Genomic DNA, 230,686 nt, shown 5'->3' with positions numbered 1-230,686 from the left:
TCTTAACTGCGTTCGATGAAAGTGAAGATATCTATCGTGCTTATAAGGCGGGGGTAGATGGTTATTTAATGAAAGATACGAGTCCGGAGACAATTCTTGCTACGATTCATGAAGTCATGATGGGAACGGCAAAATTTCAACCCAAGGAGAACCGTGTTAATTTGACGGGGGAGAATAGGCTATGAATATCGTGCTGCGCTTCAGTAGACAACCGATTCATCAACTATGTATGTTTATCATTGGCAGTATGGCTGGGCTATGTACGTTGAGTGGTTTATGTTATTGGCTAATAAGCAGAAATAGCGAGTCCTATGTATATACGATGACATCTGCGACAGTTACGCTGTTTGGTTGGGCGATGTATGGACTGCAACACATGATGCCAGCGCACAGCAGGTATTCGAAAATGGTTGCACCTGCCCTAATATTTCTGGTGATCGTAGTGGTTACCTTATACAATCCATTAACCTTGCAGCAAATGTGGGTTGCGCTTATCTTTTTTCCAGTCATGCTCAGTTTGTTAGTTGAATATAAGATTTACCTGTATGGCGCGGTATTATTCGGGAGGTATCGTTCAAGCAGCCATGTATCAATACAAAGCCAATGCAGATGCCGTATCTTTTCAAAAACAGAAGCAGCAAGTGATTAATATCCTCGAATCGTTTATTTCGGTTGGAGAGAGAAAGACACAAACTTCCCGCAAAGAAATCGGTGAAATGAGTGCCTTGCTCAAAGCACTTGTTCATGCGTATGGCGGCCTGAAGGTGCAGGAGTGGGAGATTGATTTGCTAGCGCTTATGCACTTTGTGAGTCGGGTTAAATTGCCGGATTATATGTTTGAAAAAGAAGGTAAGTTATCTGAGTTCGAGTATGAAGTTGTACAGGAACACTGCTATATGGCAAGGGAATTATGCGAAGGCATTCCAGAGTTTCAAGAAGTAGAAAAGGCTTTTCTGTATCACCATGAAAAAATAGATGGCACAGGCTATCCGTATCGTCTAGAGGGTGCTCAAATTCCAATTCTCTCGCAGATGCTTGGTATAGTTGAAGTGTACCTGGCACTGACGACACCGCGTTCCTACAGGCAGGAGACCACAAGTAAAGAATCATTCGCTGAGATAAAAAAGTTAACCCATATGTCCTTTCGAGCGGATGTCGTTGAAGCGTTCGGCAAAGTGATAGATTGAGCAGTGTACACATAATCTCCTGCCGTGGTGTGGCATATTAGTAACAGTCCCAGTTGACTGTAACTCATCACAACTCACCACATCAGGCAAGGAGTGAATGACAACCACGTGAACATCATGCGAATTCTCATGCTTTCCCTGGCTCTATTCGCGGGGCAAATGACAATGGTTTCTGCTGCTGATGGCGCCTATCATTTTGGTTTCAAAAAGAGCGTCAATGGTCAACCGCCATCGATTGATCAAGAAGGCTTTAAGGGTCTGTTGAAGCAGCATGGGGCTGTTTTTACAGGCGATCAATCACAAAAGGAATTGTACTTAACCTTCGATAATGGGTATGAACAAGGCTACACAGGTCGGATTCTAGATGTGCTCAAAGAGAAGCAGGTACCTGCTATATTTTTCGTGACAGGCCACTATATCCGGACGGAGCCAGAGCTATTGAAGCGCATGGCAGCTGAGGGGCATCTGATCGGCAACCATTCGTGGAGCCATCCTGATATGAGTCAAATTCCGGCGGAACGCATTCAGAAAGAGCTTAATCAAGTGAAAGACGAGGTCGCCGCGGTTACGGGGCAAAAGGAAATGCACTATCTGCGCGCGCCGCGGGGCATATTCAATGACCGTTCGCTGTCTGTCAGCCAAGGACTTCACTACACGAATGTATTCTGGTCCGTTGCGTATCGCGACTGGGAGCCTAAGCAACAGAAGGGCTGGGAATATGCCTACAAAAATATAATGGCCCAGCTGCATCCAGGTGCTGTGATTCTGCTGCATTCCGTTTCCAGTGACAATACGGAAGCGCTTGGGAAAATTATTGACGCCGCTCGGGCGCAGGGCTACCAGTTCAAAAGCCTGGACGAGATGAAGCAGCGCACGCCGTAATGCGAGAAACCTCCTTAGCTGAGAAAGCTAAGGAGGTTTCTTTGGTTGTAGAGAGGGAGTGCGAGGCAGTTTCACTTCAGCCTCGAACGTCTGGCGAGACTTCCTGCTCGTGTGACCAGACGTTTCGCTTACCCCACCAGATAGCCATCTTATCCGAGCAGATGTTCCGCCTACCGATTAGCTGGATTTTCTACAGCTATTCTAATGAATTTAGCTCGAATTTCTCAAATAACTGGATTTCATGTAGCTAAATGGCGCCATATTTCCGAATATGCCGAGATAGGCTGAAAATAACTGGATGTTTTCCATCTAAATCGCATTATGAGTGGAGAAGGCGCAATTTAACTACCTATTTTACAGGTATTTCAGTCCCCCAAACTCACATACGTCGTATTAGAGATACAATTAAGTTGTTTTCAACAAGCTAGACAGATTGTTTTCGATCTTCGCCTCGGTTTTCTTCTGTTCTAACCAGGTTTGAGACAGCGTTGAAATCTTTTGATCAACTAGACTTTTCTTAATTGATTCTGTTTTGTCTGCAAGGGTAGGTGTAGAAGCCGCTTTACGATCAGTTACCTTAATTACATCGTAACCTGTCGCTGTTTGTACGGCTGAGCTCACGCCACCCGTTTCCAAAGCAAATGCTGCGGCTTCAAAGACCGGATCGCCCTGTCCTGCTGAAATATACCCAAGATCTCCGCCTTTATCCTTCGTTGCTGCATCGGTGGAGCTTTCCTTCGCAATAGCCGCGAAATCTCCGCCGCCTTTCAACTTCGCAATAATCGCATCTGCCTCAGCTGCAGTGGCTACAGAAATATGAGAAGCCTTCACTTGTGCAGGTACTTTAAGTGACTCTAAGTTTTCATCATAATACTTCTTGATCTCATCATCCGTAATGGTAACTTGAGGCTCCAAAATCTTCTTCAGCATGACTTGCGATTGCATATTCTTCTTCAAATCATCAATTGTCATTCCATAGTTAGTAAGCGCTTGGTTAAACTCATCTTCAGTGCCATAGCTGTCTTTAATTGTTTGAATTTCAGCTGTGATATCCGCATCGGTGATTTGGACCCCGGCTTTTTTGCTTTCTTGGCTAATCAGCTCTTCAGTAATCATCGAGTCCAAGGTTTGCGCACCGCCACTTGCAACTAACGCGTCATACAGCTTGGATGAACTGATTTCAACTCCGTTGACTTTGGCAACAGCTTTTGCAGCTGCAGTATCACTTTTAGAAACAGGTGGGAATACGGATACATAAGCGATCAGACTGACCAAAAGTATCGATGATGTCCATACCCATTTGCGATTATTTGTTGAATTCATTTATATTCTTCCTCTCGTGATGTGGCTGTTGTGTTGTGCTGTAACCCATTATGCCTGTCCAAGCTGAAGAGAGTATGAGTGTAAGCTGAACGTCAGCTTAATACAGATTTAGACTGCAAAATTACTTTGTGTACAATTTAATTGTTGACAAATGTAGCTGTGATTGATATGATTTGCTCATAAGATTTGTTTCAAATTAAATTGTATAAAATATAAAAAGTGAAACGATAGTCCATAAGGAGGAATTCCTATGCATCATAAAGCGATCATTATTGGAACTGGACCTGCGGGACTAACCGCAGCCATCTATCTAGCAAGAGCGAATATGGCGCCCCTCGTGATAGAGGGTATACAACCAGGCGGTCAGTTGACTACAACAACAGAAGTGGATAACTTTCCAGGTTTTCCAGATGGGATTACGGGACCTGAGTTAATGGACAATATGCGGAAGCAAGCGCTACGCTTCGGTGCTGCGATTCAGTCTGGACGCGTAACAGAAGTGGATTTCTCGAAACGACCATTTACCTTATTCCTCGAGGACGGGGGACAATTGACCGCAGATTCCGTGATTATTTCAACGGGGGCAACGGCTAAGAAGTTAGGGATTTCTGGTGAGGCTGACAATATCGGCAAAGGGGTAAGTACTTGTGCAACCTGCGACGGATTCTTCTTCCGGAACAAAAAGATCATCGTAATCGGCGGCGGCGACACCGCAATGGAAGAAGCACAGTTCCTGACGAGATTCGCGTCTGAAGTGCGTGTCGTACATCGTAGAGACGATCTCAAAGCATCGAAAATCATGCAGGATCACGCACGCGGCAATAGCAAAGTAGCTTGGAGCTTGAATCGCACCCCACTTGAAGTAGTTGCGGGACCGATGGGCGTGACTGGCCTGAAAGTTCACAACAACGCGACTGGGGAAGAAGAATTGCTAGAAGCGGATGGTATTTTCTTAGCGATCGGGCATACCCCGAACACGGGTTTCTTAGGCGGACAGCTGCCAACGGATGAGCTTGGTTACTTGCAAGTGATTCCAGGCACATCACAAACGTCGATCCCAGGTGTATTCGCTTGTGGTGATGTACAGGACCGTATTTATCGCCAAGCCATAACTTCAGCGGGCAGTGGATGTATGGCCGCGCTCGATGCCGAACGCTTCATTTCTGAACAACATGCTTCACAAGATCAAGAACTAGTACTTCAAGGAGGAATGAACAATGTCCGTTAAACCAATTTCCGATGCAACCTTTCAAAATGAAACAGGGACAGGTACCGTCCTCGTCGATTTCTGGGCTCCATGGTGTGGCCCTTGTAAAATGATCGCTCCGATCCTAGATGAGCTAGCTGCCGAGCTAGGCGAGAGCGCCAAAATTGTGAAAATTAATGTGGATGATAATCCAGAGTCCGCCGTGAAATACAACGTGATGAGTATTCCGACTTTGCTTGTTTTTAAAGATGGGCAATTGGTCGATCAGATGGTTGGGGTACAGAGCAAAGAGAAATTGAAAGCTGTTATTGCAGCCGTTTAAGCATATAAAACTAACTCATTATAGGAGGCATTTCATATGACACAAGCACATGTACAAGAACGCACAGGGGTAGCTACTGTAGGAGGAAATCCAATTACTTTGTTAGGTCCGGAAATTAAAGTTGGGGATAAAGCACCGGATTTTAAAGTGAATAAGGATCTGATGACGGAAGTGAGCTTAGCGGATTATGCTGGCAAAATAAAGCTTATCTCGGTTGTTCCATCTGTCGATACGGGGACATGCGACGCCCAAACGCGCCGCTTCAACGTGGAAGCCGATAAACTTGGTGATGATGTCGTTATCTTGACGATTTCGGTGGATCTGCCGTTCGCTCAAAGCCGGTTCTGTGGCGCGGCGGGTATTGATAAAGTCATTACCCTTTCTGACTACAAAAATCGCTCATTCGGCCAAGCATATGGCGTGCTTATCAAAGAAATTCAGCTGGATCAACGCGCGATTTTCATTGTAGATGCGGATGATACTGTTCGCTACGTGGAGTATTTGACTGAAATGAAGAACCATCCTGATTATGAGGCGGCTCTAAGTGCGTTGAAAGAATTAGTGTAAAAGGTAGAAAAAAGAGCAGCGATCCCTTGTGGGGTTGCTGCTCTTTTGGTTTTTGCCGTCGTGAGAAGGCTGAAACGGGCGGATAGCTACCGCCGCGACAGCGCGATCTCGCGGCTGCCCTTGACCATGCCCGCGCCGCAGAGCGGGCACGCCTTCGCCGCGAGTCGTGCCTCCTGCGGCGAAGAGATCCGCGACCAAGCTTTGCAGCCGGTCGCGCTGCACAACCACGCCGCGACCCGCTCGGTCGCGGTCGCAGCCCTAGCCCCAGCCACTTGCGGAGCCGTGGCTGGTCGCCCGGCCGCTGCTGCGCTAGCGGCCGCACCGCCACCAGCCGGCTTGCTGCGGCTGGTCACAACGGCTGTGTCCGCGCCAGGGAACGCGGACACCAAGAACCGGGAAGGCTCCGCCTTCTTCCCGCGATAATACGCTGGCGAGCTGATCAACAGCTCGCCTTTGGCCCGTGTCACGGCGACATAGGCCAGTCGCCGTTCTTCCTCGAGCGCGGCGGTTCCCTTGTCGCGCCCCGCCACGCCTACCATTTTGACATCGTCCAAATGGCTGGCATCGAGTGCCGAGCTATGCGGCATATTGCCTTCAATCGCACAGAGCAAGTACACAATCGGGAATTCTAGGCCCTTTGATTTGTGAATCGTCATCAGCGAGATTTTGTCCGCAAATTGCTCTTTGGGCAGGCGGCTCATTTCGGTGCGTTTTTCCGCCACTTCATGGATAAAATAAAGAAATTGCTCCACCGTATCAAAACGCTTGGCAGAGGACTCTAGCTCGTCCAATGTTTCCTTTAGCATCTCCCGATGCTGGGTAAGCTTGCTGCGCTTGTTGGTCTCTAGGAACGCATCGTAGAAATCCTTACGAATCGCCTGAATAGCTGCGAGCGGCGTCATTTCAACGAGTGTTTTGATAAGACGAATGCGAGCCTTCAGCTTATCTTTCTGAAAATCCTTCAACTGGGGAAGCCCAAGCAGGTGGATTAAAGGCCACTTTTTCGCCTGAATCGCTTCCTGATCTTGAATAATACGCATGCCTTGGTCTCGTCCAATATATAATGAGGGGAGGACGCCTTCAATGGCTTCAAAATTCCGCCGCTCATGTGCAATCCGCAAATGGTCAATAATTGGCTTCACCATCCACTGCTCGTAGAACGAATCATTGGTGCCATAATCCACAAAAGGGAGGTTATGCAGGATGAGTTGCTCAATAATGGCCCGACTGTTGCTTGCTGTCCGATACAAAATCGCGAAATCCCCATACTGGCTTCCACCCTCGGCCACTTTAAGCCGAATATCACTAATTAACCAATCCGCCTCGTCATCACTATTTGCCGGTTTCACATAATGCGGCTTTTGGGTACTCTCTTTTGTAGCCAATAGCGTTTTCGATTTCCGCTGCACATTATGCTTGATGATGGCATTACCCAGACCAACAATACTTGACGTTGACCGATAGTTGATATCTAGCGTAACGGTAGTAGCTGCGGGATACTGCTCATGAAATTGTAAAATAAATTCATTTCTCGCCCCATTAAACGAATAAATCGTTTGGTCATCATCACCCACAACCATTAAATTCTGATGAGTTGCTGCAATCATTTTGATAATTTCATACTGCACCGTATTCGTATCTTGGAATTCATCGACGCTGATATACGTGAATTTCCGCTGCATGGAGCGCAAAATGTCAGCATTGTGGAGGAGTAGTTGGTACGCTTTGATCAAAATATCATCGAAATCGATCTTCTGTTGCTCCATTTTCCATTGTTCATACTGCAAGAAAATCTTTTTGACTTCCTGCTCCTCTTCCGTGCCTTCCGGGAGATCTTCGACCTCGATAAGCTGCATTTTATAGGAGGAAAGCAGTGAAATGAGCACCTCAGGCTGATACGTGTCCTGCAAGCCCATACTAAGCATGATTCGCTTGAACACAATTTGCTGAAAACGGCCATCACTCAGAATTTCCTGTTGCAGCCCGTTCATTCGCAGTAATCGCAGGCAAAAGGCATGGAACGTTCGCACCTGCATCACGTTAGCCATACTCGCATGTAGACCTGGCATCGTGGTGAGGCGTTCCCGCATTTCCTCAGCGGCTTTTTTGGAAAATGTAATTAACAGCAGGTTTGCAGGCTGTACCTGATGGACTCGGAGTAAATAAGCAACGCGGCACACAAGCACCGTTGTTTTCCCTGAACCAGCGCCAGCCAGCGTGAGCAGAGGACCTTTATAATGGCGAACTGCCTTGATTTGAGCTTCATTGAGGAGGATACCGTGTTCTTCTAGATCACGGAAAAAATAGCTGTCTTTATCGGTATCAGGTACGAGCTCCGTGCTATTCGTAAGAAGTGCCATTTTCGCATGGGGCACGGGTCGATCTGTCGTTGGTTTAAAGCCTAACGGCGTTGTATACATCGGAAGAGAATTCATGTGACCACCTGTTTCATAACAATGTTCTTGCAAGACTGAACTACCTATTTTATCACAATTACAGCCGTATGAAAGGAAAAATAGCCGTATGGTTAAATCTTACGCTAAATTGCTGTGGAAACAGTTTAACGAACATGATGCCACAGGTCTTGCTGCGGAATGCGCGTACTACTTTCTGCTCTCTATATTTCCACTGCTGCTGTTTATGATAAGTTTGCTGGGGTATTTACCGTTTTCCTCCGACGATGTAATTGGCTTGCTCAGAGAGTACATTCCGGGTGCGGTGGCAGGATGGTTGGAGGAAACGCTCAGTAATCTACTCAATGTCAAAAGAGGGGGGACCCTCTCCTTCGGATTAATTTTGGCCCTTGTCAGTGCTAGCGCGGCGATGAATGCGATCGTGCGTTCCGTGAATAAAGCGTACGGACTGCCGGCACGCAAAAGCTTCATTCATTCTCGCTTCCTGGCCGTAATGCTCACTTTAGGCATGCTCGTCGTGATCGTATCGGCGCTGCTGCTCAGCGTATTTGGCCATCGGATTGGGGATTGGACGGCAGAGCATGTGCATATTGCTGCTGGACATATTGAACTGTGGAACCACCTGCGATGGATTATAAATTTTGTCATCATATTCATTGTTTTCATCGGTATTTACTACATAGCGCCTAATACCTGCTTAACGTGTAAAAGCGTACTGCCCGGCTCCTTATTTGCAGCCATCGGTTGGCAAGGTACGTCGTTGGGGTTCTCCTTCTATGTTAATAGCTTCACGAACTATAGCGCGACTTATGGCAGTATCGGCGGGGTAATCGTGTTGATGACCTGGTTTTACATTTCTGCGCTTATCATCATTATCGGTGGCGAAATTAATGCTTTACGTCATGTGAAAAATATTAATATGGCGAATGCTGCGACGCTGGATACGACGAAAAAGAACCGACTCTGAGATCTTCAGAAATCGGTTCTTTTTATGTAAGGGATAGTCTGGCGAGATGGTGATCTCACCAGCTCAAGACGCCGCCTTCCAACCGCTTAACGCCGCGAATTTTGCCAAGCTGCTCTGCTAGGCGGAACAGCGCCAAATCTTTCACTTTCGCTTCAATCATGACGTCAATGCGAGGAAGATCGATCTCTTTGCAGCTTTTCAGAAAAGCAGTCAACATCTCTGGCTCGATATAATCAGCATGAGAGCGGAATTCCTTCTCGCTTTTGGGCGAGGAGACATGAATCTTCATCGGCAGATCGCCCCAAGTTTTTGCGATTTGGGGAAGCAGCTCGATGGGGGAAAGGGCCGAGGGATTGCACCAGTCGTGGTGCAAGTCCAGCATGCACGGGCGCTGCAGCTTCTGGCTGACGGCGAGTGTCTCTTCCAAGGTGTACGTTTTGTCATCATTCTCGAACGTCAGCCGCCTCATGGCATGCTCGGGCACCTTCGGTGCGTTGTCAAAGAGCTTCTGCGTCGCGGCCCCTTTATCGCCATACACACCGCCGACGTGAATGTTAATAATGCCGGCCTCGTCCATTCCCATGCCATCTAGAATGGCTGCATGATAATTCAGGTCATCGATGGCCGCATCGACCACTTTATCGCTTCCGTTCAGCAGGGTGAACTGGTTCGGGTGCATGCTGAGCCGGATATCGTGCTCCTTTGCGAAGTCACCGAGCTTGCGAAGCTCATCCGCGTATTCCGCGGCAACATCAATCCGCACATCCGGATGTGTAGCCAGTGGGATCAGCGCAGATGACAACCGAAACAACCGAATGCCGTGAGCGGCATTGTAGTAAAGGATGCGCTGTGTGGCTTGGAGATTTTTGCGCCCAACGTCAATAGCCCGCTGCATGGCCTCCTCGCGTGGCCGCTCCGAAAAAAGCTTGTATGTAAACGTCGAGCTAGGTGTATTATTAAAAATTGCCATTGCGGTTGATACGAATCCAAGTCGAATAATCACTCGCGTGCGTCCTCCGTTACTCGTTAGTTAATGGTTACTCTAGTGTACCCCGTTTTCTAGCTTGGTTTCTAACAAATTTTCAGCTTGTTGCAGGCGGACTGCCAACAGGACTTCAACAAGACTCCAACAGGACGCAAAAAACCTCCCACTCCACAGGACAAGGGTGGAATGGAGGTTTAATGGTCTGCACTACGCAGACAGGTAATTATGAAACTATTCAACTAGTCTGAACAGACGAAACTCCCACATGAGAGGTCGATAATGGCAGTCTCAGCAACGCCTCAGCACCAAACTCACTCCGAGCGGTCGAAAGTAGCCTTCTCAGCAATCCAACTAGTCAGTACAGACGAAACTCCCACATGAGCGGTCGATAATTGCAGTCTCAGCAACGCCTCAGCACCAAACATGCTCCGAGCGGTCGAAAGTAGCCTTCTCAGCAACCAAACTAGTCTGAACAGACGAAACTCCCACATGAGAGGTCGATTATTGTAGTCTCAGCAGCGCATCAGCCACCAAACTCACTCTGAGCGGTCGAAAGTAGCCTGCTTAGAAATCTAACTAGTCAGAACAGACGAACCTCCCACGTGAGCGGTCGATTAAACCCGCTCAACCTTCAACAGGTTGGTCGTACCGGACTTCCCAACTGGAATACCAGCGGAGACGACAGTGAGGTCGCCTTTTTTCACGTAACCAAGCGTCTCTGCTTGGTTAATCGCAGAGCGAATCATCGCGTCTGTCGATTCGCAGAACTCGCCAAGAACAGGGATAACACCCTGCACCATGCTCAATTGGCTGATCGCGTGCTGGCTGTTTGTTACCGCGATAATCGGTGCTTCTGGGCGATATTTCGCAATCATGCGCGCTGTAAAGCCTGTCTCTGTCGGCGTCAAAATCGCCGCTGCATGCAGCTTGTTCGCAGAAGATACGACAGCTTGGCACAATACTTCAGTGATCTCGTTGTTGGATTGCAGTTGTGCATCTACCAAGGAGCTGCGCACCATTGTTTGCTCGACGCGCTCAGCGATCGTCGCCATCATCGTCACAGACTCGATCGGATATTTCCCAGCTGCCGTCTCGCCGGAAAGCATGACAACGTCACTGCCATCAAGCACGGCATTGGCTACGTCACTCACTTCAGCGCGAGTCGGACGCGGGTTGCGCTGCATGGAATCCAGCATTTGCGTAGCTGTGATAACAGGCTTACCTGCTAAGTTACATGCGCGGATCATATCTTTTTGTGCAATTGGAACTTCTTCTGTCGGAATTTCAACACCAAGATCACCACGGGCAACCATGATGCCGTCGGAAGCTTCCAAGATGGAAGCGAAGTTGGTCATACCTTCTTCGTTCTCGATTTTAGAGATAATCGGTGTCAAACCAGCACCGTGCTGCTCAAGAAGAGCGCGAACCTCACGAACATCGTTTCCGTTACGAACGAAGGACATCGCGACGATGGAAATATTCTCTTCAACGCCGAATTTGATATGCATGACATCGCGCTCCGTCACACCTGGCAAGGATGTGCGTACGCCCGGCAAGTTAACACCCTTGCGCTGTTTCAGCTGAGCAGGGTTCAATACGCTGCAAGTCACTTCTGTGCCGTCGATCATTTCAACACGCAGCTCGATGGAGCCATCGTCGATCAATACTAGGTTGCCCGGCTTCACATCCTGTGGCAAGCCTGGGTAGTTCACGGATACGCGGCTAGAGTCGCCGATAATTTGTTCGGTCGTCAAGACGATGCGATCGCCCGTTTGCAAATCATAGGAAGCATCTTTCAATTGACCGATGCGGATTTCAGGGCCTTTGATATCCATCAGAATCGGGATAATTACACCCATTTCTTGCGCAGCTTGACGCACACGTTGGATACGACCGCGGTGCTCATCCAAATCGCCGTGGGCCATATTTAATCTAGCAACGCTCATGCCAGAGCGGATTAATTCTTTCAGGGTAGGAACGGAATCGCAGGCAGGACCCATGGTACAAATAATTTTCGTTTTACGCATCGTGAAGGACTTCCTTTCGAATGTAAGAGATTAGTTGGCTTCATTATATGCCTTATTGATGCGAGTTTCTATGAACTATAGTATGATATATGCAATATAGTACGATAGAGAGGTGCCGAGGGATCTATGCAGCTATCAGGCTTTGACTATCATAAAAGCAGCTCATGGAACGAGGAACAGCCCAAGATCCACCAAGATTGGACGCTTATTTTTGTGATCTATGGCCGCTGTGTGTATTGGATTAACGAGAAAAAACAAGTACTAGACAAAGGGCACTGGCTGCTCATTCCGGGAGATACACCCTATTATGGGCGAAGTATGCCTACAAAAATTCATGAGAAATTTGTGCTGCACATGGATGTACAAATAGCCAAGCACATCTTTCCTCTGCTTCAACAAGAGACGCACACTTGCCGACAGACGGGTAAATTCGATATTATCGCAGATCGGCTGCGGTTGATTCATCGTGGATGGCAAGACAAACAGCCCTATTACATGGCGCTGTGTGAAGCGCATCTGCAAGAGCTGTTTGTGTATCTCCAACGAGAGTGTGATCAGGCTGCCACAACCTCAGCAACGTCACTTCTCGTGGAGCAAATGAAGGGGTACATCCAGAATCATTACCGCGAACATGTGACCAAAGACGAGTTAGGCCTCTGCATCAGTCGGTCACCGAATTATGCAGCCTCCCTTTTTCGCCAAGTTACGGGTCAGACGATTAGTGAATTCGTGCACGTCACAAGGATCAAAACCGCCATCTACATGTTGCGCCATTCCGCCCTGACCGTAACCGAAATAGCCGAATTTATCGGCTATAACGATCCGTCTTATTTTTACCGTGTATTCCGAAGAATGACAGGTTTGGTGCCGACCGAGTTAGTCTCAGATCGTGAAACGATTCGAAAATAATTACATCGTTCCGCCGCCAAGTCGAATATTTGCTGGAATTTGTTCAGGACCTTTGTTGATGTTTTCGTAAATAAATGTACTAACGCTAGCTTCATCAAATTTGGTAAGTGACATCGTTTTTGTCCAAGCCGTAACAACAACCTCTTGATCAGCAGGCACATCCACATTAGGAACTGCGAGAACCCCAGCCCCAGCCGTCTTAAAATGGGTCAGATACTCAAGTCGATCAAGCAGTTCCTTCGGTGCGTCGGGATGGTAATGGATGATAATATCCCCATGCTCCAGGTTGTGGACAAGCATCTCGTAACCAGGGCGCTCCTTATAGAAGCCGAACTTCAAATCGTGGGGACTATGTGTGCCTGAAGTAGGGATTTTCATCTCGTACATCAAGGTCCCATCTTTGTGATCGCGTCCGTAGTCCTTATCTGTCGTGACCTGAATGTTGGCATGTAGATTTAGCTTGTCTAGACTATATTTGCCGGCGGAGCTCTGAATGAGTGAAGTACCTATACTGCCGATAGCAACAATGAGCAGGGCATGTGAAATCAGTTGCCAGGTCTTGTGCTTCTTTTTCAAAGCTTGCTTTTCGGCCTTCTTCAACCGAGAGGTGTTGTCTTTGTTAATGCGTGCTGCGAGCACATAGCCAATGATAGCGGCAATGAGTAAAGCTAGTCCGATATAGAGCAATATGGTCATCGTTTCAATCCCCTTCTGCATCGTGGAATGATCCATCCTGGATAAGTTCCTGTATTGAAAAATAATGAAGACACTACAAATTGTAGTTTTTATTTGGGGTAGAAGTCAACTTCTAATCTTATCCTGATTTTGGCATCTAAAATAGAGGGTATACAAGCATCCTTGTTGAATAGTGTAGGAAAATGTCTGATTTTGTGGAAGTTATCAAGGGGGAGTAACGATGTCAGAGCAATTGCTCGAATTAAACAGAAGAAATAGCTTAATGGTTAAGCTTTTATGGGCGTGTCTTGCACTTGGGGTCGCGGCTGCTTATACATCCGTATCCATGATGATCACCCTCTCATCGGTCGGCGTGCCGATTGCGATTGTATGTACAATTCTAACTTGGAAAAAGGTTGCTATTCCCTATACAAAGTATATTATTGCGGTCGGGCTTAGTGCGATTTCCTATTTTTTTATGTCGAATAGTGCGTCGTTATTTGGTCTTTTTATTTTGTACCTTAGCTTAGCTCTTATTTCTTTATATATGGACTACAAGCCGCTAGTGCTGAATGGTGTAATCGGGCTCATTAATATGAATGTTTACATAACGACGCTTACTCCGCATGTGGACCCGATTGGGGTCAATGCTTTCTATCTGCTTACAATCATGACGCTCATCGGTCAAAGTCAGATTGGGACCAGAATGCTAACGAACGTCGCGAGAAGCGCGAAAGAATCGGAGCTTTCTAAGATCAAGACGGATGAAGTGCTGGCAGGTGTGCGTACGACGACAGAAGTGTTGGGTACATCTAGTGGAACCCTACAAGAGAACGCTGCTGTAACTGGCAGAATTACCGAGGAAGTGGTTGCTGCTTTTCAGGAGATTACGATCGGTATTGAGTCACAGGCATCTAGTATCAACGATATTACAACTGCCATTCAGAATGTGAATGAAACGGTTGAACAGACGACCGCGGCATCGAATACGATGAGCAGCAGATCGCGAGATACGGCGAGAATGACGAATGAAGGCAAGACGCAGATGCAGGATTTGTCACTCAAAATCAATGATATTACCCTTATCGTGACAGAAACCGCCGATATCATGAATGAAGTGAACGAAGAGAATGTGAAAATTGAGAACATCGTTTCCACTATCGCGGACATCGCCAACCAGACGAATCTTTTGTCGCTGAATGCTTCGATCGAAGCGGCTCGCGCAGGCGAACATGGGAAAGGTTTCTCCGTAGTTGCGAACGAAATTCGAAAGTTGGCTCAGAACGCCCACATAGCATCGACCGATATTTCGGAAATTCTTGGCTCCATTCAGACGAAAGTTGTGACAGCGGTTGAGAAGGTAGCCGTTGGGATGAAAGCCGTAGAGTCAGGGAAAAATTCGACAGATAACGTGAACCAATTGTTCGAGGTTATCAACACAAATACAGCGGAAGTCATGGAGCAAGCTGCGCATTTGCAGCGCATGAATCAACAGTTGCAGGTATCTTCGCAACACGTCGCGGAAGAAATGACATCTGTTGCAGCGATTACGGAAGAGTCGGCAGCATCCGTTCAGGAAGTGTTGGCGAGCGCCGAAGTGCAGCAGCATCGCGTACAGGATATCGTAGACAGCATCCGTCAATTGAACGAGTTAACGCAGGATCTGAAGCATTTAATCGAGAAATAAGCCTTGCGTGGACAACTCTTGGAAAAAAAAGGATTGCCAAAAGGCAGTTAATCCGCTACAGTTAAGCCAAATGAATAGCAACACGGGTGCTTGATGAAGTCAGGCTGAGATAGTGGCCCTATGCCACTGACCGTTAATCTGATCTGGATAATGCCAGCGTAGAGACCTTATGTGCTTTTTTTGCACGAATGTTCAAGCCTGCCGTTAATCCGGTGGGCTTTTTTTGTCCTTTCGGGGGCGATGAAGACATACATCCAAGGTTGGCGTGTTCGCCTATCTCATTGACAAATAGGAATTGAGAAAAGGAGTCGAGTAGAAGATGGTGCAAAAGGAAGCAAGTAAACAAGGGTTGAAGCTGACCGATATTTTGATCACGATTGTGATCTCGGCAGTGTTCGGTGTGATTTATCGGATTTGGGGACCATTTTACGATCTGATGAAACCGCTGGGCTTGCACGCAGAGCAGTTAAGTTATGGCATGTGGTTCATGGCCGCGACGTTTGCTTTCCTCGTTATTCGCAAACCAGGGGTTGCGCTGCTGGCAGAAGTGGCTGCTGCCACGATTGAGGCCCTGTATGGCGGTCATTGGGGAGTTGGGACGCTCGTATTCGGTGTGCTTCAAGGGCTTGGAGCAGAGCTGGTATTTGCTGCATTCCGCTATCGCCGCACGACTGTAGGGGTAACGATTCTGGCATCCTTCGCATCAGCAATCATGTCTATCTTTGTGGATACTTACTATGGCTATATAGAGCAGCTAACCTTCTGGAATTACATATTGTTCATTAGTTTGCGACTATTGGGCAGCGCGCTGATTGCAGGCGTGTTCGCGTACTATTTGACGAGCGCATTGTCTCGCACGGGTGTACTGAATCTAATTCGTCCCGTTTCCAAAAAAGATTACGACGTACTGGGGTAAACAGATGAGTGAAGGAATGAGCGTTACGAATCTACGGTTAAAATATCCCGGCGATGACGCCCCCCTGATTTTTCAGGGGGTTTCCTTTTCCATCAAGCCTGGTGAAAAGGTACTGCTCCTTGGACCTAGCGGCTGCGGCAAATCGACGTTGCTTCAGGTGCTAAGCGGCATTGTCCCGGACATGATTGAGCTTCCGCTCAAAGTGGATGAGATTAACAGGCCAGGCCGATGGGGTTATGTGTTTCAGGATCCTGATACGCAGTTTTGCATGCCCTATGTCGACGAAGAGATAGCGTTTGTGCTGGAAAATCAGGAAGTGCCGCGGGAGGAGATGCCTGCGCGCATTCGCCATTATTTAAACCATGTTGGGTTACATTTGCCGGATGCACACACGCTGATCAGTATGCTTTCACAAGGAATGAAGCAGCGATTGGCCATTGCCAGTGTGCTAGCGTTAGAGCCAGAGGTGCTCTTTCTCGACGAGCCTACGGCTTTGCTGGATGATGAGGGTACGAAGCAAGTCTGGGATACGATTCGGACGATAAGCGAGAACAAAACCCTCCTCATCGTAGAGCACAAAATTAGCGGCATGCTGGATCTGCTCGATCGGTTGATCATCCTGACACCGGAAGGACAGGTATTGGCAGATGGACCTCCACTTACGATGTTTGAAGCTTATAAAGAACAAATAAGAGAATATGGCATCTGGTACCCTGAGGTGTGGGAAGATTACGCCAAGGAGAATTTGCAGGGAGATCGGGGCGCAGGGACATCAAGTGAAGCAGCAGTAATCGTAAATTCCATTGAGCCTGTTATGGTTTTTCAGGATTTCGTTGGACTTCGCGGCGGGCAGATCAAGACCTCTGTGGATAACTTTAGCGTATATCCAGGCGAATGGATCACCGTTATCGGTGCCAACGGTGCAGGTAAGAGCTCGCTCCTCCTCGCGATCATGCGGCTTATCCCAACCCGCGGAAGCTGTGTCATCGCAGGCGTAAAGGGCAACAAAGTCGAGCAGCTCGCGGAGCAAGTCGGCTTTGTGTTTCAAAACCCGGAGTTCCAGTTCGTTACGAACTCCGTGCAAGAAGAGCTGACCTATGGCTTGCCAGAGGGTCAGTCAAAGGGCCAGTGGGCAGCTGCTGAGCGGCTGCTCCGCGAATACGACCTGCTCGCGCTGCGCGAGCGGCACCCGTTCCAGCTCTCGCTGGGCCAGAAGCGCAGGCTCAGTGTGGCATCCGCGATGGTTCGCGGGCCACGCATCCTGCTGCTGGATGAGCCCACCTTCGGGCTCGATGCGCGCGGCACGCTGCGCATGCTCGAGGGGCTGGAGCGGCTGCGCGCCAGCGGAACCGTGATCGTGATGGTCACTCACGATCACGAGATCGTCCAGCGCCGGGCCACGCGCGTCTGGCAGGTTGATGCGGGGCGCGTGACGGAGGTCGCGTCATCGCCCGCTGCAACTGACGTGCGCGCTGTCACGGGAGGTGAACCGCTGCTATGCAAATAACGTTCAGCTTTCGCGAGACGTGGCTGCATCGTGTGAATCCGGGCGTGAAGCTCATCTTAGCGATTCTGCTCTTCATCGTGGTAATCTTCACCCATAACATCAACATGATGCTGTTTCTGACAATCGGTGCGATGCTTCCGCTAGCGTTGCTCTCCGGGCATCCGGCTAAGCGCTTGCTGCTATATACGTCGCCGTTCTTGCTCTTATTCGTCTCATCCTCACTCGGGATGATGATGTTCGGTACAGGGGAGACGTTGTGGTATCACCTTGGCATTATACGGATCACGGAGGAGAGCTTCTACCGCGGCATTCATCTTGGTTTACGCGGTTTGCAGGTAGCCTCAGTCGGCTTACTGTTCAGCTTGACCACACGGCCTGTCGCGTTGTTCTACGCGATGATGCAGCAGTGGAAGGTCGCGCCGAAGTACGCGTACAGCTTCTTGGCAGCGCTGCGCATGCTGCCAGTCATCCTTGAGGAGTTGCAGACGCTTCGCTATGCGCTCAAGGTTAGGGGCAAACGCAAGCGGCAGAATCCGCTCACTGCGTGGTACACCACGATGCGGATGATTGCGATTCCGCTGCTGGCTCAAAGCATTCGCCGTGCCCATCGGACGGCGGTGGCGATGGAAGCGAAGCGTTTTTCGATGAGTCGCCAACGGACTTATTATTATGTATCTTCCTACTCCAAGGTAGATATCTATTACATCCTCTACTGGATTGTGCTCATCGCAGCGGCTTACTGGCTAGCCGTGAATTGGCCGATTTTGAATAGTGTGGATGTGCGATAGGCTACCTTTGCACAGAAAAAAGAGCAATCCATTACCCAAAGGGCGACGGATTGCTCTTTTGTGTTTGCTTAGTTTTTCACTAGTGTAATGTAGCTTGTAGCTTTTACGCCCGATGCGGATACGGCTGTAAGTTCAAATGAAGTCACATTACCCGTTACATGTACGGTACCATTGGATTCAAGCGTTACGGAGCCAACAGCGGAACCTGCTTCGCCTTGCACATCATTCGTAATAAATAAAGTGCCTAGAGCAAAGTTGTAATCTCGAACATCAGTGCCTTCGTATTTGTTGCCATAGCTATCAATAGCCGTAAGATCCATGGCTTCGTAAGCATTGAAGTCAGCCTTGTACACACTACCAACAACTGACATAGTTTCAGTAATGGAAGTTTCCCCAGCTGTTAATGTCTTCACAGTCACAGGATCGCTTTGGACCGTTACGCTGACATGCAATTGTTTGGCTTCCCCGTTACCGATTTGCACCATCACACTGACGTCAACTGTTCCTGGTTTATTCCCTATCACATACGCATGATGATCGGAACTAAGACCCACTTTGGCAATGCTGGAATTGGAGGAGAAAACGGACTGTACAACACCAGGAATGGCAATTTCTTCACCAGAAGCGGATGTTACTTTTATTTTAATTTCTTTCGCAAATTTACTTTTAGTTGGATCTTCCGCATCCGCTTGTGAGACACCTGTAGCTGAGCTAGTAAGACCACTATCAATGACGCTAGCTAAATGGTAATCACCTACAATGGAAACATTGCTTGGTGTGGTTGGTGTTACAACAGGTGGCTTTTGAGCGTTGAAAGCTTCTTGAGCTCCAAACGAACTAAGCACGAGATCCTCACGTGTTGCGGCTTGGTCGCCAGTTTTGCTGGTTGGATGAATACCAAGTGAAGTAGCTTGTTTAACGGCATCGGTGTACCAAGGCGAACTTGTCATAGAAACCGTTTTTCCTAATCCTTTAAGTAGCACGGTATCCAACTGGGCTGCAGTAACGGACTCGCCAGGCAGGAAAGTTGTATCTGTCACGCCGTCAATAAGACCGGCTTTTTTAGCAGCTTCAATATAAGGGATTGCCCAACCATTAGCTACGTCATCTGCATGAACATCGGTGAAGCTGGACACCTTAATCGTAAGATCAACCGGGATGTTGTAAATTTTCGTAGCTACTTTAGCGAATTGCGCACGAGTCATATTTTGCGAGATTCCGAAAGTTGTATCCGAGACGCCCTCAAAAATACCATCAGCGATCATACGATCAATTTTAGTTTTTAAAGCTGCGTTGCTTCCAGCCAAATCAGTGAAATCAGCGCTTGTTTTAACAGCAGCGGAGGCAGGATGAACCAGGGATAGAGAAGCGAATAATGTTAATGCCATGGCAGTCGTCGAAATAAGCTTAAGTTTATGATTTGGTTTCATATAGGAAAGGCCTCCTTGGCATGTTGCGAATTTTGTGTTTCTAGCAATCTAGTGTTTCACGTGCTGGTCTTGTTGCTATAACTATAGCTTGCCTGATCATCCACGTCATTGTCAAATTTCTGGCAGTCTCACCAGGAGAGTGCTAAATGAATGTGGAAAAAGAGCAATCCATTTACCCAAAAGGGGACGGATTGCTCTTTTTGACTATTCGCCCCATTTGAGCATGAGTGTCAGTTGGCAGCAGGGATTGCCTGTAATGCGCGGACCTACAATGAAATGAACAGCACTTGGCGAGTAAGTTGTTTCAATAGCGGATTCATAACCGAAAGTGTGTATGATGCGATCGACTTCTTTTTTATTCCCACTCTGAGCGTTGGTCATCAATTGTTTTGCAATGGCGGGGTCCGTGAGCTTTTTGACGAGAAGGGAGGTATCCTTCAATAGATGCTCAGAGGTAGCGGCCGAGGTGGAGAGGGTTTTGGTATTCACAGGTGGAAAATCGCGATCCCACGCCCAGTAAGGTGCATAGTGGTATGGATGGGTCGGATACAGATGATACTGAACTGGGGGATAAGGATACAAGGTTGGGTCGTTGTACATGGAGACCGGCCCCTTTCTGTAAAATGATGAGCACTAGCAATATATGTAAGATGTGGGCGAGTGTGCATGGTTAAGCTAGGATGGAGCGGTATTAAGGAGAAGTTGTTTCATAAAAAAAAGTATGAGCTTGTTCTTATTCTATAGAAAAATCCCAAAACAGCTGATATACTACTCATACAGGAGATGATCAGATGAATTCGAAAGTATCGTTCCAAACACTCCGCCGCCCCAAGCTTGTCGATGATGTTGTGACACAGCTGCAGAAGAAAATTTCTGATGGCGAGCTTAAAATAGGTGATAAAATTCCAACAGAGCCGGAATTAATGGAACAGTTCGGCGTCGGACGCTCTACCATTCGTGAGGCTGTACGGGTGCTTGTGCACGCGGGTCTGCTGGAGAAGAAGCAGGGATTTGGGACTTTTCTAACGGGGCATTCCGATGCTGCGATGCAAGAGCCGCTAGTCCATCGACTGCGTCGGGCCGAAATATTGGAAGTCTACGAAGTCAGGAAAATGCTCGAGCTAGAAATATCCAGACTCGCAGCGGAACGTCGAGATGAAGCGGATCTGGAGCAGATGAGAGAAGCGCTTCATCAACGTTTGAAGGCGCTCGAGAGTGGAAATATGGACGCGTATCTAACGGCGGATTTGGCGTTTCATCAAGCTATTGCAGTCGCGAGCAAGAACAGCATTGTTGTCGATCTGTATCGCTCATTTTCAGCGGTACTGTTGGAAGCTTTAACGAATTTAGTTAAGGATGAGCAGGTTCATGATCACCATCATCTCTTTCACGTGAATTTGTATCAAGCCATCCTCGATAAGGATGTCGCCGCTGCGGAGCATTGGACGCTTCAAAACCTGGAGGGTACCGTTCAGCAAGTCAAGAAGTTCCTTCAACAGGATTAGCTGCTGCGACAGCAGGGGGAATAAAAGTAGCAATAGCCAGCATCGAAGTCGAAAAGAGCAAAGTGGCTGACACTGCCGAGCTCTTCCTTTTCTATAAATTGAAACATCAGATGATATGATGATAAGGAGTGATTTTATTTTATGCAATCAACAGCAACAACAGCTGCAACGAGCCCAGCACAAGATCAGGCACGTACGGTGTACGCCATCTTATTTTCAATCAGCTTAGTGCACTTATTGAATGATTCCATTCAGTCGGTTATTCCCGCTATTTTTCCGATTCTACATGACTCCTTGCAGTTGAGCTTTACGCAGATCGGCTGGATCGCTTTCACACTTAATGTGACGGCGTCCTTGTTCCAGCCGCTAATTGGGTTGTATACCGATGCGAAGCCGAAGCCCTATTTGCTGCCCATCGGGGTTGTATTTTCGCTGATAGGTATCATCGTCTTGGCTTATGCGGGAACGTTCTCTCATGTAATCATGGCCGTTATTCTCGTCGGACTAGGGTCATCAGTGCTGCACCCAGAGTCGTCTCGGGTAGCCTACTTAGCTGCAGGTCCTCGGAGAGGGCTGGCGCAATCCATTTTCCAAACAGGCGGGAACATTGGTCAAGCGTTGGCCCCTGTGTTTACTGCACTTATTTTCGTACCGTTAGGTCAGTTCGGGATCATTTGGTTTACTTTTGCCGCGGCAGCGGGGATTGTGATTCAAGTGTTTGTTGCAAAATGGTATCAAGGCGCGATTATCGTACGCTCTGTGGCGCGAAAGTCGGCTGTTGTGAAGAAGTCGCTGCCTAAAAAAACAGTCGCCTATGCGTTGTTTATTCTAATCATGCTGCTCTTCTCCAAATTCGTTTATGTGGCGAGTATGACGGGGTTCTACGCGTTTTATTTAATGGACCATTTCGGCGTCACAACAGGGAAAGCACAGCTTGTTATTTTCATTCTGTTAGCGGCCGGGGCAGTAGGTACCTTTATGGGTGGTCCTTTAGCAGACCGATTTGGTAGACGAAATATGATTTGGTTCTCCATCTTGGGGACAGCGCCATTCTCCTTGCTGCTTCCATTTGTGAGCCTCTTCTGGTCAGCCGTGCTTTGTGCATGTATCGGGTTCATCCTGTTGTCTGGCTTCTCTGTGATCGTGGTCTACGCGCAGGAATTGTTGCCAGGCAAGGTTGGCACGGTGTCGGGTCTATTCTTTGGTCTGGCGTTCGGCTTAGGCGGCATTGGTTCAGCGGTGCTGGGGACTCTGGCGGATGCGACTAGCATTGGCTTTGTGATTCAGCTATGTGCGTATTTGCCGTTGCTAGGACTGCTTGCAGCCTTTCTGCCTACGGATAAAAAATTGAACATGATCAATTAATCGCATGTGTACGAACGTGGGGAATGTTTCTACGACGGAGAGGTACACATCGAACTTCATTTAGCTGGAAAAAGTACAGCTATTTCAGCTGATTTTGGCCTGTTCAATAGATTAACTGGAAAAGCTACAGCTATTTCAGCCCTTTTTCCCGACTTAGCTAGAAATGATTGAATTCAGCTGTAGAATATCCAGTTATTTCTGAAAAGTTAGCTATTTCGGTTAAATTAGCTGTATGAAATCCAGTTATTGCTTGATACGTCAGTAATGATGGGGGCGGAGTTCCGGGATTGCTGTTTGGAGCTCGAAGTGGAGTGTCAGCAGATCTTAGTAATACTGGATAATGCAAGAGATTCAGGCTTTCCTATCTGGAAAGCTTGGGTCTTATTTGTTTTGCGGCGGCATCGGGAGAATAGAAATTGAAATTAACGTGGGGAAGCTGTAAATTAAGGGGTATCTAGAATGTGCAAAGTGCACCAACGCCAACAACATTTAAGGAGTGGGAAACATGGATGTGAAAGTAGCGATTCGCGAGCGACGCAGCATTGGGAAGCTAAAACAAGACCCAATCGAGCAAGCGCTGATTGAAGAAATATTGGAAGCAGCAGTCTGGGCACCTAACCACGCGCATACAGAGCCTTGGCGGTTCTGGGTGATGTCAGGCGAAGGCAGGAAGCTGTTGGGGCGCGGATACGCCGAAGTCGCCATTGCGGAAGCGAAGGCAGGCGCAGATGCGGCACTGTCGGAGGAAGAAGAAGATCAGCTGCGCAGCAGCAATGAGAAAAAAGCGTTCCGAGCTCCGCTCATTATTGCTGTAGCTGTCTCACCGTCGGAGAAGCCGGTCGTACCCGTGATTGAGGAGTATGCGGCTGTGCACTGCGCTGTACAAAATATGATGCTAGCCGGACATGCCCTTGGCTTAGGCTCCATCTGGCGTACCGGAGATCCGACGTATCATCCGAAAATGCAAGAGAACTTCGGTCTCTCAGGCAAAGAAGAGATGGTCGGCTTTATCTATGTGGGTTATCCTGAAGTCATTCCAACCAAGGCAGCGCGTGTTCCTTTTGCCCTAAAAACGCAATGGGTGACCGAGTAACTACCGTGCTATTTCCGAACGAGCACCTTTCTCAATGGGGAGTGTAACCGTGAATACAGAGCCTTCCCCTAGACGACTGCTCACTTCGATGGTCCCTTCATGGGCCAAAACCAATTGTTTGGCGATGGCAAGCCCTAGCCCCATGCCTCCGCTATTGCGAGCGCGCGCCTCATCCATTCGGTAGAAGCGTTCGAATAGGAAGGGCAAATGCTCAGCATCGATGCCCATGCCCGTATCTCGGACGGATAAACGAAGGAACTGACCACGAACGCCTTCTATTAGAACCTTTACCTGGCCACCAGCAGGCGTATACCGAATGGCATTAGTCAACAGATTATAGAACACCTGTGTCATCCGATGCGAATCGACGAAAAGAATCGCACTATCGGCGGAACTGGTTAGGGATATCACAATATTTTTACTCTGCGCATCTGCGGAAAAATGTTCCACGATGCGCTGAAAAAGTGCATGCATATCAACAGGCTTCCGTTCTAGCGGAAGCTTTTTGGCTTCTGCGAGCGAGAGCTGATGCAGCTCATCCACGAGCCGCGTCAGGCGAATGAGTTCGTCCTGCAGGGGTAGCAGCACCTCTGGCAGGATGGGCCGAGCCTCCTGCTGAAGCAACTCTAGCTTGCCGCTGATGATCGTCAGTGGTGTGCGGAGCTCGTGCGCCACGTCAGCGGACATGTTACGGCGCAGTTCCTCCGCGTGATGAAGCTGAACAGACATGGCATTGACGGCCTCAGCCACCATGCCATATTCATCGCGACTCGTCACAGGTGCTTGAACGCCGTATTCCCCTTTGCCCAGTCGGTCGAGCACAGGAAGGATCGCTCGAAGTGGGGCAGTTAGCCGCCGAGCAAGCCAATAGATTAGAAGTAGAGAAAATAGTACAAAGGCAATTGTACCGACAATGAGAAAAAATCGAGTCGAGCTAAGAACGCCGATGCGCAGCTTCGACATCATTTCGGCACCCTTGTCGTGGTAAATCAGCGTGCCAATCTTCTGTTCCCCTAACATGAGATTACTGCGGATGCCGAATGTCCGAACCATTTTGGAGGGAGCATCCCCACTCGTTAACAAGACACGGGAATCTGGTGACAACAGGATCACACTGGCCCCTTTTTTGCCTACAATATCCAGAACATGGGCTGCCCAATCAGCTTCAATACCTCTCCAAGCGTCTCCATTTGTTTGATAATACTGCGCAAGAGATTGTGAGATTTCATTCATTTCATCCTGGCGAGAGGCTTCCACCATCACCTGCAGCACGTCCCGCATCAAGAACTGTGTGACCACCGCAAAGATGACGCCCATCCCCACAATAAAGGCAATCATCGTGATAAACAGCTTACGCCGCACACTCATAGCTGATCCCCGAATCGATACCCAAACCCATATACCGTCTGAACGAATGCCGGAGTGGAGGGGGTGTCCTCGATTTTCTTCCTTAAGTGACTAATGTGTGCATCCACGGTGCGCTCGTCGTTCAGAAAATCATCCTCCAATGCGCTTTGCAGCAATTGTAGTCGACTGTACACGATCCCTGGTCTCGCAGCCAGTGTAAGCAACAGCTTAAATTCTGTTGGCGTGAGCGAGATTTCTTGGCCGCGTTTACGCACCAGGCATTTCGCTTCATGAATCGTTAATTCTCCTCGTTGTAACTCCTCTGTGACACCCTCCTCATGGACGGCCAGCCTTCGCAGAACCGAACGAATGCGAGCTGCAAGTTCGCGCAAGGAAAAAGGCTTAGTCAAATAATCGTCGGCGCCTACCTCTAGTCCCACAATTTTGTCCGTTTCCTCCGTCCTCGCAGTCACCATAATCACTCCAATGTGACTCGATCCGCTTCGCAACCGTCGGCAGACCTCAATCCCACTCATTTCTGGCAGCATCCAATCGAGTACAACGAGTGCTGGTTTATGTTCGTGAGCAAGCGCTAAAGCTTGCGTTCCTGTTGTTGCCGTCACAATGTGAAAGCCTTCCTGACGCAAATAGGGCTCCATAAATTCAAGCACCTGACGCTCATCGTCCACGAGTAAAAGTGTGTGTGTCATGCCAATAATCCTCATTTCAGTAATAAATTAAGCTTAGTATACCTTTACTCTACCTGCTTGTGGGGAGATTCATCCAAATCGCAACGCATCTTCACAAGTTCGCAACATGATCCAGGTATAATGCGACTTAGCAAACCAATGTGGAGGGATTTTGGATGAAAAAGTTAGGTCCAGCAGGAATGAAATGGTTAAAAATACTGCATATATCGCTGGTGATGTTATTTTTTGGCGGCATCATGAGTTCCGTAGCTATGAGTATGGGTATTGAGCTTGCCACCTATGAAGACACACTTGCTACGTACAAAAGAATCGTAATCATCAGTGACAGTATTATCCGTACAGGTGCGGTGGGTACCTTGCTTGTAGGTGTTTTGTATGGCCTGATGACGAGTTGGGGGTTTTTCAAGCATCGGTGGGTTACGGTGAAATGGATTTTATTTGTCGGACAGACCATCATTGGCATATTCGTTGTGGATAAGTTAATGCTGGCCAACATGACCCTCTTAGAGACAGAGCAAGCATTGGCACTGACCAATCCTGCGTTTCTGCACAATCAGACGATGCGTCAGTATGCCGTCTACGTACAAGTTGTTGTGACAGTGTTTATCCTTTGTATTTCGGTGTTTAGGCCGTGGAAAAAGAAAAAACAGACGGTTGCGAGTTAGTCCATAACTCGAGGGTGAGAAGAAGAATTAGTGGCAGAGTTAAAGCCGCTAGTTCTTCTTTTTTGTTTTATGTAAAAAGGAAATCGTCGAACCGGTTTCATGATTTCTTGCATTTTACATGCTGAAAATACAAGAAAAACCTTAATGTTACTGGCATTTCCTTATTTCAAAGAATCTATTTTATTTACAATTCATTTATTCCGCCATGAAACTGTGTTGATAAAACCGGTTTACTATTAAGAAGAAGTGAGGCGAGCCCATATGGCAAACATAGATGATGTTGCGAAAGTAGCTAGGGTGTCCAAAAGCACTGTTTCAAACGTGTTTAGCAAGAAGAGACCCATTAGCAAGGAGGTGTCAAAGCGCGTTCTGGATGCTGCTCTGGATCTGAACTACAGACCGAATTACTGGGCTCGAAGTCTAGCGAACAAACGGACGAATATTATTGGACTTAATATGCCGGGTGAGCAGGTGAAATTCAGTCAGTTTCATCTTGGCCTTTTTAATGGCGTGTTAAGAGAGTGCTATAGCCAAGGCTATCGCTTGCTCGTGAATTCACTATCAATCGAATTTTCCAAGCAAGTTGAATATGTAGCGACAGATCCTGTGGATGGTGATATTCTTCTCGATCCCGCTGAGAATGATGAACGAATCTCAGAACGAATCATGCGCAAACTGCCGCTTGTTGTTATTGGAAGACCGCATCAAGAGTTCGAATCTAGTGTGTCCTATGTCGATAACGACAACATTGGTATGGGGCAACTAGTTACGGAACATCTGCTGCAGCTAGGCCATACGCACATCGCATTTCTGAATACACAGAAGGAACGAACGGTGGCGCAAGATCGCGAGTTGGGTTTCATTAGAGCGTATCAAAAAGCGGATGTGCCTATTGAACCTAAGCTTATTGTATACAAAGATAAAAAACTAACATCGACGGCATATGGCTATCAGATGACCAAACGATTACTGGCTTCTTACCCACAGATTACGGCCATTATTACGGATACAGATAAAGTAGCTTTGGGCGTTTACCAAGCTGCCGAAGAGCAAAACCTGCGAATACCAGAGGACTTATCTGTGTTCGCGTTTAGCGACGACTCGATTTATGGTACTGAGTTTAAGCCCCCGCTGACTGGTGTCAGGCTGAACGGAGAAGTGTTAGGGAGTGAAGCAGCCAAGTTGCTGATTGAACAATTGCGGGAACCGAATCCCATTGTGAAACGCATCTTAATTCCAGCGAGCCTCGTGTTTAGAGACTCCTGTGCCAAAGTTAAAACCGATCCTACCAAATAGAGAAGAACCCAATAGGAGGCCATACCCATGTTGAATAAAAAAGCAGGAATGATCGCAGCCGTTGCCCTATCGACTAGCTTACTTGTGACGGCGTGCAGTACGCAAACAGGAACAGAATCACAAGCAAGCTCGCCTAGTGAGACATCCAAGCCAGCCAAGCAAGAAACACTGCGTATACTCAGTGGTGTTGTCGGAGGGAAGACGCCAGAGGAGAACGCGTTATTTGAGAAGGAAGTTGAACGGTTGACAGGGATTAAGGTAACGATTGAGAAACCAGCGGCTGACTACGATAAGAAGCTATACGCAGCTATTGCAGCTGGAGAAAAGTATGACCTCATTTATATGGGGAAGGGCAATATGGACGTCTTAGTTGAACAAGGCGCACTAACGCAGTTAAACGATAAGATTAAAGCCTCGAAAGTGCTGTCTGACCCGAAGGTCATCCCTACGAAAGAATGGGACATGATTACTTACAATGGCGGCAAAATCTACAGTGTATTTAATAAATCGGAAGGCGGTACGCTGCCTACGGTTCGTCAAGATTGGATGGACAAGCTTAAGCTGCAACAGCCGAAAACATTGGATGATTTCTACCAAACCTTGAAGGCGTTTAAAGAGAAGGATCCAGACGGTAATGGCAAGGATGATACGTACGGCTTGTCCACTGCAGGCTTGTATGATATTCAAGGCTTTATGAGTGCTGCAGGGGTGAAGTATAAATATGTGATGGATGCGAATGGCAAACGTTCGATACCTTATGCGACTGATGCAGCCGTTCCGATCTATGAGTGGTTTGCCAAGCTGTATAAGGAAGGTATTCTAGATCCTAACTTTGCAACCAATGATTCAGGCAAAATGAGAGAGCTATTTTTAACGAACCGTGTAGGTATGGTTACGTACTGGGATGCATGGGTAGGTCTCTTTAACAATATGAAGAAAACGGATGATCCTAAATTTGTAGCGAAAGCAATTCCGGGTGCTGTTGGACCTGACGGCAAAGTGATGCTTCGTCGCGGAGACCCGAGCGTATGGGGAATTCCAGTGAATGCCGAACATGTGGATACGGCAATGAAGTTCCTGGAGTTTTGGCAGTCAGACAAAGGAAACATCCTGAGTACATTAGGGATTGAAGGGACAGATTACACAGTCAAAGATGGGAAATATTCGTTAACGCCTGATGGTATTAGCCATGGGATGGACCATGGAGCACCATTCCCGAACAACACCAACTTTAAGAATCCAATCGGGACACTGCCAGGTGCATTAGAAGGACGCCAAATCATTTTTGATAACAACGCGACGATTGAGAATTCCACGAAGGATTGGCCAAATGCTGAGAAAATTGTAACGAACTATGCGTTCCAAGCCATGATGGGTAAAATGCAAGCGGCAGATGCCGTGAAGAAGATGCATGATGAGCTGAAAGCCGTGAACTTAATTGACTAAATAAGTAGAAGCAGAAGCGAGGGCGGGGGCTACTCCCAGCCCTGCTTTACTGTTCAAATTCTAGGGGGAATAACAAGTGACAGCATGGGCTCGCTATCGTGTGTTGTATGTCATGATGCTACCAATTGTGATCTATTTTGCGATTTTCTCATATTTCCCGTTGTTTAAGGGCCTGCAAATATCGATGCAGAAATTCCGAATGATCGGAGATCGCCCCTTCATAGGACTTGAGAATTATCAAACGGTTTGGCATGATCCGATATTCTGGCGCGTACTGGAAAACACGCTCGTGATTGGTGCGGGTATGCTTGTTCTTGGCTTTTTTGCTCCGATTATTACGGCTTTATCTTTAAATGAAGTACTCAAAACGTGGTTTAAAAAGCTAACACAAATGGTCATCTATTTACCGCATTTATTCTCATGGGTTGTTGTAGGCGGGATATGGATCATGATGCTGTCGCCAGACGGCGGATTTGTTAATGAGCTGCTGAAGTTTTTAGGAGCTGCGAAGCCGATTCACTTTTTTGCAGAGGTCGATTATGCGCGTTATTTAATGATACTGACGAATACATGGAAAGAAATGGGCTTTACCTGCATTCTCTACTTGGCTGCAATTGTCTCGATATCTCCTTCTCTATACGAAGCTGCTCGGATGGATGGAGCGGGTCGCTGGCAGCAAATTCGCTATGTAACCTTACCGCAGCTTATTCCGACCATGAAGGTCGTTACACTTTTGAATATGATTGGTATGCTTCGCATGTTTGATCAAATGATGATTCTGAGTAATCCCGTTATTGCTCGGAAGGTGGATGTCTTGATGACCTACACGTACCAAAAGGGGATCCTTGAGTTTAACATGGGTGTCGCATCAGCAGCAGGCTTCCTAGTTGTTCTGGCAACGCTAATTCTGGTGTTTGCGACTAGAAAATTAATCCGGTATGACGAGGAGTGAATTCGTGTGAGAAGTAAATCGTTAACTAGACAAGACATCCCCTTTCAAATAGCCAATGGTCTCTTCTTGTTGTTGCTTGTGGCAACCATGATTTTGCCGATTTGGAATACTTTTATCATTTCGATTTCCTCTAATATCTCATCCATGCATGCGGGGCTTCAGTTGTGGCCATCAGAGCTAAGTATGGAAGGGTACCGAACGGTATGGCAGCGTGTTGAGCTGTGGAGACCTTTTGGCATGAATGTACTCGTCACCGTACTCGGCTCATTCGCACATGTGCTGCTCTGCGCGATGGCGGGCTATGTGCTGCTGCATAAGGGCTTGCCTGGACGGAAGCTGCTGACGAGCTTTATTCTACTGACGATGATGGTGCCGAATGAAGCTGTTATGATTCCTCTTTATGTGGTAAATAAGGAGCTTGGCCTATTAAATACGGTTTCCGCACTCGTTCTGTATGGCTTGATTTCAGGCTTCAGCATCCTATTAATGCGGAATTTTTTTGGTGCCGTATCCTATGAAATGGCTGAGTCGGCCAAGATCGATGGCGCTGGAGAGTTTCGCATTTTCGCTACGATGTATGTGCCGCTAGCTAAACCGGGATTAGCAACAATTACTTTATTTGAATTCGTATCCCGATGGAACCAGCTGACGCCGGGGCTGTTATACATTACGAATCAGAAGCTTTATACCCTGCAAGTAGCGCTGCGCGCACTGGTCATTCAATCGGATGCCACGAGCAGTAATTTATTTATGACACCTAATGTACGGATGGCTGGAGTTATGCTGGCACTTATACCGCTCGTCGTGATCTATCCGTTTGTTCAAAAATATTTCGTTACCGGCCTAATGGTCGGAGCAACGAAGGAGTAGGGGGAATGAAACGCAATGATCATAACTCGTCTGATTTCAAATGAGGAAGCGGATCGTTATGTGGAGGTGCCCTTTCAGGTTACGAGCGGCACGGAACGCATTCACGTTCGGATCGAGGTAGAAGCGAATGGACCGGGGGATTGTGTCATTGATTTAGGAGTTAAAGATTCCGCCCGTGTAAGAGGTTGGAGCGGGGGCGCACGCACCGAATTTTTCGTCGAGGCAGAACAAGCGACTTCTGGTTATATCCCCGGTGAATTAGTGGCAGGAGAGTGGGCTGTATTACTAGGGACGTACCGGATTCCGCTTGCAGGCTGTACGGTGCGTGTTGAGGTGACATGCACAACGATGCAAGGCCGCTGGCTCAAGGGCGATCTCCATATGCACACGGTTCATAGTGATGGAGCATGGACGGTAGCTGAGAATGCGAAGATGATGGCAGAGCTAGGCTGTGATTTTCTTGCGATGACCGACCATAACACCTATAGTCAAAATCTTACTTATCCGAGGGAAACGGGTATCGTGTTGATCCCTGGCATGGAGCTGACGACGAATCATGGACATGCCAATTTTCTGGGAGCGGTTCAACCAGTGCAAGATTTCCGCGCTGTTAGCTCGGAGCAGGTGCAGGAACGGATGCATGAAGCAAGGGATAACGGTGCGCGTATTGTACTCAATCATCCGCACTGCCCCAACTGTGGGTGGGAGTGGGCATGGTCCGTCGATTACGATTGGGTAGAAATCTGGAATGGTCCTTGGCGGGAGGCCAATCAACGAACGCTGACGTGGTGGCACGAGCAGCTTTGCAGCGGCAAACGCTTGATTGCTGTAGGCGGCAGTGATTTCCATCGTCAAGGAGGCTACGTCAAGCATAGCATGCCGACAACTTGGGTGTATGCAGCTAGTCGAACCGCCAAAGGCGTATTGGATGGCATTGATACTGGCCGTGTGTTTCTAAGTTTTTCACCGGAAGGGCCAACGTTAGAACTTCATGCAGGGATATATCACATGGGCGATGTGGTGCCTGCGCAGGCACCAGAGCGTCAGGGCAAGGTTGTGCTTGTAGTTAATGAGCTGGAGGTTGGCGATACGGTGAAGCTGATCTCAGATCGGGGCGTGGAGGTCATCTGTGTTGCTCACCATGAGCTATCACTGGAGTTGTCGGCTGAAATGGAAGGGAGGACCTTCTATCGTGCAGAGGTATGGCGTTATTTCAGTGAGGTTCAAGAGACACTTCTCGCGGCTGTAAGTAATCCGCTGTATATGGATTGATTTTAATATAAACGAAGTGAACAGCGTGAACACAAATAACAAAGGAGCTAAGGGTTAATCCCATAGCTCCTTTGTTATTTGGGGTTAGTTCTTCAGCGCAACCGCAATCCTTGCGGCGGTCTGCGCGTTGTGGTAAACGAGCGCGATGTTCGTCTCCAGGCTGCGCCCTTCCGTCAGCTGCTTAATCCGCGCTAGCAAGAAAGGCGTGACCTTTTTGCCGGTCACGTTTTGCTCTTTGGCCTCATTCAGCGCCTGCTGGATGACGGCCTCGATCTCTACATGGTCCATAGCGGATTCCGCTGGGACCGGGTTAGCGATGACGGCGCCGCCGCTAAGGCCTAGCTCCCACTTCGTGCGGAGCATAGCGGCCACGTCAGCCGCCTCATCGAGGCGGAAGTCTACGCCGTAGCCGCTCTCGCGGGCGTAGAAGGACGGGAACTCGCTCGTTTGGTAACCAACCACGGGCACGCCGTGGGTTTCCAAATACTCGAGCGTACGGCCAATATCGAGGATCGATTTCACGCCGGCGCAGACGACAGCGACGTTCGTTTGGGCAAGCTCCGTCAAGTCAGCGGAGACGTCCATAGAGATTTCACCTTCGCGGTGCACGCCGCCGATCCCGCCGGTAGCGAATACTTGGATGCCAGCCAAGGCAGCACCGATCATCGTCGCGGAAACGGTGGTCGCCCCGATTTTACCGGAGGAGAGGATATAGGCGAAGTCGCGGCGGCTTACTTTTTCAACATGGCCATTCGTTGCGAATGCTTCGAGTTCCTGTTCGTTTAGGCCGATCTTGATTTTGCCATCCATAATACCGATCGTTGCCGGAACAGCGCCGTTATCGCGGATAATTTGCTCTACTTTTTTCGCCATTTCGATATTTTGCGGGTAAGGCATACCGTGAGAAATAATCGTCGTTTCAAGAGCTACGATTGGTTTGTTATGGGCAAGTGCATCTTTCACTTCATCTGTAAGCGTTAAGTATGAGGTATTTAACATGAGTTTAATCTCCTTTAGTCATGGTGTGTATCGTAAGGTGTAAGCGTTCCTCGTTCAGTTCACTGGATGTCGATTCACTGGTTTGCAGTGTAATATGCGCAGCAGCAAGGCCGTATTCACAGGATGTGAGATAAGTATGGTCATGGGTAACACCATAGACAATTCCGGCTAAAAAGGCATCTCCAGCTCCCGTTACTTCAATGACCTGAGTCGGTATGGACGGGAAGAATTGTTCACCTTCTTCACCTACATAGAGCACTCCTTGGCTTCCGAGTGTAATGAAAACATGCTTCACACCGCGCTCGCGAATAACTCCAGCAATTTTGGAATGGTCAGGCTCTACATAAAACATATCAATGACATCTTGGTTCATGGTTAGCGGTGTGTGAGCTAATTGAACAGCTTCCTCTAAATTGGGAAAAATAGCTGTTACCCCTGTTAAATCAGTGGGAAGCTTTTTTGATTTCTCTGAGGAAACAGGATCAATGAAGAGGGGAATGTTCTCCTCCTGACAGCGACGGATCAGCTCTTCCAAGGTTTCGATCGGCAGGTTTGTATCTGCGATCACGAGCTTGGCAGACGCAATATGGGACCACTTATCCCTCAGCATCGCTGGTGAGAATTTATCATAAATGTCCATATTGGCAAAAGCGAGAAACATCTCGCCTGACGTGTCGAGGAGCGCGGTGTAAGATCCCGTGTTCTCGCCGTTGAGCACGATAGCTTGGCTGACGTCGACACCTCGGCGTCTTGTTTCTTCTAGTACCCATTGGCCTGCTTTATCGTCCCCCACTACGGTGAGGAGGGATGTTTGACAGGCTAACCCAGCTAAAGCCTCAGCGATGTTGCGAGCAACGCCGCCACAAGACTCCGTGACCGTGACCGGATTGGAGGTAGCTAGACGGATCGCATGCTTGCTGAGGGCTTTACTATCGAGATTCGCTCCGCCGATGCAGAAAACCGTGTGTTCATCGGAAGTGACATAGGCTCTGCCACGAATCGTTCCCTTTTTGGTCAGTGACGCAATATAACCAGCTACAGCAGATCGAGAAATACCGATGAGACCGGCTATTTCATTCTGCGAAATGAATGGATTTTGACGGATAAGCGCTAGGATTTGCTGTTCACGATCCATGCAAAGCTCCCCTCCTTCGTCGTTCTCCCTTTATTGTAACTCACTCAAAAACAAATGTCTATTCGATGGACAAATGTTCTAATGGCATGCAAACCCTTGGTCAAGAACTAGCAGCAACGGCTAGAGTAGTTCGTAAGTCGATTATTTCGAGTTACGGAAGTGCAGCGCGGCTCTTTGAGCTCCGTAAGTCGATTATTTCGAGTTACGGAAGCGAAGCGCGGCTTTTTGAGCTCTGTAAGTCGATTATTTCGAGTTACGGAAGCGAAGCGCGGCTCTTTGAGCTCCGTAAGTCGATTATTTCGAGTTACGGAAGCGAAGCGCGGCTTTTTGAGCTCTGTAAGTCGATTATTTCGAGTTACGGAAGCGAAGCGCGGCCATTTGAGCTCTGTAAGTCGATTATTTCGTGTTACGGAAGTGCAGCGCGGCCATTTGAGCTCCGTAAGTCGATTATTTCGACTACTTCCCCTAACAAAACGAAAGCCTACCCACCTTCACACTGAAGAAATGTGAAATGGAGTAGACTTTTTAGACACGGTCACGCCAGCATCTCTCTTCATTGTTCTCGAAGCGTTGCTGACGCGGACTTTCTGACCTGAATCGCTTCTTTGCTCCAAGACTACTTTGTATACGAATTGGAGCGGGATCCGAGTCCTAGCAGACCTAGTAACCCTAACAAACCGATGTAGCTGTACCAATGTCTGGTTTTATCTTTGGGTGCAGCTGCGACGGACTGAGCTTTAAGCGTAGAGACGTTCAAAGCTGTTGGCGGTGTAATACCATACGCGGCAGCATGACCGTTCAGGTTGGTTGCAGGGAGTAAACGGGTATCTGCCCCGGGCATACCAAAGGGGTTGGTTTGATACATCGTAGGAGAACCATTCTTCAAGCTCTGCAGGTTTTCGGTCTGTGACATATGTCCACTGTGATCGTGGGCATGCAGCCGATATTGATGTGCCCCAAGCAGAAGAGAGAAGGTAAGGAAAGAAATAGAAACTAATTTGAAAGATCGGGTAACCATTATCCATACCTCCAGATAGTAAGTAGATAGGGGTCATTCGGTGTAGGTAAGCATATATTCCCCTGTAAGCGAGAAGTTATGCATGGGGATCGGAGAGATCGTGGAGGCTATTGCCGCGCAGAACAAAAAGAACCGCCGCCTCCTAACTAACTAGGAAGACAACGGTTCTAGACTAAATTTATTTCGTGATAGTTACTTGAACCGTAGTTCGCATATTACCATAAGTAATGGAAATACGTGCGGTTCCCTTACCAGTTGCTTTGATAACGCCGTCCTTAACGTCTGCGTTCATGATGTTGGATGTCGTCCATAATGCTGGTTTGGTGACATCATCCTCAGATCCATCCGTATAGGTTGCTATTGCTTCTACTTTAGCCGTTTCGCCTTCCTTCAGCGTAAGCTTAACGACATTGGTTTTTAAATATTTCAAAGTGTCAATCTCGACAGGAATGGAGACTGTTTTGCCACCGAAGGATCCAGTAATGGTTGTTTTTCCTGAAGCTGTCGCTGTGAAAAGACCTTTCTCAACAGTACCTAGCTTATAAGAAGAAACTTTCCAAGTTGCGCTTTCCGTGACGTCTTTCGTTGTGCCATCGGATAATGTCGCGGTTAATTTCAGTTGCGTTTCAGCTCCGCTTTTTGTTACAAAGAAGGATTTATTCGCTGTTAAGCCATCAATTACACCGATTTCTACAGGAACAGTGACTGATTTACCACCATACGTTGCTGTGATAGTTGCTTTACCGCGGGCAACAGGTGTAACTAAACCTTTAGAAACCGTAGCAATACTGGTATTGCTTGACTTCCACTCTATACCTTCTGTGACTGGAATGTCTTCATCGTTATCATCTGTTGCTGTAATTTTGATCAATCTCGTTTCATTTAAATCAAAAACCAAGCTAGTTACATTGGCTTTCAATTCACTAGCCATATCTACTTTTACTGGAATTGTAACTGTTTTGTTGTCCAATTGAGCGGTAATCGTAGTTTCACCCGACGCGATAGCTTTAACGACACCTTTGTCAACAGTAGCGGCTTTCACATTACTGCTTGTCCAAATGACATCAGCCGTTACAGGTTTCTTAGTATCATCGGTATAGATCGCTTCTGCAGTAAGGGTTACCGTTTCGGCCTTTTTCATGGTTAATTTCTCTTGGCTGATCGAAAGAGTTTTCAACTCGCCTACAGAAACTTGTACAGTTGCTTTACGCGTACCGTATTCTACCGTTACCGTAGCAGCACCTGTAGCAATCCCTGTAATGATACCGTCACGAACCTCAACAACATCTTTGTTACTTGTTGACCATTTAGCTTTCTCATTGAGATCGTTATCCGTGCGGCCTTTGAAGTTTGCAGTCATTGTGACGGTCGTTGAGTCTCCGATTTGCATATTCACTATTTTCTTGTCTAGTGTGATGGTTGTAGGGACATCAACTTCGACGCGAGTTGTCGTTGTTTTGCCACCATAGGTAGCAGTTACATTAACAACGCCAGCTTTATATGGTTTGATAAGTCCATTGGTTACCGTAGCGATATCTTCGTTATCTACGCTCCATACGGCTTTGGTTTTTACGGTATTGTCTGTTGTGCCATCGGCATAAGTTGCAAATAACTCCAGTTGCTGAGTTTCAGTTGTTTTCAAGGTAACAAGCTCACTGCTCACAACCAAACGACGTGGAACCTCAACGTCAACTTTCGCTGTGACTGTTTTGTCCCCGTACTTCGCAGAGATCGTTGCTTCGCCAATTGCGTTACCAATAAGCTTGCCTTTGGTTACAGAAACGATACTCTCATCGCTGGAAGTCCATTCTGCACGATCTGAAATATCCGTAGGTGTCGTGCTTGTTGGATAGGTTGCGTTAAGCGTTAACGTGCCTGTTCCATTTTTCTTTAACAAAATACTTTGTTTATCTAACTCAAGTTTCAGCGTGCTATCCACGTCAACCGTAATTGTCGTTGATTTGGTACCATAGGTTGCCGTTAAAGTCGCTTTACCTACACTGTAGCCGGTAATTTTCCCTTTAATCGCATCTGCAACTTCGGGTTTATCTGATGTCCATACCGCTTTATCCGCGACGGTATCAACTTTGGTGCCATCTGGGTAAGTTGCCGTTAGTTTAAGATCGGTAGTTCCTTTCAGAAGCAAAGAGACGCTAGGCACTTCTGGATCAAGACGACGTACAACCTCGACATCGACATCCAAAACGATCGATTGATTCATATGAGATACCGTGATGGTCGTGCTTCCCGGATTTTGTCCTTTAACTAATCCATTCGTCACTGTAGCGATGGAGCTAGATGCGACTGTGTAGTCTGCTTTGCTTGTTACATCTGCAAAAGTACCATCGTCATAATATGCTGTTATCACCACTTGGCTCGTTCCATTGAGACGAAGATCAAGAGCTTGTTTATCCGTGGTTAAGGATTTGACTTTCTTGGTAACCGTTACGTTAACGATGACAGTCTCACCAAGATAGGTGGCTGTAATGACGGCTTTACCTTCTTTTTTGGCGGTCACGACACCCGCGTAGACAGTTGCTACTTCGGTTGTGCCAGAGTTCCAATCGGTTTTGACGGTTGCGTTCTCTGTGGCACCACTTGTGAAAACGGCCGTTGCTGTCAGATTAGCTGTATCGCCAACCTGCAGGTTAAGCTCATTTTTGTTCAGAACCAACTTCGAAATGTCAGTCGCGGCGAAAGCCATTCCTGCAAAGATAGCTTGACTTGCCAGGACGAAAACAATAACGAGAGACAACCATTTACTGTGACGAAACTTCATGCTTTAATTCCCTCCATTTTGCTGCAAGTATGAATCGAAAGATGTCGAAATGTATGCTATTTATATCGGTTTTTGGCGGGTCAAAGTGAATGTTTGTCACACAATAGACACACAATTGGAGGGTTGTAAACGGGAAGTAAACGTAATTTGAACATTGGTTGAAAATAGGGGCTTGTCGCGTTTGTTTTGTCAATTTTATACGAATCGAGCTGGCATGCTGTCTGCCCGTCTTGAAACGAAAAAAGAATCCGCTTCACGGACCCTTCTGACAGATATTTCCTCAAAACCATTTATTGATCTCGTCAGCTGCGTTTTACAATTTTAAAGTTATCTTCAAGCAACAACCAGTTCTGCGGGAACTTAAGCCCAAGCTTCCAATAACTAATCCCACGAAGTCCGAGTTCTTGAATCAAACGAAATTTGGCCTGAATGGAGCGAGCATCCTCAAACCAAACCGTGTGTTCCTTACCTGCATCATCCCAATAGTTAAAATGAGGTGCTTGTGCGGTGTAGTCATATAGAATTTGCGCGTTAAATTTGCGGGCCAGATCAATTGCTGCCTGTGGGGAGATCGCTTTTGCATAGTCTCCTCCTTTTACAAATGGCAATGTCCAGTCGTATCCATACAAGTTTTGACCCATCATGATTTTGGATGAGGGCATTTCACTGCGAGCATATTCCAGCACTTTGCGAACTGGTCCAATTGGCGAAACGGCCATAGGAGGTCCACCGCTATAGCCCCATTCATACGTCATGATAATGACGAAATCTACAATTTGGCCATGCGCTTTGTAATCATGTGCTTCGTACCATTGCCCGGCTTGTGTAGCACTCGTCTTAGGAGCGAGCGCAGTGGACACGAGATAGCCTTTCCGATGGAAGCGATCGACTGCTTTTCGTAGAAATTTGTTGTACGCCTCTCGATCCGTAGGGAGAAGATGCTCAATGTCGAAATGGATATCTTTAAACCCGAGCTTTTCCGCGGTTGTTTCGATGTTCTGTAGAAGACGATTTTGAACGGCCTCGTCGGTCAAAATAATGTGACCCAGCTCAGCGCTGAACTGGTCATTCTCGAGGTTCGTGACCACCATCATGAGGGTAACACCGTGCTGCTTAGTGATGTCTCGCAAATGATCAAGCGGCGGCTGAACTAAGGTTCCATCGCGGTTAATGCGGAAACTGAAGGGGGCTAGGTAAGTTAAGTGCGGAGCAGCCTCACGTGCTGCTTGAACGAGAACTGGTGACACATCCGCGCCTCGAGGTTCAATATAAGCGTTCACTTCCGCTTGCGTACGCGGGGTTGGCGGGATATATAAGCGGAAACCGCTGGGCAAGGTTTGATATATCGTAAGTCCATTGACAGATGCAAGTGTGTCTAGATCAATGCCTAGCTTTTGCGCGATTCGGTAAAGGCCTTCGCCTGGTTGGACCCAGTAGTAGGAGCCAACAATCGGAATCACTAATGCCTGTCCGATGACTAATGTTTGACTGGGGGTTAGTTCATTTGCCTCAGCGACTTCCTCAACCGACACGCCGTAGGTTTGGGAAATGCGATATAACGTTTGCCCTTTCTGGACAACGTGAATTTGCATAAGATGTGCCTCCTTTTAAAAAAATGACTGAGCCTCCCTATAAGGCAGTCTCAGAGGTTAAACACGCTAAAAGCGCAACTGAGACGCTCGAAGTAGGAGGCTCAGGAGATGGGAAGTCGGAAATGACTGTATCCGAGCCTACTTTTTTTCCACTTCAGAATGGGCAAGTTGCGGGCTACCGAAAAATGCTTTCTGATTGGTCATACAGCGAACATCTACCGAGGTCCCCATGAATGATCGTCACTTAATGGGGGAGAATGGCGGTTGCGCTTCTCTGGAATGGCCGCGGTAAAGGTTTTCTCATATGTTATTCGGCCAGTAGGAGATAGGTGAATGTCTTGGGGGAAAAAGATAAAGAGCTCGCCTATCTGTACGAGAAGATGTACAGATAGGCGAGCTCTTTCGCTGCGGCTGCAGCAAAAAACTATTTTAGCAAATGAACTAAAGTAGTAAGGGTTTGACCTAGCAATGCGGGATCCTGGTTCGCATGTTGTAGAAATAAGGCGCCTTCGAGTGTAGAGATGAGGAGCCCAGCGACAGCTTTTGTAGGCAGATTAGGAGAGAATTCTCCTGTGCCCACCCCTTCGAGAAGCAGCTCATTAACCAAGTGGATCTGATCTTGAAAAAATAACCCCACCTTCCGTCTGAGTTCTAGCGCCTCCAGAGGCATTTGAGTATACAATGTGAGGAAAGGGCAGCCAGCTAAAGAGCTAGCTTCCGTGCTTGTTATGCTTTGATAGAACAGATTGAAACGTTCCTGAACACATAAGTCCGAACGGGCTGCAATATCCTGCATCAGCTGTGTATACGTTTGGATAAGCTCATCCAATATCGCAGATAAGAGTTCTTCCTTGCTTTTGAAATAATAATAAATATTCGTCTTCGACACCGTGCTGGCGAGCACAATTTCATCCATACTCGTGGCCGAATAGCCTTTGGTGAGGAAGAGATTCGTAGCGGTCTGAAGCACAACGTCTCGATTAGTTATTCGTTTTGTTTTTGTCATGAGCAGTACTATAAAGTGCTAAAAAATAAATGTCAAATGATCCCTAAACACTTTGATCTCTAGAGGAGTTATGTAACGAAGTCTTAGGAGTAGGTACTATTGGAAAATAGTACTATTTAGAACGCCGTGATTCCCATATACTCAGTAACAAGAGCAGGTCATTCATAGCGTTGCGAGGCAACGATAGGGGGATATTAATATGATGAATCAACGGAAACGGAATACAACAGCTTTTACTTTTATGGCGTGGGCGTCTTTTATTGGGGCTTTCGTGGCCATGTTTATTGGAATCTACACACTGGAAGAATCACTTAGCGTGAAGGGATACTTTGCGGTATGTGCGTTGTTTCTCACGATGTCGGCGTTCGTACTCCAGAAGGTTATTCGTGACAATTTGGAGGATGGGTTCGAATCGCGTAAGCGGAATACATCGGCTTTTACATTCCTAGCGTGGAGCTCGTTCGCCTTAGCTTTGCTTGGCATGTTCATCGGCATCATTAATCTCGATCAGATTCTTTCAGTCAAAGGGTACTACGCTGTAACCGCTTTGTTCCTGACCATGTCCTCGTTTGTTCTGCAAAAAACAGTACGTGATAACAACGATGACGAAGCGTTGAACCCTGCACAACACGGGCATTCAGCCTCTCATTTGAATGAATTGAAAGTGGAAGAGTAGTCTATTTGGTGAGCTATTACTTCATATAAATATTGCCAAACCTTCCCATCATCTAGTAATCTATGAAACGGGAGGGGTTTTGGTATGATTAGGAAAATAAGTAAAGTTATCTCTTTGTTACTATTGATAAGCTGTCTGGGGTTTACCGTTCCCGTGTGGGGTGCGGAGCAAAACGTTATGAAGCCCGGTGGTATCACCTATGAGATGAAGGATATTAGCGTGCAGTATGCGGCCGAATTTACCGCTAATCCTGTAGCTAAGGCAGGAAAACCGACGGTTTCCATGTCTGTCTACGATGCGGTTTATAGCAACGCAGCTAAGCCTCTGCAAGTGCTGTACGGTGTAGTTAAACTGACAACTATGCAGGGCTACTCTTTTACAGAGGAGTTCATTAGTGTTACGGATGGCATTCATACTGTCCGTGGTTTATCCAATGGGGGCGGGCCAATTTACAATGCGAACAAGCAAGTAAGAGGGCAGAGTACGGAGTTTGTGACAGGTAAAAAGCTAACCGATAAAAGTGTCGTAAAGGACTATTCTGACGGCTGGAAAACGATTAGACTGGTTCGGAACTGGGATGATTATGCCAACCCGATGGATTTTACCATTAGCTTCAAATGGGATTTGGTCGGTCCAACGGATGCTTTTTTTCAAAAATTAACTGAAACATCGTATGTCATTGATCTCACTACGCTACGCCAAAAGGGCGCGAATCAGGCGGTGCAGCGATGAGGGAAATGATTAAAAAGATTGCTTTAACCGTAGTTGGAGCGATGCTTGTATCCGTGTTGTTCGCTTCGGGAGCATGGGCTGCGGATGCTGGAGTTAAGCACACGGCAGAAGCGGATAGCTTGAACAAGCTGCAGCTATTTCAAGGCACAGATCGCGGCTACGAGCTGGAGCAGACGCTGACGCGGGCGCAGGGCGCCACGATGCTACTGCGTCTGTTTGGCTGGGAGACCGCCGCCGCGAATGCGCAAGGTCTGAACTCGCCGTTCACGGATGTGCCGGCGACGCATTGGGCTGCGAAGGCCGTAGGCTTCGCGTTTAGTAAAGCGTTGGTGCACGGTGTCACCAACGTGTCGTTTGCGCCGGATGCGAGCATCACCGGCGAGCAGTTCTTGGCGCTGACGCTGCGCGCGCTCGGCTACGCAGAGGCGGAGCCGCAGACGGCCAGCGAGCTTGCGGCGGCAAGTGGACTGCTCAGCGCGAGCGAGGCGCAGTCGATTGCGCTTGGCGCGGTGTTTCGCCGCGACGAGATGGTCGCGGTCGCGTATCGCGCCATCCAGACCAAGCTTAAGGGCAGCACGCGTACGCTGCTGCAAAAGCTGGTCGAGGATGACAAGGCTGTGAGTGTGGAGGCCGCTGTCGCTAGCGGGCTCTACAAGAAGTCTGCTTCAGATCCGATGGATCAGATCGAAGATGCTATTCGCGAGGCGCTGAAATAACCAAGAGCAGGAGTTGAAGAGATGCTGTCGCGAAAAGGGAATAGGTACAAGACACTTGTGCTTTTCATGCTCGTGGCATTGCTGTTCAGCGGCTGCAACTCGTTTGGCGCGAAATGCGGCTGTGGTGAACCCATTGAGAGTGAAAAGGTTAACCAACAAGGTACAGGATAAGATGGAACTACAAAATCCCGCTTAGCTAAGGCTGAAGCGGGATTTTTGCATGGGAAAAGTCGAAGGAGTCTGTAAGTCGAATTTTTCGAGTTACGTGAGAGAGGCGAGGGCTTTTGGGATCTGTAACTCGAATTTTTCGAGTTGCGTGAGAGCGGCAGGGGCATTTGGAGTCTGTAACTCGATTTTTTCGAGTTACGTGAGCGAAGCAAGGGGCATTTGGAGTCTGTAACTCGAATTTTTCGAGTTACGTGAGAGAAGCAAGGGAATTTGGTGTCTGTAACTCGATTTTTTCGAGTTACGTGAGAGCGGCAGGGGCTTTTGGAGTCTGTAACTCGAATTTTTCGAGTTACGTGAGAGCGGCAGGGGCTTTTGGAGTCTGTAAGTCGATTTTTTCGAGTTGCGTGGGTGAGGCAGGGGCTTTTGGAGTCTGTAAGACGAATTTTTCGAGTTGCGTGAGGGAAGCAGGGGCTTTTGGAGTCTGTAACACGAATTTTTCGAGTTGCGTGAGCGAAGCAAGGGCTTTTGGAGTCTGTAACACGAATTTTTCGAGTTGCGTGAGCGAAGCAAGGGCATTTGGATTCTGTAAGTCGAATTTTTCGAGTTGCGTGGGTGAGGCGAGGGCGTTTGGGATCTGTAAGTCGAATTTTTCGAGTTACGTGAGCGAAGCAGAGGCTTTTGGAGTCAGCAAAAAATCCCACCCCAGCCAAGGCTGAAGCGGGATTTTTTCTTGTATTAAGCGTTAAGTAAATACTGATTCACAGTTGCTTTGATCAATTCCAAACGGCCGGATTGGTTGACGATCGGTCCGTTGTTTGCAAGCGCGTAAGCTTCAAGTGACTTGAAGTCCGCTTTGCCAGACACGATGTCTGCGCCGATGCCGGACTTGAAGGAACCGTAGCGTGTATCAAGGATGTTGTCGAAGACTTTATCTTCGATCAATTTTGCTGCAACTTGCAAACCGCGAGCGAATGCGTCCATACCAGCGATGTGTGCATATACAACGTCGATAGCTTCAAAAGACGTACGGCGAACTTTCGCGTCGAAGTTCACGCCGCCACGGCCGATGCCGCCTTCGTTCAGAAGGATTTCGTACATTGCCATTGTTGTCGAGTACAAATCTGTTGGGAACTCGTCTGTATCCCAGCCCAGCAGCAAGTCGCCTTGGTTCGCATCGATGGATCCAAGGATGCCGTTAACGCGAGCTACACGAAGCTCGTGCTCGAACGTGTGACCAGCAAGTGTAGCATGGTTAGCTTCAAGGTTTAATTTGAAGTAAGGAAGCAGGTCGTATTTTTGCAAGAATGAAAGTGTTGTCGCTGCATCGAAATCATACTGGTGCTTGGATGGCTCTTTCGGTTTAGGCTCGATCAAGAATTGACCTGTGTAGCCAATTTCTTTGGCATAATCAACAGCCATATGCAGGAAGCGAGCCAGGTTGTCGAGCTCAAGACCAAGATCCGTGTTCAAAAGCGTCTCGTAACCTTCACGGCCGCCCCAGAAAACGTAGTTTTCAGAGCCAAGCTCTTTGGCGTGATCCAAAGCTTTTTTCACTTGTGCTGCTGCATAAGCAAAAACTTCTGCATTGTTGGAAGTAGCTGCCCCATGAACGAAGCGCGGGTTTGTGAACATGTTGGCTGTGTTCCAAAGCAGCTTTTTGCCTGTGGAAGCCATTTTATCTTTGATCAAACCAACGATTTCGTCGAGGTTTGCATTCGTTTCTTGTAGGGTGTTGCCTTCTGGCGCGATATCGCGATCGTGGAAAGCGAAGTAGTCGACACCTAGAATGTTCAGAAGCTCGAAGCAAGCGTCAACGCGAGCTTTGGCCAGCTCTAAACCGTCGTATTTATCCCAAGCACGGACGTTAGTACCAGCTCCGAATGGGTCAGAACCATTAGCAGAGAAAGAGTGCCAGTAAGCGACTGCGAAACGCATATGTTCACGCATGGTTTTGCCTAGAATGACTTGCTCTGGGTTGTAAAATTTAAAGGAAAGTGGGTTCGTAGATGTCGGGCCCTCGTAAGTAACCGGTTGAATGTTGTCAAAGTAGCTCATGAATTCAGCCTCCGTATAAAGGAATGATAATTGCTTATGAAGCCATCATAGCATCATTCTTAAAGTTTGTAAATTCATTAAACAAACTTAGTTAATGCATGAAAAAGTCTTCTATGTTAGAATCATTTCCATAGCGATGACTCGCAGCATTTGGAACGGTATGGAGGATAACCATGAAACAAACAGGCGACTTAAACCTTGTGAAAAAAATTAATAAATCGATCGTATTGCATCACATTCGCACGGATTCACCGATCTCACGTGCTAGAATTGCCGAGATTACAGGGCTGACGAAGGCGACAGTATCCAGTCTCGTGAATGAACTGATTGAGAGCTCCCTCGCCCAGGAGATCGGTGTTGGGGAGTCAAGCGGAGGGCGTAAGCCGATGATGCTGCTTTTTAACGGAACGGCCGGATATGCGATCGGTGTAGATTTGGGTGTACATGATATATTGGCTGTGCTCACCGACTTGACGGGAAAAGTAATTCGTGAGAATCGCATCCTGCATCACAATGAGTCTGTGGAACAGGTCACGCAACTGCTGAAAACGACAATTCGTGAGTTGATTGAAACGGCGCCAGAGAGCGTATATGGCGTTATTGGTATCGGTCTCGGTGTGCCTGGCATCTGCGATGAGGACGGGAATTTATTGTTTGCCCCGAATCTGGGCTGGGAAAATGTGCAGCTGCAGGGACAGCTGGAAGCTGAATTTGGACTGCCTGTTGTCATCGATAATGAGGCGAATGCTGGTGCAGTTGGGGAGAAGCAATTTGGCGCTGGCAAAGACACGGCGAATCTCATTTATGTGTCCATTGGTATGGGGATTGGTGCGGGTATTATTATCAAAAATGAGCTCTATCGCGGGGCGACGGGTTTCGCCGGTGAGATCGGCCACATCTCAATTCAGCATGACGGTCCGAAATGCCGCTGCGGCAGCTTGGGCTGCTGGGAGCTTTACGCATCCGAGCATGCGTTATTGGAGCAAGCGGCGAGAGAGCTTGGGCACGAAGTCGATCTGGAGTCTTTATTAACAAAAGCTGAGAGTGGCGATGCAGGGGTCATTAAGCTTTTTGAACGGCTGGGCTACTATCTTGGGGTTGGTGTAGTGAACATTATTAACGGGTATAACCCGGAATTTATTATTCTTGGCGGACGGTTGGCTGGCGGTGAAAAATGGCTCATGAAGCCACTTTTGGAGCTGCTAGAGAAACGATCTTTGCCGCATCCGCGCAAGCAATTGAGGGTGGAGTTCTCTCAGCTTCGTGATCGGTCGACCGTGCTTGGGGCGGCGTCTTTTGCTGTGGCGAAGTTCTTTGCTTCAACAACCGTATCCGTGGATCGGAACTAAGGAAGCGTCAAATTGACATAACATGGCATGTAAAGTTATTGACTGATTCTCTGTCTTTTTTGTAAAATGGGAAGGGTCTAGTTTAGAACGTGAACGGCCTCATGAATCCCATATAGAAAAGGACGGGAACCAACGATGTTTCTTCGTTCGCTTGTCATTTGCTGTTATCTGATGGGAGCTTATTGGGCATCCTATCACTTTCCATCGATGAAGATGGTATTTTACCCAACGTTGGGCGCATTCAGTTTCTTATTTATGCATCGCGTAGACAATATTAGAGAAATACGGCGGATTATTCTCGGAGCCATTATCGCGGTTACGATGGGCAGTATTTTTTATTCGATTAGCACAGGAGCCATTTCATTCTTCTTAACAGCCCTCGTGACGATCACGTTAATCCAATTCTTCAAATGGAATGCGGCGCCGATCCTGGCGGTTTCATTCATTCCCTATTTCGCTCATCCCGTCTCCATGTGGGCACTGCCGATTGCTGTTCTCGTGTCGTTAACAGGCTTATTGATTTCGATTTGGCTGATTGGCAAAGTCGAGCAACTGAATTGGTACGTGAACCTATCGGCTAAATTAACACAGGCGCGGCAATTGATTCGGACACCTTTTGAACCGTTAAAGAAAGAGCTATAGCATGACGTCATCCGTGTGCAAATGAAAAGCGATCAGCTAAAGTGCTGTCGCTTTTTTGCTCATTAAAGGAGATATACAAAAATGAAACTGCATAAGGGAGAAATTCTATTCCGGCAAGGAGAGTCAGGCTCACTTTTCAAGCTGCATACGGGCCTGTTGAAAATCGTCAGATCACACGAAGACGGGAATACGACACTGGTCAATATTATCGTGCCCGGTGAGACGATTCCGCATCATTCCTTGATTAGCCCGAGTGCCTACTATGCAACGGCGATCGCCCTTGTGACAAGTGAGGTTGAAGTTTTGCCGTCTGAGCCATGGTATGCAGATTTGGAACGCAACCCAGAACACTTTCGCACGATCGCTAGTCAGCTACAGGACAAACTGAGGATGATGCAGCAGCGTATTGATCAATTAACGGCAGTCGCTCCAGCGGCTAAATTGCTGAAAATGGAAAAGTGGTTTCAACATTACCTAGGCACCTTGAAGCTGACAGACGTGCTAACGCAGGAGGAAATCGGTCAATTCATTGGCCTTCGCCGTGAAACTGTGAATAGGCTGCTACGAGAAAAAGGGAGAAAGAGCGATTAGGCTCTTCTCCCTTTTTTTGTTTAGGCAAGCGCACCTGAAGGACCGAAGAATTCGTAATGACGGTCGGCTTCTGGAACCCCCCAAGCGATAAGCGATTGGTTCACGGTTTTCATGAACGGTACGGGACCACAGAAGTAAAAGCTGCCATTCACGCTAGGTACAAGGCTTTGAATCCACGGTAGATCGAGATAACCCTCTTTATGGTATACCTTTTCGCTGGAATCCATAGCTGTAGGTTGTGCATAGCACCAAGCAACCGTTACTTGTGGATGTGCTTCAGCGAGCTGTTCGACCTCTCTGCGAAGGGCGTGATGTTGACCATTTTGAGCAGCATGGATGAAGGTAACCTTACGATTCGGTTGTTTGGTAACAAGTGCATGCAGCATACTTACCATAGGAGTTAGTCCGACACCGCCGCTAAGCAGCGTAACAGGTCGAGAATCCGTTTGATCTAGAGTAAAATCACCTGCTGGCGCAGAAAGCCATACAACATCTCCTTCTTGCGCTTGATTGTGTAAGTAGACGGAAACTTTGCCCGCAGGGATGGCAGGGTTCGTGTCTTCACGTTTCACAGAGATTCGGTAGAACGGCTGACCAGATACATGCGAAAGGCTATATTGGCGAATGTGTGTGTATGTGTCGCCTGGGATTTGAATACGGATACTGACGTATTGTCCAGGTTCAAATGCAGCAAGAGGACCTTGATCCTGCGGCGTTAGGTAAAAAGAGGTGATGACGTCACTTTCTCTTTTTTTGCCGGTGATGACGAAAGGTCTGAAATCGCTCCAGCCCCCAGGCTGCGTAGCCGAGTTGGTGTACATATCCGATTCAATGCCAATGAATGCACTTGCGATGACGCCGTAAGCTTCAGCCCAAGCCGCAAGAATTTCGTCTGTTGCCGCATCGCCCAGAACATCTTTAATCGCTCCTAGCAAATGTTCTCCAACGATGGGATATTGCTCAGGCTTAACCCCAAGACTGCGATGTTTGTGGGCAATTTGTTTTACAGCTGGCAGAATCGCTTCTAATCGATCGATATGCTTCGCCGCTGCATAAACAGCATTAGCTAAAGCCGTCTGCTGTCGGCCTTGCTTTTGATTAGCATGATTGAAAAGATGTAGGAGCTCTGGGTGAGAGGTAAATAATTTTTCATAGAAACGTTTGGTTATTTCTACACCATGAACTTCGAGCACGGGCACAGTGGATTTAATAATTTGGATGGTTTGTTCGCTTAGCATTGGGGATCATCTCATTTCTAGTAGAATGACTTGATGCCTTGAGTATAGCGAAAAAGTGAGGGGAACCCCTGTGATTAGAATCACAAGGAATAGCAACAAAGTGTGTCTATGGGCAGAGAGAAGGATACAAGGTATACTGGAACTAACATCCAAAAGAGGAGGCGGCCTATGCCCGATTGGTCGTATCATACGTTATTTAAACCGCTGCTTTTCCGGCTTAGCGGGCGAAGGGCAAGAGATCTTACGCTGCAAGCGATAGGCGGGCTAAGTCGCATTCCTGGTGGGACTTTTGTGATCCGCACGATGGGTCATATGGAAATGTCCCCGCAGCTCGCGAGCGAGCTGGCAGGCGTGCCGATTGCCTGCCCCGTGGGACTCAGCGGCGGGCTTGACCCGCACGGCACCGCACACAAGGCCCTCGCCCAGTTCGGTCTCGGGTTCATCGAGCTCGGGCCTGTGACGGCCCGAGCTGTCTGTAGTCATGCCTCGATAACTCGCATGACAGAGGAAGAAGCCATCGTCTACTCCGATGGCTATGAGAACGACGGCGCGGACGCGATCGCCGCGCGCCTGCGCAAGGGCACGGGGCATCGACTGCCGCACTTCGTGCGGCTCCGGCCGATGCCGGGAAGTTCGCCGCGCGAAGCGCTTGAAGAGCAGCGGGAGCTGCTCCTCACGCTGGCGCCGTACGCGGCGGGGTTCACCCTCGATGGCCTCGCCGAAGGCTGGCCATCGGCAACGGCTTTGGCGTACCTCGCGGAGGTGCGCCAGCTTGCGGAAGCGGCGGCCCCGGGGAAGCCGCTGCTGTTGTATGTGCCGCAGCAGCTCCCAGAGGGGGAGCTGCATGCGATCTTGGACACCGCGCGCAGCTTCAGCGGTGTCGTCCTCGGCGACGCGCAGCGGGAGCCGGGCACTCGCCGCGAGCGCGTCGGCGGTGGGGCAGCGTTGCTCAGTGCGCAGCTGGGCAAGGTCCGGCTGCTGCGCGAGGCGCTGGGTGAGCGCAGCGCAATTGTGGCGGCCGGCGGCGTGCATCAGCCGGAGGACGCGCTCGCGCTTTTGGCAGCAGGCGCGACTAGCGTGATGCTGCACAGCGGGCTGGTTTACGCGGGGCCAGGGCTGCCCAAGCGCATCAATGAGGCGATCCTGTATGATCGCCTCACAGCTCCTGTGATTTCCGCGGGCGAGGGGCCATCCTTCCCGTCACCACCGCCTTCATCGTCAACTCCAGATTCCTTCTCGCCGTCACCGCAATCCTTCCCACCACTCCCTTCCTTCTTCGCGAATTGGGGCTGGATGAGTCTGCTGGGATTAGCTATGATGATGGGCGGTGTACTCGCTTGGTTTATTGCAGCAACGACGGTGGTTTTGCCTTATGATGAAGACTTCTTAGGCAGATCACGCAGTGAAATTGTCCGTTTCAATAGCCATCTTCTTCATTTCATGTCACATGATCGAATTACCTTAGCGGGTACAATGATCTCTCTTGGCATTTTTTATTATCAGTTAGCTCATCATGGCTTACGTTATGGGCTGCATTGGGCGCGTACGGCAGTCTTATCTTCTTGTATTGTTGGTTTTAGCAGTTTCTTTCTCTATCTCGGCTACGGGTATTTCGATCCGCTGCATGCGGCGGCAGCAGTTGTTCTGCTGCCCATGTTTCTACTTACGTTGCGTGGATTGAAGGATCATCCGGCTCGTAAACCTCCTGGTCTACGGAATGACCGGATTTGGCTAAGAGCCCAGTGGGGGCAATGCTGCTTCGTGATACTTGGCTTTGGCTTAGGAATTGGAGGTCTCACGATATCAATCGTAGGGGTTACCGGCGTATTTGTTCCCAGTGATTTGGCGTATTTGGGTGTAACCACTTCACAGCTGTCTGCTTGGAGTGACTCGATTATTCCTCTTATTGCACATGATCGAGCAGGCTTTGGCGGTGCGCTGTTTTCATTGGCAGTAGCCATAACCGCTTCGGCACTGTGGGGTGTCAATCAAGGCGAGGGTTGGCTGTGGTGGACCTTCCTATGGGGTGGACTACCCGGCTTCGTGGCAGGGCTCGCGGTTCATGGACAAATTGGATATACGGATTTTGTCCATTTGCTGCCTGTTTACTTAGCTGTGCTTCTCTATCTAGCTGGCTTATTCTTAACATATCCGTATCTAGTTGGTACTTCCCCAAAAGTTCGGATGAACCATCAGCAGGAATAGTTGAAAAAGAGGTCACCCCGGCGGGTTCCGGTGGTGCCTCTTTTTTTTGCACTCTGCTTTTTCCGATCAGGAATCAGATCTAGTCCGATATCGCCGAACTAAATCGTCGATCCCGATCAAAAATGAGTCCATAGTCAGATTCTGCCGAACTATTTGCCTGTTTTTCTAAGATGTAGGCAATTTGGGGCGATTTAGTTGGGCTATTTAGAACTAAGTAAGCATCAAACACTTGGAAAGTGAAATTAGTTCGATCTTTTCGGACTATCTGGTGATAGGTCAGATGGTAGGTCTGGTGAGTGCCCCCGCCTGCCTGGACGCCCACTGCCTGAACACGTCCGCATCAATATGCGGCACTTGGACACGATACAAATTAATAGGAATCTCTTTGTCATTGAGATTGGGCTTTGCGTACGGACACAAATTTGGGGATCAAGTGGATGCTCAGCAGGAATTGGTCATGGAACTACCTATTTACATTGAGCCTTAGCCACTTTTGAGTTATGATGGGAGACGATGTTTTTTTTATATTCTACGAGATTATAAATCCAATTGAGATAAGTGAGATGATGGATGATGACGAAACCCAAAGATTTAAACTATAGCATGCCAGCAGAGTGGACAGAGCACGAGCGTACCTTTATTTCATGGCCTGTTCAAGCATCGATGGTTTACCCAGAGGATCATGCAGTTGTGTCCAAAGGGTATGCAGATCTAGCAAAAGCCATTGCTGAATTCGAACCTGTAACCGTGATCGTTAATCCATCTGATGCCGAGCAAGTGAAGGCGATGTTTACGGAGTCTAACGTAGATTTCCTTGAGATCCCTCATAATGACGCTTGGTTCCGCGACAATGGTCCAACTTTCGTGTTGAACGAGCAGCAAGAAATCGCAGCAGTCAACTGGAAGTTCAACGCCTGGGGCGGCAAATACGCGCCTTGGGATCTGGATGATAATGTAGCTCCACAAATCGCGGAGCACCATGGTGTGAAACGTTTTGACGCTCCGATCGTCATGGAGGGCGGTTCCATCCACGTGGATGGGGAAGGTACTCTTTTGACTACCGAAGAATGTTTGCTGAACACGAATCGCAACCCGGATCTAAGCCGCGAGGAGATTGAGGAGCATGTCCGCAATTTCGTGAACGTGGAGAAAATTATCTGGTTGAATAAAGGTCTAGACGGCGACGAGACAGATGGTCACGTGGACAATATTGCTTGCTTCGCAGCTCCAGGCAAAATCATTCTGCAAGTCTGCAACGATCCTTCGGATGCGAACTATGCGATTACACAGGAGAATTTGGAGATTCTCCGCAATGCGACAGATGCCAAAGGCCGCTCCTTCGAGATTATTCAGATCGAGCAACCTCCGCTTACTTTCTTTGAAGAGCAGCGCTTGACGCTTAGCTACTTGAATTTCTATTTTGTGAACGGCGGCATTATTTTGCCGGTGTTTGGCGGGACATCAGAGGAGACGGATCGCAAGGCGATTGAAGTGCTTCAAGCTGCGTTCCCAGACCGCAGAATCCGTACGATTAATGGGATGTCCATTATTAAAGAAGGCGGCAATGTTCACTGCACGACGCAGCAAATGCCAGCTAGCAAGAAAGGGTGATTCCATTGAGAAAAGTGACTGTAGCAGCCACACAAATGAGCTGTTCCGATAATATAGAAGAAAACATCGCCAAAGCGGAGAAATTGGTACGCGAAGCCGCGGCGAAGGGTGCGCAAATTATTTTGATTCAAGAGCTTTTTGAAACGCCGTATTTCTGCCAAAAAGAAAAATCCGACTACTACCGCTATGCGACGGAGCTCGAGACAAACAAAGCGATTAATCACTTCCGTGAGATCGCCAAAGAACTTCAAGTCGTACTTCCGATCTCCTTTTATGAGAAAAAGAACTACGCTCGCTACAACTCGCTTGCCGTTATCGATGCCGATGGTTCTGTGCTCGGCACGTACCGCAAAAGCCACATCCCTGACGGTCCGGGGTATGAGGAAAAGTTCTATTTTAACCCGGGAGATACCGGCTTCAAAGTGTGGAAAACACGCTACGCCAAAATCGGCGTCGGCGTGTGCTGGGATCAGTGGTACCCAGAGGCTGCTCGCGTAATGGCACTGATGGGGGCAGAACTGTTGTTCTACCCAACGGCTATTGGCTCTGAGCCGCAGGATGGTTCCATTGATTCGAAGGATCACTGGCAAATGTGCATGCGCGGTCACGCGGCGTGCAACTTGATGCCGGTTATTGCCTCGAACCGGATTGGTAAGGAAGAAGATGAGGATTCCAGCATCAACTTCTACGGTTCTTCATTCATTGCAGGCCCGCAGGGCAATCTAATTGAAGAAGCTGGGCGTGACGAGGAAACGGTTCTCGTTGCTGAGTTTGACTTGGATCAGCTGGAAGTTCAGCGTATCGAATGGGGTATTTTCCGCGATCGTCGTCCGGATCTCTATAAGAAAATCGCTACTTACGATGGTGAGCAGGTGTTTTAATTGCTCATCCCGTTGTTAAAAGGGCTTTTGCTAGGTTTTTCGATCGCAGCACCGGTGGGCCCTATCGGGATCTTGTGTATGCGCAGGACCTTAACGTTAGGTCGCTTGCATGGCTTTCTATCAGGGCTAGGTGCAGCCACGGCTGATGCGATTTATGGTTTTATCGCCGGTTTTGGATTGACGCTGATCACCAGCTTTTTGTTGGATCAGAAAGTAATCCTACAGCTGGTCGGCGGTCTGTTTCTCATTTATTTGGGCGTACTAACCTTTCGCTCCAAGCCAGCGGTTGAGGCTGCCAAAGCGACAGGGGACACGCTGCTCAAGTCCTATGCATCTACGCTGCTACTCACGATCACGAATCCGATGACGATCATGTCGTTTGTAGGCGCGTTTGCGGGGCTGGGGTTAGGGGATAGCGCTGATGCAGGCTTCACGCCTGCGATCTCTTTGGTAATCGGTGTGTTTGCAGGCTCGGCGCTATGGTGGTTCCTGTTGAGTTTGTTAGTTGGACTGTTGCGGGAGCGGCTCAAAGGAGCGGCGTTCCTGTGGATCAACCGCATCTCAGGTGCGATGTTATCGGTGTTTGGTTTATTTGCAGTGGCAGGGCTACTCTTTCGGGGGTAGCTTTTTTTGCGTTGCCGGAGGCGGTTTGGACGTGGGATAGCGCGTAGGCTAGGCACGCGAACAGGATGAGCCTTAGATGTATTATTGTGATATATTGGTTTTTTATGGGAAAACTTTCAGTTAGCCATAGTTTGTAGTTACTACCCATCCAACTTAACGTAGGAAGAAGGTCTGTCCATTGCCATTGTTGAAGCGTTGTGCCTTCTGGCTTGTGGTGCTTAGCATGATCGTTTGTGTCTGTGACGGTGTAGGGTTCGGTTTGGCGAATCTATGGATAAGACTGACGCCGCCGATAAGCTTGCTTTCAAAGGTGGATGTCTTGGACCAAGTGTTGTTTGACCGCACAAATATGACGAAATGGCCGGGGAGCAGTGCGTTGCTGCCTGTAACCTATTTAACTTATGTGATCTACGTAGTGATGTACGGGATGATTGGCTTGGTGGTGGATGGGTTGGTTCAGAAATGGGGTTCCAATAAATTATTTTATTTGGGGGAAAAAGGAAATTCTTAGATTTTCGCCGAATTGACATACATACAAGTTAGAGGAGGCCACCCCTACATGATTAACGATGTATTTACCGCAGCACGCACAGGAGACGCAAATCGCGTCAAGGAGTTATTAAACACGGATCTTACGCTTGCCAATGCTGAGAACAGTGATGGTCTTACCCTATTGGGATTTGCAGCACATTTTGGTCAGAGTGAAATAGTTAAGCTGCTGTTGGAAAATGGTGCGGATGTGAATGCCGTATCTCAATCTAAAGTAAGTTACATCCCGTCTAATACGGCGCTTCACGCGGCTATTGCTGGCGAGCGGAACATGGAGGTCATACAACTGCTGCTTGCTCACCGAGCAAATCCGACGATTATGGATAGCAATGGACATACAAGTTTACATGTGGCGGCTTTCCATAAGGATAGTACAGCGATCATTTCCCTGTTGCTCGATCATGGTGCGGATGTTCATGCGAAGTCAGTGGACGGCGTCTATGCGATTGATCTGGCTCAAGAACAAGGACATACTGCAGTGATTGGGTTCTTAAGAGAGCATGGAGCAGTAGGATAAAAGAGTACGTTAGCGAACATACAGGATAAATCAAGGACATTCAACTAGCCAGCTAGCGGACTATAGAATGTCCTTTTTGGATTGAAGTCTTTTATTGGCAGCGACCAGTCGGTATAAACTAGCTACAAGCAGGCCCATCAGAGGGATATATAGGATGAGTAAGGGATAGAAGAAGGTATTGTTGATGTTGATCATGATAATTGGGATTTGAGCGGCAGTTACGGCAGTAAATACACCGAGTAGTCGTTTATTCCGATCGATCATGGAGTCAATGTCGGTAAAAATTTCAGGCTTTATCTCTTGATAGGTTTGTCTCCAGATATACCAGCCGGCTCCGCTGTAAATTTTGTCCCACCCCGTGTCCTCAAAAATACTAGTGTAGTTGGGGTCAACTTTCATTTGGTAGTCTACGCAATAGCTCATTTTACGAGGAGCACCTTTCTTAAAGTGAAAGCGCAGACCATTCCAATTGACACGTTGTAAATGCCAACCCTGTGCCTCCATATTCTCCAGCCATGCAGAAATGAGCTCGGATTGTGAACCATCCCACCATTTAAACACTTTCTTGGTCTCATTCATCGAAAGATCCCTCTACTTTCTTCGCATTTTCGTATAACTCCGTGATTCTGGCGATCTCGAGCTTAAGCAGTTCTTTACCAGATGGGGTAATGCGGTACAGCTTGCGACGTTCTTCTTCTGCTACAGCCTGAATTAGACGATCCTTCTCCATCCGTGATAAGCTGCCATAAATCGTTCCAGGACCTAAGTGAATTCGACCGTGCGTCAGCTCCTGAACAAACTGAATAATGCCATAACCATGCCGGGTTTCAGTCAGGGAAAGCAGAATGTAGTAGGCGGTTTCAGACATCGGTAAATACTGACGGTAGAGCTTTTCACTATCCATAAATGCACCTTTTTCTTATATCAGGGTATGTTGTATCATGTCTCGCTATATCGTGTCGTGATATATCATGAGATGAGTATATCACCGCGCGATATAGAGCGCAATAGGCATATGAAAAAATGCTGGATACCAACTTGGGAATTCTTTTATGTTAAGATTCAGGTACACGGTCCAACAACTAAAGTGAAGAGTAGAAGGAGCAAATACACGATGAGAAAAATCGTAGCAGGACTATTCATGTCATTGGATGGAGTTATCGACTCGCCTGAAAACTCGCCGAAGAAGTGGGGCAATGGCGCAATCATGGAGCGTATCGCGGAAGGTGTGGCGAAAGCGGATGCTGTCCTCTTGGGGCCGCAAACGTATCAGTTTCTGGCGCAATTTTGGCAGCACCAAAGCAATGATTCACCAATGGCGAATTTCTTGAATAACTCACCGAAATATGTAGTCTCGGGGAAGCTTGATACGCTGCATTGGCAGCCAGCGATGCTTATACGAGGGGATTTCGTCGAAGAAATGAGGAAGCTCAAACAGCAGCCTGGCCAGAACATTCAGGTTCCGGGCAGTCCGACACTCGTTAAATCATTGTTGCGCGAAGGGCTGCTGGATGAGCTTAACCTCAACATATGCCCTGTGGTGGTTGGATCGGGCACACGTCTTTTCGACGGGATTGAGGAACTAATCAACCTGAAATTGATTGACTCCAAAGGCTACAGTAACGGCGTTGTAGCTGTGAGCTATCAGATTGTTAGAGCTAGCGAATAGAAGAGCGTGTAACTATTTAAGCTTCTGTGCGGATGAAAGACTTAGCAGCTGACGTCGTTCTTTGCTCTTTTAGCATAAACACAATATTCATAAGTCCAAACCCGAAGAAGCAAACCCAGGGAAGACCTTGCCATCCGAGCGCATTACCTAGGTCATACAAATAACCGCCGCCGACGTTTCCGATGATGGCCCCGATAGAGAGAGCGAAGCTGTTAAAGCCAAAGTAGCTGGCAATTTGATCATTTCCGGCATAGTCGGAAACCATGGTATTCATCATAGGTTGTAGAAATACTTGTCCAATCATGAAGGCGATCACTCCTGCGTAAATCCCCCACATGCCTCCCAGCATGCCCATTGTGAACAAACCGCCTGCCAACAGCAACGTACCTAACGACATCACGCCAAAGGGCTGCAGCTTTTGGTTGCCCAATTTGGACAAAGGCACTTGCAGAAGGACCATGACAATAGCGCCGCAGCTGTAAATGAGTCCAATATTCGCATCGCTGGCAAGCTGATGTACTCGAAACGGAACAGCTATATATAATTGGGTGACAAGTGACCACGAGATCATCGTGAAAATCATAAAACGTCGAAAAGGACGATTGCTCAGTACATGTTTCATTTGTGACCAGATACTTGTGTAAGCCTTGCGAGATTGCTCACTCTGGATAGCTGGCAAGAAGAAGAGGCTAAAGAAAAAGGAAAATGCGAAAATAAGGGAAGCAGCCATACTCACATATTTGAAATGAAAGCCCATAAGTAATGCACCTACAACAGGACCTACAACGAATCCCATATTGCTTAACATTTCTCGAATCGAATAAATCGTAATGCGGTTACTCGAAGTAGATAATGCCGCATAATAAGCATAGCTAGCTGGGTTGAATAGCGATCCGCCTAAGCCGGAGAAGAAACAAGCTATAATAAAGCCAGGGATGCTATCGACGAAACCGAACATACCAAAACCAAAGGTACGGATAAACAAACCAATCAGAATGGTACGCTTATACCCGAGTTTGTCAGCCAAAGTCCCGCAAAGAACGGAAAGCCCTTGTTGACTGAAGCTGCGAATCGCTGAAATGATCCCAACCATGCTGACTGTCAGCAGGATGTCGTTTAATAGATAAGAGGCAAGCAATGGGATCATCATGTAAAATCCGACCGCCATGCTGAAGGTATTCATGAACATAACCCAGAAGGGGAGCCGAATGGATGTGAGTTTATTCCAGATGGATGACATAAGTAAAACCTCATTTCTTGCTGCAAGATGTCGATTTCAACACCATACAGGATGAGGGATTATTTGTATAGGGATATTCTTTGGATGGACTTGGGTAAAAGTTAGATATACGGAAACGAAGACTTCTTGTGTGAGATCAGTGTAAAATAAGGGTATATAACAAGGTATACAGTGAATGAAGTGAGTGCAATGAGTGCAGCAAGTCAGGAAATGCAGATGAATGGAGTGATCGCCCAATGAATGTGTCCAAATATGAAAAGTATTTCTCAATTGACGGCTTTTGGTCCAAGTTGAAAAAAGGTGCCAAAAAAGCTGGCAGTAAAGTGATTTATATGGGTTTACTGCTCTTTTATGCATTGGATAGTCCGAAAACGCCGCTGCGCGCGAAAGTTCAGATCTACGGTGCTTTGGGGTATCTCATTTTGCCGCTGGATCTCATGCCAGATTTGCTGCCGATTGTTGGTTATGTCGATGATTTAAGTGCGCTAGGCTTTGCGTTGGCGGCTGTGTCGAAGAGTATTGATGATGAGGTTAGACGCAAAGCGAAAAGTAAGCTGAGGGATTTCCTCGGAGATGATGCCGTCAGCAGCAAGGACATTATTGATATTGATGGTCATGTTGTGGAGGAGCAGGGGAAGGCGAAGGAGTAGGGGGAAGCTACGCCCTCGTTTAACTGGAAAATATACAGCTAATTTTTCTGATAACGGGTGAAAATCACGATTAGATGGAAAATATGTAGTTATTTTCGGAGAATCTTCTGGTTCTGCTGAAGACGAGCCGAATTAACTACATTATTTCCAGCTATTTCACTAAAATCGTGGAACAGTGCAGAATTAACTGTACTTTTTCCAGCTATTCGTCGGATAGGACACCGCAGGTGAAGTGAATAAACAAATAACCGACGAATAGAAAACTCGTCGGTTATTTGCTGTGCAGCTATTTTGCGGCAAAACAGAGTTTAAACCTTTAACAACCAGCCAAACGTGTCTGGCAGTTTGCCACTCTGAATCCCTGTAATTGTCGTGTACAGACGTTCCACAAGCTCGCCGATCTCGCCATGGTTCACGACCATCGGTGTACCGTTCCACAGCAGGCTGCCAATTGGCGATACAACCGCAGCGGTGCCAGTGCCGAAAGCTTCTTCCAGCGTCCCATCCGCATGCGCTTTAACGAGGTCATCGATTGATATTTTCCGCTCAGAGACGGGGATGCCCCATTCTTTGAGCAGGTGGATGATGCTGCCACGCGTGATTCCCTCTAGAATGCTGCCGCTAAGGCTAGGCGTGATGACTTCTCCGCCAATTTTGAAAAAGACGTTCATACTGCCGACTTCTTCCAGATACTTTTTCTCGATGGCATCGAGCCATAGCACTTGTGCGCAGTTATGCTCTTTAGCCAACATTTGTGCCTTTAGGCTGGCAGCGTAATTGCCTGCTACTTTGGCATTGCCTGTCCCGCCTTGCACGGATCGCGCATAATAGCTTTCCACAAGGATGTTAATCGGCTGCAGGCCTTCCTCATAGTAAGCGTCAACTGGCGACATAATGATAATAAAGGAATAAGTCAGAGATGGGCGGACACCTAGCACGCCTTCCGTTGCAATGATGAACGGACGGATGTACAAAGAGGAGCCTTCCTTCTTCGGTACCCATGCGGCATCGAGGTGAACCAGCTCTTGAATAGCACGAACAACGAACTCTTCATCCAATTGCGGGATGCTGAGTCGTTCACTAGAACGATTTAAACGCTTGGCATTTTGATCGGGACGAAATAAAACAACTTCATCACTCTCCGTGCGAAATGCTTTCATCCCTTCAAAAACAGCTTGCCCATAGTGGAAAACCATCGCAGCAGGGTCATGTGAAATCGGACCGTAGGGAATGATGCGCGGATCGTGCCAGCCTTGGCCTTCTTCGTAATTCATAATAAACATATGATCTGTAAAAAGTTTGCCAAATCCTAGATTCTCTTTCAAATTTGGCATTGGCTTACCACTTTGATTTTGTTCGATGCGAATGTTTCCGTACATATGTTGTGCCACCTTTCCTATTGAGGGTTCTCACAATCTTTTACCCTTAACTATAGAAAATTCGCAATCATTGATCAATTGCTATTTATCAATTACTATCATAGTTAATAGCTATGATCGGGGGGCGTCAGGTGGATTATCGGTTATTGGTGTATTTTTTGGCGGTGTGTGAGGAGCTTCATTTCACAAAAGCAGCAGAAAGGCTGGGCATTAGCCAGCCTACCCTTAGTCAACAGATTCGGTTGTTAGAGGATCGGGTGGGGTCACCGCTTTTTCAGCGCATGGGTAAAAAAGTGTATGTGACCGAAGCTGGCGAGATTCTGCGCAAGCATAGTCGCAACATTTTTCACGAGCTAGAGCAAGCCCAGATGGCGATGAATGAGCTTCAAGGGATGCAGCGCGGGCGACTGCGGATCGGCTGTTCGGGCAATCATTTGCTGACGGCGACGATCATGACGTTTCATGCCAATTATCCGAAAATCGAGCTATCGGTGATGGAGCTGGCTACCGAGGAAACCAAGGAGAAGTTGCTGAGCAATGAGTTGGATGTGGGCGTTGTTTTTTTGCCTGAGGAGGATGAGCAGCTGCGCTGTGTGCCTTTGTATCAAGAGAAGCTTCAACTTGTGGTGTCGGCTCAGCATGCATTTGCCCAAGAACAGGTGGGGGAGATTAGGTTGGCGGAGTTGACCGAGATTCCGATTGCGATGCTGCAGCAGAAGTTCTATGTTCGGCAAATGATGGATGATTGCTGCGCGCAGATCGGTCTTGCTTGGAAGCCGATAGTGGAACTATCCACACTCGAATCCCTGCTGCAAATGGCGAAAAACCATGTGTGCGGTGCGATTTTGCCTAAATCGTATGTAGATGGCATGGGGGCTCAGATGCGTGAGCAGAAGCTGTGCGCGATTCCGATTATCGATCCCGTTCCGCAGAAGGAAGTCGGTATTGTGTATCGGAAGGATATGTTTTTGTGTAAAACGATGGATACGTTCGTGAAGCAAGTTATTCAGGAATTTGCGTAGCGTAAGGGCGTAAGGAAGAGTGAGGTAGGGCAATGGAACAAGTGAGTAAGGAACATATATATGTATTTGCCTGTCATGAGGATGAACAGGCGTTGTGTCAATTGGAGCTGCGCACGTTATTGGGCGCAGATGCTGTTATTGGTGCGCGCTACGCCGTCAGCGCGCGTAAGGTAGAGCCGAGCCGCAGCCCGTTTCTGAAGCTGCGGATGGATGTTGCTTTTGAGGCCGGCAGCTTGCCGGAGCTGGCCTCTGCTCTTAAGACGTTGACCGTGCGCGGCGCAACGTTCAAGGTCGTGTTCGCGGAGACGGACACGGCGGTCAGCTATGACCGCCAGCGCAGCGTCGAGCGCGAACTGGGGCTGGGGCTGCGCGGCAAGGCCGAGATGCGCAGGCCGGAGCAGTACTTCGCCGTGACGGAGCTGGGTGGCCGATGGTTGTTCGGCGAATGCAGCTACGGCGAAGCCGTGTGGCTTCAGCATCAGCAGAAGCCACAGAACTACTCCACCGCCCTCGGAACGCGCCTCGCGCGGGCGGTGGTGAACATCGCCGTGCCCGAGGTGGCGGGCACGCGGGTCATTGACCCGTGCTGCGGCATGGGCACGGTGCTGGTGGAGGCGATGTCGATGGGGATCGACATCGTGGGCTACGACATCAACCCGCTGGCCGTGCGCGGCGCGCGGGTGAATCTGGACCACTTCGGCATGCCGGGAGTGGTCCAGATCGCGGATATGCGGATGCTCGTCCCGCATCCGACGGCCCTGCAAGGCAGTCCAGAGCCCATCTACGATGCGCTGATTTTGGACATGCCGTATAATCTGTGCTCCGTGCTGCCAGAGGCAGAGAAGCTGGACATGCTGCAAACCGCCCGCCGGTTAGCGCGGCGCGCGGTCATTGTAACGACAGAACAGATTGATCCACTGCTAGTGGAAGCGGGATTTCACATCGATTCACGCTGTACGGTAAACAAGGGGAATTTCAGCCGACAAATTATCGTCTGCGTCTAGCCTGTTTTAGTACATCATCTTCCCAAGCGGACCGTCTTCAGCAATGATATCCTGGAGCTCATACACCGAAATCGGGAAGTAGAGGAAGCCATACACGTAAGAGGCTAGCTCGTAAAGTTGGAAATAGATGACGAGCGATTTATCGGCAATATAAAAATCTTGATCAGGGCGAATGCCTTTGAATTCTACTAATAAAGGAATCTCACGCCGCTTAATTTCGGCTGCAATCATGGCACTCAATTTAGCAACATAATCGCTGCCAGGTTTAAATAACTGACTTAGTGTGTAGCTTTGCCCGGTTTCAGTGCTGAACGTCAACGTTTGTTGGATGGTCATTCCGTGAGCGCCACCAGAGAAAGCGTAATTGAGCAACGACAAACTCAGCACGCGACGCTCATTCGTTTTGATTTCATAATAAGCGGTCACATCGGTTTCCGGGTTCTGTGGGAATCCCTGATCATGCAGCTGCTTGTTGACGGCATCGACAATGGTTGTATTGATTTTATGCTGTACGAGCGGGGCATTCATATGAATAACAGCAGGGTACAACAGGTTTAAATTGCTTTTTAGCACTTTATAGGTTTGTATACTAACGGGTTGGTGTTCCAACTCCAAGTCCTGGTCCATGTCCCTCGTGTTTCTCATGTTTCATCATCCCAACGTTTTTGCTACACCATATTCAAATACTGGGCGTTTGGTTCAATGCATGAGACCAATTCAAAGATAAAGAGCTTTCCCTACATCGCGATTAGCGTGTGGGAAAGCTCTTTGAGTTTGGTGTGGAACTGAAGCGAATTATTCCTGTGAGGTGTTTTCCTCATCACTAGCATCGGATGTTGCACTTTGCAGCGCAGCAGATAATTCCTCTACCTGTTGCTGGGATTGGCTGTCTTCAGCGTTCGCCTGAGCCGCATTAATTGCATGACTTACTACGTCGTCATTACTGTTGGTTGTTGACATGGTACAATCACCTCCTTCACGCTCGCCAGAAAACTGGAGTCGTAAGCATAAGCTAAGATTCAACCAACTAAGTATTCTTCGAATGGAGGAAAAATATGCAAGCAAAACGTAAATTTTTTCCTGACCTTATTCCAGAATGCCAGTGTTCAGAATCTTGATTTTAACTTTTGGTGTAATACTGATTTTTGGATACTGCTCACGCCACCACGGAATGCCTCCAAACAGCTTCGGATGATAGGCTGATACTTCATGTCCAAGCTGTAAGTAATCGCAATTTGTCCTTTGCAAGGTTGCAATCACTTTAGTTGCCTTTGCCGTAATATCAGCAGAGATTTGCTTTTCCAGCTCTGTGAGGCTGGCTTCCGTATGTCTTTCCATATCAAGTCCTACTTTGATTAATTTAAGATCTAGTTTTAACGAAATTTCAATATCACGAAGACGGCCATCCTTATCGTTAATGTGGAAATCCCGATGGGCATTCTGTACTTGAACGGAGTAACTCTTTCCGTCCAATTTTCCCGTGATCAGTTGATTTTTGCCCGAAGTACCATCTAGCAGCGTAACTAAGTGGGTCTCCTCATCATCCAGATTGATGCCGGTATACGTCCCATCTCGAAACAAGGAACTACCCGCTAGGTGAACCCCATTCTCGTAAGGCTCGAACCGATTGAGTGCGAAGTCGTTTAGGAATCCTGTTCCCCCGAGTATGAATTGGACTAATTTGCTGGAAGGGATCTTTCCCCTCTTCTTATCCTCTTCTAATAAACCTACCAGAAATTCCGATAAGGTCTGATCTTTGATTTTTTTCGTACTCAGCAACTTCGAAAGATCACCGTCATATATCGCCAGATAGCCGTATAATGGATTGGCGATGAATTGGCTGGTAATATTCAAATGGTTCAGCGGCTGATCTTTGGCGAATTTCGTACTTATTAGGAATAACCTGGTTTCCAGTACAGAAAGAATGCCAGGGAATTGTTTGTTTGTTTTACTCACGGCGTCATATATGTTGTCGCCAGTTGACTCCATAAATAAGTTGTTCGGATTGCCTCCGCCTTGATTGGCATTCTGTAGCGAGGAAATGACATAGCTGACCTTAAGTTGCTTGCTGTCTCCCTCATAATCTACACCTACTACATCGACAAAAAGCAGTTTCTTCAGCTGAGATTGATCCCAGCATCCTGTCAGTAGTAAGCATGTGAGCAACGCAGCTATCACTCTTTTCATACCTCGTTCCTCCCTACGCCCCGCAGCCCGGAAATGATGAGAAGAATGACTGGCAGCCCCACAACCAACGAAATAGACACGATATCCTGAAGCGTGGCAATCTGCAAGAGGTCGTCCCGCTTCGTTACGAAGAAGCACCCAAGGAAACATAGCGCGACTACCGTCCATACCCAAACATGTTGCTTACCCAAGCCCTGTCTGCGAAGATGCAGAAATGCTTTCACAGCCATAAAGAAGTATACATAGATCGTTGCCGATACAAGGCATACATAGAAGATGAGGAACAAGATGTCGATGCTCTGCAAGACATTAAGCCGATAGTTTTTTAAAATAAAAATAATAGGTTCCGGAATAACCTCAAGCTGTTTCAAGTTGAATTTCATGGAGCAGATCAGGCAAACGGCAATATAAAACACAGTTGTAACGGTGTTCGCTAGTGTCATCGAAATCAGCAGTTTTTTTTTATTTTGGGCTTGTACATAAGGGTAAGCGTAGAGAAGCAGATCATAACCTACATAAGCGCTAAATGCGGAATAGGCCCCTTTCAGAACTGGATACCAACCGCTTGGCAACATCGGCAGCAAATTTCTCGCATCGAGACCGTAAATTCCGCTAAATACGATAAGCAAAAAGCTGATGTAAGCGAAAACCATAAAGGTCTGCGATACATTAGCAAGCTGTTTCAACGTTGACGTAGCTGCATAGCCGCAGACAAGGAGAAGCATAAGAATGAGAACCCATCTAGGTGTGAGTGGAAACAGCCATCTTTTTAAGATGTCGCAATATAATATTGTTAACAAGAGTCCAGAGAGGGCGTAATAGCATCCAAACAGCAAATTGATACTGGCCCCTAGGGGTTTACCTACAATAAGTGAGATGTAGGCATAGAAGTTACGTTTTGGGTAACGGCTGCCGAGCCACCAAAGCAGCGTGATGCCTACTTGTGCGATGAGTGCAGCTACTAGGACAGCCAGCCATGTATCATGGCCCGCAACTCTAGCTTCTACATGGGGCAGGGACAAGACTTCTGTTCCGAGCTGAACCATAATAACTAGTGAGACCAACTGTCTTCTGGTGATGGTTTCTTCTTGTTTCAACGCTTCCAACTCCTTGAATTCCGTATCCGTATTCGATTGCTCGAAACTGCTTCTAACGGGCGCTTACGTGTGCTCCAAAGCGGTGCCCGAAACAGCGTATCCTTCGTATCCCGAAAGGAAAAGGGCGGCGTATAGTAAGGGAGTCCCAGCGTTGTCATTTGGCACAAATGGATACATATCATCATGAAAAAGAAGGCTAAACCAAACAAGCCGAACATCGAGGAAAGGAGGAGTGCAGGATAGCTTAGCAAGCGAACAGCACTGCTCATTTCGTAAGAAGGCAGGACAAAGGAGGCTAGACCTGTTAAAGCAGCTACGATAACGATGGTATTGGACACCAAATTGGCCTGCACGACCACAGTTCCGATTACAATACCGCCTACAACACCGATGGTTTGGCCGACTGGACTCGCTAGACGAATGGTTGCTTCTCTTAATATCTCAAGCATAAACATCATCGAGAGCGCCTCGAGTACCGGCGGGAATGCTACGAATTTCAGTGAGCTCTGCAGCGTATTAACGAAATTAATCGGCAGCAGTTGTGGATTAAAGGCACTCACTGCCACATAAACGGCAGGCAGACCAATCGTTATGAACAGGCAACAAATGCGCAAAAGCCGAAAAAAAGTGCCTATCAGCCAACTGACTTGGTAATCATCAGGACTTTGGAAGAAAGACCAGAACGTCACTGGCAGGATGATTGCGTCTGGTGACCCGGCTGCGCCAATGACCACTTTCCCCTCCATTAAATAGGCGCGCGCGCGGTCTGGACGTTCCGTAATAAGCAGTTGTGGAAATAGGCTGAATTTCTTCTCCCGAATCATCTCATCGATAAATCCTGGCTCCTCGATATAGTCAATGTCAATGCTGTTAAGCCTTTTGTCTAGTTCCTCTACAATCGCTGTTGTGGCAGTTGACTTGATGTACATGACAGCGACTTTCGTCCGCGATAGTCGTCCTATCGTATAGGTTTTAACAATGAATTCTGTAGAATTAACTAGCTTACGCATGAGATTGATGTTGGTATCTAAATTTTCAATGAAGGCTTCGTTTGCACCGCGTAAAACTCGTTCCTTGGTAGGAATATTGATGGAGCGCTCTTTCTTTAAATCCACCCCAAGCAGGTAAAGCTTACTGTCTCCGGCTTGATAGAGTACGACTTTGCCGTACAAAATAGCCTGAACCGCTTCTTCTAAAAGCTCTGTTTCCGTATAGTCTAAAATCGACACGACCTCACGAATGGCATCCTGAGGACGGAGAAACAGCGGCTTCAGAATAAAATCTTGAACGAGGGAAGAATCGACCAACGTGTCGAAATAAAACAGCCTAAATACGGTTCCGCCAATTAGCAACTCTTTCGATTGAAAGTCACTTTGCTCAGAGAAAAGTTGCTTGAAATAGGGCTCTGCTGCTTCAATCGATGGACTTTGTTCCACACGTTTCCCTCCTTCATTATCACTTCCCCTTACTTTAACCTGTGACTTCCATAAATATGTAAAAGGTATCGGTGAGAATATATGCGATAGATATAGTTTGGACTCGCTTTGTTAAAGGTTTGTTATAGGAATTTCCTATGAAAGGTCTATAATTTATGTATTTCACAAATAGAGATGGGGAGCTCATAATAGAAGAAAATGGAAAGAGGAGTGTGTGACATGGGGAAATCGTTCGAGGCACTTTTACCGGAGCATGAGGCATTTATCGCCAAGCAACATATCTTCTTCGTTGGTTCAGCACCATTATCAGCGGAAGGGCATGTCAATATTTCACCGAAGGGGCACGATGTGCTGCGAATTCTATCGGCCAATCAAGTGGCCTATCTGGATCTAACAGGGAGTGGTAATGAAACCAGCGCACATCTAGCGGAAAATGGCAGGATCACCATTATGTTTATGGCTATCGAGGGACCGCCACAGATTATTAGGCTGTATGGCAAAGGCCATGTGATCCTGTCGGGATCCGACGAGTGGGATCAGTTGGCTCCGAAGTTCGAGTTGCTGCCGGGGGTTAGGCAAATTATGGTCGTCGATATCCATGAGGTGAAGTCCTCCTGCGGATTCAGCGTTCCTTTTTACACTTATGAAGGTGAGCGGAATACGTTGCAAAATTGGGCGGCGAAGCAAGGGGACGAAGGGTTGCACGCCTATTGGCAAAAGAAAAATATGACGAGCATGGACGGACTACCAACGCCGATTGGGCATAAGTTATCCACAGAGAATAGATGAAATGGCTCCATGAAGTAATTTCCAATTGATTCGCCATAGGATGCATAATTACATCCAAGTCAGAGGAAACTACTACCAAAAAGGAAGCCCCGTATATGGAATTGACGCAATGGATCCGCGAGAAGCTCCAAGATCGCTTGGATGTGATCTCGCAAAGGATTGAGCAAGATGACTTCATCTGCACAATTTACTATATGATGGATGCGATTGATTTGGAGATGCTGCAAACGCATGTACTGCGTAAGTTGCTGCAGCCATACCCGGGCCGTAGTGATGAGCGTCTCCAAAGCATATTTCAAAGTAACACATTTTTTTCAGCTGCTTATAACGTTTCACATACGCCAGAAGAAGCGCTAGAGGGCTTGTTTAACGGGTATGTCTTACTATGTATTTCCGGTGAGACGGCGGGCGTCTTGTTTCCATTTCCTCAAAAAGCGAAGCGAGAAGTGAATGTTTCTGAGAATGAGAAGACGATTCGAGGGCCCAAGGAATCCTTTGTAGAAGATGTATGTACGAACTTGTCCCTCATCCGTCAACGCATCAAAAGCGAAAATCTTGTTGTAGAGCAATTCATTATCGGAAGTGAATCACGTACAATCGTTCTTCTGCTCTATATGAAAGGCCGCTGTGACATGGATTTGGTGCAGCAATTTAAAACAAAGCTTGGGGCGATTCGAACAGACCGCGTTCCGGACAGCAGCTTTCTTGAAGAGTTACTGGACGAAAGGCTCATATCGCCATTTCCGAAAATGCTGAATACAGAGAGACCGGATGTGGTGGTTTCTTCGTTATTTGAAGGACGCTTAGCGTTGCTGACAGACGGAACGCCAAGTAATTTGGTCGCCCCCGCGACCTTATTGTCGTTTATGCAGTCGGCTGAGGATTATTACCAGCGTTATTTCTACAGCAGCTGGATCCGTCTGCTCCGGTACATATTTTTTGCTGTCAGTTTGGTTTTGCCATCAGCTTATGTGGCCATTACGACCTTTCATCCAGAAATGCTCCCTTACAATATGTTGATTTCATTAGCTGCAAGCAGAGATATTGTTCCTTTTCCCGCAATCCTGGAGGCCCTCATTATGGAGGTTACGTTCGAGGTCATGCGAGAAGCGGGGCAGCGCATCCCCACAACGATGGGACAGACAATCTCTATTGTCGGGGCTATTGTCATAGGCGAAGCAGCAGTTCAGGCTGGCATCGTGAGTGCACCCATGGTCATTATCGTGGCTCTCACAGGGATTTCTTCCTTTGTTGTGCCACATTTCTCACTTACCTTGACGGTTCGATTCCTACGGTTTGCGCTATTATTCATATCGGCGATATTTGGGCTTCTCGGACTATTGATTGGGGTCTTTTTTATTTATATTCATTTATTGTCCATGGAATCTTATGGCACGCCGTATCTATCTCCGTTCATTCCTTTTAAGTCGGAACAGATGAGGGATGCCGCTGGCCGATTTCCTTGGACGAAATGGATGGGCAAGAAACGACCTTGATCGATCAAGGAGGGGCAGCAATGTTGCCAAAAATAAAGCGTATGGTTGGCATGCTGGTGCTTATCACGGCGATTCCAACAGGATTAACAGGATGCTGGTCCAAACAAGAGCTCAATGACCGAACCTTCGTATCAACGATGCTTGTTGATCTAAATGAGGATGGGCAGACGGAAGTCTCTACGTTATTCATGCTGCCGAACCGCATCTCGACAGGATTGAGTGCGACAAGCCTTAACCAGAAACCGTTCGTGTCAGTTTCAGGCAAAGGTTCGAATGTGGCTGAGGCGTTGCAGCATATCCAAGCCGAGTTGCCTCGAACAGTGACGTGGGGACAAATGCAAGTGATCGTCATTGGCGATCGTTTTGCAAGGGCTGGCTTGACCCCTTTATTGGATCATTTGGTTCGTGCAACGGACTTCAGATTGCCGATCTATGTATTTTACTTCAATGGCATCGCCAGAAATTTAGCGAAGTTGGAATCTGTGTTTGAACGTTTCCCCACGGAGATCTGGCGAGAATCCGCACATACAAAGCGAGTTCCCCCAATCCGAATCCGGGAATTATTATATGCACAATGGAATAACTTGGGCGACTCTTATATTCCCGAGCTAACTTTGCGTGATCTTAAGCTGCTAACAGAAGCCAAGAATGTGAAGTGGTCGGGGGTTGGGGGCGCAGCCATTATGAAGAATGGCGCTGTTACAGGTAGATTTACGAATGAAGAAGCAATGGGCATTTTAATGATGAAGAATCGAATTCCGGAGATGATCATTACGGGGGAACTCCCAGATAACAAGGGTGTTTTCAGCGCTAGACTCATTGATGTAAAGCATAAGACGCGAGCGATTCGCAGCGAAAGCCGGGTCACGATTCAGGTATCTATTCAGGCAAAAGCAGATCTTATTTCCATTGAATCTAATATGAATTTAAAAGCTCCAGCGAATATCGCAATCGTAGAGAAAGCGGTGAGTGATCGTATTAGACAACTGATTCAATCGGCGACTGAGAAGGCGCAAGACAACCAGGCAGATGTTTTTCAGTGGAGCGAATTAGTTAAATATAAATACCCTGGGATGTGGCAGGAATGGGCAGAGAATCCTCGCGAGATGATGTTTACACATACAGATCCTGAATTTCATGTTCATGTGGTCTTGCGAAGCACGGGGATAAGCCGCTCAGCGAAACTTTGAATTCGAAGGGAGATCACATGCCATGTTGTATTTAATTCTGGGTATCGGTTGTATCTTGATCTATCAAATCTCGTTGCTTCGACGTCAAGCTGCAAGCTCGAAAGAAAAGAGGCTTGCGCTGTCGGTTACTGGTGTCGCGTTTGTTTTTGGCACCCTCAGTATTTTCTGGCCGGAGTGGGTAAATCCCAGTCATACCATTCGTTTGCTATTTGAGCCGATTCAAAGCTTCATTGTTCAAAGATAGGCATTGCAAGGAGGCAATAGGGTGAAAAAACAAGGAACAGTGACAGGACTGCAGTTGGGGGCTATGACCTTTGTGTTCGTATTTTCTACCACGGTTGCCTTTCTCATTAGTCCTCTTGCGGGTGCAGCCTCGTTTGACGGTGGATTGTGTATCGTACTAGCCGCGATCTTTGGCACAGCGCTTGCGACGTTCAGCCTCAGGTTCGCACTCCGCCAACCCGCCAACTTTTTTGGTGAGTACGGAGGTACCATCATTAACAAGTACCTACACAAAGGTATTTTGTTTCTGATGTCGTTCTTTTTTTTACATCTGGCCTCTTATATTTTGCGCGAGTTTACTGATTTCTTCATCCCGACTTATTTGCGGGAAACACCACCTGCTGCTGTTGGTGTGCTGGTCATGGCTACCGTTGCGTCTTTAACCCAATCTGGTGTTTCAACTGTATTCAGATTCGCACAGGGGTGCTTTTTGTTTATAGGCGTGTTGTTTGTGTTCAAACCATTATTTTTTCTTACGGCTATGGATTCACCCATGTGGTACGAGTTTACGCGTGTTCATGATTGGAAGGCACTGTGGGCTCAAACGTATGCCATCATCCCGTGGTATGGGGAATTAATTATGTTCTCTTATATCATTCCGGAGCTAAATACTAATCAAAAAACCCGTAAAATCATTTGGATAGGATCCTTGGCGGGCACTTACATACTCCTTGTCGAATTTTTGTTAATGATGTTTTTCTTTGGACCTAAGCTTGCGGCGACGTTAGTATATCCTGCGTTAGAGCTTACAGGATTCCTGCATTTAGGTGATTTTCTACGCAACACGGATGCGCTTATTGTCTCGATCTGGTTCACAGGCTATTTCATTAAGCTAAGTATTATTTTTACGATAGGAACACTGCTCTGCTCGCAAGCGCTGTCGCTAAGTAATTACAAACCAATTACATTCCCGCTGGCGGCCATTGTCGTCTCCCTGTCCCTCATATTAGCTAAAAATCCTGTAGAGTTAGCGGGATATTTTGATAGCAGCTGGGCAACCTTTGCACTATTCATCGAGTGTTTGTTCTTCATCTATCCCATTGTCTTCTGGATAAAAAGAAGAAGTGCCCGTAGTAATCAACCGGCCCCGAAACCGTGAAGCGGTCTATGGCTCCGATTTCTTTCATACATTTTGAATGAAAGAAAGGCGTGCGGAGGAGGGGGGAACTGCGTGACACAAGAAGCGCGAATCTCGTTGCAAGAGGAGCATTTATTCTGGCTCGAAGTGCTGGAAGATCATGCGCACTTTCTGAGGGATTATTTATCTCCCGTGGAAACAAAGTGGTGGAAGGAAGCGGAGAAGTTCATCCCGCAATTTCAAGATGCTCTTCACCAAGCGAAGGGACTGACACCGTTCGAGGGAGCAGATTCACCGACCATGCAAGCCTTCGCGAGACGCGTGTACCCGCTTGCGGATGCTTATTGCAGATTGGAAGGGCATATGCAGCATTTAAGGCTGTGGAATCGCATTAATCTGAATCTGACACCCTCTTATTTTAATGGAACCATTAATGAAAACAGAGAGTACTTGCGGCAACTCTCGTACTGGATGCAAGGCGTTCCAGCGATACCGTTGAAACTAACCCAATTGCTAGATCTCTGGCTGGAGGATCAGCTCGGGCATGCGGTGCTGCTGAATGGGCTGCTGGACCCTGTGGAGATTGCACTTGGCGTAGAGACGGATAAGTTCGCTTCAATATTCTCGTCTTATATGACGAAAAATCGCGCTATGCAAGGTTATTTACGTTTCACACCGCCGGGTTTCCCAGCGGAGATCCGATTCGCCAAGGAAGTACTGGGAACCGTGAAAGCATTCTATGATTTCGTGCAGCGAATCGTAGTGCAATATCGAAATGACGAACTATTATCGAAATCAACGCTTCGTTTTCTAGAACACCATTTTCCGGAATCCTGCTATTTCATGCGAAAGCTCACGGTGTTCATACCGGATGCGCCGCCTCTCGGTCACTGCCCGTTAACTAAGTCATCTATGCTGAACGACTAAGCGAAATATGCTCGTAATGCCGCCGGGGCCTCCCGGCTTTTGCGCGTTGTACTGTCCATTGTCACGCTGGTCACAAGCGCATCTGCGCATAGTTCACCTTGCTGGTTACGAATTTCTTGCTGAAGGACATAGCTGGAATTGCCGATTTTCTCAGGGCGGCAGCTCACTGTTAAATGTTCGCCTTGCTTGCACTCTTTACGGTAATTGATGTTGATATTTACGGTCACGGTCTGCACACCGAGGGCACCAAAAGTTTCGTAAGATAGCTCGCAGGCCTCATACCATTCTTCACGTCCCCACTCGAGGTACTCCAAATATTTGGCATTATTCACATGGCCATTCACATCAATCTCCGTGGAGCGGACGATGATAGCTAATTTCGTTTCCATAGACGATAGTCTCCTTTCATAAATGACCCTGTCTCTAACAGGGGTAGACGCTGTATTCCTCATTATAGCTCTAGCTTCTGCTACTTAACCAGTTGCGACTCATAAGCCTCCCAAATGCGGGGAAACTATATGAGGATTGTTAGATGTTGTTAAAGCGTGGGTATTATTCCTTACGAATCAGATTATGGACAGATAGAGGAGGGTATGTATGACGCAAGAATATCGGATAGAACGCGATACCATGGGGGAAATCAGAGTACCTGTGGATAAGTTGTGGGGGGCACAGACCCAGCGCAGCTTCGAAAATTTCAAAATTGGTACGGAGCGGATGCCGGTAAGATTGATTAGTGCTTTTGCGTTGCTCAAAAAAGCAGCCGCTCACGTTAACCGTGACCTTGGCGGATTGCCGCCAGAAAAGGCAGAAGCCATCTCGCAAGCGGCTGACGAAATCGTACAAGGCCGCTGGAACGAGGAGTTCCCGCTTGTCGTGTGGCAGACGGGTAGCGGCACACAGTCCAACATGAACGTCAACGAGGTTATCGCCCACCGTGGCAACGACCTGATCGGGGAGGGCGCTCCGCGCATCCATCCCAACGATGATGTGAATCGTTCGCAGAGCTCGAACGATACATTCCCGACGGCGATGCATGTTGCTGGCGTCATCGCCGTAGAGCAAGAACTGCTGCCTGCACTAGAACTGCTGCAGACAACGCTGTACACCAAGATGTCGGCCTTCGCTGACATCGTCAAGATTGGCCGCACCCACCTGCAAGACGCGACCCCGCTGACGCTGGGTCAGGAGATCAGCGGCTGGTGGGCCATGTTGGAGCAGACGGCGCGCATGGTGCGCAGCGCCGTAGACACGATGCGCGAGCTCGCGATCGGCGGGACCGCCGTCGGGACGGGGCTGAACGCGCATCCCGAGTTCGGCGCCCGCGTCGCCGAAGCCCTGACTCGCGAGACGGGCACGCGCTTCGTCTCGGCGGAGAACAAGTATCATGCGCTGACCAGCCATGATCAGATCGTTTACGCCCACGGCGCGCTCAAGGCGCTGGCGGCGAATTTAATGAAGATAGCCAACGATGTGCGGTGGCTATCGAGCGGCCCCCGCTGCGGAATCGGCGAAATCACGATTCCGGAGAACGAGCCCGGCAGCTCGATTATGCCGGGCAAGGTCAACCCCACGCAGAGCGAAGCGATGACGATGGTCGTGTGCCAGGTCATGGGCAACGATGCGTCCATCGGCTTCGCCGCTAGCCAAGGCAATTTCGAGCTGAACGTGTTCAAGCCCGTCATCATCCACAACTTCCTGCAGTCTGTACGACTGCTGGCGGATAGCATGCGCTCGTTCAACGACCATTGCCTCGCAGGCATGGAACCGAATCGCGCGGTGATTCAGCGCAATCTGGAGCAATCGCTCATGCTGGTCACGGCACTCAACCCGTATATCGGGTATGAGAAGGCAGCCAGCATTGCGAAGCAAGCGCATAAGGAAGGGCTGACGTTGAAGGAGTCAGCCGTGCGCAGCGGATATTTGACGGCTGAGCAATTTGACAGTTACGTGAAGCCAGCGGATATGGTACATCCGAAAGCTTAAGCAATCGACTTGCTTGCAGGGAGGATTATCTGAGCGAAAGGGATAGTGTCTATATTCCGTGATTCACCACTATCCCTTCAGCTTACATAAGTTCCCAGCTAGGGACAAATTGAAAAACACCTAACTCCTGAAAAGGATGTAGGTGTTTTTCGTCTATCTCTACAAATCTCCGATGTTCCCTCTATCTCCCACTATCTCTATGTTTATCTGAATCTTGCTTACTGGATCGGATCCGGAATCATATCCCGTTCCAATAGCTCACTATTGGTTTTCATATGCTTCATTTCATTCCCGAGCTTCTTCATCTCGCCCATATCTTGAGCCATAGAGCCATTGTTGGCGTCTTCCAGTGATTTACCAGCGGATCCGTTACAGATCTGCTCCAGCTCAATTAATTTATCCAGCGCAGCACGGCGGACTTGAAGGGGAACGAATTGGTTGTCTGCGAAATCGGCCTCATGGAAATGGACGGTCGTACTCCCATGCTCCGAAGTTAACGTGGTTAACGTCAACGGATAGGAAGCTGAGGTCGCGTCATGATAAATATCAAATTTATAGACGGATTTCTCAAGGTATTCGATACGTTCTAACCCGAGGTCAGTTAATTGGTGATGCAGGGCATGTTTATCCATTGTGTACAACTCCTTTTTCAGAAATGCTGCTTATCAAAATGAACTAGTGTTGATTGTTTTGAAACGTTGTTTTCGCAGCTTGTACAGAATCAACGACAAGTTGTTTATTTTCCTTTGCCGTATCTACAAGGTCAGTGGCTTTATCACTCACGGTAGAAACGATATCTTCTGTTTTATCACTCACTTTGGAAACAACTTCTTCGGTCTTATTGCTTAAAGTGGAGGCAATCTGGCTTGATTTGTCCAGCCAAGTCTGATAAGTGTTCCAGAGGTCTTTGCGCAACTTCTCCCCCGCTTTAGGAGCAATTAACAATGAGGTGACCGCACCTACCGCGCCTCCAAGCAACAATCCTACGAAAAATCCGCCTTTATTTGTTTCGACTGCTTCACTCATGAGTCATCTCTCCTTTAAATTAGGTAGTTGTTGATTCGCCTTATACAGGGATATACCCGTCTGAGCTATTTTTGAAACAGGTGGAGGGTGCACATATTTGAAATTCTTTATAGGAATGATTGAATAGTTGGCAGTAGGGTATTAGGATAGTAAGGTAAACTACTTAAATAGGTGTTTTGATTTCTGTTTACCCGAAAGGGGTTATATGGATGAGTATTGTCATTGTGGACGATAACGCAACGAATTTATTAATCATTGAAAAAATTTTGCTGAAGGCGGGTTATACCGATTTGGTGCTGGTTTCATCCGCTAAAGAGCTATATCAAGTGTTAGATATGGATTCAACAAGTGAAGCTGAAGTGCCAGTTGATTTAATTCTCATGGATATGATGATGCCTGAAATTGACGGCGTGGAGGCTTGTCGGACGATTCAGGCGGATGAGCGATTGAAGGATATCCCGATTATTTTCGTGACGGCAATGGGGGATTCCAATAAATTGGCTGAAGCGCTGGATGCCGGGGCCTTGGACTATGTGATGAAGCCAATCAATAAGGTGGAGCTTCTCGCTCGCATTCGTTCCACACTGCGCTTGAAATACGAGAAAGACTGGCATAAAGAGCGAGATAAACGGATTAAATATGAATTGGCCTTAGCCATGCAAGTCCAGCTTAGTGTACTGAGCAACCCCTTGATGGATGATGGGATTGAGATTTCAGCGGTGTACAAGCCATCCTCAGAGCTGGCCGGGGACTTCTATGCGTGGTATCCAATCGCTCCGAATCGGTATGGCATTATTTTACTGGACATGATGGGTCATGGGATTTCGTCCTCATTGGTATGTATGTACATTTACTCTGCCTTGAAGGATACCATTACGAACATTTGCGATCCGGAAGGTGTCATGCAAGAGCTTAATAGGCGAATGAATCAGCTGCATAGATCCGGTAATCTAATCAATTATTACTTTACAGCGATCTATATGGTGCTGGATATGGAAAGCCGTACGATTGAATATGTGAATGCGGGTCATCCGGCGGGCATTGCCATTTTGGATGGCGAAGTGAAGCTGCTGACCGAAGGCAGCTGTGCGATTGGATTTTTTGAAGGCATTGAAATGACAAAAGGGTTAATTTCCTACGAAAAAGAAGCTCGCATCGCCTTATTCACCGATGGTTTGACCGAATGGCTTGATAAGGAGGAGTCGGACGGGGTGACTCAAATTATGGAAGGTTTAAAAACTTTAACCTCTCATGATCCAAATCAACTGGTAGAGCGCATATATCCGCATGATAAAATAGGTTCTCCTCAAGACGATATGTGTCTAGTTATGGTATCTGTTTCTTAATTTTCAACAAAACGCGCAAGTTTTTTCCTCTAATGGGAAGAAACTTGCGCGTTTGTTGTTTCAATCCTCCATTAACAGTGTAATAAGGAGTATTAAATCAGGTATGCGGGGAGGAAAATGGATGACAATGACGTCGGTGGTCGATTCAGAGGACTTGTATTTATGGCATGAGGGCACACAATATCAGTGCTATCATTTTCTTGGTTCTCATCTAGAGGAACGAAGTGGTCAACGTGGCGTTCATTTTGCTGTGTGGGCGCCGAATGCGAAGCAAGTGAACGTATCTGGCAGCTTTAATGGGTGGGACGGCAGTGGGCATCCGATGTCTCGGCAAGAGGGCGTGTGGACGCTATTCATACCGGAACTGACGGAAGGTACCTTATATAAATACGAAGTGATCACTGAGCAGGGCGATTGTTATCTGAAAAGCGATCCGATGGCCTTCCATTCCGAGCTTCGCCCGGGCACGGCCTCTATCGTTACCTCCCTTGAAGGTTATGAATGGCAGGATGGAGAATGGCAGGCGAACAAGTCGAATCAGTTGCAGCAGCAGCCCTTTCTCATCTACGAGGTTCATTTGGGCAGCTGGAAGCGGAAGGAAGACGGCGGATTCTACACGTATGTCGAGCTAGCAGACGAGCTAATTGATTATGTGCGGGACCGAGGCTACACCCATATTGAAATTATGCCGCTCGGGGAGCATCCGTTGGACGCCTCGTGGGGCTATCAGGTAACGGGTTACTTTTCCGTTACAAGCCGCTACGGGTCGCCGAAGGATTTCATGTACTTCGTGGATCGCTGTCATCAGCAAGGCATTGGCGTCATTATGGATTGGGTGCCAGCTCATTTCTGCAAAGACGCACATGGTTTGGCTCGATTTGATGGGACACCGCTGTATGAATACGCTGACATTCAGAAAAGCGAGAACCTCACGTGGGGGACGAGTGTATTCGACTTTGGGAAGCCAGAAGTGTTGAGCTTTCTCATAACGAATGCCTTATTCTGGATGGATGTGTATCATGTGGATGGTTTACGTGTTGATGCGGTTTCTAGTCTATTAACGTTGAATTTCGATGCGCGTAAGGAGGTTCGTATCAAGAATGAGCATGGCGGGGATGAGAACTTGGAGGGCATAGCCTTCCTGCAGAAGCTGAATGCTGTCGTCTTCGCGCGCTATCCGAATGCGCTGATGATTGCGGAGGATTCAAGCTCATTCCCAGGTGTTACGAGTCCTGTAGCTAACGGCGGTCTGGGGTTTAATTACAAATGGGATTTAGGCTATACATGGCGCACACTTGAATATGAGAAGAAAAGTGAAGAAGAGCGCAGCGCGGGGGAGGATCAAATAACACAGTCGCTGCTTAACATTTGGGATGAGCAGTTTATTTTACCCTTTTCACACGACGAAATGGCTAATGAATCTAGATCGTTACTTGGCAAAATGTCAGGAAAGGATGCTTGGCAGCGTTTTGCTAATCTACGGGTACTCTATATGTTCACGATGGGCCATCCAGGTAAAAAACTGACCTTCATGGGCAATGAATTCGGTCAGATGGATGACTGGAACTGGGATGGGTCGTTGGAATGGCAACTGCTGAGCTATGAAGAGCACCAGCAATTTGCTCATTTTGTTACACAAATGAACCATTTCTACAAAGCGAAGCCAGCCTTATGGAAACAGGATTATAAACCGCTTGGCTTTGAATGGGTGGGTACTGACGATAAAAGTGATGGTATCGTAACCTTCTATCGGAAAACTGGTGATGAGGACAACGAGCAGTTAGTCATTGTTTGCAATTTTAAATCGGTGGCGCATGAGGGCTATCGACTTGGTATTTCAATGCCAGGACGGTACCGAGAAATATTTAATAGTGATAACCCCGAATTTGGCGGTTCAGGCGTAGGCAATGCAAGTGAGCTGAACACGGAAGAGTGGTTTTGCCAGAATCGACCGAACAGCATGGTGGTTAATATGCCACCGCTAGCAGCCGTAATTTTCGAATATATTCCCTCGAAAGGATGAGATAACGATGATGAAGCAGGAATGTGTAGCTATGCTATTAGCAGGTGGGGAAGGGACTAGACTGGGTCCATTAACGAAGAATAACGCCAAACCAGCTGTTCATTTTGGAGGGAAATATCGAATTATTGATTTTACGTTGAGCAACTGCCGTCATTCCGGGATTAACACGATTGGTGTTCTGACACAATATAAGCCAGCTGTGTTAAACGCCCATATCAGCAATGGAGAAGCATGGGGTATGGCGAGTGAGCGCACGGGAATTTCGCTGCTGGAAAGGCAGGTTGGGGCGCCTAATGCCTACTCGGGTACGGCGGATGCGATACATCAAAATGCATCTTTCTTGCGAGCGCATGACCCAGAGTATGTCCTGATTATATCGGGTGATCACATCTATAACATGGACTATAGAGAATTACTGGCCCATCACAAGAAATCCGGAGCTGTGGCTACTATTGCAGTTACACCCGTAAAAATGGAAGAGGCGAGCCGCTTCGGCATTATGAGCACAGACGAGAACGCTCGTATTACCGGTTTTAGCGAGAAACCGCGCAATCCAATTAGCAATTTGGCCTCCATGGGCGTGTATCTATTTAACTGGGATGTCCTTCAGACATGCTTAGAAGAGGATGCGAATGACGAAACATCGAACCACGATTTTGGTCAAAATATTATTCCCGGACTGCTGCAAGCAGGTGCTAACTTATCGGCTTTTCCTTATGAGGGTTATTGGAAAGATGTCGGAACGATCGAAAGTTTGTGGGAATCTCATATGGATTTACTGGGATATAACCCCAAATTGCAAATAGATAAGGAGCACTGGCCTTTGTTAACGCCGAAACGGGAGTACACCAAAGGTTATGTGGCTTTAACAGCTAGAGTGAATAATGCCATGATCGGCGACAGTTGCCAGATTGAAGGTAGTGTTAGTCATTCGGTTATTTCTGAAGGCGTTAGGGTTGGCGAGGGCAGCAGGGTGATGAACAGTATTATCATGCCCGGCGTAAGCATCGGTAAAAACGCACTTATCCTCAATGCGATTGTGGGGGAAGGCGCGGTCATCAAAGATGGCGCCATGGTTGGAAAGCCTGGAAGTGATAGCATCTCTGTGATTGCTGAAAAAACGGTTGTTGGACGTCACTATCCAGCGACAATCCCTGTCAAACTGACGAATACGAGGGTGAATTTCGGCTAAAGCAACAACCACTGGAATGCTTACGATGTAAGTTGTGCTAAATATGAAGGAGGAGCTCATCATGAAAAATGTTCTTGGCATGATCAACCTCATGAATGAACAGGATGAATTATCGACACTGACACGCAATCGTTGTGTGGGTGCCGTGCCTTTTGCAGGTCGGTATCGGTTAGTCGATTTTGCGCTTTCCAACATGAGCAATTCGGGCATTCAGAAGGTGTTGCTGCTTGCTAGCCCCAAGGCGAATTCACTATTGGAACACGTTGGCGACGGCCAGCATTGGGGGTTAACCGGATCTGACGGAGGTGTCTCCATCCTTGCGCCTGCCATAACCCAGCTATCCCAGGAAGGTGACTTGTCTCATTTGTACAGTCATCTCGAAGAATTGAAGGCCTTCACAGAAGAGTACGTGTTACTGGCGCCAAGCAGTGTGATTTATCGGATGAATTTCGAGAATATGGTCGATTACCATAGGAGCAGCGGTGCAGACATTACGCTGCTCTATCAGCATGTTGCGGAGATTGACCGTGATGCTCATATCGGCAAAGCTTTCAACTTGGAGATGAACGAGCAAGGTCGTGTGATTAGCGTTTCACAAGTCTATCATGAACTCCCAACGTTGACGCCACATCGTATCGATCTAGAAACGATGGTGCTGTCCAGGGAGCTGTTGGTTCATATCATCGAGCGTAGCGTTGAGCAAGGCTATCAGGGGTACCTGAAGGACATGATCGTTGCACATCTGGCAGACCTGCATGTTCAGGGGTATGCTAATCATGGTTATGTAGCCATCATGGATTCTATTGAAAGTTACTATGCGCACAGTATGAGGCTCTTGCAACCGCAAGGCTGGAAGGAATTTATGATGAATCAGGAGTCTGTGTATACGTGCAAAGAAGATGAATCTGACATCGATTGCTATGAGGCCTCGTTAATTCGTAATTCTTTTCTGGGTCCAGGCTGCCGAATTGAAGGCTATGTGGAGAACAGTATACTGTTCCCCGGTGTGACCGTGAGCCGAGGGGCCAGCGTTAGGAATAGTGTCATCATGCAGGACTGTGCCATCGAATCTAGTGTGTATTTGGATTACGTCATATTGGACAAACAGGTGGTTGTTGAGCAAGGCGCCGTGCTGTGCGGAGAGCTTGCTCATCCCTTGGTCGCTGAAAAAAAGGGCATCGTATGAGAGAGACGATGCCCTCCTAACTGCTGGCCCTCCCTAGTGAGAGCCAGTGTATAGGTGTGTTCAGCAGAAGGTAGCGTATGCAAGAGAACTTGTATAAAAACTGTAGGCTTGTTACTATTTAGGGAATGACTTTAACTAAAGGAGTGTGGCTTATGTCTGCAGAAAAGTTCCAGGTTGAACAAGTAGAACTAGAGAAATCGATCCAGCTTCATATTAGTGGAGAGTTAGATTTGGCAGCAGCTCAAACGTTTCGTCAAGCTCTCGAGGCTGTTGTTCACCGAGAGGATAAGGCGTTAATCCTTAATTTAAGTCAGCTAAGATATATCGATAGTACAGGTATTGGGATCGTTGTTTCCGCTTTGAAAATTAGAGATGAGTTGAAGATGCCATTTGCGGTGCATCATATTCCATCCACTATTCGCAAACTTTTCGATTTAACGGGTATTTCAGGATTCCTTAACGAAGGGATCGAAGGTAGCGCATGAATGTAATTCGCTTACAAATTCCGGCATCGGCAGAATATTTGGATTTGGTAAGACTGAGTCTATACGGCGTTGCATCTAAGCTGGGGTTTTCTTATGAGGATATCGAAGATTTAAAAGTAGCCGTTTCCGAGGCGTGCAATAATGCGATTCTACATGGAGAGCCGCAGATCGGCAACGGTCAAATTGAGATTCGTTATGAGTTGGGTGAAGGATTCTTAAAGGTAAAAGTGAAGGATGACGGTACTGGCTATGAGACGCATGATCCCAATAGGCAGACAGGACCGTTCTCAGGTACTTCGCCAAGTGAGCTGCAAACCGGTGGTCTAGGGATTTACCTTATGCAGGCTTTAATGGATGAAGTCGTGATCGATACGCAAGACGGGACAGAGGTTACCCTTGTTAAATATGTATAAACAAAAACCACGGATTGACGGGTTAACCGCCATTCCGTGGTTTTTTGTTACGTTTATTTACCCAGATACGCTTCGAGCATCCAGTTATGTTTCTCTAACGATGAACGGATACCAATCAGCATGTCAGCGGACGGTTGATCCTTGTTCTCTTCCGCCAGCTCAATGCCTTCGGTGAGTTCTGCACAAACTGCGGTGAAATCGGTATAAATCTGCTTAACCATCTCTTCCGCGGATTCCATGTTCTTCGCTTCTTTAACGGAAGCTAGTTGTAGCTGTTCCTGTAAAGTAGCTGTTGGCTTAGCGCGAAGGGAAAGCATTCGCTCTGCAATGACGTCCAGATGGAGTCCAGCTTCCGTATAAAGCTCCTCAAATTTAATATGTAAGGTAAAGAAATTCTCACCTTTTACATACCAATGAAAATGATGCAGCTTCATATAAAGGACTGAGAAGTTGGCGACTTGCTTATCCAGCAGGTTGGTAATTGGACTGGCTTTCGTAGCTAATTTGACCATTGTAATCCCTCCATAGTTCATTATGTAAAGCAAATGGGTGTATAGCATGAAATACCCTGTCCAGCTCAATTTGAAACACGAGTAGTAGAAAATTTAATTTTAAAAATAAGGGTGTTTCAAATTCGAACGATTAGGGTACTACTTAATAACTAAGACGTCAGGGGGGATTCCAATGTTAGTTCAAATCAGTGCCATTATTGCTGCGGTAGCTTTCGTGTTTCTCGTGTTCTATTTGATTCAAACGTTAAAATCACTCAAACATTCGCTTGATGAAATAACGAGTACGATGGGTCAAATGAAGAATGAAGTATCTGAGATTACGTCGGATGTAAAGGATGTTATTCTCAATACGAATGAGATGGCCATCGACGTGCGAGTGAAACTTGCGAAACTTAACAGCTTATTCAGCTCCGTGAGTGACGTCGGCCAAGTTATGAAAGAATTAACAACCTCTGTAAAGCAATCCGCTTCAGGCTTGATTTCTGCTGTGAAACAAACAGGGATACCAAGCGAAGCTCCTAAGATAGTCTCTAAATGGAAGACGCTGTTACAAGGAGCTGAAATGTCCATTGAGATGTGGCAGCAAATCAGAGCCAAAAAACCAACTTCGCATGCTAGCCGTGTAAAATAGAGAGGGGTCATCACGTGAACGCTATACGCAAATTTTTCGTCTATAAACATTCGAATGGAAATGAGAATACGATATACTTGAGTGGAGAGCTCGATTTATCCGCAGCACCTGAGTTGGCTGTGGTGTTAGATTCCGTTGTCAACAAGTATGATGAGGCATTAACCTTAGATTTGAAGGAATTACGTTATATTGATAGTACGGGTATTGGGATGTTCGTTTCTGTACTTAAGATTAGAGCGGCGATGCATGCACCTCTTCGTATCCACCACGTTCCGGCCAAAATCCAGCGATTGTTTGAGCTAACTGGTATTGCCCGTTATTTAGAAAACAGTGGTCGTTTAGATCAATTCGAGCGCGTAACAGAAAGGAAAGAAGAGATCATATGAGCCCATACATCGGACTGACGATACCCGCCAAAGCAGACTATTTAGACATTGTGAGATTAACGTTATATGGAGTTGCCACTAAAGCAGGCTTCGCCTTTGAAGATATTGAAGATATGAAAGTGGCTGTAGCCGAGGCATGTAACAATGCAATCTTGCATGCTTATGAGGAGGAACAGTCAGGAAATATAGAACTTCAATTTGAATGCAGTAACGGATTCATGAAAATATCGGTCAAAGATGAGGGCCGCAGCTTTCATTATGTGCAAACGAACCATGATGACGCGAGCCTGCATAATAAATCAGTTAGCGAAGCCGATATTGGCGGTTTAGGCCTCTTTCTGATGCAAGCGCTGATGGATGATGTGCAGGTGCTGACACACACAGGTAAGGGAACCGAAATTATACTCACGAAACAGTTGGCAGGGCAGGCGAGTAGAAAAGAGGAACTGGTATGAATGCTAAGGCATCTTCCGCTACCTCCAAGCCCTTATACGAAATGTATTCCAAAATGAAGATCTACAAAGAAACAGCATGTGAAGAGGCGGCTACGGCATTGCTGCTGCACTACGAACCTATCGTTCGTATGGCAGCTGGCAAAATGTCGCGAAGCCGCCCAGATCTCTATGAAGATCTCTTTCAAGTTGGGCAAATGTCGATGCTGCGACTATTTAAGCAGTATGACAGCACGATGGACATTCCCTTCGAAGCGTATGCGATGAAATGTGTGATTGGCCATCTCAAAAACTACCTTCGTGACAAATCTTGGTACATACAGGTTCCCAGACGTATTAAGGAGAAGGGTTCACAAGTTCAACGGGCATTAGATGAATTGACGGTTAAGCTGGAACGTTCACCGAATGTCGATGAAATTGCTGCATACCTGGAGTTGAGCCCAGAGGAAACGATAGAGATTCTGGCTGGGCGCGACTATTATCACTACACTTCGCTCGACACCCCTCTTGCAACGGAGGGTGACAGTGCAACCATTGGAGATATGATTGCAGGGTCAACGAATGATTATGCTGATCTTGAGAGGCAGATGGATCTAGAAGAGGCGATGACCTGTTTGAAGGAAGAAGAGCGCCGTATCATTGCCTTGATCTATCATGAAGGTTATTCTCAACGGCATATCGCAGACCAGCTTGGTATTTCTCAGATGAGTGTTTCGCGGATTCAGAAACGTGCCATGACAAAGTTAAAGACCGTCTTATCACAGCAGTCATGAAGGAGGCTTTATATGCCTTATCGTCATTTTCAGTTGGATTCGGATAAGAAGATTCGACTAGCCCACATAAACCCCGATGAAACGGAAGGCCTACATGACCGAGAAGAGGCGGAGTCCCAGATGGAACGACTTGCCGAGCGCTTGCAAGAACTGCAGGACATCCTCTACGCTCAGAAGCAGCAGTCCGTCCTATTTGTCATCCAAGGGATGGACTGCAGCGGGAAGGACGGGGTTGTGAAACATGCGCTTGGCGGATTACATCCGCAAGGCTTTGAAGTTCATAGCTTCCGCACACCTACGGAAGAAGAGGCTGCTCATGATTTTTTGTGGCGCGCGCATAAGGTCGTTCCTGCCAAAGGGATGATTGGTGCCTTTATTCGTTCCTACTATGAAGATGTTCTCATTACAAGAGTCCATGGTACGGTTACGGATTCAGAGGCAAAGCGCAGATTCAAGCAAATTAATCAATTTGAGAAATTACTAGAGAGCAGCGGTGTTAAACTCGTTAAGATTTTTCTGCATATCTCCAAGGATTTTCAGCTTGCCAAACTGAAGAATCGGCTGATGGATCCAACAAAGCACTGGAAATTTGATAAGAATGATTTGATTGAACGTGAGTCATGGAAGGCGTATGAGCAAGCCTATGAAGCTGTGTTTAAAAGTTGTAGTTCGGCTACCGCTCCATGGTATCTTGTTCCTGCGAATCACAGGTGGTACCGAGATTGGGCGGTGCTGCAAATTGCGGTGCATGCGCTAGAGAGTATGAGCTTGGCCTACCCCGATTCCTCCCCAGAATTAGAACAACTACTGGTAAAAATTTCATCAGAATCACATTAATTACATTCTAGCTACCGCGTTGATGTGGTATAGTAGATTTGCAGTATGTTTACATAATATACTGCAAATCTCTGTACTTGGAGGCACATCCTTATGTTTAAGTCTATTCATGTGACTATTAAAGCCAAGATATTAATTGGCTATTTATCTATTATTTTATGCCTTGGTATTGCGCTCTTAGTCGTAAGCAACCGTATGTCCGATCTTCAGAAAGAGGTCGATTTTGTCTCTGTTCATGATATTGAAGTGCATGATCTCCTAGGTGCCTTACAAAAAAATATTTTGGATATGGAAACCGGGATGCGCGGATTCGTTATTACAGGAGATGTGCAGTATCTAGAGCCGTATGATGCCGGAAGTCGAACTTGGGTGGATAATTATACGAAGTTAAGTGTACTGATTAATGATAACCCAGCCCAACTGCAAAGTCTGAAAACCTTAGAAACGACCATTCAGAATTACGTGAAAACAGCTAGTGAACCAGCAGTCCAGTTGAAGAAGAACAATGATACCGCAGCGCTCAATAATTTCTTTAAGTTGAACTCCGGCAAGAAAATAATGGATGAAATGCGGTTGCAGTTTGAATCCTTTCTAACAACAGAGAAAAAGTTAACTTCTAATCGTGTTGAACAATTAAAGGGGAGCACAAGTAACCTGCGGATTGTTCTTTTTTCGCTGTTGGGCCTTATATCTCTAATCTCTATTGCTGTGGCTTTGGTGCTTTCCAATTCGATAACAAGAACCATTGGGCAGGTTAGTCAAAGGATTCGTGACATTTCGTCTACCGATGGCAACCTCTCATCTAGAATTGATATTACGTCTAACGACGAAATTCGCCATCTGGCTGAGGCGACCAATGACTTGTTAGCCGAATTAGAGAAAGAAAGTTGGATTCAGAAGGGGATTACCGATATATCCACCTTATATCAAGGGATCAATGACAGTAAGGTGCTATGCGAAATGGTCATCAATAAACTGGCCCCTATGCTTGGTGCATGTTATGGCGTCATTTATCTGAAGCAGCTTACGGATGGCAAGCCTTCCTATATGAAAATAGCAGGATACGCGTCCATGGGTCAGGATATGTCATCGATCAGCTTCCGGTCCGGTGAAGGACTTGTAGGTCAGTGTGCGTTAGACCAGCGGATTTTTCTCGTAGATAATTTACCAGAGGATCATGTGAAGCTCACATCCGGCTTAGGCAGTTCCAGACCGCGCAGCTTGCTTGTGGCCCCTATTCTTGTTGAGGGTAGAACAGAGGCTGTTATTGAGCTTGCTTCTCTCGATCACTTTCAATCCAAGCATCTGACGCTGCTAGATTCCTTGCAAGATAAGTTCGGAACCGCGATTACGAGTGTTCGCAGCCGAATGGAAGTAGAGCGTCTGCTTTCCGAATCGCAAATTCTGACCGAAGAGCTCCAAGCGCAATCCGAAGAGCTTCAGACGCAGTCTGAGGAACTCCAGATGCAGCAAGAACAGCTGCGAATGACAAACGAGTTCCTGGAGGAACAGAATCATTTTGCGGAGCAGAAAGCGCTCGAGCTCAAAAAAGCAAAGGACGAGCTAGAAGACTACTCAATGAAGCTGGAAACAAGCTCCAAGTACAAGTCGGACTTCTTGGCGAATATGTCGCATGAGCTGCGAACGCCGTTGAATAGTATTATGATTTTATCGCAGATGCTGGCAGAGAGTAATGGCGACATGGAGATGTCGGAGGTTGTTGATTATTCGAATGTCGTTTATGGGGCAGGGAAAGATCTCCTGGCGCTAATTGATGATATTTTGGATCTATCCAAGGTAGAAGCGGGTAAAATAGAAATTATGACGGATGAAGTCAATGTGACTGAAATTCCGCAAGCAATGACCATGATGTTCGCTCCGGTCGCCGCCAAAAAAGGTCTGGAGTTCGAAGTTGAGCTAGAGCCAGACGTGCCGGACGTGATGTTGACAGATGGTCAGCGCTTGCAGCAAATTTTGAAAAATTTATTGTCTAATGCTTTTAAATTTACGGAAAAAGGGACGGTCAGCTTGAAAATTGCGCGTGCTGAATCAGTGCGTGTCAAAGAGCTCCTTCACCTACAACCGGAAGAGACGCTCCTAGCCTTCTCCGTGAAGGACACGGGTATTGGGATTCCAATCGATAAGCAACAAATGATTTTTGAAGCGTTCCAACAAGTTGATGGCACTACGAATCGTCAGTATGGCGGCACGGGTCTTGGTCTATCCATATGTCGTGAGTTTACGCGATTGCTAGGAGGCACCATTGTAGTGAAAAGTGAGATGCACATAGGCAGCACTTTCACCCTTTATATTCCGAATGCGAGGGAAAAGAGTGTAGAGGATGCAGTTAAAGAAGGCTCACCTAGAGCTGAAATTGCAGCTGCTATTGAGTTAGTTGGTGGCGAGGTGCACAAGTTTGAAACGACCTCTGAAAGAATGAGTTCACTCCATACGGATTCGCAGTTTACGCTGCCGGTTAGCACGGATTCCCACCTTTTTGAAGGTAAAAAAGTATTGTTGGTCGATGATGATGCTCGTAATGTTTTCGCGCTGGTGTCTGTACTGGAAACCAAGGGAGTTATCGTTGAAGTTGCGCATAATGGGAAGGATGCCTTGGATATTCTTTCGCAAAAACGTGATTACGACCTGGTGCTCATGGATATTATGATGCCGATTATGGGCGGTTACGAGGCGATGAAGGCGATCCGCGGGCAGCTTGAGCTGCACGATCTGCCGATCATAGCGCTTACGGCCAAAGCCATGAAGAGTGAGAAAGAAAAATGCTTGGAATCAGGCGCGTCTGATTACATTACCAAACCAATCAATATGGAGCAGTTATTTTCGCTCATGCGGGTGTGGCTAACGAAGCAGGTGAAGAAGCATTGATACGTCAATCTTCCAAAGATGCATACGCTGAGTTGGATGAGCTGCCTTATGACGAACTGCAAAATATCGAGATTAACCTACTCTTAGAAGGTTTGTTTCAAATGTATGGTTTTGATTTTCGCCATTATGTACGTTCCTCCTTGCGTAGACGAATTCTTAATCGGATGAAACTGGAAAAGCTGCCGTCCATTACAGCTCTCCTGGAAAAAGTGCTCCATGAACCTGGGTTTGTCGATAAGCTCTTAGGGGATATGTCCATTCGGGTGACCGAAATGTTTAGAGATCCCAGCTTCTTCCTTGCTTTTCGCAATCAGGTCGTGCCTATGCTCCGTGACTATCCGGAGATTCGGATTTGGCATGCAGGATGTGCGACTGGCGAAGAAGTATACGCGATGGCTATCCTCATGCAGGAAGAGGGATTGGCGGAGAAAACCAAAATTTACGCGACAGACATGAACGAGAATGCAATTGCGTCAGCACAGCGGGGTGCATTTCCACTGAAGCAAATGCAGATGTATACGAAGAATTACTTGGAGGCCGGAGGCACCAAAGCGTTCTCCGAATACTATAAGACTGATCATCAATATGCGTACTTTCAGCCGCTGATTAAAGAAAATCTCATTTTTGCCCAGCATAACCTGGTCACAGATGGTTCGTTTAACGAATTTCATGCCATTCTATGCCGCAATGTCATGATTTACTTCGACCATACGTTGCAGCAGCAGGTGCACAGCTTGTTTCATGGCAGTTTGGTCTCAAATGGATACTTGTGCTTAGGTAAGAAAGAATCGATCATTTCCGTCCCCAAAGGGGTGGAGTATGATGACTTCATACCTCAAGAACGTATTTACTGTAAACATGAATAGAGGAGAAGTGTGTGTTAGAGGTTCTCTCAAACAGTCGATCTAGACTTTTTGAGACAGCCTCTTTTTGCGTTAATGACCTTTGAGTCTTGTATTTGCTACCTCAGCTACCTCTGGAACCTCTGCTACCTCTGCTACTGTTGCTTCCCGCAATCTAACTGGATTTTCTCCATCTATTTGAATCGGATTTTTAGAATTCGAAAGGTTAACTGTATTTTCTGTAGTTAAATCCCCTCGATTTGCTCGATTCTTCAAATTCCAAACAAATTAGCTGTAACTTTTCCTTCTAAACATGCAAACAGGTCAGATTTAGACAAATTAGCTGTAGGTTATACATCTAATCCTCTTTCCCTTTCCTCTGAATTGTCTTTTAGGAAAGTACTCTCTTTATTTGCAACATCTCATTGCAGGGATGTTTCACCCTATAAGAGATAAGGGTACATACTTACGAGAGTGTATCTTTTACAAGAAAGTAGGGAGAACATGACGAAGCAAGAAGTAACGGAGAAATTATCCTCAGAGGTGTGTACGTCCGAGCAGCTATTTCAGGAACTGGATAACGATCCTGTTTTTAAACTAGATAATGATCAATTAGAACGAATTACAGCGATGGTGAATGCCTATCAAGTTAGCATTAAATCTCACCTCATTGAGCAGCAGGAGAAGAAATCATCTCGGTTAGACCGCTTCGCGGATCACATTGCTTCTTTTGGAGGAAGCTGGTCGTTCATTCTCATCATTAGTGTGTTTTTAATCGGATGGTTGATCGTAAATGTAACTAATTTCGCCTATGACAAACCGCCGTTCATTCTGCTGAACCTCATTCTTTCGTGTATTTCAGCCTTTCAAGCGCCTGTCATTCTGATGAGTCAGAACCGTCAGGCGGCCAGAGACAAGCAGGAAGCTATCTTAGACTTTGCGATTAATTATCATGCAGAACAAGAGAATATGGAGCTCAAGGAGCTGCTGCAGCGCTTAGAGAAGCGGTTGGAAGGGCTTGAGAAGGGGCTCCTTCCTTCTAAGGATGCTAGTAAGTGAGTCAAAGTGGGAATGAGATGTTTCATTCCTAAAGAGTCTGGGTAATAGATAACATAGCAAGATGAACCCTATTGAAGAGGAAGAGAGAGGTGTTGGATATGTTAGGTTGGGCTATGGTATTTCTAATTATTGCTTTAGTAGCAGGTGTTTTCGGATTTTTTGGGATTGTCTCAACGGCAGTCGGTATCGCCAAAATTTTATTCTTCGTCTTCCTCATTATGTTCGTTGTATCCTTAATTTTCGGTAGACGTAGAGGTATCTAAAAGCTACACGCCAACTTGAGGTAACACAGCTTCACCCCAATAAAACCCCATTGACGAGGAGGAAATACCATGAGTACTTATACCAGAGTAAGTGTGACATCCAGTCTTGAAGATACGCAGAGAAAAGTACAACAACTGCATGACGAAGGGTTTAAAAAGGATCATATTTATGTTCTGACACACAGTGCTGAAGGTACAGATTACGTCGCGGAGCATACGGGTGCAGAGCAGATCTCGATGGCCGAGGAAGGATTGTTCACGTCGATTGCCAATCTATTCCGATCACGCGGCGAGGAGCTCAGAGCGAAGATCATGGCGCTCGGCGTGCCAGAAGGAGAGGCAGCAAGGCTCCTAACGGAACTGCAATGGGGGAAAATCCTCGTGTTAGCCACTCCTACCTTGAAAGAGGAAGAAGAGGAAAACATGGTGATGTACCCGAGTAGTGGATTTCAGCCACCCTTTTTATAAGATGGTCACGCTGTAAGTATCTCAGCTATGATAAAAGCCCCGGTCTCCTAATGAAGGAGACACGGGGCTTTATTACGGGTTCATCGCCTGCTGCTTGTGTTCGATAAGGTGGGGAGCATCTTTAAATCCTTGACCATGGATGAATTGCAAATCGGACATGCGGGACTATCGGCGAATGAAAAGTTATCTCTCATCCAGCAAGAGCACTGTTCAGTGCTACAGGTCCAGATGCTGGTTTGTTCTTCCGGTACTGGTTCCAATGACTTTTTTGAAAAGTACAATCGAACTCCTCCTTGTCATAATAGACTTTGACGCGCAAGCAGTTAAAGCAATATGTGATGAAGGACTACAGCTTGACTACATTTTCAGCTTGCGGTCCGCGGTTACCTTGAACAACTTCAAATTGAACTCGTTGGCCTTCATCCAAGCTTTTGAAACCTTCCCCAGTAATGGCGCTAAAATGAACGAATACGTCATTGCCGCCTTCCATTTCGATAAAACCAAATCCTTTTTCTGCGTTAAACCATTTTACCGTACCTGTTTCCATGTGTTCATAAACCTCCAAAGATAATTTGTGCCTGCGCTTCCTCATTCAAGGAATTCATTGTATTCCAGAGAGCTTGTTATTCATTAACGCAGCTTTGATAATATATCCATTATTAAGGAAGCTTATTCCACTTTTCTGAAAAAACAGCAAAGTAATTTTCAGCCTGAGACATCATAGGAGAAAAGCTCGCTCCACTTGGCCTATGAGGGCTTTGAGGAGCGAGCTTTTTGTTTTAAGCTAGCAGAAGAATAACCAAAAGTTCAAAGAGCACGAGCGTCATAATTTGGTTATATTGTGCTGGTGTGTAGATCGGTCTGTGATGCCCTTGATGATGACCATGTTGAGGATCCATATTCAGATACACATGATGCCCATCCGCGTTAATGAGGACACCCTCATGCGTATGACCATCAATCGTAGTTACTCGAATCTTACGGCCTATGTGTGGATGTAGCGCATGCATGATCGAGTCTCTTTTGTGTTTCATCATGTTCTGCCAGTTCGGATCAGCTTGGTACACGACATGAGGTCCTTGGTGCCCTTGATGACCTTGGTGACCTTGTGGTTGCATCGGATTCGTATACATATACGTTCACTCCTTCTCGTACGACTGCGTACTCGCAGCAGGCTTTTTGCCTAGGTTCACTACTAGACTATTCAGCCGTTCGAAAAGGGTGATCGCCCAAACGCTTCTAATTTTCGGGTTAGTCGCGGTGAATGGTTACAACACGTGTTGCGTCATTGAAGGAAACGACACAGCCGAGCTGCTCCGCAATGAAGCGAATAGGCACGTAAGTTGAGTTGTTGGAAAGTGTTGCTGCGCTTTCTAGTTCAGGAGCGGAAGCGCCGTTTACTGTTGCGTTTTTGCTATCCAACGTTAAAAGAAGTACTTTTCCAGTTAGGTAATCTGTAATCGTCACTTGACGCAGATCGCCGTTCCAACCAACCTCTGCACCTAGCTGCTCGGAAACGAAGCGAACCGGTACCATCGTCGTGCCATTTGCATTAATAAATGGTTGAGGAGCCTCTTCTGTAGCTCCCGATCCGTCAGTAGCCATATTGATGTCTTTATTCGTTACTTTCAAATCCTCTTTAAGCATCTTGTACAACGTAGATTGTTTCTCTAAGTTAGCGAGCACTTTAAAGATTGCTGTAGCATCTGGTTTAAGAATAATGGCATTGGTCGTATTAATCGTGCTTGCCGTAACAGGTTTATTCAAATTCCAAGTTTCACCTACATAAGAAAGCTTAAGCGCGGAAGCGCCGTTGGTAGATGCTTTAACTGGCATGTTGATCGCGATGCTTTGCTTACGAATTTGTTTATCAGCATCGATAAAGAAGTCTGCTTGAAGGGATGCCTTAGCATTAAACATATCCTTTGTTGGATCGATGGCATCGGACAGCCCTGCAAGGAAATCATGGATCGGGGAGTACACGAAACCAAGTGTAACCTCTTTGTTGGTTAAAAGTTGAAGGGCAATAGTAGAATCACCCGCTTTAATTTGCTCTTGAATTACAGGGTAAAGGGCATCGTACAACTGGCTAAGCACTTCTTTCAGGCCAGCTTCGTCGGCAAGAACGTTAGTTAGCAGCTTTTGCAGAAGGGAAGCCAATTCAGTGCCGTTAAGCTCTACGTGGGCTTTTTGCAATGAAAGTGATTCGCCATTGACTTTATCTGTAACTGAAGTGATCTCAAGTTTTGCTGGATCTGGGGCATTTCCTAGAATAAGTCCAATAAGTCCGGGTTTAATCTCAAGCAATTTATTACCAAATTGTTCTTGAAGGGCTTTAGGTAAGAAGGACAAGAAAGAAATATTAGCGCCGCCCAAAAGATCAATGACGATCGGTTTCTTTGAGCCTTCAATTGTTAAATTGATTTTGGTTCCTTCCGTTGCCATTGTGAAAGGGATCGATCCCTTACTATAAACAATGGATCCTTCAGCAGATACATGCTGATTATCCTGTGTTTTCACAGCAAGCTCAACTTTCACATTTTGCAAGGCTGCAAGTGCAGCTTTTTCCTCTGCGGAGAGCTTAGAAGTATCGCCAGGAACAAGTTCAAGCTGCAGCGTCCCTTTTGACTCCGAGGATTTCGCATTTGCGCCATTTTGAACAGCTTTCGCCAGTTCCAAGCCTTGTATTGATTGACAACCCGTTAGTGTCAACATCATGATTACCATTGCTGCCGAAATTAACCAAGTCCATTTTTTTGAATGCATGGGATAATCTACTCCTTCTGTTTAATAGAATTAACGATAAGTCATCGAATGATTATACGCAAGTTGTACGAGAAGGATGCGCTGTGTTTATAAGTTATCGATCGGTATTTCCTTCGCCATACTCCGCATATTCGGACCAAGGGTGGTAGTGAGGTAAGAATTACCTTTTTACGCATGCAGAGCGAAACCTTTTATTCCCAGATTCGTCTAAATTTATGTGGGAGGTAAAGCCGATGATGACGTTGTTTATAGTTTGTTTTTTTGTAGGTCTCGTACTTACATTGCTCATTACACTCTTCGGTGTGGACAGTTTCGAGGTGCACGGCGATGCGGGCGGAACACATGGACACGGGCATAGTGGCCCATCTTGGTTCAATATGTCCTCTTTGCTCGCAGGTTTGACGGTGTTTGGCGGCATGGGGTACATCCTTAACAAGGTTGGTATGACAAGTGGTTTACTCATCCTTCTCCTTGCTATTGCTGCTGGGCTAGTGATGGCGTGGCTTTTCTTTCTTTTGTACGCGAAGGTCATTTATAAGCACGATGATAGTATGAAGGAGAGCGATTTTGAGCTGAGTGGTCAGTTAGGAAAGCTGTCAGTTCCGATTATCGGGAAAGGCATGGGTGAAATGGTGTATGTACTCCAAGGAACCACGCGTTCCATCAGTGTTCGTTCCGAGAATGGCGAGTCCCTCGCGAAAGGGACGAAGGTGGTTATTTTGAACATAAGCAAAGGTGTCGCATCGGTGACGGAATTTAGTGAATTTGAATAGCACGTTCTTGCTTCAACCAATAGTGAGGAATGACAGGGAGGTAGAGCAGAAATGATGTATTCAGTGCTTATCATGGTAGTAGCAATTGTGGTTGTTGTTTTCATCTTACTGGCTTCGATTGTTAAAGCGTATAAGAAAGTGCCGCCGAATGAGGCAATGATTGTGTTTGGTTTGGGTGGCAAAAGGGTCGTGCAAGGCGGGGGGACGTTCGTCATCCCGGGTTTTCAGAGCTATAAAACAATCTCGATGATGCTCACTAGTTTTGATGTGAAGCCAGATCAGCCGATGTTTTCCCTGCAAGGTATTCGTCTCAAAATCGAAGCTGTCGCTCAGATCAAAATCCAAAGTGATCCCATTGCGATTGCGACGGCTTCTGAGCAGTTCCTCGATCATTCGATGGCGGAGCGGGAAGCGATGATTCTGCACTCTGTCGAAGGACATTTACGGGGGTTAGTCGGGCAATTGACAGTAGAATCGATCCTCAAGAATCCGGATGAGCTCAACAGTAAGATGCGGGAAACGTGTTCAGAGGATTTGGATAAAATGGGGCTCAACCTCATTTCCTTTGTATTGAAACGGGTGGCTGACGATCAAGGTTACATCGAGAATTTGGGTGTGCCTGAGGTAGAGCGTATTCGCAAGAGTGCGAGTATTGCCAAGGCGGAAGTCGAGCGAGATATTCAAATCCGGCAGGCGGATACGGAGAAGGAGTCGGCTATTCGCAAGGCGGAAGCGCACCAATTGACGATTGAAGCGGAGAGCGCCGCATCGGCGAAGGAGGCGCAGTACCGCAAGGAGCTCAGCATGAAGGAAGCCGAGTTCAAGCAGGAGACGACGAGTCGTCAGGCGGAAGCGGATTTGGCGTATGAATTGAAGCAAAAGCAAATTCAGCAGTTGCTCGTGACGGAGCAGGTACGTATCCGTCAGATGGAAGCTGAGGCGAACAAAACCGTTCGCCAAATCGAGGTCGAGCTGAAGCAGAAGGAGCTCGAGGCTTCTGTTATCAAGCCAGCCGAAGCGGAGAAGCTGGCGGCCATCATGCGCGCGGAGGTGAGCAAGCAGCGGCAAATTCTTGAAGCCGAGGCGGACGCGGAGTCGACGAGAAAGCGCGGTGAGGCTACGGCAGAAGCAGAGCTTGCCAAGGGGAAGGCGAACGCTGAGGTCGTGCGCCTAGCGGGGCTTGCAGAAGCAGAGGCGCTGGAGAAGAAAGCCGAGGCCTACAAGCAGTACACGCAGGCGGCGGTGACGGTGGAGATCCTGCGCATCCTGCCAGAGCTGGCGGAGAAAATTGCGGCACCGCTGAGCAATGTGGATAAGATCACCGTGATTTCGCAGGACGGATCTACGTCAGGCGTGAATCGAATCACCGGTGACATCGCCAAAATGATCGCGCAGGTGCCAGAAATCACCCAGACGCTCACGGGCAAAAGTGTAACCGACTTGGCACGCGCGTTCTTGGGTACGGATGCCGACCCGACGTTGAAGCGGGAAGGGTAAGGCCAGTTTTAATAAGTCACACTCTTAATTGTAGAGTGTGGCTTTTTCCTTTTGCCAGAACAGCTTGCAGGTAGTGAATTTGCTAGAGTTACCAAGCGAAAATTGCCAGATTACGGTACAATGGAGATGATGCGAGTCTACTTCGCGTGAGGATGTTTTTGATAGAGGCGGGTGCTATATGCTCATATATAGGAAATTTCTACGAGATCTTTTGCGAAATTATGTGATGGGTTCGGGGATTGCTGTGCTTGTTGTGGGCGGGGTCATTATTTCGACGACACTCTCGATTTCGGGCGTTGAATTGTTCAGGTTGTTTATTATTATGATTTTTTCGTTATGTGTAATGATGCTCGCTGAATTGCTAGTGTTTCGGAGGCACATTAGACCTATTCGTATCATGGTAGGCCAAGAAAAGCCGTCGTTAGCGACAATTCGTGAAGCCTATTTACAAACACATCGCTTTCCCGCTCTATCGGTTATGCGGATCATGGGTCCGCACTTTCTGGGGTTATCCATTCCTGCTATGACCTTAGCGAGTGTAGGGATTGCGTTGGGTTGGCTAACAATGCCTTTATTTTATATTGGTTTGGCTGGCATAGGTGCCATCTTGGTAGCTAGTATGCATGCTTTGCTTGAATTTTTTACGACGGCCCAAGCCATTCGGCCCATGCTGATACATATTCGGGAGTTAGGGGAACGCATTCATGGTGAAGATGTCTCGTTGGATGGACGCGTTATCGTGTCGATTCAACGAAAGTTTCAATTAAGTGCGTTTCTGATCGGCACGATGCCTTTATTTCTTTTTAGCTTAGCCACGCAAATTCGATTGAGCACAAGTGTCGATTCCTCCCAGCTAATCGCTGATTATTGGAAATGGGCTGCCATCATACTCTTGCTGGGTGTAGGATTCTCCTCTTTAGGTGCGCGCATGCTGGCCAGTGATATTCAACAGCCGATTGAGGATTTACATCGTGTAATGAAGCAGGTTCAGTCGGGTGATCTCAAAGTCAGAGCATCCGACTTATACTCGGATGAATTCTCGCGATTGTTCGCAGGTTTTAACCATATGGTGAAGGGCCTCGATGCCCGTGAAAAAATGAACAATCAGCTCCTGCAGAGCTACTACACTACGCTTGCGGCAGCGCTGGATGCTCGAGATGCCTACACGGCAGGGCACTCTATGCGCGTCGCTAAATACTCCTTGCTGATTGGGAGAGCTGTAAGCCTGAGCGAGCAGGATCTCGACTGGTTGAACAAAACAGCGCTGCTGCATGATATCGGAAAAATCGGTGTTCGCGATGCGGTACTCTTAAAAGACGGCCGATTAACCGAGGAAGAGTTCGAGCAAATCAAGCGTCACCCTGATCTGGGTGAGTCGATTTTGAAGCAAATTGAGCCAGCTGAAGCGATGGCTCCCATGCTTCCAGGAGTGCGCTCGCATCATGAGCGCTACGATGGCGCCGGATATCCCGATGGCCTGAAGGGCCAGGATATCCCGGTGTTCGGCCGCATCATTGCGGTAGCTGATGCGTTCGATGCGATGACGTCCGATCGGCCGTATCGGAAGGGGATGCCAGTCGAGAAGGCGATGGCCATTCTCGCCGAAGGAAAGGGGAGCCAGTGGGATCCCCGTTTTGTTCAGGGCTTTATGGATGCGTACAAGGCTTAGTTGCTTGTGCGGCGTAAAGGAGTAGGGATAACCAGCTAGCTAAGGGGTTGGCTGACTGGAGAATATACAGTTGTTCTTGCGGTTTTCGGGGGATTGAGTGAATAGCTGGAAAATATACAGTTAATCTTGCCGGTTTTAAAGAAAACGAGTTAATAGATGGAAAAGGTACAGTTAAATGGAGTCATATTGATGATTTGGACCAAATTCACGGAAATTACCTACATAAAATCCAGTTATCCTCGTTTTTGAGGAGAAATCAGCAACATTAGCTACATAAAATCCAGTTAATTTGTTGATGGAGACCCCTGCCAGAAACCAAATAAAACCCGCTCTGTCCATAGGGACGCAGCGGGTTTATGCTGTTTATTTCGCTTTAGTATGTTCCTCAACTAGGCTCCCTGTGTCAGCGGATAGATAGCTCCCGACCTTGTCGATCCACTCCTGAACATAGTGGTCAGTGGCCCATTGCGCCATGACGAGCTGTTCGCCAGGCTGTAAATCCAAAGTGAGCTGAGGAATGCTGCCGGGCGCTTGCCCGTAGGAATAGAACTTGAGCGTATCCCCCTCGAAGATGACAAGCATATCGTCCATCGGAGAGGTTAGCGCATCCGTGGCTTTCGGCCACGAGGACTTGAGATTGCTCCACGAACAGCAGATATCGTCGTGATTGACGACTTTATCCGGTAGGTCGCGTGGGAAATCGCGAAGTACGTAAGAGTCGGGTCTAGCTGAACTTGCTTTAGGTGTTTCAGCAACTTTCCCCACCCACTTACCTGGTTCGCGCTTCACGGTCCAGCTCTGCCCAGAGACTTCACCTAAGGCATTGTCACCGACGCCAGACAACGAGACTAGTTCATTACTTAAACTCGTACCATACACGTCCATAATGGACACATGATTCTTGTCCACTGGCTTTTTGTAGAACTGCATGGTGCGTGCTTCCTTCAGCTGAGGGAGTGTACGCACCCAGAGACGATCGGCATAATAAGGGGCATTCCCATTCCAGGCAGATTCCGATTCCGCAATGGATACATATTGGTTGCCTGCAAACAACAATGTTTCTACACGATTAAATTCTTGATTCTCTGGCGCTGAGAAACGTTCGGCCTTGGCTGGCTGATCAGCCAAATGAGCAGATAAATAATAAGACTCCCCCTTGCTTGTTGTCTGTTTGAGGGAGTCGATTTTCCAAAAGTTTTGCTTATACGGCATAAGAATGCCTGTTCCTTCAGACGTTTTCTGCAATTGTCCGCGAACCGGTGCTACGAGCATTGTTCGATAGGTGCTGTAACGAAGCGGCGACAGTACGTGTCCTTGGCTGTTGTTGTTCTCAGGCTCGTGCTCCGTACGAAGTCCAATAAGCAACGCTGTGTTGATGGGAGCTGGAGGTGGTGTAGAGACAGTGACAGCTGCCGGCATCATTTTCCCTTCAAGCGCAGCAGCCTCGCTCTGTGTATGCAAGGTGTGCCAGGGAAAGAGTAGTACGACTGCCAAGACAGTTCCCACACCAGCGACACAAAGAAAAGGTTTAGCTTTGGACTTGGTTTTCTCCTTATGTCGAATCGTGTCCTCGATGTCACGCTGCAGCTTGGAAGTAAACCCCTTCTGTTGTAAGGGGCCCTCTTCCAGGTGCTTCTGGAAGTCATCCGGATCAGGAGTTTTCAAGCGCTTCACGCTCCTTCAGACTAAGAACCTTAAGTCTGGCGTGGTGAAGCCTAGATTTAACTGTACCTTCTGAAATAGCTAGAATAGCGGCCATTTCTTTGGTGGTCATTTGATAATGAGCGTGAAGAATTAGAATTTCTCTATATTTGGCGGATAAAGACATTACCTTCTGCCAAATCTCACTTGCATATAAATTTTCGACTGCTTCTGTCTCTGCGGAGCTGGCAGTCCCGCCCGATTGGACGAAACCAACAAGGGTCACCTTGCGCCAAAATGCTTTGCGCATATAGTCATAAGCGGTGTTGCGGGTTATCGTAAGCAACCACGTTTTAACCGCAGCTTCACCACGGAAAGTCGTCAGATTGCGATATACTTTTAAGAAAGCATCCTGTGCAATGTCGTCGGCTGCATCTTTATTGCGACAAATGCTAAATGCGTAATTCCACACATCATTCCCGTAGGTTTCCATCAAATTGCGAAGGATCACCTTCTGATCTGTTGTTTCTGCGATGTACTTCAAATAATCAAATACATGGACACCGGTCGTTTCCAATTCTCTCACCTCTCCTATATAGACGCATTGACTACTGAAAAGTTCATCATTCGAAAAAAATACTTTTATTCATACCATTCGTAAGCAGCCGCCCCTTTGAGCCTCACCAGAAAATATTCCCTTATTGCTCTGTTCATGCCATCCACCCCAATAATTACGAAGTTTCGACGGGTTTGTTCGATAGTTAGGTCGTCATTGGCAGGAACTTGTCGATAGAAAAGAGAAAAGTTAGGAGTAGAAACTAGGAACGTTGTCTTCAGGACAAAAGGGAAGAAAGCGTATACGGACTAGCTTGACAACGAAGCGCATTAGCACGCAATATGAAGGAAGGACTAGATCCTTCGGAGAGGAAGAACAGCATGAATTTCGTTGAGCATATAGCAGATCATTTGCGGTCCGGACACATTAGTAATTATCCGCAGCCAATTGCGCTGAACTTGGGTTTAGTGTACACGGTGAAGCTAGCAGATAAGAAGACGAATTTGATTTGGCTTCCTTTTGAATATACAGGTTTAGCTTATATCGATATGGGCCTGCAGATGAATGTTTACCCTTACTATCGTGGCACAATTATTGAAGAAATTGAACTTTCCCGAGGAACGGATCTGTACAAGCCCCAAACGGAAGAAGCATTCACCAAGGCGCTTTATGCCAAGGGGTACGAGTTGCACCAATTGCTGCAAGAAGATCAGTACAGTCATTTACAGGGAAGTGCACCGGATTATTTGGCTAAAATGATGTATGTCGTCGACTGGATGCGTTATTACAACTCGGCCAAGACAGTCGCGGGTACAGTAAGAAGAAGATAAATAGCGTTTGGGATAACGGATCTTGCTTTCTACCTAGTAGAGGGCAGGGTCTTTTTGGCATTTCATATGGCTATAGTCCCAGTCAAAGGGGGCCGATTCGACATGAATGAATGGGCTTTTCAGCATGTTCTCAAAGGGTAGTAGAAGGCTTATTCTAGAGAATGGTGGAAGATAGTGCCGAAAATATAGATAGAAGCGGAGAATATGGCGATGATACGATGGAATAAATGGCTAATCATGGCGACGATTGTTTGTCTAATAACAATTGGCAGCTTACCAAGTAGAAGTGAAGCAGCAGGATTTAAGGATATTGGGGGGCATTGGGCGGAGCAGACGATTGTTCAAATGGTACAGCAGGGCTTATTGGATGGTTTTCCAGATGGCACCTTCCGACCGGATGAGACCGTTACAGCAGATCAATTTGTGAAAATTGTACTATTAGCCTTCACGGATAAGTTTCCGAATGGGGAACGGAAGTGGAAGACAAGCTTTCTACAAACATTAAGTGCGAGCAATCAAAATATTTTACAGCAGGATTACCGGGATTTCACGTTTAAGCCGAACACGGTCGGTTACTGGGCTAAACCTTATTTGGATCTAGCGAGTGATCTTCACTTTATTAGCAAAGGGCAGTTCAGTGATTATAAAGCATCCTTGAAGCGGGAAGATGTTGCGGAGATTTTGTACTACTTATTGAAGGAAACAGAATACTTGGAAGATGAGACGTATAGTCTTGCGGCAGCATCCCATTTCGGCGATTTACAGAGCGCATCGAGCAGACAGCAGAAGTTTATCGGAGAGTCGATGACGAAAGGGATCATGGAAGGGTATCCGAATGGTTACTTCGGTGTAGGTCAATATGTGACACGTGCGGAAGCATTGCAAATTATTACGCGTCTGCAGACGAAATCGAAGCGCATCAGTGTGAAGAATGATAACGATGCTTTTATTAAGGTCGTGCCTACGAAGGATGGCAGCTACAAAAAGCTCGTTTTCCCGGATCAGCGTATGCTGCAAACGTATGAAGTGATGGAAGAAGCGGGTAAGCTGCGCGGAACGAATTACGATTTGGAAGAGACGACACTTCGTCTATTTAAGAATTCAGAGGCTAAAGCGCAAGCATTAAGCGGGGCCACAGCAGCAGCGCGCAACAGTAATGAGGCATCGCTCTGGTTGGATCCCCAATTTGCAACTTATGGAGTCACAGTTCGACTGGAGGATGGGGTGCTTGCTCGCAATACGGAAAGCATTCGCAAGTTCACTGACTTCCTGTTCGGGTATGATGCGGACATTTTCTATCGTCAATTTACGGATGCATGCGCGCGTGCAGCTGCGAAAGGTGTTCTTGAAACATCGACAACACAAATCGGTAACTTCTCCGTAGAAACCCGGTTGGAGTCGGATGGCAAGACCATCGTCTTCTCGATTATTCATTCTTAAAAGGGTGTAAAGAGGTAGATGGCTGTACATACAAGTTGATTTATTTGTCCATTAATTCAGAAGTATCTAGCTGAGATGTACGTACAAGTGTATAATGGGGATATCCTTTATACATTTTATCGGAAGGTGTTGAGCTCAGATGCTTGAAAAATTGAGACAGCAAGTATTAGAAGCTAATTTGGATCTCCCCAAATATCGGCTAGTTACGTTTACATGGGGCAATGTCAGCGGAATTGATCGGGAGCAAGGACTCGTGGTGATTAAGCCCAGCGGTGTACCCTATGAGGATTTGAAAGCGGAAGACCTTGTCATTGTTGATCTCGAAGGTAACATAGTGGAAGGCCAATTAAAGCCATCCTCTGATACGCCAACACATTTGGCGTTGTATCGCGCTTTTCCGTCGATTGGCGGCATTGTACACACGCATTCGCCGTGGGCTACGAGCTGGGCGCAGGCTGGCCGTGCGATTCCGGCTTTGGGGACAACACACGCTGATTACTTTTACGGTGAGGTGCCGTGCACACGGTTGATGACGGAGGCCGAGATTCAAGGAGCTTATGAGCTGGAGACAGGCCATGTGATCATCGAGACGTTCCGCGAGTTGGATCCAGCGATGGTGCCGGGTGTGCTTGTGAACTGTCATGCGCCTTTCAGTTGGGGCAAGGATGCACATGATGCGGTTCATAATGCGGTTGTACTGGAAGAGGTCGCGAAGATCGCGTATCGTACGTACAACTTGAATCCATCGATTCAACCTATGGACCAAACGTTGTTGGATCGTCATTTCCTGCGAAAGCATGGAGCGAACGCTTATTACGGGCAAAAATAAGAGGATCTATCTAGGGCAATCGGCTGAATTAGCGGATTGTCCTTTTTTTACATTTTGGCTGGAAGCCGCGCATTTGGTATGATGAAAGAGAGACTAGGAAAGAAGAGGATGATGATCTATGTTTGCGAAATCGAGCTACAGTGGAACGAGAGAAGAACAATATACCTTGCTGATCGGGCAAGTTGAAGCTTTAATACATGATGAACCGAACCGAACTGCGAATCTAGCGAATGCGTCTGCCTTGCTCGGACAGTTTCTGGAGAATATCAACTGGGTAGGATTTTACTTGGTAGACGAGCAGCTGGAACAGAAGGAGCTTGTGCTCGGACCTTTTCAAGGATTACCAGCATGCGTGCGTATTCCTTTCGGTAAAGGGGTATGCGGTACGTCTGCCGAGCGCAGAGAAACTGTTCTTGTACCGGATGTCCACGCTTTTCCGGGACATATTGCCTGCGACGCTGCTTCCCAATCGGAGATCGTGATCCCGATTGTGGTGAGAGGCGAGCTCGTTGGTGTGCTGGACATCGACAGCCCGAGTCTCAATCGGTTTGACGAAGTCGACCAGCGCTTCTTGGAGCAGTTCGTGCAGAAGCTCGCTGCGGCGATGTAGGTGTGGGCAGGCGGCAGCAAAGAAAGCTAAGAATAACTGGAAAAAGTGCAGCTAATTATCGGAAAATCGCTGATATGAATAGAATAACTGGATTAACTACAGCTAAATCCAGCAGGTAAAGCTCAAACGGCTGAAATAGCCTGTTTTAGCTGTATGTTTTACATCTATTTGATGTTTTCAGCGAAAAACACCTAAATTAGCTGTAGGTTTTCCAGTTAATCTAGGTGGGCTGCGTGGACATAGCGCATACAAAGAAAACGCCAACTGCAAAAAGCAGCTGGCGTTTCTTTTGTGCACTATGAAGGGTAAGCGTCGGTGCTGATGATCGCCGATAGAAGCTTACGCATCGACCGCGTTCCGACTTTATCCATGATTTTCTCGATGTGTACTTTCACTGTTTTCTCACTGATAAAGCAATAATCTGCGATTTCTTTGTTGCTATAGCCACGCAAAGCGATAAGACTAATAATTTCGGCTTCACGTGTTGTAAGAACGTGTCGAGATGCAAAGTGTGTGATAACAGAAGGTAGTTTAGTAGGAAGAAGATTTCTAACAAGGTTCTCTTGAACAGGGGGCATGCGTAAACGACCTCAATATCTCAATAAATGACTAGCCTATCCTTTATTGTACCAGAGTTAGCTGTTCCATAGTAAAGGAGGGCGTGTCGAATTTCCAAATTTTTATGTAATTTTGATGCGACACGCCCTATCAAGCACTAAGATGGATAGGCGGAGAGCCCACGCTAATCCTTGCTTTGAATGACAAGCAAGAGGCCAGATGCAAGCTCGATGAGACCTTCTGACTCAAGCAAAATGTTACTAATCCCAAGCGACATCCCGATTTCAAGCGTTGCTTGATGAAGGGGGTACTGAAAGCCATGCAGTGTGATTCCCGTAACCTCCAGGCTGAGTGGAAGCAAGGAAATATGTGTGTAGGGCCCTCTCTTTACGTGTGTAGACTGATCGATCACCATAATGAGATTGTTGGCATCCATAATCGCACACGGAACGCCCAGTGCCATGCCTTTGCGCAGCAAATGTACATTGGCAAGCGAGTGATCGAACCGCGTACCTAGCGCGCCGACGAGCAGAATCTGGCTTGGCTGTTGCGCCAGCGCCCAATTGAAAGCCATCTCCGTATCGGTTAGATCCTTGTAGATCGGATCGCAATCGATGAACGCTTTACTAGAATCGCGAATAAGAGCAAGCTCTTCCAATGTGACAGAGTCGAAATCGCCCATCGAGATATGTGGATGAAAGCCGTGTTGAATGAGATATAGCGCCCCGCGATCAGAGCCGACAAGAATATCATCCTCGCGAATTTCGTCTAAAGCCCAATCACCCAGTGTACCGCCTGTAATTATCATTATGCGTGTCATTTTCCGTATCCCCCAGGGCCTAATCCCCCCATATATTCCCCTTAGTATAGCACAAACGGGAAAAAAACCGAGCAGCCCAGAGGTTGCTCGGTTTCTCAAAGAGATGCATACTCAGCAAAACCTAAGCTTAAGTACGTGCATCTACACGCTTGCGCATGGGATTAAGTTCCGACTGATCGTGATCAATCTCCGCCTCATCGGCAAAGCCTTGCAGCTCATAGGTAGTGCGCCCAAGAACTAGATCAGCAGGAAACTCATCACCTCGTTTAAGCGTGACCTCTTGCCCAGCTTCATTGGCATAAATACCATCCGTTTCGACGGTATCGCCTGTCATGGGATCCATTGATTTATCTTTCGACATTCAACATGCCTCCTTTCCTGTTGCTTATCCTTACCATTTCCAACGGTGGAGGAAATTATGAGGAGAATCATGTAGAATGAGTAGGTCATCATAGCTTGTACATGGAGAGGAATGAAAGGCATGGCTTTATGGGGGACGATCGTGAATGCAGTTGCCATTATCATCGGTGGATTATTAGGCATACTGCTGCCCCGCATCTCAGAAAGTATAAAAAGCACAGTCCTGCAAGGCCTAGGGCTTGCGATAACTGTGCTAGGTATTACAATGGCACTCAAGTCAGATCAAATTGTGATCGTCATCATGAGCGTCGTGATTGGCGGTATACTTGGCGAGCTGATGCGCATAGAGGCGAATCTCACGAAACTAGGTGATTGGCTGCAGGCCAAGATGAGTAAGCAGTCGACTGCTCATCCATCGGCGACAACGAGCATCTCAGAAGGCTTCGTTACCTGTACGCTCGTCTACTGCATCGGCGCGATGGCGATACTGGGTCCCTTGGATGGCGGCCTGCGGCATAACCACGATATTCTGTATACCAAGTCGCTGCTCGACGGGTTCTTATCCATCATCTTCGCTTCGACCTTGGGGATTGGCGTTGTCTTTTCCGCAGCATCTGTGTTTGTGATGCAAGGGACGATCGCACTGCTGGCAACCGTGATTGCAATGGCATTTAGTGAAGCATCGCTGGATGCCATGATTGTTCAAATCACTGCCGTAGGTGGCGTTTTGGTGATTGGTGTAGGAATTAATATTTTGCAAATTAGAAAAATTAATGTGGCGAACATGCTGCCTGCCCTTGTCATTGCCGCGGCTGCAGTACCGCTTCAGCAAATCATAACCGATTGGTTAAATCGCTAACGTTACATGGCTGATCCATTAAATTTATAGCCAACGCCTCGTACTGTAATGATGTAGCGGGGCTCGGCTGGATTAAGTTCAATCTTTTTGCGCAGATTGCTGATATGTACAATAAGTGTGCGCGGGTCGCCCATGCTGTCTAAGCTCCAGATTAGCTCGAATAAGTGCTCGATTTTGTAAACGCGATTCGGTGTCTTAGCCATGAGGGAGAGTAGATCAAATTCTTTGGCAGAAAGGGAGATCGTTTGACCATTCGCTCGTACGATATGGCTCACTAGATCGATTTCTAGTCCTGGGAATTTAACCAATTGAGGGTCATCTTGATGCTGCTCACGGATTGAGTTGCGGCGAAGATGAGCTTTGACGCGGGCTACTAGCTGACTTGGGCTAAAGGGCTTAGTCATATAGTCATCGCCGCCCATACTGAGCCCTAGAATGATGTCAATGTCCTCGCTTTTACACGAAATGAATAGGATAGGCGTATTGCTCGTTTTGCGGAGCTGTCGACATACCTCTATACCATCAAGTCCTGGCAGCAAAATATCCAGAATTATTAAATCAGGCTTATGTTCTTTTACAATGCCGAACACATCATGTCCATTATTAGCACTAATGACTTTGTAGCCTTCACGCACTAAATAGAGTTGAATTAACTGGACAATTTCTTGCTCGTCATCAACGACTAAAATTGTTTCTCCTGCCATGTCTGAAATCCCCCTCAGTAATGAAACAACGCCTAAGTAAGAAGGGTGCTCCCTCTCTCAAATATTACAGATATTACCTACATTATAGAACGATTCTCCTCATAATTTCTATCCTTTTATTGACAGAAAGCGAGTTCATGCTCGATTTTATCTAATATGTAGGTATAAAGGTGTTGGGTATTAGGCAAAAAGTAATGAGAACTATAGCGAAAAGTGAAAATGTGATTTCTACCTTGTCGTAAAGCGACAATATACGCTAATTTCCGACTTTCTATTGATATAAAATTTAGGACGATTTTATATGATTTTTATATAATCGTGCTACGCTACCAAGGTCTCTATGTAAGCATAAGAGAGGGCGGTAGAAGCGATGTGCAATGAAATAGATTCAGATTTTATCACGGATTCCAAAGTACCGATGGCGTCACTTGCACGTCAAATTATTGAGCAAGCCTGGGATTTGTATTGTCAATTGGATGCGAAGGGCAATTTGCTTTATGCATCCGGTAGATTTTACGAAATGATTGGTTATGTACCTGAACAAGTAGAGCAAATCATCGAGGCAGTTGATTCGGAATTTCGCTTAGATGTATATAAATTGTTTGTTCATACCTTACAGTCGAAGACCAGCAGTAAGTTAGAGTTTCGTGCGAAAGGAGCAGGTGAGGTTCACCTGTGGATGGAGTGCACGGCGATCCCTTTTTGTGATGAAAAGGGGGAAATCAAGGAGATTGCTTTCGCACTTCAAGATCGTACACGGCACAAAAATCAGGAGAATCGCCTGCTCGCGATGGCCTTGCATGACCCACTGACGGGCTTGCCGAACCGGCGATTGTTCAAAGAGCAGCTGAACCAGCTGCTGCAGCAGGCCAAACGAACGAATCGTACATTTGCTCTCCTGTATGTCGATATTGATGATTTCAAAATCATTAATGATACGATGGGACACGATATCGGTGATGCGTTTTTGCAGGAATTTGTAAGCCGGATACAAGGTTGTCTAAGAGAAATCGATATGTTTGCGCGAATGGGAGGAGACGAGTTTACGATCTTATTACCAGCAGTAGATTGCCAGGACCATGTGGATGCCATTGCTCAACGCATTCTAGCATGTGTCGAGCGGAAGTGGGAAGTGCAAGGGTTATCTTTTCGCTCCACGGTCAGCATGGGAATCACGATGTATCGTTCTGATCAAATAGATGCGACCCAAATGATGAAAGAAGTTGACATCGCTTTATATCAAGTGAAGGGCAAGGGACGAAACCATTATCAATTTTATGGTCATGACCTACCGATAGACACGCGATAAATATACCGTTATGCACGGGTCCCATCCTTGTGCAGTAACGGTTTTTGGCGTTTCACCATTATTTACTCGTAGCGATTTTGGTAGCTTTCTAGGATGATAGAAGGAATCAAATCGGTAGAATAGGGGTTGAGACAGGTGAGATCCAAACGTGGATGGCGAAGGCTTGTTGTTGCCCTCATTGTCGTCGGTGCGATGTGCCAAGTAACATTCATGCATAAGGATGAGGTTGTAGCTGGGGCAACGACGGCTCAAGGGAATTTCAATATGTCGTATGTATTCTCCGGAGCGCCTAGCTCTTATATTTCACAAGTGAATAAAAGCGGTGAAACCTTAGATGTGGTGTCGCCAAGTTATTTTCATATTAACGAAGAGGGTCGTTTGATGGTGTCCGATCTAGAAGCTTCCTTCATAACGGAAATGCACAAACAGGGGAAGCGGGTTGTCCCTTTTTTAAGTAATGATTTCGATCGGGTGATTGGTGAAAAGGCCATTGATGGACGCGACGCGCTAGTGAAAGAACTGGTAGCGAGTATTCAAGCCAATAAGCTAGATGGCGTCCAATTGGACATTGAGAATGTGGGTGCGGCTTACCGTGATAAATACACGGATTTTGTCAGGAAGCTGCGCGAACAGCTGCCAAGCACAATGGAGGTTTCTGTGGCAGTCGCTGCGAATCCAACGGGTGAGACGACGAGTTGGATCGGACTGTATGATTATAAAGCGTTAGCAGCTGTTAGTGATTATTTAATGGTAATGACCTACGATGAGAGCTATCCTGGCGATCCTTCGCCGGGTCCTGTTGCTAGCTTACCCTTTGTCGAGAAATCCATTCAGTATGCGCTATCTCAAGCTCCTGCGGGTAAAATCGTACTAGGCATCCCCTTGTATGGCCGTTATTGGAACCAAGATCCTGCGTCGAATGGGGCTGGGATTGCGGCTAGAAGCGTTCAGAAGCTGGTTGATCAATACCAAGGGACTGTACGTTATGACGCGGTAAGCCAATCTCCTGTAGCGACGTTCACGATTCAACCTACGGATGCGAAAGCAACGGTGAACGGCAAAGCATTATCAGAGGGGACGTACACGGTGTGGTACGATAACGAGCAATCTTTAAAGGCGAAGCTGAAATTGGTAGGGAAATATCAGTTGAAGGGAACTGGCAGCTGGAGTTTGAATCAAGAGGCTGCCGACACTTGGAGCTATTATCAGATGTGGGCAGACGGCTTTTACTTCACCGATATGCAAAAGCATTGGGCGCAGGCTGACGTCCTGAGCGCCGCGAACCGCGGCTGGATGCTCGGCATCGCCGCAGACCAGTTCGCGCCCGACGAGGCGCTCACAAGGGCTGAAGCCGCGACGATTATCGTGCGCGCGCTGGGCTTGGAGAACGCGGGCGCTGCCAGCGCCGCGTTCCGTGACGTGCCTGCGACACACTGGGCGTCGCAGGCGATCGGGATCGCGCAGCAGAACGGGCTGATGCAGGGCATCAGCAACGACGCCTTCGCGCCCGATCAGAGCATGACGCGGGAGCAGATGAGTGTGCTGCTCGCCCGCGCCTTAAAGCTGACCACGCCGACTAGCGGCGGGGTCAAGAAGTTCACGGACGTGCCAGCTGGCAGCTGGTCGGCAGAGGCCATTGCTGCGATGAGCAGCAGGGGCCTTGTCGACGGCTTCGAGGGCGGCACGTTCCGCCCGCTCGCGTCCTTGACGCGAGCGCAGATGGCGGCGCTGCTAAGTCGCGCCCAGCCGCTGCTCACGAAGTGAGCCGGCGAAGCCGAGAAAGAGCCCGGCCCCTTGGAAGGGGCGGGCTCTTCGTTATTTTGCAGCAGGTGGCGTAGTCGTGTACTGCTTGGTAGCAAAAACTAGGCGGGGCGGCTTCTCGCCGGAAGTTGGTGGTGAGGATGTCGGTTTCAGGGGGACATCGCCTATGGTATCATCGGTCCCCGTGTAGACGAATGTTGTCTGCTTTTTAGGCCCTGGTTTATCGGTGACGAATTGACGAATGTTTTTGATTCGCGTTTCGGAGGTCGTGACACGGTTGCTGCCAATTTGAAAGACAGAGGAGGCAGCGACGCCGAGAATGCGGATGTTACGAACCGTAATATAGCTTCCTAAGTTATCCACACACATTGTAAAAGGTTCCGGAGGTTGTGGGATAGGAAAAGGACGTTGGAAGAAAGGGTAAGCTGCAAAACTGCCCTCATTTCCATAATAAATAGGTACTTCACGTTGGACAGCGAAGACCCTATTTTGTAGAGCCGTAAACCGATTATCTCCTACATGCATCGTGCTCGCAGATCCTATGGTGTTCAAATAGACATTGCCAACGATAGATAATCGGGCCATCGCTTAATCCGCTTCTGCAGGAAGGGGTACGAAAGGAGAGATAATGACCGACTCTGGTGGCGTGTCAAACATCGAAGACAAGGAAATGACCTCCGTATCCCCAATAAGAAAAACCGAGGCACTGGATACCCCTACGATTCGTATATCACCTACACATAATTGTTTGTTTTCTACATGTAATTGAAACATCGCTTATCCTTCTCTCTTTTTTAAAATAGTTACGCTAGAATGCAGTTAATTATTTGGGCAGGCTGGCTATGTAAGTCTCAATCGCTGTCAGGATGTCCTGCTTCGTTTTATCCATAATATTATGGGTCACAGCTTCCAACGGTTCCTTGAACCCAACGCCGCGGTATTGATTCACATAATGTTGAATGCGAGTGTCCAGTTGCTTGCGAATATCTTCGATGATCAAATCCTTATAATCGTCATCGAGGGGATGCTGATATTTATGTTCAAGGTTGTTGATATCACCCTGTACGCCAAATTTTAAATACTGTTCAATGCCACTAGCCACATCTGCTTGAATGTCTTTTCCTTGCTTCGCGGCTGTTCCGCGCATGGCTTCTTGACCCACGCCGCCAGCATTAGCTGCTGCCCCTTGATATTGCCCGCCTTGGTAAAAAGGATTCATATCCATGGCGCCCATTCCGCCACCATTTTCCTCTTTATTCAACGAGTTGCCATTCACGCTGAAATCCTCAATCTGATCCAGCGCACTAGGACTGATCCCAATAGTGAGCGTCCCATCCAGCTTTTCAACCTTAAGTTGGTCAAAATTATATTCAATTTTATCAATGTGAATTCGCTTCTCATCTTTCATTGCTTTCAGATCCGCCTGCAGCTTGTTAACGGTTTGCTCTAACTTATCGATGCGTTGTTTCTGCATGTCGACATAGGCGCAGAGTTGTTGGGCCCATTGCTGCCACGTGATCGTGTTGGTCATTTGGAAAAGCACCTCCTTCCGGATTGCTCAGAAAAGCCAAGGTTGTAATTCATTATGTCGCTGGGGGCAAAGGTACAAGGGAAACAGGATTAACTTCACTTGTTCCTAGCTCGGGTGCTGGCTCTACGAAACCGCCTGTATTGTACAGATTAGACAAGGAACGAATTGACCCGGCTGTGCCAATCTGGAGGACGGAGGAGTTAGCGACAGAGTTTACTTTTAATTGCTGAATCATGATAGTTTGATGGATGGTCCAGTTCATATCCTTGGAACACCTCGCTCTAGGCTGACTATTGTCAGAGAATATTGCCGCTTGCATTTGCATCAATAAAATCAGAATCGTTGGTTACAGTCGTGCTGTACGTATTATAGACACGTGGGAAATCACCGGTATTAAATGAACCTGCTCCAGCGAATGTTTTGGAGGAACTTGTTGGTGAGATGATGAAGGAATCGCCGAAATGCACGATAGAGCTGGAACCGACACTAATAATTTTCACATTCCCTACGATAGCTGGCATAATCCGATCCCCCTTGCGTTATCTCACCTACAGTATATGAGGTATCCGCCTAGAGGTGCTCTGAATTTTCCGGAGGGTGTCACATCGAGATGCAGGCACATATACTGTTAGCAAAATGAGGTGATGGGCTTGAGCGGATTTAATCGCCATCCTTGGTTGAAGTGGGAACAGGTTGAGAAGTTTCTTGGACAGAAGCTGCCGTTCGCTGAAAAAGGGCAGACCTTTCTAGATAATATGACGTGGGCTGAAGGATATGTACAGGACATGCTGAAAAAAGCGATGCCAGGCATGGATGCCAGCATTTCATCCTCTGGATCCATCGGGACAGAAATTTTTGAGACCCATGAGCATGTCATTATTAAGGTGAAAATTGCGAAGGAAGAAGATCCAAGAGCACTTCAAGTATTCGTTAAATCCAATCAAGTTAAGGTGACAGGATTCTCGAATGGTAAGAATCGTATTGTGAAAGTGCCTACGCTTGTCTTGCCGAGAACAGCAAATGTAACCTACAAGCAGCGTTTGCTGGAGATTAAGGTTCGTAAGCGCGGTTTGAAGGAGAGCTATCATGAGGCGTATATTCGTTACTAGAGACCGCGTCGGAATACCTAAAGAACCCCCTCCAGCTCAATGGCTGAGGGGGTTCTTTAGGTTTGGTGGGGTGTGAGGGGAGGGTAGCCCAACGTCCCATCAAAACTCTTCAAAGTACACGCAACAGGTTTAACGCTACATAAGCACCCCGTCCCACGAAGCAGATTTAACACTGCATAAGCACCTCTCACCCAACGTAGCATAGCAACTCTTCACCCACACCCCGCCCCACGCAGCAGAACAACTCTACAGAAACACCCCACCAAACGAAACCTGCCTAACTCCCCCTGCGACAAATTAAATGGATTTCCTGTAGTTATTTCCGCGGAAAACAAGCTGAAAATGAAATCAAATGGATTTTATGTAGTTAATTTCAGCTTTCCCTCACCTATTTGATCAAAATGCTGATATTAACGGGAGAAAATCCAGCTAATCCATTTTTCTACGCAAAAAGAGCCGAATTAGATGGAGGTTTTCCATCTAATTCGACTCTATGTCATTTGCTAAGCTCTAGTATTCAAATCTACTACAATACGCGACGTGCTGTCATATAACGGGAAGACCAAGTTCCGCTATGAATATCGGTTAGGCGTACGCCGCCTGCGCCGTAGGTTTGAAGGATTTTATTATTACCAGCATAAATCCCTACGTGGTGAATGACGCCAGGCTTACCTGGAATGGAGAAGAACACCAAATCGCCGACACGCAAGTTGCTGCGAGATACATACTTACCTACACGTGCTTGTTGTTGAGACGTACGCGGCAGGTTAACGCCTACTTTTTTAAATACATATTGTGTGAAAGAAGAGCAGTCAAAGTTACGTGTTTGGCCTGCAGTAGCTCCGAATTTGTAAGGAGTACCTAGATATCTTTTACCAATAGAAATAACCTGACTTCCTCTGGATGTCGATGTTGCTGACGCTGTAAGCGCTGTAGCATTTGTTACTTCAGATGACGTAGCTGCTTCCGCTTTACCAGGTGCACCTGCTGCAACTACTGATAATCCTATAGATACGGACAATGCCGTAACGACTAATTTTTTGTACCAAGTTTTCTGTGGGTTTTTCATGGGGTTTGCCTCCTTAGAGTTTTCGCTGAGATTTCGCCAAGCTATCTTGCATTGAAGACATGGTAGCTTCAATTGATGGCTAGCAAGAATAGAATCTTGATCAGTTGACCCTTAATTGAGTAACCTTGCGAGGTGGTTGTCCACCTGAGACTCAGTATACCAGATGAAAATTGCCCTATTATTTACCATGCAACCTTTTACATAGCGCTATATCAAGGGGAAAGCCCAATTCTGAGAGAATGATGAGAATCCCCTTATAATGTTCTTATTGACAGGATTGTGGAAGCGTTACAATGGCCGTGGAGCCTAGGCCTAGACTACTTTGGAGCTCTAAAGTTCCCTGATGTTTATGTACAATATGTTGGGCAATTGCGAGTCCAAGTCCTGCGCCGCCGTGCTTGCGATTCCTTGCTTTATCGGAACGATAGAACCGGTCAAAGATGTGCGGGAGGTCTTCCTCAGCAATGCCAATGCCTTGATCCATGACTTCAAGCATGACCAGTTTATCCTGCAAACTGATGCGAATATCAACGATCTTCTGACTATATTTCAAAGCGTTATCTATTAAAATAATAAGCAACTGTCTGATCTGATAGGGATCCCCACTCATCGGCAGCACTTTCATATCGAGCTCGGACTGCACGCGAATCTCGCGGGATGTCGTGACGCGGAGGGACGCCGCGGTTTGCTCCACGAGCGGAATGAGGTCGAAGTCTGTTTTCTGATCACAATTTTCACGGTTGGAGTCGGTGAGGGACAATAGATTTTGCGTGAGTAGTTTCAATTGGGCGGACTCGGACACGATCGCTTCCAGTGCTTCCTCGCGTAATTGATCGTTGCTAGAAGCCCATCTCCGCAAAAGGCTGGCATAGCTTTCAATAATCGTGAGTGGTGTTCGAAGCTCATGGGAGGCATCGGCAATGAATTGCTCCTGTTTACGAAACATCTCCTGCAATCTATCAATCATGCGATTAAAGGTTGTCCCCAGTCTCATTAATTCATCATTTCTATGTTTGTCGGGAAGGGTAATATGACGGAACGACCCGCTATTTTCGATATTTTGCATAGTCGCGATGAACTGATGAAGGGGCTTGAATAGGACATTGGTATAAAAATAACCCCCGATAAGAGCTAAAATTAGCGCTCCGATGGAAGTTAAGACAAGAATCGAGATCAACATTTCGGAATACATACCCAGTCTTCGCAGGTTACGGCCGATTTCTAGAAGGGCAACCTGTTTCCCGTCTTTGAACACGGGGGTTCGTACGAATAAGAGTATGCCATCCGCATCGGTTATTAAGTCTTCTGAAGCCATAGTCGAATAACTAGCGGGGTAACTTACAAGACTCGTATCGGAATAAATCTGATGTGCGACCTTCGAGTCTGGTGTAATATAGCGCAGCATTTCTTGCGGGATGAGCAACTCATCCATTTGCATATTGTTTTTCCAATACTCGGGATGATTAGGTAGATCCTTTAGCAGTAAAGCGCTAGCCTTTTCCTTCAAAAGGTCAATTTCGCCTTTCGTTGACACACGGATGAACATGTAATAAACGAAGGTAAAGCTGAAAAATAAGATCACCATTAAACCAACCGATACCCACAGTGTGATTTTCAGTCGTAGGCTCATACAGGTTCCTGCCCATCTGAAGTGGTGGAGTTGCCATCTGGCGGAGTTTCTGTTGTTTTGATTAAATAGCCGATGCCGCGAATCGTCTGAATCAGCTTCGTGGTGAAGGGCTTGTCTACTTTCTGGCGTAAATAGCGGATATACACATCGACCACATTCGTATCCCCGATAAAATCATATCCCCACACCTCTGAGATGATTTGCTCGCGCGTCATCACTTCATTCTGATGTTGAATGAGGAAGCGCAGCAAATCAAACTCCGTGGGTGTCAGTTCAATAGCTGTGCCCTCACGCAAGACCGCGCGGCTTTTCAAATCCATCGTAAGCTCATTGATTTTTAGCAAATGATCCTGCTCAGGAGCCTGATCCTGCAAGCTTTTCTGCCGCAGCAGACTACGAATACGAGCTAACAGCTCTACCGTTGCAAAAGGCTTCGTGACATAATCGTTGGCACCTTGATCGAGCCCGCTGACGCGATCTGGAATCGCATCGCGTGCTGTCAGAAGTATGACAGGCAGGGTGGCATTTACCTGCCTAAGCCGTCTAAGAACTTCAAGTCCATTAAGTTCAGGGAGCATAACATCAAGAAGGATGAGATCCCATCCTTCTTCACTCAAGGCAGCTTGAAGTCCTGACCGTCCATCCCCACAGATAAGCACCTCATAGCCTTCATGCTCAAGCTCTAGCTGCAGCACACGGGCAATACGTTCTTCATCTTCAATTAACAAAATGCGACTCATAGCGGTTCATGTTCACTCCCAAAGCCGCTGCCTGTAGGCAGCAGTATTATTTGTACAGATGTGGTAGCTGGGGCATCCAGAAGATTTCTTCGCATTTGATAAAAGATTGCAGAAATTCGGGCTCGACGGGTATCTGCGACCGGTAAGCAAGCAACGCCTGCAATTTGCAAAAGGATTGTCCCTGTGTCATTGGGCGGCGGATAGGCGGTGGCCAAGCGACATGCAAGGGGTAACGTTGCCCCTCTGCCAGATGAGCCTCGAAGGGAAGCGTCGGTGTGACACCGCGTGGCCAAGGCCACTGTGATTCCGGACCGCTATGAATCAAGTAGGTATAGATGGTACCTGTATAGCCAAGTTGCGAAGCAGCCTCCATGACGAAAGCATGCGCAGCCCCATGGTCGGGATGGGTATCGGCGGCATCCGTCGTATAGATCTCTTTGGGTTGCAGCAACGTAATTAAGGCTTTCGTATCCCCAAGGGTGCAAGCTTTACGATAGGGGGCTGGGCAACCGTAATACTGGGAGTGAAAATCAGGTACAAGTGCACCATAGGTCGCTTGCTGCTTTGTAAAACGCTGCTGATAGGGCGGCGTTGCTCCCGTTGTCGTGAAAACACGATCCAGCCCGCTGTCTGGATAACTGAGGAATGTGAGATCCTGAGGTCGAAGCCCGATCAGCGCCGCGGCTTGCAGGGTCTCATACTGGCGTATGCGGGCCAGCTCTAGGTAATGGGAAGGTCCGAGCTCCTCGGGACGCTTGTTGAATAAGAGGCTAGCTGCTTCCGGGTAACCATCTCCATTCGTGAAGAAGACAACATGAACGCGTTTACCGCAGGCAATGGCGTTCATGATAGTCCCCGCGGTCCCAAGTACTTCATCATCGGGATGCGGGGCAAAAATAAGCAAATCAACGGGGCATAGTCCAACAGGCGGGCTAGATGCTCCGCTCCAATCGTCGATCTTCAACGCAATTCCTCCCTGCCTCACATCCATTGCATGCTATCAATGTATGTAGGCAGAAGCGGAAGCGTGAGGAGAGACTGTTTATTCCCAACCAGGGAATAGGGGTTTCGTAGGTTCAGGAAGGCGGATTCCGCCGATAAACGCACAGCCGATTCCCCAAGCGATGATCATCCAGATCAGGAAGAGGTAGGCTTGCTTTCGACTTCCCTTTTTGGACCAATAGGACATTTGCTGGAAGGTGATTAGGATGGTGGGAATCGTAAGAGCGGTCAGTTTGAGCCACATTATTGACTAATCTCTTCCTCTCTTAAGTAATAAGGAGGTCCTTGTACACCGATTTGAGAAATATTGGCGGTAACCTTGAACTGAACATCCACTTCAGGAAAGAGGTCTGGCCACTCCTTCTCAATTTGCTTCCATAGCTTCGGATATTTGCGATACACAGATTGTCCAAGGCCCGCGCTGTCTGTCTTATAGGTCTTTTGAAGCTTGTGGAAAAGGTCCTGAAAGACTCGGTTTAATTGATCTTCGAAGGACGAATTAAGCTGTTCCATCACCGCTGGATTACTAGGATCAAGCTTGGAGCGATTATCCATAATACGGCCAGCAGCTGTAATGTCCAATATGAAATGCGGGTGCTCGTCGGTGACTTCCACGCGTTTCTTGGCTGCTAAGTTAGAAATACGAATGGACATTTCACTTTGCTGATCAGGAAGGGTAACTGTCAAGTCGCCAAAGGGCTTTCGACCTAACAAACTGGTAAGAGCGACAGCCTGCATGTCATCCACATAGCCGACCAACTTGGTTTTATTAAATAGTGCAATGCTGTTCAGCAGAATTTTACCGTCTTTGTCCTTCGAGAAAGCCGCTGCAATAGGTTCAATCCCCGTAGCCGCGGAGGCCGCATAAAACGTGCGAAGCATGGAAGGTACCTGCATTTTTCTAACAATCATCTCGCGTAACGCTTCTTCCTTCGTTGCCTCTAAGGAGTATTCCGTTTCGACTAGACTTTTGGCATCGCTATCCCGTGCAATTACGATGTAGGTGCGCAGCCGGTTCTTCGGATTTCGCGAAATTAAATCCATCACGGGAGCGATATCTTGACGAGCTAATGCTTCTCCAACCATGAAAATACGACGATGTGAAGGCAATTCATCCCTTGAAAGCTTACGCTCAAGCTTCATCGTCATCGCTTCAATATTTTCGCCGTAATCGACAACGGGCATGTATGTCTTTTGCTGCGTGCCGCCACTCGTGGTCAATTGACCAGCACCAATCGATTTGGGTATCGCAATTTGGACATAGCCGCGGTACAAGCCTGAATCTTTCATGAGATCAAAGGCTGAAAGCTGCAAGATGGCGATATCATTAATTTCCTTGCGATCCCAGCACCCCGTCAATAAGAGAAGAATCATGGTGTACGTTACGAGTAGATGTACTTTTCTTCTCATCATTCATGCCTCTTCTCATTGGACTCAGGTGGAGTTGAGACCATGTCACGATCAATTAGCCAGTGCGGAGCACGGATCATGAAATCCCGCAGGGCTTTTAATCGCAAAGGCCCGATAGGAGCTAAATAAGGTACACCTACAGAGCGAATCCCCGTTAGATAGATGGCCAGTGTAAACAAACCGAGTAGGATGCCGACGAAGCCTAGTGTGCCAGCGAGCAACAGCAGCAACAAGCGCATAATCCGAATGGAGAAGGTCATGTTATAGCGTGGAATCATGAAGGAGGCAATTCCCGTTACTGAAACGACGATGACCATGGGGGTCGATACGATACCTGCTTGGACGACCGCTTGACCGATAACGAGGGCGCCGACGATGCTGACCGTTTGTCCCATTACGCGTGGCAAGCGAAGTATCGCTTCGCGAAGCGCTTCGAACGTAATTTCCATGATAAGAGCCTCGACCATTGCAGGAAAAGGGGAGGCTTCACGGGCCCCTGCGACAGCAAGCAAGAGATTCGTTGGCAGCATTTCCGGATGGAACGTTGTAATGGCCACATAGAGAGAAGGCAATAGAAGAGCCAAAATGATGGACAGAGAGCGAATAAACCGGATGAAGGTGGCACTGGTGAACATCAAATAGTAGTCTTCACTAGACTGAAAGGCCGACCAGAATTGAAATGGAGCAATTAATACGAAAGGGGTATTATTGGTGAAAATCGATACCTTCCCTTCTAAAAGCGCGCCTGCCACCACATCTGGCCTTTCTGTGTACTCCATGGTAGGAAAAATACTGAAGGGGTTATCTCGGATCATTTCCTCGATATAATTGCTTTCCAACACCGCATCAATACGGATAGCAGATAACCGCTTTGTAATTTCATCGATAATGGTGGGATCCGCGATGCCTTCGAGATAAATGAGTCGTACTTCCGTTTGGCTAAGCAGACCGATTTGCCAAGTCTTGATTCGCATTTTGTCTGTTTTTAAACGCCGACGCAGCAAGGCGACATTCGTTTCCAAATGCTCTGTAAATCCTTCTCTTGGACCGCGAACGCCTGATTCTGTTTCAGGCTGCTCAATATTGCGGTGAGGCAGGCAAGCTAAGTTGGCTAGAAGCACCTGCTTCTCCCCCTGCTCGGCGACCATCACAAAGCCTATGAGCAGACTATCAATCAAGGTTTCGAACAGATTGGTATGTTTGATTTCAGGTGTCAGGATTTGAGAGGAAAGGGTTTCTGTTGTTGGTTGTGCTTCTGTTAAGGGTTTGGTAATCTCACGTTCAATCCGATCTGTTTCAACCAAGCATGAGATATAGGCAATGAGCGTAGAACGGATGTTCATAAATACTAAATCAGGATCATGATCTAGCTGCTGATTGATATCATCTTGCAGCTTGATAATATCGATGGCTTCATCAACCGGCATTTGTTGCATCCGATCTCCTCCTTAGGTCTCAACGATGCGCTTTCTGAAGATGTTGTTAAAGATCAATATGAGCAAGGGGACTCCGACGAATAACGGGAGTTCAATAACCCAAGGAACAACCTTCAGGCCAACAAAAATATGGCTTGCTAAATTTTTAGCGGTGTAGATGGAAATAAACCAAATGAGAATCATGATGGGAATAATCACGACCCGATGATTCTCCGTTTTCCACTGCGTGGTAATCATCGAGCAGGCCGCGTAAGCGTACAGAATGATTTTGAACAGACCGCCTGTAATGAAAGTTGTTACGACAAAAGGATCCAGATTATCGATAAAATCGGCGATTCGGATCAATTGAAAGCTGGTGAGCAGCGGATAGAAGGAGCGGTAGAACAAGTCCGGCCCCAGCGTGCTAACGGCAATGAGATCAAGCAACACAAAGACAGCACCGACCAAGAGGGAGGAGTACAGCGCAGCTTTGCGAAACTTGCCAGGATTTACAGTTAATTTCCAGAATACCGTGAAAACAATAATTTCCCCGAAGGTCGTTGTTAACCCAAGTGGGAATACCGTTACACCAATGCTTTTCCAATCTGATGCAACTGGTGTCAGCCACGAGAAGTCAATGACGTCAGAAAAGATTAACAGAATGACCTGGATGCATGTAAACAATAAAACGATGATAATACTGAGCTCAGCTAGTCGAGCAATCCGTTCAATTCCGGCATAACAAGCATAAGCAACCAAAAGGATAAGGAGCAGCATTAAGAACGGAGCTGGCGTACTGGGGAGCAGAAAAGTGCCCATCAACTCACCTAAATCCCTGAGAATGCGCCCAGCCTCGTAAATAAAAGCAAAAACATAAAGTGTAGTTAATAGGTGACCTAAATACTTGCCGAAAGTTATCTGGAGCAGGGAAACTAAGGTTTCACCTGGATTGCGTTCATAAATTCGTGTAAACATCCATACGATGCTAATTCCGAGCATGGCACTGATTAAGGCAGCTAACCAAGCGTCCTGCTTAGCACCGCCAGCGAAGCCAAATACAATCGTTGTACCTAGCTGAAATAAAAACAAAAGGCAGAATGTTTGCCATGTCGAGAGCACTTGAATCACACAGAACCCCCCTGACGTGTTAATAATCTTACTATTTTCAAATTAGGGTAAAAATATCCTTCCATGCCACTAAACACCGGATGGTCAATTGGGATAGATGAGTGAAAATGTCCATTAGCCTAGTCCACCTTCGTTGGTTCCGACATAAAATGATTTCATAGACGAATGAAGGAGTAGAACTTATGAGTATATCTCCCAAAAAGAAGGTGCGCATCAAAGCCAAACACAAGGTAGCGATTTTACTCAAAGATCATGATGCTACCGCCAAAGTCTATGTGGAGATTCTTGGGGATTTGAAGTCGCCAGAAGTCATGATGGAAGCAATAAAACGCTTAGAAGATGGCTTAATCTATACGGATGAGAAGTGTACGATGCTCATTGATAGTGATTATATCGAGGTATATCCTAGAAGGAGTCTCAGTCGTAGAGAAGGAGAGGATTTCATTTTCTTAATCGATCGAACCTCTGCAAGGAACTATGTTGTTTCCGCCAAAATTATCAAATAGTGATGGCTAATGCAAAAACACCCCCTAGCCGCGCAGTCAGGAGATAGAACTCCTGATCTGACGAGTAGGGGGTGTTGTGTTTGAATACTTATTTTTTGCTTGCAGATGGGAACGTTTCTACGGAAGTTAAGCGATCGTAGAAGTCGGTGAAGTTATTTCTTTCAGCGGAGTCAAGCAATGCCATTGCTGTACGAGGGTGCTCGTCCAGTGCACCAACGATCATGTAAGGAATGAGGTAACCCCAATCCCATTTCTCACGCATAGCGATCATGTGCTTCTCAATAAGCCCTAGAACAGGACGTACATCGTAGCGTGCTCCCTTTAGGTGGCTGAGCAACAATTCAGTAGTACAGTTACCAGCAGCGCGGCCCATACCGTACACGGAGGAATCCAAGAATGTTACACCTTTGGAAGCACCAGTTAGGGTATTAGCGAAAGCAAGCTGCATGTTGTTGTGCATATGCAAGCCAAGTTCCTTCTCAGGAAGCAAGCGTTGGAATTTTGAAACTAGGTAATCAATGTCTTTGGATTGCATGCTGCCGTAAGAATCTACTACGTAAACAACGTCAACGGGGCTTCTGTTGATTTCTTCAAAAGCTTCCGTCAGTTCATTCTCCATTACGTGGGAAAGCGCCATGATGTTCAGGGACGTCTCGTAGCCCATGTCATGGAATTTTTGTACAAGCTCAAGACCTTTATCTACGTCCTTGATGTAACAAGCCACGCGGATCAAATCAAGTAAGCTGTCTTCACGAGGCAAAATGTCTTTCTCATCTACGCGTCCGATATCAACAAGAGCGGATAGTTTTGTATCTGTCTTTTTCGTAATTACATCACGCAAGAAAGACTCATTCAGGAATCTCCATGGGCCAGAAGCGCCGCCTTTTAATAGCTTTTCTGAGTTTTTGTAACCAATTTCCATATATTCAACGCCAGCAGCGCTCAAGCCGCGATACATGTCTTGGACAAACTCCACGCTAAAATCCCAATCGTTAACTAAACCGCCGTCTCGAATCGTACAATCCAAAATCTTGTGCTGATGATGCTTTACCATACTCGCAAATACCCCTTTCGACAGCTCTTGTCGCCTTCTGATTTTGCTATATTATCACTTATGAACAGGTGGCTTGTCAATGCAAGTATAGGCCTTCAATCAACTTTTCTAGGCAGGATATGGTAAAATAAAAACGACAGAAGTGATCAAGCTAGGGGGATGTGCGGAATGAATCGGAACGAATGGACATTAGCAAGAGAAGTAGCTGTAGGTGCAGCTGTGAAAGCAGGCGAATTGGCGAAGAAACGTTACGGTGGTCAATTCCTTCTTGAGCACAAGGATGAACGCGGTGATCTAGTGACAGAGGTGGATGTGCAGGCGGATCGTCTGATCGTAGAAGAGATCTTGAACGTGTTTCCCACGCATCGCATCTATAGTGAAGAAGCGGGCGAGGGGGGAGCTGCGAGTGATTGGGTGTGGCACGTCGATCCTTTGGATGGGACGAACAATTTCGCGTTGGGCATTCCCTTATACGGCGTTTCTATTTCATTGAGCTACCAAGGTCGGATTGTGTTGGGTGTCGTTCATGATTCAGCTATGGAAATCACGTATGTGGCTGTTCAGGATGAAGGGGCATGGCAGGGTGAGCGGAAACTACTGGCCAAGCCTACTGGTGCTCTGGTGAAGTCTACCATCTCCTGGATTCAAGGACATGCCGTAACGAAGAGTGATCAGCGGGCATTAGCACTTCGACATCATCTGGAATATTCGGTCAAAAGAGTGATGCGAGTATGGGCCCCCTCTATCGTGTGGGCGATGTTAGCCAGAGGTGATCTGCATGGTGTTGTCTTATACAACTCCGAAGGGGAAGATCTCTATGCTGGCTTGTTGCTTGCGCAGGAGGCTGGTGTGACCGTGACGGATTTTGCAGGGAATTCTGTTGCATTGCTCGGAGGTTCACCAGCCATCCCTGATGAGGGTGCTGACAGCGCTATTTATTTGGTCGCTGCCGCTCCGGACTATCATGCCGAGTTGCTTCAATTGGTTCAGGAAGCACTGAGGACGACGGAATAGGTTTTCGAATAGGATAGGAACAATTGGTCAAACCTAATGGCAGACTTTCCATTTGAAGGAAGAAAGGGTGCTGTTAGATGAAAGACTTTGTTCCTATCTTTTTTGAATTCAATCAAACGCGGGATGCGTTGCTCGCGTTAGACACGTTAGAAGAGCTCGGCTATAAGCCGGAGCTGCTGGAAGGGGAGCGTGCGACGCTGCACATTCATCTCGATGAGCAGGAGATCACCTCGGCCATCGAAATTGCCCAGTCGCACGGTGGACGGCTTGTAGATCGGCCGCAGGTGCAGTCCGAACAGGCGACCTTCGCGATGGCGTATGATCTCGAGGGCTCCATCCGCATTCCGGCACACACCGTGAATGAGGATTGGTCCGAGAGCTACGCGGCATCCGCGGTGGTCACGGATCGCGATGCGCTGCCGAGTGATGATGAGGCGGCTTTCGATCCCTCGGCGGATGACTATAATCACTTTAGCGCCGGCATTCGGATTTAACCGGCGGTGGCTGAAAGAACCTGAGGAGGGGTATCCTCGGGTTCTTTTGTTTTACACGACATTAGCTGATGCGCGAGGCAGAGATGCTGAGACGTCGATAATTGCAGTCTCAGAGTCGGCGAGGAGCTGATGCGCCGCTGAGAATGCAATTCCTGCTGTCTCAAGCGTGCGAATGGAGCTGGCAGCTGATTTGCGCTGCTGAGACGTCGATAATTGCAGTCTCGGAGTCGGCGAGGAGCTGATGCGCTGCTGAGCAAGCAATTCCTGCAGTCTCAATCGTGCAAATGGAGCTGGCAGCTCATTTGCGAGTCTGAGACGTCGATAATTGCAGTCTCGGAGTCGGCGAGGAGCTGTTGCGCAGCTGAGCCAGCAATTCTTGCAGTCTCAAGTGTGCGAAACGAGCTGACAGCTGATTTGCGAGTCTGAGACGTCGATAATTGCAGTCTCAGAGGCAGCAAGTTTGCTGTTTTATCAACTTTATTTTATTCGTAAAGGAAAAGTCTGTAACCATTCGCTCCCCGCATACGTTTGGTGTAATAAGGAAGATAGTTGAAGAAGGAGTGGTTCTCATGGGAAGTAGGAGGAAGATTGTCGCCGCCGTGGTGGTGGTCAGTCTGGTCAGCGTATTGGCAGGTTGCAGTGCGAAACCGGCCAATCAGGTGGGCCCGAGCCCAACAACGCAACCAACTTCGAGCGTGACTCCGTCGCCCTCCCCTGTGCCAACGCCGACAGGGTCACCTGCGCCCACGACGGTTCCAGCAACGCCACAGCCAACTGCGACACCTACACCAGTTTCGACGCCGAAGCCTTCGCCAGCAGTAACCCCGCCAAACTTCACTACCCCGGCAGATGCCAAAAAAGTCATTGAAGCGCGTGCCCAAGAAGTGATAACCACCCTGAAAGAGAAGAATATATCGCAGCTTGCCCATCTCATTCATCCGAAAAAAGGCGTACAATTCTCGCCCTATTCTTACATTCACACCGCAACGGATATTCAAGTACAAAGCAGCAATCTTGCAACGCTGTGGGCTAACCCAAGTCTCACGCATTGGGGGACTTTTGATGGATCAGGTGATCCGATTGATCTCACTTTCCCTAATTACTGGGCTAAATTTGTGTATAATGCTAACTTTGCCGCCGCTCCTCAGATTAGCTACAACTCGATGATTGGCAAGGGAAATATGATCAACAACGTGTTCAGCGTGTATCCCGCGTCTTCCTATATAACAGTGGAATACCATTTCCCTGGCTTCGATCCACAGTATCAAGGCATGGATTGGACCAGTTTACGACTCGTTTTTGAATATTCAGGAGCACAATGGTACTTAATAGCTATCGTGCATGACCAGCATACAATGTAGAGGATAGCTCGAACGAAAGGTAAAGACGAACGGCACCAGCTAGTGCGCGTTTGTCTTTTTTTACTTCCTGCAACCTCCATTAATCCCACAGACACCGATAAGAATAGGTGGTATAATTTGGTTTGGTGAGGAGTAGTGGGATTTTATGAAAAATTGGAAAATAAAACATAAACTATTTATCTTTATTTTAGGCGGCGTACTGGCCTCGAGTGGGTTGGCATGGCTGTTTGTTCAACAGTCACATAAATTGTATGAGCAAATTATTTATCGTGAAGCAACGGACAAGTTTTATTTATTTTCAGAGAGAATGGAAGAAAAACTAAGGGAGATAGATAAACTCTCGATTTCAATTTTAGCTGATCCAGACGTGCAAGCGGATTTAAAGAAGATGAAAATGTCGCCCTCCACCTATGAAGGCTTTGATGCCGCGAACAAACTGAAACGCAAACTACTTACCTACCATCAGACTGATTTCTCTGTTTCATCCATTACAATTCTAGATTTAAGCGGTAATTTGCTTAGTACAGGCATCAATGCTGCGAGCATCAATGATCGGAATAAAGATCGCTATCGACAATTGGCGAATGAACAGGGTGGGGCAAGTGTTTGGGTTGGTGGAGAAGAGGAAGAGGAAACGTTTTATACGGTGAGAGATATTCGGGAGATTGCAGATTTGAATCTGGAGCGTCTGGGCACCTTGATGATCGGTATCCAAGCGTCGAAAGTGATGTATGCTTCAAGTGAGCGACATGGGAACTATGATTCCATGCTGATGGTAGCATCCGGCGATAAAGTGTTGTTTACAAGCAATCGGGATTTGCCTCTACCTGCCGCCCGCGTGAACGGCTCCAGTATAGTTGAAATAGACGGCAAAAACTATCTATCTGCGCAGTTTACCTTAACGTATACAGGTTGGACTTTTATTCATTTCATTCCCTATGATGCGGTATTCAGTCATGTTAAAATGATGAAAAATTGGCTGCTGGGCTTATATGTCTTTCTAGCGATTGTATTGTTGTGGCTTGGTATGCGGTTCTCGCTCAGTATGACACGTCCACTCGAAGCGTTAACGCAACGTATTAGCTTGGTGGAGAAAGGGAATTTTGCCTTAAGTGAACCCTTAAACCCAGTAAAAAGGGATGAATTTAGTATTTTAAACCGTAATTTCGATAAAATGACAGAGCGTCTTGATGCACTCATTAAAGAAAACTACGTGAAACAAATTCAACTCAAGGAAGCGGAATACGAGGCACTGAAATCGAAAGTAAATCCACATTTTTTATATAACACACTGGACTCCATTCATTGGATGGCAAAAGGCTACGGCCATACGGATATGGCGCGCATGGTTAAGGCACTCGGCGATATGCTGCGCAACGCGATTAGGCAAAAGGAATTTGTTACGCTGCGTGAGGAATTAGCCCATTTACACAACTACATAATGATTCAACAAATCCGTTTTGAAGAGCGGCTGGTTTATTGCACGGACATAGCGGAAAACACGCTCGACCTTCATCTGCCTTGGATGATTGTGCAGCCCATCGTGGAAAATTGTTTGAAGTATGGTGTTGACGCAGAAACAGGACGTTGTGAGATTAGTTTAACTGTGCAGATTCAAGAGGATCGTCTCGTGTTGACTGTACAGGACAAGGGGCCAGGCATTCACATGCAACTGGATAAAGGTGATTCGGTAACAGATCCTGCCTCTGATCGTACAGGGATAGGTCTATCTAACATTAACGAGCGTATACAAGTATGGTTTGGTGAAACATACGGGATTGAGATTGAGCGGGGACATGTACAGGGAGCAGTCATTCGTGTGGTGTTGCCGATTTTGCCGAATATGCCAAGAGAGAAGAAAAACAGGGGGTGAAACGATGAGTACCTACACCATTTTATTAGTTGATGACGAAAGAATTATTCGTGAAGCTATTGCCAGAACTGTTGACTGGGAGGGGCTTGGACTTGAGTTGATTGGGACAGCGGCAGATGGACTTCAAGCGTGGGAACAAATCGAGGCGTTGAGACCGGATATTATTTTGACGGATATTAAAATGCCACGTCTTGACGGTCTAGAGCTCATCCGTCGAACGAAGGAGCAGCAGCCGGAGGCGCGATTCGCTGTGCTGTCAGGTTACGATGAGTTCGATCTTGCTGTAGGGGCAATGAGCATGGGTGTGAAACATTATCTGCTTAAGCCGTGCGACGAGCAAGAGATTGGTAGGGCGCTGAGTGAACTCGTCCGTGAATTGGACGAGTCACGTCGCCGTGAGCAGCTGCTCGTTGCCGCTCGCAAGACGGAAGATACAAGAATGTCAGAGCGCGAGCCTCTTCTCGCGCTGTTGCTCGAAGAGCCCGCAGCGGAGGACGCCGCTGAGCGTTTGCGCCTAACGATGCAGCTGCACCGGCACATGAAGCTTCGCCTCATCTTCGTGCAGTGGGAGAAAATCACCGCTTGTCAGGAACTGCGCGTTCGTGAAATCGCCGCTGCGCAGAGCGGGCCTGGGCGGTCGCTGTTGCTAAGCGCCGTAGCTGGGAATCGCCTGCTTGCGGCAGTGGCAGATGCGGGGCTCGCTGAGGCCTTAGCGGCTGGGACACGGCTGCGCGATGAGCTTCAGAGCCGCTGTCCAGGCTTGCAGCTGACGATGGCGGTCAGCGAAGCGGGACCGCTGGAGGGGCTAGCGCATCTGTACCAAGACGTGCAGACCTATGCGGCTTTCGCCTTTTATCTTGGCGCAGGCGGCATTGCCACGCGAGAGCTTGTTGAGCCACAGCTTACAAGGAACGCTGTACCTGAGGCAGCGAGCGGGGAATTAATCGCAGCGGCACTGCGTATTGGGGATGTAGAGGGGGCGCGCTACGAATTGGCAGCTTTCTTTCAGGCGCTTGCTGCGGCCCGTTACGAACGTCACGCGTCGCTGAGCTTGTGTCTGCAACTGTTGACCACATTGTTCAAGGAAGTCCCTGTGGAGGAGTTGCAGGGTAAGATGGCCAAACTGCTGAGTCTGCCAACACTGGGTGATATTGAAACCTACGTTGCTTCCGAAATGGAACAATGGATAGAACGCTTCGGCGAGACTCAGAGCAATCGGGGATCAGCCATTGTGCTTCGCATGAAGAGGTTGATTGCCTTTCACTTAGCGAACGAGGATTTGTCACTGCAATGGTTGTCACAGCAGCATATTTTCATGAACGCGGAGTATTTGGGGCGGTTGTTCCGCAAGGAGACAGGCGAGAAATTTTCACAGTATTTGACACGCCAGCGGATTGAGAAATCGAAGTCATTGATTGCGACGGAGACAGAAAGCAAAATGTATGAAATCGCCGCGCGTTCTGGCTTTGGTGGTGACCAGCAGTATTTCGGCAATGTTTTCAAAAAGTATACTGGCTATTCGCCGCTTGAATATAGAAAAAGCTTAAAAGAGAGGAATCACTAGTACGCGTTGATTTCTCTCGGATTTTCACAAAAAAAGTATCGGTTTTTTCTATGTAGGTTTGATGAGATCAGGTATATACTCGATTTAATTCCTAGTATTCACATATGTTTTTATGTAAAAGAGAGGGGGAAGGAGATGACGAAGGACGGATGGATTCGGAATCGTCGGGAAGAAGAGATTGCGGACCGATCGGATCGATTGGCTGCGCGTTTCGCTGAGCGGTCCGCTCGGCATGACGCAGAGGGCAGCTTCCCCTTTGCCAATTTCGCGGATTTACGCGATGCAGGTTATTTGCGGCTGACACTGCCTCGGATTTATGGCGGGGAAGAGGCGACGCTTTACGAGCTTGTGCTTGCACAGGAGCGACTTGCGCGCGGCGATGGATCAACGGCACTTGCGGTAGGCTGGCATGTTGGCCAATTACTGCAGCTGCGCAAAACGCATGCTTGGCCAGAGGCATTGTTTGAATGGTTGTGTAGTGAAACAGCTCACAATGGGACGCTGATTAATCACTTAGCGTCGGAGCGGGCAACAGGGAGTCCAAGCCGTGGCGGAAGGCCGGAAACGAAGGCAGTTGCCACGGATAAGGGGTGGCTGCTGAGCGGGCGTAAGACGTATAGCACACTAAGTCCTATTCTCACGTGCTTTACGGTTTCGGCGGCGATCGAGGGGACAGAGGAAGTCGGTGAGTTTTTCGTTCAAACCGGGCAGGGAGTTCATGTGGAAGAAACATGGAATACCCTTGGCATGCGTGCGACAGGGAGTCATGACGTCGTGCTGGAGAATGTATTCGTGCCAGATGAGAAATTAGTAAACCGCTCAGGAACACCACGCAAGGGTAGATTGCCTGATGATGGGGGATGGCTGCTGCATATTCCCGCTTGTTACATCGGGATAGCCCATGCTGCCAGGGATTTTGCCATCCGCTTCGCGCTGAATCATCGGCCGAATAGCTTGACTGGACCGATTGCCGATCTGCCGAATATCAAGCGTCAAATCGGTGAAATGGAAGTGTCGCTGATGACGGCGCGTACTCTTCTGTATGCTATTGCAGACCGTTGGGATCGAGAGCCGGAGCAGCGCGCGTCCCTTAAGCCAGAGCTTGGACTGGCGAAGTATGTGGCCACCAACCATGCGATCTCCATTGTTGATGCAGCGATGCGTATTGTCGGTGCAGCGAGTTTATCCCGTGCGCTGCCACTGGAACGCATGTACCGCGACGTGCGGGCAGGTCTGCACAATCCGCCGATGGACGACTCTGTGGTGAATGGGCTAGCGCAACGGGCATTGAATGACTGTACATAATTTTCTAAAAGGATGGGGATTCCGACGATGAAACGAAAAATAACAGGTTTAACATTCGCTTTAACTGCTGTAGTAGCATTAGCAGGCTGCTCTAATGGCAGCACTAGTGCTCCTGCTGCGACAACTGCTGCCACAACGTCCGCTACGACTGGGGCTACGCAGGCACCAGTTTCTAAAGATCCAGTAACATTGCGTATGACTTATTGGGCAGGATCGCAGCTGACAGTAGACCGGAATAATGCCGTCGTTCAGTTGTTTCAGAAGGCTTATCCGAATATTAAAGTTGAGGCCGAATATTATGCAGGCGATGCTTATTGGGACAAAATGAGCGTGCTCGCCGCATCGAATAATTTGCCAGATGTGATCCGGATGGATTACTCGAAAATTACGAATTTCGTTAACAAAAATTTATTGTTGCCGCTTGATGACTATTTGAAAGATAAAACAATCAATCTGGAAGGTGTCAACCCAATTCATAACGCTGGCGGCCGTTTCAACGACAAGCAATATGGGATCAACATCGGCAATAATGCACTGGTTATGTTCTATAACCCAGAGCTGCTTGAGAAAGCTGGCGTCAAACCGCCTGCGGACAATTATACGTGGGAGCAATACGAGAAGGATTTACGTACGTTCAAAGATAAACTCGGTATTCTCGGAGATACGCACCTGACCCAGTCACACTTTAGCGTCTGGCTTCGCCAGCATAATAAGTCGCTTTTCAGCAAGGGGCAAGATGCACTTGGCTATGAGGATGATCAACTCTTTGTTGATTTCTTTAAACAGCAGCTTCGTTGGCAAAAGGATGGGCTCATAACACCGCTCGGCACAGAGCTTGAGGTGAAGAGCTTGGAGGACGGTCCGTTTACGAAGGGACAGACCGCATTTGGCGGTTTTGGATATTGGAGCAATCACGTCGATATCATGGAAAAACAATTGAAGAAGAATGTAGGGTTAGCACCGTATCCGGGCGATGGCAAAGGCATGTACATTAAACCGTCCTTCTTCCATTCCATTTCCAAATCGTCGAAGCACCCGAAAGAAGCCGCACTCTTCATTGATTTCTACACGAATAACATTGAAGCAGCCAAGTCACTTAATGCTTATTTTGGCATGCCGTATAACCCTAAGGTCATTCAAGGCATCCAAGATACGTTCACGGAAACACAGAAGCGCGTCGTCACTTATTTAACGAATGTGGAGAAAACTGCCTCAGCGATTGATGCTCCGGAACCTGCGGCTGGTGCGGAAGTGAACAAAGTATACAAAAATATTAGCGATGAAATTTTGTTTGAGAAAACCACGCCGGAAGAAGGCGCTAAGCGATTCCGTAAAGAAGCGAATGCGATTCTTGCCAAAGGGAAGTAGCAGATGAGGTGGGGCAGGGGGAGGTTAAACTTACTCCCTGTTCCTCCGCTCTGTAAGAAGAAGGGGGAAAGTTAGTATGGTGCAACCTGCGCGAGGAAGGAAGCTGCGGGATTATAACAATGCAGCGGGTTACGCGTTCATTTCGCCTTGGCTGATTGGATTCATCCTGTTTTCCGTCGCACCGATGATCGTATCGCTTGCGCTCGCATTTACCCAATACGATATTTTATCACCACCGGAATGGGTCGGGCTTCGTAATTTCAAGGAGATGTTCACGGAAGATCCGCGGTATTGGAAGTCGGTGACAGCGACGCTTCTGTTCGTGTTTATTGCAGTTCCACTGCGGCTGCTGTTCGCTCTCGCTGTGGCGCTGCTGTTAAATACGAACTTGAAGTTTCCTGCGTTGTTTCGTTCGGCCTTTTATTTGCCAACCCTGATTGGTGGAAGTGTCGCTGTTGCGGTGATGTGGCGTCAACTGTTTGGGGCACAAGGCGCAGTGAATTCGCTGCTAACAGCAGTAACCGGTCATGCGTTTCAAACCTCATGGATCACGCATCCCTCAACAGCGATAATCTCGCTTGTTTTGCTTGCTGTATGGCAATTCGGTTCGGCCATGCTCATCTTTCTAGCGGGGCTCAAACAGGTGCCGAAGGAGCTTTATGAGGCGGTAACCGTGGATGGGGCAGGAACGTGGCAACGATTCCGCTGGATTACGCTCCCCCTATTAACGCCCGTTATTTTTTTTAATCTAGTCATGGGGATTATTAACGGCTTCAAAGTATTTACAGAGGGGATGCTCGTTACCGGCGGCGGACCATTTGATAAAACGTTATTTTACGCCTTATATGTGTATGAGAAATCATTCCGTTATTACGAAATGGGCTATGGGTCAGCCATGTCTTGGGTGCTGCTTACGGTGATCGCCTGTTTCACTGCCGCGCTGTTCGCTACATCCCGTAATTGGGTTCACTATGAAACGAGAGGGGAATAGGCCGTATGCTGCTCAAACAACGACAACGCTTGTACACAATTCTTAGGCATGCTTTCACTTCCATCTTTGCTCTGTTCATGATGTATCCCATGCTCTGGATGCTGTCCAGCTCTCTGAAAGATACCAGCGAGATCTTCATTCATGCTCATCAATTGATCCCATCCCCATTCAAATTTGCGAATTATACGAACGGGTTTAAAGGATTCGCAGGGATTTCATTTGTCGTTTTTTTCAAAAATTCCATCATCATCACATTCTTCTCGGTCATCGGAGCTGTCATTTCATCCCTATTGACCGCCTATGGTTTTGCTCGAATTCGGTTTCGCGGAGCTGCTATCTGGTTCGCTTGCATGATGACGACCATGATGCTGCCGCACGAGGTGCTGACGATTCCGCAGTACATTCTGTTTCAGAAGCTCGGATGGATCAATACGTTCAAACCATTAATCATTCCTTCCTTTTTCGGCGGAGCTTTCTTTATTTTCCTGCTCATTCAATTTATGCGGGGAATTCCGAAGGAATTAGATGAGTCGGGCAAAATCGATGGGTGCGGCGTATTTGGAATTTTGATACGTATTCTCCTGCCGCTACTGATATCTCCCATCATTACGGTGTCGATCTTCAAATTTTACTGGACTTGGGACGATTTCTTCAGCCCCTTGCTATACCTCAATTCACCCAAGCTTGCCACGGTGGCACTTGCACTGAAAAACTTTTCAGATCCCACTATGCAAACCGATTGGGGTGCTTTATTCGCGATGTCAGTTCTGTCGCTTATCCCTATATTGCTCGTATTCGCCTTCTTTCAGAAGTATATGGTTGAAGGGATCAGCACGACGGGGCTGAAAGGATAAGCTAGGGCTAATTACTTGTAAATTTTTATGAAAAAGATCTAAAGCCGAATCGACCTTCGTATAAATAGGAGGATTGTTCGGTTTTTTATGTTATCTGGAAATTATAACCATTGACAGCCTATGTGAGTTGTCATATATTTATCACAATTAAACCAAGTGAACCAATAGGGATTGGAGATGTTGACCATGCAAAACAACCTAGTAAGCGCATTTCAAACAAACTGGGTCAGTTTAGTCGTTTCATTAGTAGTGATTGGATTTATCTATTTTTTGGGTAGAAAGAAAGTCAGTTTCGGTAACCGAGTATTCATCGGTTTAGGTCTTGGTATCATCGCGGGGGTCATTTTTAATCAGGCAGGTCTGCAATTTAAAAGTGTTAGCACGATCGGAACGATTTACGTCAACCTGATCAAAATGCTTGTTATGCCATTGGTATTTATTCTTGTTATTAATAGTATTTCGTCGTTGTCGAACATGGCTCAACTTCGTAAACTAGGTTTCAAAACGATTGGTTGGTTCCTACTTACAACCGGTATCGCAGCATTAATCGGTCTGCTAGTCGCATTGGCGATTGATCCAGGTAATGGCATCGCACAAGCGGTTCCGAAGGATTTTAAAGCCAAAGAAATCCCTACATTCTCTCAAGTTATCTTGGATTTGGTACCTTCCAATCCAATTAGCGATATGGCGAGTGGTAAAGTTGTACCGGTTCTCATCTTCGCAATTTTCTTAGCTGTAGCAATTGTGTCTGTAGGTTCCAAAAAACCTGAGGCTGTAGCATCCGTGAAGGCGTTCATTTCTTCAGCTGCTGCGGTTATGCACCAAGTTGTTAAGTATGTTATTCGTTTGACACCTTATGGGGTGTACGCGTTGATCGCGGCGATGGCTGCTAAATATGGTTGGGAAACGTTGGAGCCATTAGCTAAAATTATTTTGACTTCCTACGTGGCATTAATTATTCACTTCGTATTAGTATTCGGTGGACTTGTGCTTCTTGTGGCGAAAGTTAACCCAATTAAATTCTTTAAAAAGGCATATCCGACTATCGCAGTTGCATTTACAACACGTAGTAGTTATGCAACACTTCCAGTGAACTTGGAAGTTATTACGAAACGTCTTCGCGTATCACCGCGAATTGCTAGCTTCGTGGCACCACTTGGGGCAACGATGAACTTCAACGGCTGTGGTGGTGTTTGGCCGGCGGTAGTAGCGATTTTCGTAGCAAAAGTTTATAATCTTCCACTAGGTATTTCTGAGTACTTATTGTTGATCTTAGTAGCTGTTATCTCTTCCATTGGGGTAGCTGGTGTACCAGGTCCTGCATCCATCTCAACAACGGTTGTATTGACTGCACTTGGCTTGCCGCTTGAAGGTATGGGTCTAGTTCTAGGCGTTGAAGCCTTGATCGACATGGGTCGTACAGCTGTTAATGCAACTGGAACAACCGTTACAGCTTTGCTTGTAGCTGAGTCCGAAGGTGAATTCGACCGCGCTGCGTTCGATCGTGACGAGGAAGAAGAATTGGAATTGGCAACTGCTTAATAGATTGACATGCAAAAAGACGAACAGCACCTTTGGTGTGTGTTCGTCTTTTTGGTTTGTGCCGATGTATGTGCTAAAACAAAGGGAAAACGTAACGGACAAGGAAAAATAGCAGTCCGAAAGTGATAATGATGTACGCTGCATATCTAATAAAAGTTGATGCAACAAGTCCCTTGTCATATTTCTGCTCAATTCGCTTTTGTTCAATGTCCACGCTTTTCATCGGTTCCATCGTTTTCAGCTCCCTTTACTGGTATAGGGGTTGACCTCTATACCAGATAGTACCCGTTCGGGTGGAAGTTGAATCACCGGACACTTCCACATTCTAGCTTCCCGAGGGGGCACAGTAGTTTTAGATGGAAAACCTACAGTTAAACTAGCTGATTTTACTCGATAGCTCCATTTAAATGGAAAAATTCCAGCTAATTTCACCTCATTCGTCGATTTCAACGAAGATGTGCAAAATTAGCTGGAGAAAATCCAGTTATTCAAATGAAATGGCGTTTCTTGCGCAAAATAGCTGTAGTTTTTCCAGTTAATGAAGTTCAAGAGCGTCGGGAGTGGAGCTACTATGTAATAGTAGGCATCACCTAGTCTTAGTCCTGCAACGCCGCATGCGTCCCCGCCATATATCCCGTCGAGAAGGCCGCCGTAATGTTATACCCACCCGTGTATCCATGGATATCGAGGATCTCTCCACAGAAGTACAGACCTTGAACCAGCTTGGATTGCATCGTGCTCGGATCTACTTCTTTGAGCGTGATACCGCCGCCTGTGACGAAAGCTTCCTCCAAAGATAGCGTCCCTTTGACGATAATAGGGAAGGCCTTCATGAGCTTACATAGCTCCAGCCACTTCATCTTCGGAATGTTGTCATACGTCAGCTGCTCGTCCAGCTCAACCTTCGTGAGCAGCAGTGGGATGAGCCGCTCAGATAGCAGGGACTTGAGCACGTTTTTGATCGCTTTCTTGGCATCGCTTCTTACAAGCGCCATGCTCTCGTTGTACACCTCGTCAGCGCTAAGATCAGGGAACAAATCCACCGTGACGAGCACTTCTTTACGCTCAGATTTGTTCAGTTCCTTCACGACGAACTGGCTGCAGCGCAGCGCAATCGGCCCGGACAGGCCGAAGTGGGTGAACAGCATATCGCCGCGATGCGCGATAATCGGCTTGCCCTTCGCGTTCAGCACGCTGAGCGTCACGTCGCGCAAGGACAGTCCTTGCAGCTCGCGGCTGCGGATGAAGGCCTCCTTCGAGGTTAACGGAACCTCGGTCGGAAACAGCGGCGTGATCGTATGGCCGCCCGCCTCAGCCCACGCATAACCGTCTCCCGTGGAGCCGGTGTGCGGCACCGAGCATCCGCCGGAGGCGACGATCACAGCGCGGCTATTCAGCGTCTCTCCGCCTTGCAGCTGAACGCCGCTTACGCGGTCGTCCGCGTATAACACCTTTTTGACCGGACTGTTGGTCCGGATCTCCACACCCTGGCGCCGCACTTGGCCGATTAACGCGTCTACAACGGTTTTGGCCTTGTCGCTGATGGGAAACATCCGACCATTGTCCTCTTCTTTGAGGTGGATGCCGAGATTTTCAAAGAAAGCGATAATATCCTTATTCCCAAAATGGGTGAATGCACTATAAAGGAACCGCCCGTTGCCGGGGATATGCTTGATCAATTCATCCATGTCTTTGTTGTTCGTCACATTACATCTGCCGCCGCCAGAAATGCCTAGCTTACGTCCCAGCTTATCGCCTTTATCGACGAGCAGCACTTTTGCGCCGTCTCTGCTCGCGGCAATACCAGCCATGAGGCCAGCAGAACCGCCGCCAATTACGATTACATCATATGTCATTCCCTAGAGCCCCTGCCTCGCGTATTTTCTATATCATAGCATGGTAAGAGCTAGATATCCAAAAGATACACACAGCACGTGGATAACTTGTTGATAAAACAGCCGTTTTTGTGGGTAAGTTGCACATCGTCTGTGGACAAAGTATGGTGGAATGTGGATAACATCCACTTTTTTCTAATTTCATCCACAGACGGTCGTCATCGGTCATGCACCATCAACAGGCAAATTGCTGTCGCTGAAATGAAAATGATCCACCTGCAGGTCCAGCCAACGGTGCCCGAGGGAGGCTTCTCTTCCATAGTAGTGAAGCTCCTCTTGTGTAGAAAGCACGATAGCTTCACAGGCTGTACTGCGTTTTGCGAGTAGGGAAAGCCCAGCCTCCAGTCCGAGTGAGCATAATAGTCGCGCCCATACGTGGCATTCCACGAGATCTTGACCAACCACGGAGCATTGCAGCACATCGCTGCCGCCAGCAACATGCGCTTTCTCAAGCGGGCTGTACGTAGAGAGCCCACCATCCACCATGACAACCGCCCCTAGTTTGGTATCGGTGTGCCATGGATTTTGAATGCCAATCCGCCATGGCTTCTGCCGTGGGCTGGATTGTCCCCATACCGTGACATCACTGTCGGCAAGCATGAGCCCTTGCGGGAACGAAAAAGTTTTCTTCAAATAATCTCTCAAACGTTTCAGTGACCAGCTTTTCTCGATTCCTTGCAAATGAATATGCGTATGCTTGGGCAATGTCACGGATTTGGTTAACGGATTAACCTTCCAACCCTGCGCGGCAGGCACGGGTATAACCTGTGGCGTTTCTTCCTCTTTATATAGAAGAGGTGCGTAATTGCCATCGGTGATGGCTTGATACATTTCAGCTAGAAAAAGCACCTCTAGCATGGTATTGGAAACAAGGCAGGTTTCTCCGGCCAATGTATTTAAAAGGTTAATTTCACTGTCAGCGAGCCCCGGGCTAAAACGCCTTTCCTCACGCCCAAACCATTCACGCCCGATTTCTTGAATGCGCAGCTGCTGCCGCTCTTCACAGGGGAGTAAGAGCTCAATGGCGGAGTCCAACGTTTGAAAATGAAAAGGGAGGAAGGTGTTTGTTGTCATTGTCATCAGGAATTCCTCTTTTCTGTCGTATCCTGTATTCTATGACATCAGTATAAAAGGCGTAACTGAGATTCAAATGATCGTTAGCTGAAAAAGCGCTGAAGATTTGGCAACTCGCCATTATTTTTTGCAACTTTCAGCTAGCATTCAGCCGCCGCTCAGATTGCTTTTAGGCAGGATATGGGATACTGATTGTAGAAGTCGTGTACGAATGATATCCGGGGGAGACGATACACATGCGTCAGTTAAAAGGAATTAAAATTTTACTCGTCGACGACGAGCCACATATCTTAGAATTTCTAGAACTAGGGCTTACGAATGAAGGCTTTGAAGTCATGACAGCACAGGATGGCATTAGTGCAATCACAGCTTGTAATAAATTTCAGCCGCACATTGCGATTTTGGATGTTATGATGCCGGGGATGGATGGTTTTGAGGTCTGCCGCATGATCAAAAAGACGGACAACATCGCAGTTATTATGCTGACTGCCAAAGATGAAATCGATGATCGGGTGAAAGGGCTCACGCTCGGAGCCGATGATTACATGATCAAACCGTTTAGCTTTGAGGAGCTTCTGGCGCGGATCTATGCGCGGATTCGGAACCATTTTCCAAACCTATTCGGGGAAGTTGTTATTGGGCCTCTTCGCATGGATGATCGCCGCAAAGAGATTAGTATGCATGATCGGATCTTAGAGCTGTCGCCAACGGAATATGAGTTGCTGAAATTTATGGCAATTAACCATGGCCTCGTGCTAAGTAAGACGATGATTTTGGATAAAGTGTGGGGGTATGATTTTGGCGGTGAAGAAAATATTGTAGAAGTGTACATACGCTCCCTGCGCGAAAAGCTTGGAGATAAGGAGCATAAGCTGATTCGCACGATTCGCGGAGCGGGCTATCGGATGGATTTGGCATGAAGGCGCGCGGTTGGTTAGCCAAAGTTTTGGAGACGCGGTCCTTAAAGTTCCAAATTTTATCTCGTACGCTATTGGTTATGTCTGCACTCTTGCTGCTAATTGGTGTGTTTCAATATGTGTTCATGCAGCAGTTTATGTATCAAAATAAAGCAGAAACGATTCGCAATCAGCTAGCGGCGCTCCCGCCTAACGTCTGGCTTCGGGCAGAGCAAGGGATAGATAAGGGAACGAGTCCGTTCCTCCCTAAGCAGGATTTTATGCGAAACAATCGGCAAGATGGTTTTGGTGAAGGACCGCGGATTTTTGTGCCGGATTTAACGATTGCACTCATTGATGACAAAGGGACATATAAACTTATTTCTTCTCAGGATGAGCAGTCGACTTTGGAGCTAGCCAAGGAAGAATATTTGGAAATCCTGCAAAAGAGAACGAAGAAGCTGGATCATCTGATCATGAAAGACAGCAAGGGGAATGAACAGTTAGTCGTCTTCCATCAAATTGGAGGGGGAGAACCGGATCGTCCCCGCGGCTATCAAGCGCTCATTCAAGCGAGTACAAGCACAGGTCCTATAAAAGATGTTCTACTAAGGCAGCTGCTCAATTTCTTGTTATTATCCTTGCTTGCGATGGTGATTGGGTTGCTGGGCTTCTTGCCAGTATTGCGGCGGACGCTTGTACCACTTTCCAATTTGGTGGACACGGTGAAGCGTATTGATTCAGGTAACTTGAATGAACGCTTCCCTGATCATCAAGGGCAGGCGGAGATGGATCGTTTGGCGACTTCCTTCAACAGTATGTTAGAGCGGTTGGAATTTTCATTTGAGGCGGAAAAGGAAGCGAAGGAGCAGATGCGCCGTTTTGCCGCGGATGCTTCGCATGAGCTTCGTACGCCGCTGACGTCCATCCATGGCTTCTTGGAGGTATTGCTTCGCGGAGCTTATCAACAGCCCGAACCGCTGCTGAAAGCGTTGAAAAGTATGCATGGCGAATCGGTGCGCATTAATAAATTAGTCGAGGACCTGCTGCTGCTGGCGCGGTTGGATCGAACGCCTTCCTTCCAGAAGTCGGAGGTAGCCATGGACGACGTGCTGCATGAGATGGAGCATCAGCTGCGTCTGCTCGCAGGGGAGCGAACGGTTACGTTCCGCTTGGAGCCGGAGACACAATGTCAGTGTGATCCGGACAAAATCAAGCAAGTGATCCTCAACTTGTTTCACAATGCTGTTCAGCATACACATCCTGAAAACGGAGAAGTACGGCTGTCCCTGACGCGAACGGACATGGGCGTTGAAATCGCTGTTCACGATAATGGACCTGGGATTGCGCCAGAGCATATTGCGCATTTGTTTGATCGGTTTTACCGCATCGATTCCTCGCGTGCACGGCGCAGCGGAGGAGCGGGCTTGGGCCTATCCATAACTCGCGCCATCGTGGAGCTGCATGGCGGAATGATTGGTGTGGAGAGTGCAGTCGGCGAGGGAAGTACGTTTATCGTACGACTGCCGCGATAACTGCGATTGGAAGGAAGTCGAGGGAGAAAGCTGGCGTGGATTCGTCAGCTTTTTTGCTGTGTCTGGGTTGGTGTGGCGATAGGAGAGGGAAGGCTGGGGGGAGGGGAGTAGAGGGGAGTCGCAGGAATAATAACTGGATTTTCTCCAGTTATTTTGTGGGGAAATCCTGATTTCGGTCAAATAGATGGATTTCATGCAGCTAATTGTAGCCGAAACAGCTGATTTGGCTGAATGCAGCAGAAATAGCTGTAGGATATCCAGTTAAACTTGGATTGCAGGTCTTTTTCTGGAAATTAACTGGAGTTTTTACAATTAATCGTTGCTCGGGGGAGGCTGAAGTAGTCCGCGTCCCCACCAACATTGCATGCAATGAGCACAGAGTGTTTGCCAATGCACTCAATTATCGCCACAGCACAAACTAGCTACCTAACCCCGTCGCATCCACCAAGCCAGCTTGCCAACGTACCAAATTATCGCCACCGTACAAACTAGCTACCTAACCCCGTCGCATCCACCAAGCCAGCTTGCCAACGCACTCAATTATCGCCACAGCACAAACTAGCTACCTAACCCCGTCGCATCCACCAAGCCAGCTTGCCAACGCACCAAATTATCGCCACAGCACAAACTAGCTACCAACCCCGTCGCATCCACCAAGCCAGCTTGCCAACGCACTCAATTATCGCCACCGCACAAACTAGCTACCTAACCCCGTCGCATTCACCAAGCCAGCTTGCCAACGCACCAAATTATCGCCACAGCACAAACTAGCTACCTAACCCCGTCGCATCCACCAAGCCAGCTTGCCAACGCACTCAATTATCGCCACAGCACAAACTAGCTACCTAAACCCCGTCGCATCCACCAAGCCAGCTTGCCAACGCACCCAACTATCTCTACCAGAGAAACTAGCTACCGAACTTCCTCCACCTCCATCAAGCCAGCGTGTACCACCCTCTCCACCTCCAGCCTCCTATGGTAGGCATTCGAACGGTTTACGGTCCGAAGTACACAAAAAGGCCAACCGACAAAAGGTTGGCTTTTTTGCTTCAACAGCTAAGAGATGAGCTTGCGACTACGCGGGCGGAGTGCCCATGATGCCATGACGAGAGCTAGAAACACCAATGGTTGTGCAGCGAGTGTGAGGCTGTCGCCATTCAAAATATGCGAAGCGGCGGCGCCGGACAGTTCAAAGAAAAAGCCAGCGTATGCCCATTCTTTTAGCCGCGGAAAGCGAGGGATGAGGATTGCGATGACGGCCATCAGCTTCCAGAAGCCCAGAATGGTTAATACGTATTCGGGATAACCGAGATCGGCTAGTGTGGCAATTTGCTGCTCACCATGCGTGAGGAAGAAAAATCCGCCAATGACGAAGCTTGCAGGTCCTAGAATAGTTGTCACCCAGTAAGCGATCAGTTTGTTACGTTCTTTACGATAAGACATGATCATCGTCCCCTTTATTCGAAATCGTGCTCATTATTCCTTATTCTACCACGAAAACACGAAAAACGAACACCAGTACGTAAAAATTTCGAGCGTTATTTTCCATGCCATTTTCAGCCAATCCTCAGAAAGCTCTCAACCAACCTTCAGTTTATACTCAGATGGGTTTCAGGTAAGGGGTCTATACTAGGTTTTGTAAGGGAAACACAATCACACAAATCTAAAGTTGAGGTGGAATAACAATTATGAAAAAAATCAGCAAAAAAATTCTCGCAGGTTCACTAGTCGCATCTTTTGTCATCGGAGTTGGCTTCGTAGGAGCCCTACATAATGAAGCGTTCGCAGATACAGTAGTCGGCAATTCCACAAGTACGGCAGCTTCTAAAGCAGGTCATGGCGGCAAAGGCTTTGGCGATAAAGGTAGAGGTCAAATGGGAGATCGCGGTGGGTTCCGTGGCGGCAATGTCATCAAAGAAACAGCAACGATTCTAGGCGTTGAAGAGAGTGCTGTGCAAGAAGCACTTAAGGCTGATAAAACGTTAGCAGCTTTCGCCGTTGAAAAAGGACTAACAAAGGAAGATTACTTGTCCAAGCTCGTAGCAGCAGAAACAGCAAACATTACAGCTGAAGTAACGGCTGGCAAGCTGACACAAGAGAAGGCCGATGAGATCATTAAAGGCTTGAGCGACCAATTAACGAAACAAATTGATAGCACGGGCTTCAAAGGCGGCGACAAAGGTCGGGGTCAGATGGGAGATCGCGGTGGGTTCCGTGGCGGCAATGTCATCAAAGAAACAGCAACGATTCTAGGCGTTGAAGAGAGTGCTGTGCAAGAAGCACTTAAGGCTGATAAAACGTTAGCAGCTTTCGCCGTTGAAAAAGGACTAACGAAGGAAGATTACTTGTCCAAGCTCATAGCAGCAGAAACAGCAAACATTACAGCTGAAGTAACGGCTGGCAAGCTGACACAAGAGAAGGCGGATGAGATCATTAAGGGCTTGAGCGACCAGTTAACGAAGCAAATTGATAGCACGGGCTTCAAAGGTGGTTTCCCAGGTGGTAAAGGTGGCCCAGCAGGTCCAGGAGGTCCAGGCGGCTTCGGTGTCGGACATTTCGGCAATCCAGAGGTCATCACGACCATTCTGGGTATTACACAAGATGAGCTGAGAACAGAACTGGAATCCGGCAAATCCCTTGTAGATATCGCAACAGCGAAGGGAATCAGTGAAGATGATTTGATCAGCAAAATCAAGGACGGCATGACAGACTCCATCAAGAAGGCTGTAGAGGAAAAAGGGACAGCTCCTAAACGCCCTGAAGGTGGCCAAGGTCGTCCAGATCGCAATGCCTCCAAACAATCAACAACACCTGCCCCGACAGCAACAAACTAAGGGGATGTAATAGGAAGCTGCTCACGATGTGAGCGGCTTTTTGTGCTTGAGGTAGAAGTGTAGGAGGAGATTGGGTGGGAGGGGGCTCTTCGAGTAGCTATGTAGGAGATTCGCCAAATAACAACTGGAAAACATACAGTTAATTTCGAATGAATTCTCATTTTCATACTACTAGCTGTAAAAAGTACAGCTAATTCAGAGCTATTAGGTCAAAATCGTCCGAAAGTAAGGAAATAGATGTAGATTTTCCATTTAATCTCCAAAATCGATGGGAAACCAGAAAATTAGATGGAGTTTTTCCAGTTATCGGGCCGTCGGGCGACGGACGGGGGGAGTATTGGCGTTGCAGTCGCGAACGGAGGCAGCCTCGGCTGTATCAGTATCAGTATCAGTCGTAGTAGCACCAGCAACTGCAGAGGTCGAGTTTCAGCATCAGCAGTCGCGAACAGAAGCACTTGTTGACGAGTGCCAGACAGCAATGCAACTCGTCCCCATTTTCAGCAAACGTTCAGCTTCCGTTCAACTTACTTTCAGCCTACGCTCAGACAGGTTTCAGTCGCCCCTAGTAGACTACATCTAGTGAAGATTGTACGACCTAGGCAACGAGTGTCTGGGTAAACCGTGAGAGGGGTTATGACGGATGAAAGTAGGCAATAAGAAAAGGTGGCTCATTGTAGCCCTAGCGGCCATCCTATGTGGGGCAGGTACTTATTATTATGTACATAATAAGACAAAGCCAGCGGCAGCGGCGACGCAACAAACAACGATGAAAGTGACCAAAGGAGCTATCTCAATGGCTGTCTCGGGTACCTCCCAATTGGACGCTAAGGATAAACAAAACATTGTGATTCCAATTGAGGGGATCATTAAAACCATGAATTTAACCCAGAATCAAGCTGTCAAAAAAGGCGATGTGCTCGTCGAGCTTTCTGTCCCGTCAACGGAAACGAACCTGAAGGAAGCACAAGTGAGCTTGCAGCAGTTAGAGAGTGATCTAAGCGAGCTGCAGTCTGAGCAAGGAAATATGAGCGTATCCGCTCCGATGTCGGGCAAGATTACGTTGAATGCTAATTTTGATGTTGGCAGTCAAGTGAATAAAACGACAAAGATCGGTACGATTTCAGATACAACGCAGTTTAAGGTGAAGTTGCCATTCTCGCTGCAAGAGGCTGTGCAATTGAAAAAAGGCGATCCCGTGGAGCTGAGCGTGGATGGGTACTTGTTATCCAAAGTTGGAACGGTGGATACGATTGGCCATGAAATTAGTGCAGACGCAAATGGGAATAAAGTGGTGCTTGTTGATGTACTGGTCGATAATGATGGCACGCTTTCGGCGGGGCTAAAAGTTAAAGGCAGCATTGGCAGCGGTGCTACCAAGGTAGAGTCATCCGATCAGGCTGCGCTCGCCTATGTGCGTACAGCTTCGATTTTCTCTGAAGCCAGCGGTACGGTGAAGACGCTGAAATTCAAAGATGGCGATACGATTAAACAAGGTGATCTGATTGTGACACTTTTTAATGATGATATTCAAAAGAATATTGTCGCCAAACAATCAGCGATTGATAGTCAGAAAATCCGTGTCAGCGATGCTCAGCAAAAGGTAGATCAATTGACGATCAAAGCACCGTTTGATGGCGTGTTCTCGGCGGATTTTGCCAATAGTAAAAATAATGTCCTACGAAATTATCCAGTTGGCGCGCAAATAAATGCGAACACAACACTTGGCGCAGTAGCAAGCTTAAGTACGATGCAACTCGCAATTGCAGTGGATGAGCTCGATCTAACCAGCGTGAAAGTTGGACAGAAGGTTAACGTCAAGGTAGATGCCATTGCAGGAAAGACGTTCACAGGTGAAGTCACTTCCGTCTCCAATGTGGGTACGACGACGAACGGTGTAACGACCTATGATGCGGTTGTGGCGATTCCGAATACAGCACAGAATGATCTGAAATATGCAATGACAGCGACGGCTGAAATCCTCATCCAAGATAAGAAGGATATTCTCGTTCTTCCGATTCAAGTGGTGACGACAACAAGAGGCAAGTCGACGGTTACAGTGAAGAAGGCCGATGGTACTACGGAAGAGCGGGAGTTAAAAGTAGGTATACGAAGCAAAACACAAGTTGAAGTACTTGATGGGGTAAAAGAAGGCGAAGAGGTTGTCATGCCGGTGCGCAGAGCGACAACGACGAATCAACAACAGCAAGGCTTCCCTGGTGGTGCGGGTGGTTTCCAAGGCGGAGCAGGCGGATTCCCGGGTGGAGGCGCTGGTGGAGCAGGCGGCGGTGGTTTCCAAGGTGGCGGCGCAGGTGGCGGCGGCGGCGGCCGACAATAAGGAGCAAACCTCGCTCGGAAAGGAGCTAATGGGATGAATATCATTGAGCTAAATGAAATAACGAAGAGCTACACCCGTGGGGCTGAGGAATTGCAGATTTTGCGTGGCATTACGCTGCATATTGCGGAAGGCGATTTTGTTGCCATTATTGGTCCCAGCGGATCGGGGAAATCGACGTTGATGAATACGATAGGGCTGCTCGACAGCCCTTCATCAGGATCTTATACATTGGATGGCGTAGCAACGGAGAAAATGTCAGACAACGGACTTGCTTCACTGCGCAATCGGAAGATCGGTTTTATTTTTCAACAGTTTAACTTGTTGCCTAGGCTGACAGCGATGGAGAACGTGGAGTTGCCGATGATTTATGCGGGTATTCCTCCTAAGCAACGGAAAGAACAGGCGAAAAAGATGCTGGCGAAGCTAGGGATGGGAGAACGCGGACATCACAAGCCGAGTGAACTTTCAGGCGGACAACAGCAGCGGGTTGCGATCGCGCGAGCGTTGGCGATCTCCCCTTCGCTGATTCTTGCGGATGAGCCGACAGGTGCCCTGGATTCGAAGACAGGCATCGAGGTGCTCGAGTTAATTAAAGAGTTAAATCAGCAAGGGAATACGATCGTATTAATCACCCATGATCATCACATTGCAGATAATGCGAAGCGCGTAGTGGCATTGCGAGATGGTGAAATCGTCAGTGATATCCGCAATGATGCTTGGTCGGTTGAAGTGCCTAAGCTTGAGGAGGCGCATTCATGAGAATTTGGGAACTATTCCAGATGGCGATGGCCACGATTCGTTCCAATCCGCTTCGAACTATTTTGACTATGTTGGGCGTTATTATTGGCGTTGCATCCGTGATCACGCTCGTGTCGATCGGTCAGGGGACATCTAAAGCTATCGAGAAGCAGTATGAAGGACTGGGAACGAATCTCCTGACGGTCAATTTGATGGGAAACGGGCGAGCTACACAATTGAATTACGATGAGTTCATGACCCTGGAGGGCACAGCGGGTATCTCGTCGATTGCACCCACGATGACACAGAATAGCTCTATTAAATTCGACCGCACAACAGAGAGCTACAATGTGATCGGAACGAATGACCGTTATTTGGAGCTGCAAAAAGGGAAGATGGCCAGCGGACGTTTCCTCGCTCAGGCAGATTTGGATTTCCGCAATCATGTTGCGGTTATCGGGAGTGAAGTGGCTGCGAAGTTTTTTGGCAAGGAAGATCCGATCGACGAAGAAATTAATGTGAAAGGCTACATGTACACGATTATCGGTGTTCTTCAAACGAAGGGCTCCAATACGAGCGGAACTTCGTTGGATAGCTCCGTGTTAGTGCCGTTGCCTACGATGAGCCGGGACTTTAAATTGGGTAACATCCGGACAGCATACGTGGAAGCATCCTCAGGCGACATGGTGTCACGTGCACAGCTTGCAGTAGAGGCTTACTTATATCAGAAGTTTAAAAGCACGACAGGCTACAATATTTTGAACTCGTCTGAGCTCATTAGCGCAAGACAAACGGCGTCTAGCACGCTGACTAACCAATTGGTAGCTGTCGCTGCGATTTCCTTGCTCGTAGGCGGGATCGGGATTATGAATATTATGCTCGTCACCGTGAGTGAGCGAACAAGGGAGATCGGTATTCGGAAGTCGATTGGGGCGAAGCGGAGGAATATTCTGCTGCAATTCCTAGTCGAAGCTACCTTGATTAGCGGGATGGGCGGTTTGATCGGTTTGCTGGTCGGGGTCGCTTTATCTCTGGCCTGGCCGTATATGAATCCAAGCCAAGAGACGAGTTTATCGATCAACGTAGGGCTTTACGCATTTTTATTCTCAGCACTTGTTGGTGTCATTTTCGGTTTATATCCAGCCAATAAAGCATCGAAATTAAAACCTATCGACGCTCTGCGTTACGATTAGGAAACAGGAGGTTTGTACCATGATTCGTCAACTAACATCAATCTCAATGAAACAAACAAGCCTGGCAGTGCTGCTGACAGGAAGCTTAATGGCTGCCTCATGGGCAGCTCCGGCACCTTCCGCACATGCCGCAAATGAGGGCGTTTTTATCTCGAATGACTCTTATTTTATGTTAAATAAAGCGACACTTTCGTCGTCATCCTTGCAATTTTCAGTGCTGTTCCATAATGGGGAAAATCAGACGCTTGATTTTAACAAGTATGGCGTACGTGTAACAGATGGTGCTGGCCATAGCTATACAGCTAATTTGAGTGAGAAGAAGAGCGGCCTTGTGAGTGGCGGAAAAGAAGAGAGCTTTCGATTCTACGCAAATTTACCTGCTGGTGAAAATGCCGCTGATCTGCAAGTCGATGTATTCCGCTGGGATTACAATAAATCAGATTTCATGAATCATCTCGGTGAGCTGCCGGTGTCCTCTGTCATCCAAGATGGGCAGCAGGAAGCAACTGAGGAAATCATTAGCTTACGCACGCTAGACAGCACACTCGCGAGTGATGCATCCCTTGCTTTCCAGCTAGGCCAGAGCGTACGTGTGACGGAGAATGGCAAGTGGTACATGTATACACAGGTAGCAGCGAAAAACTTAGGCTCTAGCAGTGTGAAGGTGCCGGCAAATCTGCTTGTACGGCTAGTGGATGCTAACGGCTTGAAATACACCGGGGCGGTTGCGAGTGGGGCGGATACGGCTATTTTGCCGAATCAGTCCGATACGTTGACGCTTAAAACGCTCATTTCGAAAGGTATGCCGACCAGTGGATTGAGTTTGGAATATTATTACTTAAACCAAACGGAAGATGTCTCCCTGGGGACCATGAGTATGAATTCGTCGCTGAATACGGTAGCCTTGGGTACGAAAACAAGCTATGCTGGACAGCAAGATGGCGAGCATGTAACAGCGAAGGCAAGCTCCTCTACGTATTCAATTCAAGCGGATGGTGTCCACGTTCAGACTGTGGTTACACTGAGCAATGATGGGGAAGTCGTCGCACCTGTGCCTTCATTGACGGCCTCCTACCAATTCGGTGACTCCGGATCATCTGTGTCATCGTCAGATAATAGTGCGCGCAACGGATTTTTGGCGCCGAAGGAGACGGCGACCTATTACTTCAATGCGACATTGCCAACGGGCGTGGATCCAAATACGACACAGCTCGTGCTGTGGCAGAAAGCTTCCGCGGGCACGGGCAGTACAGCGGGAAGCGGGACGACCGGTACTACGGGAAGTGGGACAACTGGTAATACAGGAAACGGATCAACGACGGGTAACAGTGCAGGAACGACTGGAAGCGGGTCAACGACAACAACAGGACAACAACCTGTGGCTGTGTTCTTGCTCAAAGGTGCGAGTGAAGCCCAAAACGGCTTTACCACAGCGGTCGACTATGAGCTTGGAACCAAGCTTGTTCTGGGCAGCAGTGTCGTGAACCCTAATCTCGATGTATCACTCGTTGAGCTTCATGCTCATGAGAATGATGATCTCGGTTACAAAACCGCGATTGCCAAATACAAAATTACTAACAATGGCACGAGCACACTCGCGCTGCCTGAGCTTCAGAATGAGCTCATTGATAATAAAGGCAACGCCTACACAGGATCTCGCCAAAGTGCGGCTGCTACACAAATCACGCCAGGCAGTTCTTATGTAGTAAGCTATTCCTACTTGCTGCCTAATAAGGGTACTGAAGATGAGGATCAATCTTTTGCGCTGAATGTGTATGACAATAAGTCCGTATCTGAAGGCAGTGTGTCCGCAGGGACATTCAAAGTTGCTATGCAGGAAGCAGAGACAGGCGATACCATTGCGATTTATCCATTCTCGCTTAAAATCAATGACAGCTCGATTGGATGGACGTATAGCGGCGGAAATTATTCGTATGTGCTCAGTTTAGACATGGATATTACCCACGAGGATCAAGTTATTGTGGATTCGAACTTCTCCGGTATCCAATTCGAGATGGTGGATTCCCTAGGTCGTATTGTGGGTACACAAGATGCTGCTCTAATGGGCACAGCTAAATTAACGAGCGGCAGCCAAAAGGTAACCATATCTGGCTTGAAGAACGAGCAAGTGAGTTCCGGCATCGTCGTCAATATGTATGAAGTGATCGACACGCCGAATGGTACAGCGAAGCGTCTGTTGAAGCAATTTAAGTAATAGAGAACAGCCTAACCCCGGTTTTATTGGGGTGGGCTGTTTTTGCGTTGTGGAACGTACATTAGTTCGATTGTAGATGGCTATGGCAATAAGAAAGAGACCGTTCCTATTTGGAAGGATCTCTTTGCATACAAGAAGGATAGTGTTCGATCGTTCTACTTCACGTCATACCCCTTGGCGATGGATGGCTCGATCCAACGCTTTTCAGTATGCTCGCGGCGCAGAATGACGACGCGTTCCGGGAAGACGTCGACGATCAAGCTCTGGCTGAGCGACTGTGTCTCGGGCTCGTTCTTGGCGCTCCATACCTCGCGGATGGAGGCGCTGGAAGCGGCAAGAAACTTCAGCTGCTTCACTTGGCTGGTCGTTTCAACGTTCCAGTGGGTGTGCCCACTGAACAATATGACGTTCGGGTGCGCGTCCAGCAGCGCACGCAGTTCCTTGTGCTGGACGACGCCCAGCTCCAGATCTGTTCCATCCAGCGTGCTAGGCAGCGGCTGATGGAGGAACACAAACACGGGCTTGCTGGCATCCGCCGAGCCCGCCGCTGTGAGCCGCTCGCGCAGCCAGCTGAGCTGCGCGGGAGAGAGGTACGCATCCTCGCCAATGGATGCGTCAACGTCCCTGTACGCTTCCCCGCTAAGGAACAGGAAGCGGTAGCCCTCCACGACAAGCTCGTGATACGGCTTGTCGTAACCCATCATGCGGTCGAATAATGCGACAGCATCACGACTTTTCCACGAAGGATTCATCTTCGCGTAATCCATTTTGCCATCCGGCTTGCGCCACACGCCGTAGTAGTCGTGATTGCCCATGGTTGCCTGCACAGGGGCATGGGGCTGGTGGCTTAGCAGCGCCAATAAGCTGCGATAATCGCTCTCACTGCCATTCGTGAGATCACCGTTCAAGACAAGCAGCTTGCTGTCTGGGCGCAGCTCATGGTGATCCGCGAGCGCTTGCCGCAGAAGCAGCTGAGAAGAGGAATCCGACGATATGATATGAACGTCGCTCATCACCGAGAAGGAAAACAACGGCGCAGCGGTTTGCGCTTCGGCTTGTGTGGCAGCAGGTTGTGCTTCTGTTTGTGCAGTTGCGGTTTGCGGTTCCGCTTGTGCAGTGGTTTGTGGCTCAGCTTGTCCAGCAGCAGTTTGCGACGCCATATGCACAGCAGCATGCTGGGATGCGCGAGTAGACTTTATTCCTTCCCCTACAGGGTTGAGCAATGCTAACCCCAACAAAACAACCAAACTACTCCGTATGATGATAGATAGAAACATAGAAACCCTACCTTCCAATAAGTGTGTCGTTATGCGCTTTTTCTTTTCTATGTCTTTAACCAGCTCTTCTTTTATTCAACCAATTCTTGACCCTTGATCTTGACCTCGATCGGCTCCCACCCCACGCCCTACTGGTATTCCCCTGCAAAAAAGAAATTATTTAACTACCCAAATTTTGTAATTCGCTTGACTTCGATGTTGTTTGGTTGTATGGTTAATTACATGAGTAACTAACCAATGTAGCAACGAAAGCGGTGGTGAGAATTGTGGGATTAATAATGGACGATAGCCGCCCGATTTTTGTGCAAATCGCAGAGCAGATTGAGGATGACATTATCGAATCACGCATGCCGGAAGAATCGCAGGTACCTTCTACGAATCAATTTGCAGCCTTTTATCAGATCAATCCGGCAACGGCAGCGAAGGGTGTTAACCTGCTAGTGGACCAAGGGATTCTATACAAGAAGCGTGGAATTGGCATGTTTGTAGCGGAGGGAGCGCGAGTCAAGCTGATGGAGAAGCGTAAAGAGCAATTTTATGAGCAATATGTGGTGACGATGGTGAGGGAAGCTGAGAAGCTGGGTATCACGTTAGAGCAATTGACGGAAATGGTGCGGAGAGGGGAGAAAGCATAATGACGAACGTAGTTGAGGTAAAAGGACTTACAAAGTCCTATGGCAAAGTGACCGCTGTGGATCAGGTAAGCTTCAAGATTGAAGCGAATAAAATCTATGGGTTACTCGGCAGAAACGGCGCTGGCAAAACGACTATCATGCATATGATCTCCGCACAGCAATTTGCGACTAGTGGTGAGCTTACGGTGTTTGGCGAGGAGCCTTTTGAGAATAGTCGAGTGTTGAATCAGATTTGTTTTATTAAAGAGAGCCAGAAATATCCGGAAACGTTTCGTATTGTTGATGTGATGGCAGTGGCCAAATCCCTTTACCCGAACTGGGACGAAGCTTATGCTAACGAGTTAATCGAAGATTTCAGACTTCCGATCAAAAGGAAAATAAAAAAACTGTCCCGAGGCATGCTGTCCTCTGTAGGGATTGTAGTAGGGCTTGCAAGCCGCGCGCCATTAACGATTTTCGATGAACCCTATCTGGGTTTGGACGCGGTAGCTCGTGTGCTTTTCTACGATCGCTTGCTGGCTGATTACGCAGAATACCCACGTACAGTCATTCTTTCTACACATCTGATTGATGAAGTAAGTCGTTTGCTGGAGCATGTGCTCGTCATCGACAACGGGAAGTTAATTCTCAATGAGGATGCAGACGCATTACGCGGCCGAGCTTGTACGGTGTCTGGTTTGAAATCAGCGGTAGATGCGTTCACTCGGGGGAAAGAAGTATTAGAGCGATCCGCAATTGGTTCTGCTGCAACAGCGACCATCATAGGCACTCTTTCTGTGCAAGATCGCAGATACGCAGAGGAGCTAGGATTGGAATTTGCTGCTGTATCCATCCAACAGCTTATCGTTTATCTGACACGCACACAAGTGGCGGGAAAGGGGGCTGAATCTTTATGAATCGAGTCAACCAAGTAGTAAAGATGCATCTAAGGAACAAGTTCACGTGGTTTCTGGTTCCATGGGCCATTTTGGGCGCTAATTTTCTGATCAATGCTGTAATTGCAACCTCATTGAATGACGGTGAAGTAGTGAATACGGGTGCGATTGCTTCCATCTTTGTGTACACATTGATAACTGGCACGCTAACGCTTAAAGAAACGTTCCCATTTGCCATCGGTCTTAGTATTCGCAGAAAGGATTATTTCTTCGGTACAGCTTTGACTGTTCTGCTAGTAAACACGATCTCAGGGCTTGCCATAACCATTCTTTCCGCCATTGAGCAAGCAACGGATGGTTGGTATGTGAAATTACATTTATTTGAATTAGGCTTTCTGAAAGATCTACCGTTCATTGGTATACTGGGGATTAATATCATCCTGTTGATCAATTTGTATTTCCTCGGATTTACTATTTCTAGCTTGCATCGCCGTTTTGGCGGCATGTCCATGTACATCTTCTTTACAGCGGCGCTGCTAATAGGAACGATCATATCCTATACGATGACGCATTTCGGACTATGGGCTGATATTGCCCATTGGGTAGCAAATAACTATATGGACTTGTTCTGGTGGATGATTCCGATGGTTGGCGTCTACTTGATCATTTCCTACGGATTGCTGCGCAGAGCTGCTGTGTAAATAGCAAAAGAGCCCAAGAAGATAAAACTTCTGAGGGCTCTTTTTTCGTATCATGCTTTGAATTAACCAGTGATTTTCGCCAAGTAGTCGTCCAATTGATTGAACGTCCCGCCAAAGCCTTGCTCCATAGAACCTTTCATAGAAGCGAAGAAATTCAGTTCTTCTTCTGTTGCGTTGATTGGGCCACCGCTCATCGTAACAATGGTTTTGCCATCTTCTTCAACGAACGATAGGTTATTCATAATCTCCAATGGGAATACGGGGCTGAAAGGTGCGCGAATGACATTGCCCTCTGCATCAGCAAAAGAGCTAGCATAGGACAGCTTCTCAGGCGCAGCCACTTCGTGGTAAACAAATTTGCCAAACATTTCGAATCCTTCAGGTGACTTCATACCGTAGTGGAAGCTTCCGCCTGGGCGAACGTCTAGGGAAATAACCGTCAGGGCCATGCCTGTTGGTCCCCACCATGCTGCTAAATGTTCAGGTTGCGTCCACACTTGGAATACAAGCTCGCGAGGGGCGTTAATAAGGCGTGTAATTACCAATTCTGAGCCATCATTTTTCATTTCATATTTGTATGCTGCGTTTTCTTGTGTCATTTTGTTATTCCTCCATTTTTTTAAATGTTGTGTGTGATCTGATCAGGCAATTATTCCGAATCAGTCGGTTTGCTTTCTTTCGCTTGCAACGCCTCTAGATAAGCTTCCAATCGGTCAAATTGCGTTTCCCATAGACGTCGGAAGGAACCTAGCCAGGTTTCAATAGCTTGAAGGGACTGCGGCCGCAGTTTGTAGACCCTTCGATTGGCTATCGGTTGTACCTCTACAAGTCCCGCCTCGCTAAGTACGCGCAAATGCTTGGAAACCTGCGGCTGGCTAAGGCCGAGCCGGTTGGCAATTTCCCCTACGGTCAGGGGACCATCTCGCAAGAGCTCAACGATGTGTAAGCGATTTGGTTCGGCAAGGGCACTGAATATCGTGTTCATGCACTCAATATACCTTGAATGGAATATTCCTGTCAAGGAATATTCAAATAGAAAAGTATTTGGATTCGGCTCGTTTCCGCTCATACTATTGGCGAGTGTTTCATTCCACAGGTTAACTATCGTAAACATAACGAGCTCAAAATATACAAAATACGGATCGCTCTCTCTCGTAATTACTCTAGCTATCTATCATTAATTTCATAGGAAAGGTATAGAAAGTCTGCTTTTAGCCGAGTCTAGTAGCTATACTCTATTAACTTTTCAAGGAGGAGCTATAGCTATGATGTTTCGTAAAATATGTATGTCGACCTTATCCCTAATCTTGCTGTTTGGACTGTGGTTTATGCAAACGAAAGCCTATTCTTATCCGACGAGTGATGAAGATGTTGACATGTCGCCTGTCTATGTTGCATCTGTGAGTGGAAGCCAATCTACTTCGATAGATGAAACTCCTGCCGCAGAAGTGGCGCAGGCTACGACAGCTTACAAAGTAAGCCGAGGAGATACCCTTTTCAAAATAGCAAAAAGCTTTGATATCGCCGTGGATGATCTCATTGCTGCCAATGCAATCTCGAATCCAAACCAACTGACGATCGGACAAAGTCTGACGATTCCTTTAGTCGCTGTAGGTTCTGGATCATCGGAGGGACAGCCGAAAATTATTAAAAAAGTGATCAATACAACGCTAACCGCGTACACTGCAGGATTTGAATCAACTGGCAAAAAAGCGTCTCACCCTACATACGGCATCACCTATAGTGGAATTAAAGCCAAAGAAGGACGTACGATTGCCGTGGATCCAGCGGTTATTCCATTAGGATCTACAGTGTTCATCGAAGGCATCGGCATTCGGAAAGCAGAGGATATCGGGTCAGCGATTCGCGGCTCAAGAATTGATGTCTTCATGAATGATTTGGGCCAAGCACAAGAGTTTGGTGTGAAAAAGAACGTAAAGGTCTACGTGTTAGATAAGGAAATCGCGTAAGGTTGAATGCGATGGATAGGGGAGTTGCCAGCTGGCAGCTCCTTTTTGCCATGCTGCCAGACTTGGTAGAGGAGGAATACTTGTCTATCAAGGGTCGTAGTCCCACCCCGACTAAGGTCTAGGAGCAAATACCGTCCACGGTCCGTTTTGGAAAGCTGCGATTTTACCTAGAATAAAGACATGAAGAAGACGACGACAAACAACGAAAGGCGGTGACGAAAAACGATGAAAAGAAACACAGGGTTAGCCGCTCTGCTAATCGCATTCGGCGCACTGATTTTATTCAATAAGCTAGGTTTTCACTTAGGAGACTTTATTGGTTCGGTGATGGGATTTGTGATTCCCCTCATTATGGTTGGACTGGGTTACCTAGGGATTAAGAACGATAAGAAAATAGGATGGGTAATTGCCGGAATCGGAATTATCATTCTAGTAAGTAAGCTAGCGGGTTGGATCATTATCCTTCTGGCAATCGGGTTAATCGGTTATGGATTTTCCATGTTAAAAGGAAGAACAGCTTGATGTAAGCAAGTAAAGAATCGAATACAGAGTGTGAAAAAGGTGGAGTGAAGATGAGCCTATTTAGGCGGATGAGAGATATAACCGTGGCAACGTTGAATGAGCATTTGGAGAAGTCGGAAGATCCAGTACGCTTGATTGACCAATACTTAGTAGCCCAGCGTGAGCAGCTTGTACAGTCAGAAAGATTGTATCAGCAATGCGTAAGTCATGCAGCATCACTTCGGCAGCAATATTTAACGGCACTTGAAACGAAAGAAAAGCGTGAGCATCAAGCGCTGCTGGCTTTGAAGGCTGGCGAAGAACATATGGCACGAATCGTACTGCAAGAGAAGTTGCAGGCCGAAGAGAAAAGCGTGCAATACCATGAACTTTATGAGCAGGCGAAGCAGTCCATCCTTGAGCTAGATGAGGAGCTGCAACAACTGAAAGCAGATTACAAAGAAGTCGCAGACAAACGAAGCTACTACTTGGCCCGTATGGAGTCCGCTCGCTTGCAGCAGAGAATGCATGCTCGCAGCAGTGTCACACAAGATGGGGCACCGCGGATGTTCGGCCGATTGGAAGAGCGCGTATCCGATATGGAGCTGCACGCCAGAACGCTTCGCGATGTTAGGAAGATGGGTCGCGAAAGTTTCTACAGTGGGGGAAATCCAGCTGTAGATGCGGAAATGGAAGCACTTCGCAATAGACTGAAACAGGAGGGAATACAGGATCATGAACAAACTATACCGCTCACGAAGAGATAAGAAATTAACGGGCCTATGCGGGGGACTTGCAGAAGCCATGAATGTAGATGTCACACTATTACGTTTACTAGTCGTGATCACCACGTTTTTCACCGGAGGGACCGTCATTTTCATCTACTTTGTAGCGGCGATTGTTATTCCGAAGGAACCTGGGTTTGATCAGCCCCCATTTGATCCCTATGCAAGTTCGTATGGTCGTCAAAACTATTCAGGGGGAGCATGGAATCATAAATCCCATAACCACCATAACCACCAAAATCTCCATAATCATCATAACCACCGCCAAGGGCAACAGCCGACTAGCAAATATGCTTCGTATGAAGCTAGCGAACCAACGAATAACATCGATGAGATGATGAAAGACATTGAGAAGAAAGCACTGCAAAGAGAAGTAGATGAACTAAGAGCCAAAGTTGCTCGCTATGAAAAACAAACATTGGATAGTAAAAAAGGAGACGTGTAAACCATGGGAGTATTCACAAGAATGAAAGATATGACAAAAGCATCTATTCACGAGGTATTAGATAAAATTGAGGATCCGATCGTTATGTTGAACCAATACCTTCGCGATATGGAGCAAGAAATTGCGCAAGCTGAGGTAACAGTTGCACGCCAAATCGCAAGTGAGCGCAAGCTGAAGCAGCGCCTTGAGGAATCCGTTCGCCTAGTAGCTGACCGTGAAGCGAAAGCTTCCGCAGCAATTAAAAACGGCCAAGAAGCGATTGCTCGCCAAGCGGTTGAAGAAAAGCTGTACCACGAAGATAAAATTGTTGAATACACAGATCTACATGCTTCTGCGAAAGCACATGCAGATGAGTTGACACAACAATTGCACGAGATGAAAGATGAATTCTACAAAATGCGCAACAAACGCAACGAGCTTGTATCTCGCGCTCAATTGGCTAAAGCTAAGAAACAAATGGCACAAGTGTCCTACAACGGTGTGATCGAAAGCGGCAACGCGTCCCGCGGCTTCCAACGCATGGAAGAAAAGATCATCCAGCTTGAAGTTGAAGCTGAGATCGCTCGCAAGCCATACGTACCAGCTGGTGGGGTGGGCAGCTACACGCCGATAGACACAGCGAAGCAAGCCAAAGTGGATGAGCAGCTGAACCTGCTCAAAGAAAAATTGAATGGTCAAGCTGGCGAATAGCAGCTAGATAGAGTTGAAAGCCCCTCCTGGTGAGGGGCTTTTTGGTGTTGAGGGGGATCGTGCCCTTCCTAAGATCGTGTATCTCGCCCCGACCGAGTCGACGGCTCCGCACCCCGCCCCCCGCACCCCGCACCCCGCACCCGAACCCCTACCCTTAACCCGCACCAACTCCCCCATGTTCATTGGATAAATCCAATGGAACACGCTTAAAAGTAGCCAAATGTTGAATTTGATTGGACAAATCCAGTCTAATCGAGCATTAAGGTCCTTTTAGAGCGATTTGAGGCCGTACCTACTGGATAAATCCAATGTAGTAGCGATTTTGCCGATCAAATCGCAGAAAACAATGTATTTATCCAATGAACGAGTTTGCGCTTATCCCACCTAACCGTGATGAATTCATCACTCCCCCATCAGACTGAATCAGAAGATTTTCAACGTTTTTGAAGAGATTTATCGACTCTCATTCCAGCGTCTGGCAGGTAGAATGAACACATGAACAAGCGACATGATGAACTGGGGGACGAGGAGAGATAGACGATGAGTGAAGAAGTTTTGCTCAGGATGGAAGGAATTGAGAAGCATTTTCCTGGTGTACATGCGCTGCATCAATGCCAGCTGTCTTTAGCTGCCGGTGAGGTACATGCGCTAGTCGGCGAGAATGGGGCGGGGAAATCGACCCTATTGAAGATTGCCACAGGTGTGTACCAGAAGGATGAAGGACGTATCTTCATCAAAGGTCGTGAAGTGAATCTCCCTCATACGAGAGCAGCGCAACTGCTGGGGATATCGATGATTCACCAAGAGTTGAATCTGATGCCGGATTTGACGATCGCACAGAATATTTTCATCGGCCGCGAGCCGAGACATAGCATCAAACTATTCATCGATGAGCGAAAGCTGAACGAGCAAGCGCAGCTGCTCTTAGATCAGATGAATCTACAGCTGGATCCGCGAACATTGGTGGCGGATTTGACGGTTGCCAAGCAGCAGATGGTGGAGATCGCGAAGGCGTTATCTTTTCAATCCGAGGTGCTGATTATGGATGAGCCGACAGCAGCGCTCACGCACGCAGAGATCGAGGAGCTGTTTCGCATCATTAACCAGCTCCGCAACCGCGGTGTGGGAATCGTCTACATCTCTCACCGAATGGAAGAGCTGAAACGCATTAGCGACCGTATCACCGTCATGCGTGACGGCCGCTATATCGATACGGTGCAGACGCAGTCGACATCCATCGATCAGATTATCTCGATGATGGTAGGGCGCGAGCTTTACGTTAGCCCGAATCAACAGCTCACCAACAGCTCACCCACCAAGGTGCTGGAGGTAACCAAGCTAAACCGCGGCTCAGCAGTGAAGGACGTGTCCTTCCATCTCGCCAAAGGCGAGATCCTCGGCTTCGCCGGCCTCATGGGAGCGGGACGCACGGAGGTGGCGCGGGCCATTTTTGGCGCAGACGCTATCGACTCCGGAGACATCCGCATCCACGGACAGCAGGTTCGCATCCAAGCGCCGCATGACGCGGTAAGGCATGGCATCGGCTACTTGTCCGAGGACCGCAAGCGCTACGGGCTCATGGTGGAGATGGATGTGAAGATGAACATCGCACTCGCCTCTTATCGTAAAGCGCGGCGACTCGGCTGGATGCAAGACAGCGTCATCGGCGAGAAAGCACAGCACTATGTGGAAGCGCTTCAAATCAAAACGCCGACCATTCACCAACAAGTAAAATTCCTATCCGGCGGCAACCAACAGAAGGTGGTTATTGGCAAATGGCTGCTGCGGGACTGCGACATTCTCATTTTCGATGAACCCACGAGAGGCATTGATGTAGGCGCTAAAACGGAGATCTACAAGCTGCTCGATGATCTTGCGTCACAGGGGAAATCGATCATCATGATCTCCTCGGAGCTGCCTGAGATATTACGCATGAGCCATCGCATCATGGTCATGTGCGAAGGTCGCATCACGGGTGAACTCTCGCAGCAAGAAGCCACACAGGAAGCTATTATGAAATTTGCTACAATGCGGATCAGTTAGGAGGAGTCCCATGTCAACACGGCTTGCACATGCTTACAAAAAAACAATCCCCAACCTATCCAAACAAAGCGGGGCTGCACAGAAGCTGTTGGCGTTCGCCAGCTTGATCATGCTCGTACTCATTTTCTCCTTATCGTCGAGCAACTTCTTTCAATTCGATAATCTTGTCGCGATCATGCTTTCAACCGCCGTTATTGGCGTTCTAGCCTTGGGCTCGACGTTCGTCATCATTACCTCCGGAATCGACTTAGCCGTTGGAACGGTGATGACATTCTCAGCCGTAATGGCTGGTGTGATCATCACGACGTGGCAGCTGCCGATGCCGCTCGGCATCCTAGGCGGCATTCTCGCCGGAGCGATCTGCGGTCTCATTAGCGGGCTGCTTGTAGCTAAAATGAAAATTCCTCCCTTTATCGCAACGCTCGCCATGATGATGGTGACGAAGGGATTATCGCTTGTCATATCGGGAACGAAGCCGATTTATTTTAACGATACACCGGCATTCGCGAAGATTTCGATGGGCTCCGTGATCAGTGATATGTTTCCCGGGGTGGAAATCCCTAACGCGATTCTCATCTTCTTCGGAGCTGCGATTATTGCCAGTATTATTTTGACCAAAACAATTATCGGTCGCTACAACTTTGCGCTTGGCAGCAACGAAGAGTCTACCCGGTTGTCTGGCGTCAATGTGGACTATTGGAAAATCGTCATATACACCCTGACAGGTGTGTTCAGTGGGATTGCCGGCATCATGATGGCCTCCCGTCTCAACTCTGCACAGCCAGCGCTTGGCTCAGGTTATGAGCTCGAAGCCATCGCAGCCGTGGTCATTGGGGGGACGTCGCTCAGCGGGGGTAAGGGTTCCATTCTTGGAACCGTCATCGGTGCCTTGATCATGAGTGTGTTGACGAATGGACTTCGTATTTTATCCGTGAAGCAGGAGTGGCAGACCGTCATTGTTGGGATCGTCATTGTACTGGCGGTTTACGCAGACATGATGCGCCGCCGCAAGAAATAACCTTGGTATTCACTCCGCATGGAGTCCTATACAACCAAAATTGAGAAGCAAGGGGCGAGGTACAGTGCGAAATCGGACAAAGAAATTTGCTGTCGCATCATCTTTGATATTGCTGTCAGCCATTTTATTAAGTGCATGCAGTTCTACAACAAAAACAGCGACATCCACAGCCGGAACAACGACAACCGTCAAGTCGGATAAAATCTATATTCCAGTCATCTCCAAGGGCTTCCAGCATCAGTTCTGGCAAGCGGTTAAGCAAGGCGCAGAGAAAGCGGCGAAAGAATTCAACGTCGAGATTACGTTTGAAGGTCCTGAGACGGAAACACAGGTGGATAAACAAATTGAGATGCTGCAAGCTGCTCTGGGCAAAAAGCCGCAGGCCATCGCGTTCGCTGCCCTGGACAGTAAAGCGGCGACGCCGCTGCTCGAGAAGGCGAAAGCAAGCAAAATCCCGATCATCGGCTTCGACTCCGGTGTGGATAGCGACATTCCGGTAACGACGGCCGCTACGGACAATAAGGCTGCCGCTGCCCTAGCTGCGGACAAAATGGCTGCACTTATCGGCAATGAAGGCGAAATCGCTCTCGTCGTGCATGACCAAACGAGCCGTACAGGGATTGATCGTCGAGATGGCTTCACGAATCAGATCAAAGCCAAGTATCCGAACATCAAAATCGTCGATACCCAATACGGCGGTGGCGATCAGCTCAAATCCACTGACTTAGCGAAAGCGATTGTTCAAGCGCATCCGAATATCAAGGGCTTCTTCGGTGCCAATGAAGGATCAGCTATTGGTGTACTGAATGCTGTGACAGAGCTGAAGAAAGATAAAATCGTGGTCATTGGTTACGATTCCGGCAAACAACAAATGGATGCCATCCGCAGCGGTAAAATGGCTGGCGCGATTACGCAAGATCCGATAGGCATCGGTTACTGGTCCGTGAAAGCAGCTGTGCAAGCGATCAAAGGTGAAACGGTTGCCAAGAACATCGATACCGGCTTCCACTGGTATGACAAAACGAACATCGATGCAGCGGATATCAAGCCGCTCCTATATGAGTAAGATCAATGAGGCTAGCCCCTAGGGCAGCCTCTATTGTCAGTTACTGGGACTGCTGTGTACAATACACATAGAGCCTAATTCGATTTCGTCAGAGGTGAATCCAGATGTACACAATCATCATGATAGATGATGAGGATGAAGTCAGAGAAGGCATCAAGAAGAAAACAAACTGGGAAGCTTGCGGCTTCCAGCTGGTTGGCGACTATGATAATGGCCGGGACGCTTATGAAGCGGTTGAGCGCTTGCAGCCAGATGTCGTTATCACGGATATTAACATGCCGTTCATGGACGGACTTCAGCTCACGGAGCGGATTGTCGCGAAGTATCGCACCATCAAAGTCGTTATTGTAACCGGTTACGAAGATTTTGACTATGCGAAGCAAGCGATCAAGCTGAAGGTCAAAGACTATTTGCTGAAGCCGATCAATAGTGCAGAATTTACAGAATTCCTTCAGAAGCTATGCCTCGAGCTGGATGAGGAACGTAAGCAGCGTGAGGACATCACGTTCCTTCGCCATCAATTTCAAGAGAGCATGCCTCTGCTGCGCGAACGGTTTTTGGAGCGGTTGGTCACGTCCGGCATGCGGAAAGATGAGGTCGAGCGGAAGCTGCCGATGTTTGGCTTGCACTTTGAGGGTGCCGGACATACAGTCCTAGCACTCGACATAGATGACTTTGGGAGAGAGCTGTACAGCGACCAGGTGGCCGAAGAGGAGCTACTGCGATTTGCGGCATATAATATTTTGCACGAAATTGTAGAGAAGGAGCACGGCGGTACGGTATTCCGAACCCGTGATGATAAGCTTGTTGGACTCGTTTCCGGTGCTGAGGACCAGGTCGAGGTGATCTGTCAAACCCTGGCTGAACAAGGCAGATATAGCATAGAGAAATATTTGGGCATGACTGTCACGGTAGGCATTAGCCGCATGTATAAGGGACTGCAAGAGTTGCCGAAGGCTTTTCAAGAAGCGCTTACGGCATTGGATTACCGTTTTATGCTGGGAAATAATCGCATCATCGCCATTGGGGATATGGAGTTCGGGAGCAGTCTAGATAATACGAGCTATTTACGTATAGAGAAAAGATTGATTGCAGCGATCAAAACAGGTGAAAAGACGGCCATCACCAACACGCTGTACGAGTGGATCGAGGATTTGAAGAAATCGGCATGTCCGATGGAATCTTGCTACGGCAAACTGCACAAACTGCTCGTCGCCCTGATGAATGCTGGAGTGGAGACGGGGTTGGATGAAGGTGATGTGTTGGGCGATCATTCGTTCATGGAACTCTACACACGCAAAACGTTAGATGATGTGCGGCTATGGTTGGAGGTCATTTGTTTAGCATTCGTTGATCGGCTGGCAGAGAAGCGTACCCATGTGTCAGGCGCGCAGTTGGAGGCGGCGGTTGGCTATATCCATGAACATTATGCTGATGAGCACCTTTCGCTGCAGCAGGTATGCAATCATATTTATATGAGCATGAGTTACTTCAGCGCCTTGTTTAAGCCGCATACGGGGGAGACATTCGTTGAGTATGTGACCCGATACCGGTTGGACAAAGCCAAGGAAATGCTAGCGACCACACAGCTGAAAACGTATGAACTTGCAGCGCGGGTAGGTTATGGTGATCCGCAGTATTTTAGTGTCATTTTCAAAAGACATACGGGCATGACCCCGAAGGAGTTCAGAGCCGCCAACAAGGCTGGGCTGAACATATGAGACGTATGAGAAGTCTAATTCGATCCTTTCAATTCAAAAGCATACATACGAAGTTCGCGTTGGCCTTTTCTTGTTTAATTTTATGCACAACCGTTATTCTCAGCTATAGCGCCTATCGCCTCTCAACCGTTGCTGTAACGGATGCCTCGCTGACGTATACGAACCAATTGATCGAGCAAGTGAATAAGAACATCCAGACTTACATCGGCAATATGGAGAGCATTTCTACCCTTTCTTTGAGCAATACAGACCTGAAGCAGTATCTTTCTTTGAAAAATCCGCAGGATGTCGAAGCACAGCAGCTTAAACGTCAGATCAGCAGCTATTTTAGCACGATCGTTGCATCGCGAAATGATATCGCTTCCATTGTGTTCATCGGTTCTAATGGCGCCATAGTATCGGATCGGGTTTCACCTGAATTTAAGCCCTATGCGGAGCTGATTTCACAGGAATGGTACACGAAAGCGAGCAGGAGCAAGGGGGATATCGTCATTTCCTCCTCCCATGTGCAGCATGTGTATCAAGATGAATATAAATGGGTTGTTTCGATCTCGAAACAGATGCCAAGTCCTGGGCCTGGCGGCGCAAGCGGGGTGCTGCTCGTTGACCTGAACTTTAACCTTATTAATGACTTATGCAATCAAATTCAGTTGGGACAGCGAGGGTACGTATTCATTCTCGATCAGAGTGGCGATCTCATCTATCATCCGCAGCAGCAATTGCTGTATTCGGGCTTGAAATCTGAAGATATCCGCGCATTGATGCAGGCCAAGGATAGCACGTTCGAAACGGTGGCAACGGATGAAAATAAGATCTATACCGTGCGCACAACGAGCTTTGGTTGGAAAATGATTGGCGTAACCTACGCCGGTGACCTCAGCGGGAACAAAAAAGAGATGCAGCTGACGTCCGCCATGTGGGGCGGTATTGCGCTTATTATTGCGTTGGCGATTTCGATTTGGCTGTCGATCACGTTGACCAAACCGATTAAACAGCTTGAAGTGCATATGAAGCAGGTTGAAAAAGGGAACTTCGACATCCGTGTCGATGTGGAAGGCGCTAACGAGATCAGTAAGCTGTCACGCACGTTCAATCTGATGATTAGCAAAATCAAAGAGCTCATGAGCCAGACGGTGCTGGATCAAGAGGTCAAGCGGATTAGCGAACTGAAGGCTTTGCAAGCGCAGATTCAGCCTCATTTTCTATATAACACGCTGGATTCGATTATTTGGATGGCTGAGATGGGGAAAGTGGGAGATGTCGTGACCATGACCTCTGCCTTATCGAAGCTGCTGCGTTCGAGCATTAGCAAGGGGGAAGAACTCGTTCCCATTCGTGTAGAGCTGGCCCATATTGAGAATTACTTAACGATACAAAATATCCGTTACCGCAATAAATTTACGTACGACATTGAGGTGGACGCGGAGCTGTTGGAGGATCGTAGTTTGAAAATTGTTCTGCAGCCGCTAGTGGAAAATGCGATCTATCATGGTATGAAACATTTGGCAGAGTGCGGGCATATTCGGATAACTGGGCGGAAGCGGGACGGTGTCATCGAATTGAAGGTCATGGATAACGGTGTTGGCATGAGCGAGGAGCAGTTGAAAGCTGTCAGACAGAAGACGACGCATCAATCGCAATCAGGCAAAGGTTTCGGTTTGCAAAATGTCAATCACCGCATTCAGTTATACTTTGGCGAGCTGTACGGATTGCAATTCGAAAGCGAACTGGAGGAGGGGACGACAGTCACGATTACGTTTCCTGCCATTCCGCCCGTTCCGGATCAAGGTGAAGGCTAGAAGTGGGGTGTTAGTTTGAAAATTAGCGTGAGTGCTGTTGTGATTATGCTTGCAGTTGCCGTTATTTTGGGCTCGGGATACCTAATCTTCACGAACCATTTCGGTACAAAGAACCATGCCATTATTGTGATACCGAAGACAATTGATCCGCATGTAGAGTTCTGGCAGGTGTTGAATCAAGGCGTATTTGCCGCCGCGAAAGAGTACAATGCCGAAATTAAGATCATGGGAACGGCATCGGAATCACAAATCGACGAACAGATTAAGCTTGTAGAACAAGCGATAGCGGAGAAACCGAAGGCCATCGTACTGGCGGCGACAGATTACAACCGGTTAGTTCCAGTAGCTCGACGAGCTATAGATGCAGGGATTACACTGATCACGGTGGATTCGGGGCTTGCTGGCGGTGTTTCAGAGAGCTTCATTGCAACGGATAATTATGCGGCAGGACGCAAGGCTGTGGAGACGATGAAGGGCTATGTGCAGGGGCCAGCCACTTATGCCATAGTCAGCTTTGTGAAAACCTCGAATACCCAGATGGATCGTGAGAATGGCGTGCGGGATAGTCTAAAAGGCGATGCGTCTGTTCAATTGTTAGACACGCTGTATAGTAATGGATCTGAGGATAAAGCCTATGAGCAGACGAAGGAGCTCCTGCGGGGGCGCACAGATATTAAGGGGATTTTTGGATTGAATGAGCCATCCACGATGGGCGCGGCGCGCGCGCTGAAGGAGTTGGATCCCGACCGCACGATTAAACTTGTCGGCTTTGACAGTTCCATGAATGAAATTTCCTTCCTCGAGGCGGGAATCCTGCAGGGGACGATTGTTCAGAAGCCTTTTAACATGGGATATCTCGCTGTCAAAACCGCACTCCAAGCACATCGTGGCGAAAAGGTCAAAGCGATGATGGATACGGGCTCTGAGGTTATCACGAAGGATAATATGTATACGAACGAGAATCAGAAGCTGTTGTTTCCTTTTGTCGGGAAATAGTAGGGTGACGACGAGTTTAGACAAAGGTTCGCGCACTTCTGCAAAATTTCCCAGGAAATAGTAAGCGTTTTGTCGAAAGTTAAGTATGTTAATGATACATGACATGGAAAGGGAAAACGGAGGTCACCTACCTATGCCTGATGTGGTACAAATCGGTCCGCTGCAACTGCAGGGGAAGTTAGTCGCTTTGCTGTTGGCTTGTGTGCTCGGGTTTTGGCTCATGCGGCGTGTAGTGCGGCTTTGGAGTCGGGGAGAGATAGAAACATCAGGAGTGCCTGAAGTGTCTGAAATGCCTACTGCTCCTCAGGTAGCTGTAAAAAGAATGGATGACCTGATTTTAAATAGTGCCTTGATCGTGTTTTTTACATGGCGCTTGGGCAGTCTTCTGACGCAGCCATCCTTGCTATGGGAGAGCCCGATGAAGCTGCTTATGACAGCAGGCTCTCAAATGGAGATTGTAGTAGGTGTCGTATTAGCGTACATCTACCTAACGTATCAAGTGCGTAAGCAGGGCATCGCTTGGCGGGTGTTGCTGGATATGCTCGCTGTCGGTGCTGCATCTGCGATGTTTCTTTATGCGGCGTTGACGCCATCTTTTGGATTACCAACCCAGCTGCCTTGGGGGATTGGCGTGGAAGGTACTGTGTCGAGGTTTCATCCCTATCACGCGTACCTGGCGATCCTGCTGCTGCCGCTACTGGTGTGGCAGCAACTCTGGATAGCTCGTTCTACACGAGTTCTAGGATCAGGCAAGCTGCTGAAAAATACTTTGTTCTACGGCGGTGCAGCCGGGATGATTGCAAGTTATTTCGCGTTGGGGAACCAACCGCAGTGTATCTCACCCCTGTGCAGTTATTGAATTTGCTCATGCTGATTATTGGAATGAACCTCCCTATTTTGTCACATACTACGGGCAGAAGGGAGCTGATGGATATGAGTCAGAATGATTCCAAAACGCAAATCCAGCAAGAACAACAAAACCAAGAGCGTGATAAAAAACCTGCAAGTAAAGAGGGCTATGATAAAAAATTGGACGGCCCCAACCGCCCATCCACATGAGCGAAGATCAGAAGAAATCAGCCACCTCTTCGAAGGACCAGAGTGAGCTAGATCCTTTTGAGATCGATTTTTTGCCGCAATTTGAGCAAGGGCGAGGCCCGCGTGCACCATTCGTGAACGAGTATGGAGTGACCATCGGTGATCATGATTATGAATCCGAGAACTCCCCTCTCGAGCAATGGACATCGGATACCAACCCCGAAGTGATGGCAGGCGACCAGTGGGTGCATCCTTTTAAGGATGTTGGTTTCCAGAGCGCAGAGAATCGCGAACTATTCGAAGAAGGCATCAAGCCGCAAAGCGGTATTTTCACACATCCGGATAAAAATGTTGCCTACGAACCGGGTCAAGATATCGAGAATGGGAAAGACGATAAAGCGGAAGCCTAAACAGCTTTCGCTTTATTTCTATTTTTACCAAGAGACATTGGACTTTGCTTTCACCGCTAACGGATGTATAATAATTATAGTCATTACGTTTTAAGAGTAACTATCAAATCCTAAGGGGTGGCACATATGGCAATGTCTTTTGATTCATACATGAAAGATATGGTTAAACCGATGAGAGAAGATTTGACTCGTCTGGGTATTACGGAGCTTTTGACTCCTGAGCAAGTGGAAGAAGCAATTGAAAAATCCAAGGATGGCACGATGCTGCTTGTCGTGAACTCCGTTTGTGGCTGTGCAGCTGGTCAATGTCGTCCAGGTGTTGCAAAAGCTCTACAGAACGATACAACACCAACTTACACATACACAGTGTTTGCTGGCCAAGAGAAGGATGCTACGGCTAAAGCGCGTGAATACTTGGCACCATACCCGCCATCATCCCCATCTATCGCGTTGTTCAAGAACGGTGAGCTAGCTCACTTCATTCAACGTCACCAAATCGAAGATCGTTCCGCGGACATGATCGCTGGCGATTTGATTGGTGCTTTTGAACAATATTGCAAATAATAATTGTTAGGCATATAGAAGCCTACCTGCTGATGAGCAGGTAGGCTTTTTTATTTGTTCTTCCGGATCCCTACGTGTAGATAACTGTAAAAAGTACAGCTAATTTCTGCGTTTTCATCTGCATATGGAATTTAAATGGAAAATATACAGCTAATTTCGATTGAATCATCGGTTTTAGCTGAAATGGCTGGAATTAGCTGTAGAGAATCCATTTATTCGCTGAAAATACGCGATTGGCGTGAAATTAGATGTAGGAAATCCAGTTAATCTCATGTTCTTTCGATTACACTTTGAAATTTGAGAGCCGAAAGTCTATACTAGATCTCAAAGAAGGCATCATTCCAAAATTTAGATAAAAGGTGGAGAGTTGCATGAGTTTACAAGCTGAAATTATCGCAAAGCTCGGCGTTAAACCTGAAATTGATATTGATGAAGAGATTCGTAAACGTGTAGATTTCCTCAAAAATTACGTGCTTGGCGCGCACGCGAACGGCCTGCTGATCGCGATTAGCGGCGGTATCGATAGCGCGGTAGCGGCTGGACTATGTAAGCAAGCTACGGACGAGCTAACCGCAGAAAAAGGCAAAGAATACAAAACCGTCGGCGTGTTCCAGCCTTATGGCCAGCAAGTCGACATCGAAGATAGCTACGCTGTGGCCAAAGCCTTCGATTTGAAATATCAAATCGAAAACAACATCGAAGAGTCCGTCGACGAGATTGCCATCGAAGTCGAGTACGGACTCAAGCATATCGGCGTTCACCAGCATGTGAGCCGCGGCGGTAAAGGGAACATCAAGGCACGGACGCGCATGGTCATGCAGTATGCCTTGGCTTTTGAACTGGGCTTGATCGTCGTGGGCACGGATCATGCCTCCGAGGCAGTCACCGGCTTCTATACGAAGTACGGCGACGGTGCCGTTGACATTACGCCGCTGAGCACGCTGAACAAGCGCCAAGTGCGCTCGCTCGCTGCGAAGATCGGCGTACCGCAAAGCGTGCTGGACAAAGCTCCAACAGCCGGCCTTTGGGACGGGCAAACAGACGAGGACGAGCTAGGCATCACCTACGGTGATAATAGCGACTATCTCGAAGGCAAGCAAATTGATCCAGCTATTCAAGAAAAGCTGGAAAAGCAATATGTGAAAACCGAGCATAAGCGTGTTCCAATCCCAGGCATTTAGGTGCTAGTAAAAAGAGACTATCCATGTTTAACATGGATAGTCTTTTCTATTTCTTAAACGACGCAGCTTGACAACATTGGATTACAACTGTAATATTCAATGTGTATTACAAGTGTAATCCAACTGAAAGGAGGAAATGAAGTGAAGACGGTCCCTCATATTACGGATGCCGAATGGGAAGTTATGAAGGTACTCTGGAACGAATCCCCACGCACGGCGAATGAAGTTATTGATGCTATGCAGGAACGGACAGAGTGGAAGCCCAAAACAATTCGAACTTTGCTGAACAGGTTAGCACAGAAGCAAGCGATATCTTTTACACAAGAGAACAGGGTGTATGCTTATTTCCCTTTGGTCTCTGAAGGTGAGTGTGTGAAGTCGGAGACGCAATCTTTTCTGAAAAGAATTTATGGCGGGGCTTTTAAGCCGATGCTCGTTAATTTTTTAAAAGAGGAGCAGTTGTCGGAGGAAGACATTAAAGAGTTGAGAGATATGCTCGAAAGTAAAAATAAAAACAAATGACAGGGATACCGAGTCCGGGCAGATCTGCTTCAGGAAGGTTTCGCTTTTATGAAATAAGGGAGGGGTGAACGTGGGCCGAATAAGTGAAGTTCTTACAGGTCTTTTTGGCTGGATTATATCCGTCTCGCTCATGGCAACGATTACTGTTGTGTTTATCCTGCTGATTCAGCGCATCCTGCATAAACGGATTAAACCTAGATGGCATTATCTCATGTGGTTATTAGTGCTCGTTCGACTGCTCCTGCCTTGGAACTTGGAAAGTCATTTAAGCATTTATAATTGGATATCGTACCCTGGGAGCATTCACGAGATTGATTCGGTAGTAGAAATTGGCATGCATGAGGAGTTTGAAGATAGCGGCGCAGCAGAGAATCTATTGTACAAGTATGCCATGTCTATATGGCTGCTGGGCATTGTCCTATTTGCGATATATACCGTAGTAATTAACCATAAATTTGCTCTGAAAATAAAAAAAGAAACGAGTCCGATATCCGATATCGGCATCCTACACCTGTTCGCTCAGTGTCAACAGCTCATGTCGATACATAAGCCTGTCACGTTAGTGGCCTCGGACAAAATCTCGATGCCGACGCTATTTGGCGTCAGGAAGCCTTGGCTAGTTATCCCGCAGACGGTTCTCAATAGTTTAAATGAGGAACAATTAAGGCATGTTTTTCTACATGAACTCGCACATTGTAAACGAAACGATATCGGCGTTAATTGGCTGATGCAAGTGATGTTGATCATTCATTGGTTTAACCCAATGCTCTGGTATGCTCATCAACGGATGCGTGAAGACCAGGAGATTGCAAGCGATGCATTAGCTCTTTCTTATCTTGAACCATCCAAAAGAGAAGATTACGGATATACGCTCATTCAATTATTAGAAACCTATGTCCGTCCCGTAAGTGTACCTGGCAATGTTCATTTATCTGGAAACAAGTCACAGTTAAAGAGGAGAATTATGATGATAAAACAGTTTCAATTTAATTCGTACCGTTGGTCGTTCCTTGGTTTGGCTGCCGTTCTCATTATTAGTGGTTGCTCGTTGACGAATGCAAGTGTGGATAAGAAATCAGCGGTTGAATCCAATTCACCAATTGTTGATCAGAAGACAACTGAGACGAGTTCGCTAACAACGGGGACAAATACCAATACGAATACCAATACGTCTGTGGATAAAGGCAGTGAAACCAAGGTTGCTGATACAGTGGCACCTACCACACCAACGGTGGAGTCAAGTTCAGCGCCTGCGCTAACACCAGCGCCCGCACGGGTAGTGGAGGGATCAAGGTCAGAAGCTGCAGCAGCCCAAGCTACGGAGAGATCAAGAACAGCACCAGCACCAGTAGCTGCGCCAGCAGCTGAGAGATCAAGACTAACACCTACAGCTGTACCGGCTGAGGAGGGATCAAGATCAGCGACTGCGGCAGCCCAAGTCACGGAGCGATCAAGATCAGTACCTGCAGCAGTCCCTGAAGTGAGGGAGTTAACATCAACACCGACAGCTGCACCCGTAGCGAAGTAAATCTAATTGAAGAAGACCTGAGGCAATCTTGCCTTGGGTCTCTTTCGTGTGCCATGCTGGTTGTTCATTGACTAGAAGAAGCAGTAGTTGTTGGCAGTGTTCAGTTGAGTAGCTAGCTTTCAAATAACTGTAAAACATACAGCTAATATTGGCGTATGATCTAAGATTTAGCGAATAAATGGAAAAAGTGCAGCTAATTTCAGCAAGATCGGCCGTTTGGTCGACTTTGGCGGAAATTAACTGTAGGAAATCCATTTATTACTCCCAAATGGGGAGAATCGGCAAAATTAGCTACATTGAATCCATTTATTTGTCTAGTTGCAGCGTAGAGTAGGCTAAATGTCAGGACTCTCACCACATATCCAAAAAATAGTAACCATAGCTGAAATTTGAAGCCTTACATGGTCAGGATAGAACACCTATAATGAGTTATGAAAGTGCTTACAAGGAAAAGACACAGGAGGTGCAGCCAGAAATGAAGACGGAGACGGAAATTGCCACTCCGAATCACAAGTCAGTCCCTTTCCGCAAATCAGCGTCAAGGCTGCTCCGCATCGTATACGCACAGCGATATTTGCAGGTTATGGCGCTGCTCGGCGTCGCGTGGATGATTATTTTTCACTATGTCCCCATGTACGGGATACTCATCGCTTTTAAGGATTTCAATATTGTAAAACCCATATCGGCCGCACCTTGGGCGGGGCTTGAGCACTTCAAGGCTTTTCTGGAAGACGACAATTTAGCCAGTGTCATTAAAAATACCGTCGGGATGAGTGTGCTCAAACTCATTATTGGCTTTCCGCTTCCCATCGTGTTCGCCTTATTTCTGAACGAACTTCGTTCGATCCGTTTTAAGAAGCTGGTTCAAACGATTTCCTACTTACCCCACTTCTTATCTTGGGTTATTCTCGGTGGCATACTTGCCACTTGGTTAGCTGACGTTGGCCTGATAAACAAGCTCCTCCTAGCGCTCAATATTATCCAAGAGCCTATCAGCTACTTGGCAGAGCCTTCGTATTTCTGGAGTATTATCATCACCTCCGATATCTGGAAGGAGCTTGGCTGGTCGGCGATTATCTATCTCGCAGCGATGTCCGGTGTATCCCCGGATATGTATGAAGCGGCAACGATCGATGGAGCAGGGCGTTTTCAGAAAATGTTCTATGTGACCCTTCCATCCATCAAAGGAACCATCACGATCCTGTTCATTCTCTCTGTGAGCGGTATTCTGAACTCCAATTTCGACCAAATTCTCGTGCTCAAAAACCAACTAAACGCCAGCGCCAGCAACGTGATCGATGTGTATGTGTATGAGGTAGGCCTTCGTCAGAGTCGTTTCTCCTATGCTACGGCGGTTGGCTTGATTAAGTCGCTTATCTCACTCCTGTTGCTGCTTTCAGCGAATTTCATTACCAAGAGGCTCAACAACACGTCTCTATTCTAAAAGCTAGGAGGTGAGCCAACGATGTTTTCCCTGAATCGCAGAACCTACAAAGAGGCTGCATTCGATCATTTCAATTTTATTTTCATGCTAGTTATCTGCTTCGTAACGATTTATCCCATCTGGTATGTGCTTGTGAATTCCTTTAATGAAGGCAATGACGCCATGCGAGGGGGCATCTACTGGTGGCCTCGGGTGTTCAGCATTGACAGCTATAAAGCCGTTTTTGCAAATAATGGCATCATGCTGGCGATGGGCGTAACCGTAGCGAAAACGCTTATTGGTACCGTGGTTCACGTACTTTTTACAGCGATGGTGGCCTATGCATTTTCCCGCAAAGAGCTAATCGGCCGTAACGTCTACATGCTGATCGGTACGGTCACCTTATTTTTCAGCGGAGGCTTAATTCCGTACTACTTGTTAATCCGAGATTTAGGGATGCTCGACAGCTTCCTGGTATATATCATTCCGGCGATGTTCAGCTTTTTCGATCTCATTATCTTCTTAGCCTTCTTCCGAGAAATCCCGGATGCCTTAGAGGAGGCCGCCAAGATTGATGGCGCAAATGATTTTAAAATCTTTTATCAAATCATCCTGCCGGTGTCCATGCCTGTTGTCGCTACGATTGCGCTCTTTCACGGCGTCTATCAATGGAATGATTATTTTACCGGGATGATCTATATTAACAAAAGCGAACTGCAACCGATCCAGACGTATCTCTATCGGGTCGTTGCGCAGTCCAGCTCCAATCAAATGATGGCTGCAACGACGGGAAGTGTGGCGAAGACAGTATCGTCTCAGTCGATTAAGCTTGCAACGATGGTTGTAACCACATTGCCGATTGTCATCATCTATCCTTTTTTACAGAAGTATTTTGTAAAAGGTTTTATGATCGGTTCGATAAAAGGTTAATCAGGTTAATCTTCACGTTACTTAGGTGGTCAGCTCTGTTCTAGACAGAGATTGCACATATGACAATGAATCCGAAAAGGGGAAACGCCAATGAGGAAACCACGCAAAACGCTAACGACATTGCTTGCTTTATTTACAGCTTTTTCAATAACTGCTTGTACCACAGATAAAGAGACTAACACCAGTACGGCCAGTCCTGAGGCGACCAAAGCGGCAGAAACCGCCGCACCACAATCCGCTGCGCCTGTAGCAAACGCGAATGATCCAGGTTGGAAATCCGACACAAAGCCGATTACATTCGATTGGTATCTTAACTTTTCTTGGTTTCCTAATAAATGGGGCGTTGATGCCACTTCGCAGTACATCACCAAGAAAACCGGTGTGAATATCAACTTTATCGTCCCTGCGGGCAATGAGAATGAGAAGCTGAATACGATGATTGCTTCAGGTAAGTTGCCTGATTTTATCACACTGGGCTGGTATGAAGATGCTGTTAAGAAAATGATCGAAGGCAATATGGTGCTTCCGCTGAATGAGCTTGCCAAACAGTATGATCCTTATTTTATCAAGGTAGCTGATCCTGCGAAAACATCGTGGTACACACAGAAAGATGGCAATTTCTACGGCTATCCGAACGCGTCCTCCTCCTCAGAGGACTACAAGAAATACGGGCAAAACTTCGTCTCCAACCAAACGTTCCTTGTTCGTAAAGATATGTATGAGGCGATCGGTAAACCAGATATGAGAACACAAGAAGGGTTCCTGAACGCGCTTAAGGTGGCGAAAGAGAAGTTCCCTGATGTGAACGGTCAGCCACTGATTCCGCTGGGTTTGCATGAGTTCGGAGACTTAGGGAATAGTTCACTGCTGGATGCTGGTCAAAATGGTTCCATGCTGCAAAATTTCTTAGCGATTCCGTATGAAAAAGATAATAAGCTTTATGATCGTTCCTCCGATCCAGAGTTTGTGAGCTGGCTCAAAACGTTCCGTAAAGCCAATGAAATGGGCTTGTTGGCCAAGGATATTTTTATCGATAAACGTCCTCAAATGGAAGAAAAGATCGCGCAAGGCCGCTATTTTGCCATGTTGTATCAACGTTCTGATTTAGCGAATCAAAATATTTCCCTGTACCAAAAAGATCCGAACAAAGTCTACATCGCTGTAGACGGTCCAGCTAATGCTGCAAAAAGCCCGCCAACCCTAGCAGGTCCTGGGATCTCAGGTTGGACAGTGACGTTGATTTCCAAAGACGTGAAAGACAAAGCAAGAGCGATTAAATTCTTGAGCTACCTCATTAGTGAAGAGGGGAACAAGGATCTATACCTCGGTGAAAAAGGCGTTAGCTATGACACCATCAATGGCAAAGATCAATTTAAGCCAGAAGTGGTGGATCTGATGAATAAAGACCGGGCTGCTTTTGATAAAAAATATGGCTCCTCGTATACCTTCTGGATGCTGATGGATACGAACATGAATCTGCAATGGGCACCACCTAGTGTGGAACCAATTAAACAACCGGAAGAGTGGACGAAAGGTAAGTCCAAAAGCTTCTCGCAGTACGATAACATTGTGCCAACAGGGACATCGGAAGAGGGCATTGCCAATACGAAAATCGCCCAGGCGTGGGGAAAAACGCTTCCGAAGCTGCTATTAGCTAAAACGGATGCCGAATTCGATCAGTTGCTCGATAAATACCAAAAGGATCGGAAAGCAGCTGGCTTGGATAAGGTGCAAGCGTACCAACAAAAAGAATTTGAATCTAACGTGAAGAAAATTGCTGCATCCGCGAAGTAAATCTATAAAACGACCTGAGAGCCCGAATCTATCGGGTTTTCGGGTTTTTCGCCGCAAATAGTTCCCGCATGCTCCGTATTTTAGTTTAAAATAAGAGAACTACCGAATAGAAAGACGGGATATGAGACCATGGGATCTATGCTAGGCAAAGGAAGAATGCGGATTACGCAGATGACGAACCGTATTTCGATTCAAACGAAACTAATCGGTGCCTATATCATTATCATTTTGATTCCCATTATATTGATTTCTTGGTATTTATTTAATGAATTTTATCGAAATACGATTCAAGACACCGTGAACAATAATCAGTATGCGTTAGAGAGTGAGAAGGCGAGTATTCTGGGCAATATTGAAGCGATGGGGCGTGCAGCACAGTTTTCCATCACGGACAAAGAGGTTATTCAATATTTGCATAGCGCGCATGAGCTAGAAGTTTCTGAGCTTGTTGATTTTAATATGAATACGTTTTCAAACTTACAGCGTCTCCTGTTTAATAACCCGAGTATCGCCAATGTGCGCTTGTTTACAGATAATCCGAATACCGAAGAGATTTGGCCCATTTTTCTAAAAGAGAGTCGAATCGCAGATAGACCTTGGTACAAGGACGTGCTGGAACGCAAGGGTGAGGCCCGCTGGGAAATTTTGCAGAATGAGAAAGATATTATGAATCGCTACAACACGAGTAATGAAACTAGCTGGACATACGTCTCCCTGTTGAAAGAAATTTACTATCCCAAGGACACACGCGTTGCCATTCTTGAGGTCGATATGCTGATGGAGAAGTTTTTTCAGAAGCTGTTCAGTCCCATTCAGGATGGACAGTCACATATGCTCGTAATCGATCGACATGGTGGGATGTTTACGGGGAATGGTGATGAATTTTTCAAAGGCATGAATATGGAGCAGCTGCGCCAGGCTTGGAATGCCAACCCGCATCCGGAGGGATCTAATTTCACGGTCACCATAGGGGATACGCCTTACTTGATTTTGGCGACGGCCATCGATAATCTGGATGCTCACTTACTGAATGTGGTGTCGTTAAAAGAACCCGTGACGCAAATTCATCATACCCGTAATTTATTTATCGCGGCTGCCGTTGTGTTAATTGCGCTTTTGTCAGCGATTACGTATTTCCTGCAAGGGTTAATCCTAAAAAAATTGCATATCTTACGAGACTCCATGAAAAAGGTGCGCAGAGGCGATCTCAATGTACAAATTGATATGGATGCAGGCGGGGAAGTGGGCGAGCTTGCCCATCATTTCCGGCAAATGATGAAGAAGATGAATGAGCTCATCGTGGAAGCTGTGAACAAACAAGCGGCGACAAAAGAAGCAGAGCTGAGCTCGCTGAAAAATCAGATCGACGCGCATTTCCTGTACAACACCTTGGAAAATTTGAAAATGATGGCCGAAGTCGAAGCGCAGTATACGATTTCGAATGCGTTGACTTCACTTGGCGCGATGATGCGCTACAGTCTGAAGTGGTCCAGCGATCAGGTTCAGCTGCGCCATGAAATTCAGCATATCCAGAACTATATTGCGATTATGAACATCCGCTATGACGATAAATTAGAGCTGAAACTGGATATTCCCAGCAGCTATCTCGATCAGGAAGTATTGAAAATGTCGCTTCAACCCCTTGTGGAGAATGCGGTGAAGCACGGCATGAATATCGACAGGGCTAGACGCGAAGGTGTCACGATCTGGATTCGTGCGAGCCAGAGCGAGGAGGGCATGCTCATCGAAGTGGGAGATAATGGCGCAGGCATGTCATCCTCTCAGCTAGAGGAGCTTCATGAGAAGTTGCATATGGAGGACGCGTATTTTCATAACAAATATGGGAATAGGCCCGAGCGCGAGCAGGAAGGTAACGGCATTGGGATGCGTAATGTGACGCAGCGAATCAAAATGTACTACGGGAATGAGTATGGGATTTGGGTAGAGAGTGCAGAGGGGACGTATACCAAAGTATTCATGAAGCTGCCTTATTTGATATTGTCTGGAGGGATGTCTACGGATGAGAAACATACTTATCGTTGATGATGAGAAAAATATCCGACTCGGCCTGAAAGCCATGATTGCCCGTGAATTTCCCGAAGCGTATACGTTCGAGTTTGCTGGGGACGGCGAAGAAGCGCTGCAGCTGATTCAGAGCGTCACGATAGATATTGTCATTACGGATATTCGTATGCCCGTGATGGATGGAATAACGCTAATTAATCGGATTCAGGAGATGGTTCTGAAGCCTGCAGTTATTATTTTAAGCGGACACGATGACTTCCCCTATGCGAAGGAAGCGATCCGTTGTGAAGTGAAGGAATATCTCTTGAAGCCGATTGTTCGGGAAGAGTTGTTTAGCGCTCTAGTGCGTTTGGAAAGTGATCTGAAGCTGAAAGAGCAAATTTCGGAGCAATTGAACAGTTCCTTCCAGCAGAAGGAAGCTTTCAAGGAGAGTCAGTTGAGTTACTTGCTCCGGCATTCCCACATAGATGGGGAGACCATGCGTAGCAAGCTCGGGCAGATTGATATGGCTTGGGTGGAGGCAGGGTTTCAAGTTGGCGTGCTTCACTATCGGGGAACGGCAGCGGAGATGAAGCATTCCGAATTTGTGGCTCGTATCCAAGATGAACTTGCCCATGTGCCAGACCACTGCCGTGATCGGCATGCAATTGTGCTGGATAAAGAAAACCAGCTAGTGCTCATTGCCGAGCAGGGGGAGTTGTTTCCCTATTTAACGGAGCGAATCGCTGGGGCAGCAGGGTATTTCATGTACAGCATGGGGGTAAGCGACTACACGCGTGGAGCGGAGCGGTTGCAGCCTGCATATACGGAAGCTCTCGAGGCGTTGAAGTATACGTTTTTGCAGTCGGGGCCAGGCAGTGTTAGTTATGAAACGATTTGTCACAAAAATAAGGACTTCACTGTTCCTCTTGCTACAATCCAAAGAATCGCCAATATGCTCGGAACGGACCGCAATAAGGAAATGTCCGCGCTGCTGCTGGAAATACTCGATATGAAAACAGTAGCTAGTTTCGATATCGCCTATGTAGAGGCTGTGAGCAAAGCCTTGAATGAGCTTGTTTTTGATAAAGTATTTCATGTGTATGGCGGGGAGTCTGTGGAGATTCTGCGGTTGTTCAAAAAGGTTGGGGATATCTCGAATTTCTATTATTTTTCAGATTATTATCATAGTGTCGAGGGCCTGTTGGATCGACTCAATGCGTATGTGCGCACGATGAAGACGTTCCATATCGACCACAGAGAAATGAAGAAAGCCACACAATACATACAGGAGAACTTTGATAAAGATCTGAATATGGCCATGGTTTCGAACCATGTGTCCTTCAATTACTCCTATTTCAGTCAGGCCTTCAAGGAGTATACGGGCGAAAGCTTCGTTCACTATTTGAAAAGGCTGCGCATTGAGCGGGCACGCGAGCTGCTGGCCACGACAGACTTCAAAGTCTATGAGATCAGCGAACGGGCTGGATTTGAGAATGTGAAACATTTCAGCCGCGTGTTCAAAGAGATGGAGGGCGTTAGTCCCCAGGAGTATAGGGATCTGCGTGAAGTGATCAGCTGAGCGCGAAAGAGGCCGTCGTGAAGTAGATTTTACTACTTCACGACGGCCTTATTTGCGTGGGCACGCAGATGCCCAGGGTATAAACGGCTACGGCATACGCAAGCCGCGGGAGCTCTCGAGCAGCGCGTACCATTCTTCGCGTGTCATCGTGTCCGCGATGCGAACCGCGTCTTCACAAGCGACGATCCGCTGTGCGGAGGAAGTGCCGATGACCGGCTGAATGCGAGCCGGATGCTTCATGAGCCAGCCAAGTACGATGGCTTCTGGCGTCGTTTCTTTCTCAGCAGCCAGCTTCTGAACAAGCGCAGCTGTTTTCTTGACGGTTTCAGGCGCGTCCTCAGTGGCGCCGCCGGAGAACTTACCTTTAGCAAGAGGGCCCCATGCTTGAATTTGAATATCGTTCATCTGACAGTGTTCAAGGATACCATCGGCGAAGTTAACGCTGGCTCCTACCTTTTGATTCACCAGAATGCCTTGCTCAATCCAATCCAAACGCGCCAAACTCAGTTCCAATTGGTTCACGACAAGCGGTTCTGGCAGGGAGTTTTGGATGAAGCGCATTTGCGCGGAGGTCATGTTAGACACGCCGAAATGGCGAACCTTACCCGCGGAGCGCAGTGTATTGAAAGCTTCCGCGATTTCTTCAGGTTCCATGAGCGGATCCGGGCGATGCAGCAGCAAGATATCGATGTGCTCCACACCAAGTCGACCGAGGATACCATCTACGGAGCTGAGGATATGGTTTTTGCTAAAATCAAAACGCTGCGGATGCTGTTCATCTTGGAAGCGAATTCCGCATTTCGATTGTAAAATGATTTGGTCGCGCAAATCAGGTCTATTCTTGAGAACCTGACCGAAGACGGTCTCAGAGTTCCCTCTTTTATAAATGTCAGCATGATCGAACATCGTAATTCCAATTGATAATGCGGCTTCTACAGCTTTTTCAGCGGTGACGTAATCTTCCTTGGTTAATGGATTGCCGGCCCAATCTCCGCCTAATCCCATACATCCGAAGACAATGCGGCTGTTTGAAATCCCGCGTCTTTCCAGTGGCATGATTTTCACTATGATGGCCTCCTAGCTATAATTTCTATGCCTAGTATAACGCTTGCGGCCGGAAGACATAAGAGCTGAAAATAGGGTTACTTACTTACCTTAACGTAACCTGTGGTGTTTGTGCGCGGCGGTTCCCTTGACCTTAGCCGAGGAATCGGTTAAATTGTACGCAAAGCGTTATTGCGAGCAGAAATGAGGCCGGTTGAGCGATGATCATGGGTGTTGGAACGGATTTAATTGAAATTGAGCGAATAGGCAAAATGCTCGAAGGACTTTCAGGCGATCGCTTTATGGCGCGAGTGTTGACACCTGTGGAGCAGGAGCTAGCGCAGAAACGTCGCGGACGGCTCGCGGAGTTCGTTGCAGGACGTTTCGCAGCGAAGGAAGCGATCGTGAAAGCCATTGGCTGCGGGATCGGAAAGCAGATTGGTTTTCAAGATATCGAAGTGCTGCCGGACCTACTTGGCAAACCCGTCTGCCAGGTGAAAGAGGAGGCTTTGCTGCGGGCAGGTCTTCAGGGCAGTCACCGCATACATATTAGCATTACGCATACTGCATCAATGGCTGCGGCTTATGCGATTGTTGAGCAGCTGTGAGTGTCTGCATGCGTGGAACAAATAACTGGATTTTCTGCTGTTAATTGCACTGGATTTGGCCTGTAAATGCAAATAGATGGATTTTCTACAGTTAATTTCAGCCGATTTGAGCTAAAGTGGCTCCATTCGGCGAAAATAGATGCAGAAAATCCATCTAATCGTTGAAAAACGTGTATTTCTCTCAAAATAGCTGGAGGATTTCCAGTTAGTTTGGGTTGGTGTTTTAACTAACTCTCTACCTCGCCCAAACCCGAAGCATATACCCACTCACGAGCAGGCTGATGCCGCCCATTCCCTCGAGAATCACATCCGAATAGCCCAAATACCACACGGCCATGACCGCAGTTAGCGTGAAAAGCCACAATCCCACATAAATAAGCGATCTACCGAGCAGCAGGCCGACCTGAACGAACCCGATCGCGAGTAGGAACGCTCGCAAGATAGGCGCAAACAACGGACTCACTGCACCGATGGCATCCAATAAAGCAACGGCAGCAACGAGTAGTGCTCCTGGTAGCACTAGAAATATAGGATGCCCCCAGCCATGCTTCACAGAATCCTCGGTTTCACTTGTGTTTCCAGGACTCAAGGATTTGCGCATCCCCCAAATCTGGATCAAGCTAGCCACTACAGCGGTGATGAAAGCCGCTTGCTTCAACCAATCCAAATCGCGCCAGTAGAGGGCGAAATCAACTCCAGCGCTAAACACCCACTCGGCGCCCCAAATGAACACAAGGGGAATAAGTCCCTGAGCTTCGCGCAGCCAATCTCTTCTTTTATTTGTTAATTGATGTTGCCCTGGTTTAGTCAAATTAGCTTGCTTCGACGTTTGCATACATTCACCTCTAGTTTTATGTTCCGAACTTCTCGTATAATGGTACCATATCCATTCATCCATTATAACTTGAACGTGCCCCATAGAGAAGGAGAGCTCATGTACAGCGAAGAACAGAAGATGTATTTTTCCAAGAATCTCTTGGATTGGTACCAGACACATAAACGTGATTTACCTTGGCGTAGAAGTAAAAACCCTTATTATATATGGATTTCCGAAGTCATGCTGCAGCAAACACGTGTGGATACCGTAATTCCGTATTTTCATCGATTTATTGATCAATTTCCAACTGTCGAGGCGCTTGCAACCGCACCAGAAGAAAATGTCCTTAAAGCGTGGGAAGGACTCGGCTACTATTCACGAGCAAGGAACCTTCAATCTGCTGTTAGAGAAGTGCACGAACGTTATGAGGGCATTGTCCCGCAAAATAAAGAGGATATCTCCGCGCTCAAAGGCGTAGGGCCTTATACATCAGGAGCGATCCTGAGCATCGCCTACAACAAGCCTGAGCCTGCGGTCGATGGCAATGTGATGCGCGTACTTTCGCGCTATTTTCTCATCGAAGAAGACATTATGAAGCCGTCGACACGGACGATTATGGAAAAGCTGGCACGCGAGCTGATCTTGGACGGAACTGCCAGCGACTTCAACCAAGCGCTGATGGAGCTCGGAGCCATGGTGTGCACCCCAAGGTCACCACATTGCTTGACGTGCCCTGTCATGGCACATTGTTCAGCCCGTGAAGCTGGCATGGAAGAGGCTCTGCCCATCAAAAAGAAAGCGAAGCCGCCCCGCCCTGAGCTGCGTGCTGTCGCTCTCATCGAGGGGACTGGCGAGCATGCAGGCAAATGGTTGATCAGGCAGCGCCAGCAAGAGGGCTTGCTAGCTCGGATGTGGGAGCTCCCGCATGTCGAATGGGCGACAACGGCTTGGCAGTCTGATGAGGACAACCAGGTGGCACTTCGTGAGGCACTTGCGGAGCAGGAGCAGATCGGGATCCAGCCGGAGGCATGGTTCATGGATACGGAGCATATTTTCAGCCATATTGTATGGAAAATGAAGGTATATCGCGCGAAGCTTGGCGACGCGAACCGTCCGAGCACTGGGGAGGAATGGATTCCTTTTCATTACCGCTGGGTAGGTCCGGAGGATCTCCAGAATTATGCTTTTCCGAATGTGTTTGTACGGATTATGAGGGAATGGCAGGAAGGCAATGAAGCGTAAAACGACATCGTGATTCATAAGAAAGCGACCCTATGGGTCGCTTTTTTGCGTTAACTTCCAAAACTAAATGAATGAGATTCCTTTGAAAGGAATATCAATGGAGGAGAAAAGCTGGCGTGTAGATATCGCAGAATGCCGTTGTAAACAAACACTAAGGAGTTGATGTTCATGGAATGGTATTTCAAAGTCTTATCGAATTACGTTGGTTTTCAAGGTAGAGCAAGACGGAAAGAATATTGGATGTTTGTGCTTATCAATATTATTATTTCAATTGCACTTGGTATTATTGAAGCTATTATCGGAACGAATCAGGTCCTATCCTTTATTTATTCATTAGCTATCCTTTTGCCTTCACTTGCGGTTGCATTTCGAAGACTACATGACACGGGTAAAAGTGGCTGGTGGCTATTAATTAGCTTAATTCCCTTAATTGGTTCCATCATCTTGCTCGTGTTTTTCTGTCAGGATAGTGATGCCGCCGATAATCAATATGGTCCAAATCCGAAGAGATAGTTCCCTTTACAGCTTACTGAAAACAAAAAAAGCGGCCCTTTGGGTCGCTTTTCTTTATTATCTTAGCACGATTAGATGGAAACTACCGGATTTCAGCCTTAATGGCTTCGATATTTCTTAATGTGATTAACTTTTTGTCAATGTAAATAAGCTCGTCATCCAGCATTTCCTGGAGTACTTTTGTGACGGATTCACGCACAGTGCCAACTAAATTTGCCAGTTGTTGATGAGTAAGCTTCACATCGATAAGAAGACCTGTAGGTGTCATAATGCCGTGCTGTTCGGACAAGCGAATCATCGTCTTGATAATGCGTGAGCGAACGCCTAGGAAAGTCAAATCAAAGATTTGATCATTGGCATGCCGTAAACGCTGCATCGTCGTTTCTAGGAGTTTTAGGCATAGCTTAGGGCTTTTTTCCAAGAATGATGTAAATGACGTGCGGTTTAAGACGTAAAAGGTACTGGAAGCCAACGCTTCGGCGGTTGCTGAACGAGTCATACCACTGCTAAGCAGAGACATTTCGCCGAAAAAATCCCCATCACGGAACAAAGCGAGTGTAATTTCTTTGGCTTCGTCAACTCGATATATCTTCACGACACCGGATTGGATCAAGAATAGTTCCTCGCCAACATCACCTTCGACAAAAAGAATAGTACCCTTATTCACTTTCTTTTCAGCAAATAAAGGGGCAATTCCAAACAAATCATCTTCAGCGAGCTCTTGAAAGAGGGGAATATGTTGAAGTAAAGGAACGATGGTCTTCAAGGGTCGTCAACTCATTTCAGCTTTAGATAATTTACTTTATTTTACTTCATGGTACAACGCTTACGATACGGCGTAAAGAGAAAAGCAGTAAGAACAATTCTTAAGTGTACAAGGAAACAAAATATTGCAAAAAATTTGTGAATTCTTTGTGAAAATTCAATAATTGACAGCAAATTTCGACATTTTTCGGTAAGTTCAATCCCATATAATGTTAATAGATTCAATAAAATCAGAATAATAATAAAAAGGGGTTATTGCCGATGAGTTGGTATTTAAAGGCGTTATCGAACTATGTAGGGTTTTCAGGTAGAGCAAGACGGAAGGAATATTGGATGTTTGTATTGTTTAATTTTATTATTTCAGTTGCTATTGGGATCATTGATTGGATTCTTGGACTGGATAATCTATTAAGTGGTATTTATACATTAGGGATTTTATTACCTGGGTTGGCTATTTCAGTTCGTAGATTACATGATACAGGAAGATCTGGATGGTGGTTGTTAATAGGGATTATTCCATTGATTGGTGCTATCATTCTACTCGTGTTCGAATGCCAAGATAGCCATGACAAGGAGAATAAATTTGGTTTTAATCCAAAAGCACTATCGCATTAGGATGTATAAGTAATTGTGAAAAAGCGACCCTCTCGGGTCGCTTTTTACGTATGACATTATTCCAAACGGTAGTGATGGCGTCAGTGACCTTAATGCCTCTCTCCGATTGATCAAATTAAGTTAAGTTAAATCCTCACATGAAAAAAAGCGCCCCCCGCAGGGGTCGCTTCCTCTTATTTCCGTATTACTTCGCTGCGTCGTAACGTTTGCTAACTTCGTTCCAGTTAACAACGTTCCAGAAAGCTGCGATGTAGTCAGGGCGTTTGTTTTGGTAGTTAAGGTAGTAAGCATGCTCCCAAACATCAAGACCAAGAACCGGCGTTTCGCCTTCCATGATCGGGCTGTCTTGGTTCGGCAAGCTGTATACTTTCAATTTACCAGCTTTGTCAACAGCTAGGAAAGCCCAGCCAGAGCCAAAACGTGTAGTTGCAGCAGCAGCGAAATCTGCTTTGAATTTATCAAAGCCGCCAAGCTCGCTGTCAATTGCAGCTGCTAGTGCGCCTGTAGGTGCTCCGCCAGCTTCTGGTCCGATTGTTTCCCAGAATAGGGAGTGGTTAGCGTGTCCGCCACCATTGTTGCGAACTGCTGTACGGATATCTTCAGGAAGGCTGTTAAGGTCAGCGATCAAGTCATTAAGGGATTTGTCATGAAGAGCTGGATGTTTGTCCAAAGCTGCGTTCAAGTTAGTTACATAAGCGTTATGGTGACGATCGTGATGAATCTCCATAGTTTTTGCGTCGATGTGCGGCTCAAGAGCTTCGTTTGCGTACGGAAGAGCTGGTAGTTGATGTGCCATTGAATAAATACCTCCTAAAAATTATGTAGTTTCAATTTCATTATGAAGGAACACAGCTAATAAAGCAACATTTGTGTTTACTAAGTCGGTCGACCATTAAATGCCGCGCCGTTCCATTTCCCGTGTAATTTGATTGTGCATGGCTGTATCTTGTTCGTGAAGGTAGGGAGATAAGTCGCTCATGGTCCTGTGGAGCTGAAGTAGCTCAATTTCAGTCCATTCCTCAGGCTTCTTAGTGCTCAGGAATTGGAAATCTGGAATATTACGGGGGTACTCGTGCGCCGTAAGTTCATGATCTAATTCGTTGTTGTTATCTGACAAAGGTGTCACCTCTTTCTGATTGGAATATTCTCCTATAAGATGGTGTTTTTTCACGTATCTCATACATGCTTTATAGGGTTTCACCCATATTCTTTATTTTCGTCTTTACGTGTATGCGTACATCAGCTTCCGAGAAAGCGTGACCCCACTCATCCTGAACCTGCTCCCAAGCCTTGAATTGATAGGCGCGTGCATAAAGGCCTAGACCGATGGGATCAACTTCATGCTCTTGCATTTTTTTTACTAGAGATTTCATTTGCGCTTCTAGCTGATGATTGATCTCGGCTTCAAGCTTAGGTGAATCATTCATTACATCGAAGGTGAAAGGTTTCTCAGTCAATTGAATAGGCATGGAGCATTGGATGTCAAAAACGAACTTATTCTGCTCGAAGGAGACTTTCATGTCTCTTTTGATACTTAACACATAGAAGCTGAGTGCGCCTGTTTCAAAGAACGAATCGCCTTTCTCTTCTGGCAACTTGACGGTAAAGGATAGAGCACCATTTTTCTCCTTTTGCAGCATCTGAAGAAGTTGATTCTCCGTATTGTTTATGGTGTAGGCATATTTTCCTTTTTTATTCAAAAGCAGTGTGCCCGTTGCCACAACTTCCGTATCCTTGCGGAGGTCAGTTAAGTAAGGTGTGATTCCTTTCTCATACATTTGCCGATGAAGGTCAAATAATGTGGTGACTTGTACCAAGTTCCGCATATGAGCAGTATCTAGGAGCTTGGCAATATGCATGGAAAGTCGCCGTTTATCGACTGGCGCAAAGTTAATAATCTCCTCGACAGAGCCGTCAACAGCGATCACTCTGGCCGTTTCAGATGTTTTGGGGTCACGATAGAAGACATCCAGCAGCTTAAACCAATCGTCATGAGCCAAGATGCGCTTACTTATGAGCACATTTTGGATTTTACCAGCGCTAACAAGTGCCGAAGCGCGCGTGTCAAATTCGTTTCGGCTATCCCTTATGTTAATCGCGGTTACTTTGGTAACTTCATTTTTTTCTTTGGCTTCCTTGTTAAAGACCGGACTTGATGCATAAATGACGAGATTGTTATCTTTATCCAAATCCAACCCGACCATGAGGACAAGTGACACATTTTCTAAAGGCATTTGATCTTTGCAGCTGGATATCCCAATGAAGAAAGCGAAAAGCGGAAACAAAATAAGGCTTGTTCGCATCGGCTTCATAGGGAGGACCTCCTTAATCGACGCATGCCCTTTATAGTGACCCATAAGAGCGGCGGCATAACAAAAGCGATCCAGATTCCAATATTTTGAACAATATCGCTTAAGCGCTCGCTTTCATTCCAACCAGGTTTCCAAACCCATGTGACACCTACCATAAAGGTAAGTAGGAGAAGGATATGCAGGCGGGGCTGCCCTTTGAGCCCAAGCTGCTGTGTACAAATAACTGCAGCATACAGAACAGGAACGAAAGTTCTTAAGATAACCAACAAGTAGATGGAAAGGATTAAAATGTCAAAGCGTTCCAGAAAACGGAACTCAATGATTTTAAATAATGAGATGAGCGTATTATGGTATTGTGTAATCTCGTCTGGACTGAAATTGACAAAAGCAAGTAAGGTAAACAACATGTAAACAAAAAAAGTAATCGAATTCGCAATTATGATGCCTAGGGAAGCTGAACTTTTTTTTTCTAAGTAGGGGTATAGAAAGAAGGCAATTTCAAACCCGATAAAAGACAGAATGTTGGTTCTTAAGGTTTGTAATATGGGTATCCAGCCATGTTTCAGGATGGGAAGCAGATGAATCCATTGCGCATGTTTGAATAGATAGAGGGAAGTTAAAATTAAGGCGATGGAAAGAAAAAGAAGGATTTCAGAATAGCGGCCAATGATGCGAAATCCACCCCTGGTAATCATATAAGCGGGAAGGAGAAAAAGCAGCATGAGTATGGAGACATTCGTTTGCTGCATAATCCAATTTTGAACTAACAAGCCCATACGATTATAAATTAAATAGATATAGAGGAGGAAATAGCCGGCAAACATAACCATTCCCACTTTTCCAACCCATTTTCCAAAGTAATGACTCAGTAAATCAGTGATCGTGCCATTGGGGTGGCACCTCATAATCTGAATGATAATCAGACTGCTGACGATTGAAATAAGCCATCCAATGATGAGAACAATCCATCCGTCGGTCCCGCAGCCTTTTGCAAGATCGCCAGGCAGAGGGATAAGGCCAACGCCTAATTGGACACTGTGAATGATCAAAATATATTGAAACAGTGTAATCTGATTGCCTTTGCCTGGAATCATGAAGAGTCGTCTCCTTCCTTTTTCATCATGCCATACCGACGTTTTTGAAGCGTGCGTACACTTTTGGGACGATGGACCATTTTTTTGAGCGGCAGACGGATGAAAACATCTTTCCAGTCCGCTATTCGGACCGGTGCAATAGGCGTGCTGTACGATTCTCCAAGTGATTTTAAACTAATGAGGTGAGCAAGTATGACCACTGCGCCTGCCATAATCCCTATGATCCCGTATAGGGAGGCAAGGGTCATCATCGGGAAGCGAATTAAACGAACGGACGCCGCCATATCATAATTAGGAAGAATGAAGGAGGCAACCGCTGTGGACGCAACGACGACGACCATGAGATTGCTCACGATGCCAGCTTCAACCGCTGCTTGCCCAATGACGATACCACCTACAATCCCGACAGTTTGTCCCACCGGTGCAGGAAGACGGACGCCTGCCTCTCTTAACATTTCGAGCATAATCTCCATGATCATGGCTTCAATGAAAGGCGGAAAGGGGACTGCCGAACGAAATTCTCCAATGGATAGAATCAAGTCCAAGGGAATCAGTTCATGATTGTAGGAAATGCAGGCAATATAAAATGCCGGAAGAAAAGCTGCGATAATACAAGCAAAGAAACGAAGCAGTCGAAAGAAGGTAGCTACGGGCCAACGCGTACTGTAATCATCAATACCTTGGAAGAAGGCGGCTAGGCCAACGGGTGCAATCAATACACTCGACGATCGATCTACGACGACACAGTATCTGCCTTGCAGGAGTTGAGAAGCGGCTGTATCTGGTCTCTCGGTTGTAATCATTTGCGGGAATAAGGAGAAGGGGTTATCTTCAATCAGCTCCGCAAGCTCCCCTGTATTTAAGATACAGTCGATCTGCAAGCTGGAGATGCGGCGCTCTAATTCAAGACGAATCTCTGGCAGTGCAATATCTTCTAAATACAAGATGGAAACCTTACTTTTGGTCCTGTTTCCGACATAAAATTCTTTTATCTTGAGCTCACGGCTGGAGATGTAGCGGCGAATTAAGGCAATATTTTGACTTCCTGTCTCAATAAAGCCTTGATGCGCACCTTTCAGTGAGGCTTCTATTTGGGAATCTTCAATGGCTCGTTGCGGCCAGCCTTGTGTTTCTAAGGAAAAAGCATGGGCTTGGCCATCAATAAAAAGAATACTGTAGCCACGCAAAACTGAATTTTCTACGCTTTCCCAAGAAAGAAGGCTTTTGATTTGTCCTAAAGCGACAGGCAATTCATCCCTGTCATCTAAAGTCGTGTGAAACATGAGTTCGTTGAGGACGTTATTATTGATGGCGTTTTTATCCACGAGCCCATCTAGATAGGCAAGAGCTGCTGGAGCGCCGGATTGTTTATAAGTAAACGTGCGAACGATCAAATCAGGCGTATCGCTGAAAATCGTGGCGAGGTGCTCTATATTTGCCAATAGGTTAGGGGAAATTTCGACGATTTCTGGTGCAGGTGCTTCCAGATCATGATCTGAGCTGATCTCGATCAACCGAGATGCGGTCTTAAATAATCGGCGGATTAATTCCATGTGCACCATCCCATAAATTCTCAATTTCACGATGCTGTCTTTCATTGTTCCTTGACTTACGATATTTTATGCGCCTTCAAGGCTAATGCACATAGGTGAAGGAGAGGTCTTACGAACTAAGCATATTGTGTATTAATTTGTTGTAAACGCTTGCATTTAAGCGCTTTCAAGAGAAAAATCGAAAAAAACAAAGTTTTTTGTGAATTTCACCACATTTTTAGCAGGATTTCGAGTTTTTTTGTCGTATTTACTTCTTTACCAAAAAATTAATCTCTACAAATTAATATGGAATTGGGAGAGAACCGTATGCATGTTCGTTCATTTCAGCTAGGTGATACCTCTTCGGTTAAAGAACTTCTAGAAGACGTTCTGTCGGAAACCTGCTATGAGGAGACGATTGAAGCTTTCGCTCGTCAGCTATCGTGGGACACGGAGCTCGTATTAATCGCTCAGGAAGAAGAGCAAGTCGTAGGCATGATTATCGGCACGATTGATAATAACAATGGCTACTACTATAGGATCGCAGTCGCAACAGCATATCAACGTAAGGGTATTGGCAAAGCTTTGATCGAGGCAATGAAGCAGCGGTTTCTCGGGCGGAATGTGAAGAAAATTATGGTAACCGTAGATGTGCACAATGAAATGGTGCTGCCTGTGTATGAGTCCGCTGGTTATAGCGCAGATGACTTTTCCAGAGCTGCTCATCGGTTGAGTATTGTGAAAAAAGTAAGCGTCTAGTCGTTTACATGTCGCATAATCAAGAATAATTAGGTTTGGCTTTATAGGAAGCATATCTGTGCCGCCATTGCAATTGGGGGTCAGATATGCTTTTCTTAAAATATGAGAAAAAATTACTAATCGATTTACTTCGAATCAGAAGGTAAGATAGTCATAGTTTCGTACGTTACGGCAGCCATTTACAGAGGAGCTTTGAACATGAATAATTTCACGCCGTATGTGATAAAAAGCTTCAAACACGACGGGCACCTACATCGCATGTGGTTGACGAATTGGCGGGTTCCTCATGAAATGCTCCATGAAGAGCATCAGAAACAAGGCATGATGGTGTTCATCAATAGTCAGACTAAGATTCAAGAAGCGGACGGCAAGGAGTGGGTCAGTCGCATTCCGGGGGTTTCTTTTTTTATTCCGAAAATGTGGTTTAATATCGTGGCACTTATGGAGGAGACCGGCGTGCGTTATTACTGTAATGTCGCCTCTCCCTTGTATGTGAATCAGCACATACTGACATATATCGACTATGATTTGGATGTTATTCGCTTGCCGGATCGGACTGTACATATTGTAGATCAAGAGGAATATGAGCGTCATAAGCTCGGCTATCACTACTCGTCTCTTGTCGATACGAAGGTGAAGGAGGGACTTGCAGCGCTGCTCGCGCTAGTGAATGCGGACAAGCCTCCTTTCCAAGATGACTTGGTGATCCATTATTATGAACAATGGGAAAAGTTTAAGAGTGGAGGCGGTTGAATGAGCTTCTTCGTAGGACGAGAAGATTCGAATAAGGCAGTTTCTGCGCAAGGGCATGTACAAGAAGCGAAAAGTTTTACGCATGAGCTGTGGGATTGGACGAAATCCATTCTCGTAGCTCTTCTTGTTGTTATCCTCGTTCATCAATTCGGCTTTAACCTTTCGACGGTTCGCGGTCATTCCATGGACCCGACACTCCGGGAAGGTGAGTGGCTGTTTGTGAATAAAGCCATCACGTATCTGAAGGCACCGAAGCGAGGAGAAATCGTTATTCTCGAGGAGCCGGAGAAGTTGGCGTTACCCCAACACCCGTTGCTGGTCAAAAGGGTTGTTGCAGTCGCCGGCGACGAGGTACAGGGTCGCGCAGGGGTTTTATACGTGAACGGTGACAAAGTGACGGAGCCGTATGCAGATACGCCCATCGAAGATGGGGACTTCGGACCGACAGCTGTCGGACAAGGACAAATCTTCGTCATGGGCGATAATCGCCATCGATCGGCGAGTGCGGATAGCCGCATGTTCGGGGTGATACCGACCAGTCTTGTGCAAGGTCGGGCGGAGTTTGTGCTTTGGCCGCTCGATATGGCTGGAAAGCTATAAATGCAACTAGAAACAGAGAGAGGTGAGCGGATTGGTGGTTCAGGAAGATTTCATGTTCAATGAAGCAAAATTAGATTGGCAAAAGCTGCAACAGGAGATCGTGGAAGCTGCTCCCTCTCTTGGTATAGATAAGATCGGCTTTACCTCCGCGGAACCGTTCCACGCATTGAAGGATATCCTTCTCCGCCACAGGGAGAAGGGCTTTGAATCCGGCTTCGAGGAGCCGGATATCGAGAAGCGGGTACACCCCGAGCTGAGCTTCGACGCGCCGCGGTCGATCATATCGATCGCGGTCGCGTACCCGTCGAAGCTGACCAACCCGCCCCGATCGGAGCCTGGGGCGTATCGGGGCATGATCTCGCGCTCCTCGTGGGGGAGCGACTACCACGACGTGCTTCGCGACCGGCTCGCGAAGCTGGAGGCCTTCATCGCCGAGCGTGTGCCGGGGGCGAGGCTGCAGAGCATGGTCGACACCGGTGCCCTGGTCGACCGCGCCGTAGCCGAACGTGCCGGCATCGGCTGGAGCGGCAAAAACTGCGCCGTCATCACCCCCGAATGGGGGTCGTGGGTGTATTTGGGCGAAATGATAACGAACATCCCATTTGAATCCGATATATCTATCATGGACCAATGCGGAGACTGCACGATTTGTATCGATGCCTGTCCCACAGGGGCACTAGTCGGCCCAGGGCAGCTCAATTCGAGTCGCTGCATCTCCTTCATCACACAGACCAAAGGGTATGTGGATGACGAGTACAAACGTAAGATCGGCAACCGACTTTATGGCTGTGATACGTGCCAGGTCGTTTGTCCGAAGAACAAGGGGATGAACTGGACGCATCATCCCGAGCTTACGCCTGACCCCGAGAAGGTCAAGCCGCTGCTCATTCCCTTGCTCACGATGTCGAACAAGGATTTCAAAGAGCAGTACGGACGCATCGCTGCGTCCTGGCGGGGCAAAAAGCCGATCCAGCGCAACGCGATCATCGCGCTCGGGAATTTCAAGGACCGCACCGCGGTGCCGGTCCTGAGCGAACTGCTGCGGAGCGATCCTCGCCCGGAGATCCGGGCTACCGCAGCGTGGGCTTTAGGGCGAATCGACGGTGAGGAAGCTTTCGCCGCGTTAGAGAGAGCTGCTGCGACGGAGCAAGAACCGCAGGTGCAGAAGGACCTAGGGAAGGCCATCGCTGCGCAGAACGGCCAAGCAGTGGCCGTACAGGAGGAATAAGATGAAGCTGCCTCAGGACACCCAGATACTAACCTATACGGAGATGGATTCTCCGATTGGTCCTCTTGTTCTCGTGGCATCCCCATTGGGGTTGTGTAAGGTGGAGTTCGGTAGTTATGAGCAGAACCGAGCGCAACGTGAGCAGTGGGCTAGCCGTTGGTATGGTCAGATTGAGTTTAAAGAGAATGCCGAGCAATTGGCATCTACCGCGCAGCAACTGACGCAGTATTTTGGCAGAGAACGTGAGGATTTTGATGGAGAAATAGACTTGCAGGGAACGGATTTCCAGAAGCGTGTATGGCAAGCGCTGCGAACCGTCCCCTATGGAGAGACAGCGTCCTATAAGCACATTGCTGAAGCCATTGGTTCGCCGAAGGCTGTAAGAGCTGTAGGCGGTGCGAATAATCAAAATCCCGTTCCAGTGATCATCCCGTGTCATCGTATTATTGGTGCAAACGGAGATCTTGTGGGCTATGGCGGAGGTCTTCCGACCAAAGTGCACTTATTAGATTTGGAACGAATGAGAACAACGAACAGGACTAATCTAAACGTTTAACAACTACAACATGTGGAGTGACTCCTATGAAATATGTACATTTGGATTCTGTGGAGCCTGGTCAATATCTGGGACGTACGATTTACGCCAGCAATGGGGCTATTTTGCTTTCGGAGAATGTGCAATTAACCGTATTTATGATCAATACGCTGAATCGAATCGGTGTGACGATGATTTATATCAAGGACCCGAACCTGGCGGATGTGGAAATCCCGGAGATCCTTTCGGATGAAACGAAGCGGCTTGTGATGACGCAAATGGGCCAGACGTTCGCGGCAATTCAGTCGGGTAAAGAGTTTAATTCGCGCAACGTCAGCATGACCATTAATACGCTGCTGGATGAGATTATGAAGAACCGAGATGTCCTTGTACAGTTGAATGATATTCGATCGCAGGACAATCAGATGTACATCCATGCCATGAACGTGTGTATGATGTCCGTATTGATTGGGATGAATATGGGGATGAATGCGACACAGTTAAAAGAATTGGCCATGGGCGCACTTCTGCACGATATAGGGAAAGTGGAGTTATTAACCGACGATGAGTCGGAGGATCCGCGAAGACATCATACATGGCGTGGGTTTGAGTTGTTGAAAAGTAAGCGTGAGTTCAGTCTGCTTATTGCGCACGTAGCCTTCCAGCATCATGAGGAATTGAATGGAGAAGGTGTTCCTAGGGGACTCATGAGTGAGGACATACATCTCTATGCCAAAATAACTGCCGTTGCCAATATGTACGACAATTTGCTCTTTGATATGTCTGCGGGGCTCCGCAAGCTGCCGCATGAAGCTTGTGAATATATGCTGGCGCTCGCGGAGACGAAGCTGGATCGAGATGTTTTGATCCAATTTCTGAAAATTGTCTCGATCTATCCAACCGGTACTTCCGTTCGATTGACGAATCGCGAGACGGGTGTTGTAGTTGGTCAGCACAGAGGTCTACCAACGCGGCCGATTATTCGGATTGTGAAGCAGGATGCGACGGACAAAGTACTGGATATCAAAGAAATCGATCTAGCGAAGGAAACCACTTTATTCATTGAACAGGTACTTTAATTTGTAAACCGTTGAACAGTAATGATATGATAGAACAAGCATTCTATTCTAAATAAATACAAGCAGGGGGCATAGGTTATGTGGAGTTATCTCATTCCCATTCTCACATTGATTGCTGGTTTGGTTGGCGGATTCTTTATTGGTGTATTCTATTTAAAGAGACAGCTTGAATCCATGCAGAACAATCCTGAGATGCTGGCCAAAATGGCGAAGCAAATGGGCTACAACATGAATAAACAACAATTGAATAAAGCACAACAAATGATGAAGAACCAGAACTTCAATCAAAAACGGAAATAAGAATTAGGGTGGAGTGGTAGAGAAGATGGCATCCATCGACTATAAAAATGAGTTAGTCGCGGAAAATCGCGAGCAGATCGAAAAGCATGTTCGTGAGATTTTGCGTTTAATTGGTGAAGATGTAGATCGCGAAGGTTTATTTGACACACCAGCACGTGTCACACGGATGTATGAGGAAATATTCGCAGGGTATGCCGCGGATCCTCGGGAAGTTCTAGGGGTTACCTTCGATGAGCAGCATGAAGAGCTGGTTATCATCAAAGATATCGTCTACTACAGCCAGTGCGAGCACCATATGGCGCCTTTCTTTGGTAAAGTTCATGTCGGCTATCTCCCAAGCGGTAAAGTAGCGGGTCTTAGCAAGTTTGCCCGTTTGGTTGATGTCGTGACACGCAAGTTACAGGTGCAAGAACGCATCACCTCTGAAATTGCTGACATCCTATTTGATGTGCTGAAGCCGCATGGTGTTATGGTTGTCGTTGAAGGCGAGCATATGTGTATGTGTGCTAGAGGCGTGAAGAAATACGGCAGTCAAACCGTAACTTCCGCGGTACGCGGCTCCTTCCGTAAAGACGCTACACTGCGTTCGGAATTTCTATCTTTATTAAAATAATAAGAGCACCGGGGAATGTGCACAAAGACAATGGTCTTGTGCATCATTCCCTTTTTTCACTTGTGCGCGAAGTTAAGCTTGTTGGGGCATGGAGAATATAGTATCCTTTTTAATTAATAATCTTGCTGCATCGGGAGTTCGAATAGTGTCTATCGTACATGCTCTCGCATAAACTGATAGCAGTGTGAGGAACGCTTGAACAGCAGGATACAGATGAGAACGGCGCCCTACAGCGCTAGAGGGCTAGAGGAGGCAAGCATATGAACAACATACGGAAATTTCGGCCTGGTGAGGCAGCTTCCTCAAAATGGAGTGAAGAACGCGATGAGTTTGAACGGGATTATGCGAGGTTGATTCAATCGCCAACCTTTCGGCGTCTACAGGGGAAGTCGCAAGTGTTCGGAGCTGGCTCGGGAGATTACTACCGGACACGTCTGACCCACTCCTTGGAAGTGGCACAGATTGCGAGAGAAGTAGCGAAGCGTTTAGAGCGGACGAATCCCTTTTTGAGCAAAAGAGAGCATCCAGGCCTGATCATCGATCCGACCGTGGTCGAGTGTGCATCCATTGCGCATGATTTTGGCCATCCACCTTTTGGACATAAGGGCGAAGAAGTACTTAACCATATCCTCATGAAGGATCACGGCTTGAAATATGAGGGCAATGCGCAAAACTTCCGAATTCTCATGTTTCTAGAAAAGCGGGCGGGCAGCGAAAGTGGCCTAGACCTGACGGCTGCTGTGCTTCTCGGTATCAATAAGTATCCTTTTTTGATCGAGGAAGAGGGACGTCTCAAGGGTGTCTATGGGGCAGAGTGGGAAGTCATTCAGGAGCTGCGTGACATTTGGAAAATGCCTGTTGGTTGCTCCACATTGGAAGCACAATTGATGGACCTCTGCGATGATATTGCGTATTCGACGCACGACATTGAGGATGGCATTCGAGCAGGCAAAATTCAGATGAACGCTACCTTCTTCGAGGATCAACGCTTAATTCGACATCTTGTGATGGAGATATTGAATGACCCCAATCAGCATAAGTTCGGATGGGAACAGGTTGATATTGAACAAATGGTGCGCCGCGTGTTGCACGATTATTTGGAGCAATGGGAGCTCATCTTTGCAGAATGCAATCGTGAGGAATCACGGACGCGGAGAGAGATGAAGGCTCGGTGGGTCAGCTCTTTTGCTTCGAGGCTGGACATTATTGACGACACGGATCGCGGTTGGAAGAAAGTCGCCCTCGTCAAAGACGGCGCGGAGGACATGGATCTGCTGCGCACGATGGAAATTCTCAAGAAGCTGGCGTGGGTCACGCTGATTAAGGATTTCCGAGTGTTGCGCCTGCAAAAGAGGAGCGAGATCATCGTGGAGCGGCTCTGGGATAGCTTCATCCATAAGGACAAGGGACAGTGGATCATCCCGACGGACTGGATTGATAGCTACGAGCGGCGAAGCAGCAACAGCAATTGGAGCTGGCCGCGCTTTGTCGCGGACTACATCTCAGGCATGACCGACGCCTACGCGGAGAAGGTTTATGCGGAGCTGTTTGCGAGTAAATCCGGCTCGATTTATGAGATGGATTGAGTGAGTGGGAACAAACAGGCGATCAAAGGAGCGTTAGCATTTATGCGACGCTCTTTTTTTGCTTTTGGCGTGGGGCGGAGATAGCCTTGGCTGGCGGCGTGAGAGCAAGGGATAGTGAGGCTGCGTGGCCACGTTCTCATGCTGTAACTCGAATATTTCGAGTTACAGAAGCTGCAAGACTGCTTTCTCATGCCTGTAACTCGAATATTTCGAGTTACAGGGGCAGCAAGGCTGCCTACAAATGAGCAAAAAAAATACCGACCTCATTAGAGGTCGATTTTATAGGGAGGAGGGAATACCAGCGTTAACGTGCTCGGATGCGGCCGATGGTTCGATACTGCTGAGGAAGTCCAGGGTGCGGCTCACATACGTTTTGGGCTCAGCACGGTACAGAAGCTCATGCTGCGCGTTAGGAAGAATCCATAGCTTAGAGGCACTATTATGCTGCTGTTTGAACATTGCCTCGACTAAGACATGAGGAGCTTTATTGTCATTGGTGCCGTGAATCATAAAGATGGGCATCTCATAAGACGTTGTGGTTACTTTGGTGTAGGGAACGTCCTTCAAGCTTACGCCATTTAAGAGAGGAAAGAAGAGACGGACAAGCGGCAGAGAAGGGTATTTAGGCAGATGCACGATTTGATTAATATTTTGATAAAGGGTGTCCGAGTTCAGCAGAAATGTACTGTCTAGGATCATCCCTGAAATATCCCCTTTTTGCTGTAGAGCAGTCTGCAAGGCAGTACCTGCCCCCATGGAAAAGCCCCAAATATAGATCGAACCGCCAGTGGACTGTTTGATGTAATCAATGGCTCCGAGCAGTTCCTTGGATTCTTGAACGCCGCCAGTCATTAGGCGAGCACTGTTTGTATTGACGTAGCCATAGTCGAACATGAGAACGTTGTACTGCTTTTTATGAAGCTCACGGGCCAAGGTGTAGAGAGGCACCCAAAGTTCTTCACGATTTCCGCCATAGCCATGTGAGAAAATAACGGTTTTACTTGATCCCGCAGCTGGGATGAACCAGCCATTCAAAATGGCTTTACCATTTTGACTTGGGAAGGATACATCGGTGTAAGGGAGTCGAACAGCCTTCATTGGATTCGAATGCAAAGGCTCAATGTTAGGTCTAGCTAAGTTCCAAGCTATATAAGCATGGAAAATGAGCATGATGGAGGTGCATACAAGTAATAAGGCCAAAAGTGTCGTGGTGATTAGTCTTTTTCTACGTAAAAAGGGTTGTGTAATCACCTGGTCAAGCGTGGGTTGAAGCGATCCTGTTACAGGATTTAGAGTAGTCGTAGACATCGGTAAAGCCCCCCTCCGTGAAGAATGTGTATGTGTAATGCCGCTAGGTAGAGGTAGAAACTTAGAAGGGAGAGTTAATTATTTAAATATTCTGAAAAATATTTCTATACTCTTATAGTATTCTGAATGCGCTTTCAAGTCAATGTGGATGCGGTATTTGTAAGCCTTTTGTAACGGTTCTGTAATAATGGGGAAATGAGGTGTTTGACCTTTACGGTTCCCCGTCATTTCGTTATACTGAACATAACAAGGTTTCATATAGTGAAACAGTTTGGGCTCATGAAGGTGGTGACTCTTCAATGGAAGATGGCAAGCTGACCGTGCGTGCTGTTGAGCGCGCTTTAGATATTATGCTTTGTTTTACGGGAGCGTCTGAGTTGACGTTAACCGAAATTGCCACACGTGTGCAGCTTCACAAAAGCACGGTGCATCGCCTTCTAGCATCGCTTGAAGGCAAGGGCTTCATCATGCGTGATGAAGCGACGGATAAGTACAGACTGGGTTACCGTTTATGGGAGCTCTCGGCGAACTTGTCCAAAGAAGGAGACCCCGGCATCATTCTGCTGCCGGAGATGGAACGACTGCGCGATCTCCTCGGCGAAACGATCTCGCTGTATGTACAGGACGGCTTGGTACGCGTGCGTATCCAAGCCGTGCAGAGCAACCATGCCATTCGCCGTGTTGCCCCTGTCGGGGCGCGAATGCCGCTTTACGTCGGCGCCTCGAGCAAGGTGCTCGTCGCCTTCGCTGAGCCAGGGCTGCTGGAGCAGCTGCTAACCTCGGCCGATTGGCCGACAGGGTTAGGCACGCAGGCGTACCTGCAGCAGCTCAGCGATACCCGACGCGCGGGCTTCGCCACGAGCGTCGAAGAGCGCGAGCCAGGCGCGGCAGCTGTGTCCGCGCCGATTCTTGACCGCGGAGGCCGCCTAGTGGCCGCCCTCGCGGTCTCGGGTCCAGCGAACAGGCTCACGCTGGAGCTAATGCAAGAGCAGGCGCCGACGATTATGGAGGCGGCGAGGCGGATGGGAACGATGCTGCGTTAAGCGGCATCGTTTTTTTTTGTCGGCAAAATACCTGCATAATCGCAGGTATTCTTCTATTTCCTTACCCCTGCGCCTATAAAAGAGGCACTACGCAGGTTTTTCCCTTCGACGGATGCTTTACGCTTGAAAAGCCATACTAAAAAGGGGAAGGGAGTGGGAACGTCATGAAGAAGACAGCTTCGATGCTGGCGATCTGGATAAGTCTGGCCAGCAACATCGTGCTGACCGGCATCAAAATCATCATCGGCTTCATGTTCCAAAGCCAAGTGCTTATCGCTGATGGCATTCATAACGCTGGGGACGTAATCGCGACAGCAACTGCGTACAGCTCGATGCGAGTCTCTTCCAAGCCAGCGGATGTGGAGCATCCTTATGGTCATGGGAAAGCGGAGGTACTCGGGGCTTTTATCGTCGCGATTATTTTGGGTGGAGCCGCTGTTTATATGGGTTATCATTCGATTCATGCCTTGTTCGAACCAGCCGGTGAGGCGCATATTATTGCTTTTTGTGCGGCAGTCATTTCCCTCGTGTGGAAGCAAATCCTGTATGTCTACACGATGCGCATAGGTAAGAAGATCAATAGCAAAGGGTTGATCGCCACAGCCTACGACCATTTAGCGGACGTATACGCCTCTATTGCAGCTTCTGTGGGGATCGGTCTAGCCTTAATCGGAGATTATTATAACATTAGTTATTTGGCGTATGGAGATCCAGTAGCGGGGATCATCGTCTCTTTCCTCGTACTGAAGCTAGCTTATGAAATGGGCAGCGAATCCTTTGATATTTTGATGGAGCGCAGTGTCAGTCCCGCCTATATTGAGCAGTATGCTGCGTTGATCAGAGGTGTACCAGAGGTAAAGCGAATTGATCGACTGCGTGCGAGGGAACATGGGCATTACATATTAGTTGATGCGAGACTTGGCGTTCCAGGCCAGTTGTCGATCCAAGAAGGTCACGATATTAGTCGCAGTATTAAACGTAAAATTAAAGAAGCACATAGTGATGTAGATGAAGTGTTGGTCCACTTGAATCCTTGGTATGAAGAGCAAGCTGACGCATAAAGAAACAACATAAAAACACCTCTACCCGAGCTCGCTTTACCAGCGGCTTCGTGTAGAGGTGTTTTCTATTTATCGTGGTCGCACACGATTTACTTGTTTATACTGCAAAGATATGATTCCCGATCTGCACCGTTTGTTCACGTGTCCAGATCCAAGCGCTAGTTGCTGTTTTGGGGTTGAAATAGTAGAGGGCGCCACCTGTAGGGTCCCAGCCTCTTACAGCTTCCAGAGCCGCCTTGTAGGCTTGCGTATCTGGCGTTAAATTATACTGGCCATCGCTGACTGCCGTAAAAGCACCAGTCTCAAATATGATACCTTGAATGGTAGCCTCGAACTTACTGGACTTTAATCGGTTCATAACGACGGCTCCAACGGCAACTTGACCTTCGTAAGATTCACCGCGTGCTTCACTGTAAATAACTTTAGCTAGCATATCTAGCTCAGCTTGATTGACTGTGAATTTTCGCAAGTACTCCCACGTTTGCGCACCCACGATTCCATCCACGCTTAGTCCATAATTCGTTTGGAATTTACGAACTGCCGCGGAAGTAATCGGACCATATTTTCCATCTATAGAAGGCTCATATATGCCTAAAGTTTTTAGTCGGAATTGTGCGTCCCAAACGTCACCATTTTGTACTCCTTGCTTTAAAGTAGTAGCTTCTACTGCGGATGCCATCGGGCTCCACATTCCTGCGTTTATCCCTAAACCAAAGGAAGCTACGAGTGCGACTACGACTAGTTTTTTAATCAACATCATCTTCATCTCCCCTTTCGCTTTACTCAGTATAGGTGCCGAAATACGCCGTCTCAACCCGCAGTTTTTGGTAATGTAAGTCAATCCCTTGGGGGAGTAAGGTTTGAGCAAGGTCATTTTTTGATTGAAATGTGCAAAAAAAACGCGATTTTTCCCATAAATATGTAAAAAACTCGAGGCTGCCATGAAGGCAATCTCGAGCTTTTGGTGTGTGTTTTGCTGGAATTTATTGAAAATTAGTTCTTGTTCTCTGCAAGAATGGAACGAAGAACCGTTTGTAAGATACCACCATTGCGGTAGTAGTCTACGTCTACCAAGCTATCCAAACGTACAAGCGCTGTGAATTCGAAGCTAGTTCCGTCTTCGCGAGTCGCAGTTACTTTTACAGTGGAACCTGGTTGAACATCATTGCTTAGACCTGTGATATCGAAAGTCTCGCGACCTGTAATACCTAGCGTTTTCCAGCTTTCGCCGTTAACGAATTGAAGTGGAAGAACGCCCATTCCAACAAGGTTACTACGGTGAATACGTTCGAAGCTTTCAGCGATAACAGCTTTAACGCCTAGCAAGAAAGTACCTTTTGCTGCCCAGTCACGGGAAGATCCAGTTCCGTACTCTTTACCAGCGATAACGACAAGGTTTTGACCTTCAGCTTGATACTTCATGGAAGCATCGTAGATGGACTCAACTTCGCCAGTTGGCAAGTAAGTTGTTACGCCGCCTTCTGTTCCTGGAGCCACTTGGTTACGAATACGGATGTTCGCGAACGTACCGCGCATCATCACTTCGTGGTTACCACGACGGGAACCGTAGGAGTTGAAATCTTCTTTTTTAACACCGTGGTTGATCAAGTATTGGCCTCCAGGGCTGTCTACTTTGATGTTACCTGCAGGGGAGATGTGATCCGTTGTAACGGAATCGCCCATAAGTGCTAGTGTTTTCGCGCTGCGGATATCTGCGATATCATCCAGAACTGTGCCTAAGTCTGTGAAGAACGGAGGCTCTTGGATGTACGTGGAGTTATTGTCGAACTCGTACAGATCGCCTTCTGGAATTTGAATTTGGTTAAAACGTTCGTTCGCACGGAATACATTGCTGTATTTGTCGCGGAACATGTCAGGGCTCATTGCAATGTTAAGTGCATCTTGAATCTCTTGGTTTGTAGGCCAGATATCTTTCAAGTACACAGGTTTGTCATTTTGGTCATAGCCGATTGGATCTTTCGCAAGGTCAATGTTAACTGTACCTGCAAGAGCATAAGCAACAACTAATGGAGGTGATCCAAGGTAGTTTGCTTTTACTTGTGCGTGTACGCGGCCTTCGAAGTTACGGTTACCAGAGATAACAGCAGCTACTGTCATATCGTTGTCGATAATCGCTTTGCTTACTTCGTCTGGAAGCGGACCGGAGTTACCGATACAAGTTGCACAGCCGTAACCAGCAACGTGGAAGCCAAGAGCTTCTAGGGACTCAAGAAGGCCTGCTTTAATCAGATACTCGGTAACAACCAGGGAACCTGGCGTTAAGGAGCTTTTTACGAAAGCTGGTTTTTTCAAACCAAGTGCTACCGCTTTTTTCGCAACAAGTCCAGCACCGATCATAACGCTTGGGTTGGATGTGTTTGTACAGGACGTAATCGCCGCGATGACAACTGCGCCAGTACCCATTTTAACTGTTTCGTTTGGATACACAACATCAACAACTTCAGCCACTTTCTCTTCTGTCAAGCCGTAGCCGCCTTTGTCGATCGGTGTACGGATGATAGCATTGAAAGATTCTTTCATGTTTGTCAGCTCAACGCGATCTTGCGGACGTTTAGGACCAGCTAAGCTTGGAACTACCGTGCTAAGATCAAGCTCAAGAACTTCTGTAAACACTGGATCTGGTGTGCTGTCTGTGCGGAACATGTTTTGAGCTTTGTAGTAAGCTTCAACAAGAGCAATTTGCTCTTCATCACGGCCAGTAGCACGCAAGTAGTTCAATGTTTCGTTATCAACAGGGAAGAAACCAATTGTTGCGCCATACTCAGGAGCCATGTTCGCTACTGTTGCACGGTCAGCCAAGGAGATGTTGCTTAGACCGGGACCGAAGTACTCAACGAATTTACCAACAACGCCTTTTTTACGCAAAATTTGAGTAACTGTCAATGCCAAGTCAGTCGCTGTAGCGCCTTCTGCCAATTGACCAGTCAATTTGAAACCAACAACGTCTGGAGCGACGAAGTATAGAGGTTGACCAAGCATACCAGCTTCTGCTTCGATACCGCCAACGCCCCAACCTACAACACCAAGACCGTTGATCATTGTTGTATGAGAGTCTGTACCTACAAGGGAGTCTGGGTACACGACAGTTTCGCCATCGATTGTTTTCGTAGCTGCAACAGATGCCAAGTACTCCAAGTTAACTTGGTGAACGATACCTGTTGAAGGTGGCACAGCACGGAAGTTATCGAATGCTGTTTGTGCCCAACGCAAGAAACGGTAACGCTCTTCGTTTCTTTCGAACTCTAAGTCAATGTTCATTTCGAGTGCATCTGGGGATCCGAAAGCATCAACCATGACAGAGTGGTCAATTACAAGGTCTACAGGAACAAGCGGGTTGATACGTTTAGGATCTCCGCCTTCACGAGCCATTGTCGCACGCATTGCCGCAAGGTCAACGACGACAGGTACACCTGTGAAATCCTGAAGAACGATACGAGCTGGGATGAAAGGAATTTCTTTGTTCTCATCGCGGCCTTGAGCCCAACCAGCGATTTGTTTTACGTGTTCACTTGTAATTGCGCGACCGTCAAATTGACGAATAGCTGCTTCAAGCAAAACGCGGATAGAAACTGGAAGGTTGTTGATTGTGCCATGACCTTGACTTTCAAAGTCAGGAAGGCTGTAATACTGGAACGATTTCGTTCCGACAGTTAACTGCTTACGCACAGAAAAAGAGTCCTTGTTGGACATAGGTAGTTCCTCCTCAATAATAATATCTAACCATGCCATCGAATTTCACCTAGTGAAACTCGATTTCATAATTCCCTCTACTTCAAGTATAGCGCTTCGCCACGTGCGAGTAAAGATTAATTTCAATCATTTTTACCGTCAAAATGTCATATATTGAATCAATTCAAAGCAATTCGGGCTTGTCCTAACGAAACTTATAAATACCTTAATAAAGTATAAGGAGGGATACCAAGATGTCCTGGAAAACAGCGCTATATAATTACGTTCATGCGAAAAATCAGGCTGAGCTTGAGGGCTCGGCTGCACCCTTGGAAGCATTTGTCTCAGACAGCGCTTATGTACGGAAACAGGATGTCAAGGTGCGAAGGCTCCTGAACAGTTACCGAGAACGTGGTGCAAAGCTGCTGCGCGGAGAGACGAAGCTCCGTATGCAAGGTGTTAAGGAATTGCCATATGGCATTATTGCGGATATCCAGCTGCACCGATTTTTGACCTATCAAATGGGTTCAATAGAACATCAGGAGGAGCGGATAGAGTCAGAGCGAGTGATCATTGAACAGCATACAGCAGCATGGAAGGTACAAAGTGCCGAATCTTTGCAAAGCGAAAAGTCCCGGACCAGCCACGGTCGCAGCTTCCATTTGTCAGAGAACGAAACATTCATAGATACCCTGCGCAGTTCACCATCTCTTCCTTATATCAATCCTAGTATACGCAATACGAGTGGTCTGGAATCCGCTCCTCGCAAAATCATTTATAACCGTCCCAAAGCCGTCCAATATGCGGAAATGTGGTGGCAAAAACCGAATCCGCGGTATGAATATTTTGAAGTAGATTGCACGAATTATGTGTCTCAATGCCTCTTTGCAGGCGGGGCTCCAATGGACTATACTGGGAAAAGGGAATCGGGCTGGTGGTATGCTGGCAAAAAAGGGCATCAAGAGCTCTGGAGCTATAGTTGGGCAGTTGCCAACAGCTTGCATCATTACTTCGAACGCTCCCATACGCATGGTTTGAAAGGCACGGAAGTCAAAGACCCCCAGGATCTTCAACCTGGTGACACGATCAGCTATGATTGGGATGGTGACGGTCGCTTTCAGCACAATACATTTGTAATAGGTAAAGATGCCAATGGGATGCCGCTTGTTAATGCGCATACCTTTAATAGCCGCAATCGGTATTGGGCATATAAGGATTCACCTGCTTGGTCGGAAAGGACGAAGTACGTGTTTATTCATGTTGCTGATGAAATGTAAGATGGCATAGAAATTGTAAATACTAGACGGAGGTACGTAATGAGCCGCAAAATACGAATTGGATTAATTTATGGAGGGAAATCCGGGGAGCATGACGTGTCTTTGCAAACAGCATTGGCGGTTATGAAAGCTGTGGATTTCACGAAATATGAGATTACACCGTTCTACATATCCAAAAAAGGAGAATGGAGAAGCGGAACGCCGCTCCTAGGTCCAGCGCAATCGAAGGAAGCTTTAACGTTCAGCACAGATGATGCTAGCGCTCCTGCTTCGAATGCTTTGGCGCCGATTTTTGGCGGCATTCAAACGAAGGGTGATGTAGCTGTTTCTTCTATTACATCAGCTGGCGCGGAGGATCTTGGTTTAGATGTTGTGTTCCCGCTTTTACACGGCACGTTCGGGGAAGATGGGACAATTCAGGGACTTTTGGAAATGGCGAACATTCCTTATGTAGGCGCTGGCGTACTAGCTTCCGCCGTAGGGATGGATAAAGTCATGATGAAGAAAGTATTTGCACAAGAAGGGCTTCCACAGTGCATTTTCCGTCACTTTACCCGTACTGAGTGGGAAAAAAATCGCGCTTATCACCTCATGGAGCTGGAAACGGCGATTGGTTACCCATGCTTCGTGAAGCCAGCTAACTTAGGCTCCAGTGTCGGGATTTCCAAAGCGAGAAATCAAGAGGAGCTTATCGCGGCAGTTGCTTTTGCTTTCCAATATGATCGCAAAGTGATTATTGAAGAAAATATCGATGCCCGCGAAATCGAAGTTGCTGTTCTAGGGAATGATGAACCTATCGCTTCTGTGGTGGGTGAAATCGTATCCTCCAATGAATTCTACGATTACAAAGCTAAATATCTGGATGGCAAATCGGCGATGATTATCCCTGCTGAGATCTCCGAAGAGATTTCGGATGAGGTCAGAGCACTGGCACTCCGTGCATTCTTGGCGGTTGATGGCAGCGGCTTGTCACGTGTGGACTTTTTCTTAGGTAAAGCAGATCAAAAAATCTATATCAATGAAATCAACACGATGCCTGGCTTCACGCCATTCAGTATGTACCCGTTACTATGGCAAGAAACAGGTAAACCATATAAAGAGCTGCTGGATGATCTCATTCGATTGGCGCTTGAGCGACATGCAGCTAAGCAAAATATCCAATATTCTTTCGATGCGGAGTAGATAAGCCATGGGTTTTCAAACGGAATTCAATTCAGTTTGTAAGTTTAAGTCTGAGCAGGAACTCTACGAGCTGCTGGAGTACGGCCGCGGCAAAATGGTGAAGAGCGGTTTCCGCGTATTCCCGACAGGCCAGAAAGTTATTGCTTACACGCCTGAGAATCAAGCAATCGCCATCGTACGTATTGTTGCCTCCATCGCGGAAATTAACTTCCAGGGTGAAGAGGTCACACAGGTTGAGATGGAACTTATTCGTCGATTGACAGAAGAAGAAGCGCGCATTCAGACCTCGCTTGCGTACGAAATGTTTTTTGGAGAGCAAGCTTAAGTAGTATAGAGAAACACCGACCTTTTGAGGTCGGTGTTTTTTGTTATGCTTGCCCGCACGCCAGTCTTTTGACCATACGTATTGACGAAACTCTCGCATGAGACGTTCCAAATTGCAGTCTCAGTAGCACATTCGCACCATTCCCCTTCCGAGCAGTCGCAAATCGACTTCTCAGTCAAACAAACTAGCTGGATTGACGAAACTCTCGCGTGAGACGACCGAAATCGCAGTCTCAGCAGCACAATCGCACCATTCCCCCGCCGAGCAGTCGCAAATCGACTTCTCAGTCAAACAAACTAGCTGGATTGACGAAACTCTCGCATGAGACGTCCGAAATCGCAGTCTGAGTAGCACAATCGCACCATTCCCCCGCCGAGCAGTCGCAAATCGACTTCTCAGTCTGCAAGCTGAAGACTGTTTTAAGTTGTAACGTCCAAAGGTGGGAGATCTTTTTTGAAGTTTGAGGAACTATGTTCCGCGTTAGTCCATCTTTTTATATAAATTAGTATGTTTATACGGTTTCCTTTGTCCCTTTCAAACGGAACACTAGCTTCATATAATAGCTTATCTTACTAGAAAGGAGTGAATAGAAATGAAAAAACACACAATTATCAGCACTGACGGCAGTTGGGTAAATGCAATTGAAAACGAGGCGAATCCAGCATGGGTGCAACCTAAAGAAGGTGAAGCTTATGTTTGGGGGGCGAGTGACTCCATCGGCCCAGCAGCAGTAGTCGCCAAAAGATTCAAAGTTCATTCGAAAGTTAAGAAAGCCACTTTATTCTTAGCTGTGGACAACTATGCCATCGTACTCATTAACGGAAGACCCGTGGTAATCGATCGGCCGCAGGATACGTTAGCTTTTTATAATCCAGGCAGAACATTCCATATCGAGAAGTATCTTCAACAAGGTGAAAATGATATTGTAATCGCGGGTTTTAACTCGCCATCCAATGCTAACCGCAGCGTAGGCAATCCGGCTGGTATCCTTGCCCGTATCGAGATTTGGTATTATTAATCCCATTTCAAATGCGTATAAAGGCCCTTATGACGTTCTCGAACGTCAAAGGGTCTGTTTGTATGTGTAACGATTCGCTAGGGTAATCTAATAGGTAGTCAAAAGCCATAGAATCCAATTGGAAATGAATCTGGAGGTTAACGAACATGCTCATTCGCCTAGGATACGTAGCCATGTCCACCGTGGTAAAGAATGCTTCTCCATCCAAGACGATGACCGCTACGAACTTCAGCAACCTGCTCGATCGCGATGCAGCCATCCGCAAATTAGAGCGCATCGGTGCTGAAAATTTACATAACACGCTCCGGCTGCTTAGACATAATCGTGCTCATGACATCATGGTGTTTCGATTCTCTTCTCGTTTTATCCCGCTGATTGGCCATGAAATGCTAGGTGATTGGGACCCAATCCCAACGCTGTCCGAGGAGTTTCAGGAGCTTGGCAGCTATGCCAAGCAGAATAATATGCGCGTAAGCTTCCATCCCGATCACTTTACCGTGCTCAGCACGCCACGGAAGGACGTGTTAGAGAAGTCTGTTCAGGATTTGGAGAGACACTCCGCGATGCTGAACGCGATGGGGCTTGGCATGGAAGCGATGTGTAACATCCACGTTGGGGGCTCCTACGGCGATAAAACGAAGGCAGCAAAGCGATTTGTTCAGAACTTCACTGCACTACGCACGCCAATTCAACGGAGAATCACCCTGGAAAATGACGATAAAACCTTCAATGCGCTAGAAACGCTTGAGATTGCCGAAGAAGTCGGTGCCCCTATGGTGTTGGATGTGCATCATCATGCGGTCAATAACAATGGGGAAGACATTGTCGAGCTATGGCCGCGCATTCAGGAGACATGGCTCATACGTGCACGCATGCATTTGGACGATGCCTCAGCCACGCTGCCTCCAAAAATTCACGTTTCCAGCCCCAAAGGCGAAACGGAACCAAGAAGTCATGCCGACTATGTGGAGGTGGAGCCATTATTTGCGTTTCTGAAAGCGATAGCCCCAATCACACCTAAACTGGATATTATGATCGAAGCAAAGATGAAGGATAGCGCTTTGTTCAAACTCATGGAAGACTTGAAGGGGCAGGAAGGTGTCACAGCCCTGGATGAGGCGTCGCTTCAGCTCTAATCCCATATTTTTCTTGAATTGTTGGACAAAATGGGGTACTTTGAAGAAATGAACGACTATCCATGCCATTGTGAGAGGGGCTTCTACGAACATGAGTCAATTATTAAACGGAAAAAATATACTTGTAATGGGTGTTGCCAATGACCGCAGTATCGCTTGGGCCATTGCACAATCTTTAGCCGCACAAGGTGCTAATCTAGTATTCACGTTTGAAAACGAGCGTGTAGAAGAACGCGTGCGCAAACTGGCTGATACAATTCCAGGCTCAAGCTTAATGCCATGTAACGTAACTGTTGATGCTGAGATTGATACGTTGGCATCCGCGCTCAAAGAGAAATTCGGTGTCGTGCATGGCCTAGTACATAGTATTGCTTTTGCTAAAACAGAAGAACTTGACGGCTTGTTCGTAGATACATCACGCGATGGCTTCGCGCTTGCGCATGATATCAGTGCTTACTCTCTCGTTGCAGTCTCCAAACGGATTTACCCGCTGATGACAGAAGGCGGAAGCATCATGACGATGACGTATTTAGGCGCTGAACGCGCTATGAAGAACTACAACGTGATGGGCGTTGCCAAAGCAGCACTTGAAGCAAGCGTACGCTACTTGGCAGCAGATCTTGGTCAATACGGCATTCGTGTGAACGGTATTTCCGCAGGTCCAATTCGTACATTGGCTGCCAAAGGGATCAAGGATTTCAACTCCATCCTGCGTCAAGTTGAAGAGAAAGCTCCGCTTCGCAAAACGACAGATACAGCTGAAGTTGGCGACACGGCAATGTTCCTCATGAGTAACTTGTCCCGAGGTATCACGGGTGAAGTCATTTATGTTGATGGTGGCTACCACATCGTTGGTATTTAATAATAAGTAAATCCGCACGGCATGCTTGCCGCAGCGGATTTTTTTTGTCATTTTTTCTACGCCAATGTGAAATTGTACGAATAAATTAGGATGAAACGCACTAGTATTAGAAACGTATAATTTACTATACTTAACGTAATATCTAAATTAATGAAAAGAAAGAGTTGATATATATGGTAGAAGGTAAGACGGAAACTTTTGTTGTCGGGAGTAAAAGCTTTACAGCTGTAGCCATTAATACGGCGGCCAAAGCAGGTCAATGGATCAAGACTAAGCTTGGGGATATCAATCATGTGGGAACGAAGCACTCTGCACAAGACTTGGTAACAGAGGTCGATAAAGGCTCTGAGAAGCTGATTCGCAATCTGATTATGACCCATTTCCCGAACCACTCGATCTTAGGTGAGGAAGGCGTGGAGCCGGGTCCAGAGGCATCGGCCAAAGCACTGCAAGAAATGAGCGACGAAGAGTATCTTTGGATCGTGGATCCGATTGATGGCACGACGAACTTCGTTCATGGTTTTCCATTTTTCTCGGTATCCATTGCATTAGCACATAAAGGTGAAGTCATCGTAGGTGTTGTATATGACCCATCACGCGATGAGCTATTCGTTGCGGAGAAAGGGAAAGGCGCTTACATGCACGGCAAAAAAACAGAGGTCTCCGAAGATGAGACGCTGCTCACTAGTTTAATCGCCACAGGATTCCCGGCTGATCGTGATGGGGCGCTGCCTATCAACCTGAAAGGTGTTCAAGCGCTGTCGCCTAAGGTTCGCAACATCCGGGTCGCAGGGTCAGCTGCGCTGCATTTGGCTTATGTGGCGGCGGGACGACTTAGCGGCTTTTGGGAAATCGGCCTCAATGCTTGGGATATTGCGGCAGGTGCCTTGCTCATTACCGAGTCAGGCGGTCGTGTGACGGATACCGAAGGGAAACCATATCATCTAGGTGTTCGTAACGTGATGGCAACGAATGGTCGCATTCATGAAGAGTTTAAGAACGAACTGGCAGCCGCTAAGGCGACGGGGGCATAAAACGATAAACCAACCTCTTGCGTAGTCATTCCTTAGGGAGTGATTGAGCAGGAGGTTTTTTTCCTCTATTTGGAAGTGAGAAGCCCTTGCGTAAAGGTCTGGTGAAATCCGTTCAAATCCACTATAATATGAGATATCTCATTTATTTAAACGTTTCAATTAACGGGACACGCGAGTCGTGATCGGAATGGATGGAGTGCTTCTATGTCAGTAAATACAGGATCAGGACCAGATATTATTACGTTTGGAGAGACAATGGCACTGCTAATGCCTTCAGGCGGCAAGGGCTTGGAATACTCCTCTGAGCTGCATAGCCTGTTTGGCGGTGCAGAGAGCAATGTGGCAATCGGTATTTCTCGTCTTGGCGGCAGTGTAGGTTGGTTCGGTAGGCTGGGTAAGGACCCGCTAGGACGTATGATTTTCAAAAAAATCCGTGGTGAAGGCGTCGATGTTTCTCGCGCGGAATTGACTTCAGAGGCTCCAACAGGTCTCATGATGCGTGAAGTTCTGATGGGCAAAACGTCCGTTTACTACTATCGCAAAAACTCAGCAGCAAGTCAGATGACGCCGAAACATTTGGACGAGGCATACATCGCAGTGGCTAAAATATTGCATATTACCGGTATCACACCGGCGCTTAGTGAATCGTGCAGAGAGGCAGCTTTTGAAGCTGTTCGCTTAGCACGTAAGCATGGCGTGAAAGTTAGCTTTGATCCGAATCTGCGCTTGAAGCTGTGGAGCATCGATGAGGCGCGTCCAGTATTGCTCGAGCTAGCGAAGCTGTCCGATATTTTCTTGCCTGGCTTGGATGAGCTGAAGCTGCTGTACCAAACAGAAGATTGGGATGTCATTGTGAGCAAGCTGCGCGAGTTGTCGGCCGTTTCCATCGTCAAAGGTGGAGAAGATGTGACATATGTAGTGACAGCGGATACGATTACAACTGTACCTTATTTCAAAGCCGAGCAAGTCGTTGATACCGTTGGTGCGGGCGATGGGTTCTGTGCAGGTTTTTTGGTTGGCGTGCTGAAGGACTACGAATATCCAGAGGCAGTTCGCATCGGGAATCTAGTGGGCTCCATGATCGTGCAGACAGAAGGCGACTGGGAAGGCGCTCCAACGTGGGAGCAAGTGGAAGCGGTACTTAACAACATTAAACATATAGAGCGTTAATCGAGAACGTATAGAGTGTGCAATAACGAATGCCAAACGATGGTTTACACATAGAAGGGAAGATGACTGTGAAGAAACTTCAATTACTTCAGCAAATTACAAATGAGGGTGTAGTCGCCGTCTTACGCGGAGATACACCAGAAGAAGTCGTCGAAATGGCGGATCAAGCGATCGCCGGCGGTATCAAAGTCATCGAAGTCACGATGACCGTGCCTTTCGCGCTGCGCGCGATTGAGGAGCTAGCGAAGCGCTACTCGAGCACAGCGAAGGACGCGTCCAAGTACGCGATTATTGGGGTGGGCACAGCCCTAGACCCCGAAACAGCGCGTGCCGCGATCCTAAGCGGGGCCGAGTTCGTTGTCGGCCCATCTTTGAACCCGAGCACGGTTACCTTGTGTAACCGGTATCGTGTGCCGATCATGCCAGGGTGCATGACCATTGCTGATATTCAAGCCGCGCTAGAGCTTGGCGTGGACATTGTAAAGCTATTCCCGGGCAATCTGTACTCCCCGGCGATGATTAAGGCCATTAAAGGTCCGCTGCCACAGGCGAACATTATGCCTACAGGCGGGGTGTCGCTGAGCAACCTCGGCGAGTGGATCCAGGCCGGCGCAGTTGCCGTCGGCATCGGCTCGGATTTGACTAGCGAAGCGGTCAAAACAGGAAACTACAGCCTTGTTGCTAAGAAGGCTGCACAATATATCGAGGCCTACCAAGCGGCCAAGAAGTAGGCATTATCGTACGCTCCGTCGAAATTAGGACGGAGCGTATTTTTTGTTAGTACAATTGGGGGAGGTAATCATGTACCAAAGGCGGGCAAGACTTTTGCTGAGCGTGGATAAGCTGGAGGCCTCGTTAGCCTTTTATACCGAGCAGCTGGGATGGGAATTGCTCGAGATGGCTGAAGAAAGCAGTGCGGCCTTGCTGCGCATGGGAGGCTCACAGGATGAGGCGGTACTGGCGTCGCGGTACGAGCCGATGCAGTCCGGCATGAATCGTTGGTTAGCGCCTAATCATACCTCACCACAACGAGGGGGCCTAGTGTACATAGGAATTCCCTCTGTGGTGGAGATGGAAATGAACCTGCTAGCCAATGGCTGCTCTGCAGCGATGACGATACAGGAAATTCAGGGGCATATTCGAGAACTGCTGATTCCAACCATCGATGGCTATACCGTGGTGTACTGGGAGGAGCTCTATCCCTCGGATGCGGATATTATCCGTTTATATGAAACGGGCATAGATGAGTTTGAGAACGCATTTGTCGGGTTGTCGCCAGAACAAATGGGCTGCAGTGAGCAACTTGGCAAATGGTCCATCCGTGAACACGCGCTGCACGTAGTTGATCTTGAATTGGTTGCGATGCATAAAGTGAAATTTGCCTTGGCTGAGTCTGGGCGGATGTACGAGGGGAATTCGTTTCAAGCTGATGCATGGCAACGAGGCTTGGCATACGCAGAGAGACCCATCACGAATGAAATACAACTATTCCTAGTGACTAGAGGGCATATTCTTGGGTTGTGCAGGCATTTGCCGAACGCGATGGAGCGCACGGTACGCACGACGAAACGGGAAGAAACCGTTGCGCAATTGTTGAAAATGATGGGCGGACATGCAAGCCATCACGTCCGCGCCATTAGGAGAATCCGTGATAAATACGGCTTTTAGGAGCACTACAATTACTACAACAAAGAACCCGGCGCCTCGTTTCAAGAGAAACGAGAGAACCGGGTTACTTTGTGTTGGTCCCTCTTTAACGTGTGGGAGGAGAGGGGTGCTTAGTTACTTCTGATTTTCCGCATCATACTCGCTGGCGAATTCAGCCAGGGCTTTCACCTTACCATGTGGTGGATGTTGAGCTTGTTTACGACCCTTCCATGCTGCTTCTTCGCGGCGCTTCGAGTGGCTCATCGCTGAAAACCTCCTGTGGTATGCGGATGGTGTTGCAGTAATAAAATGCGATAGATGGACGGTTTTTATGCAATGGATATGTGGTTTCGATAAAAAACAGCACAAGACCAATTCAGGTCTTGTGCTGTTTGTGTTCATACTATTCTGTAGCAACGGATTGGTCAGCTTGCATGTTGACCGGAGAGATCCGGATAAAGTTAGCTTCTAGATTGCTTAGCAAACCTTCGATTTTCGCCGCGGCTTCGGATTGACCGGAGTTCGCAAGCTCAGCGTGGTAAGCTGTGAGCAATTCAGTAAGATCTTTCTTGCTTTGAAGACCGATAGGCTCAAGTTTAACCTTAGCCCCTTTAGCAATACGACGCTCGATCGCTGCTTGATCAAGACCCATTTCTGGCACTAGACGTTGGTAGATAACCCCACCAGTCATACCCGCACAGATCCATGGACCTGGATCGCCCATAACAACGGCACGGCCGTTTGTCATGTACTCGAACGCGAAGCCTTTAAGGTTCGCACGAGCCGCTAGACCGCCAAGCTCATCTTGCAAAGGAGTTGTGATTTCGCCGCCGAAGACAACGTCAGCACCGGAGAAACGGATACAAGCACGCGTATCTGCGCTGCCTTGAATCAAGAACAAGCCTTTTTGAGCACCGTAACCGAATGATTTACCAACGCTACCGTTGATGAAGGTGTTGTTATGACCAAGTGATTTGACGATGGCAACTTTACCACCGAACGCCATTTTACCAAGACCATCTTCAGCTCCACCGTGAACAGTGATGTTAACACCACGTGCGTTGAATGCTGCAAGACCGTTACCTGGAACGGAACCGTCAACAAGGTTTAGTGCAACAGCTGGAAGCTCATCGTAGCTGCCGTTGAAACGATCTCTTACACGATGACTGGAGTAGCGAGTTCCTAGGATACGGGACTCAGCATCCACTTTGGACCAGTTGCGAACAACAGGAGCATCGAACGATACGGAATCTGGGAAGAAGTCCAAACCTTCTGCACCAGCCGCGATACGGATATCGGACGAAACTGCTGCTTCTTCAGCCGCTCTTGTTTCTTCAGAGATGAACTGAAGTGGAGCAGGACGAAGAATATCGGAAAGATCAATACGCTCGATGTGGCTGATTTGCTCCAATAGATCGGAACGGCCAACGAGTTCTTGCAGGCTTTTGAAACCAAGGGAAGCAACGACTTCACGTACTTCTTCACCAATACCGCCAAACAAGCGAACTAGGCTATCTACAGCCGTGTCAAAGACACGCGGTACGAAACGGCGAAGACCTTTTTCTTCGGCTTCTTCCATGGAATCAATTTGTGTTGCGATACCAACGTGACAAGTGTCTAGATGACAACCACGACATGTTGTACATCCGATGGATTGCATTGCGATACTACCGAAACCAGCACGGTTAGCACCGAGCATAACCATTTTAACAACGTCAGCGCCTGATTTCAGACCGCCATCGGACCATAGCTCAACGCGGTGACGAAGACCAGCTTCAATCAATGCAACGTGAGCAAGCTTTGTTCCGATTTCCGTAGGAAGACCAACGTGCGTCAAGGAGTGAATACGAGCCGCACCAGTACCACCGTCGAATCCGGAAAGTGTAATAACGTCAGCGCCAGCTTTCGCAACACCAACTGCAATCGTACCGATACCAGGAACAACTGGGATTTTTACGATGATTTTGGCTTTACGACCGCTACCTTCTTTAAGCTCGGAAATGATTTGCGCCAAATCCTCGATGGAGTAGATATCGTGGTTGTTGGATGGCGAGATCAAGTCTGAACCAATTGTAGCGTTACGAGCTTCAGCGATTTTCGCTGTAACTTTGGAACCTGGTAAGTGACCGCCTTCACCTGGCTTTGCCCCTTGACCAATTTTGATCTCAAGGAAAGCTACTGCGTTAGCAAGCTCAATGTTAACACCGAAACGTCCGGAAGCGACTTGCGCTCCGCGCGTTCTTTTGTAACGGCCAAGCATATCTTTAATCTCTCCGCCCTCGCCGTTCATGGTTACCATGTTCAGACGTTCGCCGGCTTCAGCGTAGGCACGGAAAGCTGTTTCGTTTTGTGAACCGAAGGACATCGAAGAAATCAACATCGGCAAGGAGTGACCACCAATGGAAATATCAACTTGCGACGGATCGAGTGGCTGACGGCCATCGCTGATCGCTTTGAAGCCCGCAATATGACGAATGGAAATCGGGTTCTTCTTCTCTTCTTCACGCAGCTTGTCGCGGTAGTCGCTGTAAGGAGCAGCTCCTGATGCAGCATCGCCTAGTGCTTTCCACATACGTTGGAAGAAACGGAAGTTTTTCGCCGCTTTTGCTTTCGGATTCGTGAAGTCTGCATAACGTGCTTCAGCTTCAGATTCAAGCTGTGCGAAACCAGTTCCTGCATTTTCACTTCCGAGGTAGTTCACGATATCCAGCACCTCGGAAACTTCCGGATGGAAGCCGATGGAGGAGAAGAAACGTGTGTACCCACGAAGCTCATGCGTACCGATTGTTGAAATGACTTTTTCAAGTCCTTTTGTAAGTGCCGCATATACTTTACGTGCTGCTGCTGCGTTGCCTTCTTTGTCAGAAGCCGTGGAGAAGAGCAAGTAAGGTGAGATCACATCTGCTCCAAGACCACAAGCTACCGCGATATCATGCAGACTGCGAATAGCAGCTGAACGAAGGATCAGTGTAACTTGACGGCGCAGGTTGTCGCCGAAACCGAGTTTCTCCGCACGAAGTGCGATATCGATTTTGGAAACAGCAAGATGCGGATCCAGCCATAAACGGTCGTTTTGGTGAGCTGCAGAATCGTCCAAGACGAGAAGCACCGCACCGCCACGTGTTGCAGAGATTGCGTCTGCTGCAAGTTGGTTCAAGCCGTCTTTAAGTGAAGTTCCTCTAGCGAAAGTTGTGGATAGAACAGCTACCTTGTTATCGCCTTGTGCACGGAATTGTGCAAGCAATTGCTCTAGAGATGGTTGGGATAGGTTCTCTTCGCTGCCTACACCGTTCGTTCCTTCAAGAACAAGCGGAGCAAGAAGCTCAAGACGAAGGTTGCTATCCACTTGTGCAAATACCGGAAGACGAGCTCCCGCGATAACACGTGTGGAGAAGTGCTCCATTTCACGGTCACGGTCAATAGCTGGGTTCGTTACAACGGCAACACTTTCTTTAATGAAGTCAGGCACGTTTTGGCGTTCCCATGCAAGTGCTGCGTGTGGTGAGTCATGACCCAATGAACGAATTGGCTCAGCGCCTGTTTCGGACATGGATTCAATGTGTGAAATACCGTCACGATCCCAACCAAATGCACTGTACACTTGATCCGTTGTAACGATATTTTCATTAAGATCAGCTTCTGTATTCGTTGGAGTAGGGTTCAAATAAGAGCGAAGTCCGCCAATGTTAACACGTTTACTTACACGATCATAAACCAAAGACTGAACTTCGTGATAAGGAATCACTTGAATGTGCTCGCCTGGTGTTAGAACAACACCGACTTTCTCACCTGGAGCAATCGGCTTCGGATCAGCAACCATTTCGCCAACCGTGATAACACCTTGCTCGGATGAGAAGTAGAGAGACGTATCACTTTCAACCATCCACACTGGACGAAGACCTAATGCATCGACGCTGAAAATACACTCGTTACCGTAACGGGAAACGATACCCGCTGGACCTTGTGCAAAGTGGCCCCATACTTGACGGTAATACACATAAAGATCTTGAAGCTCAGGACGGAACTGTTTCATTTCATTAATAATAGGAGGGAATACCATTTCCATGGCTTCGAAAAGGGATAAGCCAAAACGGTGAATGAACGTTTCAATCGTTCTGTTCATGTCTTGGGAGTCAGACCCGCCGCTAACCAGTGGAACACCAACCATGTCAGCTTCAAGACGAAGTTTCTTTACTGTGTTAATTTCACCGTTATGTCCAAGAAGGGAGAACGGTTGAACACGGAAGAAGCTGGACAATGTGTTTGTTGAATAACGGTTATGACCGATTGTTACTTGGGAAGCGAACAAAGGATCACGCAAGTCATTGAAATATTTAGGTAGGATGCTAGCTGCACCTAGTACTTTGTAGGCAGATGTTACATTACTAAGTGTAGCAACATGAACGTTGTAACGATCTTCAATCGCAATATGCAGTTCATAAAGGTGATCGGCAACTTGACCTTCGGTCTTATTGCTGATGGCTGCAATTTGCCAGAACGTAGGCTCATCGAGCAAACCATTAGCGCCTAATGAGCCGCTATCAACTAGGTTTTCTTGCTCTAGAATAATGGATACATCATGGGAGGCAAAAAGCTCGCGAATGCCGTTTTGAATCTCAGTAACAGTCAAATCCAACTTGCGTGGAACAAAGATATGTCCAACAGAAAAACGGTTGTCATAGGCAAGTTTGTTGTCCAGACCCGCATCTGTTAACTTCTTTTCCCAGAGAGCACGTGGAATATCTGTTAGAATACCGCAACCATCACCTTCACCATTGATAAATCCAGAACGATGTTCCATTTTAACAAGGGCATTAATCGTCTTTTGGATGTTATCACGGGAAGGATGACCATTCTTTTCAATAATACAAATAATACCGCAGCTGTCGTGTTCGGTTCCTAGTAGATCTTGAAAACGGCCTTCATTACGCATAATTTCATTCATTGCTCTGGTCAGTCGCCTGACCGTCACCTCCCATACATATTTAAACTCCTCTTGCTTACGCTTCTTGCATTCTGGCACAGATGAATCTGCTAGCTATCTCATTTCCTGAAGAAAAACCACAATGTGGGTCAAATCCGAAATATGCATATTCTTGTATAAAGATGCATAATGACTGAATATCATACCAAATTACAGGAGATATAACTCATGTAATACGGCATAAATCGACACGTTGTAAAGTAGGGCACCACACACAAAAATCTGCATAGTATTTGTAAATCATGCCCTAACTTTCTAGGAAAATACTGTGAAAAGGAGCGATTTCGCTAAAAGGGTAAAAGTAATCTTAGAATAGCATGAAATTCTGCATCCGACAATACTTGCGAATGCAAATCACAAATGTAAGCGTTACCTTTTTTGTATATTGGTGAATAAAACCATAATTCCTAACACCTCATGTAAGGGTAGAAAGACGAACGAACTATAATCCTGATAGGATCATAGTTCGTTTTTGGGACAATCAGCGTGTGGACATGACTTTGAAAGCACGATCTGCCGCTTCTAGCGTTTGAGCAATATCCTCATCGGTATGGGCTATTGTCATGAACCAAGCTTCGTATTTGGAAGGAGCGAGATTGATGCCTTGCTCCAGCATAAGTCGGAAGAAATCAGCGAAGCGTTCGCCATCGGTGTCTTGGGCTTCGTCATAATTGGTGATCGGATGATCACAAAAATGTGTAGAGAATGCGCCGCCGATACGGTTCAGCGTCAGGGCGATGCCATGACGGGCAGCGGATTCCGCGATGCCATTGGCAAGTGTTGAGCCAAGCTGCTCGAGCTTGGCGTAAACCCCAGGCTGCTGGAGCACCTCCAAGCAGGCGATACCGGCCGAGATGGAGGCGGGATTCCCCGCCATCGTGCCGGCTTGATACGCAGGTCCGAGCGGCGCGACCTGCTCCATCACTTCCTTGCGGCCCCCGTAGGCTCCGATCGGCAGCCCGCCGCCGATCACTTTGCCTAGGGCCGTCAGGTCCGGTTCGATCGCGGCGAACCGGGCTTGTGGAGTGCCTCCCTCTAGAATAGGGAGGCCTTGATAGGTCTGTGCCGTTCCGTAATGGAAGCGGAACGCCGTGATCACCTCGTCGTAGATGACGAGGGCGCCGTGTTTGCGAGCAGCTGCGCAGAGCTGCTCGAGGTAGCCGGCATGGGGCATAACCATGCCGAAGTTGCCGACGATGGGCTCGACCATCACGGCGGCGATCTCTTCACCCCAACGCGCAAGCGCGGCCTCTAGTGCCGGTATGTCGTTGAACGGCACGGTAATGACCTCTTGCGCGATGCTTGCTGGCACGCCGGCGCTGTCCGGCGTGCCTAGGGTGGACGGCCCGGAGCCGGCCGCCACGAGCACGAGATCCGAGTGGCCGTGGTAGCACCCGGCAAACTTAATGATCTTGGTGCGCTTGGTGTATGCGCGCGCCACGCGAATCGTCGTCATCACGGCCTCGGTGCCGGAGTTGACGAAACGCACTTTGTCGAGCGAGGGAATCGCCGACTTCAGCATTTTGGCGAACTCGATCTCGAGTTCGGTCGGGGTGCCGTACAGCGTGCCGTTCTGTGCGGCGCGTATAATCGCTTCGGTCACGTGCGGATGCGCGTGACCGGTAATGATCGGGCCATAGGCGGCGAGGTAGTCAATGAAGCGATTCCCGTCTACGTCCCAGAAGTGTGCGCCTTGCGCACGCTTCATGAAGACGGGCGCGCCGCCGCCAACGGCTTTGAATGAGCGGGAAGGGGAGTTGACCCCGCCGACGATGTGTTGCAGTGCTTCTTGATAGAGGAGCTCGGATTGCTTACGTTCCATGAGTGAATCATTCCTTTATATGTAGTAGTGGTATTAATTCATTCAAATTACAAATAACAAATTTTCATTTTTGTCATTCGCATTTATTTTGAGCAGTTATACACCGCCCCGGAGAAGGAGATTGTAGTAAAACCACTGTCGTTCTTCGCGTTTGTTCCAGCAGTGGAATCTACAGCATTCATTGACAGCGACCTCGTACGCCTCGCCAACCTCACGGCACTAACAAATCACGAATGACAAATTTCCAACTTTGTCATTCGTGATTCTTGTGCATAGTTATACACCGCCTCAGCGAGCAATTTTGAGGTAACGCAGCACATGCCAATCTGCCAATCGTTACAATCGACGCGAATGCGCACTCATACAAAAAATAAGAGTGGATACCCACTCTTATTATCCGGTTTTTCATGCTATGGCACGCAGCGTTCCTATTTCACTGTCTTCCCAGCGACTTTCGGTGTTGGCGAAGGTGATGGCTTGGTTGGGCCTGTATCGGCTTCTGCGGTACCGGCGAAAAGATTTTTGATATACTGCTGAAGCTTCAGTTTATCCGCTGTAATTACGGATGCGCCGCGGATCGTTTTCTCCATAAGCAAGTCTGATGGAGGGAGCTGCGAAGAGACGATACCGTCTGCTTTGGCTTCATAGCCAAGGCTTCCAAGCTTGAGCATGTCCGTTACGCTAAGATTCGTATCAATATACGGATCGATCGCATTCAGAATGCGCGGCAGCTTGATCAGCGATGAAGTGGATTGCATTTTAGCTGCAACAGCTGTCAGGAATTTTCTTTGTCTCTCTGTTCGGGAAAAGTCGGACAGCGCATCATGGCGGAAACGTACATATTGTAGGGCTGTTTTGCCGTCCAAATGCTGCTGTCCCTTTTTCAAATTAATATCGTAGACATGATCATCTTCGGAGTCGGAATATTTCATGTCTTTCTCGACATCAATATCGATTCCTCCAACAGCGTCGATAAGTGCGATGAAGCCTTTGAAATCTGTATAAACGTAGTATTGAACTGGGATGCCGAGCAGATCACTAACGGTTTTCATAGCCAGGTTAGGTCCACCTGTTGTGATCGCTGTATTGATTCGATCTTCGCCCTCGCCGGGGATTTTCACGTAAGTATCACGCAGGATCGAGAACAGATGAGCCTTTTTTGTGACCGGATCGATGGAAGCCAGCATAATACTGTCTGATCTCGGTAACTCATTTTTCACCATGCCACGAGAATCGCCGCCTAACAGCAAAATATTTACCCGCTGCTTGCTTTCCCATTTCGGTGGTGTGTATTTATCTCCAGTGTCCTTTACGTTATTCGGAATTAAGGTTGTGCTTCCACTTCCTTTACCACCATTACTATCTGAATTATGAGAGATATTGTTAGCAAATCTGTAGAAGGCGTAAGAATAATAGCCAGCGACCACCAAAAGAAGCATGACAATTAGGAGCATGGTCCGTTTGAAGATTTTCATACTATGTAAGCTCCTCTCCAAGGTAAATTTCCAGGTTATTTTAAAGGGAAAATACGTTCCATGCTAATCTGTACTTTTTTTTCTTACAGAATTGGGTTATCATGAGCATGTTGTACGGTTGTGAGATTATCGCCAAACAGAAGGCCGTTTTTGGGAGCTGAAAACGAATACTTTCTGATGTGGTAAGAAACGTCATTATGATCCATATTATAGATGCTACGAAACTTCGATAGCAAGTTATGACGAATGGTGCCGTAATCTGTAACCGAGACGACAAAGTCAGGGGGGAAGACGCATGTTAGCCATAGATGTTCAAATGCTGCGCAAGGAATTTCAAGTTCAGCAAAGCCGCGGTGGCCTCAAAGGAGCCGTGCAGGATTTATTCAAACGAGAGTATAAGCAAATTACAGCCGTGAAGGACATAAGCTTTCAGATTCCAAAAGGCGAAATTTGTGGATATATTGGTGAAAATGGTGCTGGGAAGTCAACGACAATCAAAATGCTGACGGGAATTCTCGTGCCAACGTCAGGCCACATCAAAGTGAATGGTTACGTGCCTTTTAAAGAACGTGAGAAATTCGTGGCTGGGATCGGTGTTGTTTTCGGTCAGCGCAGCCAGCTTTGGTGGGACATTGGGGTGGTGGAGTCGTTTCAGCTGTTGAAAAAAGTGTATCGTGTCTCGGAGGCCGATTACAAGAAACGTCTCGACGAGCTTGTTGATCGTTTGCAGCTGTCAGATCTTCTATCCAGACCTGTCCGTAAGCTGAGCTTGGGTCAGCGGATGCGCTGTGAATTGGCAGCTTCTTTGCTGCATAATCCCGAAATTTTGTTTCTGGATGAACCGACCATCGGCCTCGACATTGTTGTAAAAACAGAGATTCGCGAATTTCTGAAGTCGCTCAATCAACGGTATGAGACGACTATTCTGCTGACAACGCACGATTTGCAAGACATCGAAGCGCTGTGCTCCCGTGTTATTATGCTAGATGACGGCCGAATTATTTATGATGGCGGTCTGGAAGAATTGAAAGCGAGATGGGGCAAGGGTAAAGAGGTCGTGCTTCAATTCGAGCAACCCACAACGTTAGCCCGTCTTCAAGAGTTGACGCTAGGTTTGGATGTAGCTTGGCAGTTAGATAATGAGCTTTCGGCTAAAGTGTTCATTCCTTACGAGAGAGCTAATATCTCAGATGTATTAAGCCGTGTCGTTGGTGTGTTACAAATCCAAGATATCAAGATTAATGAAACGAATACGGACGATATTGTTCGTGAAATTTATAAATCAGGTTCAGCTGAAGTAAAACGTTTGGACATCGTTCAACCAGAGGGAGTCACGACACATGCATAAAGCTTATTTAGAAGTTATACGCATGCGTTTCCTCATGATGCTGGCTTATCGGGTCAATTACTACAGCGGGATTCTGATCTATGCGCTTAATATTGGCTCGTACTATTTCGTGTACAAAGCGATTTACGGCGACCAAGCTATCATCGGGGGGCTTACCCTAGGTCAAATGACAACCTATGTGGCGATTTCCTGGATGGGCCGCGCTTTCTATTTTAATAACCTAGATCGTGAGATTGCTAACGAGATTCGGGATGGAAGTGTCGCGATTCAATTCATCCGGCCTTACAATTATATTTTTGTGAAAATGATGCAAGGGTTAGGAGAAGGGGTTTTCCGACTATTGCTCTTCACAACTCCAGGCATGATTCTGATCTGGCTGCTGCTTCCAATTCAATTCCCTACTGATCCGAGCTTATGGGTCATTTACTTAGTCATGCTGTTCTTCAGCTTCTTGATTAATACACAGTTGAATATTATTACGGGCTTGTTTGCTTTTTTTCTTGAGAATAATGAGGGTCTTATGCGCATGAAGCGTGTAGCGGTTGACCTATTCTCTGGTCTTATTATTCCGATATCCTTCTTTCCAGGATGGTCCAAGTCCGTTCTTGAATGGCTGCCTTTTCAGGCGATTACGTACTTACCCAGTGCTGTGTTTACAGGAAAAATAACGGGCAATGCGATACTCCAGAATTTTGGCGTACAGGTACTCTGGTTCTTGCTCCTCATTATTCCGATTTATGTACTGTGGGTAAAATCCAAAACACGTTTATTCGTACAGGGAGGGTAACGCATGTTTTATTTCACCCTCATTTTCGACTATTTCAAAAACTACATGAAAACAAGGCTCACCTACCGATCCGATTTTTGGATTGAAGTGTTGTCCGACTTGTTGTTCAATGGGTTGAATCTATTCTTCATTCTTGTCGTCTTTTTGCAAACGCAATCGCTTGGCGGCTGGAATCAAGAACAAATTTTGTTCATCTACGGTTATTTTATGATCCCATATGGCATATTTATTTCCTTTTTTAATCTATGGGGTTTTAGTGAGCGCTACATTGTCAAAGGAGAAATGGATCGTATCCTAACGAGACCTGCTTATAATCTCTGGCAGTTGATGCTCGAAAATCTGGATCCAGCTTCCATGTTCAGTGCATTGGCTGGTTTGGTCGTTATGATCTACTCCTGGGTGCAGCTGGATTTGCCGTTCCACTGGCATGATCCGTTGATTTTCATCGTCATGGTGGTGGGCTCGATCCTTATTTATGCAGGCGTATATATCTCGTTAACCTCATTGGCGTTCTTCTCCGATGCACCAACCGGTATATTGCCATTAATATGGAATATTCAAAACTACGGGCGTTATCCGGCAACTATTTATAATAAATTGTTACGAAGTATTCTCACGTGGATTCTGCCATTTGCATTTGTTGGCTTCTATCCAGCTGCCTATTTCATTGATCCGGACAACTGGAAGTGGTTCGCGCTGTTAACCCCAGTGATGGGCATCGCTTTTAGTGCGCTGGGCATCACGGTGTGGAACATTGGCGTAAAGCGGTACCGCGGCGCAGGTTCATAACTCTTATCATAAGGCCGTCCTACAAGGTGAATAACCTTGCGGGACGGCTCTTTTTGTTAGGTCGCGCGGAAAGCGAGCTGTTACGGTATAAAACCTCATTCATTTTCAGTATGAGGTTCTGAAAAAGGTTCGATAAGAGGGTCGATAAGAGGGTCGATAAGAGGTTCAACGTTCTGGAGCTGTTGCTTAACAGAAGTGGTTGCTATCCTCCGTCTAGGAGCCTTCTTCGCTTTCGAGCAGGTTAAGTCATACTTTCGACCATTAGCTCTGCCGAATCGGACGATTTTGCGGATGATTGATTTGTCTTCCAGCTTGGTGAAGGGACAAGGATCTGGCCGCGTATTGACCTCTAGGATCCATGGCTTTAGCCGTTGGTCGACAGCGATGTCGATGCCGAGCTCATTCATGTTCGGATAGGCGCGGCTTATTTGAGCGGAGGTCAAATAAGATATTTTTTCCATTTGCAGCATAAGCATAGACGTAGCTTGGGCGCCGAATCGGGGTGCCAACAGGTCAAAGGGACTGTAGATCGTACCACCTTGACTGCCATTGGTGACAGCTTTCTGTGGATGGGCAACCCTAGCTGCAGTGCCCGTACATACCCATTTCCCCGAAGGGTCGCGTTGAACCATGACACGGAAGTCGTAGGGACTGCCTTCGTGAGTCAAAACGTAGATCCCTTTCTGAATGAGATATCGCTTGGTGCCGCAGCGGCGCTGCAGGGATTGATACATGGTCTCAAAGGTCGGAAAACGGTAGATGCTCACCCCGCTCTGATAGCGATAGGTGCCTCCACGTTTCTCAACGCGCATAACGCCTATCCCTAGGGAGCCGATGTCGGGTTTAACGTAGAGCATATTGTGCTGGGTGAGCATGGATGACAACCTGCTGCGATCAAAAGGATGCGTAGTAGGCACATGCTGACGCAGCTTCACATTCCGAATCATGATGCGTGTTTTAATCCATTTGCTTGAAACGGCCTTCAGTGAACTTGTCATGGGGAAGATCCTCTTTCTACCGAGTACGGCGTTTCATTATTTCAATATGATATGAGGCAAAGGGGAGGCAGGTGAACAGGGAAAGTGGGGTTATCGCTTAGGAATAACGAACGATGGGTGAGAAGGGCGCATAGAATATGTAGGCAGGTAGATTTGGGTGCATGATCCGTTAGTGGAGCTGAGAGGAGGAGCCGCACGTCTATGCACATGAAAGAAGTTACACACAGGATGAAGCGGCAATTTCCTTGGTTGCTGCCAGAACTCGAGCAAGTTGTTTCAGCGGATAAAGAGGAATTTGGCGTGGATGATGAATTGCCGCTAGTGACAGCGGGCATGTTGGAATCGTTTTACTATTCGGAGGCTAACCCGTTTCTGCTGCAAGCGGATATGAATCGGTATCAGACGTCAGGCACGAGCTCGAAGCGGCGGAAGACTATTTTCTATTCGCAAGCTGACGAGGAGGCTTATTTGCGAGTTAAATTGGACGTCTTTCGGGCGATTCTTGCAGGCACATGCTATCGTACTGCGATGGCAGACATGGGTACTGGGCATGCGGAGGCAACGGCGGTCGAGGTGTTTCGCGAGCTCGGTATGGAGGTTGAATCGGTTTCCTTTCGGCTGCCAATCGAGCAGCATGTGGAACGGCTTCAGAGCTTCAGACCCGAGGTGCTGTATACGATGCCGTCGATTTTGGATCGGATTTTGCAAGCGTCGGAGGATCCTGCAAGCTATGGCATCCAGCATGTCATTCTGGTAGGCGAAATAGCTTCGCCAGGCTGGAGGCTGCGGACAGCTGAAAGATTAGGGATAGCTGAGACGCAGATCACTGATACGTATGGCTCCATCGAGATAGGGACCATTGCTTACTTCTCACATGCATACGGCAGATACTTATTTGCTGAGGGCATTCTTGCAGAGGGTATCACGACGGAACAGTTAGATGGCGAGTTAGAGCCTCTACCGGATGAGTTGGAGCGTGTGTTGGTTCTCACCTCAACGATTAGAGATTCGTTCCCAGCGCTGCGATACGTGACCTACGATGTCGTACGTGATTTGAGGGTGATAGCGGTTGAAGGTGTTCTTACACAGAGTTTTCAGAGCATCGTAAAACGTATTGGACCTGATTTGAAGCACGGCGAGAAAATCAGTATCTATGATATTGAGGACGTCGTATATGCCCACCTGCGTGAAGCTAGTGTTCGTGTACAGGTTAGCGGCAACGCTTTAACTGTATTTGTGTACAGTCCACTCGCAACAACAGCGATTCTGGACAGTATCCGAGCAGATGTAGAAAATCGCATTCCGGCGATTGGTATGATGATTCAAGCGAAGCTTTTGGAAGGTATTCAGGTTATCGGGGGCACCTTTGAGGATTCACAGAACCGCACCTCCGTGAAAAATAAGAAAATTTTTTACACGTAAAGGAGGGGATGGCCATGGAGCTTGAAGGAGGTATTGTCCAAGCGATCGGGCATACGCCGCTTATTCGGCTATCACGTTTATTTAAAGATCAACCCTTTGAAGTATATGGCAAAATGGAATGGATGAACCCTGGCGGCAGCGCGAAGGATCGACCAGCCCTGTTTATGCTGCGGGAGGCGATCAGCCGAGGCGAGGTGACGAGCGAGAGTGTCATTGTAGAGTCTAGCTCTGGCAACCTGGCGATTAGTCTCGCTCAATTCTGCCGGTATCTCGGGCTTCGCTTCATCTGTGTTGTTGACCCTCGGACGACACAGCAGCATTTGCAAATCATTCGCAGCTTTCATGGCGAAATCGACCTTGTTTCCGAGCCGGATGAGGCGACGGGTGAGTTTCTGCCAGCCCGCATACGGCGAGTAGCTGAGCTTGTGCGTCAGATCCCGCAGGCGTACTGGACGAACCAGTACGGAAGCCCCGATAATGCGTTGGCGCATAGTGAGACGACGATGCGGGAAATCGGCGAGCAGCTAGGCGAACTTGACTATTTATTTTGCGGAGTGAGCTCGTGTGGAACAATCAGAGGATGTATGGACTATATCCGTAATCGCGGATGGAAGACGCAGATCGTGGCGGTGGATGCCGAAGGCAGTGTTATTTTTGGCGGGGAAAAAGGTCCAAGAAAATTCCCTGGATTAGGTGCTGGTATAACACCGGGTTTGCATCGGGATGATGTGGCAGACAGGGTTATCTATGTCTCGGATAGGGATTGCGTGGAAGGCTGCCGAGCCTTAGTACGGGAAGAAGCCGTGTTAGCGGGCGCTTCCTCCGGAGGCGTTATTTCGGCGATACAACGAATGAGCAGCTTGATTCCTCCTGGAGCTGTTTGCGCAGCCATTTTACCAGACCGTGGTGAGCGGTATTTAAATACTGTGTATAACGATGAATGGGTTGAACGAGAGATCGGGTATACACCGAGTAACTAGCATGGGAGACTAGCGGATGTTGTATTTACAGGATGACCATATCCGAGAAATCGGAATCGATTGGAAGAAGCTAACCGACATTATTCAGGATGTTGTAGCTATACAAGATAGTGGAGACTGTGCACACCCTTTGAAGCCATACTTACGCTTTCGCGATCCCCAAAATCGTATCATTGCGATGCCGGCCTATGTAGGCGGTCATATCGCGATGTCGGGCATCAAGTGGATTGCGAGCTTCCCAAATAATCGCCTAATGGGACTTCCTAGGGCTCATAATACACTGATTTTAAATAATCCATCGACAGGAGAGCCTACGGCATTTATCCACAGCGGCCTTTTGAATGGTCTGCGAACAGCAGCCGTTAGCGGTGTGATGATGAATCATTTCGTAAAAGCCCGGCAGCCTGGACGTTTGCGCATCCTTTTAATAGGATGGGGGCCGATCGGACGCTTGCATTTGGATATGTGCGTGGCTTTGTTTGGAGATAGGATTGATTGTGTCAGCATCTATGATCTCAAGGGAGTAGATGCTGCGACGATTCCCTCTGACATCCAAGAGAAGGTGCAGATTGTAAGCGATTGGCGAGCGGACTACCGTGAGGCTAATGTGATTATGACCTGCACGGTATCCGCTGAGCGGTATATTGATGAAGCTCCGCCTCAGGGGGCGCTCCTTCTCAATGTCTCCCTCCGCGATTATAAACCGGAAAGCGTGTCTGGCGTGAAAGCGATCATTGTGGATGATTGGCGCGAGGTATGCCGTGAACAGACAGATATTGAGCAGCTGCACATCCTGTATAACTTACAGGAATCAGACGTACGAACATTAGCGGATGTGGTGCTTCGCGATCAACTAGCTAGTGTGGAAGTAGAGGAAACTGTGTATTTTAATCCGATGGGCTTAGGTATCTTCGATATTGCCATTGCAGGTTATTATTGGCGGGAAGCGTTGCGTATGGAGAAAGGTGTTACGTTAGAGCGCAGTAGGTTGAAATAGTTGAGAATTTACAAAAGTAAACAGAGGGCGCCTCGTCAGGAGAGCGTCCTCTGTCTGTTATCCACATCTATCCACAGAGTTACCCACAAGTCCACAGGGTCATAAGTCCCTGTTGTGCATAACTTGTTTAACTTGTATCAACATATCCACACACGAAGATATCCACAGAAAATCGCCTGTGGATTATTTTTTGTCGGAGATAATGACTCTCGCCGCTGCCCGCCCCGAACCCGAACACCGGCCCAAGGGCAACGGCAGCGGCAGTGGTAACGGCAACGGCAACAGCAACAGCAGCGGCAGCAGCAACGGTAACCCCAACCCCAACCCCAACCCCAACCCCAACCCCAACCCCAACCCCAACCCCAACCCCAACCCCAGTAGCTGGTGCCAATCTAATTAACTGGATTTTCTACATCTATTCGAACCCAATATCATGTTTTGGATGGGTTAGCTGGATTTTCCGGCTCGGCCCCCTTAATCCGGAGTCTTAGCCTACAGTAATTACTCATTCTTAAAAATGCTCATTATTTCGAGCGTTTACATTGAATTATGAAATGCTGAAGAGTCTTTAA

General features: G+C 47.4%; 229 protein-coding genes, 1 pseudogene and 1 riboswitch (1 of these 231 cut by a window edge). Of the genes and pseudogenes, 151 read left to right on the top strand and 79 right to left on the bottom strand.

What is annotated here, in order from left to right:
- The 4 genes from AC58QM_RS25550 to pdaA all read left to right on the top strand — a co-directional run.
- Positions 1-185, top strand: the end of a protein-coding gene (locus tag AC58QM_RS25550) for a response regulator (RefSeq protein ID WP_497287648.1). It extends 238 nt beyond the left edge of the window; 185 of the gene's 423 nt are visible here — the last part of the coding sequence; the start codon falls outside the window, past its left edge; its stop codon occupies positions 183-185.
- Complete coding sequence (locus AC58QM_RS25545) at positions 182-649, top strand: hypothetical protein (protein ID WP_497287647.1); 468 nt, start codon at positions 182-184, stop codon at positions 647-649. Before AC58QM_RS25550 ends, AC58QM_RS25545 begins: the two co-directional genes overlap by 4 nt.
- Entirely contained in the window at positions 546-1,187 is a 642-nt protein-coding gene (locus AC58QM_RS25540) for an HD-GYP domain-containing protein (protein WP_497287646.1), read from the top strand. The genes AC58QM_RS25545 and AC58QM_RS25540 overlap by 104 nt, the downstream gene beginning before the upstream one ends.
- A 117-nt stretch (positions 1,188-1,304) precedes the next feature.
- Positions 1,305-2,069, top strand: coding sequence for a delta-lactam-biosynthetic de-N-acetylase (pdaA, locus tag AC58QM_RS25535; RefSeq protein ID WP_497287738.1), 765 nt, complete (start codon positions 1,305-1,307; stop codon positions 2,067-2,069).
- Positions 2,070-2,474: 405 nt separating this feature from the next.
- Here the strand turns inward: pdaA and AC58QM_RS25530 are convergent, their stop codons facing one another.
- Entirely contained in the window at positions 2,475-3,392 is a 918-nt protein-coding gene (locus AC58QM_RS25530; protein ID WP_497287645.1) for a peptidyl-prolyl cis-trans isomerase, read from the bottom strand.
- A 250-nt stretch (positions 3,393-3,642) separates the two neighbouring features.
- On the opposite strand from AC58QM_RS25530, the gene trxB reads away from it, so the two are divergent.
- The 3 genes from trxB to tpx are packed head-to-tail and all read left to right on the top strand — an operon-like array spanning position 3,643 to position 5,488.
- Positions 3,643-4,620, top strand: a complete 978-nt coding sequence (gene trxB / locus AC58QM_RS25525) for a thioredoxin-disulfide reductase (RefSeq protein WP_497287644.1) — start codon at positions 3,643-3,645, stop codon at positions 4,618-4,620.
- Complete coding sequence (trxA, locus tag AC58QM_RS25520) at positions 4,610-4,921, top strand: thioredoxin (RefSeq protein WP_497287643.1); 312 nt, start codon at positions 4,610-4,612, stop codon at positions 4,919-4,921. The genes trxB and trxA overlap by 11 nt, the downstream gene beginning before the upstream one ends.
- A 36-nt stretch (positions 4,922-4,957) precedes the next feature.
- Positions 4,958-5,488, top strand: coding sequence for a thiol peroxidase (gene tpx / locus AC58QM_RS25515; RefSeq protein WP_497287642.1), 531 nt, complete (start codon positions 4,958-4,960; stop codon positions 5,486-5,488).
- An 86-nt stretch (positions 5,489-5,574) separates the two neighbouring features.
- Here the strand turns inward: tpx and AC58QM_RS25510 are convergent, their stop codons facing one another.
- Positions 5,575-7,923, bottom strand: coding sequence for a UvrD-helicase domain-containing protein (locus AC58QM_RS25510; RefSeq protein WP_497287641.1), 2,349 nt, complete (start codon positions 7,921-7,923; stop codon positions 5,575-5,577).
- A gap of 88 nt (positions 7,924-8,011) precedes the next feature.
- On the opposite strand from AC58QM_RS25510, the gene AC58QM_RS25505 reads away from it, so the two are divergent.
- Complete coding sequence (locus AC58QM_RS25505; RefSeq protein ID WP_497287640.1) at positions 8,012-8,869, top strand: YihY/virulence factor BrkB family protein; 858 nt, start codon at positions 8,012-8,014, stop codon at positions 8,867-8,869.
- A gap of 55 nt (positions 8,870-8,924) precedes the next feature.
- Here AC58QM_RS25505 and uvsE (AC58QM_RS25500) read toward each other — a convergent pair whose 3' ends face one another.
- Positions 8,925-9,872, bottom strand: a complete 948-nt coding sequence (gene uvsE / locus AC58QM_RS25500) for a UV DNA damage repair endonuclease UvsE (protein WP_497287639.1) — start codon at positions 9,870-9,872, stop codon at positions 8,925-8,927.
- 596 nt (positions 9,873-10,468) lie between these two features.
- On the bottom strand, positions 10,469-11,881 hold the full coding sequence (gene pyk / locus AC58QM_RS25495) for a pyruvate kinase (protein WP_497287638.1): 1,413 nt from the start codon (positions 11,879-11,881) through the stop codon (positions 10,469-10,471).
- 126 nt (positions 11,882-12,007) lie between these two features.
- Here pyk and AC58QM_RS25490 point away from each other — a divergent pair, with 126 nt between their 5' ends.
- A complete protein-coding gene (locus AC58QM_RS25490; RefSeq protein ID WP_497287637.1) occupies positions 12,008-12,790 on the top strand; it encodes a helix-turn-helix transcriptional regulator in 783 nt (260 codons plus the stop codon).
- Here AC58QM_RS25490 and AC58QM_RS25485 read toward each other — a convergent pair whose 3' ends face one another.
- On the bottom strand, positions 12,791-13,522 hold the full coding sequence (locus AC58QM_RS25485; protein WP_497287636.1) for a DUF3105 domain-containing protein: 732 nt from the start codon (positions 13,520-13,522) through the stop codon (positions 12,791-12,793).
- 184 nt (positions 13,523-13,706) lie between these two features.
- Here AC58QM_RS25485 and AC58QM_RS25480 point away from each other — a divergent pair, with 184 nt between their 5' ends.
- From AC58QM_RS25480 to AC58QM_RS25465, 4 genes are all read left to right on the top strand, one after another.
- A complete protein-coding gene (locus AC58QM_RS25480) occupies positions 13,707-15,152 on the top strand; it encodes a methyl-accepting chemotaxis protein (protein ID WP_497287635.1) in 1,446 nt (481 codons plus the stop codon).
- A gap of 72 nt (positions 15,153-15,224) precedes the next feature.
- Positions 15,225-15,335, top strand: a riboswitch (TPP riboswitch).
- A 136-nt stretch (positions 15,336-15,471) separates the two neighbouring features.
- Positions 15,472-16,068 (top strand): ECF transporter S component, encoded by a 597-nt coding sequence (locus AC58QM_RS25475; protein WP_497287634.1) that lies wholly within the window; start codon positions 15,472-15,474, stop codon positions 16,066-16,068.
- A 4-nt stretch (positions 16,069-16,072) separates the two neighbouring features.
- Positions 16,073-17,575 carry an ABC transporter ATP-binding protein gene (locus AC58QM_RS25470; protein ID WP_497287633.1) on the top strand — a complete coding sequence of 501 codons (1,503 nt, stop codon included), beginning with the start codon at positions 16,073-16,075 and terminating at the stop codon, positions 17,573-17,575.
- Positions 17,566-18,363, top strand: coding sequence for an energy-coupling factor transporter transmembrane component T family protein (locus AC58QM_RS25465; RefSeq protein ID WP_497287632.1), 798 nt, complete (start codon positions 17,566-17,568; stop codon positions 18,361-18,363). The genes AC58QM_RS25470 and AC58QM_RS25465 overlap by 10 nt, the downstream gene beginning before the upstream one ends.
- A 68-nt stretch (positions 18,364-18,431) precedes the next feature.
- Here AC58QM_RS25465 and AC58QM_RS25460 read toward each other — a convergent pair whose 3' ends face one another.
- Together AC58QM_RS25460 and AC58QM_RS25455 are read right to left on the bottom strand one after the other, a co-directional pair.
- Positions 18,432-19,793 carry an S-layer homology domain-containing protein gene (locus AC58QM_RS25460; RefSeq protein ID WP_497287631.1) on the bottom strand — a complete coding sequence of 454 codons (1,362 nt, stop codon included), beginning with the start codon at positions 19,791-19,793 and terminating at the stop codon, positions 18,432-18,434.
- A 204-nt stretch (positions 19,794-19,997) separates the two neighbouring features.
- On the bottom strand, positions 19,998-20,393 hold the full coding sequence (locus AC58QM_RS25455; protein WP_497287630.1) for a YuzC family spore coat inner layer protein: 396 nt from the start codon (positions 20,391-20,393) through the stop codon (positions 19,998-20,000).
- 191 nt (positions 20,394-20,584) lie between these two features.
- Between AC58QM_RS25455 and AC58QM_RS25450 the strand changes: the two genes are divergently transcribed.
- From AC58QM_RS25450 to AC58QM_RS25440, 3 genes are all read left to right on the top strand, one after another.
- Complete coding sequence (locus AC58QM_RS25450) at positions 20,585-21,298, top strand: FadR/GntR family transcriptional regulator (RefSeq protein WP_497287629.1); 714 nt, start codon at positions 20,585-20,587, stop codon at positions 21,296-21,298.
- 141 nt (positions 21,299-21,439) lie between these two features.
- Complete coding sequence (locus tag AC58QM_RS25445) at positions 21,440-22,663, top strand: MFS transporter (RefSeq protein ID WP_497287628.1); 1,224 nt, start codon at positions 21,440-21,442, stop codon at positions 22,661-22,663.
- 505 nt (positions 22,664-23,168) lie between these two features.
- Complete coding sequence (locus AC58QM_RS25440; RefSeq protein ID WP_497287627.1) at positions 23,169-23,756, top strand: nitroreductase family protein; 588 nt, start codon at positions 23,169-23,171, stop codon at positions 23,754-23,756.
- On the opposite strand, the gene AC58QM_RS25435 is transcribed toward AC58QM_RS25440, so the two are convergent.
- Both AC58QM_RS25435 and AC58QM_RS25430 read right to left on the bottom strand, forming a co-directional pair.
- On the bottom strand, positions 23,757-25,124 hold the full coding sequence (locus AC58QM_RS25435; RefSeq protein WP_497287626.1) for a sensor histidine kinase: 1,368 nt from the start codon (positions 25,122-25,124) through the stop codon (positions 23,757-23,759).
- On the bottom strand, positions 25,121-25,813 hold the full coding sequence (locus AC58QM_RS25430; protein WP_497287625.1) for a response regulator transcription factor: 693 nt from the start codon (positions 25,811-25,813) through the stop codon (positions 25,121-25,123). The genes AC58QM_RS25435 and AC58QM_RS25430 overlap by 4 nt, the downstream gene beginning before the upstream one ends.
- A gap of 155 nt (positions 25,814-25,968) precedes the next feature.
- On the opposite strand from AC58QM_RS25430, the gene AC58QM_RS25425 reads away from it, so the two are divergent.
- The 6 genes from AC58QM_RS25425 to AC58QM_RS25400 all read left to right on the top strand — a co-directional run bounded on the left by AC58QM_RS25425 (position 25,969) and on the right by AC58QM_RS25400 (position 32,314).
- Entirely contained in the window at positions 25,969-26,478 is a 510-nt protein-coding gene (locus AC58QM_RS25425; RefSeq protein ID WP_497287624.1) for a DUF2269 domain-containing protein, read from the top strand.
- Between the two features lie 261 nt (positions 26,479-26,739).
- Positions 26,740-27,774 carry a LacI family DNA-binding transcriptional regulator gene (locus AC58QM_RS25420; protein ID WP_497287623.1) on the top strand — a complete coding sequence of 345 codons (1,035 nt, stop codon included), beginning with the start codon at positions 26,740-26,742 and terminating at the stop codon, positions 27,772-27,774.
- 27 nt (positions 27,775-27,801) lie between these two features.
- Positions 27,802-29,220: an extracellular solute-binding protein gene (locus AC58QM_RS25415; RefSeq protein ID WP_497287622.1), complete on the top strand. Its 1,419-nt coding sequence runs from the start codon at positions 27,802-27,804 to the stop codon at positions 29,218-29,220.
- 76 nt (positions 29,221-29,296) lie between these two features.
- Positions 29,297-30,172, top strand: a complete 876-nt coding sequence (locus AC58QM_RS25410) for an ABC transporter permease subunit (protein WP_497287621.1) — start codon at positions 29,297-29,299, stop codon at positions 30,170-30,172.
- A gap of 6 nt (positions 30,173-30,178) precedes the next feature.
- On the top strand, positions 30,179-31,042 hold the full coding sequence (locus AC58QM_RS25405; protein WP_497287620.1) for a carbohydrate ABC transporter permease: 864 nt from the start codon (positions 30,179-30,181) through the stop codon (positions 31,040-31,042).
- A 15-nt stretch (positions 31,043-31,057) separates the two neighbouring features.
- Positions 31,058-32,314, top strand: a complete 1,257-nt coding sequence (locus tag AC58QM_RS25400; protein ID WP_497287619.1) for a CehA/McbA family metallohydrolase — start codon at positions 31,058-31,060, stop codon at positions 32,312-32,314.
- 84 nt (positions 32,315-32,398) lie between these two features.
- Here the strand turns inward: AC58QM_RS25400 and AC58QM_RS25395 are convergent, their stop codons facing one another.
- Together AC58QM_RS25395 and AC58QM_RS25390 are read right to left on the bottom strand one after the other, a co-directional pair.
- Positions 32,399-33,313 carry a pseudouridine-5'-phosphate glycosidase gene (locus AC58QM_RS25395; protein WP_497287618.1) on the bottom strand — a complete coding sequence of 305 codons (915 nt, stop codon included), beginning with the start codon at positions 33,311-33,313 and terminating at the stop codon, positions 32,399-32,401.
- Between the two features lie 4 nt (positions 33,314-33,317).
- Positions 33,318-34,448, bottom strand: coding sequence for a carbohydrate kinase (locus tag AC58QM_RS25390; protein ID WP_497287617.1), 1,131 nt, complete (start codon positions 34,446-34,448; stop codon positions 33,318-33,320).
- A gap of 65 nt (positions 34,449-34,513) precedes the next feature.
- Between AC58QM_RS25390 and AC58QM_RS25385 the strand changes: the two genes are divergently transcribed.
- On the top strand, positions 34,514-34,948 hold the full coding sequence (locus AC58QM_RS25385) for a hypothetical protein (protein ID WP_497287616.1): 435 nt from the start codon (positions 34,514-34,516) through the stop codon (positions 34,946-34,948).
- 116 nt (positions 34,949-35,064) lie between these two features.
- On the opposite strand, the gene AC58QM_RS25380 is transcribed toward AC58QM_RS25385, so the two are convergent.
- The 4 genes from AC58QM_RS25380 to AC58QM_RS25365 all read right to left on the bottom strand — a co-directional run bounded on the left by AC58QM_RS25380 (position 35,065) and on the right by AC58QM_RS25365 (position 40,843).
- Positions 35,065-35,466, bottom strand: a complete 402-nt coding sequence (locus tag AC58QM_RS25380; RefSeq protein WP_497287615.1) for a hypothetical protein — start codon at positions 35,464-35,466, stop codon at positions 35,065-35,067.
- Between the two features lie 178 nt (positions 35,467-35,644).
- Positions 35,645-38,245 (bottom strand): Ig-like domain-containing protein, encoded by a 2,601-nt coding sequence (locus tag AC58QM_RS25375; RefSeq protein ID WP_497287614.1) that lies wholly within the window; start codon positions 38,243-38,245, stop codon positions 35,645-35,647.
- Positions 38,246-38,547: 302 nt separating this feature from the next.
- Positions 38,548-39,837: a glycosyl hydrolase family 18 protein gene (locus AC58QM_RS25370; protein ID WP_497287613.1), complete on the bottom strand. Its 1,290-nt coding sequence runs from the start codon at positions 39,835-39,837 to the stop codon at positions 38,548-38,550.
- A gap of 424 nt (positions 39,838-40,261) precedes the next feature.
- Complete coding sequence (locus AC58QM_RS25365; protein WP_497287612.1) at positions 40,262-40,843, bottom strand: TetR/AcrR family transcriptional regulator; 582 nt, start codon at positions 40,841-40,843, stop codon at positions 40,262-40,264.
- A gap of 199 nt (positions 40,844-41,042) precedes the next feature.
- On the opposite strand from AC58QM_RS25365, the pseudogene AC58QM_RS25360 reads away from it, so the two are divergent.
- The 5 genes and pseudogenes from AC58QM_RS25360 to AC58QM_RS25340 all read left to right on the top strand — a co-directional run.
- Positions 41,043-41,222 (top strand): annotated as a pseudogene (locus tag AC58QM_RS25360) (YiaA/YiaB family inner membrane protein); the annotation flags it as partial.
- Complete coding sequence (locus AC58QM_RS25355) at positions 41,199-41,519, top strand: YiaA/YiaB family inner membrane protein (protein WP_497287737.1); 321 nt, start codon at positions 41,199-41,201, stop codon at positions 41,517-41,519. The pseudogene AC58QM_RS25360 and the gene AC58QM_RS25355, both read left to right, overlap by 24 nt.
- Positions 41,520-41,603: 84 nt before the next feature.
- Positions 41,604-42,251: a hypothetical protein gene (locus AC58QM_RS25350; protein ID WP_497287611.1), complete on the top strand. Its 648-nt coding sequence runs from the start codon at positions 41,604-41,606 to the stop codon at positions 42,249-42,251.
- On the top strand, positions 42,248-42,967 hold the full coding sequence (locus AC58QM_RS25345) for an S-layer homology domain-containing protein (RefSeq protein WP_497287610.1): 720 nt from the start codon (positions 42,248-42,250) through the stop codon (positions 42,965-42,967). Before AC58QM_RS25350 ends, AC58QM_RS25345 begins: the two co-directional genes overlap by 4 nt.
- A gap of 21 nt (positions 42,968-42,988) precedes the next feature.
- Complete coding sequence (locus AC58QM_RS25340) at positions 42,989-43,138, top strand: hypothetical protein (RefSeq protein WP_497287609.1); 150 nt, start codon at positions 42,989-42,991, stop codon at positions 43,136-43,138.
- 732 nt (positions 43,139-43,870) lie between these two features.
- On the opposite strand, the gene xylA is transcribed toward AC58QM_RS25340, so the two are convergent.
- Positions 43,871-45,190 (bottom strand): xylose isomerase, encoded by a 1,320-nt coding sequence (gene xylA, locus AC58QM_RS25335; RefSeq protein WP_310501704.1) that lies wholly within the window; start codon positions 45,188-45,190, stop codon positions 43,871-43,873.
- A 173-nt stretch (positions 45,191-45,363) separates the two neighbouring features.
- On the opposite strand from xylA, the gene AC58QM_RS25330 reads away from it, so the two are divergent.
- The 3 genes from AC58QM_RS25330 to AC58QM_RS25320 all read left to right on the top strand — a co-directional run bounded on the left by AC58QM_RS25330 (position 45,364) and on the right by AC58QM_RS25320 (position 47,772).
- Positions 45,364-46,539 carry an ROK family protein gene (locus tag AC58QM_RS25330; RefSeq protein ID WP_497287608.1) on the top strand — a complete coding sequence of 392 codons (1,176 nt, stop codon included), beginning with the start codon at positions 45,364-45,366 and terminating at the stop codon, positions 46,537-46,539.
- Positions 46,540-46,674: 135 nt separating this feature from the next.
- On the top strand, positions 46,675-47,181 hold the full coding sequence (locus tag AC58QM_RS25325) for a hypothetical protein (protein ID WP_497287607.1): 507 nt from the start codon (positions 46,675-46,677) through the stop codon (positions 47,179-47,181).
- Positions 47,182-47,262: 81 nt separating this feature from the next.
- Entirely contained in the window at positions 47,263-47,772 is a 510-nt protein-coding gene (locus tag AC58QM_RS25320) for a Crp/Fnr family transcriptional regulator (protein ID WP_497287606.1), read from the top strand.
- Positions 47,773-47,792: 20 nt separating this feature from the next.
- Here the strand turns inward: AC58QM_RS25320 and hmpA are convergent, their stop codons facing one another.
- A complete protein-coding gene (gene hmpA, locus AC58QM_RS25315; protein ID WP_497287605.1) occupies positions 47,793-49,010 on the bottom strand; it encodes an NO-inducible flavohemoprotein in 1,218 nt (405 codons plus the stop codon).
- A 108-nt stretch (positions 49,011-49,118) separates the two neighbouring features.
- On the opposite strand from hmpA, the gene AC58QM_RS25310 reads away from it, so the two are divergent.
- The 6 genes from AC58QM_RS25310 to AC58QM_RS25285 all read left to right on the top strand — a co-directional run bounded on the left by AC58QM_RS25310 (position 49,119) and on the right by AC58QM_RS25285 (position 55,397).
- Entirely contained in the window at positions 49,119-51,215 is a 2,097-nt protein-coding gene (locus AC58QM_RS25310; RefSeq protein ID WP_497287604.1) for a dihydroorotate dehydrogenase, read from the top strand.
- Positions 51,216-51,785: 570 nt separating this feature from the next.
- Entirely contained in the window at positions 51,786-52,826 is a 1,041-nt protein-coding gene (locus AC58QM_RS25305; protein WP_497287603.1) for an agmatine deiminase family protein, read from the top strand.
- Positions 52,827-52,831: 5 nt separating this feature from the next.
- Complete coding sequence (gene aguB / locus AC58QM_RS25300; RefSeq protein ID WP_497287602.1) at positions 52,832-53,707, top strand: N-carbamoylputrescine amidase; 876 nt, start codon at positions 52,832-52,834, stop codon at positions 53,705-53,707.
- Positions 53,708-54,331 carry a LysE family translocator gene (locus AC58QM_RS25295; protein ID WP_497287601.1) on the top strand — a complete coding sequence of 208 codons (624 nt, stop codon included), beginning with the start codon at positions 53,708-53,710 and terminating at the stop codon, positions 54,329-54,331. It abuts the gene before it with no gap.
- A gap of 178 nt (positions 54,332-54,509) precedes the next feature.
- Positions 54,510-54,842 (top strand): hypothetical protein, encoded by a 333-nt coding sequence (locus tag AC58QM_RS25290; RefSeq protein WP_497287600.1) that lies wholly within the window; start codon positions 54,510-54,512, stop codon positions 54,840-54,842.
- Positions 54,843-54,890: 48 nt separating this feature from the next.
- Positions 54,891-55,397 (top strand): ankyrin repeat domain-containing protein, encoded by a 507-nt coding sequence (locus AC58QM_RS25285; RefSeq protein ID WP_497287599.1) that lies wholly within the window; start codon positions 54,891-54,893, stop codon positions 55,395-55,397.
- Positions 55,398-55,457: 60 nt separating this feature from the next.
- Here the strand turns inward: AC58QM_RS25285 and AC58QM_RS25280 are convergent, their stop codons facing one another.
- Both AC58QM_RS25280 and AC58QM_RS25275 read right to left on the bottom strand, forming a co-directional pair.
- Positions 55,458-55,976: a DUF2812 domain-containing protein gene (locus tag AC58QM_RS25280; RefSeq protein WP_497287598.1), complete on the bottom strand. Its 519-nt coding sequence runs from the start codon at positions 55,974-55,976 to the stop codon at positions 55,458-55,460.
- Positions 55,969-56,301, bottom strand: coding sequence for a PadR family transcriptional regulator (locus tag AC58QM_RS25275; RefSeq protein ID WP_497287597.1), 333 nt, complete (start codon positions 56,299-56,301; stop codon positions 55,969-55,971). The genes AC58QM_RS25280 and AC58QM_RS25275 overlap by 8 nt, the downstream gene beginning before the upstream one ends.
- A gap of 210 nt (positions 56,302-56,511) precedes the next feature.
- On the opposite strand from AC58QM_RS25275, the gene AC58QM_RS25270 reads away from it, so the two are divergent.
- Complete coding sequence (locus AC58QM_RS25270) at positions 56,512-57,066, top strand: dihydrofolate reductase family protein (RefSeq protein WP_497287596.1); 555 nt, start codon at positions 56,512-56,514, stop codon at positions 57,064-57,066.
- 16 nt (positions 57,067-57,082) lie between these two features.
- Here the strand turns inward: AC58QM_RS25270 and AC58QM_RS25265 are convergent, their stop codons facing one another.
- Entirely contained in the window at positions 57,083-58,306 is a 1,224-nt protein-coding gene (locus tag AC58QM_RS25265; RefSeq protein ID WP_497287595.1) for an MFS transporter, read from the bottom strand.
- Positions 58,307-58,542: 236 nt separating this feature from the next.
- Here AC58QM_RS25265 and AC58QM_RS25260 point away from each other — a divergent pair, with 236 nt between their 5' ends.
- Positions 58,543-58,956, top strand: coding sequence for a YkvA family protein (locus AC58QM_RS25260; RefSeq protein WP_497287594.1), 414 nt, complete (start codon positions 58,543-58,545; stop codon positions 58,954-58,956).
- Positions 58,957-59,264: 308 nt separating this feature from the next.
- Here the strand turns inward: AC58QM_RS25260 and AC58QM_RS25255 are convergent, their stop codons facing one another.
- On the bottom strand, positions 59,265-60,335 hold the full coding sequence (locus AC58QM_RS25255; protein WP_497287593.1) for a branched-chain amino acid aminotransferase: 1,071 nt from the start codon (positions 60,333-60,335) through the stop codon (positions 59,265-59,267).
- A gap of 131 nt (positions 60,336-60,466) precedes the next feature.
- Here AC58QM_RS25255 and AC58QM_RS25250 point away from each other — a divergent pair, with 131 nt between their 5' ends.
- Together AC58QM_RS25250 and AC58QM_RS25245 are read left to right on the top strand one after the other, a co-directional pair.
- Positions 60,467-61,357, top strand: coding sequence for a LysR family transcriptional regulator (locus AC58QM_RS25250; protein WP_497287592.1), 891 nt, complete (start codon positions 60,467-60,469; stop codon positions 61,355-61,357).
- Positions 61,358-61,389: 32 nt separating this feature from the next.
- A complete protein-coding gene (locus AC58QM_RS25245) occupies positions 61,390-62,361 on the top strand; it encodes a TRM11 family SAM-dependent methyltransferase (RefSeq protein WP_497287591.1) in 972 nt (323 codons plus the stop codon).
- 6 nt (positions 62,362-62,367) lie between these two features.
- Here AC58QM_RS25245 and AC58QM_RS25240 read toward each other — a convergent pair whose 3' ends face one another.
- The 5 genes from AC58QM_RS25240 to AC58QM_RS25220 all read right to left on the bottom strand — a co-directional run bounded on the left by AC58QM_RS25240 (position 62,368) and on the right by AC58QM_RS25220 (position 67,081).
- Positions 62,368-63,006 carry a DUF3298 and DUF4163 domain-containing protein gene (locus AC58QM_RS25240; RefSeq protein WP_497287590.1) on the bottom strand — a complete coding sequence of 213 codons (639 nt, stop codon included), beginning with the start codon at positions 63,004-63,006 and terminating at the stop codon, positions 62,368-62,370.
- 150 nt (positions 63,007-63,156) lie between these two features.
- Positions 63,157-63,321 carry a hypothetical protein gene (locus AC58QM_RS25235; RefSeq protein WP_157264846.1) on the bottom strand — a complete coding sequence of 55 codons (165 nt, stop codon included), beginning with the start codon at positions 63,319-63,321 and terminating at the stop codon, positions 63,157-63,159.
- A 126-nt stretch (positions 63,322-63,447) separates the two neighbouring features.
- Positions 63,448-64,548 (bottom strand): Ger(x)C family spore germination protein, encoded by a 1,101-nt coding sequence (locus AC58QM_RS25230; protein WP_497287589.1) that lies wholly within the window; start codon positions 64,546-64,548, stop codon positions 63,448-63,450.
- Positions 64,545-65,645, bottom strand: coding sequence for a GerAB/ArcD/ProY family transporter (locus tag AC58QM_RS25225; RefSeq protein ID WP_497287588.1), 1,101 nt, complete (start codon positions 65,643-65,645; stop codon positions 64,545-64,547). The genes AC58QM_RS25230 and AC58QM_RS25225 overlap by 4 nt, the downstream gene beginning before the upstream one ends.
- Positions 65,642-67,081: a spore germination protein gene (locus AC58QM_RS25220; protein ID WP_497287587.1), complete on the bottom strand. Its 1,440-nt coding sequence runs from the start codon at positions 67,079-67,081 to the stop codon at positions 65,642-65,644. Before AC58QM_RS25220 ends, AC58QM_RS25225 begins: the two co-directional genes overlap by 4 nt.
- Before the next feature lie 219 nt (positions 67,082-67,300).
- On the opposite strand from AC58QM_RS25220, the gene AC58QM_RS25215 reads away from it, so the two are divergent.
- From AC58QM_RS25215 to AC58QM_RS25190, 6 genes are all read left to right on the top strand, one after another.
- Positions 67,301-67,870: a pyridoxamine 5'-phosphate oxidase family protein gene (locus AC58QM_RS25215; protein ID WP_497287586.1), complete on the top strand. Its 570-nt coding sequence runs from the start codon at positions 67,301-67,303 to the stop codon at positions 67,868-67,870.
- 95 nt (positions 67,871-67,965) lie between these two features.
- A complete protein-coding gene (locus tag AC58QM_RS25210) occupies positions 67,966-69,366 on the top strand; it encodes a spore germination protein (RefSeq protein WP_497287585.1) in 1,401 nt (466 codons plus the stop codon).
- A gap of 20 nt (positions 69,367-69,386) precedes the next feature.
- On the top strand, positions 69,387-70,556 hold the full coding sequence (locus tag AC58QM_RS25205) for a Ger(x)C family spore germination protein (protein ID WP_497287584.1): 1,170 nt from the start codon (positions 69,387-69,389) through the stop codon (positions 70,554-70,556).
- Between the two features lie 22 nt (positions 70,557-70,578).
- Positions 70,579-70,800, top strand: a complete 222-nt coding sequence (locus tag AC58QM_RS25200) for a hypothetical protein (RefSeq protein ID WP_497287583.1) — start codon at positions 70,579-70,581, stop codon at positions 70,798-70,800.
- 21 nt (positions 70,801-70,821) lie between these two features.
- A complete protein-coding gene (locus AC58QM_RS25195) occupies positions 70,822-71,937 on the top strand; it encodes a GerAB/ArcD/ProY family transporter (protein WP_497287582.1) in 1,116 nt (371 codons plus the stop codon).
- A 72-nt stretch (positions 71,938-72,009) separates the two neighbouring features.
- Positions 72,010-72,843 carry a DUF2935 domain-containing protein gene (locus AC58QM_RS25190; protein WP_497287581.1) on the top strand — a complete coding sequence of 278 codons (834 nt, stop codon included), beginning with the start codon at positions 72,010-72,012 and terminating at the stop codon, positions 72,841-72,843.
- On the opposite strand, the gene AC58QM_RS25185 is transcribed toward AC58QM_RS25190, so the two are convergent.
- Positions 72,840-73,232: an acyl-CoA thioesterase gene (locus tag AC58QM_RS25185; RefSeq protein ID WP_497287580.1), complete on the bottom strand. Its 393-nt coding sequence runs from the start codon at positions 73,230-73,232 to the stop codon at positions 72,840-72,842. The genes AC58QM_RS25190 and AC58QM_RS25185 overlap by 4 nt on opposite strands.
- 208 nt (positions 73,233-73,440) lie before the next feature.
- Between AC58QM_RS25185 and fumC the strand changes: the two genes are divergently transcribed.
- A complete protein-coding gene (fumC, locus tag AC58QM_RS25180) occupies positions 73,441-74,829 on the top strand; it encodes a class II fumarate hydratase (RefSeq protein ID WP_497287579.1) in 1,389 nt (462 codons plus the stop codon).
- 218 nt (positions 74,830-75,047) lie between these two features.
- Here fumC and AC58QM_RS25175 read toward each other — a convergent pair whose 3' ends face one another.
- The gene (locus tag AC58QM_RS25175) at positions 75,048-75,461 is read right to left on the bottom strand and encodes a hypothetical protein (RefSeq protein ID WP_497287578.1); all 414 of its coding nucleotides are present in this window, start codon (positions 75,459-75,461) and stop codon (positions 75,048-75,050) included.
- Positions 75,462-75,504: 43 nt separating this feature from the next.
- Positions 75,505-75,855 carry a YtxH domain-containing protein gene (locus AC58QM_RS25170; RefSeq protein ID WP_497287577.1) on the bottom strand — a complete coding sequence of 117 codons (351 nt, stop codon included), beginning with the start codon at positions 75,853-75,855 and terminating at the stop codon, positions 75,505-75,507.
- A gap of 209 nt (positions 75,856-76,064) precedes the next feature.
- On the opposite strand from AC58QM_RS25170, the gene AC58QM_RS25165 reads away from it, so the two are divergent.
- The 6 genes from AC58QM_RS25165 to rsbW (AC58QM_RS25140) all read left to right on the top strand — a co-directional run bounded on the left by AC58QM_RS25165 (position 76,065) and on the right by rsbW (AC58QM_RS25140) (position 82,500).
- Positions 76,065-77,201, top strand: coding sequence for a PP2C family protein-serine/threonine phosphatase (locus tag AC58QM_RS25165; protein ID WP_497287576.1), 1,137 nt, complete (start codon positions 76,065-76,067; stop codon positions 77,199-77,201).
- Between the two features lie 121 nt (positions 77,202-77,322).
- A complete protein-coding gene (glgB, locus tag AC58QM_RS25160) occupies positions 77,323-79,224 on the top strand; it encodes a 1,4-alpha-glucan branching protein GlgB (RefSeq protein ID WP_497287575.1) in 1,902 nt (633 codons plus the stop codon).
- A gap of 7 nt (positions 79,225-79,231) precedes the next feature.
- Positions 79,232-80,416, top strand: coding sequence for a glucose-1-phosphate adenylyltransferase (locus AC58QM_RS25155; protein ID WP_497287574.1), 1,185 nt, complete (start codon positions 79,232-79,234; stop codon positions 80,414-80,416).
- A 61-nt stretch (positions 80,417-80,477) separates the two neighbouring features.
- On the top strand, positions 80,478-81,602 hold the full coding sequence (gene glgD, locus AC58QM_RS25150) for a glucose-1-phosphate adenylyltransferase subunit GlgD (protein WP_497287573.1): 1,125 nt from the start codon (positions 80,478-80,480) through the stop codon (positions 81,600-81,602).
- A 152-nt stretch (positions 81,603-81,754) separates the two neighbouring features.
- Complete coding sequence (locus tag AC58QM_RS25145; protein ID WP_497287572.1) at positions 81,755-82,087, top strand: STAS domain-containing protein; 333 nt, start codon at positions 81,755-81,757, stop codon at positions 82,085-82,087.
- A complete protein-coding gene (gene rsbW / locus AC58QM_RS25140; protein ID WP_497287571.1) occupies positions 82,084-82,500 on the top strand; it encodes an anti-sigma B factor RsbW in 417 nt (138 codons plus the stop codon). Before AC58QM_RS25145 ends, rsbW (AC58QM_RS25140) begins: the two co-directional genes overlap by 4 nt.
- 53 nt (positions 82,501-82,553) lie before the next feature.
- On the opposite strand, the gene AC58QM_RS25135 is transcribed toward rsbW (AC58QM_RS25140), so the two are convergent.
- Positions 82,554-83,012, bottom strand: a complete 459-nt coding sequence (locus AC58QM_RS25135; protein WP_497287570.1) for a Dps family protein — start codon at positions 83,010-83,012, stop codon at positions 82,554-82,556.
- A 172-nt stretch (positions 83,013-83,184) separates the two neighbouring features.
- On the opposite strand from AC58QM_RS25135, the gene AC58QM_RS25130 reads away from it, so the two are divergent.
- The 10 genes from AC58QM_RS25130 (at position 83,185) to AC58QM_RS25085 (ending at position 91,609) form a co-directional block, all read left to right on the top strand.
- Positions 83,185-83,643: a DUF948 domain-containing protein gene (locus tag AC58QM_RS25130; protein WP_497287569.1), complete on the top strand. Its 459-nt coding sequence runs from the start codon at positions 83,185-83,187 to the stop codon at positions 83,641-83,643.
- Between the two features lie 14 nt (positions 83,644-83,657).
- Positions 83,658-84,029: an STAS domain-containing protein gene (locus AC58QM_RS25125; RefSeq protein ID WP_497287568.1), complete on the top strand. Its 372-nt coding sequence runs from the start codon at positions 83,658-83,660 to the stop codon at positions 84,027-84,029.
- Positions 84,026-84,484, top strand: a complete 459-nt coding sequence (gene rsbW / locus AC58QM_RS25120) for an anti-sigma B factor RsbW (protein ID WP_497287567.1) — start codon at positions 84,026-84,028, stop codon at positions 84,482-84,484. The genes AC58QM_RS25125 and rsbW (AC58QM_RS25120) overlap by 4 nt, the downstream gene beginning before the upstream one ends.
- A 41-nt stretch (positions 84,485-84,525) precedes the next feature.
- Positions 84,526-85,254 (top strand): sigma-70 family RNA polymerase sigma factor, encoded by a 729-nt coding sequence (locus AC58QM_RS25115; RefSeq protein ID WP_497287736.1) that lies wholly within the window; start codon positions 84,526-84,528, stop codon positions 85,252-85,254.
- 12 nt (positions 85,255-85,266) lie between these two features.
- Positions 85,267-86,091, top strand: coding sequence for a PPK2 family polyphosphate kinase (locus tag AC58QM_RS25110; RefSeq protein WP_497287566.1), 825 nt, complete (start codon positions 85,267-85,269; stop codon positions 86,089-86,091).
- A gap of 93 nt (positions 86,092-86,184) precedes the next feature.
- A complete protein-coding gene (locus tag AC58QM_RS25105; RefSeq protein WP_497287565.1) occupies positions 86,185-88,977 on the top strand; it encodes a CHASE3 domain-containing protein in 2,793 nt (930 codons plus the stop codon).
- Positions 88,974-89,843: a CheR family methyltransferase gene (locus AC58QM_RS25100; RefSeq protein WP_497287564.1), complete on the top strand. Its 870-nt coding sequence runs from the start codon at positions 88,974-88,976 to the stop codon at positions 89,841-89,843. Before AC58QM_RS25105 ends, AC58QM_RS25100 begins: the two co-directional genes overlap by 4 nt.
- 480 nt (positions 89,844-90,323) lie before the next feature.
- The gene (locus AC58QM_RS25095) at positions 90,324-90,878 is read left to right on the top strand and encodes a DUF1003 domain-containing protein (RefSeq protein WP_497287563.1); all 555 of its coding nucleotides are present in this window, start codon (positions 90,324-90,326) and stop codon (positions 90,876-90,878) included.
- Positions 90,879-90,976: 98 nt separating this feature from the next.
- Positions 90,977-91,141, top strand: a complete 165-nt coding sequence (locus tag AC58QM_RS25090; RefSeq protein WP_497287735.1) for a DUF1328 domain-containing protein — start codon at positions 90,977-90,979, stop codon at positions 91,139-91,141.
- Positions 91,142-91,210: 69 nt separating this feature from the next.
- Entirely contained in the window at positions 91,211-91,609 is a 399-nt protein-coding gene (locus tag AC58QM_RS25085; RefSeq protein WP_497287562.1) for a YflT domain-containing protein, read from the top strand.
- 80 nt (positions 91,610-91,689) lie between these two features.
- On the opposite strand, the gene AC58QM_RS25080 is transcribed toward AC58QM_RS25085, so the two are convergent.
- From AC58QM_RS25080 to AC58QM_RS25065, 4 genes are all read right to left on the bottom strand, one after another.
- Positions 91,690-91,890 carry a cold-shock protein gene (locus tag AC58QM_RS25080; RefSeq protein WP_082562262.1) on the bottom strand — a complete coding sequence of 67 codons (201 nt, stop codon included), beginning with the start codon at positions 91,888-91,890 and terminating at the stop codon, positions 91,690-91,692.
- 65 nt (positions 91,891-91,955) lie between these two features.
- On the bottom strand, positions 91,956-92,156 hold the full coding sequence (locus AC58QM_RS25075; protein WP_028555458.1) for a cold-shock protein: 201 nt from the start codon (positions 92,154-92,156) through the stop codon (positions 91,956-91,958).
- A 232-nt stretch (positions 92,157-92,388) separates the two neighbouring features.
- A complete protein-coding gene (locus AC58QM_RS25070; RefSeq protein ID WP_497287561.1) occupies positions 92,389-92,742 on the bottom strand; it encodes an acetyl-CoA acetyltransferase in 354 nt (117 codons plus the stop codon).
- 118 nt (positions 92,743-92,860) lie between these two features.
- Complete coding sequence (locus tag AC58QM_RS25065) at positions 92,861-94,375, bottom strand: copper amine oxidase N-terminal domain-containing protein (protein WP_497287560.1); 1,515 nt, start codon at positions 94,373-94,375, stop codon at positions 92,861-92,863.
- A 233-nt stretch (positions 94,376-94,608) separates the two neighbouring features.
- On the opposite strand from AC58QM_RS25065, the gene AC58QM_RS25060 reads away from it, so the two are divergent.
- The 3 genes from AC58QM_RS25060 (at position 94,609) to AC58QM_RS25050 (ending at position 98,314) form a co-directional block, all read left to right on the top strand.
- Positions 94,609-95,148: an NfeD family membrane protein gene (locus AC58QM_RS25060; RefSeq protein WP_497287559.1), complete on the top strand. Its 540-nt coding sequence runs from the start codon at positions 94,609-94,611 to the stop codon at positions 95,146-95,148.
- 51 nt (positions 95,149-95,199) lie between these two features.
- Positions 95,200-96,645, top strand: coding sequence for a flotillin family protein (locus AC58QM_RS25055; RefSeq protein WP_497287558.1), 1,446 nt, complete (start codon positions 95,200-95,202; stop codon positions 96,643-96,645).
- A 178-nt stretch (positions 96,646-96,823) separates the two neighbouring features.
- Positions 96,824-98,314, top strand: a complete 1,491-nt coding sequence (locus AC58QM_RS25050; protein WP_497287557.1) for an HD domain-containing phosphohydrolase — start codon at positions 96,824-96,826, stop codon at positions 98,312-98,314.
- A gap of 363 nt (positions 98,315-98,677) precedes the next feature.
- On the opposite strand, the gene AC58QM_RS25045 is transcribed toward AC58QM_RS25050, so the two are convergent.
- A complete protein-coding gene (locus AC58QM_RS25045; RefSeq protein ID WP_497287556.1) occupies positions 98,678-99,979 on the bottom strand; it encodes a hypothetical protein in 1,302 nt (433 codons plus the stop codon).
- Entirely contained in the window at positions 99,966-100,532 is a 567-nt protein-coding gene (locus tag AC58QM_RS25040; protein WP_497287555.1) for an RNA polymerase sigma factor, read from the bottom strand. Before AC58QM_RS25040 ends, AC58QM_RS25045 begins: the two co-directional genes overlap by 14 nt.
- 359 nt (positions 100,533-100,891) lie before the next feature.
- On the opposite strand from AC58QM_RS25040, the gene AC58QM_RS25035 reads away from it, so the two are divergent.
- From AC58QM_RS25035 to AC58QM_RS25020, 4 genes are all read left to right on the top strand, one after another.
- Positions 100,892-101,341 (top strand): hypothetical protein, encoded by a 450-nt coding sequence (locus AC58QM_RS25035; protein WP_497287554.1) that lies wholly within the window; start codon positions 100,892-100,894, stop codon positions 101,339-101,341.
- Between the two features lie 210 nt (positions 101,342-101,551).
- Positions 101,552-102,781, top strand: coding sequence for an S-layer homology domain-containing protein (locus AC58QM_RS25030; RefSeq protein ID WP_497287553.1), 1,230 nt, complete (start codon positions 101,552-101,554; stop codon positions 102,779-102,781).
- Positions 102,782-102,920: 139 nt separating this feature from the next.
- The gene (gene araD, locus AC58QM_RS25025; protein WP_497287552.1) at positions 102,921-103,610 is read left to right on the top strand and encodes an L-ribulose-5-phosphate 4-epimerase; all 690 of its coding nucleotides are present in this window, start codon (positions 102,921-102,923) and stop codon (positions 103,608-103,610) included.
- Positions 103,611-103,728: 118 nt separating this feature from the next.
- The gene (locus AC58QM_RS25020) at positions 103,729-104,220 is read left to right on the top strand and encodes a GAF domain-containing protein (RefSeq protein ID WP_497287551.1); all 492 of its coding nucleotides are present in this window, start codon (positions 103,729-103,731) and stop codon (positions 104,218-104,220) included.
- A gap of 296 nt (positions 104,221-104,516) precedes the next feature.
- On the opposite strand, the gene AC58QM_RS25015 is transcribed toward AC58QM_RS25020, so the two are convergent.
- From AC58QM_RS25015 to AC58QM_RS25005, 3 genes are all read right to left on the bottom strand, one after another.
- Positions 104,517-104,798, bottom strand: a complete 282-nt coding sequence (locus AC58QM_RS25015; RefSeq protein ID WP_056610750.1) for a response regulator transcription factor — start codon at positions 104,796-104,798, stop codon at positions 104,517-104,519.
- Positions 104,799-104,962: 164 nt separating this feature from the next.
- Positions 104,963-105,598 carry a thiamine diphosphokinase gene (locus AC58QM_RS25010; protein ID WP_497287550.1) on the bottom strand — a complete coding sequence of 212 codons (636 nt, stop codon included), beginning with the start codon at positions 105,596-105,598 and terminating at the stop codon, positions 104,963-104,965.
- 127 nt (positions 105,599-105,725) lie between these two features.
- Complete coding sequence (locus tag AC58QM_RS25005) at positions 105,726-105,959, bottom strand: hypothetical protein (protein WP_310501764.1); 234 nt, start codon at positions 105,957-105,959, stop codon at positions 105,726-105,728.
- A 120-nt stretch (positions 105,960-106,079) separates the two neighbouring features.
- Here AC58QM_RS25005 and AC58QM_RS25000 point away from each other — a divergent pair, with 120 nt between their 5' ends.
- The gene (locus AC58QM_RS25000) at positions 106,080-106,817 is read left to right on the top strand and encodes a DUF554 domain-containing protein (protein ID WP_497287549.1); all 738 of its coding nucleotides are present in this window, start codon (positions 106,080-106,082) and stop codon (positions 106,815-106,817) included.
- A gap of 2 nt (positions 106,818-106,819) precedes the next feature.
- Here the strand turns inward: AC58QM_RS25000 and AC58QM_RS24995 are convergent, their stop codons facing one another.
- Positions 106,820-107,521: a response regulator gene (locus AC58QM_RS24995; protein WP_497287548.1), complete on the bottom strand. Its 702-nt coding sequence runs from the start codon at positions 107,519-107,521 to the stop codon at positions 106,820-106,822.
- A 370-nt stretch (positions 107,522-107,891) separates the two neighbouring features.
- Between AC58QM_RS24995 and AC58QM_RS24990 the strand changes: the two genes are divergently transcribed.
- Together AC58QM_RS24990 and AC58QM_RS24985 are read left to right on the top strand one after the other, a co-directional pair.
- On the top strand, positions 107,892-108,830 hold the full coding sequence (locus AC58QM_RS24990) for a diguanylate cyclase domain-containing protein (protein ID WP_497287547.1): 939 nt from the start codon (positions 107,892-107,894) through the stop codon (positions 108,828-108,830).
- A gap of 135 nt (positions 108,831-108,965) precedes the next feature.
- Entirely contained in the window at positions 108,966-110,594 is a 1,629-nt protein-coding gene (locus tag AC58QM_RS24985; RefSeq protein ID WP_497287546.1) for an S-layer homology domain-containing protein, read from the top strand.
- 51 nt (positions 110,595-110,645) lie between these two features.
- Here AC58QM_RS24985 and AC58QM_RS24980 read toward each other — a convergent pair whose 3' ends face one another.
- From AC58QM_RS24980 to AC58QM_RS24960, 5 genes are read right to left on the bottom strand one after another with little or no spacing between them, the layout of a single operon-like run.
- The gene (locus AC58QM_RS24980) at positions 110,646-111,176 is read right to left on the bottom strand and encodes a spore germination protein GerPE (protein ID WP_497287545.1); all 531 of its coding nucleotides are present in this window, start codon (positions 111,174-111,176) and stop codon (positions 110,646-110,648) included.
- 3 nt (positions 111,177-111,179) lie between these two features.
- Complete coding sequence (locus tag AC58QM_RS24975) at positions 111,180-111,365, bottom strand: spore germination protein GerPD (RefSeq protein ID WP_310501770.1); 186 nt, start codon at positions 111,363-111,365, stop codon at positions 111,180-111,182.
- A gap of 49 nt (positions 111,366-111,414) precedes the next feature.
- Positions 111,415-112,122, bottom strand: a complete 708-nt coding sequence (gene gerPC, locus AC58QM_RS24970) for a spore germination protein GerPC (protein WP_497287544.1) — start codon at positions 112,120-112,122, stop codon at positions 111,415-111,417.
- Positions 112,123-112,174: 52 nt separating this feature from the next.
- Positions 112,175-112,384, bottom strand: coding sequence for a spore germination protein GerPB (locus tag AC58QM_RS24965; protein ID WP_057311366.1), 210 nt, complete (start codon positions 112,382-112,384; stop codon positions 112,175-112,177).
- 34 nt (positions 112,385-112,418) lie between these two features.
- Positions 112,419-112,643 (bottom strand): spore germination protein, encoded by a 225-nt coding sequence (locus tag AC58QM_RS24960; protein WP_310501773.1) that lies wholly within the window; start codon positions 112,641-112,643, stop codon positions 112,419-112,421.
- A 129-nt stretch (positions 112,644-112,772) separates the two neighbouring features.
- Here AC58QM_RS24960 and AC58QM_RS24955 point away from each other — a divergent pair, with 129 nt between their 5' ends.
- On the top strand, positions 112,773-113,231 hold the full coding sequence (locus tag AC58QM_RS24955) for a hypothetical protein (RefSeq protein ID WP_497287543.1): 459 nt from the start codon (positions 112,773-112,775) through the stop codon (positions 113,229-113,231).
- Positions 113,232-113,757: 526 nt separating this feature from the next.
- Here AC58QM_RS24955 and AC58QM_RS24950 read toward each other — a convergent pair.
- The 8 genes from AC58QM_RS24950 to AC58QM_RS24915 form a co-directional block, all read right to left on the bottom strand.
- A complete protein-coding gene (locus tag AC58QM_RS24950; RefSeq protein WP_497287542.1) occupies positions 113,758-114,300 on the bottom strand; it encodes a C40 family peptidase in 543 nt (180 codons plus the stop codon).
- A gap of 265 nt (positions 114,301-114,565) precedes the next feature.
- Positions 114,566-115,930, bottom strand: coding sequence for a sensor histidine kinase (locus AC58QM_RS24945; protein ID WP_497287541.1), 1,365 nt, complete (start codon positions 115,928-115,930; stop codon positions 114,566-114,568).
- Positions 115,927-116,670, bottom strand: a complete 744-nt coding sequence (locus AC58QM_RS24940; protein WP_497287540.1) for a response regulator transcription factor — start codon at positions 116,668-116,670, stop codon at positions 115,927-115,929. The genes AC58QM_RS24945 and AC58QM_RS24940 overlap by 4 nt, the downstream gene beginning before the upstream one ends.
- Before the next feature lie 46 nt (positions 116,671-116,716).
- The gene (locus AC58QM_RS24935) at positions 116,717-117,634 is read right to left on the bottom strand and encodes a PIG-L deacetylase family protein (protein WP_497287539.1); all 918 of its coding nucleotides are present in this window, start codon (positions 117,632-117,634) and stop codon (positions 116,717-116,719) included.
- 78 nt (positions 117,635-117,712) lie between these two features.
- Positions 117,713-117,916 (bottom strand): hypothetical protein, encoded by a 204-nt coding sequence (locus AC58QM_RS24930; protein ID WP_497287537.1) that lies wholly within the window; start codon positions 117,914-117,916, stop codon positions 117,713-117,715.
- Positions 117,916-119,085 carry a Ger(x)C family spore germination protein gene (locus tag AC58QM_RS24925; RefSeq protein WP_497287536.1) on the bottom strand — a complete coding sequence of 390 codons (1,170 nt, stop codon included), beginning with the start codon at positions 119,083-119,085 and terminating at the stop codon, positions 117,916-117,918. The genes AC58QM_RS24930 and AC58QM_RS24925 overlap by 1 nt, the downstream gene beginning before the upstream one ends.
- Positions 119,082-120,518 carry a spore germination protein gene (locus AC58QM_RS24920; RefSeq protein ID WP_497287535.1) on the bottom strand — a complete coding sequence of 479 codons (1,437 nt, stop codon included), beginning with the start codon at positions 120,516-120,518 and terminating at the stop codon, positions 119,082-119,084. Before AC58QM_RS24920 ends, AC58QM_RS24925 begins: the two co-directional genes overlap by 4 nt.
- Before the next feature lie 12 nt (positions 120,519-120,530).
- Complete coding sequence (locus AC58QM_RS24915; protein WP_497287534.1) at positions 120,531-121,625, bottom strand: GerAB/ArcD/ProY family transporter; 1,095 nt, start codon at positions 121,623-121,625, stop codon at positions 120,531-120,533.
- Positions 121,626-121,807: 182 nt separating this feature from the next.
- Here AC58QM_RS24915 and AC58QM_RS24910 point away from each other — a divergent pair, with 182 nt between their 5' ends.
- Positions 121,808-122,131 carry a hypothetical protein gene (locus AC58QM_RS24910; RefSeq protein WP_497287533.1) on the top strand — a complete coding sequence of 108 codons (324 nt, stop codon included), beginning with the start codon at positions 121,808-121,810 and terminating at the stop codon, positions 122,129-122,131.
- Positions 122,132-122,219: 88 nt separating this feature from the next.
- Here AC58QM_RS24910 and AC58QM_RS24905 read toward each other — a convergent pair whose 3' ends face one another.
- A complete protein-coding gene (locus AC58QM_RS24905; protein WP_497287532.1) occupies positions 122,220-123,185 on the bottom strand; it encodes an aldolase catalytic domain-containing protein in 966 nt (321 codons plus the stop codon).
- 168 nt (positions 123,186-123,353) lie between these two features.
- Between AC58QM_RS24905 and AC58QM_RS24900 the strand changes: the two genes are divergently transcribed.
- Together AC58QM_RS24900 and AC58QM_RS24895 are read left to right on the top strand one after the other, a co-directional pair.
- On the top strand, positions 123,354-124,199 hold the full coding sequence (locus AC58QM_RS24900; RefSeq protein WP_497287531.1) for an inositol monophosphatase family protein: 846 nt from the start codon (positions 123,354-123,356) through the stop codon (positions 124,197-124,199).
- 77 nt (positions 124,200-124,276) lie between these two features.
- The gene (locus AC58QM_RS24895; protein ID WP_497287530.1) at positions 124,277-124,693 is read left to right on the top strand and encodes a BRCT domain-containing protein; all 417 of its coding nucleotides are present in this window, start codon (positions 124,277-124,279) and stop codon (positions 124,691-124,693) included.
- 51 nt (positions 124,694-124,744) lie between these two features.
- On the opposite strand, the gene AC58QM_RS24890 is transcribed toward AC58QM_RS24895, so the two are convergent.
- Complete coding sequence (locus AC58QM_RS24890; RefSeq protein WP_497287529.1) at positions 124,745-124,954, bottom strand: hypothetical protein; 210 nt, start codon at positions 124,952-124,954, stop codon at positions 124,745-124,747.
- A gap of 308 nt (positions 124,955-125,262) precedes the next feature.
- Between AC58QM_RS24890 and AC58QM_RS24885 the strand changes: the two genes are divergently transcribed.
- The 8 genes from AC58QM_RS24885 to AC58QM_RS24850 all read left to right on the top strand — a co-directional run bounded on the left by AC58QM_RS24885 (position 125,263) and on the right by AC58QM_RS24850 (position 135,551).
- Positions 125,263-126,054, top strand: a complete 792-nt coding sequence (locus tag AC58QM_RS24885; RefSeq protein WP_497287528.1) for a hypothetical protein — start codon at positions 125,263-125,265, stop codon at positions 126,052-126,054.
- Between the two features lie 145 nt (positions 126,055-126,199).
- Positions 126,200-127,927: a sensor histidine kinase gene (locus tag AC58QM_RS24880; RefSeq protein ID WP_497287527.1), complete on the top strand. Its 1,728-nt coding sequence runs from the start codon at positions 126,200-126,202 to the stop codon at positions 127,925-127,927.
- 4 nt (positions 127,928-127,931) lie between these two features.
- Positions 127,932-129,491, top strand: coding sequence for a response regulator transcription factor (locus AC58QM_RS24875; RefSeq protein WP_497287526.1), 1,560 nt, complete (start codon positions 127,932-127,934; stop codon positions 129,489-129,491).
- A 135-nt stretch (positions 129,492-129,626) separates the two neighbouring features.
- Positions 129,627-130,796: an acyl-CoA dehydrogenase family protein gene (locus AC58QM_RS24870; protein ID WP_497287525.1), complete on the top strand. Its 1,170-nt coding sequence runs from the start codon at positions 129,627-129,629 to the stop codon at positions 130,794-130,796.
- Positions 130,797-130,823: 27 nt separating this feature from the next.
- Positions 130,824-132,164, top strand: a complete 1,341-nt coding sequence (locus AC58QM_RS24865) for an ABC transporter substrate-binding protein (protein ID WP_497287524.1) — start codon at positions 130,824-130,826, stop codon at positions 132,162-132,164.
- A 76-nt stretch (positions 132,165-132,240) separates the two neighbouring features.
- Complete coding sequence (locus AC58QM_RS24860) at positions 132,241-133,155, top strand: carbohydrate ABC transporter permease (protein WP_497287523.1); 915 nt, start codon at positions 132,241-132,243, stop codon at positions 133,153-133,155.
- A gap of 5 nt (positions 133,156-133,160) precedes the next feature.
- Complete coding sequence (locus AC58QM_RS24855; protein WP_497287522.1) at positions 133,161-134,009, top strand: carbohydrate ABC transporter permease; 849 nt, start codon at positions 133,161-133,163, stop codon at positions 134,007-134,009.
- A 186-nt stretch (positions 134,010-134,195) separates the two neighbouring features.
- Positions 134,196-135,551 (top strand): dicarboxylate/amino acid:cation symporter, encoded by a 1,356-nt coding sequence (locus tag AC58QM_RS24850; protein ID WP_497287521.1) that lies wholly within the window; start codon positions 134,196-134,198, stop codon positions 135,549-135,551.
- Positions 135,552-135,624: 73 nt separating this feature from the next.
- On the opposite strand, the gene AC58QM_RS24845 is transcribed toward AC58QM_RS24850, so the two are convergent.
- From AC58QM_RS24845 to AC58QM_RS24835, 3 genes are all read right to left on the bottom strand, one after another.
- Entirely contained in the window at positions 135,625-135,783 is a 159-nt protein-coding gene (locus AC58QM_RS24845; protein ID WP_310501789.1) for a hypothetical protein, read from the bottom strand.
- 364 nt (positions 135,784-136,147) lie between these two features.
- The gene (locus tag AC58QM_RS24840) at positions 136,148-137,407 is read right to left on the bottom strand and encodes a BaiN/RdsA family NAD(P)/FAD-dependent oxidoreductase (RefSeq protein WP_497287520.1); all 1,260 of its coding nucleotides are present in this window, start codon (positions 137,405-137,407) and stop codon (positions 136,148-136,150) included.
- A 204-nt stretch (positions 137,408-137,611) separates the two neighbouring features.
- Positions 137,612-138,526 (bottom strand): FAD:protein FMN transferase, encoded by a 915-nt coding sequence (locus AC58QM_RS24835; protein WP_497287519.1) that lies wholly within the window; start codon positions 138,524-138,526, stop codon positions 137,612-137,614.
- A 230-nt stretch (positions 138,527-138,756) separates the two neighbouring features.
- Here AC58QM_RS24835 and AC58QM_RS24830 point away from each other — a divergent pair, with 230 nt between their 5' ends.
- Together AC58QM_RS24830 and AC58QM_RS24825 are read left to right on the top strand one after the other, a co-directional pair.
- Entirely contained in the window at positions 138,757-139,440 is a 684-nt protein-coding gene (locus AC58QM_RS24830) for a response regulator transcription factor (protein WP_310501792.1), read from the top strand.
- The gene (locus AC58QM_RS24825) at positions 139,437-140,951 is read left to right on the top strand and encodes a sensor histidine kinase (protein WP_497287518.1); all 1,515 of its coding nucleotides are present in this window, start codon (positions 139,437-139,439) and stop codon (positions 140,949-140,951) included. The genes AC58QM_RS24830 and AC58QM_RS24825 overlap by 4 nt, the downstream gene beginning before the upstream one ends.
- 1,056 nt (positions 140,952-142,007) lie before the next feature.
- Here AC58QM_RS24825 and AC58QM_RS24820 read toward each other — a convergent pair.
- Positions 142,008-142,394 (bottom strand): DoxX family protein, encoded by a 387-nt coding sequence (locus AC58QM_RS24820; RefSeq protein WP_497287517.1) that lies wholly within the window; start codon positions 142,392-142,394, stop codon positions 142,008-142,010.
- A 245-nt stretch (positions 142,395-142,639) separates the two neighbouring features.
- Between AC58QM_RS24820 and AC58QM_RS24815 the strand changes: the two genes are divergently transcribed.
- The 6 genes from AC58QM_RS24815 to AC58QM_RS24790 all read left to right on the top strand — a co-directional run bounded on the left by AC58QM_RS24815 (position 142,640) and on the right by AC58QM_RS24790 (position 150,266).
- The gene (locus tag AC58QM_RS24815; RefSeq protein WP_497287516.1) at positions 142,640-143,785 is read left to right on the top strand and encodes a hypothetical protein; all 1,146 of its coding nucleotides are present in this window, start codon (positions 142,640-142,642) and stop codon (positions 143,783-143,785) included.
- Positions 143,786-144,128: 343 nt separating this feature from the next.
- Entirely contained in the window at positions 144,129-144,365 is a 237-nt protein-coding gene (locus AC58QM_RS24810; protein ID WP_497287515.1) for a hypothetical protein, read from the top strand.
- A 60-nt stretch (positions 144,366-144,425) separates the two neighbouring features.
- Positions 144,426-146,120 carry a permuted SH3 domain-containing protein gene (locus AC58QM_RS24805; protein ID WP_497287514.1) on the top strand — a complete coding sequence of 565 codons (1,695 nt, stop codon included), beginning with the start codon at positions 144,426-144,428 and terminating at the stop codon, positions 146,118-146,120.
- A gap of 33 nt (positions 146,121-146,153) precedes the next feature.
- On the top strand, positions 146,154-146,879 hold the full coding sequence (locus AC58QM_RS24800) for an ABC transporter ATP-binding protein (protein ID WP_497287513.1): 726 nt from the start codon (positions 146,154-146,156) through the stop codon (positions 146,877-146,879).
- Complete coding sequence (locus AC58QM_RS24795) at positions 146,876-148,051, top strand: ABC transporter permease (protein WP_497287512.1); 1,176 nt, start codon at positions 146,876-146,878, stop codon at positions 148,049-148,051. The genes AC58QM_RS24800 and AC58QM_RS24795 overlap by 4 nt, the downstream gene beginning before the upstream one ends.
- Positions 148,052-148,070: 19 nt before the next feature.
- A complete protein-coding gene (locus tag AC58QM_RS24790; RefSeq protein ID WP_497287511.1) occupies positions 148,071-150,266 on the top strand; it encodes a hypothetical protein in 2,196 nt (731 codons plus the stop codon).
- 155 nt (positions 150,267-150,421) lie between these two features.
- Here AC58QM_RS24790 and AC58QM_RS24785 read toward each other — a convergent pair whose 3' ends face one another.
- A complete protein-coding gene (locus AC58QM_RS24785; RefSeq protein WP_497287510.1) occupies positions 150,422-151,426 on the bottom strand; it encodes a metallophosphoesterase family protein in 1,005 nt (334 codons plus the stop codon).
- 395 nt (positions 151,427-151,821) lie between these two features.
- Here AC58QM_RS24785 and AC58QM_RS24780 point away from each other — a divergent pair, with 395 nt between their 5' ends.
- Genes AC58QM_RS24780 through AC58QM_RS24770 form a run of 3 tightly spaced genes read left to right on the top strand, consistent with a single transcriptional unit; the run spans position 151,822 to position 153,754 of the window.
- Positions 151,822-152,178 (top strand): GntR family transcriptional regulator, encoded by a 357-nt coding sequence (locus tag AC58QM_RS24780; protein WP_497287734.1) that lies wholly within the window; start codon positions 151,822-151,824, stop codon positions 152,176-152,178.
- Positions 152,178-153,074, top strand: a complete 897-nt coding sequence (locus AC58QM_RS24775; RefSeq protein ID WP_497287509.1) for an ABC transporter ATP-binding protein — start codon at positions 152,178-152,180, stop codon at positions 153,072-153,074. The genes AC58QM_RS24780 and AC58QM_RS24775 overlap by 1 nt, the downstream gene beginning before the upstream one ends.
- Positions 153,071-153,754 (top strand): hypothetical protein, encoded by a 684-nt coding sequence (locus tag AC58QM_RS24770; protein ID WP_497287508.1) that lies wholly within the window; start codon positions 153,071-153,073, stop codon positions 153,752-153,754. Before AC58QM_RS24775 ends, AC58QM_RS24770 begins: the two co-directional genes overlap by 4 nt.
- Before the next feature lie 62 nt (positions 153,755-153,816).
- On the opposite strand, the gene AC58QM_RS24765 is transcribed toward AC58QM_RS24770, so the two are convergent.
- Both AC58QM_RS24765 and AC58QM_RS24760 read right to left on the bottom strand, forming a co-directional pair.
- Positions 153,817-154,353 (bottom strand): SRPBCC family protein, encoded by a 537-nt coding sequence (locus AC58QM_RS24765; protein WP_497287507.1) that lies wholly within the window; start codon positions 154,351-154,353, stop codon positions 153,817-153,819.
- A 50-nt stretch (positions 154,354-154,403) separates the two neighbouring features.
- Positions 154,404-154,739 (bottom strand): ArsR/SmtB family transcription factor, encoded by a 336-nt coding sequence (locus tag AC58QM_RS24760; RefSeq protein ID WP_497287506.1) that lies wholly within the window; start codon positions 154,737-154,739, stop codon positions 154,404-154,406.
- Positions 154,740-155,019: 280 nt separating this feature from the next.
- Here AC58QM_RS24760 and AC58QM_RS24755 point away from each other — a divergent pair, with 280 nt between their 5' ends.
- The 23 genes from AC58QM_RS24755 to AC58QM_RS24645 all read left to right on the top strand — a co-directional run bounded on the left by AC58QM_RS24755 (position 155,020) and on the right by AC58QM_RS24645 (position 179,764).
- On the top strand, positions 155,020-155,724 hold the full coding sequence (locus tag AC58QM_RS24755) for a 3D domain-containing protein (RefSeq protein WP_497287505.1): 705 nt from the start codon (positions 155,020-155,022) through the stop codon (positions 155,722-155,724).
- A gap of 225 nt (positions 155,725-155,949) precedes the next feature.
- Positions 155,950-156,246, top strand: a complete 297-nt coding sequence (locus tag AC58QM_RS24750) for a LiaF transmembrane domain-containing protein (RefSeq protein ID WP_497287504.1) — start codon at positions 155,950-155,952, stop codon at positions 156,244-156,246.
- Between the two features lie 50 nt (positions 156,247-156,296).
- Positions 156,297-156,992, top strand: coding sequence for a PspA/IM30 family protein (locus AC58QM_RS24745; RefSeq protein WP_497287503.1), 696 nt, complete (start codon positions 156,297-156,299; stop codon positions 156,990-156,992).
- Complete coding sequence (locus tag AC58QM_RS24740) at positions 156,961-157,455, top strand: PspC domain-containing protein (protein ID WP_497287502.1); 495 nt, start codon at positions 156,961-156,963, stop codon at positions 157,453-157,455. The genes AC58QM_RS24745 and AC58QM_RS24740 overlap by 32 nt, the downstream gene beginning before the upstream one ends.
- Before the next feature lie 3 nt (positions 157,456-157,458).
- The gene (locus AC58QM_RS24735; protein ID WP_497287501.1) at positions 157,459-158,145 is read left to right on the top strand and encodes a PspA/IM30 family protein; all 687 of its coding nucleotides are present in this window, start codon (positions 157,459-157,461) and stop codon (positions 158,143-158,145) included.
- Positions 158,146-158,685: 540 nt separating this feature from the next.
- Positions 158,686-160,188: a sugar ABC transporter ATP-binding protein gene (locus AC58QM_RS24730; RefSeq protein ID WP_497287500.1), complete on the top strand. Its 1,503-nt coding sequence runs from the start codon at positions 158,686-158,688 to the stop codon at positions 160,186-160,188.
- A 10-nt stretch (positions 160,189-160,198) separates the two neighbouring features.
- Entirely contained in the window at positions 160,199-161,206 is a 1,008-nt protein-coding gene (locus tag AC58QM_RS24725) for an ABC transporter permease (RefSeq protein ID WP_497287499.1), read from the top strand.
- A gap of 103 nt (positions 161,207-161,309) precedes the next feature.
- Positions 161,310-162,272, top strand: coding sequence for an ABC transporter substrate-binding protein (locus tag AC58QM_RS24720; protein WP_497287733.1), 963 nt, complete (start codon positions 161,310-161,312; stop codon positions 162,270-162,272).
- A 104-nt stretch (positions 162,273-162,376) separates the two neighbouring features.
- Positions 162,377-163,993 carry a response regulator gene (locus tag AC58QM_RS24715; protein ID WP_497287498.1) on the top strand — a complete coding sequence of 539 codons (1,617 nt, stop codon included), beginning with the start codon at positions 162,377-162,379 and terminating at the stop codon, positions 163,991-163,993.
- Complete coding sequence (locus AC58QM_RS24710; protein ID WP_497287497.1) at positions 163,990-165,792, top strand: cache domain-containing sensor histidine kinase; 1,803 nt, start codon at positions 163,990-163,992, stop codon at positions 165,790-165,792. Before AC58QM_RS24715 ends, AC58QM_RS24710 begins: the two co-directional genes overlap by 4 nt.
- 15 nt (positions 165,793-165,807) lie before the next feature.
- Positions 165,808-166,788 carry a substrate-binding domain-containing protein gene (locus tag AC58QM_RS24705; RefSeq protein WP_497287496.1) on the top strand — a complete coding sequence of 327 codons (981 nt, stop codon included), beginning with the start codon at positions 165,808-165,810 and terminating at the stop codon, positions 166,786-166,788.
- Positions 166,789-166,921: 133 nt separating this feature from the next.
- On the top strand, positions 166,922-167,647 hold the full coding sequence (locus tag AC58QM_RS24700; protein ID WP_497287495.1) for a hypothetical protein: 726 nt from the start codon (positions 166,922-166,924) through the stop codon (positions 167,645-167,647).
- Between the two features lie 74 nt (positions 167,648-167,721).
- Positions 167,722-167,847 (top strand): hypothetical protein, encoded by a 126-nt coding sequence (locus tag AC58QM_RS24695; RefSeq protein WP_497287494.1) that lies wholly within the window; start codon positions 167,722-167,724, stop codon positions 167,845-167,847.
- Positions 167,844-168,236 carry a DUF3905 domain-containing protein gene (locus tag AC58QM_RS24690; RefSeq protein ID WP_497287493.1) on the top strand — a complete coding sequence of 131 codons (393 nt, stop codon included), beginning with the start codon at positions 167,844-167,846 and terminating at the stop codon, positions 168,234-168,236. Before AC58QM_RS24695 ends, AC58QM_RS24690 begins: the two co-directional genes overlap by 4 nt.
- A 126-nt stretch (positions 168,237-168,362) precedes the next feature.
- Complete coding sequence (locus AC58QM_RS24685) at positions 168,363-168,800, top strand: BrxA/BrxB family bacilliredoxin (RefSeq protein ID WP_028555397.1); 438 nt, start codon at positions 168,363-168,365, stop codon at positions 168,798-168,800.
- Positions 168,801-169,171: 371 nt separating this feature from the next.
- On the top strand, positions 169,172-169,981 hold the full coding sequence (nadE, locus tag AC58QM_RS24680; protein ID WP_056617478.1) for an NAD(+) synthase: 810 nt from the start codon (positions 169,172-169,174) through the stop codon (positions 169,979-169,981).
- 183 nt (positions 169,982-170,164) lie between these two features.
- Entirely contained in the window at positions 170,165-170,503 is a 339-nt protein-coding gene (locus AC58QM_RS24675) for a BlaI/MecI/CopY family transcriptional regulator (RefSeq protein ID WP_397341913.1), read from the top strand.
- A 70-nt stretch (positions 170,504-170,573) separates the two neighbouring features.
- Positions 170,574-172,031 carry a M56 family metallopeptidase gene (locus AC58QM_RS24670; RefSeq protein WP_497287492.1) on the top strand — a complete coding sequence of 486 codons (1,458 nt, stop codon included), beginning with the start codon at positions 170,574-170,576 and terminating at the stop codon, positions 172,029-172,031.
- A 475-nt stretch (positions 172,032-172,506) separates the two neighbouring features.
- A complete protein-coding gene (locus AC58QM_RS24665) occupies positions 172,507-173,475 on the top strand; it encodes an ABC transporter permease (RefSeq protein ID WP_497287491.1) in 969 nt (322 codons plus the stop codon).
- A gap of 21 nt (positions 173,476-173,496) precedes the next feature.
- On the top strand, positions 173,497-174,384 hold the full coding sequence (locus tag AC58QM_RS24660; protein WP_497287490.1) for a carbohydrate ABC transporter permease: 888 nt from the start codon (positions 173,497-173,499) through the stop codon (positions 174,382-174,384).
- 90 nt (positions 174,385-174,474) lie between these two features.
- On the top strand, positions 174,475-176,178 hold the full coding sequence (locus AC58QM_RS24655; protein WP_497287489.1) for a type 2 periplasmic-binding domain-containing protein: 1,704 nt from the start codon (positions 174,475-174,477) through the stop codon (positions 176,176-176,178).
- Between the two features lie 129 nt (positions 176,179-176,307).
- A complete protein-coding gene (locus AC58QM_RS24650) occupies positions 176,308-178,221 on the top strand; it encodes a sensor histidine kinase (protein ID WP_497287488.1) in 1,914 nt (637 codons plus the stop codon).
- Positions 178,199-179,764: a response regulator gene (locus AC58QM_RS24645; RefSeq protein WP_497287487.1), complete on the top strand. Its 1,566-nt coding sequence runs from the start codon at positions 178,199-178,201 to the stop codon at positions 179,762-179,764. Before AC58QM_RS24650 ends, AC58QM_RS24645 begins: the two co-directional genes overlap by 23 nt.
- A gap of 87 nt (positions 179,765-179,851) precedes the next feature.
- Here AC58QM_RS24645 and AC58QM_RS24640 read toward each other — a convergent pair whose 3' ends face one another.
- On the bottom strand, positions 179,852-180,829 hold the full coding sequence (locus AC58QM_RS24640) for an aldo/keto reductase (RefSeq protein WP_497287486.1): 978 nt from the start codon (positions 180,827-180,829) through the stop codon (positions 179,852-179,854).
- Positions 180,830-181,029: 200 nt separating this feature from the next.
- On the opposite strand from AC58QM_RS24640, the gene acpS reads away from it, so the two are divergent.
- Positions 181,030-181,416, top strand: a complete 387-nt coding sequence (gene acpS, locus AC58QM_RS24635) for a holo-ACP synthase (RefSeq protein WP_497287485.1) — start codon at positions 181,030-181,032, stop codon at positions 181,414-181,416.
- Positions 181,417-181,651: 235 nt separating this feature from the next.
- Here acpS and AC58QM_RS24630 read toward each other — a convergent pair whose 3' ends face one another.
- Positions 181,652-182,251 carry a hypothetical protein gene (locus AC58QM_RS24630; RefSeq protein ID WP_497287484.1) on the bottom strand — a complete coding sequence of 200 codons (600 nt, stop codon included), beginning with the start codon at positions 182,249-182,251 and terminating at the stop codon, positions 181,652-181,654.
- Positions 182,252-182,350: 99 nt separating this feature from the next.
- Between AC58QM_RS24630 and mutY the strand changes: the two genes are divergently transcribed.
- Positions 182,351-183,475 carry an A/G-specific adenine glycosylase gene (gene mutY, locus AC58QM_RS24625; RefSeq protein ID WP_497287483.1) on the top strand — a complete coding sequence of 375 codons (1,125 nt, stop codon included), beginning with the start codon at positions 182,351-182,353 and terminating at the stop codon, positions 183,473-183,475.
- A gap of 168 nt (positions 183,476-183,643) precedes the next feature.
- Positions 183,644-183,988, top strand: a complete 345-nt coding sequence (locus AC58QM_RS24620; protein WP_497287482.1) for a DUF805 domain-containing protein — start codon at positions 183,644-183,646, stop codon at positions 183,986-183,988.
- Between the two features lie 82 nt (positions 183,989-184,070).
- Here the strand turns inward: AC58QM_RS24620 and AC58QM_RS24615 are convergent, their stop codons facing one another.
- A complete protein-coding gene (locus AC58QM_RS24615; RefSeq protein WP_497287481.1) occupies positions 184,071-184,754 on the bottom strand; it encodes a Crp/Fnr family transcriptional regulator in 684 nt (227 codons plus the stop codon).
- A gap of 260 nt (positions 184,755-185,014) precedes the next feature.
- Between AC58QM_RS24615 and AC58QM_RS24610 the strand changes: the two genes are divergently transcribed.
- Entirely contained in the window at positions 185,015-185,368 is a 354-nt protein-coding gene (locus AC58QM_RS24610; RefSeq protein WP_497287480.1) for a DUF805 domain-containing protein, read from the top strand.
- Positions 185,369-185,552: 184 nt separating this feature from the next.
- On the opposite strand, the gene AC58QM_RS24605 is transcribed toward AC58QM_RS24610, so the two are convergent.
- The 5 genes from AC58QM_RS24605 to AC58QM_RS24585 all read right to left on the bottom strand — a co-directional run bounded on the left by AC58QM_RS24605 (position 185,553) and on the right by AC58QM_RS24585 (position 190,327).
- The gene (locus AC58QM_RS24605) at positions 185,553-186,164 is read right to left on the bottom strand and encodes a superoxide dismutase (protein WP_477589195.1); all 612 of its coding nucleotides are present in this window, start codon (positions 186,162-186,164) and stop codon (positions 185,553-185,555) included.
- Between the two features lie 96 nt (positions 186,165-186,260).
- Entirely contained in the window at positions 186,261-186,485 is a 225-nt protein-coding gene (gene yfhS / locus AC58QM_RS24600; RefSeq protein WP_497287479.1) for a mother cell protein YfhS, read from the bottom strand.
- A gap of 70 nt (positions 186,486-186,555) precedes the next feature.
- A complete protein-coding gene (locus tag AC58QM_RS24595; RefSeq protein WP_497287478.1) occupies positions 186,556-187,680 on the bottom strand; it encodes a Ger(x)C family spore germination protein in 1,125 nt (374 codons plus the stop codon).
- Positions 187,677-188,774, bottom strand: coding sequence for a GerAB/ArcD/ProY family transporter (locus AC58QM_RS24590; protein WP_497287477.1), 1,098 nt, complete (start codon positions 188,772-188,774; stop codon positions 187,677-187,679). The genes AC58QM_RS24595 and AC58QM_RS24590 overlap by 4 nt, the downstream gene beginning before the upstream one ends.
- On the bottom strand, positions 188,771-190,327 hold the full coding sequence (locus tag AC58QM_RS24585; protein ID WP_497287476.1) for a spore germination protein: 1,557 nt from the start codon (positions 190,325-190,327) through the stop codon (positions 188,771-188,773). Before AC58QM_RS24585 ends, AC58QM_RS24590 begins: the two co-directional genes overlap by 4 nt.
- Before the next feature lie 306 nt (positions 190,328-190,633).
- Here AC58QM_RS24585 and AC58QM_RS24580 point away from each other — a divergent pair, with 306 nt between their 5' ends.
- The 9 genes from AC58QM_RS24580 to AC58QM_RS24540 all read left to right on the top strand — a co-directional run bounded on the left by AC58QM_RS24580 (position 190,634) and on the right by AC58QM_RS24540 (position 197,759).
- Positions 190,634-191,065, top strand: coding sequence for a GNAT family N-acetyltransferase (locus tag AC58QM_RS24580; RefSeq protein ID WP_310502161.1), 432 nt, complete (start codon positions 190,634-190,636; stop codon positions 191,063-191,065).
- Between the two features lie 198 nt (positions 191,066-191,263).
- Positions 191,264-191,818, top strand: a complete 555-nt coding sequence (locus tag AC58QM_RS24575; RefSeq protein ID WP_497287475.1) for a DUF402 domain-containing protein — start codon at positions 191,264-191,266, stop codon at positions 191,816-191,818.
- Positions 191,819-192,418 carry a signal peptidase I gene (gene lepB, locus AC58QM_RS24570; protein WP_497287474.1) on the top strand — a complete coding sequence of 200 codons (600 nt, stop codon included), beginning with the start codon at positions 191,819-191,821 and terminating at the stop codon, positions 192,416-192,418. It abuts the gene before it with no gap.
- Positions 192,419-192,470: 52 nt separating this feature from the next.
- On the top strand, positions 192,471-193,646 hold the full coding sequence (gene queG, locus AC58QM_RS24565; protein ID WP_497287732.1) for a tRNA epoxyqueuosine(34) reductase QueG: 1,176 nt from the start codon (positions 192,471-192,473) through the stop codon (positions 193,644-193,646).
- 1 nt (position 193,647) lies between these two features.
- A complete protein-coding gene (locus AC58QM_RS24560; protein WP_497287473.1) occupies positions 193,648-194,202 on the top strand; it encodes a methylated-DNA--[protein]-cysteine S-methyltransferase in 555 nt (184 codons plus the stop codon).
- Positions 194,203-194,228: 26 nt separating this feature from the next.
- Positions 194,229-195,260 carry an HD-GYP domain-containing protein gene (locus AC58QM_RS24555; RefSeq protein ID WP_497287472.1) on the top strand — a complete coding sequence of 344 codons (1,032 nt, stop codon included), beginning with the start codon at positions 194,229-194,231 and terminating at the stop codon, positions 195,258-195,260.
- Between the two features lie 78 nt (positions 195,261-195,338).
- Complete coding sequence (locus AC58QM_RS24550) at positions 195,339-195,560, top strand: YneF family protein (RefSeq protein WP_056617548.1); 222 nt, start codon at positions 195,339-195,341, stop codon at positions 195,558-195,560.
- A 25-nt stretch (positions 195,561-195,585) separates the two neighbouring features.
- Entirely contained in the window at positions 195,586-196,173 is a 588-nt protein-coding gene (gene folE / locus AC58QM_RS24545) for a GTP cyclohydrolase I FolE (RefSeq protein ID WP_497287471.1), read from the top strand.
- A gap of 260 nt (positions 196,174-196,433) precedes the next feature.
- A complete protein-coding gene (locus tag AC58QM_RS24540) occupies positions 196,434-197,759 on the top strand; it encodes a deoxyguanosinetriphosphate triphosphohydrolase family protein (protein ID WP_497287470.1) in 1,326 nt (441 codons plus the stop codon).
- Between the two features lie 279 nt (positions 197,760-198,038).
- Here AC58QM_RS24540 and AC58QM_RS24535 read toward each other — a convergent pair whose 3' ends face one another.
- The gene (locus AC58QM_RS24535) at positions 198,039-199,067 is read right to left on the bottom strand and encodes an alpha/beta hydrolase (RefSeq protein WP_497287469.1); all 1,029 of its coding nucleotides are present in this window, start codon (positions 199,065-199,067) and stop codon (positions 198,039-198,041) included.
- Positions 199,068-199,366: 299 nt separating this feature from the next.
- Here AC58QM_RS24535 and AC58QM_RS24530 point away from each other — a divergent pair, with 299 nt between their 5' ends.
- Positions 199,367-200,110 carry an IclR family transcriptional regulator gene (locus AC58QM_RS24530; protein ID WP_497287468.1) on the top strand — a complete coding sequence of 248 codons (744 nt, stop codon included), beginning with the start codon at positions 199,367-199,369 and terminating at the stop codon, positions 200,108-200,110.
- Positions 200,111-200,274: 164 nt separating this feature from the next.
- Positions 200,275-201,171, top strand: coding sequence for a cation diffusion facilitator family transporter (locus AC58QM_RS24525; RefSeq protein ID WP_497287467.1), 897 nt, complete (start codon positions 200,275-200,277; stop codon positions 201,169-201,171).
- Between the two features lie 97 nt (positions 201,172-201,268).
- Here AC58QM_RS24525 and sleB read toward each other — a convergent pair whose 3' ends face one another.
- Both sleB and acnA read right to left on the bottom strand, forming a co-directional pair.
- Entirely contained in the window at positions 201,269-201,937 is a 669-nt protein-coding gene (gene sleB, locus AC58QM_RS24520; RefSeq protein WP_497287466.1) for a spore cortex-lytic enzyme, read from the bottom strand.
- 227 nt (positions 201,938-202,164) lie between these two features.
- Positions 202,165-204,882, bottom strand: coding sequence for an aconitate hydratase AcnA (acnA, locus tag AC58QM_RS24515; protein ID WP_497287465.1), 2,718 nt, complete (start codon positions 204,880-204,882; stop codon positions 202,165-202,167).
- A gap of 233 nt (positions 204,883-205,115) precedes the next feature.
- Between acnA and AC58QM_RS24510 the strand changes: the two genes are divergently transcribed.
- The 10 genes from AC58QM_RS24510 to AC58QM_RS24465 all read left to right on the top strand — a co-directional run bounded on the left by AC58QM_RS24510 (position 205,116) and on the right by AC58QM_RS24465 (position 214,533).
- A complete protein-coding gene (locus tag AC58QM_RS24510) occupies positions 205,116-206,138 on the top strand; it encodes an amidase domain-containing protein (protein ID WP_497287464.1) in 1,023 nt (340 codons plus the stop codon).
- A gap of 39 nt (positions 206,139-206,177) precedes the next feature.
- Entirely contained in the window at positions 206,178-207,320 is a 1,143-nt protein-coding gene (locus tag AC58QM_RS24505; RefSeq protein WP_497287463.1) for a D-alanine--D-alanine ligase, read from the top strand.
- Between the two features lie 7 nt (positions 207,321-207,327).
- Entirely contained in the window at positions 207,328-207,645 is a 318-nt protein-coding gene (locus AC58QM_RS24500; protein ID WP_436233791.1) for a hypothetical protein, read from the top strand.
- 592 nt (positions 207,646-208,237) lie between these two features.
- A complete protein-coding gene (locus tag AC58QM_RS24495; RefSeq protein WP_497287462.1) occupies positions 208,238-208,663 on the top strand; it encodes a hypothetical protein in 426 nt (141 codons plus the stop codon).
- A 146-nt stretch (positions 208,664-208,809) separates the two neighbouring features.
- On the top strand, positions 208,810-209,799 hold the full coding sequence (gene uvsE, locus AC58QM_RS24490; protein WP_497287461.1) for a UV DNA damage repair endonuclease UvsE: 990 nt from the start codon (positions 208,810-208,812) through the stop codon (positions 209,797-209,799).
- A gap of 91 nt (positions 209,800-209,890) precedes the next feature.
- On the top strand, positions 209,891-210,661 hold the full coding sequence (fabI, locus tag AC58QM_RS24485) for an enoyl-ACP reductase FabI (RefSeq protein WP_497287460.1): 771 nt from the start codon (positions 209,891-209,893) through the stop codon (positions 210,659-210,661).
- Between the two features lie 173 nt (positions 210,662-210,834).
- Positions 210,835-211,695 (top strand): inositol monophosphatase family protein, encoded by an 861-nt coding sequence (locus AC58QM_RS24480; protein ID WP_497287459.1) that lies wholly within the window; start codon positions 210,835-210,837, stop codon positions 211,693-211,695.
- A gap of 204 nt (positions 211,696-211,899) precedes the next feature.
- Positions 211,900-212,865, top strand: coding sequence for a sugar kinase (locus tag AC58QM_RS24475; RefSeq protein ID WP_497287458.1), 966 nt, complete (start codon positions 211,900-211,902; stop codon positions 212,863-212,865).
- Positions 212,866-212,933: 68 nt separating this feature from the next.
- Positions 212,934-213,596, top strand: a complete 663-nt coding sequence (locus AC58QM_RS24470; RefSeq protein ID WP_056617588.1) for a bifunctional 2-keto-4-hydroxyglutarate aldolase/2-keto-3-deoxy-6-phosphogluconate aldolase — start codon at positions 212,934-212,936, stop codon at positions 213,594-213,596.
- Between the two features lie 70 nt (positions 213,597-213,666).
- Complete coding sequence (locus AC58QM_RS24465; protein ID WP_497287457.1) at positions 213,667-214,533, top strand: DinB family protein; 867 nt, start codon at positions 213,667-213,669, stop codon at positions 214,531-214,533.
- A 114-nt stretch (positions 214,534-214,647) separates the two neighbouring features.
- Here AC58QM_RS24465 and AC58QM_RS24460 read toward each other — a convergent pair whose 3' ends face one another.
- The 4 genes from AC58QM_RS24460 to AC58QM_RS24445 all read right to left on the bottom strand — a co-directional run bounded on the left by AC58QM_RS24460 (position 214,648) and on the right by AC58QM_RS24445 (position 222,793).
- On the bottom strand, positions 214,648-214,776 hold the full coding sequence (locus tag AC58QM_RS24460) for a DUF6254 family protein (protein ID WP_477589236.1): 129 nt from the start codon (positions 214,774-214,776) through the stop codon (positions 214,648-214,650).
- A gap of 139 nt (positions 214,777-214,915) precedes the next feature.
- On the bottom strand, positions 214,916-219,445 hold the full coding sequence (locus tag AC58QM_RS24455) for a glutamate synthase-related protein (RefSeq protein ID WP_497287731.1): 4,530 nt from the start codon (positions 219,443-219,445) through the stop codon (positions 214,916-214,918).
- Positions 219,446-219,977: 532 nt separating this feature from the next.
- Positions 219,978-221,318 carry a glutamate-1-semialdehyde 2,1-aminomutase gene (locus AC58QM_RS24450; RefSeq protein ID WP_497287456.1) on the bottom strand — a complete coding sequence of 447 codons (1,341 nt, stop codon included), beginning with the start codon at positions 221,316-221,318 and terminating at the stop codon, positions 219,978-219,980.
- 428 nt (positions 221,319-221,746) lie between these two features.
- Positions 221,747-222,793, bottom strand: a complete 1,047-nt coding sequence (locus AC58QM_RS24445) for an LCP family protein (protein WP_497287455.1) — start codon at positions 222,791-222,793, stop codon at positions 221,747-221,749.
- Between the two features lie 295 nt (positions 222,794-223,088).
- On the opposite strand from AC58QM_RS24445, the gene AC58QM_RS24440 reads away from it, so the two are divergent.
- The 3 genes from AC58QM_RS24440 to AC58QM_RS24430 are packed head-to-tail and all read left to right on the top strand — an operon-like array spanning position 223,089 to position 225,717.
- Positions 223,089-224,141, top strand: coding sequence for an ABC transporter ATP-binding protein (locus tag AC58QM_RS24440; RefSeq protein WP_497287454.1), 1,053 nt, complete (start codon positions 223,089-223,091; stop codon positions 224,139-224,141).
- Positions 224,134-224,928 carry an ABC transporter permease gene (locus tag AC58QM_RS24435; protein ID WP_497287453.1) on the top strand — a complete coding sequence of 265 codons (795 nt, stop codon included), beginning with the start codon at positions 224,134-224,136 and terminating at the stop codon, positions 224,926-224,928. Before AC58QM_RS24440 ends, AC58QM_RS24435 begins: the two co-directional genes overlap by 8 nt.
- Positions 224,929-224,931: 3 nt before the next feature.
- Positions 224,932-225,717: an ABC transporter permease gene (locus AC58QM_RS24430; protein WP_497287452.1), complete on the top strand. Its 786-nt coding sequence runs from the start codon at positions 224,932-224,934 to the stop codon at positions 225,715-225,717.
- Positions 225,718-225,812: 95 nt separating this feature from the next.
- Here AC58QM_RS24430 and AC58QM_RS24425 read toward each other — a convergent pair whose 3' ends face one another.
- A complete protein-coding gene (locus AC58QM_RS24425; protein ID WP_497287451.1) occupies positions 225,813-226,715 on the bottom strand; it encodes a YheC/YheD family protein in 903 nt (300 codons plus the stop codon).
- Positions 226,716-226,916: 201 nt separating this feature from the next.
- Here AC58QM_RS24425 and AC58QM_RS24420 point away from each other — a divergent pair, with 201 nt between their 5' ends.
- From AC58QM_RS24420 to AC58QM_RS24410, 3 genes are read left to right on the top strand one after another with little or no spacing between them, the layout of a single operon-like run.
- Positions 226,917-228,137, top strand: coding sequence for a phenylacetate--CoA ligase family protein (locus AC58QM_RS24420; RefSeq protein ID WP_497287450.1), 1,221 nt, complete (start codon positions 226,917-226,919; stop codon positions 228,135-228,137).
- Between the two features lie 14 nt (positions 228,138-228,151).
- On the top strand, positions 228,152-229,117 hold the full coding sequence (gene sbnA, locus AC58QM_RS24415; protein ID WP_497287449.1) for a 2,3-diaminopropionate biosynthesis protein SbnA: 966 nt from the start codon (positions 228,152-228,154) through the stop codon (positions 229,115-229,117).
- A 16-nt stretch (positions 229,118-229,133) separates the two neighbouring features.
- A complete protein-coding gene (locus AC58QM_RS24410) occupies positions 229,134-230,114 on the top strand; it encodes a 2,3-diaminopropionate biosynthesis protein SbnB (protein ID WP_497287448.1) in 981 nt (326 codons plus the stop codon).
- 127 nt (positions 230,115-230,241) lie between these two features.
- Here AC58QM_RS24410 and AC58QM_RS24405 read toward each other — a convergent pair whose 3' ends face one another.
- On the bottom strand, positions 230,242-230,505 hold the full coding sequence (locus AC58QM_RS24405; RefSeq protein WP_497287447.1) for a hypothetical protein: 264 nt from the start codon (positions 230,503-230,505) through the stop codon (positions 230,242-230,244).
- Between the last annotated feature and the right edge of the window lie 181 nt (positions 230,506-230,686).

Source organism: Paenibacillus sp. J22P165 (assembly GCF_059692015.1).
The sequence above is the reverse complement of the archived record's forward strand: the minus strand, read 5'-3'. Positions and strand labels throughout refer to the sequence as shown.

Excerpts from the sequence above, each read along its gene's own strand:
- AC58QM_RS25545 (WP_497287647.1), top strand. The coding sequence starts at position 182 with ATGAATATCGTGCTGCGCTTCAGTAGACAACCGATTCATCAACTATGT.
- AC58QM_RS25540 (WP_497287646.1), top strand. The coding sequence starts at position 546 with ATGGCGCGGTATTATTCGGGAGGTATCGTTCAAGCAGCCATGTATCAA.
- pdaA (WP_497287738.1), top strand. The coding sequence starts at position 1,305 with ATGCGAATTCTCATGCTTTCCCTGGCTCTATTCGCGGGGCAAATGACA.
- AC58QM_RS25530 (WP_497287645.1), bottom strand. The coding sequence starts at position 3,392 with ATGAATTCAACAAATAATCGCAAATGGGTATGGACATCATCGATACTT.
- trxB (WP_497287644.1), top strand. The coding sequence starts at position 3,643 with ATGCATCATAAAGCGATCATTATTGGAACTGGACCTGCGGGACTAACC.
- trxA (WP_497287643.1), top strand. The coding sequence starts at position 4,610 with ATGTCCGTTAAACCAATTTCCGATGCAACCTTTCAAAATGAAACAGGG.
- tpx (WP_497287642.1), top strand. The coding sequence starts at position 4,958 with ATGACACAAGCACATGTACAAGAACGCACAGGGGTAGCTACTGTAGGA.
- AC58QM_RS25510 (WP_497287641.1), bottom strand. The coding sequence starts at position 7,923 with ATGAATTCTCTTCCGATGTATACAACGCCGTTAGGCTTTAAACCAACG.
- AC58QM_RS25505 (WP_497287640.1), top strand. The coding sequence starts at position 8,012 with ATGGTTAAATCTTACGCTAAATTGCTGTGGAAACAGTTTAACGAACAT.
- pyk (WP_497287638.1), bottom strand. The coding sequence starts at position 11,881 with ATGCGTAAAACGAAAATTATTTGTACCATGGGTCCTGCCTGCGATTCC.
- AC58QM_RS25490 (WP_497287637.1), top strand. The coding sequence starts at position 12,008 with ATGCAGCTATCAGGCTTTGACTATCATAAAAGCAGCTCATGGAACGAG.
- AC58QM_RS25485 (WP_497287636.1), bottom strand. The coding sequence starts at position 13,522 with ATGGATCATTCCACGATGCAGAAGGGGATTGAAACGATGACCATATTG.
- AC58QM_RS25480 (WP_497287635.1), top strand. The coding sequence starts at position 13,707 with ATGTCAGAGCAATTGCTCGAATTAAACAGAAGAAATAGCTTAATGGTT.
- AC58QM_RS25475 (WP_497287634.1), top strand. The coding sequence starts at position 15,472 with ATGGTGCAAAAGGAAGCAAGTAAACAAGGGTTGAAGCTGACCGATATT.
- AC58QM_RS25470 (WP_497287633.1), top strand. The coding sequence starts at position 16,073 with ATGAGTGAAGGAATGAGCGTTACGAATCTACGGTTAAAATATCCCGGC.
- AC58QM_RS25465 (WP_497287632.1), top strand. The coding sequence starts at position 17,566 with ATGCAAATAACGTTCAGCTTTCGCGAGACGTGGCTGCATCGTGTGAAT.
- AC58QM_RS25460 (WP_497287631.1), bottom strand. The coding sequence starts at position 19,793 with ATGAAACCAAATCATAAACTTAAGCTTATTTCGACGACTGCCATGGCA.
- AC58QM_RS25455 (WP_497287630.1), bottom strand. The coding sequence starts at position 20,393 with ATGTACAACGACCCAACCTTGTATCCTTATCCCCCAGTTCAGTATCAT.
- AC58QM_RS25450 (WP_497287629.1), top strand. The coding sequence starts at position 20,585 with ATGAATTCGAAAGTATCGTTCCAAACACTCCGCCGCCCCAAGCTTGTC.
- AC58QM_RS25445 (WP_497287628.1), top strand. The coding sequence starts at position 21,440 with ATGCAATCAACAGCAACAACAGCTGCAACGAGCCCAGCACAAGATCAG.
- AC58QM_RS25440 (WP_497287627.1), top strand. The coding sequence starts at position 23,169 with ATGGATGTGAAAGTAGCGATTCGCGAGCGACGCAGCATTGGGAAGCTA.
- AC58QM_RS25435 (WP_497287626.1), bottom strand. The coding sequence starts at position 25,124 with ATGAGTGTGCGGCGTAAGCTGTTTATCACGATGATTGCCTTTATTGTG.
- AC58QM_RS25430 (WP_497287625.1), bottom strand. The coding sequence starts at position 25,813 with ATGACACACACACTTTTACTCGTGGACGATGAGCGTCAGGTGCTTGAA.
- AC58QM_RS25425 (WP_497287624.1), top strand. The coding sequence starts at position 25,969 with ATGAAAAAGTTAGGTCCAGCAGGAATGAAATGGTTAAAAATACTGCAT.
- AC58QM_RS25420 (WP_497287623.1), top strand. The coding sequence starts at position 26,740 with ATGGCAAACATAGATGATGTTGCGAAAGTAGCTAGGGTGTCCAAAAGC.
- AC58QM_RS25415 (WP_497287622.1), top strand. The coding sequence starts at position 27,802 with ATGTTGAATAAAAAAGCAGGAATGATCGCAGCCGTTGCCCTATCGACT.
- AC58QM_RS25400 (WP_497287619.1), top strand. The coding sequence starts at position 31,058 with ATGATCATAACTCGTCTGATTTCAAATGAGGAAGCGGATCGTTATGTG.
- AC58QM_RS25395 (WP_497287618.1), bottom strand. The coding sequence starts at position 33,313 with ATGTTAAATACCTCATACTTAACGCTTACAGATGAAGTGAAAGATGCA.
- AC58QM_RS25390 (WP_497287617.1), bottom strand. The coding sequence starts at position 34,448 with ATGGATCGTGAACAGCAAATCCTAGCGCTTATCCGTCAAAATCCATTC.
- AC58QM_RS25385 (WP_497287616.1), top strand. The coding sequence starts at position 34,514 with ATGGACAAATGTTCTAATGGCATGCAAACCCTTGGTCAAGAACTAGCA.
- AC58QM_RS25380 (WP_497287615.1), bottom strand. The coding sequence starts at position 35,466 with ATGGTTACCCGATCTTTCAAATTAGTTTCTATTTCTTTCCTTACCTTC.
- AC58QM_RS25375 (WP_497287614.1), bottom strand. The coding sequence starts at position 38,245 with ATGAAGTTTCGTCACAGTAAATGGTTGTCTCTCGTTATTGTTTTCGTC.
- AC58QM_RS25370 (WP_497287613.1), bottom strand. The coding sequence starts at position 39,837 with ATGCAAATTCACGTTGTCCAGAAAGGGCAAACGTTATATCGCATTTCC.
- AC58QM_RS25365 (WP_497287612.1), bottom strand. The coding sequence starts at position 40,843 with ATGACAAAAACAAAACGAATAACTAATCGAGACGTTGTGCTTCAGACC.
- AC58QM_RS25355 (WP_497287737.1), top strand. The coding sequence starts at position 41,199 with ATGTCGGCGTTCGTACTCCAGAAGGTTATTCGTGACAATTTGGAGGAT.
- AC58QM_RS25350 (WP_497287611.1), top strand. The coding sequence starts at position 41,604 with ATGATTAGGAAAATAAGTAAAGTTATCTCTTTGTTACTATTGATAAGC.
- AC58QM_RS25345 (WP_497287610.1), top strand. The coding sequence starts at position 42,248 with ATGAGGGAAATGATTAAAAAGATTGCTTTAACCGTAGTTGGAGCGATG.
- AC58QM_RS25340 (WP_497287609.1), top strand. The coding sequence starts at position 42,989 with ATGCTGTCGCGAAAAGGGAATAGGTACAAGACACTTGTGCTTTTCATG.
- xylA (WP_310501704.1), bottom strand. The coding sequence starts at position 45,190 with ATGAGCTACTTTGACAACATTCAACCGGTTACTTACGAGGGCCCGACA.
- AC58QM_RS25330 (WP_497287608.1), top strand. The coding sequence starts at position 45,364 with ATGAAACAAACAGGCGACTTAAACCTTGTGAAAAAAATTAATAAATCG.
- AC58QM_RS25325 (WP_497287607.1), top strand. The coding sequence starts at position 46,675 with ATGTTTCTTCGTTCGCTTGTCATTTGCTGTTATCTGATGGGAGCTTAT.
- AC58QM_RS25320 (WP_497287606.1), top strand. The coding sequence starts at position 47,263 with ATGAAACTGCATAAGGGAGAAATTCTATTCCGGCAAGGAGAGTCAGGC.
- hmpA (WP_497287605.1), bottom strand. The coding sequence starts at position 49,010 with ATGCTAAGCGAACAAACCATCCAAATTATTAAATCCACTGTGCCCGTG.
- AC58QM_RS25310 (WP_497287604.1), top strand. The coding sequence starts at position 49,119 with ATGGGCAGAGAGAAGGATACAAGGTATACTGGAACTAACATCCAAAAG.
- AC58QM_RS25305 (WP_497287603.1), top strand. The coding sequence starts at position 51,786 with ATGATGACGAAACCCAAAGATTTAAACTATAGCATGCCAGCAGAGTGG.
- AC58QM_RS25285 (WP_497287599.1), top strand. The coding sequence starts at position 54,891 with ATGATTAACGATGTATTTACCGCAGCACGCACAGGAGACGCAAATCGC.
- AC58QM_RS25280 (WP_497287598.1), bottom strand. The coding sequence starts at position 55,976 with ATGAATGAGACCAAGAAAGTGTTTAAATGGTGGGATGGTTCACAATCC.
- AC58QM_RS25275 (WP_497287597.1), bottom strand. The coding sequence starts at position 56,301 with ATGGATAGTGAAAAGCTCTACCGTCAGTATTTACCGATGTCTGAAACC.
- AC58QM_RS25270 (WP_497287596.1), top strand. The coding sequence starts at position 56,512 with ATGAGAAAAATCGTAGCAGGACTATTCATGTCATTGGATGGAGTTATC.
- AC58QM_RS25265 (WP_497287595.1), bottom strand. The coding sequence starts at position 58,306 with ATGTCATCCATCTGGAATAAACTCACATCCATTCGGCTCCCCTTCTGG.
- AC58QM_RS25260 (WP_497287594.1), top strand. The coding sequence starts at position 58,543 with ATGAATGTGTCCAAATATGAAAAGTATTTCTCAATTGACGGCTTTTGG.
- AC58QM_RS25255 (WP_497287593.1), bottom strand. The coding sequence starts at position 60,335 with ATGTACGGAAACATTCGCATCGAACAAAATCAAAGTGGTAAGCCAATG.
- AC58QM_RS25245 (WP_497287591.1), top strand. The coding sequence starts at position 61,390 with ATGGAACAAGTGAGTAAGGAACATATATATGTATTTGCCTGTCATGAG.
- AC58QM_RS25240 (WP_497287590.1), bottom strand. The coding sequence starts at position 63,006 with ATGAGAAACACGAGGGACATGGACCAGGACTTGGAGTTGGAACACCAA.
- AC58QM_RS25235 (WP_157264846.1), bottom strand. The coding sequence starts at position 63,321 with ATGTCAACAACCAACAGTAATGACGACGTAGTAAGTCATGCAATTAAT.
- AC58QM_RS25230 (WP_497287589.1), bottom strand. The coding sequence starts at position 64,548 with ATGAAAAGAGTGATAGCTGCGTTGCTCACATGCTTACTACTGACAGGA.
- AC58QM_RS25215 (WP_497287586.1), top strand. The coding sequence starts at position 67,301 with ATGGGGAAATCGTTCGAGGCACTTTTACCGGAGCATGAGGCATTTATC.
- AC58QM_RS25210 (WP_497287585.1), top strand. The coding sequence starts at position 67,966 with ATGGAATTGACGCAATGGATCCGCGAGAAGCTCCAAGATCGCTTGGAT.
- AC58QM_RS25205 (WP_497287584.1), top strand. The coding sequence starts at position 69,387 with ATGTTGCCAAAAATAAAGCGTATGGTTGGCATGCTGGTGCTTATCACG.
- AC58QM_RS25200 (WP_497287583.1), top strand. The coding sequence starts at position 70,579 with ATGTTGTATTTAATTCTGGGTATCGGTTGTATCTTGATCTATCAAATC.
- AC58QM_RS25185 (WP_497287580.1), bottom strand. The coding sequence starts at position 73,232 with ATGGAAACGAAATTAGCTATCATCGTCCGCTCCACGGAGATTGATGTG.
- fumC (WP_497287579.1), top strand. The coding sequence starts at position 73,441 with ATGACGCAAGAATATCGGATAGAACGCGATACCATGGGGGAAATCAGA.
- AC58QM_RS25175 (WP_497287578.1), bottom strand. The coding sequence starts at position 75,461 with ATGGATAAACATGCCCTGCATCACCAATTAACTGACCTCGGGTTAGAA.
- AC58QM_RS25170 (WP_497287577.1), bottom strand. The coding sequence starts at position 75,855 with ATGAGTGAAGCAGTCGAAACAAATAAAGGCGGATTTTTCGTAGGATTG.
- AC58QM_RS25165 (WP_497287576.1), top strand. The coding sequence starts at position 76,065 with ATGAGTATTGTCATTGTGGACGATAACGCAACGAATTTATTAATCATT.
- glgB (WP_497287575.1), top strand. The coding sequence starts at position 77,323 with ATGACAATGACGTCGGTGGTCGATTCAGAGGACTTGTATTTATGGCAT.
- AC58QM_RS25155 (WP_497287574.1), top strand. The coding sequence starts at position 79,232 with ATGATGAAGCAGGAATGTGTAGCTATGCTATTAGCAGGTGGGGAAGGG.
- glgD (WP_497287573.1), top strand. The coding sequence starts at position 80,478 with ATGAAAAATGTTCTTGGCATGATCAACCTCATGAATGAACAGGATGAA.
- AC58QM_RS25145 (WP_497287572.1), top strand. The coding sequence starts at position 81,755 with ATGTCTGCAGAAAAGTTCCAGGTTGAACAAGTAGAACTAGAGAAATCG.
- rsbW (WP_497287571.1), top strand. The coding sequence starts at position 82,084 with ATGAATGTAATTCGCTTACAAATTCCGGCATCGGCAGAATATTTGGAT.
- AC58QM_RS25135 (WP_497287570.1), bottom strand. The coding sequence starts at position 83,012 with ATGGTCAAATTAGCTACGAAAGCCAGTCCAATTACCAACCTGCTGGAT.
- AC58QM_RS25130 (WP_497287569.1), top strand. The coding sequence starts at position 83,185 with ATGTTAGTTCAAATCAGTGCCATTATTGCTGCGGTAGCTTTCGTGTTT.
- rsbW (WP_497287567.1), top strand. The coding sequence starts at position 84,026 with ATGAGCCCATACATCGGACTGACGATACCCGCCAAAGCAGACTATTTA.
- AC58QM_RS25115 (WP_497287736.1), top strand. The coding sequence starts at position 84,526 with ATGTATTCCAAAATGAAGATCTACAAAGAAACAGCATGTGAAGAGGCG.
- AC58QM_RS25110 (WP_497287566.1), top strand. The coding sequence starts at position 85,267 with ATGCCTTATCGTCATTTTCAGTTGGATTCGGATAAGAAGATTCGACTA.
- AC58QM_RS25105 (WP_497287565.1), top strand. The coding sequence starts at position 86,185 with ATGTTTAAGTCTATTCATGTGACTATTAAAGCCAAGATATTAATTGGC.
- AC58QM_RS25095 (WP_497287563.1), top strand. The coding sequence starts at position 90,324 with ATGACGAAGCAAGAAGTAACGGAGAAATTATCCTCAGAGGTGTGTACG.
- AC58QM_RS25090 (WP_497287735.1), top strand. The coding sequence starts at position 90,977 with ATGTTAGGTTGGGCTATGGTATTTCTAATTATTGCTTTAGTAGCAGGT.
- AC58QM_RS25085 (WP_497287562.1), top strand. The coding sequence starts at position 91,211 with ATGAGTACTTATACCAGAGTAAGTGTGACATCCAGTCTTGAAGATACG.
- AC58QM_RS25075 (WP_028555458.1), bottom strand. The coding sequence starts at position 92,156 with ATGGAAACAGGTACGGTAAAATGGTTTAACGCAGAAAAAGGATTTGGT.
- AC58QM_RS25070 (WP_497287561.1), bottom strand. The coding sequence starts at position 92,742 with ATGTATACGAATCCGATGCAACCACAAGGTCACCAAGGTCATCAAGGG.
- AC58QM_RS25065 (WP_497287560.1), bottom strand. The coding sequence starts at position 94,375 with ATGCATTCAAAAAAATGGACTTGGTTAATTTCGGCAGCAATGGTAATC.
- AC58QM_RS25060 (WP_497287559.1), top strand. The coding sequence starts at position 94,609 with ATGATGACGTTGTTTATAGTTTGTTTTTTTGTAGGTCTCGTACTTACA.
- AC58QM_RS25055 (WP_497287558.1), top strand. The coding sequence starts at position 95,200 with ATGATGTATTCAGTGCTTATCATGGTAGTAGCAATTGTGGTTGTTGTT.
- AC58QM_RS25050 (WP_497287557.1), top strand. The coding sequence starts at position 96,824 with ATGCTCATATATAGGAAATTTCTACGAGATCTTTTGCGAAATTATGTG.
- AC58QM_RS25035 (WP_497287554.1), top strand. The coding sequence starts at position 100,892 with ATGAATTTCGTTGAGCATATAGCAGATCATTTGCGGTCCGGACACATT.
- AC58QM_RS25030 (WP_497287553.1), top strand. The coding sequence starts at position 101,552 with ATGATACGATGGAATAAATGGCTAATCATGGCGACGATTGTTTGTCTA.
- araD (WP_497287552.1), top strand. The coding sequence starts at position 102,921 with ATGCTTGAAAAATTGAGACAGCAAGTATTAGAAGCTAATTTGGATCTC.
- AC58QM_RS25020 (WP_497287551.1), top strand. The coding sequence starts at position 103,729 with ATGTTTGCGAAATCGAGCTACAGTGGAACGAGAGAAGAACAATATACC.
- AC58QM_RS25015 (WP_056610750.1), bottom strand. The coding sequence starts at position 104,798 with ATGCCCCCTGTTCAAGAGAACCTTGTTAGAAATCTTCTTCCTACTAAA.
- AC58QM_RS25010 (WP_497287550.1), bottom strand. The coding sequence starts at position 105,598 with ATGACACGCATAATGATAATTACAGGCGGTACACTGGGTGATTGGGCT.
- AC58QM_RS25005 (WP_310501764.1), bottom strand. The coding sequence starts at position 105,959 with ATGTCGAAAGATAAATCAATGGATCCCATGACAGGCGATACCGTCGAA.
- AC58QM_RS25000 (WP_497287549.1), top strand. The coding sequence starts at position 106,080 with ATGGCTTTATGGGGGACGATCGTGAATGCAGTTGCCATTATCATCGGT.
- AC58QM_RS24995 (WP_497287548.1), bottom strand. The coding sequence starts at position 107,521 with ATGGCAGGAGAAACAATTTTAGTCGTTGATGACGAGCAAGAAATTGTC.
- AC58QM_RS24990 (WP_497287547.1), top strand. The coding sequence starts at position 107,892 with ATGTGCAATGAAATAGATTCAGATTTTATCACGGATTCCAAAGTACCG.
- AC58QM_RS24980 (WP_497287545.1), bottom strand. The coding sequence starts at position 111,176 with ATGGCCCGATTATCTATCGTTGGCAATGTCTATTTGAACACCATAGGA.
- AC58QM_RS24975 (WP_310501770.1), bottom strand. The coding sequence starts at position 111,365 with ATGTTTCAATTACATGTAGAAAACAAACAATTATGTGTAGGTGATATA.
- gerPC (WP_497287544.1), bottom strand. The coding sequence starts at position 112,122 with ATGACCAACACGATCACGTGGCAGCAATGGGCCCAACAACTCTGCGCC.
- AC58QM_RS24965 (WP_057311366.1), bottom strand. The coding sequence starts at position 112,384 with ATGAACTGGACCATCCATCAAACTATCATGATTCAGCAATTAAAAGTA.
- AC58QM_RS24960 (WP_310501773.1), bottom strand. The coding sequence starts at position 112,643 with ATGCCAGCTATCGTAGGGAATGTGAAAATTATTAGTGTCGGTTCCAGC.
- AC58QM_RS24950 (WP_497287542.1), bottom strand. The coding sequence starts at position 114,300 with ATGAAAAACCCACAGAAAACTTGGTACAAAAAATTAGTCGTTACGGCA.
- AC58QM_RS24945 (WP_497287541.1), bottom strand. The coding sequence starts at position 115,930 with ATGAGCCTACGACTGAAAATCACACTGTGGGTATCGGTTGGTTTAATG.
- AC58QM_RS24940 (WP_497287540.1), bottom strand. The coding sequence starts at position 116,670 with ATGAGTCGCATTTTGTTAATTGAAGATGAAGAACGTATTGCCCGTGTG.
- AC58QM_RS24930 (WP_497287537.1), bottom strand. The coding sequence starts at position 117,916 with ATGTGGCTCAAACTGACCGCTCTTACGATTCCCACCATCCTAATCACC.
- AC58QM_RS24925 (WP_497287536.1), bottom strand. The coding sequence starts at position 119,085 with ATGATGAGAAGAAAAGTACATCTACTCGTAACGTACACCATGATTCTT.
- AC58QM_RS24920 (WP_497287535.1), bottom strand. The coding sequence starts at position 120,518 with ATGCAACAAATGCCGGTTGATGAAGCCATCGATATTATCAAGCTGCAA.
- AC58QM_RS24910 (WP_497287533.1), top strand. The coding sequence starts at position 121,808 with ATGAGTATATCTCCCAAAAAGAAGGTGCGCATCAAAGCCAAACACAAG.
- AC58QM_RS24905 (WP_497287532.1), bottom strand. The coding sequence starts at position 123,185 with ATGGTAAAGCATCATCAGCACAAGATTTTGGATTGTACGATTCGAGAC.
- AC58QM_RS24900 (WP_497287531.1), top strand. The coding sequence starts at position 123,354 with ATGAATCGGAACGAATGGACATTAGCAAGAGAAGTAGCTGTAGGTGCA.
- AC58QM_RS24895 (WP_497287530.1), top strand. The coding sequence starts at position 124,277 with ATGAAAGACTTTGTTCCTATCTTTTTTGAATTCAATCAAACGCGGGAT.
- AC58QM_RS24885 (WP_497287528.1), top strand. The coding sequence starts at position 125,263 with ATGGGAAGTAGGAGGAAGATTGTCGCCGCCGTGGTGGTGGTCAGTCTG.
- AC58QM_RS24880 (WP_497287527.1), top strand. The coding sequence starts at position 126,200 with ATGAAAAATTGGAAAATAAAACATAAACTATTTATCTTTATTTTAGGC.
- AC58QM_RS24875 (WP_497287526.1), top strand. The coding sequence starts at position 127,932 with ATGAGTACCTACACCATTTTATTAGTTGATGACGAAAGAATTATTCGT.
- AC58QM_RS24870 (WP_497287525.1), top strand. The coding sequence starts at position 129,627 with ATGACGAAGGACGGATGGATTCGGAATCGTCGGGAAGAAGAGATTGCG.
- AC58QM_RS24865 (WP_497287524.1), top strand. The coding sequence starts at position 130,824 with ATGAAACGAAAAATAACAGGTTTAACATTCGCTTTAACTGCTGTAGTA.
- AC58QM_RS24860 (WP_497287523.1), top strand. The coding sequence starts at position 132,241 with ATGGTGCAACCTGCGCGAGGAAGGAAGCTGCGGGATTATAACAATGCA.
- AC58QM_RS24855 (WP_497287522.1), top strand. The coding sequence starts at position 133,161 with ATGCTGCTCAAACAACGACAACGCTTGTACACAATTCTTAGGCATGCT.
- AC58QM_RS24850 (WP_497287521.1), top strand. The coding sequence starts at position 134,196 with ATGCAAAACAACCTAGTAAGCGCATTTCAAACAAACTGGGTCAGTTTA.
- AC58QM_RS24845 (WP_310501789.1), bottom strand. The coding sequence starts at position 135,783 with ATGGAACCGATGAAAAGCGTGGACATTGAACAAAAGCGAATTGAGCAG.
- AC58QM_RS24840 (WP_497287520.1), bottom strand. The coding sequence starts at position 137,407 with ATGACATATGATGTAATCGTAATTGGCGGCGGTTCTGCTGGCCTCATG.
- AC58QM_RS24835 (WP_497287519.1), bottom strand. The coding sequence starts at position 138,526 with ATGACAATGACAACAAACACCTTCCTCCCTTTTCATTTTCAAACGTTG.
- AC58QM_RS24830 (WP_310501792.1), top strand. The coding sequence starts at position 138,757 with ATGCGTCAGTTAAAAGGAATTAAAATTTTACTCGTCGACGACGAGCCA.
- AC58QM_RS24825 (WP_497287518.1), top strand. The coding sequence starts at position 139,437 with ATGAAGGCGCGCGGTTGGTTAGCCAAAGTTTTGGAGACGCGGTCCTTA.
- AC58QM_RS24820 (WP_497287517.1), bottom strand. The coding sequence starts at position 142,394 with ATGTCTTATCGTAAAGAACGTAACAAACTGATCGCTTACTGGGTGACA.
- AC58QM_RS24815 (WP_497287516.1), top strand. The coding sequence starts at position 142,640 with ATGAAAAAAATCAGCAAAAAAATTCTCGCAGGTTCACTAGTCGCATCT.
- AC58QM_RS24805 (WP_497287514.1), top strand. The coding sequence starts at position 144,426 with ATGAAAGTAGGCAATAAGAAAAGGTGGCTCATTGTAGCCCTAGCGGCC.
- AC58QM_RS24800 (WP_497287513.1), top strand. The coding sequence starts at position 146,154 with ATGAATATCATTGAGCTAAATGAAATAACGAAGAGCTACACCCGTGGG.
- AC58QM_RS24795 (WP_497287512.1), top strand. The coding sequence starts at position 146,876 with ATGAGAATTTGGGAACTATTCCAGATGGCGATGGCCACGATTCGTTCC.
- AC58QM_RS24790 (WP_497287511.1), top strand. The coding sequence starts at position 148,071 with ATGATTCGTCAACTAACATCAATCTCAATGAAACAAACAAGCCTGGCA.
- AC58QM_RS24785 (WP_497287510.1), bottom strand. The coding sequence starts at position 151,426 with ATGGCGTCGCAAACTGCTGCTGGACAAGCTGAGCCACAAACCACTGCA.
- AC58QM_RS24780 (WP_497287734.1), top strand. The coding sequence starts at position 151,822 with ATGGACGATAGCCGCCCGATTTTTGTGCAAATCGCAGAGCAGATTGAG.
- AC58QM_RS24775 (WP_497287509.1), top strand. The coding sequence starts at position 152,178 with ATGACGAACGTAGTTGAGGTAAAAGGACTTACAAAGTCCTATGGCAAA.
- AC58QM_RS24770 (WP_497287508.1), top strand. The coding sequence starts at position 153,071 with ATGAATCGAGTCAACCAAGTAGTAAAGATGCATCTAAGGAACAAGTTC.
- AC58QM_RS24765 (WP_497287507.1), bottom strand. The coding sequence starts at position 154,353 with ATGACACAAGAAAACGCAGCATACAAATATGAAATGAAAAATGATGGC.
- AC58QM_RS24760 (WP_497287506.1), bottom strand. The coding sequence starts at position 154,739 with ATGAACACGATATTCAGTGCCCTTGCCGAACCAAATCGCTTACACATC.
- AC58QM_RS24755 (WP_497287505.1), top strand. The coding sequence starts at position 155,020 with ATGATGTTTCGTAAAATATGTATGTCGACCTTATCCCTAATCTTGCTG.
- AC58QM_RS24750 (WP_497287504.1), top strand. The coding sequence starts at position 155,950 with ATGAAAAGAAACACAGGGTTAGCCGCTCTGCTAATCGCATTCGGCGCA.
- AC58QM_RS24745 (WP_497287503.1), top strand. The coding sequence starts at position 156,297 with ATGAGCCTATTTAGGCGGATGAGAGATATAACCGTGGCAACGTTGAAT.
- AC58QM_RS24740 (WP_497287502.1), top strand. The coding sequence starts at position 156,961 with ATGAACAAACTATACCGCTCACGAAGAGATAAGAAATTAACGGGCCTA.
- AC58QM_RS24735 (WP_497287501.1), top strand. The coding sequence starts at position 157,459 with ATGGGAGTATTCACAAGAATGAAAGATATGACAAAAGCATCTATTCAC.
- AC58QM_RS24730 (WP_497287500.1), top strand. The coding sequence starts at position 158,686 with ATGAGTGAAGAAGTTTTGCTCAGGATGGAAGGAATTGAGAAGCATTTT.
- AC58QM_RS24725 (WP_497287499.1), top strand. The coding sequence starts at position 160,199 with ATGTCAACACGGCTTGCACATGCTTACAAAAAAACAATCCCCAACCTA.
- AC58QM_RS24715 (WP_497287498.1), top strand. The coding sequence starts at position 162,377 with ATGTACACAATCATCATGATAGATGATGAGGATGAAGTCAGAGAAGGC.
- AC58QM_RS24710 (WP_497287497.1), top strand. The coding sequence starts at position 163,990 with ATGAGACGTATGAGAAGTCTAATTCGATCCTTTCAATTCAAAAGCATA.
- AC58QM_RS24700 (WP_497287495.1), top strand. The coding sequence starts at position 166,922 with ATGCCTGATGTGGTACAAATCGGTCCGCTGCAACTGCAGGGGAAGTTA.
- AC58QM_RS24695 (WP_497287494.1), top strand. The coding sequence starts at position 167,722 with ATGAGTCAGAATGATTCCAAAACGCAAATCCAGCAAGAACAACAAAAC.
- AC58QM_RS24690 (WP_497287493.1), top strand. The coding sequence starts at position 167,844 with ATGAGCGAAGATCAGAAGAAATCAGCCACCTCTTCGAAGGACCAGAGT.
- AC58QM_RS24685 (WP_028555397.1), top strand. The coding sequence starts at position 168,363 with ATGGCAATGTCTTTTGATTCATACATGAAAGATATGGTTAAACCGATG.
- nadE (WP_056617478.1), top strand. The coding sequence starts at position 169,172 with ATGAGTTTACAAGCTGAAATTATCGCAAAGCTCGGCGTTAAACCTGAA.
- AC58QM_RS24675 (WP_397341913.1), top strand. The coding sequence starts at position 170,165 with ATGAAGGTACTCTGGAACGAATCCCCACGCACGGCGAATGAAGTTATT.
- AC58QM_RS24665 (WP_497287491.1), top strand. The coding sequence starts at position 172,507 with ATGAAGACGGAGACGGAAATTGCCACTCCGAATCACAAGTCAGTCCCT.
- AC58QM_RS24660 (WP_497287490.1), top strand. The coding sequence starts at position 173,497 with ATGTTTTCCCTGAATCGCAGAACCTACAAAGAGGCTGCATTCGATCAT.
- AC58QM_RS24655 (WP_497287489.1), top strand. The coding sequence starts at position 174,475 with ATGAGGAAACCACGCAAAACGCTAACGACATTGCTTGCTTTATTTACA.
- AC58QM_RS24650 (WP_497287488.1), top strand. The coding sequence starts at position 176,308 with ATGGGATCTATGCTAGGCAAAGGAAGAATGCGGATTACGCAGATGACG.
- AC58QM_RS24645 (WP_497287487.1), top strand. The coding sequence starts at position 178,199 with ATGAGAAACATACTTATCGTTGATGATGAGAAAAATATCCGACTCGGC.
- acpS (WP_497287485.1), top strand. The coding sequence starts at position 181,030 with ATGATCATGGGTGTTGGAACGGATTTAATTGAAATTGAGCGAATAGGC.
- AC58QM_RS24630 (WP_497287484.1), bottom strand. The coding sequence starts at position 182,251 with ATGCAAACGTCGAAGCAAGCTAATTTGACTAAACCAGGGCAACATCAA.
- mutY (WP_497287483.1), top strand. The coding sequence starts at position 182,351 with ATGTACAGCGAAGAACAGAAGATGTATTTTTCCAAGAATCTCTTGGAT.
- AC58QM_RS24620 (WP_497287482.1), top strand. The coding sequence starts at position 183,644 with ATGGAATGGTATTTCAAAGTCTTATCGAATTACGTTGGTTTTCAAGGT.
- AC58QM_RS24610 (WP_497287480.1), top strand. The coding sequence starts at position 185,015 with ATGAGTTGGTATTTAAAGGCGTTATCGAACTATGTAGGGTTTTCAGGT.
- AC58QM_RS24605 (WP_477589195.1), bottom strand. The coding sequence starts at position 186,164 with ATGGCACATCAACTACCAGCTCTTCCGTACGCAAACGAAGCTCTTGAG.
- AC58QM_RS24595 (WP_497287478.1), bottom strand. The coding sequence starts at position 187,680 with ATGAAGCCGATGCGAACAAGCCTTATTTTGTTTCCGCTTTTCGCTTTC.
- AC58QM_RS24590 (WP_497287477.1), bottom strand. The coding sequence starts at position 188,774 with ATGATTCCAGGCAAAGGCAATCAGATTACACTGTTTCAATATATTTTG.
- AC58QM_RS24585 (WP_497287476.1), bottom strand. The coding sequence starts at position 190,327 with ATGGAATTAATCCGCCGATTATTTAAGACCGCATCTCGGTTGATCGAG.
- AC58QM_RS24580 (WP_310502161.1), top strand. The coding sequence starts at position 190,634 with ATGCATGTTCGTTCATTTCAGCTAGGTGATACCTCTTCGGTTAAAGAA.
- AC58QM_RS24575 (WP_497287475.1), top strand. The coding sequence starts at position 191,264 with ATGAATAATTTCACGCCGTATGTGATAAAAAGCTTCAAACACGACGGG.
- lepB (WP_497287474.1), top strand. The coding sequence starts at position 191,819 with ATGAGCTTCTTCGTAGGACGAGAAGATTCGAATAAGGCAGTTTCTGCG.
- queG (WP_497287732.1), top strand. The coding sequence starts at position 192,471 with ATGTTCAATGAAGCAAAATTAGATTGGCAAAAGCTGCAACAGGAGATC.
- AC58QM_RS24560 (WP_497287473.1), top strand. The coding sequence starts at position 193,648 with ATGAAGCTGCCTCAGGACACCCAGATACTAACCTATACGGAGATGGAT.
- AC58QM_RS24555 (WP_497287472.1), top strand. The coding sequence starts at position 194,229 with ATGAAATATGTACATTTGGATTCTGTGGAGCCTGGTCAATATCTGGGA.
- AC58QM_RS24550 (WP_056617548.1), top strand. The coding sequence starts at position 195,339 with ATGTGGAGTTATCTCATTCCCATTCTCACATTGATTGCTGGTTTGGTT.
- folE (WP_497287471.1), top strand. The coding sequence starts at position 195,586 with ATGGCATCCATCGACTATAAAAATGAGTTAGTCGCGGAAAATCGCGAG.
- AC58QM_RS24540 (WP_497287470.1), top strand. The coding sequence starts at position 196,434 with ATGAACAACATACGGAAATTTCGGCCTGGTGAGGCAGCTTCCTCAAAA.
- AC58QM_RS24535 (WP_497287469.1), bottom strand. The coding sequence starts at position 199,067 with ATGTCTACGACTACTCTAAATCCTGTAACAGGATCGCTTCAACCCACG.
- AC58QM_RS24530 (WP_497287468.1), top strand. The coding sequence starts at position 199,367 with ATGGAAGATGGCAAGCTGACCGTGCGTGCTGTTGAGCGCGCTTTAGAT.
- AC58QM_RS24525 (WP_497287467.1), top strand. The coding sequence starts at position 200,275 with ATGAAGAAGACAGCTTCGATGCTGGCGATCTGGATAAGTCTGGCCAGC.
- sleB (WP_497287466.1), bottom strand. The coding sequence starts at position 201,937 with ATGAAGATGATGTTGATTAAAAAACTAGTCGTAGTCGCACTCGTAGCT.
- acnA (WP_497287465.1), bottom strand. The coding sequence starts at position 204,882 with ATGTCCAACAAGGACTCTTTTTCTGTGCGTAAGCAGTTAACTGTCGGA.
- AC58QM_RS24510 (WP_497287464.1), top strand. The coding sequence starts at position 205,116 with ATGTCCTGGAAAACAGCGCTATATAATTACGTTCATGCGAAAAATCAG.
- AC58QM_RS24505 (WP_497287463.1), top strand. The coding sequence starts at position 206,178 with ATGAGCCGCAAAATACGAATTGGATTAATTTATGGAGGGAAATCCGGG.
- AC58QM_RS24500 (WP_436233791.1), top strand. The coding sequence starts at position 207,328 with ATGGGTTTTCAAACGGAATTCAATTCAGTTTGTAAGTTTAAGTCTGAG.
- AC58QM_RS24495 (WP_497287462.1), top strand. The coding sequence starts at position 208,238 with ATGAAAAAACACACAATTATCAGCACTGACGGCAGTTGGGTAAATGCA.
- uvsE (WP_497287461.1), top strand. The coding sequence starts at position 208,810 with ATGCTCATTCGCCTAGGATACGTAGCCATGTCCACCGTGGTAAAGAAT.
- fabI (WP_497287460.1), top strand. The coding sequence starts at position 209,891 with ATGAGTCAATTATTAAACGGAAAAAATATACTTGTAATGGGTGTTGCC.
- AC58QM_RS24480 (WP_497287459.1), top strand. The coding sequence starts at position 210,835 with ATGGTAGAAGGTAAGACGGAAACTTTTGTTGTCGGGAGTAAAAGCTTT.
- AC58QM_RS24475 (WP_497287458.1), top strand. The coding sequence starts at position 211,900 with ATGTCAGTAAATACAGGATCAGGACCAGATATTATTACGTTTGGAGAG.
- AC58QM_RS24465 (WP_497287457.1), top strand. The coding sequence starts at position 213,667 with ATGTACCAAAGGCGGGCAAGACTTTTGCTGAGCGTGGATAAGCTGGAG.
- AC58QM_RS24460 (WP_477589236.1), bottom strand. The coding sequence starts at position 214,776 with ATGAGCCACTCGAAGCGCCGCGAAGAAGCAGCATGGAAGGGTCGTAAA.
- AC58QM_RS24455 (WP_497287731.1), bottom strand. The coding sequence starts at position 219,445 with ATGCGTAATGAAGGCCGTTTTCAAGATCTACTAGGAACCGAACACGAC.
- AC58QM_RS24450 (WP_497287456.1), bottom strand. The coding sequence starts at position 221,318 with ATGGAACGTAAGCAATCCGAGCTCCTCTATCAAGAAGCACTGCAACAC.
- AC58QM_RS24445 (WP_497287455.1), bottom strand. The coding sequence starts at position 222,793 with ATGAAAATCTTCAAACGGACCATGCTCCTAATTGTCATGCTTCTTTTG.
- AC58QM_RS24440 (WP_497287454.1), top strand. The coding sequence starts at position 223,089 with ATGTTAGCCATAGATGTTCAAATGCTGCGCAAGGAATTTCAAGTTCAG.
- AC58QM_RS24435 (WP_497287453.1), top strand. The coding sequence starts at position 224,134 with ATGCATAAAGCTTATTTAGAAGTTATACGCATGCGTTTCCTCATGATG.
- AC58QM_RS24430 (WP_497287452.1), top strand. The coding sequence starts at position 224,932 with ATGTTTTATTTCACCCTCATTTTCGACTATTTCAAAAACTACATGAAA.
- AC58QM_RS24425 (WP_497287451.1), bottom strand. The coding sequence starts at position 226,715 with ATGACAAGTTCACTGAAGGCCGTTTCAAGCAAATGGATTAAAACACGC.
- AC58QM_RS24420 (WP_497287450.1), top strand. The coding sequence starts at position 226,917 with ATGCACATGAAAGAAGTTACACACAGGATGAAGCGGCAATTTCCTTGG.
- sbnA (WP_497287449.1), top strand. The coding sequence starts at position 228,152 with ATGGAGCTTGAAGGAGGTATTGTCCAAGCGATCGGGCATACGCCGCTT.
- AC58QM_RS24410 (WP_497287448.1), top strand. The coding sequence starts at position 229,134 with ATGTTGTATTTACAGGATGACCATATCCGAGAAATCGGAATCGATTGG.